The 230,686-nt window shown below is 55.6% G+C and carries 181 protein-coding genes, 1 tRNA gene and 1 pseudogene (3 of these 183 only partly in view); 85 read left to right on the top strand and 98 right to left on the bottom strand.

All coding sequences use genetic code 11. The annotated features are described in order from the left end of the window. Window positions 1-16, bottom strand: a tRNA-Glu gene (locus H7849_RS06980) (it extends 61 nt beyond the left edge of the window). Between H7849_RS06980 and H7849_RS06975 the strand changes: the two genes are divergently transcribed. Both H7849_RS06975 and H7849_RS06970 read left to right on the top strand, forming a co-directional pair. After that, window positions 1-134 carry the 3' portion of a hypothetical protein gene (locus tag H7849_RS06975; RefSeq protein ID WP_186745230.1) on the top strand. The gene continues 10 nt to the left of window position 1, outside the view, so only the last 134 of its 144 coding nucleotides appear in the window; its start codon lies beyond the left edge, outside the window; it ends in the stop codon at window positions 132-134. The genes H7849_RS06980 and H7849_RS06975 overlap by 26 nt on opposite strands. A gap of 13 nt (window positions 135-147) precedes the next feature. Further along, a complete protein-coding gene (locus H7849_RS06970; protein ID WP_186745228.1) occupies window positions 148-1,197 on the top strand; it encodes an LLM class flavin-dependent oxidoreductase in 1,050 nt (349 codons plus the stop codon). A gap of 116 nt (window positions 1,198-1,313) precedes the next feature. Here the strand turns inward: H7849_RS06970 and H7849_RS06965 are convergent, their stop codons facing one another. The 4 genes from H7849_RS06965 to H7849_RS06950 form a co-directional block, all read right to left on the bottom strand. After that, window positions 1,314-1,589: a DUF507 family protein gene (locus H7849_RS06965; RefSeq protein ID WP_186745227.1), complete on the bottom strand. Its 276-nt coding sequence runs from the start codon at window positions 1,587-1,589 to the stop codon at window positions 1,314-1,316. Next, the gene (locus H7849_RS06960) at window positions 1,586-1,864 is read right to left on the bottom strand and encodes a DUF507 family protein (protein ID WP_186745226.1); all 279 of its coding nucleotides are present in this window, start codon (window positions 1,862-1,864) and stop codon (window positions 1,586-1,588) included. The genes H7849_RS06965 and H7849_RS06960 overlap by 4 nt, the downstream gene beginning before the upstream one ends. A 162-nt stretch (window positions 1,865-2,026) precedes the next feature. Beyond that, on the bottom strand, window positions 2,027-2,242 hold the full coding sequence (gene thiS / locus H7849_RS06955) for a sulfur carrier protein ThiS (protein ID WP_186745225.1): 216 nt from the start codon (window positions 2,240-2,242) through the stop codon (window positions 2,027-2,029). Between the two features lie 159 nt (window positions 2,243-2,401). After that, a complete protein-coding gene (locus H7849_RS06950) occupies window positions 2,402-2,620 on the bottom strand; it encodes a hypothetical protein (protein ID WP_186745224.1) in 219 nt (72 codons plus the stop codon). A 235-nt stretch (window positions 2,621-2,855) separates the two neighbouring features. Here H7849_RS06950 and H7849_RS06945 point away from each other — a divergent pair, with 235 nt between their 5' ends. From H7849_RS06945 to H7849_RS06885, 13 genes are all read left to right on the top strand, one after another. Continuing rightward, window positions 2,856-3,305, top strand: a complete 450-nt coding sequence (locus H7849_RS06945) for an NADH-quinone oxidoreductase subunit A (protein ID WP_432756526.1) — start codon at window positions 2,856-2,858, stop codon at window positions 3,303-3,305. 59 nt (window positions 3,306-3,364) lie between these two features. Then, window positions 3,365-3,859: an NADH-quinone oxidoreductase subunit C gene (locus tag H7849_RS06940; RefSeq protein ID WP_186745223.1), complete on the top strand. Its 495-nt coding sequence runs from the start codon at window positions 3,365-3,367 to the stop codon at window positions 3,857-3,859. Next, window positions 3,859-5,100 (top strand): NADH dehydrogenase (quinone) subunit D, encoded by a 1,242-nt coding sequence (nuoD, locus tag H7849_RS06935; RefSeq protein WP_186745222.1) that lies wholly within the window; start codon window positions 3,859-3,861, stop codon window positions 5,098-5,100. The genes H7849_RS06940 and nuoD overlap by 1 nt, the downstream gene beginning before the upstream one ends. Next, window positions 5,097-5,465 (top strand): hypothetical protein, encoded by a 369-nt coding sequence (locus H7849_RS06930; RefSeq protein WP_186745221.1) that lies wholly within the window; start codon window positions 5,097-5,099, stop codon window positions 5,463-5,465. The genes nuoD and H7849_RS06930 overlap by 4 nt, the downstream gene beginning before the upstream one ends. A gap of 33 nt (window positions 5,466-5,498) precedes the next feature. Beyond that, entirely contained in the window at window positions 5,499-6,008 is a 510-nt protein-coding gene (locus H7849_RS06925; RefSeq protein ID WP_186745219.1) for an NADH-quinone oxidoreductase subunit NuoE family protein, read from the top strand. After that, complete coding sequence (gene nuoF, locus H7849_RS06920) at window positions 6,009-7,316, top strand: NADH-quinone oxidoreductase subunit NuoF (RefSeq protein ID WP_186745217.1); 1,308 nt, start codon at window positions 6,009-6,011, stop codon at window positions 7,314-7,316. A gap of 15 nt (window positions 7,317-7,331) precedes the next feature. Next, window positions 7,332-9,680: an NADH-quinone oxidoreductase subunit NuoG gene (nuoG, locus tag H7849_RS06915; protein ID WP_186745216.1), complete on the top strand. Its 2,349-nt coding sequence runs from the start codon at window positions 7,332-7,334 to the stop codon at window positions 9,678-9,680. A gap of 23 nt (window positions 9,681-9,703) precedes the next feature. Further along, entirely contained in the window at window positions 9,704-10,759 is a 1,056-nt protein-coding gene (nuoH, locus tag H7849_RS06910; RefSeq protein WP_186745214.1) for an NADH-quinone oxidoreductase subunit NuoH, read from the top strand. A 68-nt stretch (window positions 10,760-10,827) separates the two neighbouring features. Continuing rightward, complete coding sequence (locus H7849_RS06905) at window positions 10,828-11,322, top strand: NADH-quinone oxidoreductase subunit J family protein (protein WP_186745213.1); 495 nt, start codon at window positions 10,828-10,830, stop codon at window positions 11,320-11,322. Window positions 11,323-11,327: 5 nt separating this feature from the next. Continuing rightward, window positions 11,328-11,630: an NADH-quinone oxidoreductase subunit NuoK gene (gene nuoK / locus H7849_RS06900; protein WP_186745211.1), complete on the top strand. Its 303-nt coding sequence runs from the start codon at window positions 11,328-11,330 to the stop codon at window positions 11,628-11,630. Next, window positions 11,627-13,588, top strand: coding sequence for an NADH-quinone oxidoreductase subunit L (gene nuoL, locus H7849_RS06895; protein ID WP_186745209.1), 1,962 nt, complete (start codon window positions 11,627-11,629; stop codon window positions 13,586-13,588). Before nuoK ends, nuoL begins: the two co-directional genes overlap by 4 nt. 38 nt (window positions 13,589-13,626) lie before the next feature. Then, window positions 13,627-15,141, top strand: a complete 1,515-nt coding sequence (locus H7849_RS06890) for a complex I subunit 4 family protein (RefSeq protein WP_251106666.1) — start codon at window positions 13,627-13,629, stop codon at window positions 15,139-15,141. After that, the gene (locus tag H7849_RS06885) at window positions 15,138-16,616 is read left to right on the top strand and encodes an NADH-quinone oxidoreductase subunit N (protein ID WP_186745207.1); all 1,479 of its coding nucleotides are present in this window, start codon (window positions 15,138-15,140) and stop codon (window positions 16,614-16,616) included. The genes H7849_RS06890 and H7849_RS06885 overlap by 4 nt, the downstream gene beginning before the upstream one ends. 51 nt (window positions 16,617-16,667) lie before the next feature. Here H7849_RS06885 and H7849_RS06880 read toward each other — a convergent pair whose 3' ends face one another. Then, window positions 16,668-17,414, bottom strand: a complete 747-nt coding sequence (locus tag H7849_RS06880; protein WP_186745205.1) for a hypothetical protein — start codon at window positions 17,412-17,414, stop codon at window positions 16,668-16,670. A 1,038-nt stretch (window positions 17,415-18,452) separates the two neighbouring features. Between H7849_RS06880 and H7849_RS06875 the strand changes: the two genes are divergently transcribed. Continuing rightward, window positions 18,453-19,421, top strand: a complete 969-nt coding sequence (locus H7849_RS06875) for a hypothetical protein (protein ID WP_186745203.1) — start codon at window positions 18,453-18,455, stop codon at window positions 19,419-19,421. A 110-nt stretch (window positions 19,422-19,531) separates the two neighbouring features. Here H7849_RS06875 and H7849_RS06870 read toward each other — a convergent pair whose 3' ends face one another. The 5 genes from H7849_RS06870 to H7849_RS06850 all read right to left on the bottom strand — a co-directional run bounded on the left by H7849_RS06870 (window position 19,532) and on the right by H7849_RS06850 (window position 24,084). Continuing rightward, the gene (locus tag H7849_RS06870) at window positions 19,532-21,049 is read right to left on the bottom strand and encodes a glycosyltransferase family 87 protein (protein WP_186745201.1); all 1,518 of its coding nucleotides are present in this window, start codon (window positions 21,047-21,049) and stop codon (window positions 19,532-19,534) included. Between the two features lie 172 nt (window positions 21,050-21,221). Further along, window positions 21,222-21,917 carry a hypothetical protein gene (locus H7849_RS06865; RefSeq protein WP_186745199.1) on the bottom strand — a complete coding sequence of 232 codons (696 nt, stop codon included), beginning with the start codon at window positions 21,915-21,917 and terminating at the stop codon, window positions 21,222-21,224. Continuing rightward, window positions 21,914-22,840 (bottom strand): ABC transporter ATP-binding protein, encoded by a 927-nt coding sequence (locus tag H7849_RS06860; RefSeq protein WP_186745197.1) that lies wholly within the window; start codon window positions 22,838-22,840, stop codon window positions 21,914-21,916. Before H7849_RS06860 ends, H7849_RS06865 begins: the two co-directional genes overlap by 4 nt. Window positions 22,841-22,873: 33 nt before the next feature. Further along, window positions 22,874-23,257: a YybH family protein gene (locus tag H7849_RS06855; protein WP_186745196.1), complete on the bottom strand. Its 384-nt coding sequence runs from the start codon at window positions 23,255-23,257 to the stop codon at window positions 22,874-22,876. Between the two features lie 92 nt (window positions 23,258-23,349). Further along, window positions 23,350-24,084: a class I SAM-dependent DNA methyltransferase gene (locus H7849_RS06850; RefSeq protein WP_186745194.1), complete on the bottom strand. Its 735-nt coding sequence runs from the start codon at window positions 24,082-24,084 to the stop codon at window positions 23,350-23,352. Window positions 24,085-24,265: 181 nt separating this feature from the next. Here H7849_RS06850 and H7849_RS06845 point away from each other — a divergent pair, with 181 nt between their 5' ends. Beyond that, on the top strand, window positions 24,266-25,696 hold the full coding sequence (locus H7849_RS06845) for a glutamine synthetase family protein (protein ID WP_186745192.1): 1,431 nt from the start codon (window positions 24,266-24,268) through the stop codon (window positions 25,694-25,696). A gap of 82 nt (window positions 25,697-25,778) precedes the next feature. Then, window positions 25,779-26,126, top strand: a complete 348-nt coding sequence (locus H7849_RS06840; RefSeq protein WP_186745190.1) for a hypothetical protein — start codon at window positions 25,779-25,781, stop codon at window positions 26,124-26,126. A gap of 15 nt (window positions 26,127-26,141) precedes the next feature. On the opposite strand, the gene H7849_RS06835 is transcribed toward H7849_RS06840, so the two are convergent. The 14 genes from H7849_RS06835 to H7849_RS06770 form a co-directional block, all read right to left on the bottom strand. Further along, window positions 26,142-28,793: an ABC transporter permease gene (locus H7849_RS06835; RefSeq protein ID WP_251106665.1), complete on the bottom strand. Its 2,652-nt coding sequence runs from the start codon at window positions 28,791-28,793 to the stop codon at window positions 26,142-26,144. A gap of 16 nt (window positions 28,794-28,809) precedes the next feature. Continuing rightward, window positions 28,810-31,458 carry an ABC transporter permease gene (locus tag H7849_RS06830; RefSeq protein ID WP_251106664.1) on the bottom strand — a complete coding sequence of 883 codons (2,649 nt, stop codon included), beginning with the start codon at window positions 31,456-31,458 and terminating at the stop codon, window positions 28,810-28,812. 12 nt (window positions 31,459-31,470) lie between these two features. After that, on the bottom strand, window positions 31,471-31,800 hold the full coding sequence (locus tag H7849_RS06825; protein ID WP_186745189.1) for a PadR family transcriptional regulator: 330 nt from the start codon (window positions 31,798-31,800) through the stop codon (window positions 31,471-31,473). A gap of 58 nt (window positions 31,801-31,858) precedes the next feature. Next, entirely contained in the window at window positions 31,859-32,344 is a 486-nt protein-coding gene (locus H7849_RS06820) for a hypothetical protein (protein ID WP_251106663.1), read from the bottom strand. Window positions 32,345-32,493: 149 nt separating this feature from the next. Continuing rightward, window positions 32,494-32,754: a 4Fe-4S dicluster domain-containing protein gene (locus H7849_RS06815; RefSeq protein ID WP_186745185.1), complete on the bottom strand. Its 261-nt coding sequence runs from the start codon at window positions 32,752-32,754 to the stop codon at window positions 32,494-32,496. 91 nt (window positions 32,755-32,845) lie between these two features. Further along, window positions 32,846-33,739 carry an inositol monophosphatase family protein gene (locus H7849_RS06810; protein ID WP_251106662.1) on the bottom strand — a complete coding sequence of 298 codons (894 nt, stop codon included), beginning with the start codon at window positions 33,737-33,739 and terminating at the stop codon, window positions 32,846-32,848. Next, window positions 33,736-34,062 (bottom strand): RNA chaperone Hfq, encoded by a 327-nt coding sequence (locus H7849_RS06805; RefSeq protein WP_186745184.1) that lies wholly within the window; start codon window positions 34,060-34,062, stop codon window positions 33,736-33,738. The genes H7849_RS06810 and H7849_RS06805 overlap by 4 nt, the downstream gene beginning before the upstream one ends. A 29-nt stretch (window positions 34,063-34,091) precedes the next feature. Continuing rightward, a complete protein-coding gene (locus H7849_RS06800) occupies window positions 34,092-34,991 on the bottom strand; it encodes a VWA domain-containing protein (protein WP_186745182.1) in 900 nt (299 codons plus the stop codon). Beyond that, on the bottom strand, window positions 34,988-35,686 hold the full coding sequence (locus H7849_RS06795) for a molybdenum cofactor biosynthesis protein (protein ID WP_186745180.1): 699 nt from the start codon (window positions 35,684-35,686) through the stop codon (window positions 34,988-34,990). Before H7849_RS06795 ends, H7849_RS06800 begins: the two co-directional genes overlap by 4 nt. Before the next feature lie 66 nt (window positions 35,687-35,752). Continuing rightward, complete coding sequence (locus H7849_RS06790; RefSeq protein ID WP_222439779.1) at window positions 35,753-36,583, bottom strand: RES family NAD+ phosphorylase; 831 nt, start codon at window positions 36,581-36,583, stop codon at window positions 35,753-35,755. Between the two features lie 20 nt (window positions 36,584-36,603). Continuing rightward, complete coding sequence (locus H7849_RS06785; RefSeq protein ID WP_222439778.1) at window positions 36,604-37,053, bottom strand: antitoxin Xre-like helix-turn-helix domain-containing protein; 450 nt, start codon at window positions 37,051-37,053, stop codon at window positions 36,604-36,606. Between the two features lie 126 nt (window positions 37,054-37,179). Further along, window positions 37,180-37,386 (bottom strand): DUF3311 domain-containing protein, encoded by a 207-nt coding sequence (locus tag H7849_RS06780; protein WP_186745178.1) that lies wholly within the window; start codon window positions 37,384-37,386, stop codon window positions 37,180-37,182. Between the two features lie 6 nt (window positions 37,387-37,392). Further along, the gene (locus H7849_RS06775) at window positions 37,393-37,941 is read right to left on the bottom strand and encodes a DUF488 domain-containing protein (RefSeq protein WP_186745177.1); all 549 of its coding nucleotides are present in this window, start codon (window positions 37,939-37,941) and stop codon (window positions 37,393-37,395) included. Then, a complete protein-coding gene (locus H7849_RS06770; RefSeq protein WP_186745175.1) occupies window positions 37,941-40,259 on the bottom strand; it encodes a TonB-dependent receptor in 2,319 nt (772 codons plus the stop codon). Before H7849_RS06770 ends, H7849_RS06775 begins: the two co-directional genes overlap by 1 nt. A gap of 152 nt (window positions 40,260-40,411) precedes the next feature. Between H7849_RS06770 and H7849_RS06765 the strand changes: the two genes are divergently transcribed. Together H7849_RS06765 and H7849_RS06760 are read left to right on the top strand one after the other, a co-directional pair. Next, window positions 40,412-41,314: a glycerophosphodiester phosphodiesterase family protein gene (locus H7849_RS06765; protein ID WP_186745174.1), complete on the top strand. Its 903-nt coding sequence runs from the start codon at window positions 40,412-40,414 to the stop codon at window positions 41,312-41,314. A gap of 36 nt (window positions 41,315-41,350) precedes the next feature. Further along, the gene (locus tag H7849_RS06760; RefSeq protein ID WP_186747267.1) at window positions 41,351-42,739 is read left to right on the top strand and encodes a PP2C family protein-serine/threonine phosphatase; all 1,389 of its coding nucleotides are present in this window, start codon (window positions 41,351-41,353) and stop codon (window positions 42,737-42,739) included. 12 nt (window positions 42,740-42,751) lie between these two features. On the opposite strand, the gene H7849_RS06755 is transcribed toward H7849_RS06760, so the two are convergent. From H7849_RS06755 to pheA, 5 genes are all read right to left on the bottom strand, one after another. Beyond that, on the bottom strand, window positions 42,752-44,167 hold the full coding sequence (locus H7849_RS06755; RefSeq protein ID WP_186745173.1) for an amidohydrolase family protein: 1,416 nt from the start codon (window positions 44,165-44,167) through the stop codon (window positions 42,752-42,754). Window positions 44,168-44,255: 88 nt separating this feature from the next. Beyond that, a complete protein-coding gene (locus tag H7849_RS06750; protein ID WP_186745172.1) occupies window positions 44,256-44,585 on the bottom strand; it encodes a hypothetical protein in 330 nt (109 codons plus the stop codon). Further along, window positions 44,578-45,081 carry a hypothetical protein gene (locus H7849_RS06745; RefSeq protein WP_186745171.1) on the bottom strand — a complete coding sequence of 168 codons (504 nt, stop codon included), beginning with the start codon at window positions 45,079-45,081 and terminating at the stop codon, window positions 44,578-44,580. The genes H7849_RS06750 and H7849_RS06745 overlap by 8 nt, the downstream gene beginning before the upstream one ends. Window positions 45,082-45,221: 140 nt before the next feature. Continuing rightward, a complete protein-coding gene (gene lon, locus H7849_RS06740) occupies window positions 45,222-47,663 on the bottom strand; it encodes an endopeptidase La (RefSeq protein ID WP_186745170.1) in 2,442 nt (813 codons plus the stop codon). A gap of 263 nt (window positions 47,664-47,926) precedes the next feature. Next, window positions 47,927-48,751 (bottom strand): prephenate dehydratase, encoded by an 825-nt coding sequence (pheA, locus tag H7849_RS06735; protein ID WP_186745169.1) that lies wholly within the window; start codon window positions 48,749-48,751, stop codon window positions 47,927-47,929. Between the two features lie 120 nt (window positions 48,752-48,871). Here pheA and H7849_RS06730 point away from each other — a divergent pair, with 120 nt between their 5' ends. Then, window positions 48,872-49,024 carry a lmo0937 family membrane protein gene (locus H7849_RS06730; protein ID WP_186745168.1) on the top strand — a complete coding sequence of 51 codons (153 nt, stop codon included), beginning with the start codon at window positions 48,872-48,874 and terminating at the stop codon, window positions 49,022-49,024. Window positions 49,025-49,097: 73 nt separating this feature from the next. Beyond that, window positions 49,098-49,394 carry a CsbD family protein gene (locus H7849_RS06725; protein WP_186745167.1) on the top strand — a complete coding sequence of 99 codons (297 nt, stop codon included), beginning with the start codon at window positions 49,098-49,100 and terminating at the stop codon, window positions 49,392-49,394. A 42-nt stretch (window positions 49,395-49,436) separates the two neighbouring features. Here H7849_RS06725 and H7849_RS06720 read toward each other — a convergent pair whose 3' ends face one another. From H7849_RS06720 to H7849_RS06700, 5 genes are all read right to left on the bottom strand, one after another. Next, a complete protein-coding gene (locus H7849_RS06720; RefSeq protein ID WP_186745165.1) occupies window positions 49,437-50,300 on the bottom strand; it encodes a UbiA-like polyprenyltransferase in 864 nt (287 codons plus the stop codon). A 102-nt stretch (window positions 50,301-50,402) separates the two neighbouring features. Continuing rightward, the gene (locus H7849_RS06715) at window positions 50,403-51,224 is read right to left on the bottom strand and encodes a BON domain-containing protein (protein ID WP_251106661.1); all 822 of its coding nucleotides are present in this window, start codon (window positions 51,222-51,224) and stop codon (window positions 50,403-50,405) included. Between the two features lie 133 nt (window positions 51,225-51,357). Then, the gene (locus H7849_RS06710; protein WP_186745164.1) at window positions 51,358-55,542 is read right to left on the bottom strand and encodes a translocation/assembly module TamB domain-containing protein; all 4,185 of its coding nucleotides are present in this window, start codon (window positions 55,540-55,542) and stop codon (window positions 51,358-51,360) included. Further along, window positions 55,539-56,294 (bottom strand): peptidylprolyl isomerase, encoded by a 756-nt coding sequence (locus H7849_RS06705; RefSeq protein ID WP_186745162.1) that lies wholly within the window; start codon window positions 56,292-56,294, stop codon window positions 55,539-55,541. The genes H7849_RS06710 and H7849_RS06705 overlap by 4 nt, the downstream gene beginning before the upstream one ends. A 32-nt stretch (window positions 56,295-56,326) precedes the next feature. After that, window positions 56,327-59,380: a POTRA domain-containing protein gene (locus H7849_RS06700; protein ID WP_186745160.1), complete on the bottom strand. Its 3,054-nt coding sequence runs from the start codon at window positions 59,378-59,380 to the stop codon at window positions 56,327-56,329. A 249-nt stretch (window positions 59,381-59,629) separates the two neighbouring features. Between H7849_RS06700 and H7849_RS06695 the strand changes: the two genes are divergently transcribed. The 11 genes from H7849_RS06695 to mtnA all read left to right on the top strand — a co-directional run bounded on the left by H7849_RS06695 (window position 59,630) and on the right by mtnA (window position 68,482). Beyond that, the gene (locus H7849_RS06695; protein WP_186745158.1) at window positions 59,630-60,655 is read left to right on the top strand and encodes a ThiF family adenylyltransferase; all 1,026 of its coding nucleotides are present in this window, start codon (window positions 59,630-59,632) and stop codon (window positions 60,653-60,655) included. Between the two features lie 213 nt (window positions 60,656-60,868). Further along, window positions 60,869-61,462 (top strand): RNA polymerase sigma factor, encoded by a 594-nt coding sequence (locus H7849_RS06690; RefSeq protein WP_186745156.1) that lies wholly within the window; start codon window positions 60,869-60,871, stop codon window positions 61,460-61,462. Continuing rightward, window positions 61,459-61,746, top strand: coding sequence for a hypothetical protein (locus H7849_RS06685; protein WP_251106660.1), 288 nt, complete (start codon window positions 61,459-61,461; stop codon window positions 61,744-61,746). Before H7849_RS06690 ends, H7849_RS06685 begins: the two co-directional genes overlap by 4 nt. Window positions 61,747-61,783: 37 nt before the next feature. Further along, a complete protein-coding gene (locus tag H7849_RS06680) occupies window positions 61,784-62,347 on the top strand; it encodes a shikimate kinase (RefSeq protein WP_186745155.1) in 564 nt (187 codons plus the stop codon). After that, a complete protein-coding gene (locus H7849_RS06675) occupies window positions 62,344-63,447 on the top strand; it encodes an AI-2E family transporter (RefSeq protein ID WP_186745154.1) in 1,104 nt (367 codons plus the stop codon). Before H7849_RS06680 ends, H7849_RS06675 begins: the two co-directional genes overlap by 4 nt. 108 nt (window positions 63,448-63,555) lie before the next feature. Beyond that, a complete protein-coding gene (gene cyoE / locus H7849_RS06670; RefSeq protein WP_186745153.1) occupies window positions 63,556-64,566 on the top strand; it encodes a heme o synthase in 1,011 nt (336 codons plus the stop codon). Window positions 64,567-64,638: 72 nt separating this feature from the next. Then, window positions 64,639-65,649, top strand: coding sequence for an ABC transporter ATP-binding protein (locus H7849_RS06665; RefSeq protein ID WP_186745152.1), 1,011 nt, complete (start codon window positions 64,639-64,641; stop codon window positions 65,647-65,649). A gap of 2 nt (window positions 65,650-65,651) precedes the next feature. Beyond that, window positions 65,652-66,482 carry an ABC transporter permease gene (locus H7849_RS06660; RefSeq protein WP_186745151.1) on the top strand — a complete coding sequence of 277 codons (831 nt, stop codon included), beginning with the start codon at window positions 65,652-65,654 and terminating at the stop codon, window positions 66,480-66,482. A 6-nt stretch (window positions 66,483-66,488) separates the two neighbouring features. Continuing rightward, window positions 66,489-67,034 (top strand): DUF420 domain-containing protein, encoded by a 546-nt coding sequence (locus tag H7849_RS06655; protein ID WP_251106659.1) that lies wholly within the window; start codon window positions 66,489-66,491, stop codon window positions 67,032-67,034. Further along, window positions 67,025-67,369, top strand: a complete 345-nt coding sequence (locus H7849_RS06650; RefSeq protein WP_251106658.1) for a hypothetical protein — start codon at window positions 67,025-67,027, stop codon at window positions 67,367-67,369. Before H7849_RS06655 ends, H7849_RS06650 begins: the two co-directional genes overlap by 10 nt. A 54-nt stretch (window positions 67,370-67,423) precedes the next feature. Further along, the gene (gene mtnA / locus H7849_RS06645) at window positions 67,424-68,482 is read left to right on the top strand and encodes an S-methyl-5-thioribose-1-phosphate isomerase (protein ID WP_186745150.1); all 1,059 of its coding nucleotides are present in this window, start codon (window positions 67,424-67,426) and stop codon (window positions 68,480-68,482) included. Window positions 68,483-68,593: 111 nt separating this feature from the next. Here the strand turns inward: mtnA and H7849_RS06640 are convergent, their stop codons facing one another. The 4 genes from H7849_RS06640 to H7849_RS06625 all read right to left on the bottom strand — a co-directional run bounded on the left by H7849_RS06640 (window position 68,594) and on the right by H7849_RS06625 (window position 71,313). Continuing rightward, a complete protein-coding gene (locus H7849_RS06640; RefSeq protein ID WP_251106657.1) occupies window positions 68,594-69,121 on the bottom strand; it encodes a hypothetical protein in 528 nt (175 codons plus the stop codon). A gap of 6 nt (window positions 69,122-69,127) precedes the next feature. Next, complete coding sequence (locus H7849_RS06635; protein WP_186745149.1) at window positions 69,128-69,904, bottom strand: hypothetical protein; 777 nt, start codon at window positions 69,902-69,904, stop codon at window positions 69,128-69,130. A 47-nt stretch (window positions 69,905-69,951) separates the two neighbouring features. Beyond that, window positions 69,952-70,641, bottom strand: coding sequence for a hypothetical protein (locus H7849_RS06630; protein WP_186745148.1), 690 nt, complete (start codon window positions 70,639-70,641; stop codon window positions 69,952-69,954). Between the two features lie 450 nt (window positions 70,642-71,091). Further along, a complete protein-coding gene (locus H7849_RS06625) occupies window positions 71,092-71,313 on the bottom strand; it encodes a permease (protein WP_251106656.1) in 222 nt (73 codons plus the stop codon). 91 nt (window positions 71,314-71,404) lie between these two features. Here H7849_RS06625 and H7849_RS06620 point away from each other — a divergent pair, with 91 nt between their 5' ends. Together H7849_RS06620 and H7849_RS06615 are read left to right on the top strand one after the other, a co-directional pair. Next, window positions 71,405-72,109, top strand: a complete 705-nt coding sequence (locus H7849_RS06620; protein ID WP_186745146.1) for a CoA transferase subunit B — start codon at window positions 71,405-71,407, stop codon at window positions 72,107-72,109. Window positions 72,110-72,248: 139 nt separating this feature from the next. Continuing rightward, entirely contained in the window at window positions 72,249-72,464 is a 216-nt protein-coding gene (locus H7849_RS06615; RefSeq protein WP_186745145.1) for a hypothetical protein, read from the top strand. 62 nt (window positions 72,465-72,526) lie between these two features. On the opposite strand, the gene H7849_RS06610 is transcribed toward H7849_RS06615, so the two are convergent. Further along, window positions 72,527-73,222: a CoA transferase subunit A gene (locus H7849_RS06610; RefSeq protein WP_186745144.1), complete on the bottom strand. Its 696-nt coding sequence runs from the start codon at window positions 73,220-73,222 to the stop codon at window positions 72,527-72,529. Between the two features lie 196 nt (window positions 73,223-73,418). On the opposite strand from H7849_RS06610, the gene mscL reads away from it, so the two are divergent. Then, window positions 73,419-73,820 (top strand): large conductance mechanosensitive channel protein MscL, encoded by a 402-nt coding sequence (mscL, locus tag H7849_RS06605; protein ID WP_186745143.1) that lies wholly within the window; start codon window positions 73,419-73,421, stop codon window positions 73,818-73,820. Here the strand turns inward: mscL and H7849_RS06600 are convergent. Together H7849_RS06600 and H7849_RS06595 are read right to left on the bottom strand one after the other, a co-directional pair. Then, window positions 73,817-74,185 (bottom strand): DUF5615 family PIN-like protein, encoded by a 369-nt coding sequence (locus tag H7849_RS06600; protein WP_251106792.1) that lies wholly within the window; start codon window positions 74,183-74,185, stop codon window positions 73,817-73,819. The two genes, mscL and H7849_RS06600, sit on opposite strands and share 4 nt — an antisense overlap. A gap of 14 nt (window positions 74,186-74,199) precedes the next feature. Then, window positions 74,200-74,430: a DUF433 domain-containing protein gene (locus tag H7849_RS06595; RefSeq protein WP_186745141.1), complete on the bottom strand. Its 231-nt coding sequence runs from the start codon at window positions 74,428-74,430 to the stop codon at window positions 74,200-74,202. Window positions 74,431-74,606: 176 nt separating this feature from the next. On the opposite strand from H7849_RS06595, the gene H7849_RS06590 reads away from it, so the two are divergent. Both H7849_RS06590 and H7849_RS06585 read left to right on the top strand, forming a co-directional pair. Beyond that, window positions 74,607-75,566, top strand: a complete 960-nt coding sequence (locus tag H7849_RS06590) for a catalase family peroxidase (RefSeq protein ID WP_186745140.1) — start codon at window positions 74,607-74,609, stop codon at window positions 75,564-75,566. Between the two features lie 65 nt (window positions 75,567-75,631). Beyond that, on the top strand, window positions 75,632-76,054 hold the full coding sequence (locus H7849_RS06585; protein WP_186745139.1) for an ester cyclase: 423 nt from the start codon (window positions 75,632-75,634) through the stop codon (window positions 76,052-76,054). 72 nt (window positions 76,055-76,126) lie between these two features. On the opposite strand, the gene H7849_RS06580 is transcribed toward H7849_RS06585, so the two are convergent. Next, window positions 76,127-77,416 (bottom strand): MFS transporter, encoded by a 1,290-nt coding sequence (locus H7849_RS06580; protein ID WP_186745138.1) that lies wholly within the window; start codon window positions 77,414-77,416, stop codon window positions 76,127-76,129. Between the two features lie 236 nt (window positions 77,417-77,652). On the opposite strand from H7849_RS06580, the gene H7849_RS06575 reads away from it, so the two are divergent. From H7849_RS06575 to H7849_RS06565, 3 genes are all read left to right on the top strand, one after another. Beyond that, the gene (locus H7849_RS06575; protein WP_186745136.1) at window positions 77,653-79,797 is read left to right on the top strand and encodes a M28 family metallopeptidase; all 2,145 of its coding nucleotides are present in this window, start codon (window positions 77,653-77,655) and stop codon (window positions 79,795-79,797) included. 160 nt (window positions 79,798-79,957) lie between these two features. Next, entirely contained in the window at window positions 79,958-80,734 is a 777-nt protein-coding gene (locus H7849_RS06570; protein WP_186745134.1) for a LolA family protein, read from the top strand. Beyond that, window positions 80,688-81,218: a TlpA family protein disulfide reductase gene (locus H7849_RS06565; protein WP_186745132.1), complete on the top strand. Its 531-nt coding sequence runs from the start codon at window positions 80,688-80,690 to the stop codon at window positions 81,216-81,218. The genes H7849_RS06570 and H7849_RS06565 overlap by 47 nt, the downstream gene beginning before the upstream one ends. A 37-nt stretch (window positions 81,219-81,255) precedes the next feature. Here H7849_RS06565 and H7849_RS06560 read toward each other — a convergent pair whose 3' ends face one another. Then, the gene (locus tag H7849_RS06560; RefSeq protein WP_186745131.1) at window positions 81,256-82,635 is read right to left on the bottom strand and encodes an MFS transporter; all 1,380 of its coding nucleotides are present in this window, start codon (window positions 82,633-82,635) and stop codon (window positions 81,256-81,258) included. Window positions 82,636-82,795: 160 nt separating this feature from the next. Between H7849_RS06560 and H7849_RS27055 the strand changes: the two genes are divergently transcribed. After that, on the top strand, window positions 82,796-83,020 hold the full coding sequence (locus tag H7849_RS27055) for an FAD-dependent monooxygenase (RefSeq protein ID WP_349627456.1): 225 nt from the start codon (window positions 82,796-82,798) through the stop codon (window positions 83,018-83,020). Here H7849_RS27055 and H7849_RS06550 read toward each other — a convergent pair. Together H7849_RS06550 and H7849_RS06545 are read right to left on the bottom strand one after the other, a co-directional pair. Next, the gene (locus H7849_RS06550; RefSeq protein WP_186745129.1) at window positions 83,002-83,331 is read right to left on the bottom strand and encodes a VOC family protein; all 330 of its coding nucleotides are present in this window, start codon (window positions 83,329-83,331) and stop codon (window positions 83,002-83,004) included. The genes H7849_RS27055 and H7849_RS06550 overlap by 19 nt on opposite strands. 147 nt (window positions 83,332-83,478) lie before the next feature. Further along, window positions 83,479-85,530 carry a hypothetical protein gene (locus tag H7849_RS06545; protein WP_251106655.1) on the bottom strand — a complete coding sequence of 684 codons (2,052 nt, stop codon included), beginning with the start codon at window positions 85,528-85,530 and terminating at the stop codon, window positions 83,479-83,481. Between the two features lie 414 nt (window positions 85,531-85,944). On the opposite strand from H7849_RS06545, the gene H7849_RS06540 reads away from it, so the two are divergent. Then, a complete protein-coding gene (locus H7849_RS06540; RefSeq protein ID WP_186745127.1) occupies window positions 85,945-87,432 on the top strand; it encodes a B12-binding domain-containing radical SAM protein in 1,488 nt (495 codons plus the stop codon). 121 nt (window positions 87,433-87,553) lie between these two features. On the opposite strand, the gene H7849_RS06535 is transcribed toward H7849_RS06540, so the two are convergent. From H7849_RS06535 to H7849_RS06505, 7 genes are all read right to left on the bottom strand, one after another. Beyond that, the gene (locus H7849_RS06535; RefSeq protein ID WP_186745126.1) at window positions 87,554-88,006 is read right to left on the bottom strand and encodes a DUF1761 domain-containing protein; all 453 of its coding nucleotides are present in this window, start codon (window positions 88,004-88,006) and stop codon (window positions 87,554-87,556) included. Between the two features lie 123 nt (window positions 88,007-88,129). Then, window positions 88,130-90,517 carry an Orn/Lys/Arg family decarboxylase gene (locus H7849_RS06530; RefSeq protein WP_251106654.1) on the bottom strand — a complete coding sequence of 796 codons (2,388 nt, stop codon included), beginning with the start codon at window positions 90,515-90,517 and terminating at the stop codon, window positions 88,130-88,132. Window positions 90,518-90,661: 144 nt separating this feature from the next. Further along, a complete protein-coding gene (locus H7849_RS06525) occupies window positions 90,662-91,144 on the bottom strand; it encodes a hypothetical protein (protein ID WP_186745125.1) in 483 nt (160 codons plus the stop codon). A 268-nt stretch (window positions 91,145-91,412) separates the two neighbouring features. Next, complete coding sequence (locus H7849_RS06520; protein ID WP_186745124.1) at window positions 91,413-93,299, bottom strand: ABC transporter ATP-binding protein; 1,887 nt, start codon at window positions 93,297-93,299, stop codon at window positions 91,413-91,415. Window positions 93,300-93,305: 6 nt separating this feature from the next. Continuing rightward, complete coding sequence (locus tag H7849_RS06515; protein WP_186745123.1) at window positions 93,306-93,680, bottom strand: hypothetical protein; 375 nt, start codon at window positions 93,678-93,680, stop codon at window positions 93,306-93,308. An 83-nt stretch (window positions 93,681-93,763) separates the two neighbouring features. Continuing rightward, window positions 93,764-94,273, bottom strand: coding sequence for a gluconokinase (locus tag H7849_RS06510; RefSeq protein WP_186745122.1), 510 nt, complete (start codon window positions 94,271-94,273; stop codon window positions 93,764-93,766). Next, window positions 94,270-95,139 carry an SCO family protein gene (locus H7849_RS06505; RefSeq protein WP_251106653.1) on the bottom strand — a complete coding sequence of 290 codons (870 nt, stop codon included), beginning with the start codon at window positions 95,137-95,139 and terminating at the stop codon, window positions 94,270-94,272. The genes H7849_RS06510 and H7849_RS06505 overlap by 4 nt, the downstream gene beginning before the upstream one ends. A gap of 105 nt (window positions 95,140-95,244) precedes the next feature. Here H7849_RS06505 and H7849_RS06500 point away from each other — a divergent pair, with 105 nt between their 5' ends. Beyond that, window positions 95,245-97,962 carry a PD-(D/E)XK nuclease family protein gene (locus tag H7849_RS06500; protein WP_186745121.1) on the top strand — a complete coding sequence of 906 codons (2,718 nt, stop codon included), beginning with the start codon at window positions 95,245-95,247 and terminating at the stop codon, window positions 97,960-97,962. Beyond that, entirely contained in the window at window positions 97,955-101,530 is a 3,576-nt protein-coding gene (locus H7849_RS06495; RefSeq protein WP_186745120.1) for a UvrD-helicase domain-containing protein, read from the top strand. The genes H7849_RS06500 and H7849_RS06495 overlap by 8 nt, the downstream gene beginning before the upstream one ends. A gap of 470 nt (window positions 101,531-102,000) precedes the next feature. On the opposite strand, the gene H7849_RS06490 is transcribed toward H7849_RS06495, so the two are convergent. Next, a complete protein-coding gene (locus tag H7849_RS06490; protein ID WP_186745119.1) occupies window positions 102,001-103,107 on the bottom strand; it encodes a hypothetical protein in 1,107 nt (368 codons plus the stop codon). 201 nt (window positions 103,108-103,308) lie between these two features. On the opposite strand from H7849_RS06490, the gene H7849_RS06485 reads away from it, so the two are divergent. Further along, window positions 103,309-103,764 (top strand): NUDIX hydrolase, encoded by a 456-nt coding sequence (locus H7849_RS06485; protein ID WP_186745117.1) that lies wholly within the window; start codon window positions 103,309-103,311, stop codon window positions 103,762-103,764. Between the two features lie 420 nt (window positions 103,765-104,184). Here the strand turns inward: H7849_RS06485 and phoU are convergent, their stop codons facing one another. The 5 genes from phoU to pstS form a co-directional block, all read right to left on the bottom strand. Next, window positions 104,185-104,862, bottom strand: a complete 678-nt coding sequence (phoU, locus tag H7849_RS06480) for a phosphate signaling complex protein PhoU (protein WP_186747250.1) — start codon at window positions 104,860-104,862, stop codon at window positions 104,185-104,187. Next, window positions 104,862-105,620, bottom strand: a complete 759-nt coding sequence (gene pstB, locus H7849_RS06475) for a phosphate ABC transporter ATP-binding protein PstB (protein WP_186745115.1) — start codon at window positions 105,618-105,620, stop codon at window positions 104,862-104,864. Before pstB ends, phoU begins: the two co-directional genes overlap by 1 nt. Then, window positions 105,621-106,496, bottom strand: a complete 876-nt coding sequence (gene pstA, locus H7849_RS06470) for a phosphate ABC transporter permease PstA (protein ID WP_186745113.1) — start codon at window positions 106,494-106,496, stop codon at window positions 105,621-105,623. It lies immediately after the preceding gene. Window positions 106,497-106,517: 21 nt separating this feature from the next. Continuing rightward, complete coding sequence (gene pstC / locus H7849_RS06465; RefSeq protein WP_251106652.1) at window positions 106,518-107,543, bottom strand: phosphate ABC transporter permease subunit PstC; 1,026 nt, start codon at window positions 107,541-107,543, stop codon at window positions 106,518-106,520. A 189-nt stretch (window positions 107,544-107,732) separates the two neighbouring features. Then, window positions 107,733-108,740, bottom strand: coding sequence for a phosphate ABC transporter substrate-binding protein PstS (gene pstS, locus H7849_RS06460; protein WP_186745110.1), 1,008 nt, complete (start codon window positions 108,738-108,740; stop codon window positions 107,733-107,735). Window positions 108,741-108,929: 189 nt separating this feature from the next. Between pstS and H7849_RS06455 the strand changes: the two genes are divergently transcribed. Continuing rightward, window positions 108,930-111,047, top strand: a complete 2,118-nt coding sequence (locus H7849_RS06455; protein ID WP_186745108.1) for a glycoside hydrolase family 2 protein — start codon at window positions 108,930-108,932, stop codon at window positions 111,045-111,047. Window positions 111,048-111,050: 3 nt separating this feature from the next. Here the strand turns inward: H7849_RS06455 and H7849_RS06450 are convergent, their stop codons facing one another. From H7849_RS06450 to H7849_RS06435, 4 genes are all read right to left on the bottom strand, one after another. Then, entirely contained in the window at window positions 111,051-112,082 is a 1,032-nt protein-coding gene (locus H7849_RS06450) for an ABC transporter permease (RefSeq protein WP_186745106.1), read from the bottom strand. Further along, on the bottom strand, window positions 112,075-113,004 hold the full coding sequence (locus H7849_RS06445; RefSeq protein ID WP_186745104.1) for an ABC transporter ATP-binding protein: 930 nt from the start codon (window positions 113,002-113,004) through the stop codon (window positions 112,075-112,077). Before H7849_RS06445 ends, H7849_RS06450 begins: the two co-directional genes overlap by 8 nt. A 151-nt stretch (window positions 113,005-113,155) precedes the next feature. Then, window positions 113,156-114,469, bottom strand: a complete 1,314-nt coding sequence (locus H7849_RS06440) for an amidase (protein WP_186745103.1) — start codon at window positions 114,467-114,469, stop codon at window positions 113,156-113,158. Between the two features lie 232 nt (window positions 114,470-114,701). Continuing rightward, a complete protein-coding gene (locus tag H7849_RS06435; RefSeq protein ID WP_186745102.1) occupies window positions 114,702-115,145 on the bottom strand; it encodes a rhodanese-like domain-containing protein in 444 nt (147 codons plus the stop codon). Window positions 115,146-115,452: 307 nt separating this feature from the next. Here H7849_RS06435 and H7849_RS06430 point away from each other — a divergent pair, with 307 nt between their 5' ends. Beyond that, window positions 115,453-116,475, top strand: a complete 1,023-nt coding sequence (locus tag H7849_RS06430) for a LacI family DNA-binding transcriptional regulator (RefSeq protein WP_186745101.1) — start codon at window positions 115,453-115,455, stop codon at window positions 116,473-116,475. Window positions 116,476-116,485: 10 nt separating this feature from the next. On the opposite strand, the gene H7849_RS06425 is transcribed toward H7849_RS06430, so the two are convergent. The 4 genes from H7849_RS06425 to H7849_RS06415 all read right to left on the bottom strand — a co-directional run bounded on the left by H7849_RS06425 (window position 116,486) and on the right by H7849_RS06415 (window position 120,867). Beyond that, window positions 116,486-119,254, bottom strand: coding sequence for a serine/threonine-protein kinase (locus H7849_RS06425; RefSeq protein WP_186745100.1), 2,769 nt, complete (start codon window positions 119,252-119,254; stop codon window positions 116,486-116,488). A 15-nt stretch (window positions 119,255-119,269) separates the two neighbouring features. Further along, the gene (locus H7849_RS06420) at window positions 119,270-119,827 is read right to left on the bottom strand and encodes an ECF-type sigma factor (RefSeq protein ID WP_186745099.1); all 558 of its coding nucleotides are present in this window, start codon (window positions 119,825-119,827) and stop codon (window positions 119,270-119,272) included. A 505-nt stretch (window positions 119,828-120,332) separates the two neighbouring features. Continuing rightward, entirely contained in the window at window positions 120,333-120,509 is a 177-nt protein-coding gene (locus tag H7849_RS27340; protein ID WP_432756543.1) for a DEAD/DEAH box helicase family protein, read from the bottom strand. After that, on the bottom strand, window positions 120,457-120,867 hold the full coding sequence (locus H7849_RS06415) for an AAA family ATPase (protein ID WP_222439777.1): 411 nt from the start codon (window positions 120,865-120,867) through the stop codon (window positions 120,457-120,459). Before H7849_RS06415 ends, H7849_RS27340 begins: the two co-directional genes overlap by 53 nt. Before the next feature lie 193 nt (window positions 120,868-121,060). On the opposite strand from H7849_RS06415, the gene H7849_RS06410 reads away from it, so the two are divergent. The 4 genes and pseudogenes from H7849_RS06410 (at window position 121,061) to H7849_RS06400 (ending at window position 124,084) form a co-directional block, all read left to right on the top strand. Continuing rightward, the gene (locus H7849_RS06410) at window positions 121,061-121,408 is read left to right on the top strand and encodes a PadR family transcriptional regulator (RefSeq protein ID WP_186745098.1); all 348 of its coding nucleotides are present in this window, start codon (window positions 121,061-121,063) and stop codon (window positions 121,406-121,408) included. Continuing rightward, complete coding sequence (locus tag H7849_RS06405; protein WP_186745097.1) at window positions 121,405-122,424, top strand: ABC transporter permease; 1,020 nt, start codon at window positions 121,405-121,407, stop codon at window positions 122,422-122,424. Before H7849_RS06410 ends, H7849_RS06405 begins: the two co-directional genes overlap by 4 nt. A 62-nt stretch (window positions 122,425-122,486) precedes the next feature. Then, window positions 122,487-122,693: pseudogene (locus tag H7849_RS27715) on the top strand (FtsX-like permease family protein); the annotation flags it as partial. Then, entirely contained in the window at window positions 122,693-124,084 is a 1,392-nt protein-coding gene (locus tag H7849_RS06400) for an ABC transporter permease (RefSeq protein ID WP_186745096.1), read from the top strand. The pseudogene H7849_RS27715 and the gene H7849_RS06400, both read left to right, overlap by 1 nt. A gap of 67 nt (window positions 124,085-124,151) precedes the next feature. Here the strand turns inward: H7849_RS06400 and H7849_RS06395 are convergent, their stop codons facing one another. The 7 genes from H7849_RS06395 to H7849_RS06365 form a co-directional block, all read right to left on the bottom strand. Then, window positions 124,152-125,693 (bottom strand): efflux transporter outer membrane subunit, encoded by a 1,542-nt coding sequence (locus tag H7849_RS06395; protein WP_251106651.1) that lies wholly within the window; start codon window positions 125,691-125,693, stop codon window positions 124,152-124,154. Continuing rightward, window positions 125,693-128,779, bottom strand: a complete 3,087-nt coding sequence (locus H7849_RS06390) for a multidrug efflux RND transporter permease subunit (RefSeq protein ID WP_186745094.1) — start codon at window positions 128,777-128,779, stop codon at window positions 125,693-125,695. Before H7849_RS06390 ends, H7849_RS06395 begins: the two co-directional genes overlap by 1 nt. After that, on the bottom strand, window positions 128,776-132,087 hold the full coding sequence (locus tag H7849_RS06385) for an efflux RND transporter permease subunit (protein WP_186745092.1): 3,312 nt from the start codon (window positions 132,085-132,087) through the stop codon (window positions 128,776-128,778). The genes H7849_RS06390 and H7849_RS06385 overlap by 4 nt, the downstream gene beginning before the upstream one ends. Then, complete coding sequence (locus tag H7849_RS06380) at window positions 132,084-133,220, bottom strand: efflux RND transporter periplasmic adaptor subunit (protein ID WP_251106650.1); 1,137 nt, start codon at window positions 133,218-133,220, stop codon at window positions 132,084-132,086. The genes H7849_RS06385 and H7849_RS06380 overlap by 4 nt, the downstream gene beginning before the upstream one ends. 1,000 nt (window positions 133,221-134,220) lie before the next feature. After that, complete coding sequence (locus H7849_RS06375; protein WP_186745088.1) at window positions 134,221-136,770, bottom strand: glycoside hydrolase family 31 protein; 2,550 nt, start codon at window positions 136,768-136,770, stop codon at window positions 134,221-134,223. 73 nt (window positions 136,771-136,843) lie between these two features. Beyond that, window positions 136,844-138,484 carry a tetratricopeptide repeat protein gene (locus H7849_RS06370; protein ID WP_186745086.1) on the bottom strand — a complete coding sequence of 547 codons (1,641 nt, stop codon included), beginning with the start codon at window positions 138,482-138,484 and terminating at the stop codon, window positions 136,844-136,846. Between the two features lie 7 nt (window positions 138,485-138,491). Beyond that, window positions 138,492-142,076: a TonB-dependent receptor domain-containing protein gene (locus H7849_RS06365; RefSeq protein WP_186745084.1), complete on the bottom strand. Its 3,585-nt coding sequence runs from the start codon at window positions 142,074-142,076 to the stop codon at window positions 138,492-138,494. 264 nt (window positions 142,077-142,340) lie between these two features. On the opposite strand from H7849_RS06365, the gene H7849_RS06360 reads away from it, so the two are divergent. The 3 genes from H7849_RS06360 (at window position 142,341) to H7849_RS06350 (ending at window position 145,802) form a co-directional block, all read left to right on the top strand. Beyond that, window positions 142,341-143,582, top strand: coding sequence for a hypothetical protein (locus tag H7849_RS06360; RefSeq protein ID WP_186745082.1), 1,242 nt, complete (start codon window positions 142,341-142,343; stop codon window positions 143,580-143,582). Between the two features lie 595 nt (window positions 143,583-144,177). Continuing rightward, window positions 144,178-145,104, top strand: a complete 927-nt coding sequence (locus tag H7849_RS06355; RefSeq protein ID WP_186745080.1) for an alpha/beta fold hydrolase — start codon at window positions 144,178-144,180, stop codon at window positions 145,102-145,104. Then, complete coding sequence (locus H7849_RS06350; RefSeq protein ID WP_186745078.1) at window positions 145,101-145,802, top strand: alpha/beta fold hydrolase; 702 nt, start codon at window positions 145,101-145,103, stop codon at window positions 145,800-145,802. The genes H7849_RS06355 and H7849_RS06350 overlap by 4 nt, the downstream gene beginning before the upstream one ends. Window positions 145,803-146,593: 791 nt before the next feature. Here the strand turns inward: H7849_RS06350 and H7849_RS06345 are convergent. After that, window positions 146,594-148,462, bottom strand: coding sequence for a hypothetical protein (locus tag H7849_RS06345; protein WP_186745077.1), 1,869 nt, complete (start codon window positions 148,460-148,462; stop codon window positions 146,594-146,596). A gap of 75 nt (window positions 148,463-148,537) precedes the next feature. Here H7849_RS06345 and H7849_RS06340 point away from each other — a divergent pair, with 75 nt between their 5' ends. Then, window positions 148,538-148,951: a DNA-binding transcriptional response regulator gene (locus H7849_RS06340; RefSeq protein ID WP_186745075.1), complete on the top strand. Its 414-nt coding sequence runs from the start codon at window positions 148,538-148,540 to the stop codon at window positions 148,949-148,951. Between the two features lie 168 nt (window positions 148,952-149,119). Here H7849_RS06340 and H7849_RS06335 read toward each other — a convergent pair whose 3' ends face one another. After that, window positions 149,120-149,425: a hypothetical protein gene (locus tag H7849_RS06335; RefSeq protein WP_186745073.1), complete on the bottom strand. Its 306-nt coding sequence runs from the start codon at window positions 149,423-149,425 to the stop codon at window positions 149,120-149,122. A gap of 472 nt (window positions 149,426-149,897) precedes the next feature. Here H7849_RS06335 and H7849_RS06330 point away from each other — a divergent pair, with 472 nt between their 5' ends. The 3 genes from H7849_RS06330 (at window position 149,898) to H7849_RS06320 (ending at window position 154,059) form a co-directional block, all read left to right on the top strand. Then, the gene (locus H7849_RS06330) at window positions 149,898-151,046 is read left to right on the top strand and encodes an HlyD family secretion protein (RefSeq protein ID WP_186745071.1); all 1,149 of its coding nucleotides are present in this window, start codon (window positions 149,898-149,900) and stop codon (window positions 151,044-151,046) included. Then, the gene (locus H7849_RS06325) at window positions 151,043-152,671 is read left to right on the top strand and encodes an MFS transporter (RefSeq protein WP_251106649.1); all 1,629 of its coding nucleotides are present in this window, start codon (window positions 151,043-151,045) and stop codon (window positions 152,669-152,671) included. The genes H7849_RS06330 and H7849_RS06325 overlap by 4 nt, the downstream gene beginning before the upstream one ends. Window positions 152,672-152,790: 119 nt before the next feature. Beyond that, window positions 152,791-154,059, top strand: a complete 1,269-nt coding sequence (locus H7849_RS06320) for a TolC family protein (protein ID WP_186745069.1) — start codon at window positions 152,791-152,793, stop codon at window positions 154,057-154,059. A 100-nt stretch (window positions 154,060-154,159) separates the two neighbouring features. Here the strand turns inward: H7849_RS06320 and H7849_RS06315 are convergent, their stop codons facing one another. From H7849_RS06315 to H7849_RS06295, 5 genes are all read right to left on the bottom strand, one after another. Then, on the bottom strand, window positions 154,160-156,301 hold the full coding sequence (locus H7849_RS06315) for an FUSC family protein (protein WP_186745067.1): 2,142 nt from the start codon (window positions 156,299-156,301) through the stop codon (window positions 154,160-154,162). A 70-nt stretch (window positions 156,302-156,371) separates the two neighbouring features. Further along, window positions 156,372-156,821 carry a helical membrane plugin domain-containing protein gene (locus tag H7849_RS06310; RefSeq protein WP_186745066.1) on the bottom strand — a complete coding sequence of 150 codons (450 nt, stop codon included), beginning with the start codon at window positions 156,819-156,821 and terminating at the stop codon, window positions 156,372-156,374. Window positions 156,822-156,839: 18 nt separating this feature from the next. Next, on the bottom strand, window positions 156,840-159,848 hold the full coding sequence (gene fdhF, locus H7849_RS06305; RefSeq protein WP_222439776.1) for a formate dehydrogenase subunit alpha: 3,009 nt from the start codon (window positions 159,846-159,848) through the stop codon (window positions 156,840-156,842). Between the two features lie 223 nt (window positions 159,849-160,071). Then, complete coding sequence (locus tag H7849_RS06300; protein WP_251106790.1) at window positions 160,072-162,180, bottom strand: tetratricopeptide repeat protein; 2,109 nt, start codon at window positions 162,178-162,180, stop codon at window positions 160,072-160,074. A gap of 183 nt (window positions 162,181-162,363) precedes the next feature. Next, complete coding sequence (locus H7849_RS06295) at window positions 162,364-166,149, bottom strand: TonB-dependent receptor (protein WP_186745062.1); 3,786 nt, start codon at window positions 166,147-166,149, stop codon at window positions 162,364-162,366. Between the two features lie 564 nt (window positions 166,150-166,713). On the opposite strand from H7849_RS06295, the gene H7849_RS06290 reads away from it, so the two are divergent. The 4 genes from H7849_RS06290 to H7849_RS06275 all read left to right on the top strand — a co-directional run bounded on the left by H7849_RS06290 (window position 166,714) and on the right by H7849_RS06275 (window position 171,383). Next, complete coding sequence (locus H7849_RS06290; RefSeq protein WP_251106648.1) at window positions 166,714-167,940, top strand: ROK family transcriptional regulator; 1,227 nt, start codon at window positions 166,714-166,716, stop codon at window positions 167,938-167,940. Window positions 167,941-168,196: 256 nt separating this feature from the next. Then, window positions 168,197-169,300 (top strand): SGNH/GDSL hydrolase family protein, encoded by a 1,104-nt coding sequence (locus H7849_RS06285; protein ID WP_251106647.1) that lies wholly within the window; start codon window positions 168,197-168,199, stop codon window positions 169,298-169,300. A gap of 103 nt (window positions 169,301-169,403) precedes the next feature. Beyond that, a complete protein-coding gene (locus H7849_RS06280) occupies window positions 169,404-170,996 on the top strand; it encodes a glucuronyl esterase domain-containing protein (RefSeq protein ID WP_251106646.1) in 1,593 nt (530 codons plus the stop codon). A 108-nt stretch (window positions 170,997-171,104) separates the two neighbouring features. Then, complete coding sequence (locus tag H7849_RS06275; protein ID WP_186745058.1) at window positions 171,105-171,383, top strand: beta-galactosidase; 279 nt, start codon at window positions 171,105-171,107, stop codon at window positions 171,381-171,383. Between the two features lie 206 nt (window positions 171,384-171,589). Here the strand turns inward: H7849_RS06275 and metH are convergent, their stop codons facing one another. The 6 genes from metH to araD1 form a co-directional block, all read right to left on the bottom strand. After that, window positions 171,590-174,328 (bottom strand): methionine synthase, encoded by a 2,739-nt coding sequence (gene metH / locus H7849_RS06270; protein ID WP_186745056.1) that lies wholly within the window; start codon window positions 174,326-174,328, stop codon window positions 171,590-171,592. Next, window positions 174,325-175,443, bottom strand: a complete 1,119-nt coding sequence (locus H7849_RS06265; protein WP_186745054.1) for a homocysteine S-methyltransferase family protein — start codon at window positions 175,441-175,443, stop codon at window positions 174,325-174,327. The genes metH and H7849_RS06265 overlap by 4 nt, the downstream gene beginning before the upstream one ends. 327 nt (window positions 175,444-175,770) lie before the next feature. After that, the gene (locus H7849_RS06260; protein ID WP_186745052.1) at window positions 175,771-177,618 is read right to left on the bottom strand and encodes a beta-L-arabinofuranosidase domain-containing protein; all 1,848 of its coding nucleotides are present in this window, start codon (window positions 177,616-177,618) and stop codon (window positions 175,771-175,773) included. Window positions 177,619-177,714: 96 nt separating this feature from the next. Continuing rightward, window positions 177,715-180,981, bottom strand: coding sequence for a TonB-dependent receptor (locus H7849_RS06255; protein ID WP_186745050.1), 3,267 nt, complete (start codon window positions 180,979-180,981; stop codon window positions 177,715-177,717). Window positions 180,982-181,136: 155 nt separating this feature from the next. Beyond that, a complete protein-coding gene (locus H7849_RS06250) occupies window positions 181,137-182,015 on the bottom strand; it encodes an NAD(P)-dependent oxidoreductase (protein WP_186745048.1) in 879 nt (292 codons plus the stop codon). 32 nt (window positions 182,016-182,047) lie between these two features. Beyond that, entirely contained in the window at window positions 182,048-183,049 is a 1,002-nt protein-coding gene (gene araD1, locus H7849_RS06245) for an AraD1 family protein (RefSeq protein WP_186745046.1), read from the bottom strand. A gap of 147 nt (window positions 183,050-183,196) precedes the next feature. On the opposite strand from araD1, the gene H7849_RS06240 reads away from it, so the two are divergent. Together H7849_RS06240 and H7849_RS06235 are read left to right on the top strand one after the other, a co-directional pair. Further along, window positions 183,197-184,471 (top strand): MFS transporter, encoded by a 1,275-nt coding sequence (locus H7849_RS06240; RefSeq protein ID WP_251106645.1) that lies wholly within the window; start codon window positions 183,197-183,199, stop codon window positions 184,469-184,471. Further along, window positions 184,468-185,640: an L-rhamnonate dehydratase gene (locus tag H7849_RS06235; protein WP_186745042.1), complete on the top strand. Its 1,173-nt coding sequence runs from the start codon at window positions 184,468-184,470 to the stop codon at window positions 185,638-185,640. The genes H7849_RS06240 and H7849_RS06235 overlap by 4 nt, the downstream gene beginning before the upstream one ends. Before the next feature lie 13 nt (window positions 185,641-185,653). Here the strand turns inward: H7849_RS06235 and H7849_RS06230 are convergent, their stop codons facing one another. The 3 genes from H7849_RS06230 to H7849_RS06220 form a co-directional block, all read right to left on the bottom strand. Continuing rightward, window positions 185,654-187,330: a GH39 family glycosyl hydrolase gene (locus H7849_RS06230; RefSeq protein WP_186745040.1), complete on the bottom strand. Its 1,677-nt coding sequence runs from the start codon at window positions 187,328-187,330 to the stop codon at window positions 185,654-185,656. A 33-nt stretch (window positions 187,331-187,363) separates the two neighbouring features. Beyond that, window positions 187,364-189,601, bottom strand: coding sequence for a glycoside hydrolase family 31 protein (locus H7849_RS06225; RefSeq protein WP_186745039.1), 2,238 nt, complete (start codon window positions 189,599-189,601; stop codon window positions 187,364-187,366). Between the two features lie 155 nt (window positions 189,602-189,756). Continuing rightward, window positions 189,757-190,482, bottom strand: coding sequence for a GntR family transcriptional regulator (locus H7849_RS06220; RefSeq protein WP_186745038.1), 726 nt, complete (start codon window positions 190,480-190,482; stop codon window positions 189,757-189,759). 262 nt (window positions 190,483-190,744) lie between these two features. Here H7849_RS06220 and H7849_RS06215 point away from each other — a divergent pair, with 262 nt between their 5' ends. The 6 genes from H7849_RS06215 to H7849_RS06190 all read left to right on the top strand — a co-directional run bounded on the left by H7849_RS06215 (window position 190,745) and on the right by H7849_RS06190 (window position 196,916). Continuing rightward, window positions 190,745-191,701 (top strand): proline racemase family protein, encoded by a 957-nt coding sequence (locus H7849_RS06215; RefSeq protein WP_186745037.1) that lies wholly within the window; start codon window positions 190,745-190,747, stop codon window positions 191,699-191,701. After that, window positions 191,698-192,822: an NAD(P)/FAD-dependent oxidoreductase gene (locus H7849_RS06210; RefSeq protein WP_186745036.1), complete on the top strand. Its 1,125-nt coding sequence runs from the start codon at window positions 191,698-191,700 to the stop codon at window positions 192,820-192,822. Before H7849_RS06215 ends, H7849_RS06210 begins: the two co-directional genes overlap by 4 nt. Then, window positions 192,815-193,057, top strand: coding sequence for a (2Fe-2S)-binding protein (locus H7849_RS06205; RefSeq protein ID WP_186745035.1), 243 nt, complete (start codon window positions 192,815-192,817; stop codon window positions 193,055-193,057). The genes H7849_RS06210 and H7849_RS06205 overlap by 8 nt, the downstream gene beginning before the upstream one ends. Continuing rightward, window positions 193,054-194,331 (top strand): NAD(P)/FAD-dependent oxidoreductase, encoded by a 1,278-nt coding sequence (locus H7849_RS06200; protein ID WP_251106644.1) that lies wholly within the window; start codon window positions 193,054-193,056, stop codon window positions 194,329-194,331. The genes H7849_RS06205 and H7849_RS06200 overlap by 4 nt, the downstream gene beginning before the upstream one ends. 9 nt (window positions 194,332-194,340) lie before the next feature. Next, a complete protein-coding gene (locus tag H7849_RS06195; protein WP_186745033.1) occupies window positions 194,341-195,261 on the top strand; it encodes a dihydrodipicolinate synthase family protein in 921 nt (306 codons plus the stop codon). A gap of 65 nt (window positions 195,262-195,326) precedes the next feature. After that, window positions 195,327-196,916 (top strand): aldehyde dehydrogenase (NADP(+)), encoded by a 1,590-nt coding sequence (locus H7849_RS06190; RefSeq protein WP_186745032.1) that lies wholly within the window; start codon window positions 195,327-195,329, stop codon window positions 196,914-196,916. A 112-nt stretch (window positions 196,917-197,028) separates the two neighbouring features. Here the strand turns inward: H7849_RS06190 and H7849_RS06185 are convergent, their stop codons facing one another. The 5 genes from H7849_RS06185 to H7849_RS26735 form a co-directional block, all read right to left on the bottom strand. Beyond that, window positions 197,029-198,900: a glycoside hydrolase family 127 protein gene (locus H7849_RS06185; RefSeq protein WP_186745030.1), complete on the bottom strand. Its 1,872-nt coding sequence runs from the start codon at window positions 198,898-198,900 to the stop codon at window positions 197,029-197,031. 263 nt (window positions 198,901-199,163) lie between these two features. Further along, window positions 199,164-203,072 (bottom strand): TonB-dependent receptor, encoded by a 3,909-nt coding sequence (locus H7849_RS06180; RefSeq protein ID WP_186745028.1) that lies wholly within the window; start codon window positions 203,070-203,072, stop codon window positions 199,164-199,166. Between the two features lie 209 nt (window positions 203,073-203,281). Beyond that, window positions 203,282-204,394: a tetratricopeptide repeat protein gene (locus tag H7849_RS06175; protein ID WP_186745026.1), complete on the bottom strand. Its 1,113-nt coding sequence runs from the start codon at window positions 204,392-204,394 to the stop codon at window positions 203,282-203,284. 19 nt (window positions 204,395-204,413) lie between these two features. Next, window positions 204,414-205,568 (bottom strand): prolyl oligopeptidase family serine peptidase, encoded by a 1,155-nt coding sequence (locus H7849_RS26740; RefSeq protein ID WP_251106789.1) that lies wholly within the window; start codon window positions 205,566-205,568, stop codon window positions 204,414-204,416. Further along, window positions 205,466-206,686 carry a DPP IV N-terminal domain-containing protein gene (locus H7849_RS26735; protein WP_251106643.1) on the bottom strand — a complete coding sequence of 407 codons (1,221 nt, stop codon included), beginning with the start codon at window positions 206,684-206,686 and terminating at the stop codon, window positions 205,466-205,468. The genes H7849_RS26740 and H7849_RS26735 overlap by 103 nt, the downstream gene beginning before the upstream one ends. Before the next feature lie 548 nt (window positions 206,687-207,234). On the opposite strand from H7849_RS26735, the gene poxB reads away from it, so the two are divergent. From poxB to H7849_RS06130, 8 genes are all read left to right on the top strand, one after another. Further along, the gene (gene poxB / locus H7849_RS06165) at window positions 207,235-208,959 is read left to right on the top strand and encodes a ubiquinone-dependent pyruvate dehydrogenase (protein ID WP_186745024.1); all 1,725 of its coding nucleotides are present in this window, start codon (window positions 207,235-207,237) and stop codon (window positions 208,957-208,959) included. A 28-nt stretch (window positions 208,960-208,987) separates the two neighbouring features. Beyond that, complete coding sequence (locus H7849_RS06160) at window positions 208,988-210,691, top strand: NAD-dependent malic enzyme (protein WP_222439775.1); 1,704 nt, start codon at window positions 208,988-208,990, stop codon at window positions 210,689-210,691. A gap of 34 nt (window positions 210,692-210,725) precedes the next feature. After that, entirely contained in the window at window positions 210,726-212,165 is a 1,440-nt protein-coding gene (gene fumC / locus H7849_RS06155; RefSeq protein WP_186745020.1) for a class II fumarate hydratase, read from the top strand. Between the two features lie 88 nt (window positions 212,166-212,253). Beyond that, window positions 212,254-214,395 carry an FUSC family protein gene (locus H7849_RS06150; protein ID WP_186745018.1) on the top strand — a complete coding sequence of 714 codons (2,142 nt, stop codon included), beginning with the start codon at window positions 212,254-212,256 and terminating at the stop codon, window positions 214,393-214,395. Window positions 214,396-214,519: 124 nt separating this feature from the next. Further along, the gene (locus H7849_RS06145; RefSeq protein ID WP_186745016.1) at window positions 214,520-215,308 is read left to right on the top strand and encodes a succinate dehydrogenase; all 789 of its coding nucleotides are present in this window, start codon (window positions 214,520-214,522) and stop codon (window positions 215,306-215,308) included. After that, window positions 215,309-217,123, top strand: a complete 1,815-nt coding sequence (locus H7849_RS06140; RefSeq protein WP_186745015.1) for a fumarate reductase/succinate dehydrogenase flavoprotein subunit — start codon at window positions 215,309-215,311, stop codon at window positions 217,121-217,123. 16 nt (window positions 217,124-217,139) lie between these two features. Continuing rightward, window positions 217,140-217,877: a succinate dehydrogenase/fumarate reductase iron-sulfur subunit gene (locus H7849_RS06135; protein ID WP_186745013.1), complete on the top strand. Its 738-nt coding sequence runs from the start codon at window positions 217,140-217,142 to the stop codon at window positions 217,875-217,877. A 17-nt stretch (window positions 217,878-217,894) separates the two neighbouring features. Continuing rightward, the gene (locus H7849_RS06130) at window positions 217,895-218,395 is read left to right on the top strand and encodes a hypothetical protein (protein WP_186745011.1); all 501 of its coding nucleotides are present in this window, start codon (window positions 217,895-217,897) and stop codon (window positions 218,393-218,395) included. Between the two features lie 30 nt (window positions 218,396-218,425). Here the strand turns inward: H7849_RS06130 and H7849_RS06125 are convergent, their stop codons facing one another. Further along, a complete protein-coding gene (locus H7849_RS06125; RefSeq protein WP_186745009.1) occupies window positions 218,426-219,583 on the bottom strand; it encodes a nucleotidyltransferase domain-containing protein in 1,158 nt (385 codons plus the stop codon). Between the two features lie 620 nt (window positions 219,584-220,203). On the opposite strand from H7849_RS06125, the gene H7849_RS06120 reads away from it, so the two are divergent. Beyond that, window positions 220,204-224,760 (top strand): alpha/beta hydrolase-fold protein, encoded by a 4,557-nt coding sequence (locus H7849_RS06120; RefSeq protein ID WP_186745007.1) that lies wholly within the window; start codon window positions 220,204-220,206, stop codon window positions 224,758-224,760. A 152-nt stretch (window positions 224,761-224,912) separates the two neighbouring features. Here the strand turns inward: H7849_RS06120 and H7849_RS06115 are convergent, their stop codons facing one another. Then, window positions 224,913-225,440 carry a DUF6265 family protein gene (locus H7849_RS06115; RefSeq protein ID WP_186745005.1) on the bottom strand — a complete coding sequence of 176 codons (528 nt, stop codon included), beginning with the start codon at window positions 225,438-225,440 and terminating at the stop codon, window positions 224,913-224,915. A gap of 5 nt (window positions 225,441-225,445) precedes the next feature. Continuing rightward, on the bottom strand, window positions 225,446-226,081 hold the full coding sequence (locus H7849_RS06110) for a TetR/AcrR family transcriptional regulator (RefSeq protein WP_186745004.1): 636 nt from the start codon (window positions 226,079-226,081) through the stop codon (window positions 225,446-225,448). A gap of 371 nt (window positions 226,082-226,452) precedes the next feature. Here H7849_RS06110 and H7849_RS06105 point away from each other — a divergent pair, with 371 nt between their 5' ends. The 5 genes from H7849_RS06105 to H7849_RS06085 form a co-directional block, all read left to right on the top strand. Beyond that, entirely contained in the window at window positions 226,453-226,977 is a 525-nt protein-coding gene (locus H7849_RS06105) for a P-loop nucleotide/nucleoside kinase family protein (RefSeq protein WP_186745002.1), read from the top strand. Between the two features lie 35 nt (window positions 226,978-227,012). Then, complete coding sequence (locus H7849_RS06100) at window positions 227,013-227,735, top strand: ROK family protein (protein WP_186745000.1); 723 nt, start codon at window positions 227,013-227,015, stop codon at window positions 227,733-227,735. Between the two features lie 99 nt (window positions 227,736-227,834). Then, window positions 227,835-228,785: an ABC transporter ATP-binding protein gene (locus tag H7849_RS06095; protein WP_186744999.1), complete on the top strand. Its 951-nt coding sequence runs from the start codon at window positions 227,835-227,837 to the stop codon at window positions 228,783-228,785. Between the two features lie 17 nt (window positions 228,786-228,802). After that, window positions 228,803-229,594, top strand: coding sequence for an ABC transporter permease (locus H7849_RS06090; RefSeq protein WP_186744997.1), 792 nt, complete (start codon window positions 228,803-228,805; stop codon window positions 229,592-229,594). A 2-nt stretch (window positions 229,595-229,596) separates the two neighbouring features. Then, on the top strand, window positions 229,597-230,686 hold the 5' portion of the coding sequence (locus H7849_RS06085) for a sensor histidine kinase (RefSeq protein WP_251106642.1). Its footprint extends 125 nt past the window's final position; only the first 1,090 of its 1,215 coding nucleotides appear in the window; its start codon is at window positions 229,597-229,599; its stop codon lies beyond the right edge, outside the window.

Here is a 230,686-nt window from a genome sequence, read left to right as displayed (position 1 = left end):
ATTACACCATGGCGCCAGAAGATACCGACGTGGGCGCTGCCGACTGGTTCATTCTATCAGAAGACCAGCCGCGACGGGACGCGCAACAACAGCGCACGGCCTTGAATCATTCGGCTATTCAAGACATCAATTAATCCAGGAAACACGATGCCACAATCATCCCGTCTAGCTTTCACACCACTCTCGGTGCTCGATCTGGCTCCGGTAAAGGAAGGCCGCTCGATCACGCTGACCTTTCACGAAACACTCGATCTTGCGCAGCATGCGGAAGGCTGGGGATATAAGCGCTACTGGCTGGCCGAGCATCACAATCTCGCGTCGGTCGCCTGTTCGGCGACTTCGGTGCTGATCGGCTACGTCGCTCAGGGAACGTCAACCATCCGCGTCGGCTCCGGCGGGATCATGCTGCCCAATCACGCACCGCTAGTCATCGCCGAACAGTTCGGCACGCTCGAGAGCATTTATCCCGGTCGCATTGATCTTGGCCTCGGCCGCGCGCCAGGAACCGACTTTCCTACCATGCGCGCATTGCGCCGCGATCTGCGAAACGGCGACAACTTCCCCGAGCTGCTCGGCGAGCTGCGCGAACTCTTCGCTGAGCCCAAGCCAAATCAAGCTGTTCGTGCGCTGCCTGGTGCCGGTCTGAACATTCCCATCTGGCTCCTGGGATCAAGCGGCTTCAGCGCGCAACTTGCGGGACAGCTTGGACTGCCCTTCGCCTTCGCCGGTCACTTTATGCCGGAGAATACTCTGGCTGCGCTCGACATCTACCGCAGCAGCTTCGAGCCATCGGATGTGCTCGACAAGCCTTATACGATGGTCGGGCTTCCCGTGCTCGCCGCCGACACCGATCAAGAGGCGCAGCACCTTTCCACCACCGAATACCTCAACGTGCTGCGCCTGATCCGTAATAAGCTCGCGCCGCTCGCGCCGCCGATGGATACGGTCGAAGGACTTGCAAACGAATTCGAGCAAGCGGCAATCGCATCCAAGCGCGCATTGGCAGTCGTAGGCAGCCGCGAAACCGTGCGCCGCAAGCTGGAGGTATTCCTCGATGAAACGCAGGCCGACGAGCTGATTATCACATGCAATCCGTATGAGCACGCAGCCCGCCTGCGCTCGTATGAAATTGTCGGAGAGATTGCGAAGCAAGCCGCTGCAGAAATCGAACAGAACAGGCTAACCTCGGTAAAGTAGAGGAGATTTTAAAGATGTTGGTCGGCGACGGTGCTGCCCCGTGCCGGCACGCTATTAGGTGTTTTCCAGAGTTTATAAGGCTCCTCTGCACAGCTGGCGAAATTCATAGAAGCACTCTAAATCCCCAGCTTTTTGACTTCATCCGTGTAGTACTTGCGATAGAGGATATCCCACTCCTGGCTGCCTTCAAGGATGACCTTGCGTTGAGATTCTATCTTCTGCCGTGCGGCCTGATCGATGCGCATCTCCTCCGTCAGCAGGTGCTCCAGAGCCTTACGCGCTTCTTGCCGGATCGTATTGCGGTCCTCTAGAAACTCCGCCTCATCGGTTTCAGCGAGCGTGTCAGCCACCACATGCGCCAGCTTATTCAACTTGTCGCGCGAGATTCTCACAGCACCGCCTTATACTTGCGCGCCAATTCCTGCTTCACCTTTTTAAACATCTCTGGATAGCTCGCGCCCGTTTTCCGCATATCGTCCTGGTAAGCCTCCAGAATTACGCGCACCTCTTCATTGATGCGGTCCTCAAGCTGCAATTCCTCCAGCAAACCGTTATGGACGCGCTCCTCAACAACTTTCGCTTTGTCCGTCCGGATCATCTTCGCGTCGATCAAATGCTTGACCGTATGGCGCGCCAAATATCCAACATATTCTTTCGAAAAAATCATTGACCTTTTCGGAATATAGCACAGTAAACGGAGCAAATTCAGACTGTTGCGTAAGGCAGGAATTTTGGAAGGACCCCGTCAACACCTGGAGCAGCGCAAGGCGCCTTCATTTGAAAACCGGTTTATCTGCCTCCGTCCTGGAGTATCGGCCCGGTTTCGGCATCAGGGTCTTCCGCCTCCGACAAAGTGTACGATTTCAAATTTGTCTCCAGGTCGCAGTGTAACTTCCGACCAAACCGAGCGGGAAACAATCTCGCCATTCTGTTCGATGGCTACACGGTCATTTTTTAGCCCCAGAGCGACCACGAGATCGGCTACCCTTGCGTCTGCAGTCAGATTGGAAAATTCCCTCGGCTGGCCGTTGATCACAAGCTGCATGGCTTGAGAGTATCAGACAGGTTAACGGCTCGGACGGAATGATGGTGCGCACGTCTAGATCGCAGTAATCGCCGTCCAAAGAAGCCACCTCTATTGGAACTCCTTCGTTGCAGCAGCTAAGAGCGCCTCATGCGGATCATTGAGTGGAACACTTGGGTTCTACCGCAAAACGCGCCACAGCCCCCAGCCGCCAACGGCTAGCAGTGCCAGCACGACATTGCAGAGCATCGCCGCAACAAATCCACGTATAGCGCCAAGCCCATCGTCTACGGGATCAGCAGACTCTTCGGTAGACACTGCTTCAATCGCAGGGTCGTCGCTTAAAAGTTTGAAATCGTTAACCGGGATGGAATGCAGCGAATGACTGAGAGTGCTCATAAGCTTGTCCTCATCCAGGCCTATCGGCGCCTGGCTGGAGTACTTCAGCCACCCCTGGCTACGGCCTATTCTTGTTCCGGATCGGGACACTTCCTGACGCGACGTGAACGGCGAACCAGACAGCTTTGTCTACAGGGCGCAACTTCGCAACGAAAAGGGCAGCAGGATTTGTCGAGAATTTACTGAGAAAGTCTGCCCTTCCTTGACGACAGCGTTATACAGAAACTACTCTCAGATGAGAGGCTTCGGCGATAAACTGCTGAACGGTGAGGTTGGGATGCGAAGCGCAAACTATTTCTGGAATTACGTTCCGATGTTGCTGCAGATCCTTGCTGCATGCGGACTCGGCCTGGGGATGGTAACCGCGTCTTGGTTTCTGGGCCGTCACCGCAACACCAAGGTCAAGCTCGAAGCTTATGAGTGTGGCATTCCAGTGGAAGGCGATGCCCGCGGACGCTTCTCAGTGCGGTTCTACATGGTGGCGATGCTCTTCATCCTTTTCGATGTGGAGGCTGTTTTCATGCTGCCATGGGCTGTTATCTATCGCGACCTGCCGCGTATATCCGGTTCGCGACTCTTCGGCTTCTGGGAGATGCTGGTATACCTGGGCTTTGTGCTGGTCGGCTTCTTCTACATCTCGAAAAAAGGCATTCTCGATTGGTCCTCCGATAAAGGCGATTTGTAGCTTTTCGGCAGAACTCTGACCCGGGCCCGCTGACGGCCCCATTGCAAAGTAAGGACTCGATGGACTCAGCTGTTCAAGGGAAAGATGCTGTGCGTGCAGCGTTGCCAGAGAACCGGGCGCTTGCTTCCCTGCTGGCATGGAACGCCGACGCCGTTCTCGACGCAAAATATCATCTCAAGGAATTGACAGTCACCATCGCGCGCGATGAAATTCGTGGCGCATGCAAGGCAGTACAGTCTGCCGGCTACAACTTTCTTGAAGATGTGACCTGTGTCGACTGGTATCCGAGTGAGCCGCGTTTCCAGGTCACCTACCACATTCTTTCTCATGCCCTGAAAGATCGTGTGCGGTTGATCAGCCCCGTCGAAAGCATTGACCCCACGATTGACAGCATCACTCCTATCTGGCCTTCTGCAAACTTCTATGAGCGTGAGGTTTGGGACCTCTTCGGGGTGCGCTTCCACGGTCATCCCGAATTAAGGCGTATCATGCTGCCGGAAGAGTGGGACGGGCACCCGCTGCGCAAAGACTACCCCGTGGAGGGCTACCGCTAATGCCTACAAGCCCTGAACTGGCGAAATTTGTTGAGACTTCGACGCTGATCAAACCGCGTCAGGAGGAAGGCGCGAAGGACCGCACCATGGTCGTGAACATGGGGCCTCAGCATCCTTCGACGCACGGCGTGCTGCGCCTGGTGATCGAGATCGACGGCGAGACGGTGCTCAAAGTAGTCCCGGATATCGGGTATCTGCATACGGGCATCGAGAAGACCTGCGAGGCGAAGTTCTATCAGCAGGTGGTTCCGATGACGGACCGCATCGACTACCTGTGCCCGATGACCAACAACCTGACGTACTGCCTGGCCGTCGAGAAGCTGCTGCAACTGGAAATTCCGGATCGCGCGCAGTGGATTCGGGTGCTTCTGAATGAGCTGACACGGTTGCAGTCGCACCTGGTCTGGCTGGGCACGCACGCCATGGATATTGGCGCGCTGACGGTCTTCTTGTATTGTTTCCGTGAGCGTGAAGATATTCTGCGCCTCTTTGAGCATGTGGCCGGGCAGCGCATGATGACTTCGTACTTCCGCGTGGGCGGGCTGGCACTGGAGCCACCGCTCGACTTTTTCGACCGCGTGAAGACGTTCATCAAGCGCATGCCTGAGAAAATCGATGAATACGAAAACCTGCTCACCGGCAATCCGATTTTCATTAATCGACTGAAAGGTGTTGGCTACCTCAGCGGCGAGGACGCAATCGCCTTGGGCGTAACCGGTCCGCCGCTGCGCGCCTCGGGCGTGGACTGGGACCTGCGGCGCGACATGCCGTACTCAAGCTACGAAAAGTTTCAGTTCAGGGTGCCGGTATCGAATGACTGCGATGTGTGGGCGCGATACGTGGTTCGCATTCAGGAAATGCGCGAATCTGTAAAGATCATCGAGCAGGCTCTTGAAGGCATGCCGGAAGGACCGATTACAGCCAACGCGCCGCATGTGGTCCTACCGGACCGCGAAAAGATGAAGACCCAAATGGAGTCGCTCATCTATCACTTCAAGATTGTGACCGAAGGTTTCACGGTTCCTGCTGGGCAGGTTTACCAGGCAGTAGAATCGCCACGCGGCGAGATGGGTTACTTTGCCGTTAGCGATGGCACAGCAAAGCCGTATCGCGTACACATGCGGAACCCGTCGTTTGCGACACTGCAGGCGCTACAGACGATGTGCGCAGGACGGCTGATCGCGGATGTGGTTGCGGTGATCGGATCGATTGATATCGTTCTGGGGGAGATCGACAGGTGAGTACAGCTGTCGGCGACCAACGGGTTTTTACTGAACTTTGGATATCATTTGTTTCCCTTGTCCGCTCGTATATAGCGGCGCATGATCTGGGCCGAATTGAAGGCCGCGCTTTCGTCGATGAAGGCGAAGATGGTCGCCTCACCGTCCGCGAACAAAACAGGATTCTGGTCGTTGACTTTGACGTGCAGACCGGGAAAGGTGAATGGGCAATGTACGACGACGAGCCTGGCCCGGAGCGGCGGTTGAGTGGCGGCGGGTTTCGCATCGGGGCGGACAGCCTGGTGACATTCAGCGACCGCCGAAGCGCAGTCGAGATGGAGATCGCGGCCGAAGCGTTTACCGCGAAGGTTTTTGATCAGGATTAGCTGTAACAGGATTTATCGGATGGGGATCAAAGAATGAGTACACCTCAAACCACGATTTTTTCACCGGCCACGGCGGCTCGTTTCGACCGTTTGGTGGCGTTGTATCCGGTGAAGCGCTCGGCGCTTGTGCCTATGCTGCTTTATGCGCAGGACGAGGTGGGCTACATTTCGGATGCCGTCGTTGCCGAGGTAGCACAGCGCGTCGGAATCACCGAACTCGATGTACGCAACGTGCTGACTTATTACTCAATGCTGCGGACGAAGCCAATCGGCAAGTACAACGTGCAGGTTTGCACCAACATCTCCTGCATGCTGCGCGATGGCTATGGCATCCTCGAACATTGCAAGAAGAGGCTCGGTATCGAGCATAAGGGAACCACGTCGGACGGCCTGTTCTCTCTGGAAGAGGTCGAGTGCATCGGCGCATGTTGCTGGGCTCCAGCGATCCAAATCAATTACGACTTCTATGACGAGCTGACACCAGACAAGATGGACCAGATTCTCGAGGATTACAAAGCGGGCCGTGGAAAGGAGACCGTATAAATGCCAAGACTCGTCTCCCATCCCGATGAGGTAAGGATCATCTCCCGCCGCTTTGGCAAGGGCGCTACCGACATCGACAAATACATCGAGCTGGATGGCTACAAGGCGGTGAAGCTTGCCATTGAGAAGGGCGCTGACTGGATCATCAATGAGATGAAAGTCTCCGGTTTGCGTGGCCGCGGCGGCGCCGGCTTTCCAACGGGCTTGAAGTGGTCGTTCGTGCCCAAGCAATCAGATCGGCCGAAGTACGTGCTGGTCAACGGCGACGAGAGCGAGCCGGCAACCTGTAAAGACCACCTGATCTTCCTGCACGATCCCCACGCGATGATTGAAGGGACGATGATCGCCGGACTCGCGATCGGTTCCAAGCTGGGCTTCATCTATCTGCGCGGCGAATACCGTTACCTGCTGAAGATCATGGAGAAGGCTGTCGCCGACGCCTACGCGAAGGGCTTTCTCGGCAAGGACATTTTCGGCTCGGGAATCGACTTTGACATCATCACGCAGACAGGCGCAGGTGCCTATGAGGTCGGCGAAGAGTCGGCCCTGATGGAGTCGCTTGAAGGGAAACGCGGCGTTCCGCGCATCAAACCGCCTTTCCCTGCTGTGGTTGGGTTGTATGGCGGGCCCACTGTCATCAACAATGCCGAGACGATTGCCAGTGTGCCGCACATCATGCTGATGGGCGGCGAAGCGTACGCGAAGGCCGGTTCAGAGCGCAACGGTGGAACGCGCCTGTTCGGCATCAGCGGGCATGTGAACAATCCCGGCGTCTATGAGTTGCCGATGGGCTACAACCTCAAGAAGGCCATTTATGAAGTCGGCGGTGGTGTTCGCGGCGGTAGAAATTTGAAAGCTGTGGTCCCGGGCGGTTCTTCGACACCAGTGATGTTGCCGGAAGAGATCGATGTCGGTATGGACTTTGATCAACTCGGCAAGGCTGGAAGCATGCTCGGCTCTGCCGGCATCGTCGTGATTGACGACCAGACCTGCATGGTCGAATTCGCTCTCCGCACGATTGCCTTTTATCAGCATGAAAGCTGCGGCTGGTGCATTCCCTGCCGCGAAGGCACGGACTGGCTGAAGAAGACGATCACCCGAGTGCATGCGGGCGGTGGCGTGGATAAAGATCTGGATAACATCCGGTATCTCGCCGAAAACATGCTGGGCCGAACGTTCTGCCCGCTCGGCGACGCTGCGGCGATGCCGACGATTGGGTTTATCAAGAAGTTCCGGCATGAGTTTGAAGACCATTTGAATGGCAAGCCTTGCCCGTATGCAAAACACGAAGAACCGGCGCTGGTATAGAGGATTAGGAATTTCATGGCTGACGTAACGTTTACAGTCGATGGCAAGAAGCTGACCGCGCCCGCCGGAACGCTACTGATTGATGCCTGCAGGACGTCGGGCATCGAGATACCGGCATTTTGCTACTACCCCAAGCTTTCGATGCAGGCGGCATGCCGCATGTGCGTCGTTCGCATTGAGAAGATGCCGAAGCTGCAGACAGCCTGCACCACACCCGTGACCGAGGGCATGGTCGTCGCTACAGAAACCGACGAGATCAAGCAGGCTCGCAAGGCGACGATTGAGTTGTTGCTCGGAAACCATCCGCTCGACTGCCCGGTATGCGACGCGGGCGGCGAGTGCGAACTGCAGGACATGACCTTTAAGTACGGCGCTGCAGAATCGAAATACGTCGAGATCAAGCAGCACCGCGAAGAGCAACAGTGGTCGCCGGTCGTGTACTTCGACCGCCCGCGTTGCATTCTCTGCTATCGCTGCGTGACAGTTTGTGGCCCTGGTATGGATGTCTGGGCTCTCGGAATTCAAAACCGCGGCGTCGGCGCAGTGATAGCTCCCAACGGTCAGGACCATCTGAACTGCGAAGAGTGCGGCATGTGCATCGATCTGTGCCCGGTCGGAGCGCTTACCTCCGGAACCTATCGCTATAAGACACGGCCGTGGGAGATGAACCACATCGCCACTATCTGCACACATTGCGGTGACGGCTGCAAGACAACACTTGGTGTCCGGCGCGTCAATGACGGCATGGAGATTGTCCGCGGGGATAATCGCGACAAGAGCGGCATCAATGGCGATTTTTTATGTAACAAGGGTCGTTACGCATTCGATTTTGCAAACCGGACCGATCGACTGACAAAGCCACTCGTCCGCCAGCCAGACGGAAACTTTGCCGAGGTAAGCTGGGATCATGCGCTTGATTTTGCGGCGAAGAAACTGCGCGAAATTAGAGAAGCAAAGGGCGGTCAGGCAATTGGGGTGATTGGATCCAACCGCACAACGAACGAAGAGTCGTACCTGCTACAGAAGTTTGCGCGGACCATTGTTGGCACCAACAATATCGATCATCACCGCACAGCGGACTATGTTTCGTTTGCTGCGGCTCTTGCGGGCAAGGCGGGACGAACTGCTTCTCTCCGCGACACACTCACTGCTCCGGCAATTCTATTGCTGGGCAATGATCCTACGAACCAACATCCGGCCCTCGCATGGAACCTGCGGTCGAATGTCCGTTTGCATCGCGCGCGTGTCTACGTCGCCAATCATGTGGAGATCAAGTTGCGCCGGCAGGCGAAGGCATTCCTTCAAATTCCACAGGATGGCTATGCTTCCCTGGTGCAATATCTTGCCGGGAATGACAGCGCAATTGCTGCCAACGACACCACTGCGGCGTTCCGCGATGCTCTCCGCAAAGAAGAGTCGCTACTGATTGTCTTCGGTTCAGAATTCCGGGGGCGCGATATTCAAGCACTCGTCGACTTCGGCCTCTCGCTTCCGAATACGAAGTTTGCCGCTCTCGGCGATTACGCGAATTCACGCGGTGCAGCGGATATGGGCGTCCTCCCGGATATGCTGCCCGGCTATGTTCCCGTCAGCGATGCCGCTCATTTTACGGATGAGTATGGCGCGCCTTTGCCGAAAACCCCGGGTATGGATCTGTTGCAGATGTTCGATGCTGCGCAACGCGGCGATCTTGCCGCCATGTATATTGTCGGATCGAATCCAGTGTCACGTTTTGGCGTAGATCCCGCGGTGCTCAAGAATACCTTTCTGATCGTGCAGGACATGTTTCTGACCGAGACGGCTCAGCTCGCCGATGTGATCTTTCCCGCCGCCAATCTCTATGAGAAGGCAGGCACGGTTACAAATACGTACGGCGACATCCAGCTGGTGAAGAAAGCTGCAGACAAGGCTGGCGTGCGTACCGACTTCGAATTGATTGTAAGACTTGCCGATCGTATGGGCGCCGATCCGAAGAAGCTGGTTCCATTCGGACGTGGAGTTACTGCAGACATGGGACAGTCACGTGGTCCCGAATCGGGCGAGGCCGATCGCCATGCGGTGTGGCTCGCGGCGAATCGTCTGGAATTGAAGTTAAGCCCATTTGATCCGTTTGCCACTCTTGATGAGATTCAGCGGCTCGTTCCCAGCTATCACGTTTCGCGTCTGGAACTGTTGACGGGAACCGAGCAGCCGGAAAAGTTTGACTTAGTGCAGATTCAGCCTGCTGGCTCGCGTCGTGATCTTGTTCTGCCAGCGGAGGACACGTTATTTACTTCGGGAACCCTTGGACGTTTCAGCGATATGATGAAGGCTGTCGTCGAGTCTCACACAACACCAAACCCCGCGCAAACAGCGGCGGACTAAGCACTTTTTCCTGGGATGGCCCGATGCAAGTAAGTATTTGGATCTATCTACTGTTAACCGTGCTGAAGGTGGCGGTGGTCACGGTGCTCCTGCTGATGTCGGTCGCCTATACGGTGCTGCTGGAGCGCAAGTTGGTGGGACGCATCCAGAATCGCTGGGGACCCACCCGCGTAGGACCGTTTGGCCTAATGCAGCCGCTGGCTGACGGGTTGAAACTTTTCCTGAAGGAAGACCTGCTGCCTGCCGGTGTGTATCGTCCTCTGTATATTCTGGCGCCAGTGATTGCGTTGAGTTGCGCGCTGATTACGATTTCAGTCATCCCGTTCGGTAGGCAGATATACGTCAAGGGCGTCGATCTGTTTCAGATTGCCGATGTGAACATCGGGCTGCTGGTGATTCTCGGTATCACGTCTATTGGCGTGTACGGCGTTGCGCTCTCTGGGTGGTCGTCAAATAACAAATACTCTCTGCTGGGATCGTTGCGTGCAAGCGCACAAATGATCAGTTATGAGTTGGCGCTCGGATTGTCACTGGTTGGCGTTGTGCTGCGCACGGGGTCATTCCGATTACGGGACATTGTGGACATCCAGGCGTCACACGGGCTGCTCAGTTGGAACGTGATTGGCGGACTACAGTTCGTTGCCTTCTTCATTTATCTGATTTCAGCGTTTGCAGAGACCAATCGAACGCCGTTCGATCTTTCCGAAGCAGAGAGCGAACTGACAGCCGGCTATCATACCGAATACAGCTCGATGAAGTTCGCCATGTTCTTCATGGCCGAATACGGCAACATGATCATGGTGGGCTGCGTTGCGACGGTGCTCTTTCTGGGGGGATGGACGAGTCCGTTCGGCAATCTTCTGCCGGAATGGGGCGGCCCTGTTGTGCAGGCGCTCCTGCCGGTCTTCTGGTTCGTGATCAAGGTCTTTTGCTTCCTGTTCCTCTATGTCTGGGTGCGCGGCACGCTGCCGCGTTTCCGCTATGACCAACTGATGGGCTTCGGCTGGAGGTTTTTGTTGCCTCTGTCGATTGCAAATATCATTGCGACTAGCCTTTGGCTGGCTTTTCGCGCGGCGTAAAGTAGGTGCCTTCGGGCACAGACGCTGAATTATAACTTTGTTTCTTCACAGTTCCTTTCGCTAAGAGCATGCATTTAGTTCTGTTCTTCATCTTCGGCCTGTTATGTGTTGCTGGGGCACTCAATCTCCTGCTGCAGCACCACCCTATCAACAGCGCACTTTCGCTGATTGTTGTGATGACTTCGCTCGCCGTGCTCTATCTTCTTCTCGGCGCGGAATTCCTTGCGGCGGCGCAGGTGATCGTTTACTCCGGCGCAATCATGGTCCTCTTCACGTTTGTCATCATGCTGCTGAATGCCGGCGTAGAGGAGCACACCCATGGCAGCAAAGCTGCCTATATTGTCGGCTTTCCTGGTGCGGCAGCGCTCTTCGGAATCCTGGCTTACATCTTCCTGGAGCAGAGTGACCGTCTTGGATCCGCAAAGCTTGGCGGCTATCTGGCAACGACCCACGATTTGAGCCAGGTGCTCTTTCGTGACCTGCTGCTTCCATTTGAAGCAACGTCTGCCCTGATTCTGGTGGCCATCCTAGGCGCGGTTGCGCTGGCGCGAAAGGAGCACTGATCGAAATGGTTCCTATTGCCTACTACCTCGTATTGAGCGCGATCCTCTTCTCCATCGGCGTTGCAGCGTTTCTCGTGAAGCGTAATATCATCACGATCTTCATGTCGATTGAGCTGATGCTGAACGCCGTCAACCTGACCTTTGTAGCGTTCGCGCATCGCTGGCATCAGGTGAGCGGACAAATTTTTGTTTTCTTCGTCATGGTGGTGGCGGCCGCGGAAGCCGCGGTAGGCCTTGCGATTATCATCGCCCTCTTCCGCACGCGGGCTACCTTGAACGTTGATCAAGTGGATTTGATGAAGCTATGACCAATTCCCTCAATCTCTGGCTGATTCCGCTCGTTCCTTTCGCCGGATTTTTGGTGAATGGTCTGCTTGGGCGTCGTTTCCCGAAAGCGCTGGTGACGACCGTTGCCTGGGTGGCCACGTTGATTCCGTTTCTGCAGGTGCTGAATATCGCTCTGCACTTCAGCTCCTTATCCCTTCCTTACACGGAAAACGTGGGGACCTGGATCACTGCTGGCAGCTTTCACGCAGACTTCGCTTTTGCACTCGACCAGCTGACGCTGATCATGTTGCTGGTTGTGACAGGCGTTGGCTTCCTCATTCATCTTTACTCTGCCGGATACATGGCACATGAAGAGGGGTACTGGCGATTCTTTGCCTACCTCAACCTTTTCATGTTCTTCATGCTCACACTAGTGCTGGCGGAAAACTTCCTGCTCATGTTCGTGGGTTGGGAGGGTGTTGGCCTCGCGTCCTACCTGCTGATCGGGTTCTACTTCGCGAAGGATTCCGCGGCGAACGCCGGCAAGAAGGCTTTCGTCGTAAACCGCGTTGGCGACTTTGGCTTTTTGCTCGCGATGTTTCTCATCATCGCGCATTTCGGCACGTTGAGCTTTGGCCGGGTCTTCAACCAGATTGCACAACACCCGGAGTGGCAGGGTGGATTTCTGACTGCCATAGCCCTGTTCCTGATTCTGGGCGCAACAGGCAAGTCGGCGCAGATTCCGCTCTATGTATGGCTGCCCGATGCGATGGAAGGCCCTACTCCGGTCTCCGCGCTGATTCACGCAGCCACGATGGTAACGGCTGGCGTCTATATGGTTACGCGTACACACCTGATCTTTGATCGGTCGCCATTCGCACTGACTACTTTGGCGCTCATCGGCGCAGCGACTGCGCTCTTTGCCGCGACCATCGGTCTCGTGCAAACCGACATCAAGCGTGTTCTCGCCTACTCCACGGTTTCACAGCTTGGATACATGTTCCTGGCCTGCGGCGTAGCAGCATATTCTTCGGGCATCTTCCATCTGCTGACGCACGCTTTCTTCAAAGCGCTGCTCTTCCTTGCTGCCGGGTCGGTGATCCACGCGCTCAGCGGCGAGCAGGACATGCGCGTCATGGGCGGCTTACGGAAGAAGATTCCGATCACCTTCTGGACGATGACGATGGCGGTCTTTGCCATTTGCGGCATACCGCCGTTTGCCGGCTTCTTCAGCAAGGACGAGATTCTTTATCAGGCATTCATCTCACCCAACCCCATCGGCAAGCTCGTATGGTTTATCGGCTTGTTCACCGCTGGGCTGACAGCGTTCTACATGTTCCGGTTGTGGTATCTGACCTTCTTCGGCGAGAGTCGCGCGAAGGAAGCCGCGCCCGACGATCATGGACATGGTCACGGACACGGTGTGCATGAGAGTCCATGGATCATGCTTGGACCGCTGGTGATTCTTGCGATTCTCTCCGTGATCGGCGGATGGGTTGGCGTTCCGGAAGCGCTTGGTGGTCATGCAGAGATCACGCATTTCCTGAGTCCTGTGACGCAGCCCGCAGGAGAAGTCGCTGAAGGAGCACATTCTCAGGAGTTATTGCTGGCGGTTGTCTCCGTGGTAGTTGCGGGGATTGGATGGTTCATCGCGCATCTGATGTACTTTGTGAAACCTGCAATACCCGAGCAGCTTGCAGCGAAGGTCCACGGCTTGTATTCGCTGTTACTCGACAAGTATCGGATCGACGAACTTTACGGCGCTGTCATAGTCACTCCGGTTCTTCTGCTTTCGCGTTATGTGTTGAAGGGCCTGTTCGATACGGGGGTCATCACGGGTGGAACCCTCGCACTGGGGTATACGGCTCAAGGTGTCGGCTCACTGGTACAGCGCGTGCAATCAGGAAATATCCGCTCGTATGCCGGATGGCTCGCGCTTGGCGCAGCGGCTTTGCTGTTGCTGACTTATTTTGGGTTTGGATCGCACTTTACTTTTTGAAGGTGCCCTAACAAAGGATTGAAGCAAGGAACGTATTCGTGCTGAACGATTCCATCTTATCGATGATTACGTTTGTGCCCCTGGCAGGCGCGATTGTGGTCGCACTGCTGCCACGAACGGGCAAGTTAATCCAGTGGTTCACGTTGCTGGTAACGCTCGCGACCTTCGGCCTCACGTTGCACCTTCCGGCTTACTTCCAATATGGACAGGCCGGCTTTCAGTTTGAAGAGAACCGTCCCTGGATCGCGAGCCCGAAGATTGGCTATCACCTTGGCATCGATGGTATCTCGATGTGGTTGGTGGTGCTCGTCGGTTTCCTGGGACCGATGGCGGTGCTTGCCTCGTGGAAGGCAATTGAAACCAGGACCAAGGAATTTTATTTTCTCTTCCTGATCCAGCAGACGGCAATGCTTGGTATTTTCGTCGCGCTCGATATGTTCCTCTACTACGGATTCTGGGAACTGTCCCTGGTTCCGATGGCGATTCTGATTGCCATGTTCGGGCGCACGCGCGGGCCGCAGGCAGCTATCAAGTTCTTCCTCTTTACCTTCATTCCTTCTGCGATGCTTCTCGTGGGGCTGTTGTGGCTATATGCGAGAACAGGCACCTTCGACTTCGTCGAGACGCAACAATATCTGGCGCAGAACGCTTCGCTCTTTGCTCCTCAAGCATTGTGGTGGGTCTCGCTGGCGTTCCTTGTAGCCTTTGCGGTCAAGGTTCCAGTCTTTCCACTGCACGGATGGCTGAGCGACGTCTTCTCCGAAGCGCCGACGGCGATGGCCATGGTGGTCGCAGGCAAGCTTGGGCTTTATTCGATCATTCGTTTTAACCTCGGCCTCTTCCCTGCACAGTCGCGAGAGATTGCCCCGTTGATGATCGCGCTCGCAGTGATCGGCATTCTCTACGGAGCTTTGATCGCTCTTGTTCAGCCGGATCTAAAGCGGTTCCTTGCATTTTCAACCATCGGGCATCTCAGCTTCTGCACTCTTGGGATCTTCTGCTTTACGGTTATGGGGTTGAATGGCACCGTCTTTCACATTCTGAACCACGAGCTTTCCGGCGCGGCCATGCTGATTCTGTTCGGCATTCTTTATGAGCGGTATGGAACGTACGATATGACGCAGTACGGTGGCATGTCGGCGAATTTGCCGAATATGGCGACGTTGTACGTCATCACCATGCTTTCATTGATCGGGTTGCCGATTCTAAATGGCTTCGTTGGCGAGTTCCTTATCCTGAGTTCGAGTTTCGGCGTGCATCCTTACTGGGGCGCGGCTGCCACCATCGGTGTCATTCTGAGCGCGTGGTATATGCTCTCGATGATTCAGAAGCTTTTCTATGGGCCGCAATCGCGGCTGGTTGCAAACAAGGCCGTTCCCGATGTGGTGGCGCGTGAAGGCCTCGCCCTGGTTCCGGCTGCGATTCTGATGCTGGTGCTTGGCGTTGCTTCGCCCTACTGGATTCGCGCGATCAACGGCGCCGTGGATGGGTTGGTACAGAACGTCGCACATGCAACCTCAACTCTTACGACGAACGTGGCGGAGAAACGATGACCGACGTACCGCAGCTCTATCGGATTCTTCCCGAGGTCATTCTCACGATCACCGGCGTGATTGTCATGCTGGCCGAACCGTTGCTTGCGAAGGAGTCCAGCCGCAAGCCGCTCGGATGGCTCTCCGTTCTTGGTACCCTTGCGGCTCTTGTTTCGAGTTTCTGGCAGCTCCAGTTGCCGGCGGGCACTGCTTTCTTCGGCACCGTCCAGACGGATGCCTTCAGCGTCTTCTTTCATGTAGTGATCGCGGGCATCGTGCTGGCGACCCTTCTGGCAACGCTCGATGCGGCGACTCCTGATACCGAAGGACTCGGCGAACTCTTTGCTCTGATTTGCCTCGGGGCCGTCGGAATGATGCTGATGACGAGCGCGGTTGAGCTGCTGCTGGTCTTTATAGGCCTCGAAATTTCGTCGATCTCGACTTACATCATGGCGGGCTTCCGCCGGAAGAGCGCCAAGGGACCTGAGGCGGCGCTCAAGTATTTTCTGCTTGGTTCGTTCGCTACGGCTTTCACTCTTTATGGGATCGCGCTGATCTTTGGCGCTACCGGTACGACGGATATCGGCAAGATTGCCGGGCTCCTGACTACGAGCCAGACACCTATTCTGGCGACCATTGGCGTCGCCATGATTCTCATTGGTCTCGGCTTCAAGGTCTCGGCGGCTCCGTTCCAGGTTTGGACACCGGATGTTTATGAAGGCGCACCGGCTGCTGTCGTCGCACTTATGTCGACTGCGCCCAAGGCTGCCGCATTTGCTGTTCTGCTGCGAGTTCTATTTGTTGCCTTCCCCGCGCTGCACAACCATTGGCAACCGCTGATCTGGTGGATGGCTGCGCTCTCGATGACGATTGGCAACCTGGGTGCGCTGCGGCAGCAGAATGTGAAGCGCATGCTGGCCTATTCGTCGATTGCGCATGCGGGCTATCTGCTGGTGGCGTTCACGGCTCTCTCGCCGGATGGCATCGCGGCAGCAAGCTTTTACACGCTCAGCTACGCGGCGATGAATGTCGGCATCTTTGTTGTTCTTTCACATGCCGGGGGCATGAACGACCGCCTGACGCTGATTCAGGATTATCGGGGACTCGCGTATCGCTCGCCGTTGCTTGGCGCTACGATGGCTTTCTTCCTGATTTCGCTGATTGGAATTCCCTTTACCGGTGGATTCTTCGGCAAGTTCTATGTATTTGCTTCGGCGCTGCATTCAGGACTGGTGTGGCTGACCATCATCGGTCTGGTGAACAGCGGCATCGCAGCCTATTACTACTTGCGCGTGGTGGCCACGGCCTATTCGAAGCCGGTTCACAGCGATCTGCTCGATGGGATTCCTCGCGCTTCCGTGCCGCTGTTGTTTGCGCTGCTGCTGACGGTTGCCGCTACCCTGATTCTGGGCATTGCACCGGGGCGCGTGCTGGCGCTTGCCAAAGCCGGCGCGAACACGCTTTCGCTTCCCGGGGCGACTACCGCTTCGAAGTAATGGTAGTGCCCTAATTTGGACACTGGCGCTGGTCTGCCCCATCTATATTGCCTATGGATGCGCTCCAACGTGGATAAGAATTACGTCGTCACTCGAGGATTCTTCACCCAAGACTGCGGGCGGATTCGGTCGGGTAGTGACAGCAAACCCCACTTGCCCAGCGGATATCTTGCCTACCATCCTTTTCCCTAGAACCTTATCGAGATTGAGCGATAGTGCTTGTGCGGCTTCTTTCGTATGTGGCGGCGCAGTCGAGCGAACGAATATCCCGAGCCCATCGGTGCAAACGCCGATCTCCCGTTCGGGGGAAATCCAAGCCCAACCCGCATTGTGGTTGAGCGTGGCCCAGAGAACCATCTTGAAATTATTCACTTCCCAATCGTTCAGTAGGCTTGGGCAAACTGCCAGCTCGAATTTTTGCCCGGAGAATCCCTTCATGGCATTACCGAATTGCTTCTGGGACGCGAGCAGCAGTGCGCTCCGGTGACCCTGCTGGCTTAGTTGCTGCTTAACTCGAAGGTTTTCATTTTCAAGAATTGCCGTTGAATCCTTCAACTCCGCGATTTTTAGGTCTTTTGCTTTTAGATCAGCTTCCAATTGCCTATCTTTCGCTGCATCCAATAGACCTTGCGCAGAGGATTGTTGCCCGGTTCTCACTACGATAAGGCGAGTCGAAATTACGATAAGGACGGCGGCGAATGCGGCTATGCCCAGCCCCCAGAGCATAACCACATTCCAAAAATCGACGGCGCCACTTAATTCACGAATGCGTTCCGTTAAGGTTTGGATTTCTGACACGTTCCCCCTTCCGCTCTCTGCGCCGTAGCTCTTGGCATCATCTGCTGCGTCTGCCTAGTCATCTTTGCATTCTACCCAAGGGGAAACGCGAAGGGGTCAGGCTGCGCGTACGGCTTACAGCGGATGAGTTGCAAAAGATCGAATCCCGCCAGGGCCAGAGACAAGACTGTTTCGGCTTGGATACACCAAATGCTGCTACCGGAGGCCGTGATGCAGATCAAATTAGGACACTACCGAAGTAATCTCCAGAGCGATATACCCGGGGTCAGCTAAACTCCTGATAACATTGGATCTTTGCAAAGATAACCGCAACTATTTGAAAATACTTGCTTTACGGGTAAGTATCTTAGTTTCAATAAGAAAGCCCGCCAAGGTCGGCGGGCTTTTCTATTCCACTATTTCTATTTTACGGGATTGATGGGAAGAACACGCCAAATTGAATGAGGTATTTTCCTTTTAGAATGAATGGGTTAAATAATTTCTTCGCAATTACCCCCTTGACAGCGGTTTATTCAAAGGAACTCACGGAAATAGCCGTGAACCTTGAGGCTCATCCAGAGAACAAGACCCTAACCGAGCGAGAAGACTGGCAAGGTGGCACATGGCAAGAAAGTACGTATCGCTGGAACGGAAGCAAACTCGAACTAATCGAGCAAAATAGCTTGCTTGGAGACTGGAGCTTACAGACCAAGACTGAGTGCGGATTCACCTTTACGCGCAGCAGGTTGGTTAAGGGAGAGTTCGTCACAACATTAGCGAAAACGATCTGCACTCCAGATGAGATAGGCCAGTTGCCTGACTGCCCTGGTACGGATGCGCCCTCCATGCCAAAGCCTGTTCGGAGGAGCCCGTAGAAACCAAGGAACACTGATTGCCAGAAAAGCACCCGATACGATGCGGTTCACATAACTTCCCAGCGTTACTTAGGATTGTCTTCCTATTCGGGTGACGCAGAGATTCGGTGTGGTGGATTACGAAATACCGATAAGATTCTTTCTTGGAGCGGATTTGTAGCGCACGAAAGGATTTTCAAGCCAGATGTCCAAAGATGTCGAGGTTCGACTGCAGGAGACCATTCAGTTTATCCGCACACATCAGCCCCCAAATTTTGCCGGTGACTTCAATACGATCGTTCAGGCGTTGAACACATGGCGGCGAACCGCATCGGCGCAAACGCGTCGCACCTTGAGCGTCTTGATGTCGCAAGAGAAAGCGCCCAACCGCCCGAAGAATCAAGTGGACCGCACCTACCGTCGGGCTACGATTCTAGTGAAATGCGCGCTCGTGGAACCAGAAACACAATGGGCGGCGACCGCAGCGCAAGTCAACAATAGCACTCACACTTTTGCGAATCCGTACACATGGGCGCTTGAAGCGTCGCGGGACAAACTATTGAGTTCGCCCGCGGCCGCGCGGGAAAACCTCAATCTGCTGAAGACCCATCCGAAGAGCTTCCTGAACCAGCACAAGCTAATCGTTAACGGAAGACCGCAGGGGCAGCGGTTCTCCTATGGGTTTTACATGGAGAATGGGATATACAACCTGGATTGCAATATGCCCTTCAAGGGACTCATTACCGAGGATGCGATCAATGTGCCCGCCACGCCCTATGGAAATGTGCAGAATAATCTCGGCAACATTCAAGCAACGCTCTCCAGCGTAGACACTAATTGCGATCTGATGCTGACCACGCAGTTCACGGGCTGTTGCTACTGCTTCATGGTGAATGGCGCGAATCTGGCGGCTGCTCATATCGATCCGCAGGGCAGAACGACAGGAATTACGGGACAACATATTTCCCAGCAGATCCGTGCCAATGGTGATTTTTCCAACGGGAATGGAGGCACGTTCGAAGCCTATGGCCGGATCGCTGTTGGGTCGGGGCTATTCGGATACCCTCAGACTGCGCAACAGATGATTATTGTCGCGGTAAAAAAGGCAGGCACGTGGCGTGTTTACGCGCAAATTGATATGGGCACGCACTTCACTGGGGAGCGCATCGGTTAGGCGATGTGACGCAGGAAGGTCTTCATCCGATTCCTCTCGGGAACAGCATCTGGAACTCACTACATGTCGCACAAGAATAGTACTGCACTGAGAAATGCCGTGCCTCCTCATTAAGGAAAAGAAGACTCTGCCTGCATGCCGACAGGTGATTCCTTACTCCGTCTCCATACCACGACAAGCAACACAACGATGATTGCCTGCGACACGAACGCCATCGCCGCAATGATCCTTGGATCCGCAGTAAAGACTGGCACCGCTTTGTTCAATGCTGCCCAGGCAACCAACATCAAACCAAGCGCGCGAGCTGCAGGCACTACTGTCGCCGTCAGCAAAATCAGGAGCCACAACACAGGAAAGAGCCCGTAGGATGGAAGGAACGGACTGCGTAGCGAAGCCAGGATCAGGATCGTCAGCCATATCAATGGTTGCTCATTGCGGCTTAGCTTTCTCATCCCGATAACCACCGTGGCGGCAAGAACGATCAGTGTATAAATCGAACCGACGATCTTCATCAGCGCGAACGATCCATTGGGCAGGCCAAATAACTTCAGCTTGAAGAACAAGCCGGGGACGGATAAATTTGTTGCGATCGCGCCGGGGCGGCGGAAAACCGGGAACGCCTCACCGCTTAACAATTTCGGCAGTTGGTGAATAAACGCGTGATACGGTGCGCTGCCTGTGTCCAGCAGGGAAATTCCCACCAGTGCAGCGCACGCGCCAACCGTCCACGCAACTGCACGCCACTCACGCCGCACGACCAGATAAACAATCAACATAGCTGGGAACAACTTGCTGACAGTTGCGAATGCCAACAGAGCACCGCCAGCCGCGTATCTACCCCGCATAAAAAACACCATGGCAAGCATGGCGAGTGCAATCACGGCAGCCTGCAGATTTTCAACCTGCAGCGTGCCGATCGTGACCTCAGCGCCTAGCACCAGTGGCGAGAGCAGCAGCACGCGCGTTCCGACGACTGGATCGAAGATTCGCGTCACTGCCAGGAGTCCGATAAGCACGAGCGAACCATAGAGCGCGAACCAAAGCATGCGAAAGCTCAGAAATTGCGGCGCCACCAGCGCGAGTGTTCGAGGCAATAGTAGAAATGGCGGCGGATACTCGTAGGCATCGATGTCGAATTGTCCGATGGTGCGTGCCTTCCGCGGAGCATCTGGATTTTGCGTCGGAAGTGAATACAGCTTGTATTCGTCATAGATATTGGGCACCGTCGCTGTTGATTGAGCAGCCACGAAGTAAGCCGTCATGCACAAATGGCTGGGCGGGAGTCCCACACCGCGATGCGGGCCAAGGGCGTAGCCTACTGCTGCCGGGTTAACGATAAAGACACACAGCCGCACCAAATGGACGAGCGACGCAATCGCTGCAAGCAGAAACAGGATGGTCAATGCAGAGGACGCCGCGTTCTTGTCCAGCGAAATAACCGGGCACTTCCAGCACGCCCATGCGACGGTTGCCACGACGCCAACAGCAACAAAAATGGCAAGCCAGATCGGTGCTCCGAGCCCTTTGGCACCGGCGAAGGAAAAAACTCCGAACGCGCCGCCGAGCCACAAAGCGATCGAGACGCGCAAGAGATGAGACAAGACGAAAGGGGCGGGCTCAGATTGCACAAAAAACCTCCTCTGCTACCACTTAGGGATGAATTGCTTCCAAGCCCGAGGAGATAGCCCGGATGCTATGTCGATCAATCGATTGTGTCAACAATGGTAAACGCGTTTCGTTTCGTAATCTGCGGAGCGCATGCGTTAAACGATGCGATGTCGCTGACCTCGGGATTCTGTTCTAGTCCGCCAGCAGGTTCAAGTCGCGGCGACTGAAGAGCCATGATGCAATCGCGAACCAGACTGCTCCTGCACCTAAAGTCAAGATAGCGTCCAATCCAATGTTCGACGGGATGTTCTTGCCTGAGATGGATGTTTGAAACAAGGCCAGCAGCAGTCTGGCGGGGCCGATCATTCCCGTCTGGCCTACGAAAACCGCCAGACCGACGCAGGCCATGGAGACGATGGAGGCGACAATCTGGGGCACGAGGATCGACCAGAAGATACTCAGGGCTCCTGCCCAGACTCCCAGCACCAACTGCGCTCCTGCCATCACCACAACGCCTCGACAGGGTCTGCCGAGAAGGTTGGCCATGAAGATTCCGCTCAGGACGAATCCGCTGACGTAGAGCAGCAGCGGCAGCCAGGTTGCGATCAGCAGAGAGAGGAGATATTGAGGCCTGCTCACGGATCGCGACAGCACCATCACGATTCGCCTTGATCGTTGCTCGTTGCCGAGAAGCGTGCTCGCCGTGACGGCGACGAGCGCCAGTCCGGCGAAGCATTCCTGATGCAGCATCCAGAGCACGTCGTCGGGATCGGGCTGGCCACCAACGCAGAGGATCGCGGCCATGATGTATGGCCAGAGCATCAGCATGAGAAAGAGCCAGCGATTCTGCCAGAGCAGACGCTGCGCGACGAGCCACGCTTTGATCATGCTTCCGGCTTCCTCGAGGCATTTTCAGACGCGTCTTCAGACCAGGCAATGAAAAGCTCTTCAAGTGTACGGCGCAGTGGGGTGACGCTCTTGAGGGTTCCGCCGGCCGCCCAGATTTGCTCGATGAATTCCCGCTGCATGTGTGCGGGAATTACGAAATGCTGTCCAGCTTCCGAAGATCCGCTGTGGAATTGCTGGTACTGCAACATGGCCTCAGCATCCGCGGGTAGCCCTTGGATCACTACTTCCATGCGGCCGCTGTCTTCGAGAAAACTGGCTAGAGGTCCGTGACGCAGCAATCTGCCATGATCGAGAAAGGCGATGCGGTCGCAAACCTGCTCCACTTCTGAGAGCTGATGCGAACTGAAGAAAATACTCTTCCCTTCGCTGCGGGCTGCTTTCAGAAGCTCCCGCACTTCGAGCACCCCGGGAGGATCGAGCGCTGAAGTCGGCTCGTCGAGGATGAGCAGGTCCGGATCGTTGACCAAGGCCTGCGCCATTCCCAGCCTTTGCTGCAAGCCGCGCGAGAAACGGCGCGCGTCTTTCCCCGCGGAGGCGAGGTTGAGCTGCGAAAGGAGTTCCCTGCTTCGCTCGCGCAGTCGCGGATTGCGCGTGTTGTTCAGGCGACCGGCGAGTTCGACAGCGGCATTTGCGGATCCTGCGAAGAAAGAAGGAGAATCCGGTAGAAAGCCGATTCTCGCGCGCGTGGCTGTGTCTCCGAATGGTCTGCCGAGAATCACCCCGCCGCCTTCTGTCGGCCTTAGGAATCCGAGAGCGAGATGGATGGCTGTTGTTTTCCCTGCGCCGTTTGGACCCAGAAAGCCGAGGATTTCGCCGCGTTCGAGCGTCAAGGAGAGGCTATCGAGAGCCGCATGCGCGCCGAAATGCTTGCTTGTGCTTTGAAACTCCAGGGCTGCAGGCACAGCGGCATTGTCTCATGCGTCTTAGCCGCGACGTCACTGGTTCATGTTCCAGATGTCCGTGTTCCACTTCCACCTGCCGTCTTCCTGTTTCCAATGGACGACGTACTTGACGGCCACCTTCTGCCCGCCCTCCAGCGTGAGATCGGCGCGGCCAATCTCAATGACGCTGTCGCCCGCTGTTTCGGCATCCACAGTGGCAAGTGTGGCATCGGTCACCGCGAGAGCCGCGATCGCCTGCTCCCAGAAGTTCTTGATTTGAGCGCGGCCCTCAATGAGGTCGGTGCCGGGTGGAAGGATGCGCGCATTCGCGGTGTAGATGTTGTCGAGAACATCGATCTGTCGATTCTTTACAACCGCCGAACAGAATAGATCATTGGTCTGCTGCATAGCAGATTGCACAGTTTGGGAAACGCTCATAGATCACCTCGATGTAGTCAGGTAAAGGGGCCTTTTGACGACTACTCACGATACGACATCGCTGAACATTTCCGATGAAAATATCTCACGCTTCATGCGTGGTAGATCGAGATGTGCGAGGTGGCTCCTGATGTAAAGGGCGAGCGCTGCCAGTTGCTCCAACGTTCCTTGAGTTTGAGACCTGCGAGTCGCGCCATGAGGTCAAGCTCGCTCGGCCACGCGTAGCGAAGCTGAATGGGATAGGTCTGGATCGTTCCGTTTGCGATGACGAGATGTTGGGCCTTCAGGAGTTGCTGCAGCGGATCGTAGCGTGTTACATCCAGTCGAACTTCATCTACGTCTACTTTGGAAGCGACAACATTTTGGTTGCCAATGAAGCGGGGCGGATCAGGAACGAAGGCCTCGATGACAAAGACTCCGTCGGGCAGAAGGTGTTTGGCGACATTGGCGAAACACCGCACCTGGTCTTCCTGCGTGAGTAATGAGAAGAAGGTATTGAAGACGACATAAATCAGCCCGAACCTGCCTTCGACGGCTACTTCTGAGAAGTCTCCCATGGTTACTGGAATTGCGTTGCCGCGGGGTTTCTTGCGCAATTCGTCGATCATCTGCGTAGATGCATCGATGCCGTGGACGGCGAGGCCCTTGTCGCTGAGTGGCAGGGCAATTCGACCGGTTCCGATTCCCAACTCAAGCACGGGACCGTCTTTCGCCATCGCCGCCAGGGCTTCCACAGCAGCTTGCGTTTGCTCCAGCGAAATCTGGATAAAGTCGTCGTATATGCTGGCGATGCGGTTGCCGTAGGTAGCGTTATCGTAGGCTGGCATCGACTCGAGCTCCCCATAATGAATTTCTATTTACAGAATTACTTTTTCTGATAACGGAGACTTCCTTATACTGTCACGATAACCTGTTTAGAGAGAAAAACGAGCCAGGTCGAGCTTGCCTGTCTTATGCTGACGGGCGGAGCCACGGTGGGCTTTCACTAAACCCATCCAGAGGAGATGCATGTCCAACGAACTTCGTAGTTTCCTGTCGCTCTCATATGCAGAGCTGGAAGAAAAAAACCTGAGTGCAAAAGAACAGCGGATGAAGCGTGTCGCCCCTGACAAGATTCAGGAAGAACGCCTGAAATACCTGACCGACACCAAGGAGATCAAGGCGGTCACCGTACTGTTCAGCGACCTTGAAGGCCGCCTGCACATGCTGGACTATGACAAGAAGTTCCTGATCAAGAGCTACGACAACCTTACGTTCGATGGCTCGTCGATTCGCGGATTTACCGCACAGCGCGAGAGCGACCTTCGCCTCGGCATTGACTGGGGATCGTTTTACTGGGGACCGGCGGATATCTTTGGCCCCGGCAAGGTGCTGGTGTTTGGCGACGTCATCGACAAGAGCGGCACACCTTATGCGGCGGACATCCGCGGCATTTTGAAAGGTTTTGCCGATCAGCTTTACAGCAAACACGGATACACGATGAACGCCGCCAACGAGATCGAAGGCTTCATCTTTGCGGGAATGGACGCGGAGAGGCGCTTCCCGGACACCCGCAGGTTTGAATACGTGAACACTGGCGGCTACTATCACTCGCTGCCCGGAGACCCACTACGCTCCTTTATTGACACGACCGCCGAAGTGTTGCGCGCGATGGGCTTCCAGAACGAAAAGGACCATCCGGAAGTAGCGCCTTCGCAGTTTGAGATTAACTACGGCTACGGCGAAGTGATTGGAGCCGCGGACCAGATCCAGCTCTACAAGCTGGTCTGCCGCCAGGTGGCGACCAAGTTGGGCATGACGGCCTCGTTCCTGCCAAAGCCGGTGGTCGGCGTGAACGGAAGCGGCATGCATACGAATGTCTCCATCAGCAAGGAAGGCAAGAACCTGTTCTGGGATCCGAAGGGCGAGGAAATGCTCTCGAAGCTGGGATGGGAGTTCACGGACCGCATTCTGACGCACGGCAATGACTTCTGCCTGGTGATGAATTCTAGTGTGAATGCATACCGGCGACTCGACCCGCACTTTGAGGCTCCTAACCAGCTAAAGGCCTCGGCAACGGATCGCGGCTCGATGGTGCGCATCCCGATCGGCAACGAGAAGAGCATGCGAGTTGAGGTGCGTGCGGTGGCTCCGGACGCGAATCCGTATCTGGTGCTCTACTCCATCTTCAAGACGGGTCTCGAGGGTGACACGGCGAAGATCGAGAACCTGCGTCAGGCACAGCGCTACCTGCCGGACAACATCTACACGGCGATTGAGAACTTCCGCAACGCCACGTGGACGACGAAGCTGCTGGGCGAAGATGTGAAGGCTCGCTACGCAGACTTGAAGGAAGCGTCGGCTGATCGCTGCCCGCGCCTGCTGGGAACATTTGTGAAGGCGCAGGAAGTCCAATTCCACCACGAGGTTTATAACCAGTTCCTCTGGAACCAGTTCTAAGAGAGACTGTGTTGTTGATTGCGTCGCCCTGGCTTCGGCCGGGGCGATTTTGCTTATGAAACCACGGCCCAATTCCCGACAGATGTCACGCCCCAAGTTTGCCCGCGTCTCGGAAGAGATGCGCCGTGTCTCTGCGCTCATTGGCGATGAGATGCTGCGATGGCCCGAGGTAACAGAGCGGCCGATGTTCGGCATGCGTGCGTTTTATCGGGAAGGCGTAGTCTTTGCGCTACTGCCGGACAAGCGCACCATGGATCGTCCGAATTCGCTTGCTTACAAGCTTGCGAACGAAGATCAATCCATGCGAGAAGGCAAGAAGTGGAGACTCTTCGATGTAGAAGGCGAGGCTACGATCACGGATGCCCTGCAGGTTCTGGATCAAGCCTATCGAATGGCGAAGAAGCTCCAGAGAAAGAGGACGGCGAAGTGAGCGTGCCCCAGCCGCTCACTCTGTGCGCAGCGCCTGCATTGGATCGAGGTGGGAAGCACGCCACGCCGGCAATGCGCAAGCGGCTGCGGCAACGAGCAGAAGCATCAACGCTACCAATACAAAGACCGCCGGATCGAAGGGGCTGGTTCCGTACAGCATGGATGCGATCAGGCGAGTTACCCCAGCGCTCGCCAGCAATCCGAAAATCAGGCCAACCAGCGCGGGACGCAGCCCATCGCGCAGCATAAGACGCATGACCTCTTCGCGCTGCGCCCCAAGCGCCATGCGAATGCCGATTTCAGTCGTGCGCTGCGCGACAACGTAGGAAAGCACGCCGAAGAGGCCCACTGCCGCAAGCACCATGGACAGCATAGCGAACGCCAGCAGCAAGGCTGCGTTGAAACTTTCGTCCATTGTGTTGCGCCCGATGACCTGATCCATCGTGAGAATGTCGGACAGCGGCAAGTCACGATCCAGTTCCTGGACAATTCGCTGAATGGGCAGCGCAAGCTGGGTTACATCGTAATTGGAACGCACAACCAGTGCCGCGCCATTCATATCATCGGCGGCATAGAGGGCGTAGTACATCATGGGCCGGGGCGGTTCGGGGATTTCAAATCGCGTGTCGCCTACTATTCCGATGACCTCGTATGCGTGTTTGTCACTATCAGTCTTGAGATGCTTGCCAATAGGATCTTCGCCGGGAAAATACTGTCGCGCGAAAGCCTCGCTGATCATCACTTGGGTCGCATGGCCGGGGAGCTGGTTTTCATCAAAGGTCCGGCCGCGCAAAAGAGGAATCCCAATCGCAGCGAAGTATCCAGGGTCAGCCCACCGATGGATCGCGAACGTTCCTTTACCCAGTGGCAATGGCGGATGCTCGGCAATGGTGAATCCGTGATCGCCGCCGTACCCATCGCCGGGAACTACCGGAAAGACGAGCCCTGCAGCCCGAACGCCGGGGAGATTGCGGACCCGCGAGAGCAGCGTTTCAAAGAAATTGACGCGCTGTGTCATCTGCGTATAACGGGCTTCGGGCAGATCGAAGTACGTCGTTAAGACGTTCTGCGTAATGCAGCCAAGATTCGCGGAGCGCAGTTTCGCGTAGCTCTTCAGCAACAACCCTGCTCCGATCAGGAGCACCACCGTCAGTCCCAGTTCGAGCGAGAGCAGAACCTTGCGCAGAGATGCGCGGGAAGATCCAGCGCTGTGCGAGCGCGAGGAATCCTGGAGTACGGCAAGGACCTGGTCGCCCTTGCTGGAGGCTGCGGAGATCAATCCGGCAAACATTGCGCAAAGAACAATCACTCCGAGGGTGAAGGCAACGACAACACCATCCATGTGAATGGCTTCGGCGCGAGTCATGTCCTGACGGACATTCATGAGCCACTGCAATACCGCATACGCCAGCACGCAACCTATGAGGCCGCCAGCGGCTGACAGCAGAAAGCTCTCCATCAGATGTTCGCGCAGCAATCGCAGTCTGCTGCCGCCCAGCGCCGTTCGAACGGCAAGCTCTTTGCGGCGCGCCGCCGAGCGAGCTACAAGCAGATTGGCGACATTGAGGCATGCAATCAGCAGAACGCACCCGGTCGCAGCGAGAAGCACGTAGAGCGGCCTCTTCATGTCACCCACGATCGATTCGAGAAGCGGCCTGGCATTCGCCCCGTCGCTGACAAACGGCAGATCGCGATGCTCATCGTGAATACGGCGCGTAATCAACGAGAGATCTGTCACGGCCTGCGTCTGGGTTACTCCAGGCTTGAGACGCCCAATGACCCTGAAGTCATGATCGTCGATGGCCTGCATCAACTGAGGTTTTTCTTCGTGGTAGAGCGGTGCCCATAACTGCACTGCCTGGTTTGGCAGCGCAAACCAGGCTGGCATCACGCCGATGATCGTATACGGCTTGGCGGTGAGCAGAATGGTCTGGCCAAGAATTGCCGGGTTACCGCCGAAGCGGCGTTTCCACAATCCCCAGCTCAAAATTACGGTTGCATTCGCGGACGGCTGATCGTCCGCCGCGGAAAAATTGCGGCCGATAGCCGGCTGGATTCCGAGTGTGGGGAGGAAATCGTGGGAGAAGGTTGCCGCGCGCACATTTTCCGGAAGCTGGCCTCCGCTTCCGGAGAGGTTGTGGCCGGCATAACCTAAAATCGCCACGTCAGAAAAGCTCTTGCTTTGCTTCTTCCACTCGGCATACACGCCGCCCGCGCTCTGGTTGTAAGGGAAATCGCCGAACGCACTGTGCTCATACAAGCGGAGGAGTTGGCTTGGATCTTTGAACGGCAGCGGCTTGAGCAGGACCGAGCGAACAATGGTGAAGAGAGCGACATTCGCGCCGATGCCGAGGGCCATCACCAGCGTCGCAACGACCGCGAAACTCGGCGTCCGCAGCAGCGTGCGAGAGGCGATGCGCGCGTCACGAAAGAGCGATTCAAGCCAGCTCCAATTCCAGGTGCCGCGCGTTTCATCGCGCAACGCGGTTGGATTGCCGAAGCTGCGCATCGCAGCGTGGCGGGCTTCTTCTTCGCTCATGCCCGCCGCAACGTTTTCGGCGATCTGCTGTTCGAGGTGAAACTGGAGTTCATCGTTCAGGCGCGCGCCTTCTTTACCGCGCCGAAAAAGCATTTGGAACGACATCATGAGATTCTGAAGCCAGCGCATTGTGCTCCTCCTTGATTTACTCCGCTCGCAGTGCCTGCATGGGATCGATCCGCGAAGCCTTCCATGCGGGCATGACACAGGACAAGGCAGCAATCATCAACAGCACGAGAGAAACCGCTACAAAAACAATGGGATCCAGGGGACGCGTTCCATAGAGCAAAGACTGAATCAAGCGCGAAGCCCAGATGCTCGCCGCTACGCCGATCACGAGGCCGATCAGGGCCGGGCGAAGGCCATCGAGCAGCATGAGTTTCAACACCTCTTCGCGCCTCGCTCCCAGCGCAATGCGAACGCCAATCTCGGTGGTTCGCTGCGCTACGATGTACGACAGCACGCCGAAGAGCCCGACGGCAGAAAGCAGCAGAGACAGCACCGCGAACGCGAGCAGCAGTTTTGCATCGAAGTTCTGGCTCAGTGTGGACTGGCCCAGGATCTGGTCCATCGTGAGGATGTTGGCTACGGGAAGGTCACGATCCATTTGGGCGATGATCTTCTGAATTGGAAGGGCCACAACCATTGGATCGGATGCTGTGCGCACAGCGAGCATAGCAGAGCGCTCGGTGCCCATATAGAGCGGGTAGTAGATCGTCGCTTCTGCGGGGCTCCCGAGATCTTCCAGTACATCGCCAACTACTCCCACAATTTCGTAGCTCTTATTACCCTCTCCCAGATCCGGAGCGATATGTTTCCCGATAGCGTCTTCACCGGGAAAATATTGGCGAACCAGTGATTCGCTGATCAGGACGTAGTGAGCGCGCGCATAGCGTTCACCGGGTTGCATGAACCTTCCCTGAAGGAGCGGTATCTGCATGGCCTGGAAATAACTGGGATCAACAAAGCGCGTCGCCGCATCGAGCACCTCCCCACGCGGCAACGGCGGGTGTTCGGCAATTTTGAAGGTGTCATCACGCCTGTGGCTCTGTCCGGGCAGGACCGTCGATATGCCGACGCCGCGTACTCCCGGCAACTGCCGCACCCGTTGCTGCAACTGCTCGAAGAAAGCCACACGCTTTTCGGCGGATTCATAGCCGACCTGGGGCAGATTGATGTCCATGGTGAGCACGTTGTTCGTGGCGCATCCGAGATCGACAGCGCGTAGCTGGCGATAGCTCTTGAGGAGCAATCCCGCTCCAATCAGCAGCATCACAGTCAATCCAACTTCCAGCGCAAGCAGGAATTGGCGCAGACGCGTGCTGCCGCGTCCGCCGCTGACCGACCGCGATGCCTCGTGCAAGGTTTTCAAAAGCTGTTTATGGCTCGATGAAAGTGCCGGAATAAGTCCAGCGAAAAGACCGCACAGAAGAATCACGCCGACGGTGAACAGAAAGACCACGCCGTCCATATGAATCGCGTCGGCGCGTGGAATATCGTCACGCGTGGAGAGCAGCCACGCGAGAATCATCGATGCAAAGAAAAGACCGAGCGCTCCTCCTCCAGCGGAAAGAAGCATGCTCTCAATGACTTGTTCTCTGATCAGGCGTGCCCTGCTTCCACCCAATGCGCAGCGGATCGCCGCCTCCTTGCGTCGCGTAGCCGACCGCGCCACCAGCAGGTTCGCGATGTTCAAACATGCAATCAGTAGCAGGCATCCGGTAGCGGCAAAGACGACGTAGAGCCCGGTCTTTACGTGACGGACCTCAGCTTCAAGAAGCGGGCGGATGTTGGCAGCATCCATTACCGGACCGTCGGGGAACTGCCTCCGGATCTGGGCTTGAATCCCGCTCAAATCGACGGTGGCCTGCTGGATCGAGACTCCAGGCTTGAGGCGTGCGATCACATCGAAGTTGTGCGCGGTGTGCAACTGCATCAGTTCGGGCGATCTTTCGTGATATAGCGCCGTCCAGAGCTGCGTCTTCACGTCGGGATAGGTGAACCACGCGGGAAACACGCCGATGACCGTGTACGCTTTTCCATCCAGCAGAATGCTTTTGCCAAGAACGCCGGGATCACCGCCATAACGCCGCTTCCACAAGCCCCACGAAAGCATGACGACTGCATCCGCATCACGCCTGTCATCGCTTTCTGAAAAGCTTCGCCCAAGCGCCGGCTTCACCCCCAGCAGGGGAAGGACATTCCATGACGCGACATAAGCGTTCGCGAGTTCGGGGAGCTGGCCGCCGGTGCCGGAGAGGTTGTATTCGACATGCTTCATGATCGCCATGTCGTCGAAGCTGTGCGCCTGCGCCTTCCATGACGCGAATGTTCCTCCAGCAACGATGTTGTCCTGGAACCTGCCCTGAGAGTCTGCTTCAAAGAGCCGCACGAGACGGTCGATATCCTTAAACGGCAACGGCTTAAGCAGCACCGAGCGAACGACTGTCAGGAGCGCAACGTTGGCGCCAATCCCCAGGCCCATCACCAGAATTGCAATCACGGAAAAACCGGGCGTCCGGGCGAGCGTTCGCGCGCCGTAGCGAATTTCTCGCCAGAGTTGTTCGAGCCAATTCCACGTCCACGCATCGCGCGCCTGATCGCGGAGTGCCGTCGGATTGCCGAAGGAACGCAACGCAGCATGACGCGCTTCTTCAGCATTCATGCCTGCGGCGATGTTTTCTTCTATCTGGTGCTCCAGATGGAACTGGAGTTCGTCATCGAGGCGTGCGCCTTCCTCGCTGCGATGAAAGAGCATTCGTAACTGCATCGAGAGTTTATGCAGCCAGCGCATTTGCTGTCTCCTTCAGGCTTCCTGAACCACGATGTTGATGGCCTCGGAGAGGCGATTCCAGTTGGCGGTCTCCGATTCAAGCTGCTTGCGGCCAGCAGTCGTGAGCGAATAGAACTTGGCCTGACGCCCGGTCTCGCTTTCTGCCCACTTGGCCTTGATCCACCCCTGCTGCTCCAGCCGGTGCAGTGCGGGATAGAGCGAGCCCTGCTGCACCTGCAGCACATCGCCGGAAACCTGCTGAATGCGCTTGGCGATGGCCCAGCCGTGCTTGGCTTCGAGTGACAGCGTCTTGAGAATCAGAAGATCGAGCGTGCCCTGAACGAGATCGCTTGGTTTTCCCATACCTTGATTATCTACATATCCATATGTAGATCGTCAAGGTATGCTGAGACCACGCCAATCACTCACTATCCTGGGCTCTGATGAAAAGCGGAGCACCCCAGGCGCCAGCCGCCAGAATCGCGCCGAAAAGAATGACCGCATCAATGCTCTCTCTTCCCTGTCGCGCCCAATACACATCCTGCAGATTGAGCCACAGCGCGAATTCGTCGAGAGTGAGGGCCGCGCCGACTCCGTAGAGGATGGAAAGCAGGCGGCTGATGAAGATCGCGGTCGGTGATTTTCCTGTCCCTGCTTCGGCGAGCGTGCAGTAACCGACACCGAGCAGAAGCAAAATACCCCAGACGAGGTGATGAATGTGGCGTCCATCTACCATCACCCATCCGAATGGGCCGACGTGATGCGTGATTGACTCCACTAAAAGGCGTACGCCAACGAAGGTGATAAAGAAGCTCACAGATGCCAGAAAGAGCCTGCGCCGAGGCCTGTCTGGAATGCGCTGATGAACGATATGGCCGAGCTTTGTGAGGTGAAGAAGCAACAGCATGGATGCTGCTGCGAGAAGAGAAAAAATGAGAAGGATCCATACGCCGCTAATATGCATTGCAACCAAAGATACATTTCGCGGCGGTCAGCGTTCATCCGAAAACACAAACGCGCAGCATGGCGCTGCGCGTCGACATAAATACTGATGATTTAGCGTCCGAAGTAGGTCGCGTTCTTCTCGGTGTAGCTCGCCCATTTCTCGGGCAGATCGTCGGCGGCAAAGATGGCCGAGACCGGGCACACAGGAACGCAAGCGCCGCAATCGATGCACTCCACCGGATCGATAAAGAGCTGCTCCTGTTCGGCGTGAGGAGCCTCATCTTTCTTGGGGTGGATGCAGTCAACGGGGCACGCATCCACGCAGGCGGTGTCTTTCGTGCCAATGCAGGGTTCCGCAATTACGTATGCCATGAGAACTTCTCCGGTTGGGTGATTGAAATTTAATTGTAGCAGGTGATGACCAGCCCAGAGGGCAGGTCATCGGTGGAGAATGAAGGTATCTTTAGCGTCCGCGCTCGGCCCGCTTGGCGGCAAATTCCTGTGGGGTTGGAATCGGATCGAGATCGCGACCGGCAAACATATTCTCAAACAATGTGATCACTTCTTTGTCGATTTTTCCATTCGTGGCAAGAACTTCGCGGCTATTGAGTTTGAAGGGGCTGCCGTCAAAGCCTGTGACTGTGCCACCGGACTCAAGCACCAGAAGCGCTCCGGCCGCAGTGTCCCAGGGATTCAGGTTGAACTCCCAATAGCCATCCATCCGACCGCATGCGGTGTACGCCAGGTCGAGCGCTGCCGATCCGGCGCGGCGCACGCCATGCGAGCGCAGCGTTATCTCGTGGTAGAAGTGGATGTTCGGATTTTCATGGCGCGAGCGGCTGGGAAATCCTGTAGCCAGAAGGCTTTCGGCCAGATCATCCGTCTGCGAGGCATGCATCTGCTTCCCGTTGAGATAGGCGCCTTTGCCCTTCTCCACTACAAAAAGCTCATCGCGCATCGGGTCGTAGACGACGCCTGCGATCAGCACGCCATCCTCATTTGCGGCGATTCCTCCGGGGCGATGCTCAAGACCCAACGACACGCAGAAAACCGGAAAGCCATGAGCGAAGTTTGTCGTGCCGTCAAGCGGATCGACATACCAGCGATACTCGCGATCGAGATGGTCGCGTGTTCCCTCCTCACCGTAGATGCCATGCCCAGGAAAAATGGCATGCAGGCGCTCGACGATCAACTTTTCTGAAGTGCGGTCTGCCACCGTGACCAGATCTACATCCGTCTTATATTCCGTGGCTACTCCGCGCTCATAGAAATCGCGGATGAGCGCTCCGGCTTCGAGCGCTACGCCTGCCGCCGGAATGGCGAACTCCAGAGCAACACCAGTTGGCAGTCGGCTCACTTCTGCCCTCCTTCAGTTGCAACGTCCTGCTCGTCGGCGGATTTACGCGGATGCCGCGTGCGGGTGCCGTGGCGGCTTGTCTGCTCGGTAATGGTGCGGATCTGATGCTTATAGATAAACAGATTGGGCTTGCCTTCTCGGGTCAGGCGGATCATGCGGTCGTCAAAGTATTCAATCCAGCCGCTGACCGTTTCGCCGTCCCGCATTTTCACGGCAACCGGTACCTGCTTTTCGCTCAAGAACTTCAGATAGAGCGATTCCTGCCCTGTCTCTCCAGGGGGAGGCGCTTTCTGGCGACGACGCGATGATGGTGGGATGGCCATGCAGCTATTGTAGCGAAGGCGGAAGGAGGCTAGTGGCCGGGCGTCGCGTAGTATCCGGTGCGGTGACGCACGCTGTAGTGCGCATTGGGAGGCTGCTTCAACGACACGTCAATCTTGCGGTAGTCGGAATCGGTAATGCGATGCTCGGGATAGTAGGCCAATAGATACTGCGTGCGCAGATCCTCGGACACCTTTTGGAAGGCTGCGTCCAGATGGGCGGCGTCGGCATAGTAATACTTGCCGCCGGTGTCCTGTGAGAGCGTGATCATCGCATGCTCGCCGCCGGTGTCGCGTCCCGCATCGGCTTCAATGGGCACGTCGATGATGCTGAAGACCATGGTCTCTGAGCGCACGGCCTGCTCCAGTGCATCGGCGTAATCGGTTCCCTTCACTGTATTGCCACCGTCGGAAATCAGGATGAGCACCTTACGCCCAGGCTGCGTTGCCAGGCTTTGCGATGCAAGATAGACGGCGCTATAGAGCGCAGTGGCCGGCCCGGTCATGAGATTGTCAATGCCGTAGTCGATCGGTTTTAACTTATTCGTGAACGCCACAACTTCGCGTACATCAGAAGAAAAATCAATCAGATCAAGACGGTCTACGGGACGCAGCAACGAATGAACAAAGGCGTGCGCAGCATGTTTTTCGATGGCCAGGTCCTTATTCACGCTGCCGCTCGTATCAATGGCCAGCACGATGGACAGCGGCATCTCTGATTGACGCTCGAAGACAGCAATCTTCTGCGGACGGCCGTCCTCGGCGAGTGTGAAGTCATCTTTGATGAGGCCGCCGACGGGCGTGCCGTTGGCGTCGGTTACGTTGACGAAGACATTGACCAGCTTTACATCGACCCGAATCGGGGGAGACGTTTGCGCTTGAAGAGTCGCCGGCAGAAGCAGCGCAAACAGGCTTACAGGCAGAAACCTCATGACGCAGGAGCACCTTTCACTTCTGCTGGAAAAGGCTCGCCATCTGCCCAGACGGCTCCATCTTCGAAATGCTCCTTCTTCCAGATCGGCACTGTTTTCTTCAGCGTGTCGATGAGCCAGCGGCAGGCATCGAACGCAGCTGCACGGTGAGCGGACGCCACGGCGAGCAACACGCTGGTCTCGCCAACTTCGAGCTTCCCCAGGCGGTGCACCAGCAGCACGTCGCGAATGGCAAAGCCTTGGGAAGCCTCGGCTGCGAGTTCGCGCATCTGCTTCAGAGCCATCTCTTCATAAGATTCGTACACCAGATAGAGGGTGCGGCGTCCGCGCGAGTTGTTGCGCACGATGCCGTCGAAAACGACGACGGCTCCGTCTTCTCCCTGCTTCAATTGCGCTACGAGCGCTTCTGCCTGAATGGGCTCACGGACCAATGCAATGTAAGGCGTGTGATTGCCGCCGCTCACCGGAGGCAGCAAGGCGACTTCATCGCCATCTGCGAGCGGTTGTGTTGGCAATGCGTATTCCTGATTGACGGCAACGGCAAGCGATGTCCAAAGCTGATCCAGCTGCGGAGCCCGAGCGCGAAAATGATCGAGAAGAGTCGCCACAGTCGCGTCTGTCGGCATCTGAATCGAATCGACAGCCTCCGAAAATATGTCCTTCAATACGCCAAAAAACAATACCCGTACATGCATACTTCTCTAGAATACTTACCTCTTAGACGTTGAATCCAGCGGCCTTGGAAGCGCTTTCGCGTAACGTCAAAGGCCTTCTTTGGTAAAAACAATGCGATTCGGCGTCCAGCTCATGCGGAAGCGGCTGCCTTTGCGGACGTTCGCAACGACGCTGGGCCGGAAACATGCGATGCACGTACCTCCGGGCCTGCGCACGCTGGGGTAGATAACGCCCAGCGATCCGTGATCCAGCAACTCAACGGCCAGCTCTTGCGATGCGACGTAGCTGGCAGGATCGAGACAATCGCTGAATTTTCCCTGTTTCTCCCCGGGCTGCGCCTCGGTCCGCAAATCGTGGAAGCTTCCGGTGAAGTCGGCCAGATATTCGTCGTACTGCATCTCTTCGCGCTCAGACCAGTTGATTTCGGCGAATTCCACTGACTTGTGAAACATAACTTCAGCCTTAGCCGTAGCGAGTTCAAACGCTGCGTACCACGCACCGCGTTGATTAGTCGAAAAGCGCGCTCCCAGAGGATTCGGATGCGTAAAGGCGGCATTCACGATGCGGTAGCACGGGACGTTGAAAACCAGCTCACGCTGAGAAATCCCCGGGCGCAGGTTCTCTTCCGCTTCCAGGCGCGCGTTGGTAGCGTTGTCCAATTCGAATATCTCGCGCAGGTGCTCGTCGTTTTCAGCGATGCGGGTCAGCACAGAGTCGTAATTCACGCTGTACTTGGCCGGCAGCAACCGATGCGTGTCGAAGCGGCGCAGCTGAGTGACGGGAGGCAGGCCTGCGGTGGCCTTCGGGTCTTCCGGGATGGGAAGTTCCGGATGCGCTTCCATCTGGGCACGCACCGATGCCAGCGTGGCGGAGGGGTCACGCGGATTGGGAGAGGATTCTGCTTTGGAACGGGTCATTGTTTGGGGGAGTGTGGTTTTTAGCCGCCACGGCGCGCATCGAGCAGGCTGCGAACTCTTTCCATGGCCGGCGTTCCGCCTTGCAGGATGCAGGTCAGCGGCGTGCGTCCGCCGAAAATGGGGTTCGAGTTTTCGAGTTGGATCCAGCTGTCAGCCAGTTTCGTGCCGTAGAGAACATTCAGCGCCTTGAAAATCCCGATCAGGTAGGAAATACGCTGCAGACGATCCTGATCGAGGACACGGTTGGGCTTCTTTTTGAACTCATAGTAAGCGCCGGTGGAAATGCCGCCGAGCAGATGTCGCGCATCCTCGTCGCGAATTCTCCAGTGCTCCATGATCTTGAAGAAGCCGCGGAGCGCAGCCGGCGAAAGCCGCCGCCGCTCTTCCATCCGTGAAAGATCGGGCAGCGCTGGCGGCGTATACATGGTTACCGGATAAGCCAGAGCATGACTGGCGCTTTGCCTGGACACATTGTTTCTCCCGGATGGGGGTGTACTTTTCGTCACTCCATCTATGGACAAGTATAGCTCCAGAAATGGAGCACTTGTAAAGAGCTATCTTTGGGAGTGGGTGGAATGCCAGGGGAAATTCCCGGCTCAGGTGCGATTTCTGGTGGCCAGATAGACGATTCCGGTAATAATGCTGGTCAGCGCGATCCATCCCATCTGGTACCAGTAGAAAAATGGGAAGCCGAAGAGTTCCGGCGTGGCCTTGGCGTATGTGCCGGGGAACATCAACGCTAAAGCGGGCAGGATCAGCAGCCAGTTCCAATGTGCGCGGCGCGACTTCATGATGCCTTGCATTCTAAATCACTCCTCGACGGCGACAAACAGCTCTCCTTCTGCGGGGTACCAGAGTTTCTTGCCTTTCACCTTCGCGAAAGATGTCAAAGCATGCGGTTCGCGGCGGCTGTGTCCTTTGGCGTCATAGTAGATGTCTTCGACCGAAGCGCCGCGGACAAGAAGCGCATCGGCAACCAATGATCGGTGACAGCGCCATGGAACCGCCTCGGCGCACATGATTACTGTCTGCGCGGGCGCGCTGACGGCCAATAGTTCATCGATCGCGTTGGTAAATTCGGGCGTCTGCATGTAGTCGGCGTATCCGCGAAAACTGGAGTTGCGCCAGCCGGTGTTGATGGACTCTTTCAGCGGGCGCCGCAAGCCGCCAAGCGATTTCTGCCAGCGGTACTCCACCTGCGCGTCCTTGAGCGATTGCCCAAGGCTATCCCGCGCAAATTGTGGATTATGGCGCGATTTTGGAATGGTGCGAATATCCACCAGCCATTCGACGCCGTTGTCTTTGAGGATTTTCAGAAAAACATCGATAGGCAGCGTGGAATGGCCGATGGTGAACATCAGAAGCTTGTGGAGAGGCGCAGGAAGTAGCTGCGCGCCGGGCCGATGGCATTGCCGGAAAATAGCCCCGCGAAATCGATCACGTTGAGGCGATTATTCAGGTTCTCGCCGTCAGCCTGCAGGTGAACCGTCATCTTGTCATTGGTGTAGAGATCGGCACCGAGCGAAGCATTCACTGACAGCATCGGCTTGATGCGGCCCCGGTCGAAATTGAGCCGATCGACAACCTGCGGGCCGTATTGGGCAAGCGCATCCTCTTCTGTGCCCTGGAACTCGAAAGGCAATCCGGTGCCGTAGTCGGCTCCTGCTGCAGCCCAGATGCGCGGAATGATCTGATACTGGAAGCGTGTGCGCAGGGTGCTGCGCTGATCCTGTGAAACCGGAAAATGGCCAGTCAGCTGGCTCTCGGCGTCGCCAGCATCGTCTCCGAGAAAAAGGCCGCCGGTCACCGGAAACCAGGCGTTCCCAACCATGTAGGAATAGCTCACGTATCCGGAGAGATTGTTCCAGTGGACGAGATCCAGCTTGCCTTCGGCTCCGTAGATGATGGCTTTATCGAAGGCAATCGGGAAGCTGACACCGGTGCTGAAGAGCTGATCATCGTCGGCGAACTGCCTCTCGTCGCGGCGATAGACATTGACGTCAAGCCTCAGCTTGTCGGAAAAGCCCTTGGTAATTCCGCCTTCGTAGTAGTTGGCCTTGGAAGGCTCCACCGGCAGCCGCAGGAAATTGTCATTGAGAGCCGCGACGTCGGGCGAGCTTGAAAGCAGGATGTTCTCAAAAGACGGCGTCTGGAAGACGTTGTCATAGGAGATATGCGCCACAAGATTCGCAGACTGGAAGTATCGGCTGATCGCAACGCGTGGGCTGAAGTGATTCTGATTAAGCAGGAGCTGGTAGTGGTCCCAGCGCAGACCTGCGCTTAAGGTCCAGTTCCCCAGCCGGATCAGGTCTTCGACGAAAGCCGCCTGCTCGAGATCAGGACGATTGCCTGTGAACGAAAACGTCTGCGGTGTGCTCGGATCGAAATCATCCGGGTTCGTAATGATATGGCTGTAGTCTTCGTTCAGGAATGTATTGTCGGATTCGACGCCGGCTTTCCATTCCTGGTTTCGATGATGAATCGAAATGGTTCCCTTGAAGTAGCCTTCGTTGAAATAGTTGTGCTGAGAAACGATGATGGGGGTGGAGTCGGTATTGGAGTAAAAGTTGTTGGCATTGTTGCGCACCATTCCCGAGAGATTGCCGACCATATCAGCCGAAAACACATGCTGGTAGGAAACAGTGCCCATCGTTTCGAAGTTGTCGGAATTCTGTAATTGCCCTGCCTGCTGCTGGATCAACTCATTCGGAATCTCATACCGCGCAAGCTCGTGCCGCACGCCAAGGATGAGGCGGTCATTGTCTGTAAAATTGCGCTCGTACTGGGTTGAGAAGTCGCCCGTAGTGCCGTTGTTGGTGTAGTTTTCCGGCACGACGGGGTTCAGGTAGTGACCGGTTCTTGACCCATCTGCGGAGCCGCCGAAAGAGTTCTTTCCCCAGACATATTGCGCCTGTGCGTAACCGGAAGCCGAATCGTAGCTGCCGCCCGAAAGAACTGCCTGCCCATGCAGCCCCTGATCGGCTTGCTGCTTCGTGTTCAGTTCGACGACACCGCCCATCTTGCGTCCATATTCGGCCGGAATGCCCGCTGTATAGATATTCATCGATTCGGCGGAATCGGCTTCGATTTCCGGACCAAAGGCGGGCGAGCGATTGTCGGTAAGCGGAACGCCGTCGATTACAAACTGCGTCTGATATTCGGAGCCGCGCGGGTGCAGCACAGCATTGCCTTCATAGAGCCAGCCCGGTTGTGTATTCACCAGATCCTGCACCGAGCGGCCGGGCAGCGACCCCAGTCGCTGGTCAATCTGTTGCTCGCCAATCTGCATCACAGAGTTGGGCCGATCCGGGTCAATCAGGGTGGCAGCATTGTTGACGGTGACCTCCGTTGTAACCGGAGCAACCTTAAGCTTAATGGTGAGATCTACAGGGATTGCCGATCGTACTTCCACAACTTGCGACACCGGATCGAATCCCTGCCCGTCGATGTTGATGAGATATCTACCGTAGGCGAGGCGCTGGATGCCGACTGCGCCCGATGGATCGGTTGTAACGGTATTGCTATAACCGCTGCCTTTGTTCGTCAACTGTGCAGTGACTTTGACGCCTGCGCCGGAAGGATCGAGGACGCGAACGCGCAGTTCACCGCTATCCACCTGCGCCAGAGCGCACGTAGAGCACAATAGAAGAAAGACAACGGCAAAGAACTTTTGCATCCTCACCCGCCGCGACTGGCGAAACTCCTGATACACAGTCTCTCCCGGGATTGGGCCGGTTGCAATATGCGCAAACCGTCTTTTCTTTCTCAGGCGACATCGTATTCATTCGATTGAAACCTGTGGCGCAAAGCGACACAATACACTCGGGTATGTTCCCAGCCCCGGGGGTTTCTGTAGCTGCCGCCTTGATTGCTTTTTCTTCCAATGCGCAGACCATTCTGGTGCACGGACACCGCGGCTCGCGCGCGACGCGGCCCGAGAACACGATTCCGGCCTTTGATTACGCGATTCAGCATGGCGCAGACGTGCTGGAACTGGATCTTGCGGTTACGAAGGACAATGTCCTCGTCGTCTCGCATTTCCCGATGATCACTCCTGACCATCCCGGTGAGCGCGTGTGTGTCGGCCCGGAAACGCCACCCCAAACAGCAATCTACTCGCTAACGTTGGCACAGGTGGAGGAATACGACTGCGGATCGAATACGCTGCCGAATTTTCCCAGACAGGTTGCAGTGCCCGGTACGAAGATTCCAACCTTCGATCAGGTTCTCGACCTGGCGCCACAGGGCAGCTTCGATTTCAACGTTGAGACGAAGAGTTTTCCAAATCATCCGGAACTGACGCCGACGCCGGAAGAGTTCGTGAAACTGATCGATGACGCGGCGAAGCGGCACAATCTGCAATCGCGCGTCATCCTGCAGAGCTTCGACTTTCGCACGCTGATCGCCATGAAGAAGCTCGACCCATCGATACGCCTCTCGGCGCTCATTGGCGATGGGAATGACGACGCAATGATGGGGATTACGGATCACGATAAGGATTTCGTCTCGATCGGGAATAAGACCGGAGCGCAGATCATCAGCCCTGATTTTCACTTGGTGACGCCGGAAAAAGTAGCGGCAGCGCATGCCGCAGGGCTGCAGGTGGTTCCCTGGACGGCGAACAAGCCTGAAGAGTGGCAGGCGCTGGTAGACGCGAAAGTGGATGCAATTATTACCGACGATCCGGAAGCATTGGTGATCTGGCTGCGGAACAAAAAGCCGCATCCCTAGATACACGCCGCGACGGATGATTTACCATCCTTGGCGATGGTTCTGCTCGACACGGAAGTGACGGCTTCACAGGTACTACGCGTCTTTCACCGGGACGAGTTATTCCTCTTTCTCGGGTCCGCGTTCTCTACGGTTGGCCTGGTCATTTGGGCTTTCCTGATCATCAGGCGCCGCTTCGAAGCACTTCTCTTCTGGCTTGCGCTCTTCGCCATCCTCTATGGTCAGCGGCTCTGGATGCGGTCTGAACTGCTGGCGATGGTGATTCCTTCGTCCACATTCTTCATACGCCTGAAGGTGATCGTTGACTTCGTGGTCGCGCTTCCAGCGTTTTTCTTTTTTGAGGCAACCGGCTTCCTCCGCAAGCCCGGAAAGATTCTCACCGTTGCTGCCTGCGTAATTCTGCTTGGCATAACTGTTGCTGGAATCTTAGGTGCTCCGCTTGCGCCTCTAAGCAGGATCAACAACATCGTTGTGATTTGTGCGCTCCTGGTACTGGTCATAGAACTGCTCCGCAATCCGATACGAGAGAAAGACTTTATCGTCGCACGCAATGGACTGCTTATCTTTGCGGGTTTTGCGTTGTGGAACAACCTTGGAGGCGTACTCGGCTACAAATCCGAGCCCTATGGATTCGGCATCTTTCTTGGCTGCCTGGGATACGTAGCCGCCCGGCGGGCGATTCAGCGTGATCAGCAATTCAGCGCGTTGCAAAAAGAACTGGAAGTTGCAAAACGTATCCAGTTATCCATTCTTCCGCCTGAATTTCCCGCATCTCCTTATTTCCGGGTAGCCGCGAGATACATACCCATGACGTCCGTTGCTGGCGACTTCTACGACTTTCTTGAGGCGCGCGACGGTAAGGCGGGACTGCTGATCGCCGACGTCTCCGGCCATGGCGTGCCAGCGGCGTTGATCGCCTCAATGGTGAAAGTGGCCGCAAATTCGCAGCGTGAACATACGGGCCACCCCGAAAAACTGCTGGCAGGCATGAACGCAACACTCTGCGGCAATACCCAGAGCCAGTTTGTTACCGCGGCGTATGTCCATCTTGACGCACATACAGGAAAACTGAGCTACGCCGCAGCTGCGCACCTGCCGATGCTGGTGCTGCGCGAGGGCAAGGTGGCTTCCGTTGAAGAGAACGGGTTGATGCTCGCGTTGTTTTCCTCGGCAACCTATACGTCAACAACACAACAGCTGAAGGACGGAGATCGTCTGCTTCTGTATACCGATGGAATTGTTGAGGCCGAAAGCGCAAGCACTGAACAGTTTGGGCACGAACGGCTTTGCGAGCTGTTGCAGGAAAGCGCCAAACTCACACCCGATGAAACCGTTGATCTGATTCTTGCTCGCATCAATGCGTGGTCGCCATCGCAGGACGACGACCGGACAGTGCTGGTTTGCGATTACGTCGCCAATGCGTAATCGCAGACGACGCTATTTCAAGGAAGCTGTCACTCTCTGATCGACTTCTTTCTGTACTTTGTCGAATTCCTGCTTGAGCGTCCGGCCATTTTCCACCAGAAGTTCACCGCCAACATACACACGCTTGATATCTGCCTGCGCACCAATGAAGACGAGGCTGGCGTAGGGATCAAAGACATGACCGAAGCGCTCGGGATCGATAACGAGAAAATCGGCAAACTTGCCACGCTCCAGGCTGCCAAGGCGATCCGCGACGCCTAAAACGTCGGCACTGCCCATTGTGTGCAGACGCAACACGTCGTAGGGACTCATGATTTTGGCATCCTCGTATTTGTCGCGAATGGCGTAGAGTCCGGTGCGCATATTTTCGAATGGATCGGCGATGTCGGCGCTCGCTTCGCCATCGACCCCCATGCCAACGCGGATTCCCATCTTCAGATACTTTGGGATGTCGGCGGTACCGGAAGCGAGACGGCCATTGGAAAGCGGATTCCAGCTCATCGACGCGCCAGCCGCCGCTGTCTGCTGAAGGATGAAGTCGTTGGTGTGGATGAAGTGGCCGAAGATAAGTTGCTTCGAGAGCAGCCCGCTGTCCATGAACCAGCGAAATTTCGACTGCTCCTCGCCTGCGGTTTCCGGCGGCTCCAGGTAATGGCTTTGATTGCCGAGATGAAACTCGTCCATCAGCGATTTTTCCAACACTGCCTGCTGATAGGTATCGTTGAACGCGGTCCCGCCATTGATCATCACGCTCAGGAAAGCAGTTGACTTCGGCTGCATTGCTGCCCAGTCAAGAAAAGCCTTTAACGCGCGGCGGGCGTCCTCGGTCGCATAGTGCGGCCCGGCTCTGCCAACCTGCCAGCCGTGCACGAAGCGGAGCCCCGAATCCATCTCGGCACGAAACTGATTCTCCTGATAACTCTCAGGCGATTGCGCAGTTGGCGGAGGATGCCCGAAGTCAAAACTCGACGGGCCACCGTAGTTGAAGTTATACGCAGCCGTCACTCCGTGGGTTAGGTGGTCGAGCGAACCGTGCAGGGTGAACCAGTAGAAGTCCTCGGCTTTCGCCTGTGGCGCCATTTTTCCGTAGAGCGCGTCGATCCATCCGGTCAGTGTCTGATCAGAGGCGAGGCCGCGATACGCGCTCTGCCAGATATGGCTGTGCGCAGAGATGAACCCGGGAATGATCCAGTTGCCGTGCGCATCGTATGTCTCTTTCGCAGCCAGTGATGCAGGCGGATCGCCAGCATTGACCTCGGTGAGCCTGCCGTCATCTCCCACCACCAGATAGCCGATAAAGGGCTCACGCTGATTGGGCGCCATGTTGAAGATCTTTGCGCCTTTGACGATGAGCTTTGCAGTTTGCGCAGAAGCGGCGCTCCACGCCAGCACCAGAGCGAGGCAGCAAAGCAGAATTTTGCGTCTCATTGCTGATTTATAACCAATTCAATAGTGCTCTGTGATGTTCTAAGTAGCTAGCAATCAGCCATACAATCAAAATAAACGAACAACAAGCTCACAGTCGCTTGAGTATTCCAAGGGCATCATCTATCTTTTCATCAGTTCCCTTCACCTGGCCCATTACGAGATCGTAAAGAGCTTGCAGCGCCCGTTCATCAAAAACTTTATAGGTAATGTCAAGAACCAATTTTTCTTCTGCGAAAAGTGACAACGAAGGCTGCCCGTCATCCGGCAACTCACTATATGAAAATACCTTTATGGTGTACACGCCAGCCATGGGGGCCATATATACACCATCTGAAGCGGTCTCGGCCCATTGAAGTTTTTTCTCCGTTGTCTTTTTCCAAACCTCGGAGTAGAACTCTGCCACCTTCTCCTTATTCATATTTTGCCCTGTCCAAAACTCTTGCCACGGCTGCTTCCTCTTCGACGAAGATGTTCCTAACACTGATGCATGAAGCTTGAACTTTGTTTATCGCCACTTTGCTCAACGTATTGGAATTATGTTGGCTCAAGACGCCGTGTATAGATGAAAGCTGCTCTTGGGCTAATATCCAGTTGTTCTTTGAATCCACGGATAAGGCGTCGTTCCATCTCGCCTTCAGTTTGGTAGGCATGTCGAGTAGTTCGTCACATTTGCTGAGAGCCACTTCAAACTTCCCAAGACGGACCATATCTAATAGCTGATTTGCCCTTCTATATCCCTCTTTTATCTCGTCCTCTAAGCTGCGTGACAGCATGAAACTACGCACGGCTTCACCTGCCGAACGAGCCCTATTTGAAGCCTGGCGAGAAAACAAGGCCGCAACGCCAGATAGTACGAGACCAATAACGGAGGCTAGATTCCCCCAATTCTCTGAGAAAAACTTCGCCACTTGCACGCCCGCGTTTTGACTCGTCATCTGCAGCAATAGAAACTTACAAACTAGCGCGTGATCAACTCTCGCCCAGTTGTATATCGCCGAATGAATTTCATCAAGATAATTTGTTAATCCATTAATATATCGCCTGCTGCAATTGCTTAGGCGTTGGCGTGCTGCAGGACTTCTTCCCTTACCTCTTCGTCCTTCTTTTCCTCTTCCTTGGACTTCGGCAGGGCCACATTGAGGACATCCACAATTTGGCTCGCGTAATGGATGGCCACGCCTTCCGTCTGCTCGGGCATCAAGTCTTCCTCAACGTTCAGCCGGTTCTCTGCCGGGAGAATGACCTGTTTCACGCCGGCACGTTTCGCGGCAAGGAATTTCTCCTTGATGCCGCCGACCGGCAGCACGTTTCCACTGAGCGTGATTTCACCGGTCATCGCAGTGAGCGGATGAACCGGCGTATCGGTCAGCAGCGAGATGAGCGCCGTTGCCATGGTCACGCCTGCGGAAGGACCATCCTTCGGAATGGCTCCCGCCGGGACGTGGATGTGCAGGTCGATGTCCTTCATGAAGTCTTCTTCGAGACCGATGGACTTCGCGTTGGATCGAACCCACGTTAATGCCGCCTGCATGGATTCCTGCATGACTTCGCCGATTTGACCGGTCATGGTGAATCCACCCTTGCCCTTCATCTTATTTGCCTCGATGAAGAGCACGTCGCCACCTGCCGGTGTCCAGGCCAGACCAACAGCTACGCCTGAGCGCTTGGTGCGTTCCGCGATCTCCGTATCGACACGGACCTTGATACCGCCAAGGAACTCGTGAATGATCTCCTTCGAAACGACGAGCTTTTCCGACTTGCCCTCCGCGATGCGGCGCGCCTGCTTGCGGCAGACCGTGCCGATCAACTGTTCGAGCTTACGCACACCCGCTTCGCGCGTGTAGTGGCGCACGATGTAGGAGATGGCTTCATCCGGAAATTCAATGTCCTCGGCCTTGATGCCGTTTTCCTTGATCTGACGCGGAACGAGATAACGGAACGCGATGTGCCGCTTCTCTTCCTCGGTGTAACCCTGCAGATCGATGATCTCCATGCGATCGAGCAACGGAGCAGGCATCGTGTCCAGCATGTTCGCCGTGCAAATGAACAGCACCTTCGACAAGTCGAACGGCTGATCGAGGTAGTTGTCCCGGAACGTGTTGTTCTGCTCCGGATCAAGCACCTCAAGCAGAGCTGACGCCGGGTCGCCACGGAAGTCGCGACCCAGCTTATCGATCTCATCCAGCATGAAGACCGGGTCGTTGGTGCCGGCGCGGCGCAGGTTCTGAATGATTTGCCCCGGCAGCGCTCCGATGTAGGTGCGGCGGTGTCCGCGCAGCTCGGCTTCATCGTGCATGCCGCCGAGCGAGATACGCTGGAACTTCCGTCCCAAGGCGCGTGCCACACTGCGGCCCAGCGAAGTTTTGCCGACGCCCGGAGGTCCGACGAAGCAAAGAATCGGGCCTTTCATATCCGGCTTGAGACGACGCACGGCAAGGTAATCGAGGATGCGCTCCTTGACCTTCTTGAGGTCGTAGTGATCCTCGTCGAGGATCTCTTTCGCCCTGGGAATGTCGACTTCCGTACCGGAAGACTTCGCCCACGGCAACACAGCCAGCCACTCGATGTAATTGCGTGTCAGTGAGTAGTCGGCAGCCATTGGAGACATGCGCGAGAGCCGGGTCAGCTCTTTTAACGCCTCTTTCAGCGTCTCTTCCGGCATACCGGCATCTTCGATCTTCTTGCGCAGCTCTTCGATATCCTTTTGGCTCTCGTCCTGCTCGCCGAGCTCCTTCTGGATTGCCTTCAGCTGCTCGCGCAGGTAGTAATCGCGCTGCGATTGCTGCACCTGATCCTGCACTTCGGATTGAATCTTGTTGCGAAGCTGCTGGACCTCGATCTCCTTCACGAGGTGCTTGTTCAAGCGTTCCAGCCGGACCATCACATCCGGGGTCTCCAGCAGTTCCTGCCGGTCTACCGTCGCCAGGAAAGGCAGGTTCGAGGCAACAAAATCACTGAGCCGTGCCGGATCTTCCATCTGACTGGCGATGGTGGAGAGTTCGTCAGAGAGCGTGGGAGAGGCCGATACGATCTGCTGGAACTGCGAAAGAATGTTCCGTTGCAGAGCTTCGAGTTCGGGCCCTTTCTGCAGACCCGTCTCTGCCACGGCCTCGACGTTGGCCATCATGAAGGGCTCTTCCTGCGTGAACTCGCCCAGTTTGACGCGCTCCGTGCCTTCGGTAAAGACAAAGAGGCTCTGGTTGGGCATCTTCACAACCTTGTGAACCGTCGCCAAAGTGCCGTAGGCGTGCAGATCTGCCGGTTTTGGAGTATCAAGGTGCGCGTCGCGCTGTGCGACAACGACTATGGTCTTTTCCTCGCCGAGCGACTGAATAAGTTGGATGGAGCTTTCGCGTCCGACAGTGAGCGGAAGAACCGCATGCGGAAACAGAACCGTGTCACGTACAGGCAGGACGGGCAGGACCCGGCCTTCCGGTCGATTTTCGCGCTCTTTGGGATCGCTGGGATGAATAATGCTGAGAAAGTCGCTAGCCATGAGTGCCTTCTTATCAGATTATATGATCTGAATTGAATTAATCTGTAACTATTTGATTCCAATTGCGCTGAAAAGTCGCAAATCGCCATCAGATAGCATAAATAGCTGATGGACTTGGACTTAATGCTAACGCGGCCTATATAGCCTATTCCTCATGACACTTTTTTCTTTTTTGGATGCAGATACGCAGCCCGGACATTCATCGGTTCCTCACAATTCTTTCATCGACCAGGACGGGCACAAGTTGACGGTGTCTGCCGGTGCTAATCCGCACGCTCTGCAGCCTGGTATCGGCCCAATTCCTTCACCATGGAACAGTGTTGGCGCAGCAGGTCAAAGGCGATGTCTGCGCGGATCTGAGTAGAAAGCTGATAGTCGACATAGAAGACGTATTGCCACGGCTTTCCCTGCACAGGACGCGATTCGATCTTGGTCAGGTTCGTACCCTGGCTGGCGAATACTTCGAGAGCCGCTACCAGCGTTCCCGGCCTGTTTTCGACGGTAAAGGCCAGGCTCACCTTGTCTGCATTGGGGTTGCGCAATACGTCATCCCGTCGCCGGATGACAAAAAAGCGGGTGTAATTCTCGGCGTTGTCTTCGATGTCGGCAGCAAGGATCTCTCCACCGTAGCATTCGGCGGCGCGGGCGCTTGCGATGGCTGCTGTGCTGCGATCGCGAAGCTCCATAAGCTGCTTTACGCTTCCGGCCGTGTCGTAAAAGGGAATGGCTTCGACCTCAGGATGTTGCGCAAAGAATCTGCGGCACTGCGCGAGAGCAACCGGATGCGAATAAACGCTCTGGACGCTTTCGAGACTGGAGCCGGGAACCACGATCAGATTGTGACGGATGCGCAAAAGACTTTCACTTTCGATGGCGACGTCATTGTCCAGCAAAAGGTCGTAGTGCTCGACTACAGAGCCGGCGAGGCTGTTTTCAATTGGGATGACAGCCGCATCCACTTCCTTCTGAGATAAAGCGCGAAAGACATCGGCTGAAAGAGTGCACGGCAAAATGGTTGCCTCAGAAAAGACTTTCCCGGCTGCTTCATGGCTGAAGGATCCGAGTTCACCTTGAATCGCTACTTGCATTTCCGCGGACATCCCTCCAAAGGTTTCTCATCTCCCGGCAACCCAAACGGGCATCATGCGCACCATATCACACCGTAGGCAGTTTCGGGCTGCATGACAAAGACAAAGGAGACTACACAAATGCTTTGGACGATTTTCGTAATCCTGTTGGTTTTGTGGCTGGTGGGTCTTGTGAGTTTTCATGCGATCGGATGGTACATCCATATTCTGCTGGTTCTGGCGCTGATCGTACTGTTGATCCAGCTCATTTCCGGCAGGCGTCCCGTCGTATAACGCAAGCGCAGTACACAACAACTTGGGTCTCAGGCTCTCGCTGTGTGCGGCCCAAGCTATAGGAGTCAATGCCATGAATAAAGACCAGGTAAGCGGCAAGGTCGATCAAGCGACCGGCAAGGTGAAGGAAAAAGTAGGGGAGACGGTTGGCAATCAGCGTCTTGCAAACGAAGGCCTGGCTGACCAGTTGAAGGGCGCGGCGAAAGAAACGTGGGGCAACGCGAAAGAGGTTGCTCACGACAATGCCGAAGAACAGCGCCGCGAAGCCGAGCGAAACACCACCGAGACGCGCGAGCGCCTTGCAAACAAGGTGCAGGATATGAAGGAGCGCGTCAACGAGAAGATCGACCAGCACCGCAAGCCGGCTTAGTCCACCGTACCCACAATCGGCCCCGCTACGGCGGGGCCTTTTTTATCGGCTTAGGAGCAGGGCTGCCGCGACGAAGACAAAAAACACTACTGAAATGACACCGTTCATCGTGAAGAATGCAGCATTCAACCGACGCATATCTGTCGGCGACACGATCAGGTGCTCGTACAGCAGGAGAGCGGCAACCACCACTATTCCCACGACTCCCAGCGTGCCGAGAGCAAAGAGGTGCACAAGCCACAAAAGGAATGCGAGCATCACAGCGTGCATCGTTCGAGCCATCCAGAAGGCTCCTCCGATTCCAATCGCAGCGGGAACGCTGTTAAGCCCGTGCCTGCGGTCGTGCTCCGCGTCCTGGCAGGCGTAAAGCACATCAAAGCCTGCAACCCAGAAGAGCACTGCAGCCGTAAGGACCAGAATGCGTGGATCCAGTGAACCCCGGATCGCAATCCACGCGGCAGCGGGTGCAACTCCCAGCGAGAGCCCGAGAAAGAGATGCGACCAGCGCGTGAAGCGCTTTGTATAGGAATAGAGCAACAGGATCGCGAGGGCTACAGGAGAGAGCCACAAGGTAAGGCGATTCAGTTGCGCCGCAGCCAGCACGAACATCACAGCCATGAAAACTGTAAATGCCGCCACAAAGCCGCGAGTGAGCAGTCCCGATGGTATCGCGCGGTTCGAAGTGCGTGGATTCGCAGCGTCGAGATCGGCGTCAGCCAAGCGGTTGAAGGCCATAGCTGCCGACCGCGCGGTGACCATGCATATCACGATCCAGAGCAGTTGCAGTGGCCGCGGCCAGCCGTGCGCGGCCAGCATTGCACCCGTCAGCGCAAAGGGCAGGGCGAAGATCGAGTGCTCCCACTTGATCATTTCCAGCGTGGTACCGATGCTGCGCAGCAATGCCATTTCCTCCCTGATTCTCCTTCTATTCAGTGTATGCCACGAACCATTTGCGCAAGGAAAACGGCCTTGCAAAGCTGCAAGGCCGTGTAATGGGTGAGTTGAAGGCTATTGCTTTTCCGGCGCTCCCGCCACCTGGAGATTGTTCGTTACCTTAAAGACTCCAGGCACAGAGTTCGCGCGAATTCCGGCAGCATCCTTGTCGCCTTGATTGATCACGACGCCGTAGAGCGTGACGTTACCGTTCTGCACAGAGATGCGGATCGGCTTGCCGGGATCGATGGCGTACTTGTTCAGGCTGGGAAAGCCATAGACGGCACGGTACACCGCTATGCGAATACGATCATCATTCGGTGATACCGGATCGACCTGGATCTCGTTGATCACATCCTTGACGCCCTTCATGTTGGACGCAACTGCAACCGCCGAATCGGCATCGACCGGACCGTACGCATGCCCACCAAGTGTTACAACACCATTCTGAACCCTGACGCCAATTGCATTAAACGGAGTGACATCTTGAATGCGCAGGCTGCCGCTCGAATATCCCACGCGGTCATACTGAATCGCCTTGATCAGCTTGTCCTGTAGTTGCGCGTCCGGAATTTCCGGGCCCGCAACTTCAACTTCGTTCTCAACACCCTTGATGTTCTTGATGCGATGGACGCGCTTGTCGAGGTCCTCTTTCTGACTGTAAACATCAACCGTTCCAGTCAAATTGACGATCCCATTCTGAACAGTTGCCTTCACATCCTTATACTGCGATTTGTTCAGAGCTTTATTCTGGACATCCGCCAGAATCTGATTGTCGAGTCCCGCGTCTGCGCTTTGTGCTACAGCTGCCATGGAGCGAGGCGCCACAGCAGAAGGTGAAATAGTCAGCAAAACCGCTGCCACAGCAGGAACAAGACCACGTAGTACATTTCTCATGTCGTGCTCTCCCCGGTCGCTGCAGGTTTCCGGCGTTACCACAACTCAACTACACCGTATCCAGTGCAACGTCTATTATTTCGAACACATTCTACCTGTAATAGATGCGCAGCCAATTGAAATAATTTCAAAACTATCGATAGCGTCGATGCACTTTGAACATCAGGCTGAATACGCCTGATTCATCGCGCACAGCAAGTACGGAAATCGTCGGAGTCATATTGACTTCGGCTTGAATCAACTGCTGCGCCGTAGAGTTGATATTTGTTGCGTAAGTGAGCGTAGCGTTCTTTGATACCTGCTGCGCCACGGTGATGCGCGCGGTCGAGTTGCCGATGGAGCCTACCCAGGTGGGATCGATCTTCACGCTTCCGCCACCGAAGAGCTTCTGAATACGGTTGCTGAGGGTGGCATTGAGAGCGCCGCCCAGCAAAGCATCAGCCGCCGTATTCACGCCGGCCTGCTGCGACTGCACGGTGTAGATCTGCTGTTCTTCCTGCGTGCGCCCCATGGCGAGCAGAGAGAAGATGTCCTGCTGAGACAGAGGCGGCTCGGAGCGAAACGTCGGTGACAGATTGCTCGGCGTACCGTGCAATCCGATGGTGATGTCGTAGTCTTCGACGTGGGCCGTTGCATCGAGGTCAATGACCGGCTCGATGCGCACTGGATTGCTGAAGTAAATATCGCCGTGCTGCAACTGGTATTTTGTCCCGGCGAAAGTCGCGCTTCCTTCTGTGACATTGATGTGCCCCAGTACGGTAGGCTGCGCGACAGTGCCACGTACGCGCAGGTCGACATCGCCCGCCAGCTTCGCAAAGGAGTTCTGGAAATCAAGATCGGGCGAGGACATGACGTGAATGTCCAGTCGAACGCGATTGGAAAAGGCATTCGGGTCGGGAGGCGGCGCGATGTTGCTCGACGGCCCCGCAAAGCTGGCGAAGTCCAGATTGGGGCTGATGGTGAAACGTGTGAGGAGAACACTTCCGCCCAGGACGAGGCTGTCCTGCGTGCCCTGCAATCGCAGTTTCGTATTCACCATCGAACTGATGCCGGTTGGATAGCGAATGCGGATACCTGTGCCAGTCGCGGTCACATCGCAGTAAATGCCCTGTTGGTAGGTGACGTATCCGGTAACGCTCACCTGACCGCCGCCGGTTGTTCCCGTCAGACTCTTCACCTGCAAACGGTCCTGATCGAATTCCAAGGTCCCGTTCAACTGGCTCATGCCGTTGGGGAAGTCTTCGAAACTCATAGCAACGTTCGTCAGCTTCACCTGGCCTGTCAGGTCCGGGCGGTCGAGAGTGCCCGCCGCATTCATGTTGAAGGTGACCTGGCCAGACGAAGTCACGTTCGGGTTGATCGTCTGCAGAAGTTTCATATTGACGGAACCCTGCGCATCGACATTGATCAGATGATTCTCCCGAAAGAGACCCATCCGTCCCTGAGCGTGGAAATCCGTGTTTTCACCGATCATGTGCAGCGGATCGAGACGGAGGATACCATTGTTCAGCTGGGCATGCAGCGGTCCTTCACTCTTAAGCGGACGTCCGGCAATTGACAGCGACAACTGACTGATCTGCGCGTCTCCCTGCAACTGACGCAACTGGCGCAAGGGCCCCGAGACCGTCAGATCTCCGGCAATGGACGAGTGCCACGTGACACCCTCAACATGGAACATCTCCATGAAGGGATCGACATCGAGATTCGAAAGTGTGGCGTGTGCCTGTGATACGTAGTCACCTGAGATCGCCGTTTGTCCGGTCACCTGCAGCGCCGCGGAGGCCAGGCGTCCATTTGCCGTATACAGAAGATTACCGTGATCGGTATGCGCCTCCACATCGATGGAGCCGTTCTTTTCATTGCCGACGACGATTTTTGTGATGTGCGCATTCGCGTGAATCGTCGGTGATGCGATCGTGCCGGAACCGTCCGCCGAAAAGACCAGCACACCACTAACCGGATATTTCGCGTTCTTGAAATGTTCCGTGTGGCTCAGATCGAAGTCTTTACCTTCGGCCTGGAAGTGAAATTGTTTTGTGCGAATTCCGAAGCCGCCGCTTCCCGTAAGCTGCGCGCCATTTTGTAACAGTACGAGTTTCGATACGCCGATTTCTTCTCCGGCAAACTTAAGATCCGCATTGAGACTGCGATAGTGCTCGCCGTATGCGTCTCCACCCTGAATAGAGAGGTGACCGCCTCCATTCAGATTTTCGATCTCGCCGCCAGCGTGCGCATTCAGGTTGAAGGTACCGGTCACAGGAAGATTCTGTCCCGCAATGGCCAGCACTTCATCGAGCGCCGCGTCCTGCACCTTAATGTCTGCGTTGATCGCCGACTGATCGTCGAAAGCGTAGCGGCGCGGTGAGATGCTGTGCGCGTGTAACTGGCCTGACGCATGAATTGTGGTCTTGCCGCGCGTCAGCGTCACCTGCTGCACGGCAATCAGTTGATTTGAATACTCGGCATCTGCCTGCAGCGCATCCCAGTGGATCGTGCGCTCGGGAGCAGGAGCGGTCGCCGGAGACGGCGATGAAACGGGAGCAGGAGAAACCTCGGGCTGTGCGGGAGCGTTTGCTGGCGCAACCGCAGGGGCCGGCTGCGTAGTCCCAGCCGGCAACAGCAGATCGAAATTGCTTGCCGTGAGGTGTCCTTTCGCATCGGGATTCGAGAGATTTCCCGAGACGACTCCCTGGAACTGCGCCTGCCCCTGCAAGCGCAGCGGTAAAGCCTGCACGCCCTTCTTGCCTCCTGCGGATACGCCAAAAGCCGAGAGCGCCTGATCGAATTCGCCAAGGTTCGTCGTCTCCACGTTCACCTGCAAGGTAGATGGACGGCTGATGGGGTAAACACCCAATCCACCCGAGACCTGGAATTGCGTCGCGGGCGTCTGCGCCTGCAAGTGCTCGATCTGCACGGTGCCATTTCTCTGGAAATATGTTCCTTCCAGCGTGCCCGTCATGGGAACTTCACCGTCGGGCGTCTGCGCCGATGGCACAAACGTCACATTCGCTTTCGCTGTCAGGTCTGACGCATCACCAGTCCAGTCGACACTGCCATCTCCAGAGGTAACAGTATCGAAACCAAGCTCGTTATATTCTTTGGAAGCAACGAAAGCCATTGTCGTGCGCAGCGTTATTCCGTGCAGCTTTGCGCGAATCGTTCCGCGCATCACCGTCTCGGTGGGCGGTGTGCCGGGCTTCGCAAACATTGTGCCCAGCCAGTGCGCGACGCGCATCTCGGCATCGACGCTCCCGCCGCGTCTGATCCTTGCACGAACACCGCTGAAGACGAGGTCGTCTTCTGTTGCATGGAGCGCTGTGTCAACATCTACTCCAGTAATATGGACGTCATTGACGTGGTAGGCCGCGTCGGCAACCTTGGCTCGTCCATCGAGTACAAGTTGCGTCTGTGTGCCCTGCCCTTTCAGATCAACATCGACCATGCCGCGATCCACCCCGTCCACAGGTGCAAGCGCCATCACTTCCCTGACGTCCACCTTCCCCTGGGCCGTCAGAGTCCAGTGAGGATTGGCGAAGTCCTGAAGAGTAGCAGTTGCTTTCAACAGCGAGTCGCCAGTTTGCAACTGTAGCTGTGACACGTTCAGTGTGTTGCGGCCGATATCAGCCGAAACATCCAGCCTGGATGGAACGGGAGAGTATTTCCCTCTCTGCGCGGTGACGTCTGCAGCATGCAGCGTCGCGAGGTAGTGATCCTGTGGAGCCGAGTAGGTGACGACAACGCCAAGATCGTTTGCGGCAAGATCAAACGGCAACGCCCGTTGATTGATGAGAGCAACGCCATTCTTGATCTCTGTCCTGCCGACCTTGAGATCGAAGATCGTATCCTTCACAGACTTGTTGCTGGTCTGGGTCTTGGGCGTGGGCTGATTCGTGGACCCGTCCGGATAAATGATGAGATGAAAAACAGGACGATCGGCTTCCAGATAATTCAGGTCGATCTTCGGATGGATGAAGGAAAGAATCTTCACGCGGACGTAAATACGATCCACGTGCGCATACGGAACTTCGTTGGCTGCTTCCAGGCCGTGAATCGTCAGTCCATCCGCTTCAAATGCAAGGTTTCGCAAAGTCCAATGAAACGCGTCAAGCTCCACGCGTCCACCAGTCGCCTGCTCCAGCGTGGCAATGAGTTTCAGGCGGACCCGATTTGCAAAATCCGGAGTCGAGGCATACCAGGCAATTCCGGCAACCGCGAGCAGGATGACAACGACAACCCCCGCGAGAATATACAGGCCGATTCTTCGCTTTCGCGCGGGTGGAGGCGCGGCGACCGGAACATTTGAAGTCTGTGTACTCACGCTCCGCCTCCCTCATCCTCGTCCGCGTTGCTGCTCTGCCCATAGGCCGGATCCAGAATCTGCACGCTCCCTTGTTGGCGCAGGCTCTGCAGCCAATCACGCAGCAGGGAGTTTACCTGCTGTTGCAGCAATATTTCCTGGATGCGGGGCGTTACGCTCTCAAGCGTAGGCGGTTTCTCCTTCATCTTCTCAAAGGCAGGCACCACGGTTGCCTGGTAGTACTTCTGAATGTCCTGCCGGGAAATACGAATGCCCGTCCCGAACCGGATGTTGATGAACTTTAGAATCTCCAGTCGCTGTCGCCACCGCTCCTCAGCCTCCTGCTCGGTGATGCCGTTGGACTTAAGGAATTCGTTCCAACCCTCTTCAGTGGAGCAATGTATCTGCCGGCAGATGGGAATCTGCGCGCGCAATTCTGCAAGGCTCTTCTTCACCTCGTCGTCACTGACCCTGTAGTCGATCTGCTGCTGCGCTCTCATCTGCTCCAGAATCAGCGCGCGCCTGATCAGCCGTTGCGCGGCATTCACTTCAGTATTTTGACCGGGGGGGACGCTGAGGGGCTGAAGCACAGCAACGCGCATTTCTTCGCGCACATCGCTCTCAAGCAGCACATCTCCATTCACAATCGCGATCACACGATCCAGGATGATCGGTGTCTGGCTCGCTGGCTGTGCTTGCGGCCGAGCGTCTGAGGTCGGAGACGACTGAGCATGGCCATTGGCGCACAGGCAGAACAGAAGTGCGGCGAGCAATCCGGATCCTCTGCTGTGCCTGCCTCTTATCATCAGAATGCCTGCCCGATGCTGAAAAAGAAATTGAAGTGCCCGGCCTCGCCGACATGGGCCGGAATCGGGTTCGTCGGCGTGCTGGAATAATCAATGATGACAGGATAGATCGGCGGATTCAGGTTGTAGCTGAAATCCAGACGGATGGGCCCAACGGGAGTGTGATAGCGCAGGCCGATGCCGACTGCATGCGAGAAATAATTGAAGCTGCACAATCCCGCCGCGCTGATGGGAGACCCTGGATGCGGCACGGACTGCTCTTGTTCATTTAAGTTCCTGCAGCCATCTCGATTCGGTTGCCGGAAGCGAGTAAAGCTGGGCCAGATATCTCTGGCGTACTCAAAGACGTTACCCATGTCCTCGAACAAAACAAAGCCCAGACTGTTGCCGACATATGGGAGCATCGGATTCGGCATGCGCAGTTCTGTGTTGTTGATAAACGCCCCAGTGCCGCCAATGGGGAACCCCGTCAGCGAATCGCGCGGCCCGGCAGCGTTAATCCCGAAGCCGCGATGCGACTGAGCGCCGCCAGCGTAGAGACGCTCCGGAAGCGGAACCAGATTGTAGTCCGATCCGCCATACGAGTGCTCTGCGGCGATACGAGTGTTGCGCGCCACAACCCACGTATTCAGCTTGCCGAACTTGTAGTAGCTCGAATTGGTCCCATCGATGCGGTTGAAGTCAGCCTGCGAGGCAAAATGCGAATCCGCCCAGTTCTCTATGACCGTAGTGAAGGTTCCGCTGGTTGCATCGAGAGGAGTCGGCACGCGAGTGTCACGAATCCACGTAATTCCCGGTCCACCAACACGCACCGGCTCTGAGACCAGCGGAATCTCGTCCGGAGCCACCTGCACGCTGTTCGGGTCTACTTTCACGCGACGATAGCCAAATGAGTAGATCAGCGTATTCGGCTTGTTGACGCGATCGGTCAATCGGATCGTTCCCTCCAGCCGGGAAGAAGCATAGGTCGTCACGTCCTGCGCATTCGTGTAGCCGCCGGTGAGAATAAGGTTCAATTTAGGCTTGTCCAGAAAATGCGGATTGGAAAAACTCATCAATATGCGCTGTTCGAGCGTGCCAAGCGTTGTGTTGAGCGAGACGGACTTGTCCGTGCCGCGTATATTGATGCGGGAAATATTGAAGAGTACCGCGGGACTCACGCCCGTTTTTCCATTCGGACTGCACGTGTAGGTGGATGGATTGATGCCGAGCTGAATGAGCTGTTGCGGCGTGAGATTGGCGCAATTGCTTTGGGGATTGCCTGTCTGTGCCTGGAAACCGAATCCATAGCTGATATCCCAGCGACGCGCCTCGGTGAACTGCAGCAGCACGTTCTTGCGCAGTTCATCACCTAACGGGTTCTGTACCGCTGTATTGACCTGATTGAAGAGCGTCAGATCGTAGAGTTTGCGCTGTGTCTCCAACAGAGCCGTCTGGTTCAAAGGATCGCCCGGATGAATCAGCACACGGTCTTCCACGGTGCTGGGCCGCGTGTAGTGCAGACCGGAGATCAGCACGCGATTGACGAAAAACTGGTCACCCTCCGTCACGTTCATGGTCACATCGATCAGGTTCGGGTCCTTCGGCGATGGCCGCTGCAGCAGGTTAATCTGCGCATTGTCAAAACCGTGGCTAAGGTAAAAGGTCAGGATCGAATCACGATCCTGCGTGATATTGAGCGATGAGTACGGCTGGCCTGACTGGGTGTTGAGCAGCGGCGTTAAATCGGAGAGCTGAACCTTGCTCGCCCCATTGATGACGTATGCCCCGATACGCTGCTGCGCGCCTTCATCGATCGTGTAGTTCACGCTCAGTTGAGCGTCTTTTGTTTTCTTCCCTTTCGTGTTTACGTCAGCGTCTTTCACTTCCGGCGTTACTTTTACATTGCTGAAGCCGTTGCTCTGGTACAGAGCCGTGATCGCGTTCACATCGGCCTGCGCCAGTGCCTGGCTGTACATGCCGTGGCGATTCACAATGCTCGACTTCACAACACTCAACCGCGGCAGGATTGTATCGGTGCCAAAATACTTGTTTCCGTTGACCGTCACCGAAGCCACTTCATGCTTCATTCCGAGCGAAACAGTAAACGTAATGATGGAATGCTGCTTGTCTTTCAGCTGCTCGTCGTGCGTCACTTTTACATTGAAGTAACCCGCCCGCTGATAATAGTCGCGGATGCGCCGGTCGCCTTCATTCAGCAGGTCTTCGTCTACCGCGCCCTCCTCGTAGACGGGCACCAGGTTCCTAATCTTTCCCTTGCTGAGTGAAGCGCCCTCAACGAGTACCACGACGAGGGGGCCACGATCTGCCGAAAATCCATAGTCCAGGTGATTCACCGGCGGCTGGTAGGTGTGCGAATCCAGTTTGAGGGACGCTTCCAGCCGGTTTTGTTTCTGGTAGTTTTTCCGCAGGCGCGACAGCGCGTTGCTCACGGTATCGCGCGACACCTTCGAGTCTTCCTTCAGCTTGCCTTTTTTGCGGAAGCTGTCGATCGTCATTCCGCTGTCACCTTGTACCGCCACAGCACCTACGCGCGCCTGTTTGCCTTGGACAATCTCGAAAACGATATTCACCTGTGAATTTGCCGAGTCAACCGCTGTGCTGGCAAAAATTTTCGATTGGTAAAAGCCGTTTTCTTCGAGCGTCTCCTGAAGAAGCTTCTGCGCCTGCAGGAATTTGGCATCGTTAAAGACCGTTCCGGCATTCATGCGGGTCGAGCGCTCCAGCACGCCGGAAAGCCGCTCATTATTGATTCCGTTTACCGTTATGCGCCCAATAAACAGGTTCGGCACACCGCTGAAGATGATGGTGACGGCATCACCATGACGCAGCCCCTCGACCACAATGGTCTTGTAGAGGCCCGTTTCATAGAGACGGCGCAGGCTATCCCGCACCTTCAGCGGATCGAGCGGCTGATGCGGTTGCAACGCTAAACTCTCCGGCAGCGGGGCCAGCCTTTCAGGAGGAATGCCTTTAAACTGAACCGCTTCCACCTGCAAACCCGCCCAGCTGCGCAGCGTAATATCGCGCTGCGCCGCATCCCTTGCCGTCAAAGGCGGCTGTTGAGCACTTTGACAAAGGCTCCGGGAAGCGAAGAGCTGAAGACCTGCCAACACCATGAGGCTGAACCAGCGCAGCGCTTTTCGATAGATGCTCGTCGAGGATTTGCAGCGAAAATCCAATCAGCCCCTCTAAATCCACGAAAGAATGAGATGCAGACCCGCTCACTTCAAGAACCCTCCCATGTCCGCTGAAGGCTCCATCAATTCTCTATACTAATCAGGAATAGAAGATACAAGCAGATGCAGAATTTGCAGTTAACAGAGAGATACTCTCGTCAGATATTGTTTCCCGGAATAGGCGTCGAGGGACAACACAAGCTGGAGGCGGCTCACATTGCGATTGTAGGCTGCGGAGCCACCGGCGCCGCCACGGCCGGCCTTCTGGCGCGCGCCGGGGTAGGCACACTCACGATCATTGACCGCGACTACGTCGAGGCAAGCAATCTGCAGCGCCAGGTCCTCTTCGATGAGCAGGACGCCACGCTTGCCCTGCCCAAAGCGGAAGCCGCCCGTAGGAAAATCGCCCTGCTCAACAGTGAAATCAACGTACACGCCCAGATCGCCGACCTGGTTCCGGCGAATATCCACGAACTGATGCGCGGCGCTGACCTGATTCTCGACGCTACGGACAATTTCGAGACACGCTACCTGGTGAACGATTACGCAATCGAGCAGGGCAAGCCGTGGATCTACGCCGCCGCCATCGGCTCTTACGCTGTCACCATGAACATTCTGCCCGGCGAAACGGCCTGTCTCGCCTGCATCTTCCCTAAGCCGCCCGGCGGTATAGTTGAAACCTGCGACACGGCGGGCATCCTGAACTCCGCGGTGAACCTCGCAGCTTCGATTCAAGTAACGGAAGCGTTTAAGCTGCTCACCGGCGCGACAACGAAACTGCGCCGCAGTCTTCTGTCCTTCGATTTATGGACAAACGAGCGATCCGAGGTCAGCACATCGCGTTTCCGCTCCGATTGCGAAGTTTGCCAACAGCGTAATTTCGCTCATCTGCGGGGCGAAGGCCGTCCTCACATTACGCTCTGCGGGCGCAATTCGGTGCAAATCCACGAGCACTATCGGCCAGTTGATTTTGCTGAGATGGAAACGAAGCTTAAGCCTCACGGCGAGGTACGATCGAACAACCTCCTGCTCCGCTTCACGCGCGGCGACTACGTCATCACACTGTTTGCCGACGGGCGAGCGCTCATTCAGGGGACAACGGATGTTACCCAGGCCCGCAGTCTCTATGCGCGCTACATCGGCTCCTGACCAAAGTCCGCCAACCTTCGGATTGGCAACCATTTGCGCTGAACTGCCTTCCCATAAACAACTCGCAAAGACAGTTGGCTGATACCCCTTATGACCGTTGCCGTACAAACAAAGTTGAGCCGTGGATTGACGGGAGACGCAAAGCGTGGAATTTTCAAGACAGGTGAAGTGCGGATGAGTGTAGAACCGTCCCAACCAAAATTAGTGCAGCACATGCGCCGAAATCCCCCGATTGCCGGAGAGGCGGAGGCGATCGCCAAAGCGCAGCAGGGCGACGCGGCATCCTTCGAGATTCTCTATTCTCTCCACAAACGGAGGGTGTACTCTCTTTGCCTTCGCATGCTCGGTAACGTGGCTGAAGCCGAAGACCTGACGCAGGAAGCATTTCTCCAGCTCTATCGTAAAATTGGCACGTTTCGTGGTGATTCAGCCTTTTCTACCTGGTTGCATCGTCTGGCAGTAAACGTTGTGCTCATGCACCTGCGCAAGAAAGGACTTCCGCAGGTATCTCTTGAGGAAACGCTGGAACCTTCGCAGGACGACGGCCCTCGCAAAGATATCGGCGAGCGCGATCTGGTGCTTTCCGGCTCGATTGACCGCGTCGCCCTTGAGCGCGCGGTTGAAAACTTGCCTCCCGGCTATCGGCTCGTTTTCGTGCTGCACGACGTGGAAGGCTACGAACACAATGAAATTGCCGACATGCTCAGCTGTTCCATCGGCAATAGCAAATCGCAACTACATAAAGCGCGCATGAAGCTTCGTGACCTCCTGCGTTCCGGACAGCGGAAAGAGGAGTCGATTGCATGAGCGGCGCTCGCGACAGGCAAACTGGGAAATCAATGAATTGCGTGGAATTTCAGGAAAGACTGCCGGAGCTGTTTGAATCTGGCGCGAACGTCAGCGCTGACGAGCATGTTCTCGGCTGCGAAAATTGTGCCGCTCTTGTGCGTGATCTCGAATACATCGCATCGCAGGCCAAGCTGCTGCTCCCTATTCATGACCCGAGTCCCGGGGTCTGGAATAACATCCAGAACGCGATTCGCAGCGAGACGAACCACAAGGCTCCTGTACCTTCAGACAAACGGTCATAGCCCGCGGTGTAAAGCGTTCTTATAATGCAGAGAACGCATGAAGACAAATCCACAATTGCCAGCCTGCATCTCGCGTATTGTGCTCGTGGGATTTATGGGAGCCGGCAAGTCGACCGTCGGCGCACTTCTCGCGCAGCAGTTGCGGTGGCGATTTTTGGACACAGACACCGTGCTCGAGACGCGAGTTAGGGCGACGATAGCGGAAATTTTTGCCCAGCAGGGAGAAGCGTCCTTCCGCCAGCTTGAAAGTGAAGTCATCAGGGATCTTCTCAGCGAACATCATCTGGTGCTCGCTCTAGGTGGTGGAGCGGTTGAGACGGCAGCTACCCGCGAAGCTCTCCTCAATAGCCCCGAAACGTGCATCGTTTTTCTTGAAGCTACGCTGGAGATCATGATTTCGCGCTGCGAGCAGCAACCCGGAGCCGCACTTCGTCCCGTGCTGAATGACCGCGAGCGCCTGCGGAGCCGGTTCGAGGACCGCCTTCCCCATTACAGAAATGCGCATCTGGTAATACAGACCGCACAGCTTACGCCCGACGAAACGTCGCAGCAGATCCTGGCGGCGGTCAGCGCTTTCTTAAAGGAAAACACTCTGGCATGACCGATTCCCCGATCGCTGTTCGAGCAACGAACGGGACAGTGAAGCGACAGCGGTCCCTGCGCAGCGATATTGTCTTCACCTTCGCGCTTGCCATCGGTCTCTACCTGGCATGGGTGGTGCGCAACGTCTTGGTGTTACTCTACGTCAGCGCGCTCTTCGCAGTTGTGCTGTTGCCCGTCGTTCGCGGAATTATGAAGCTGCGCATCGGCAAGTGGCAGCCAGGTCGCGGTGTTGCAATCCTCATTCTTTTTCTCGCTGTCGTCAGCTTGGCAGCTCTCTTTTTCATCTTCGCTTTTCCGCCGGTTGTGCGCGACATCCGCGAATTCGTTAACGAGCTTCCGACACGCGGCCCCCAAGTCCTCTTACGCATACGCCGCATCCCCTTTCTGCAACATGTCGACGTGGCCGCGCTCAATGACAAATTGCAGGATTTTGCCGCCAACTTCGCCACATACCTGCTTTTGTCGATACGCAACTGGGCTAGCAAGCTCTTCGACATCATTACCGCCATCATTCTTACCGTTTATTTCATGCTCGAAGGCGAGGCGGCCTATCAGTGGGTTCTGAGCTTCTTCCCCGTCGATATGCGCCAGCGACTGGATGTGACTTTGGCGCGCGCGGAGATACGCATGGGCAAGTGGCTGCTCGGTCAGGCCTCGCTGATGCTGGTGCTCGGTTTGTCCAGCACCGTCCTCTTCCTGGCGCTGCATGTGCGGTACGCTTACGCTTTAGGGGTCCTGATGGGAGCCTTCAACATCATCCCTATCGCCGGAGCTGTCATCACCATTACCCTCGCCTTGCTCGTTGCCGCGATCGATTCCTGGGGGCGTGTGCTTGGCGTTGCTATTTTCTACGCCATCTATGCACAGGTTGAGACTTCGTTCCTGACCCCGCGCATCATGCGTCATAGTGTCGATCTGCCCGGTCTGGCGATCATCGTCGCTCTGCTGCTGGGCGCGGCCTTCGACGGCATTGTTGGCGCAATGGTCGCGGTTCCCACCGCTGTTCTCGTTGCGGTTCTGCTGGACGAGTACGCCGTCGTGCCCGAAGCAATCATCGCTGAGCACCATCCGGTCGAGACGACTTCACCCATAGTTTGAAAACTTTCTTCACCCGCGACCCCGCGTAAGCCACACTCGCTCGGCCGCTTGCTATCATGAAGGAGTGGCTCCCGGCGCACAATCCAATTTTTTGCGAGTAGCGCAATCATGACGCCAGCCGCACCCGCATCCCCGATCATCGCCCCTGTCGCTGAAGAACAGGTTGTCGCCCCCAGCGAGGCTCCCGCAAGAGAGCAGGCTCAGCCGCACCTGCGTGCCGGCGAAACCGCCTCGCGCATCGCCGACTACGCTGAATTATTCAAATTTCGCGTCACGGCACTGGTTGTGATGACCGCGTGGGCCGGCTTCTATCTCGGATCGATGCACAGCGGCATCAGCAGCATGCAGCCGGGGCTGGTCGCAGCCCTCGTCGGGATCGGACTTGTATCCGCCGGCTCCGCCGCATTAAATGAGGCTTTCGAACGCAAGCTCGACGCGAAGATGATTCGTACGGCGCAGCGTCCCATGGCGTCAGGCCGCATCAGCCTGCCGCATGGCGTGATGCTGGGCATGATCGCCGTCATCGCCGGCGCGCTCTGGCTTACCTACGAAACGAATCTCGTCACCGGAACGCTGACACTTATTACCGCTTTCAGCTACGTCGCAGTCTATACGCCGCTTAAACAGCGCACGACGCTCGCAACCTTCATCGGAGCCTTCCCCGGCGCCATGCCTCCACTGCTTGGCTGGACAGCCGCCCGTGGCGCCATCGAATGGCCTGCTGTTGCGCTCTTTGCGATTCTCTTCGTCTGGCAGTTTCCGCACTTCATGGCCATCTCGTGGCTCTACAAAGAAGACTACGGCCGCGCCGGAATTCGCATGCTGCCTGTAGTGCAGCCCGACGGATGGTCCACCGTGCTCGAAGCATTGACGTACGCCGTGCTCATGATTCCAGTGAGCCTGCTTCCTGTTTATCTGCATATAGCGGGCCGCGTTTACGGCGTTACTGCCCTGCTGCTCGGAATCGTCTACCTCGGATACACCATCCGTTTCGCCCGCATTACGCGCGCACGCAGCACGGTAGAGTCAAAAATGTACGCACGCGACCTGCTGAAGGTGAGCGTTATCTACCTTCCCGTGCTGCTTACGGTGCTGATGTTGAACGCCTTGGGAAAGTAAACAGGTAACGAGAGCTTTAACTTTAGAAAAAAAGGGCTCAAGCCCCTGAGGTAACAAATTCTAGAAGTAATTATGGCAACAACGACAGATTACGCAGTGACAGACACCAATCGAGCCAGTTCCGCTCCAGCGCCCATTGCCCTGAATGCTCTCTCGCATAACTACGGTTCGCGTCTTGCGCTCGACCATCTCACCTTCGACGTGCGCCCCGCTGAAATCTTCGGCCTGCTCGGCCCCAACGGCAGCGGCAAAACTACTCTGTTTCGCATTCTTTCGACCCTGATGGTGCCAACGGGTGGCAAAGCCCACATTCAGGGATTCGACGCAGCACGCGAGCCCAACAAAGTCCGTCAGCAGATCGGAATCGTCTTTCAGGCGCGCAGCCTGGACATCAAGCTCACCGTCGCTGAGAACCTGAAGCATCAGGGCCATTTGTATGGACTCACGGGCGCGCACCTCAAACGCCGCATCAGCGAGGTGCTCGCGCGCGTCGGCCTGCTTGACCGCGCAAAGGATTCCGTTGAAACGCTGTCCGGAGGCATGCAGCGCCGCGTCGAACTGGCCAAAGGACTCATCCACTCGCCATCGGTCCTGCTCCTCGACGAGCCCTCAACAGGGCTAGATCCCGGCGCGCGCCGCGATGTCTGGCAATACCTGCGCATGCTGCGCGACGAGGAAGGCGTAACCGTCCTCGTCACCACGCACCTGATGGAAGAAGCCGAGCACTGCGACCGCCTGGCCATTTTGAACGAAGGCAAACTCGTTGCACTCGGTTCGCCCTTCGATCTGAAATCCGAGATCGGCGGCGATGTCGTGACCTTTGAAACAGCCAGCGAAGCCGATGCCGAAGCCCTGGCGCAAAAGATTGCGAACCGCTTCATCATCTCCCCTGCCGTGCTCGGCACTACCGTCCGCCTTGAACGCGAGCAGGGTCACCGATTCGTCACCGATGTGGTTGAAGCCTTTCCCGGAATCGTCGAAGGCGTTTCTGTTGCAAAGCCCAGCCTCGAAGACGTCTTCATTCAACGAACCGGCCACCGCTTCTGGACCGAGTCTCCGGAAGATACAAGGGAGCGTGAATAACCATGGCCACGATCGCCACAACAGCTCCCGCACCCCGCATTCAGGCGGTAAGGAAGGTCGGCATCTGGACGCCTGCCTATACGCTCTGGCTGCGTGAGATCGTCCGCTTCTACCGCCAAAAAGCCCGCGTTGTCGGCGTGATCGCGTCGCCGCTGCTTTTCTGGTTTGTGCTCGGTTCCGGCTTTGCGCATAGCTTCCGCGGAGGAAGCGCAGGCTCCGATCAATACTTAGGATATTTTTTTCCCGGCGCTGTCGTCATGATCGTGCTCTTCACCGCGATCTTCAGCATGATGTCGCTCATCCAGGATCGCAACGAAGGCTTTCTGCTCTCGGTCCTCGCCGCACCCGTCAGTCGCTCGTCCATTGTTCTCGGGAAGGTTCTCGGCGGCGCAACGCTTGCTGCCATTCAGGGAATTGTCTTCCTCGTCTTCACGCCGCTGATCGGCGTGCATCCCGACCTGCAAGCCATCGCCATCAGCATCGCCACCATTATCATGATCAGCTTCGAGCTAACGGCTCTGGGCTTCGCCATCGCATGGCCCATGGATTCGCCACAGGCTTTCCACGCCATCGTGAACCTGATCCTGCTGCCGCTCTGGATGCTCTCCGGCGCGCTCTTCCCTGCCGGCGGAGCGTCCGGCTGGCTGCGGACGCTCATGCAGGCTAATCCCCTCACCTATGGTGTCGACGCGCTGCGCATCGCGCTTTTTCCAACGCAGCACACAGAGTTCTCACTCACCACCAACATGGCCGTAACAATCGGCTTCTGCCTGCTGACCTTCGCCGCGTCATGGGCCATCGTCAACCGTAGAACGAGCAAACCACCAGCCTGAGGAACGATGAACCAAATGCAAGCCGCCGAGACCACCAGCCGGGCACCCATCGCAACCATCATCGGAATCAGCGTCATCGCCACGCTCTTTCTGATCTGGCTGGTCTACGTGCATCCGGCATCACAGGAGTACGCTTCTCGCCTGCTCTTTCTGCCCGCGCTCAATGCCCTCTTCAATACCATGAGCGCCGTGGCGCTGGTTATCGGATTCTCTAATATTCGCAAGCGCAATATTGCGGCGCATCGCGCTTCGATGCTCACCGCGTTTGTCTTCTCGTCTTTATTTCTGGTCAGCTATATCACCAACCATGCTCTGCATGGAGAAATGATCTTCCCCGGTCACGGACCAATCCGTTTTGCCTATCTCGTTTTGCTTGCCAGCCATGTGCTGCTGTCAGTCGTAGCGTTGCCAATGATATTGATCACGTTTTTCTTTTCGTTGTCGGGAAGGTTTCCACAACATAAAAAGATCGCCCGCTACACCTACCCCATCTGGCTGTACGTCTCTGTCACCGGAGTCGTAGTCTATGCCATGCTGGCCGCATGGCGCTGAGGGAATACATGCCGCTCGTGACTGAACAATCGCCGGAGCATCAGCCGCTAACCCAAAGCGGGGAGCAGGTCGCCGTCCCACCGGAGCAGGGCGATGGCACGCGTCAACTCCTGCAATCCGGCATCGGGACACTTGCGGCAGGCATCCTGGCAGCAGCGCTGACGCAATTCGCTTTCGGTGGAATCGGCCCGCAAGGTCCGCACACAAATTCGGGCTGGCTTGCGCTCATTGTCGCCTTGATGTGCCTTCCTTTCGGCTTCCTGCTTTCGCTGCTTGGCATGGCAAAATGGTTCAGAATCAGAAGCCTCAAAGCTCATCAGGATCAGAAGAAATAAGTCCGGCTCGAGCCTTTGAGCCGCGCGCCTCTCACCCTGTAAACTGTACTTAAGATGATTCCTACACTTGAATGGACTGCGGATGGCGTCCGCTTTCTGGACCAGACGAAGCTTCCGCTTGAAGAGACCTATGTGCTTGCCACCAGCTACCGGCAGGTAGCTGACGTCATCACCACCATGGTAGTCCGCGGCGCGCCCGCCATTGGTGTTTCCGCGGCAATGGGCGTCGCATTGGGAGTGAAAGAGAGCAAAGCGACAAGCATCTCCGACCTGACCACAGAGTTTGGCGCCATTTGCAACACGCTCGCCGCCACGCGTCCTACGGCCGTGAACCTCTTCTGGGCCATCGCTCATATGCGTGATCTCTTCTCTGCGCTTGCCTCAAAGCCCGGAATCACTCGCGAAGGGATCGCCGACGCTCTCATCAAGGAAGCTCAGGTCATGTACGACGAAGACATCGCCGCGTGCAAAACCATGGGCGCAAACGGCGCCGAACTGCTTCCCGAAACCGGTGGGGTGCTCACCCACTGCAATGCCGGAGCGTTGGCCACCTGCGGCTACGGCACGGCTCTCGGTGTCATCCGCGCTGCCGTTGAACGCGGACGCGCTATCCACGTGTACGCCGACGAAACACGCCCATTCCTGCAGGGTGCTCGTCTTACAGCGTGGGAACTGATGCACGACGGCATTCCGACAACCGTTCTTTGCGACAACATGGCTGCCAGCCTCATGCGCCAGGGGAAAATCAAAGCTGTCGTCGTCGGCGCTGACCGCATCGCTGCCAACGGCGATGTAGCCAACAAGATCGGCACCTACAACGTAGCGATTCTGGCCAAGGAGCACGGCATTCCCTTTTACGTGGCCGCGCCCTGGTCCACCATCGACACAGCCACGCCAACAGGCGACGGCATTCCCATTGAACAGCGCCCGGAGCGCGAGGTCACGCACCATGCCGGCAAGCAGCTGACTCCGCACGGCGTTGGCATCGAAAACCCCGCCTTCGACGTAACCCCGGCAAAATACGTCACCGCCATCATTACAGAACGAGGCGTGCTGCGCGCACCCTACGCGGAATCTTTGGCTGAGCTGGAGGCAATTCCAACCGCCCGATAAGCAGGCTGATCCATCATGCGAGCCATTCGGGGTAGGCTCCGCCATATCAACGCAGAAAAGCCCGGGAACTGAACCCGGGCTTTTCAAGCTTGAAATCAGATAAGCTGCTCTTTACAGGGCCTCGGCCAGCACCGGATAGAGAAGGTATTGGTTCGTCTCGTAGAGAGACAGCAGACGCTTGGTCATCAGGTAATACGCCGCAGCCGCCTGATGAACATAAAACGGAATCCGTATCTGACCGCGGCGCATATGCGCGTTCCAACGAATTCTACGAACTGCCCGCTTCAACTGGACCGAGTCATGGCGAATGCGCTCCGCCACAATGATGGCCTGATCGTAATTCCAGTTGCGAACGTAGGCAGCCAGCGCAATCATTAAGTCTGCGTTGTGCTCCATCCGCCGCAAACCTTCCTTACCACCAACCAGCCCCCAGATTTCGTCGGGCTCTAGACGTAACTGATTCTTTTGCGGCTCCAGATGATCGAGCGCAACCATCTCAAGTCCCCGCATGTGCATGGGTTCAATCGATGTGACCAGCGATTGCCAGTCCTTGGCCAGCAGCTTTCGCGACCGTGCATGCGCATAAATGAGCGCAACGACCGCGACGAAACCAAACAGACCTAACGCGAGATATGCCATAGCAGTTTAATGTTTCTCGATACTGCTTACTTGTTTCAAATCAGACTGCAATTGTACATGAAGGCCGTCCAGATAGGCCTGCATTTCCGCAGACAGTGTACGACGAATCGGCTCCGGACGCCAGAGGGTTACTATCCAGTAAATAGTAACCGCTTGATATGCCAAAATTCTAATGCTATCTATCAGTCCTAAATAATGCCAATCCGGGCCGAAATGGCTGTAGATTCCTTCAGATACCAGGTCAGCGATCGCCCAGACAGCCCATCCTTGTCCAAGTCGCATAACGTGGCTGGTTCCCAGGAGACCCAGCCGCGTAGAGGCAAACAGCATGGATGCGAACAGTTCCAGGGTCAGCATGGCTGAAAAGAGCTGCCCTCTTTCCACCCAGACATCGAACGTGTTGTCAGAGATGGGATGGATAAAGTACGCAATCCCAGCCGCAACAGCGGCGCCCGCGAGGCCGCACAGTAGAAATGTGTACCCGGCATCGCGAATCCAGGTGCCGGTAGGCTTCAAAACGACGCGCGCAAGCTCAAAAATGATGCCCAGTTGGAGTGCAAGGTCAATAATGGAGGCCCAATAGTAAGCAATCCAATAATGATGGGTGTTGCCTTGCCTCCAAAGCAGAACCAGAACAATTGTGCGGAGCGCGTTGAACCCCATCAACGCAGTAAAAATCGGAAACGTCCTCCAGCGCTTACGCACAATCAGGACAAGCAGAACGCCAGCATGTTCAACAAAGCCAGCTGCCCAGAGGACCAGAGCTGCGAGGGGAAACTTCACAGCATGATCTTACTCCGCACTTTTGTAGTTATCAGATCAAAAGAATTTTATGCAGTCAGGTTGCTCTTCGGCGGACGTGGATCACTACCGGTAATCCCGGCGACGACTACGTTGCTCTTTGGCGGGCGCGGATCACTACCCGTAATTCCGGCAACGACTACTGAGCTTTTGGGCGGACGCGGATCACTACCCGTAATTCCGGCAACGACTACCGAGCTCTTTGGCGGGCGCGGATCACTGCCTGTAATTCCGGCAACGACAACCGAACTCTTCGGGGGACGCGGATCGCTGCCGGTGATTCCAGCTACGACTACCGAGCTCTTGGGCGGACGCGGATCGCTGCCCGTGATTCCAGCAACGACGACTGAACTCTTGGGGGGACGCGGGTCACTGCCGGTGATTCCAGCAACGACTACTGAACTCTTGGGCGGGCGTGGATCGCTGCCTGTGATTCCAGCGACGACTACTGAACTCTTGGGCGGGCGGGGATCACTGCCCGTGATTCCAGCAACGACTACTGAACTCTTCGGCGGACGCGGGTCGCTGCCGGTAATTCCGGCAACGACTACTGAACTATTGGGCGGGCGCGGGTCACTGCCCGTGATTCCAGCTACGACTACTGAACTCTTCGGGGGACGCGGGTCACTGCCGGTAATTCCGGCATGTGCATAAATTGTGGCTACGCTGAGAATCAAAGCAGAAAAAACACACAAAATGTTTTGTGCCCAAACTTTCATCCGAAACTCTCCTTTGGAATTGAGGGATACTAGGCAGATGCCTGACTTCTAGATGAGCCTATGCTCCCCGGCGACACTTGAACAGCCTAGCGGAGCATTCTCTATGCCAAAAAGGTAAATGATCGAAAAGCCTTTTGAAACAACAACTTGTTACCCATTTCAGTATTGACTTATAAGTGTTATTACTTCCGAAGTTACTTAGGGATGTAACTATATGATGTACCTAAGGTTATGCCTAATTCCCATTTCGGGAATTAGCTGATGGATATGTAAAAAGGAGTAATTTGGCATGTTTTCTGCACTGTGATAGCGGCAGAAACACCCCACCTCGTACCGGATAGCGAGACGAGGCATACAACCTATTCCCGTCGTCCGCGGTAGGATTTACCGACTAACATGCACTTTTGACACGCCGTCATACATGCCTTCCCCTATTTGTCACAGTCAGGCTTACTGAATCCATTGCGCATACGGATAGAGCAACAGGAAAAAAATCATCGCCAGAGCCATGACATCCGTGTAAAGAAGAAGCAGTACCCCGCCGTGATAAAAGCTCCAACGCAGCCGAAGACAGCGCGCCGTATCGTACGTTCCATAGAGAGCCACGAAGGCCGGGATCATGAGTTTCAACGAGGGATGTGTGTTGGGGAAGCCTGACAGCAGAAACGACATCACCAGACTTCCAAGGACTAGAATGGTTCCACGCGCCAGAGACCGCGCTCGAAGATTGAAGAATGCCGGAGGCATCGACCAAACAACCACTATGTCTACTTTATCGAACCTTGCTGCCTCGACGCCGGACAAACAGAAGGAAACGGAAAAACGTGAGCGTATTGTCAAACGAGTCGCTAGCGAGTTGCACGACGGATATTACGTCAATCTCGGCATCGGAATGCCCACGCTGGTCGCCAACCATGTTCCGCCCGGCGTCGAAGTCGTACTGCAGTCGGAAAACGGCATGCTCGGCGTCGGCCCATATCCTTTGGAAGGCACGGAAGATCCTGACCTGATCAATGCCGGAAAAGAAACCGTCTCGGAACTTCCCGGAACCTCGTACTTCTCCAGCGCCGATTCCTTTGCCATGATTCGCGGTGGCCACATCGATCTCAGCATCCTTGGCGCCATGGAAGTCGATCAGGAAGGCAACCTCGCCAACTGGATGATCCCCGGCAAAATGGTCAAGGGCATGGGCGGCGCAATGGATCTGGTCGCAAGCGCCCGCCGCGTCATTGTTGCCATGGAACACACTACCAAAGACGGCAAGCCCAAGATCCTCAACCGCTGCACGCTGCCCATCACTGGATTGAAGGTGGTCAACATCATCGCTACGGAGATGGCCTGGATCAACGTAACGCCCGAGGGTCTGGTGCTCGAAGAGATCGCCCCCGGCCTCACCGTCGACGACGTTCAGCGCGCCACGGAAGCAACATTGAGGGTCAGCACACAATTGAAGGAAATGTCTGCCTGAAGCGTAGCTGCAATTCTCCTATATGCCCCAGTTGAGACCCAGATCTACTGTATCCCTTATCCTCTCTGCAATCATTGCAGGCGGCTCAGCGTGGCTTGCCTTCGGCTCCGGGGGAATCTTTTGCGAGCGGCTGCCGTCCATGACGATTTGCGCAATGTTGTCGGCATTTGTCATTGCCCTGTCCTTCCGGCAAGTAGCCAAAGCCGCAGGAAAAACAGAAAAATGGGTGCTGGCCATAGCCATTTTCATCGCAGGTGCAACCGTTTTTGCCGATGCCCGCTTCGTTCTCAAATATCGCGCCCTCTGCTCGCAGTTGCAGGAGCAGATCCGGCAAATGAGTACACCGCAAAACTAAAAAAACGTTAAGCGGTATTCCGCAACCCCGCCAAAACATCGCTGCTGAGGAGTCTGATTTTCTCAAGCCCGGCGAAGAGTTCTGCGCTCGATCTTCTTTTCGCGGCTGTCGGCCTCGAGAATGCGTTTCACGTAGATTCCGGGAGTGACAACATGATCAGGATCAATCTCACCAGGCTCGACAAGGTGCTCCACTTCGGCGATGGTGATCTTCGCCGCCGTCGCCATCATGGGATTGAAATTCCGTGCGGTCTTGCGATACACAAGATTTCCTGACGTATCGCCCTTCCAGGCTCTCACCAGCGCAAAATCGGCGCGCAGCCAGCGTTCGAGGATATACGGCTTGCCATCAAAATTCCGTGCTTCTTTCCCTTCTGCCACCAGCGTTCCAACTCCCGCTGGAGTAAAGAACGCCGGAATACCGGCGCCGCCTGCGCGAATGCGTTCTGAGAGCGTTCCTTGCGGGATGAGTGTTAGGTCCAGTTCGCCCTTGAGCACCTTGTCTTCCAGCAGCTTGTTCTCGCCCACATAGCTGCCGGTGTGCGACGTGATCATGCCCGACTCCAGCATCTTTCCCATGCCGTAGCCGTCCACTCCCATGTTGTTGCTGATGGTGCGCAATCCCTTCACTCCGAGGCGCACCAGCGCTTCAATCAAACCTTCGGGAATGCCGCATAGTCCGAAGCCGCCAATCATGATCGTCGCGCCCTCGAAAATATCCCGCACCGCCTCGTCTGCGCTCGCAACAACTTTTTTCAATACGTACCTGCTCTTTCTACGCTCCGTTTGACGCGGAGCACTCAGCAGAATACTGGACGCGCGACGCTCCCGACAAACGCAGTTTGACGTCAACCAGCCCGCTAGGCGGATGCAGCGAACGCACATCTTCCCCTTCACAGTTCGAGACAGATGTGCTGTAGCATGTCAGCGTATTGCGAAACCGGAGGAAACAAGCATGCTAAAGGGATTTCGTGACTTTGTTCTGCGTGGAAATGTTATAGATCTGGCAGTAGCAGTCGTCATCGGTGCGGCCTTTACCGGCATCGTCAACTCACTGGTAAAGGACATCATCAACCCTCTGATCGCCGCAATCTTCAAGAAGCCCGATTTCTCTTATCTTGTGCTCGAAGTCAACGGTGGAAAGATCACCTACGGCAATTTCCTCAACCAACTCATTTCCTTCATGCTCATCGCCGCTTCGGTTTATTTCATCTTCGTATTGCCGATTAACAAGCTCATGGCACGCTTCTTCCCTGCGAAGGCCGAGCCGCCCAAAACGCATCCGTGCCCGCAATGCCTCAGCGATATTCCACTCGATGCAAAGCGTTGCTCTCACTGCACGCAACTCGTCGCTTAAATATCCGTCTTCTCTTGCAGGAGGAGCGGCAGTACCCGCAAACGAGTACGTTTAGGATCAATCGTAAGCAACGCTCCGGCTTCCAACTCAGATTGCATCTGACGAAATGCGCGAACTACGCTATCAGCGATGGCCTCGGGGCGAAGGTCGTCGCCTCGAATTTGAACGACGCTCGGTTTGCTTCCGTGTGTCACTGCCAGAATGGCGCTGAAGTCGAGATCGTGCGTGAGGATAACGAAATCATTTGCAACTGCGTAAGTCATGATCTCCGTGTCTCTCGCAGTTGCTTGACCTTTTTCCGACCAATGGCAACCTTCAAATCCCGAAGCTTGCAACAACAGAACCCATCGTGGTGACAAGTTCATGTCGATGAGAACTTTCATGCGCTCGCCAGTGTAACCTCACGCTCTTCGGCAAGCCACGCCGCATAGCGAAGTGCCTGGAGAATGTCTTCCCTCTCGATATACGGGTAGTCAGCGAGGATTTCTTCGATGCTACGGCCCTCACCGATCTGGCCCACGATCATGCCTACAGTTACCCGCATGCCCCGAATACATGCTTTGCCACCCATCACTTCAGGGTGCTGCGTAATGCGATTTAAAAGGTCCACATGCCCTCCGCAGCTCAGCCTGCGTCAACAGCCTTGACTTAAGCGTACCTCATTCGAGGTATGCGCATGTAACCCACTTCAGTCCCTTCTCAGGTTTTTGCGACTTCGTAACACGCTCGGCATCATTTGCCATTACAGTGAAGGCTATTCCCTGTTAATCAAAGGAGAAATCAGTAATGCCGCTCCCTACAGATGAAAAAGAACTAGCTCTCGGCAGAGCTTTGTTGAAGGCATTTGATACCGTCGGTGGAGGCCCCCACGCGGGCTATCGCGCCGCTCACGCGAAAGGCCTGCTCCTCACCGGGACTTTCGTGCCCACTGCGGAAGCGGCCTCGTTAAGCAAAGCGCCGCACATCACACGCAGTTCCACTCCTGTATCGGTGCGTTTTTCCGATTTTGCCGGCATTCCCAATGTCCCTGATAACCATCCGGAAGGAGCCAGCCCTCGCGGCTTTGCCCTTCGCTTCCATCTTGCCGAGCACTCGCACACCGACATCGTCGCCCACTCCGCAAATGCCTTCCCGAGCCGCACTGCCGAGGAGTTCCTCGGATTTTTACACGCCGTGATCGCCAGCGGGCCCGATGTTCCGCACCCGAGTCCGATTGAGCAGTTTCTTGGCTCGCATCCCGCAGCACTCGCCTTCGTACAAATGCCCAAGCCCTTTCCCACAAGCTTCGCCCGGGAGCACTTCTTCGCCATCAGCGCATTCAAATTCATCAACGCAGAAGGGAGTGAACGCCATGGCCGCTACCGCATTGTTCCCGATCTCGGAACAGAATACCTCGACGCAGACGCGGCCGCAGCGAAAGGCCCGAATTATCTCTTCGATGAACTAAAGGAAAGAATCGCAGCCGGTCCGGTCAAATTCCACATCTTCGTCCAACTCGGAGAGAAAGGCGACGTGACCGATGACGCAACGGTTCAGTGGCCGGAAGACCGCAAGCAGATGAAGTTGGGTGAAATCACGCTGACTGCAGTGGCGCCAGACAACGAAGCCGAGCAGCGCCACCTCATCTTCGACCCTCGGCCAGGCGTAGACGGCCTCGACACCGCGGGCGATCCCTTATTCGAGCCGCGAGCAACGATCTATCTCATGAGCGGCCGCCGACGTCGCGCAGGTGGCCAAGGCGGTTAATCCGATTCGCGCAGCGGTTTCGATAGCAAAAAGAACCCGAGATAGGGTGAGAGGAGAAGCGCTTTATGAGCAAAGATGCAAATCTCGCGACATTGGGCAGATTCGCCGAAGCGGTGAACACAGGAAACTTTGACCTGTTCAAAGAAACTGTTGCAGCCGAATGCGTGGATCATGATCCCGCTCCAGGGCAGGTGGCTGGCCCAGATGGTTATAGGATGTTCTTTTCTCAAATGCGTACAGCGTTCCCGGATCTCAAGGTTGCCTTGGAAGGGTTGGTTGCGGATGACGAGTCAATCGCTATTGCCTATACTTTGACCGGCACGCATCAGGGACCCCTTGGCGAAATTACGCCAACTGGAAGGCAAATCAAGATAAGAGGTGTGCAGCTCGCCAAATTCAAAGATGGCAAGATGGTCGAGCGTTGGGGAAGCTCGGATCAGCTTGGCATGTTCACTCAGCTCGGCGTGACACAACTACCTCAGAGCTAATCCACTCAATCAGAGGTTGCAGCGCAGTCCTCGAATATCCCTGCGTACATTTTGATTCTAGATTGCGATGGCTTAGTCCAGTTCGCGCAGCGCCTGCGACCGCACGAAGAACCCGAGATAGCACACCATTGCCAGGCCCGTCAGGATGGCGATGGCGTGCTCGGTCGGCATAAACCGCGACATCTCGCCGATCACAAGACATCCCAAAGGCGGCAGCCCAAGAAAGCTTGTCGCATAGATGCTCATCACGCGTCCGCGCATCTCATCGCTTGAAAGCTGCTGCATGGTCACGTTTACCGTCGATAGGCTGATGATCATGCCAAAGCCCTCACAAAACGACATTGCCGCAGACAAAGCAAAAATGCGCGAATAGCAGAAGACGATCACGGCGGTCATCACAAACAACCCAAAAAAAACAATCACGCGACCGCGCCAGCGAATCCTTGGGAACGAAGCAATCACAGCCGCCGCCAGCAGAGCGCCAATGCCCGAGCACGCCATCAGGAATCCAAGACCGCGTTCGCCAACCTTAAGCACGTCTTTCGCGAAATACGGGATGAACGTGATGAATGGAAGCAGCAACAGGCTCGCGCTGGCAATCAGCATCACAATCGCCCGCATCTGCGGCGACCGGTTGACATAAACCAGACCATCGCGCAGGCTTTGCACCACGCTCGTATGCCGCTCCTGCTTTTCCACCGGATACCGCATGCGATGCAGCGGCCAGAGTACCGCGAGAAAGCTAAGGCCATTGAGGAAAAAGTTCCCCGCCATGCCGAACCAGGCCATCGAGTAGCCGCCCAGCGTCGGGCCGATAATGCGCGACATGTTGAATTGGGCGGAATTCAGCGCAATGGCATTCTGCAGATCCTCTGGTGGAACCAGCCGCGGCACCATCGCCTGATACGCGGGCGCTCCCACCGCGTTCGACACGCCAACCAGGAAGGCGATCAACGCTAGTTGGTCGATGGTGACGACTTTGAAATAAGTCAGCGCCGCAAGGACAAACGCAAGAACCATCTGCCCCGTCTGCGCGGCGATCAGCAAATGCCGTTTGCTCACGCGGTCCGCAATCACACCGCCAAGCAAGGTAAAGAGCAGGAACGGAAACGAAGCAGCAAACCCCACCATGCCAAGCCAGAACGATGAGTTCGACAGCTCCAGCACCAGCCAGCCCTGCGCCACATTCTGCATCCAGGTGCCCACATTTGAGACCAGGCAGCCACTCCAGAACAGCCGATAGTCCTCATTCCGCAGGGCGCGCACAATCGGGGGCCACCGCTTGCCGGCCACCGGCAGATCCAGCGCAATATCGGCCTTCAGCTCGGGCTCAAGCTCGGCCTGGATAGTCTCTTCAGCCAAGACTCCGCTCGCTTTCCAACCGTCTACATCGTGATTTCAGCATCGGCATAGGTCTCTCTTAGATTGCAGCAAATCCCGGCGGGAATTTGTCATAACTTGTAAAAAGTTGTCAGGAAGTGTTTGTAAGGCGACCAGCCGATTTCTTGTCTGCGTTCGGCTATTAGCTATTTCCCCATCCTCTTAGTGTAATCTTTGTGTTTTACACATCAATTCAATTCCTTTCGAGGAGCAGCCTTTTGACCCGTCGTGCTCTCGCCAGTTCCCTTTGCCTGTCCGCTCTCGCCGTTACCCTTTCCGCGCAAAATACCGGGGCGCCTCAATCCGTCTTCGGTTATCCCGATTTCTCAGCGCAGGCAAAAATCGATCAGCAGTTCCTCGCTGTTCCCGATGCGAAACTCGCCGGCGAAGAATTGAAAACGCTCACCGCGGCGCCGCACATTGCCGGATCGAAGGAAGACCACGACACCGCCCTCTACGTTGCAGAGAAATTCAAAGCCGCCGGCCTCGACACCTCTATCGTGACCTACAAGGCATGGATGAACCTGCCCAAAGAGATCCACGTCACCGCAACCGACGCCAACGGCAAAGTGCTCATGAACGGCCCCACTCCCGAACACGTTGACGGCGATCCTTTCGACGACGATCCGCGCGTGGTCACCGCCTTCAACGGCTCTTCACCTTCCGGAGACGTGACCGCCGAAGTCGTCTACGCCAACTACGGCCGTCCAGAAGACTTCAAAAAGCTCGACGACCTCGGCATCAGCGTCAAAGGCAAAATCGTTCTCACCCGCTATGGAGGCAACTTCCGCGGCGTCAAGGTCTACATTGCGCAGGAGCGCGGCGCAGCCGGGGTCATCATTTACTCCGATCCCGCCGACGACGGCTACTTCAAGGGCGACAAGTATCCCAAAGGCCCCTACCGCCCCGATACCGGAGTTCAGCGCGGCGCGGTGCAGTACCTCTTCAAGTATCCCGGCGACGCCAGCACTCCCGGCACCGCCTCCACGCCTGATCTGCCCGAATCCCAGCGTCTGAACCCGGCAACTGCGCCCAACATGCCGCAGATCCCGTCCACGCCCATCTCCTATCACGACGCCGCGCCCATCCTTGCAGCCCTCACAGGCCCAAATGTTCCCCATGAATGGCAGGGCGCTTTGCCCTTCGCTTATCACGTCGGCCCCGGCGGCGTGAAAGTCCACATGGACCTCAAGCAGGACTTCGCCTACCGCGACATCTGGGACGTGATCGGCAAAATCCCCGGAACCGATTGGCCCGATGACTGGGTCGTCGCCGGAAACCATCGTGATGCCTGGGTCTACGGCGCAGTCGATCCCAACAGCGGAACCGCCGCCATGTTAGAAGCCGTGCACGGCATCGGCGCCCTTCTCAAATCGGGATGGAAGCCGAAGCGCACCATCATCTTCGGTAGCTGGGACGCGGAAGAAGAAGGCCTGATCGGCTCAACCGAGTGGGCTGAAGACAACGCCGCTGCGCTCAGCCACGCCGTCGCCTACTTCAATACCGATGTTGGAGTAGCCGGACCAAACTTCGACGCCTCCGCCGTTCCATCGCTCAAAGAGTTCGTGCGCGTGGTCACAAAGGAAGTCCCCGCCGCCAAAGGCGGAAACGTTTACGACGCGTGGAAGAAGAGCCAGTCGGAAGGCGAATCGCGCCGCCACTCTGCCAACGAACACCTGGGACAGGGCGCGCATCAGAATCCAGACGTCGAAATTGGCGACCTAGGCAGCGGCTCCGACTACACGCCCTTCATCCAGCATCTAGGGGTACCATCAACCGACATCGGCTCCAGCGGCCCCTACGGCGTCTATCACTCCGTCTTCGACAATTACAACTGGTTCATCAAGAACGCCGACCCAACCTTCATCTACGAGCAGCAGCAAGCGCGGGTCTTCGGCATCGAAATTCTGCACATGGCCGACACCGATGTACTTCCATACGACTACGTAACCTACGGTAAAGAGATCACCGAGTATCTTGAAGCCGCGAAAAAGAAAGCCGACGAATCCAAGGTCACCGGACTCGACTTCGCCCCTGCACTCGCCGCAGCAAAACACTTCACCGCCGCCGCTGAGGCCGTCTACAAGAAACAGCAAAGCCTCCCCGCCAATCCAGCAGACCTGAATACACAGCTGCGCCAGGTGGAAGGAGATCTGCTCTCACAGGCAGGCCTGCCCAACCGCACCTGGTACAAGCACACCATCTACGCTCCCGGCGAATACACCGGCTACGCCGCCGTTGTCATCCCCGGCGTAAATGAAGCCATCGACGCCAAAGACAGCGCCCGTGGTGCAGCCCAACTCACCGCGCTGACTGAAGCCATCAACCGCGCCGCCTCTACACTGGAGACAGCCGCAAAATGAAGAGATGAATGAAGTGAGGGTGCCCCAGGTCTCCGGGTGCCCCAGGTCTCGATTTTGAGACCTGGGATAACTTGTCCTGAACTACAGATGAGCGAATGACCGGTCCTGCACGTCAAACATTCGCGTATATCCTGTTTCGCGGGGATGGGAGGTGTGCCCTATGCATCCGGCGCGGCTGGTCCTTTTCGCCCTTCTCACAGCTACGGCTCTTTCAGCACAGAACGCAGACACTCAACCGGATGGCTTCACGATTCTGCAGCAAATGAGCGATCACTACGCCAAAGCCAGCGACTGGTATATCCAAGCCACGGAAGAGCAAACGACAACAACTGACTATAGCCGCCAGTGGGCGAAAACAATCTTGATTGGAGCCGCATCCGGCAACAGGTACCACTACGAGGGCCGTTCGGAATTCGGGTCGGCCCTCCACATCTCCGATGGCAAGACAGCTTGGGATCTCCGTCTAAACGAGCATGAGTACACACAGGCACCGGCACCTGCCAATGGTTATCAGCAGCCCAAAGGATGGCCGATAAATGACCAGACCGCGCAACAGGCGATATATCTGAAGAAAAAATTTGCAGGGTTTTCCAAGCACTACAATTCCGCTACCCGCCTGCCGGACGAAGTCATCTCCCTGAACGGATCTGAGATTCCTTCTTATGTAGTGCAGGTTACGCAGGCACAGCGGAAGGGCCAACAGTCAGCGGAAACTTCGCGCGACGAAACTCTGTGGATTGACAAAGCCACATGGACAGTAAGAAAGACCGTTGAACATACCAACACCTTCCTTTTTTCAGGTTCCGCTCAAGTCCCTTTGGTCGAAGATACAGTGACCACATATGAAACAGCCCAGTTGAACTCTCCTGTACCGGAAACGCTTTTCCACTTTGAGCCTCCCCCCCGATGCGAAGCTGATCGCAAAGTTCAGCGATAACCCGTTCGGCCCGGACATGACAGGTGAAACCGCGCCTGACGTACAACTCGTCGCAGCCGATGGCAAGCGGACACCACTCTCGTCGTATCGAGGCAAGCCAGTGTTACTGGATTTCTGGGCAACATGGTGTACACCATGCGTAGTGAGTATGCCCAAACTGGCTGACCTTAATCATGATGCCGCGTCGAAGGGCCTGGTGCTGCTGTCAGTGGACGAGGATGAGGAAGAAAAGACGGCGACGGATTTCCTGGCCAAACACCAGTACACGTGGCCCAATACCCACGACGACGGAAAGATCGGCGATGCTTTTAAGAAGCTGGGAATACCGCTCGTTGTACTGATCGACGCACAGGGAAAGATCGTCTTTTACAAATCAGGCGAGGACGATGCCGGATTACGAAAAGTTCTCGCCGGACTCAGTCCTCAATTCGCTTCGCTGGCTTCGACTCAGAAGCCCCAGCCTTGTGAAACAGCTTCAAAATGAGCGGCGGAGTGCGCGAGACGGTAACGAAGAGCCCGGCTCACGCAGCCGCCCGCTCCACCGGCGTTCGCTCCGTAGATAGTTCCTCGAGGCTCTTGCCCTTCGTCTCAGGCAGCGTGAAGGCCGTCACCAACAAGCCTAATAAGCTGGCCACCGCCGCAGCCGATTCCGCCGCCAGCAGCCCTTTCCAGTGCATGAGATAAGGAAAAAGAAACACCCCGAGAAACCCTCCCAGTTTACCCATTGCAGCAGCAACCCCATGCGCGGTCGTTCGCACCCGCACCGGAAAAATCTCCGAAGGATACACAAAGGTCGTGGCATTCGGCCCAAACTCGGTAAAGAAGAAACTCAACCCGTAGATACAGAGAAACGGAATCGCCATCTTCTGAACATCCGGAATAAAAGCGAGCAGCGCGAAGGTCACCGCCATCATGGAGAAGCCAAGGCACTGGATCGTCTTTCGCCCGAGCCGATCCATCGTCAATGCTGCAATCGCATATCCTGGGACCGCGAAGACCGCAAAGATCCCAAGCTGCGTCAGCGTCTTCTGTAACAACGTATGGTCGCTGCTCAGCGCGGAAAGCACCAGAGGGCTCGAAACGGTATTGCCGTAATAGGCCGCGTCCATCAGAAACCACGCCGCACTCGCGCCCACAAGCCGCAAGAGCAGCTTTTCATCAGTGGCCAGCCGATGGAATCCATCCCAGAAAGAGACCGATTGGCTCACAGGCTGCCCTGTAGCGATGTCCACGATCTTTCCCGATTCGTCTTCTTGTTTTCCGTTCGCCTGCAGGAAACGCGGCGTCTCCTTCAGCTTGCGCCTTTGCCAATAAACCGCCAACGCAGGCACGGCGCCGAAGGCAACCAGAATGCGCCAGATGATGTCATGCGAGAGATGCGTCGTAAGCAAAGCGGAAGCAAAGAGCGGTCCCACAACCAGACCAGCAGCCTGCATCGCGAAAACAAGTGTCACCATCATCCCCCGGTGATTCTTGCCCGCATACTCGCTCATGATCGTCGCACTGACCGGGTAATCGCCGCCGATGCCAATTCCAAGAACGAAGCGCAGACCGATAAGCCACAGAATGTTCGGCGCAAAAGCACAGGCAATCGCCCCCGCGGCAAGCACCAGAACCTCAACCCCATAAATTCGCTTGCGCCCAACCATGTCCGCGACTCTGCCAAACAGCAAAGCGCCCAGCGCAGAGGCCAGCAGCGCAGTCGATTCCACGAGACTTTCTTCGAGGTGTCCGACCTTCCATGTTTCCTTGAGCAGCGTCATGACGACGCCGATGATGAACAGGTCGTAGGCATCGGTAAAGAAGCCCATGCCCGAGATAAACATAATCTTCCAGTGGTGGCTTGAGATCCCCGCGTTATCCATTTCCGAGAAGTCCGGTGCAGTGGAAGCATGTGCCATAACAAGGCCCTCTAGAAGCCGAGATGCCTTGAAGCAATCGAGTGCGAGTTACAGCCGTGTTAATTCACGACTAAGTTCAGGCTTATGTTAAAAAAGCAAGGGCCGGTGCAACCTTCGTTCATAAACGAAGCACTAAGGCGTTTTTCGTTGGGAGCGTGATTTGATCCGTGATTTGATCTATGACGTAGTCATCGTGGGCGGCGGCCCAGTCGCCTTATTTCTGTCCTGTGAACTCCGTCTCGCGGGCGTTACCGTCCTAGTTCTCGAAACCGGACGGCTTCGCCTGGGCCACAGATGGCCAACCCAACTCCGCCGTCACAGAAGCGATGACACACTGGCTAGGCAAGCGTTGAAAAAATCAAAAGCTCAGCGATCGGATAATTGAATCGGATTTCCATCCGGATCTTTGCCATCGCAAAGACAGAACACTTCCCCCTGACGCACCTTCCCGAATTTCGCACCCCGCTTCACCAGCGTTTCTCGTAGAGCAGCAACATCCTCGGCGTGGAACACAATCTTTGGCCCCTTACGCCCCGGCGACGAAGGCCCGGAGTGCAGCGCGATCGTTGCTCCGCCTGCTGCAAACTCCCTCCAACCTTTTTCAATCGAGACTTGCTCCAGCGCAAGCACCTGACCGTAGAACTTACTCATCGCATCCATCTGTGCGGTAAACAGAATCACGCGCGCCATTTTCATGAACAATCTCTCCCGATGGTGTCGCCAGTCACAATAACAAGGGAAACAATCGGCCAAGTCTGGGTAGTAACCCCGCAAGTACGACGGCAAATCGCTTTCGCAGTGCCGACTTGGGGTTACTCATCCCGGAGCGGCAACTCTACGAGATCATGGATAACCATAGGCCAGGTTGTCGAAGCGCAATGCATGACCGTTTGTAAAGTCGAATACCACCTGAGAACATGGGTCGCGCCAGTCTGTCCTCAAACGAATAAGCTGTTTTGCCTTGATCGTGAAGGAAACTTCGCGATTCTCCGGCGCATGCACCGTCAATGTTGCATCCTTATCTGCGTCGTTATAAACATCCACGCCTGCAAAGATGCGCGGCGCATAAAACTTAAATTCTGCCTGCGTCGCTTTTGGATCCGACGTGACAAGCGTAAAGGTTCCGAACTTTCCGAATGGCGTGCCAGTCTTCCACTCGCCGCTTCCCCAATCAATCACACCGGAAGGATATTGACCGAGCAGGGGTGTTCCCGCAGGAAGATGAGGATCGTCAAAGGTGATGAAAGAAGGCGGAGCCTGTTCGCTCTTTCCCTGAATGTCTACATCTCTGGAGCTGGTGTGGCGTATGGAGAGCGCGTGTGTTTTTTCGTCAAAGGTATATCCCTCGCGCTGCAAATCATCGTGCCGAGAGATCGGCCTTCCACCGACATTTATGGAATCAGGAACAAAGTTCAGGCGAAGTACATCCGTCGAATCCATGTCGAAAGTGGAATACGTGATTCTGCCTGCACCGTACGCAATTTTTGTGACCACGGAGAGAGAGCCGAGCAGATGCGACTCGTCGGCCGGAGCCCATTCGGGTACGGCCCAGAAGGCATCCATCATCCTGCGCGGCCCATCCGCAAATTCATCCGTAAACCACCACTGCGTGCTGAAGGGAGCGTGCGCTGCGGCAGGAAGTCCCTGAAAATATGTGACCCAGTTGTAAGTGCGATATGCAGCCTGCTTGTAAGCGATGTCTCCGGTCTTGGCGTAGTAGAGGGCTTCAACGGCAGCAAGCCTTGAGCTATGGCTGTCACAGCACTGGTTCGGCAGATTGCAGCAGAATTCTTTTCCGCTCCCCTGCTCGGTTGTGACCATCGCGCCGTGCACCATATATTTGGGCCACTTCGGTGTGGTCTTCACCCAGTCAATCAGGTGTCGCGCATGCTCGCGCCACTCAGGGTCCTTCTCGGGGTGCAGGAGAACATAGCGCGCAAATTCCAGCGGAATGACCTGGTTCATGTTATCCATGCTGCCCGCCACGTCCTCAAAGTAGCCAACCCAAAGGTTGTTGCGCATCGGGTATTTCATCAGCCACGCCCATGCACCCTCACGAACCCGCTTATACGAGGCAGTATCTCCCTGATCCAGTCGAAGCAATTCGTCGAACAGCATGACCGGCTCAACAACGTTTGCGGAGTAGGGAAACATCCCTTTTCCGTTTTTTAGACTGCCGTCGCGCGCATGGCATCGATACGGCCATGGCGAATTGTTTTCATCGCCCGGCTTGAAGTTCTTGACCAGAGCGTCGGCGCAACGAATCGCCGCGTGCAGATACTTCGTGTTCCCCGTCATCTCGTAGAACCGGAGATAGGCATAGCCATCTTCCCCGACGACGTGGGGTTCTACAAAATCCTCTCCATGCTGGCTCCAGCCGGTGTAGCGTTTGCTGCCGGGATTTGCCGACGGATAAGGCACCTGGGACCAGGCATAGCCTTCGGGAGTTGTGCCATTCTCCAGTTCGTAATCGACGAAGTTCTCAAGGAACTCCAGCGTGTGCGGGTCACCCGCATAGGGATACAGACGTTCGATAAAACCCTGCATCATCGCACGTAGATAGCCCGTCGAATTGACCCAGTGCGGGTCGGGGATCAATTCAAATGTCGTGCGGTCAAAATCGAAACAGCAGAAATAGTAGGGCAGCCTCTGACGATTGTATTGGTCCCACACAATCGCCCACTGCGAGAGAAAATATGCGGAATAGGAGTATCCAGTGTTATCCGGCATCGGCCACGGCAGCAGCTTTCCTTCGCTGTCCAATGCAACGGGACGCCCCGCGATAGTTGACTCGTCTACCGTCGAGATGACGGGAAAAGGCTGCTGTCCAACAACCGGCGGCACGCTTAAAAAGACTGCAATCAACACCCTCGCCAATCCAGTAGATTTCTTCATCCATTTCTTCATTCGTGGATCAGCACCTGTTACGCACAATCTTTGCGTTTTGTCGGTCCGTCAGGCTCATGGTGATTGAGTAGAAGCTGCAATCCGTGAGTCCATAGTATTCGCCCAGCATGGCAGGCCTAACAACTCAGAATCTATTAGCAATGAATAACGCCCTTCTCGTTAACTCCTGCTTGCCGCCAAACCAGAAACGGCATCGCCGAATGAGGGTCCTGAATTGGCGTCTAGAGCATGAAATGGGGTTATCGGTAATTAAAAACCTGGTAGAGACTCAAATTGACACACCGCCCAAGATCCGTATTCCATTGAAGTTCTAACCTCAATCGTGCTACCAATGGGTGCACGTTTTTGCTGTACTGTTGAGAGTCGTCAGACCAAACTCGGGATTTTCGAGACAAGCCATAGATGAACATTCTGCTCCTCTCCATGCCGGACTCCTTCGAACACATGCCGACGGTCGCCATCCGTATGCCCAACGGCGCGCTCGTCTCCCTCGCCGGCAATGTCGATCCGCACCACAACGTGGCCGTGGCCGATCTCATTCTCTGCCAGGACAGGGTACGCGAGACAGTCACGAGACTGGTCAAAGAACACAAGCCTGACGTCGTCGGCATGTCTGTTATGACCTTTCAGCGCCGCACTGCGGCCCGCATAGCCGACCTCGTCAAGACCCTGAAACCGGATACGAAAATCGTCGCCGGAGGATACGACCCGAGCCTAGCCTTCGAAGACTATACCGCCCTTCCCGTCGATTTCATCGTGCGCGGCGAAGGCGAAGTGACCTTCCGCGAGTTGCTGCGCGCCCTCGAAAACAAATCGTCGCTCCACTTCATCGCCGGTCTATCGCACAGGGAAAACGATCGCTGGGTCCACAATACGAATCGCGCCATTCATCGCCTTGAGGACAACGAAATCCGCCTGCCCAACCGCAAGGCGCGCGTCCTGTCGGGCTACACCATCATGGGGCGCCAGGCCGACGTAATCGAGACCTCGCGCGGCTGCACCTTCGATTGCAGTTTCTGTTCCATCATCGAAATGCGTGGCCGCAACTTCCATACCTACTCGTTCGACCGCGTCATTGCAGACATTCGAGACGCCCGCGACCATGGCGCCGAAACCATCTTCCTCGTCGACGACAACATTACCCTCGACGTCCACCGCTTTGAGGGCTTCTGTAACGCCATTATCGAGGCCGGCCTCAACAAGATCGACTACTTCGTCCAGGGCATGACTTCCGCCATCGCCAACCACGGCGAAACCCTTGCCCCGCTCATGCATAAAGCCGGCTTCCGCTACGTCTTCCTCGGCATCGAAAACATCCTTGAAAGCGATCTGACTTTCCTCAAAGCGTCTTCGAAAAATACGGCGAGAGACAAAGGCAAGAAAGTCGGCAACGCCACGCTCAAAGCCATCGACTACCTGCACAAGAACCACATGTTTGTGGTCGGCGGCCTCATCGTCGGCAGCCCCGACGACACCCTCGAATCCATCGAAGCCAACATGGAGTTCGCCAAGAAATACGTCGACTGGCCTTACATTCAGCACCCCACGCCCTACCCGCGCACTCCCATGACCAAAGACTTTCGCGACCAGGGCCTCATCGCCAACGAGCAGCTCCATGAATACGACGGCACCACCGCTGTCGTCCGCACCAAGCACCTCTCCGCCGACCAGATCGAATATCTGCGCTGGAAGGGCGAGCGCGGCATCAAGACCAAGCACATCCTTCCCGTCATCGTCCACGACCCGTGGTTCGTCCTCCGCAACGGCCGAAAAATGATGAAGCACACCTATCGCGGCAGCACCTGGCGCAACGTGCTGGGCCTTGAAAGCGACAGAAAAGCCTTCAGCCGCTACAAGGAAATCCGCCGCCAGGAACGCGAATACCTCTAACTCCGCAGCGCGTAGACATGATTTGTCATCGTGAGCGAAGCGCCACAGGCGCGTAGTTGTGCTTGGGATCGGTCCACCAATGCTTCTCTGGCCTCTTCGTGCAGAAGACATAGGTGAGTGACTAAACCGCATCGACTTGAATTGTCGTCGACTTCGCCTTCCACGCTCCTAGAATCACACCCATAACCACCATGCCGATTAGAGAAATGCCTGTGTTGACCGCGAGAATCCGCAGGCCTTTCTCCTCAAACGCATATTCCGCCGACCATGTTGTGAGCACAAATCCAATCCACGCGACGATAGCCACCATCGCGCCGCGAAAGACATTCTGCTTCCCCGTCATCTGCGTAAACCACGAAATCGCCGCCGCCATCACCAGGTCTGCGAAGAATGCAATCAAGTAAGCAAGCGCCACGCTCGCTCCCTCCTGGTGCAGCTGCTCCGCAGTTTTTCCAATTCCCGCCAGCCATTCATTCATGAACACGGTGAACCACACCGCCTGCATGCCGAAATACACAAGCGCCGACACCAGAATCGCAAGATAATTCAGCCGCACCTTTCGCGTCTCAAGCATCTGTCGTCCCCTCTCTCGAAGTCAGTCAGCGATTGTACCCGACACGCGGATGGCTCTAAACATGAAAAAGCCCCTTCCATCCCAGTGGAAGAGGCTTTCATCACAAATCTTGGTCGTCGTCGCTTACAGCGTCTTCTTCGCAGCCCTCGATGAAGGATGCGTCCTCGGCTTCTTGCCGTTAGCGCGCTTTCCCGGCGTCTCAATAATGCCCCGCATCCAGAAGTTCCCTTCCGGATCGACTTCGATGCCATGCACCTCGCGCTCGAAGCCCGGAAACTTCTTGCTGAATTCTTCCTGCGCCAGTAGAAACCGGATCACCGGACTGTTCGCATCGCCCAGCCTTTCGCCCGGCATGCTGATCGGAATCCCCGGCGGATACGGCACCAGCATCACCGCCGGAATGCGCCCCGCCATCTCCGTCAGCTTCACCTTCTCCGTGCCTTCTCGAATCAGCTTCTGGTAAGCCGCCGCCGGCGTCATCACCGGATTCGACTCCACGTCAAACGCCTCGTGTAGCAGCCCCGGCAGGTTCATCTCCTTCATCATCGCGTGCATCTCGTCGCTCAGCTGTTTCAGGTCCATCGTGCCGTAGCGCTCTGGATACTTCGCCACCAGCTGTGGCAGCGCATCGCTCAGCGCTCCCTCCTGGTCGTACAGCCGGCGAAACTCAAAGAGCGTCTCCAGCAGGCTTCCCCACTTGCCTTTACTGGTGCCGACTGAGAAAAGCGTCAGGATCGTGTAATCGCCGGTACGCGCAATCTCCACGCGCCGCGAATCCAGAAACGCCGTCAGAATCGTCGCGGGAATGCCCCAGTCGCTCATATTCCCCTGTGCGTCGATCCCCGGAGTCAGGATCGTGACCTTCGTCGGGTCCAGCAGCACGTAATCGTCGGCAATATCTTCGTCGCGATAGCCGTGCCACGTCTCGCCCTCCTTCAGCGTCCAGCACTGCGAAGACTGCGACAGCAGACTGTCCGGAGCGTCTTCAAAGCGGAAGGTCTCCCCGTTCGCCGCATCCTTCACATAATCCGGCTGGAACATGCCAAAGAACCAGCCGCCACCCTCTTCCGCTTTCAGGCGGTGCGCCACCGAGGCCATCGCCTTGCGGAACGTGATCGCATCCTGAATCGTCTCCGTCATCAGCGTCGATCCCGCAGGCTCGTCCATCATCGCCGTCGCCACATCAATCGAGGCAATCATCGGATAGAACGGCGACGTCGTGCCGCGCATCATAAACGACTCGTTGAATTGGTCGAATTCGAGAGGAGCCCTCGGGCTCAGCTTCACGTGAATCATCGAAGCCATCGAAAACGCGGGCAGCATCTTGTGCGTCGACTGCGTGGCAAACAGCAACGGACGCTCCGGCATCTCATCCGGCACATCCATGGCAAAGCGCCCGCGGTAAAGCGGATGGAACTTCGCATACGCATACCACGCCTCGTCAAAATGCACGCGCGGCGTGCTCTTCGCCAGCTGCTCCACTACAGAATTTACGTGATAACAGAACCCGTCATACGTGGAATTGGTCACTACCGCATAGCTCGGGCTCTTCGAAACCGCGCCTTGCGCAAACGGGCTCTTATCGATCATCGCCTGGATATTCTCCGGACGAAAACGCGCCAGCGGCACCAATCCAATCATGCCGAAGCCATTGCGCGTCGGCTTGAAGTACACCGGCCGCGCGCCGGTCGCAGTCAACGAGTGGCAAATGGACTTGTGACAATTCAGATCGGCCAGCACCATCTCATCGTGCGCAATCACGCCCTGCCCAACAATCTGGTTCGAAGTCGACGATCCATTCAGCACATAGAAGGTCCAGTCCGCGCCAAAGATGCGCGCCGCATTCCGCTCCGACTCCGCCGGAGGCCCGATGTGGTCGAGCCACGAGCCAAGCTGCGCCGTTGAAATGCCCAGATCGGACCGCAGCAGGTTCTCGCCAAAAAACTTGTGAAAGGCCATCCCCACCGGATGCTTCAGGAAGGCCACGCCGCCCATGTGTCCCGGCGCATCCCACGAATACGCGCCCTGGTCCGTGTACTTCACCAACTCGCGGAAGTACGGCGGCAGAAGCTGCTCCTCGTACCGCTCCACGGCAAAGTCCACGCGGTTGGCAATAAACGCCGGAGTATCGCCGAACAGGTGAATGTACTCGTGCACCTGCTTCACCACTTCGAGCGGCAGCTCGCTCACCAGCGTGCGGTCGGCAATCAGGAAAATCGGCAGCTTCTTGTTGCGGCGACGCACTGCGCGGATGATGCGCAACGCCGAGCGCTCGTCAAATTCTTTGTTCTCCGGAAGATCCCAGTCCAGCAACACGGCGCTCTGCGACGGGTCGGAATTCACCAGCGCCAGCCCGTCCTCGGGTGTAGCGGTTCGCACCACGCGAAAGCCTTCTTTTTCGATCGCCTCCACCAACCGCTCCATGGCGCGGTCAGAGACAGAATCGGTCCCGCCTGCTTCACTCGCGATGAGCAGAACCCACCGGCCTTCTTCCATGTATCTATATCTCAACCTCGTTTTCCTACTTTCCTACTCTATGCGCTCAAGCGGCGCAGGGATTCTCCAGCTTCTTGAACAGCACGTTAAATTTTGTTTTGGATCGCCCGCTAAGATTGTCATCCTGACCCTGAAATGGAATGAAGGGGCAGGACCTGCTCATCTCAGAAGCCTGGTCATCATCCAACTGGCAGTCGCACAAAAAATGCCGGAAATACAGGACATGATTGGAACACATATCAATGGAAAGACTGCCCAGGAATCCTCTCTGAATATCCGCGTCGCTGAGAAACCGAAAACCGTTACAACAGGTGAATCCGCTCCAGCCCAGTAAATCGCTACCGCATACAGTTCAAGCAGTACAAAGGATTGCATTGCAATTGCGATCGCCAACGGGTTCCAGCGTCGTCCTGGCTCCGGAAAAAACATGGGGCGAATCCACGTAGGAAGTGCAATCAATGTGATCGCACACGCCATTTCAATCGGTGCGGCAAGGTAGGCTTGTGGAGGCTTGCCCGGGCCGTAAATCCAGGTAATCACCGCCACGCAACTCAACCAGAAGATGATCGCGAGAAAGACAATCCCTGGAATTGCGGTGTGCCTCGATGGGCCGCTAAACGACAGGCCGATAAATCTTGTCAAGCCCACTTCCTGAAAGAAAATTTGCAAGTCGCACTAGATCAATCACTTAACGCAAGCGCAATTTGGCGTGTTTATTCGCACAATTCTTTACAATAGAGATAAGGGGAGAATTTATCCAGTCGGCAACGTGGAAAAGATCAACCCAAGCAGAATCAATAATTTACGCGGGCGCTACGTATTTTCAATAATTTACAGGTGAAACCTCAAGTAGATTCTCCCATAACTCGCTTCGGATCAGGAATATAGCAAAAATATGGGGGGAGGGTTTTCAGGTAGTCTCCTCGACCGTATCGCCCTCGCCTGGAGCAAGAAACAGATTCGCCTCCAGCCCATGTTGCCGCGTGTAGAGATCGTAGTACCGCCCGCCAAGGGCATACAGGCTCTCATGCGTTCCACGCTCGATAATTGAACCGCCCTCGACGACCAGAATCTGGTCGGCACGGCGAATGGTCGACAGGCGGTGCGCAATCACAAAGGTAGTGCGCCCCTGCATCAGGTAGCTCAGCCCGTGCTGAATCATCTGCTCGGACTCTGAATCGAGCGACGAGGTCGCCTCGTCCAGAATCAGAATCCGCGGGTCGGCAAGAATCGCGCGCGCAATCGAAAGCCGCTGGCGCTGCCCGCCTGAAAGCTTCACACCGCGCTCGCCGATGATCGTGTCGTAGCCATCGGGAAAACGCTCGGCAAACTCGTCGACGCGGGCGATGCGGCAAGCTTCAAGAAACTGCCGCTCGGTCGCGTCCGGATACGAGAACACCACATTCTCCCGAATGGTCCCGTCGAAAAGAAACGACTCCTGCAGCACCACGCCAAGCTGGCTGCGATAGTAGTCCAGCTTGACCGTCGAAAGATCAATACCGTCTACCAGCACCCGCCCTGAATCCGGGTTATGGAAGCCGCAAACCAGGCTGATGATCGTCGACTTCCCCGAACCCGACGACCCAACCAGAGCCGTTACCGTGCCCGGCCGTGCCTCAAACGAGATGCCATGCAGCACCGGCTTGTCCTTCTCATAGCTGAAGCGGACGTCGTCGAACGCAACGTCACCGTTGATTTCAGCGAGTGTTTCCGTGCGGTGAGGGTCGCTGAACTCATCCATCTCGTTCAGGATCTCGACCGTTCGATCCATCCCGGCAACTGCCTCCGTGAGTTGCGTGCCAACGTTCACGATTTGAAAGACCGGAGCGATCATGAAGGCGAGAAACATGTTGAACTGGAAGTAGTCGCCAAGCGTTATCCGCTGCGCCAGCACCTCGCGCCCGCCCAGCAGCATCACGATGGCGCCCACGATCCCCATGACAGTCGTCGCCATAAACGACATGGCGCTCGTAGCCGTCAGCGAGCGCATCACATTGTCGAGCAGCCGCTGCACTCCCTGGGCAAAAACCCCGGCCTCGCGCGATTCGGCATGGTAGCCCTTCACCACCCGCACACCGCCAAGCGATTCAGTCAGCCGCCCCGTCACTTCCGCATTGATCTTGCCACGCTCGCGGAAGATGGGACGAATCGTCTTGAAGGCCCGCCGCAGTATGAGAACGAAAAAGCTGATGATAGCGAACACGATCAGCGTGATCTTGCGGCTCGTATGCATCAGCAGACCAAACGCCAGAATCGCCGTCATAATGCCGCCCAGAAAGTCGACCAGCCCCGTTCCAATCAGGTTCCGGACGCCTTCCACATCCGTCATGATGCGCGAGACCAGATTGCCTGTGCGGTTGCTGTCATAGAAACTGACCGGAAGCAGCCCGATATGCTGCTGCACCTGCTTGCGCAGCTCAGCGATCATCCGCTGTGCCGCCTTTGAGAGGAGTTGTGTGAGTGAGAACGATGTGGCCGCCTGAATCGCGGTTGCCGCAAAGACGACACCGACGAGAGGAAGCAGCTTTTCAGGGTGATGCGGGCGCAAAACCGAGTCGATGAGGTACTTGGTAGAAGCCGGCAGTACCAGTCCAGCCACGCGATTCACGGCCATCAGGCAGAGACCGAACAGCAGCAGGCCGCGTCGCGGACGAACCAGCTTCCAGATTTCCGGAAGCACCTTCTTGAAATCGGTTTTTTTCTTCGGCTGATCACCCGCCGCCGCGCGAATAGCGCTCCGGTGTCCGCCGCTGCGCTCAGCCTTCATCGACATCGAACCCGGCCGCATAGAACCCATAGAAACCTAAGCCCGCGCCCTGCGCGCGGCTATAAACGAACGCACACAGAAAATGACAAAAATCAGCAGCAAGACCGACATTGCCGTAGCTTCTTCAATGGCTCTTGGCCGAGGATATTGCCATCCCTGCAACATGCGAATGTACTTGTAAACATATGGAATGGTTGACAGAAAACCCAATAGCCCCACAGTCACCGCAATATGCATGAAAAGCATGCGCTTCTTCGCATCCTCAGTAATCGCAAGGAAACCAAGGATCGCAAGAATCAAACCTACAAAAGCAGGAATCAGAGCCGTTGGAGCATGATGCCCCGTAGCAACAAAGCCGAAGATGCCAAGAAGAATCAGGACAACGCCGTAGCAGACCGTAGTTTTTGCCATGCCTTAAGAGAACGCCTCCGCTCATCTAAGCATAGAGCATCGGAAGGCGCACACTCTCCAGACGCACCGGAAGGCCGCAAGACTCAATTTGTTGTAGTCGAAGTCGCAATCCCCAGTGTCTCCAGAACCTTGCGACCCGCGACTTCAGGGGGCTCTAAAGCGGACACACGCAGCGCATTTGCTGGAAGTTCCAGCGTTGCAATCTGGCTGTCAAGCAATTCCGCGGGCATGAAATGGTGCCGCGCATGCATCCGCTGCGAGATGACTTCCTTCGGAGCTTCGGTCAGGATAAATCGATACGCCTCGATGGGCAGATCAGCCGTCAGGGTCTCGCGATACGTCTGCTTCAGCGCCGAGCACGTCAATATGCCGTCTTCACCGCGAAGATGCCACTTAGAAATCAACTCATGCAGTGTCGCCAGCCAAGGTGCGCGATCTTCGTCCGTAAGAGGAATACCAGAGTGCATCTTTTGTCGGTTCGCTTCGCTGTGATAATCATCACCCTCAGCAAACTGCCAACCGGTAAGCTTCACGAGCATCTGCGCCAACGTCGTCTTCCCCGAACCACTCACACCCATCACGATAAGGATCATGCTTTCCCCTGCTGCCCAACCAACTGCTTCACATCGTTCACAATCTGATCTGGTGTCCAGTCATTCGTTGGATACCACTTGAAAACCTTACCGTCCGGCCCGATCACAAGCGTCGAGAGCGAATGCGTAATCGTGCGATCTTTCTCAGGCGTCGCGCCCACGTCAAAGAACCGCAGCACAGGAGCCAAGTCGGCTTTGCTCGGCGCGGCAAAATCCCAATGATCAAACGTCTCGTTCGTATATTTGCCAGTGTAAGAGGAGCCATAGCTGCGCAATACCTGGGGCGTGTCGTAATCGGGATCGAAGCTCACACTCAGCAGGTGGGTTTTTTTGTAGAGTGCCGGGTCTGCGGCAAGCGCTTTATCGATCTGCGCAAAGTTGCGGCTCATCCGCGGACAGAAATCCGCTAGCGGACAGCGCGTATAGATGAACGTCATCAGCAGCACCTTGCCTCGAAACTGCGCCAGACGAATCTGCTTATCGCTCTGGTTCAGCAGGTGGAAATCAGGCAGCTGATCGCCAGGCTGAATCGGATGGTAAAAGAAGCTGGGCTTGTAGTCTGGCTTAGCCTGCGCAATGACGACAATCTCATCCAGCAAGTCTGACTTATCCGTCGCGATCAGCGTAGCCGTGATGCTGTCGCCGGGATGAAGTTCGCTGATGATCGAGGGATTCTTGAGTTTGTATGGCATCGTCATTGCGTCCATAAAGCCGGGAATCGCAGCTGCATCCAGAACAATCTCACCATGCGTCGCATCAACGGTCACAATCTTGCCGCGCACGGGATAGTGCTTTGCGTTAGCCTCACCCGACGCTGACTGCGCAACTTCTGAATTCGTAGGTTGGCGGCAACCGATTGGAAGCACGCAAAGAACTGCAACAGCTACACACAAGGACAAAAAAGACCGGGTCACAGCTCAGTTTACACTTTTAGAGTGCTCCCACTATTTGACTCGCAGCCACCGCCAAACTTGACGGATGACATTCTGAATGCTCTCGCAGGCGGTGCAGTGGTGATCACAGCAAATGCCCGCGCGGCACGTGCTTTGATACTGAGACATGGAGAGCACCAGCGAGCAGCTCGTCTCTCAATGTGGTCGACGCCGGCAATTTTCGATTGGGATACCTGGCTGGCTCGTCTTTGGCAGGAATACAGCTTTTTAGACACAAGTGCTCCTCTGTTGCTTACGTCGCTTCAGGAACAGACCTTATGGATGCATGTGCAACAAAGCGATGCAAATCTTGTCGTGTCACCCGAAGCACTAGCCTCCCTGGCTCAAAGCGCCTATGCGCGCCTCAGTGAGTATCAGCAGCATGAGAGACGAAGCAACGCCTGGTTTGAGTCGGATGCAGAACACTTTCGCCAATGGACAAAACAATTCGATCAACTCTGTAGCAATCACAACTGGGTGAGTCGCAGCAAAATCGAATCTCTAGTCTCTCAAGCATACCGAGCCGACACTCTGCCCAAACACGTTCTTCTGGTGGGCTTCGATCATTTCACACCGGCCCAACAATCACTACTACAACACCTCCGCGATGCCGGTATCGTGGTTGACGTAGCCCTGCCAGCACCTGTGAAGACCGCTAACAAGTTGCTTCTTGTCGCAAACGAAGCCCGCGAAGAATTGCTCACGTGTGCCGAGTGGTGCAGGCAAAGACTGGAGAGCGACCCAAATATCCGTATTGGTGTGGTCGCGCCGGATGTCAGTAATATTCGCGCAGAAGCTGATCGTGTCTTCCGCAACGTGTTGATGCCACAATCTCTCGATCTGGCAAATGACACGGCGGCGATGCCGTTTGAATTTTCGCTCGGCACACCACTGGCAACGATCCCCCTTATCCGCGCAGCACTCCTTCTGTTGCGTTGGATCAGCGAACCGCTGCTCGAAGAAGACATTTCGTGGCTCCTGCTCTCGGGTTTCTTTCACGGCAACCGTGGCGAGATTCTCGATCTGGCAAAGCAGGATTTTAAGCAACGCGATTCCGGGGCATTGTCCCCTGAAGTCTCGCTCAGAGCCTTCGTTAAGCGCAATGCTTCAACTCATTTTTCCAAATGTCTGGCAAAACTGCTGAAAGCGACTGACGAAGGCCGCATGCAGACGAGCACTCACGCCTATGGGAGTTGGAGCGAACTGGTTACTCGATTCCTGCAACTCGCGGAATGGCCCGGTTTCCGCGCTCCCGATAGCGTGCAATTCCAGGCACAACAACGCTGGCTCAGACTGCTGGACGAAATCTCTCTACTCGACTTCGCTGGCCGGACAATCACTTATTCAGAATTTCTACGTACTCTGGACAGGCACGCCAATGAGACGACTTTTTCCGCGGAGTCCCATCACGCTCCGATACAGATCCTTGGCGCTTTTGAATCATCTGGGCAGACGTTCGACGCAATCTGGTTTCTCGGTGTCGATGATACCCGGTGGCCGCAGACGGGTAGGCCACATCCGCTGCTGCCGCTTACACTGCAGCGACAGGCAAGGATGCCGCACTGTGATGCCGCCACCGACACCGAAATCGCTCTCATCGTGACGCGGCGGATCGCGGACAACGCTCGGGAGTGCATTTTCAGCTATGCGCGGCAGAACAAGGAGGGTGAGCTTCGACCCTCTCCAATCCTTGCTGCGATCTTCGACGACAACATAGATGCGGTCTCGGCTGCCGAGTTTCGCGCGCGAATCGGTGTCCCAGAATCCAAACCTTTACATCTTGAGTCCGAGTCGGCGATCGTTGCCTCGCAGATTGCAGCTTGGCCAGTCGAGCGCGTCGCGGGCGGTGCGGACGTACTGAGAGATCAGTCGGCTTGCCCGTTTCGCGCATTTGGCATGCGCAGACTAGCCGCGCAGCCGCTGAACCGCACGGAGTGGGGTCTTGATGCGGCGCAACGCGGAAGCTTACTGCATTCCATTCTGGAAGCCATCTGGTCTCCTGAGACGCCTGAGCCGTTTCGCATGATCTCTCTCGACGACCTCAAGAGTGTGGTAGCAGCGCAACGTCTCGATGAAGCCTTACGCTATCACATCGGAAATGCTTTTCGGAGACTCGTTCATGAGCATTCAGAAGATAGCTGGATGCAGGCTTACCTTGAGTCTGAACAGCAGAGATTACTTGTCCGTCTGCACGATTGGATGATGTACGAAGCAATGCGTCAGCCTTTCATTGTTGCGAAACGAGAGGAGAGATTGAGAGACGTAAGCGTCGGTGAGTTGAAGCTGAACCTGCGCGCTGATCGCATCGACGAGCTTCCTGACAGTTCGCACGTTCTCATTGATTACAAGACCGGGGAAGTATCACCGTCAGCATGGAAGGGAGAGCGACTCGATGAGCCGCAGCTCCCTCTCTACGCGGTGCACGGAAACGTCGAGCGAGTCAGCGGACTTGTTTTTGCGCAGATTCGAGCTGGCAAACCAGTATTCGTTGGTCGCGCCGCAAATGCACATCAAAATCTGATGGCTGATTTGACTGCGTCGAGCTCACTCGTCAGTCAGCCCTATGACAACAACATGCATGATGCGTGGCAACAGGCGCTGCACCAGCTGGCAGAAGAATTCCTGCACGGTGAGGCATCCGTGGATCCCAAACGCCGCGCCGACACCTGCATGTATTGCGAGCTGCCGGGTTTGTGTCGTGTGGCAGAAGCCGGTCTGGCGAATGAACCCGATGAGTCGGAGACCGAGAATGCCTGACCTTCGCCTTACGCCTCCTGACCAAGGCGCACGCGACGAAGCGCTGAGCACTGAGGCGTCCTATATTGTGCAGGCACCCGCCGGCTCTGGCAAGACTGAGCTGCTTACGCATCGCTTTCTCAAGCTGCTTGCACATGTGGATGAACCGGAACAGATTTTGGCCATCACTTTCACTCGCGCGGCAACAGCAGAAATGCGCTCACGCGTGCTGAAGAAACTGGAAGAGGCGGCCAGCAGCCGTGTTTCGGATGCCGATGATGTCCTTCTCGTATCGGCGCGGGCCGCGCTGGCGCACGCCGAGAAGCGAGGCTGGAATCTGCTGGACCAGCCTCACCGTCTCGACATCCAGACGATTGACTCGCTCTGCATGCGCGTCGCCCACGAACAACCGTTGCTGGCACGCATGGGTGGGCAGCTACAACCGCAGGAAAATGCGCTGCCACTTTATCAGAATGCGGCACGTCGCACGCTTGCCAACCTTGGTGGACGGAATCGTGAGTTGCATGCCGCACTCACGCAGTTTCTTCAGTTGCGCGATAACAATCTGCAAGATACGCAGCGCCTCATCGCGGAAATGCTGGCGCACAGAGATCAGTGGATCCACACGCTCCCGCTGAATCGTCAACTCACCGCAGAAGACTGGGATGAGGCACGCTTGCAATTCGAAGCGCCCTTCCGTCGTGCGATCAATCGCGTTCTGAGGAAGGTTCATACCATTCTCAGCTCAGAAGCGATCGTTGCAGATGAGTTGGTCGAATTGGCAAGCTATGCGGCTCGAAACCAGTCAGATATCGATCTTCGAGCGATCTCTCACATACGCACTTTACCCGGGCCGAATGAAAAGTTCTTTGATCAGTGGATATGTATTTGCTGTCTTCTGCTGACGAAGAGCAACGATGCATGGCGCAAGCAAGTCACAGCGAAAGAAGGATTCCCTCCATCAACAATCCGCCGCAAAGATTCGGTCGAACAGCAATACAAAGATCGGATGATGTCGCTCATCGGCCGTCTTTCACAGTACGATGGACTGCGCGAGTCTCTTTGCGCCATCCGTAATTTACCACCACCTCGATATGACAGCGATCAGTGGCAAACACTACGGAATCTATTTACAGTTCTTCACTACGCAGCCGCTGAATTGCGTGTTCTTTTTGCGGAAGAGAACGCAGTCGACTTCGTAGAACTCGGGATATCCGCGCTGCATGTACTTGAGCAGGAGCATCCGAGCGAACGTGTTCTCAGCGTCAGCGAGCGTGTGAGGCACTTGCTCGTAGACGAGTTTCAAGACACATCACGCCGCCAACACTTGCTCGTGCGCGCGCTGCTCCGCGCATGGAATCAAGGGGACGGGCGCACCTGTTTTTTTGTAGGCGATCCAATGCAGTCGATCTACATGTTTCGCCAGGCCGAGGTCGAGTTGTTTGAACAAGTGCGACAGCATGGCGTCGTGACTGCCGGGCAGCAGCATCCTTGCACACCACTTCAACTCACTGCGAATTTTCGATCGCATGGCGGACTGACCGATCCTTTGAACGATTACTTTGACAAGATCTTCGCCAGAACTCGTACGGCAGGCGCTGCCGCTGTTCCGTTCTCTGCGTCCCAGGCTGTCAGCAAGGCGCTTCCCGGGAAATCCATTCATCTTCATCCACAGTTCGTGCCACGCGGAGACGAAGATGCGCTTGCTGAAGCGCGTGAGCATGAAGCAGAGCAACTACTGTGCACGATTCAGGAACATCTGCCACGTGTCCAGAAAGCGGCACTTACTGCGGATCCCGATAAGTCCTACACGGTTGCGGTGCTGGCGCGTGCGCGACAACATCTGGCGTTGATTGCGCAGAAGCTGCATGAGAACAATATTCCCTTTCGCTCCGTTGAGCTGGAGACACTTTCTGAGCGGCAGGAGATTCTCGACCTGCTTTCACTGATCCGCGCACTGCTGCATCCGATGGATCGCATTGCGTGGCTGTCAGTGTTGCGTGCGCCATGGTGCGGACTGACGCTGCAGGATCTGTATATTCTCTGCGGGAGCGATGACAAGCAGTTTGCCCTTCATCCAGTGCAGCAACTCATCGAAGAACGTTTGCCACTGCTAAGCGAGGATGGACAGGAGCGGTTGCGTCGCACATACGCTGTGCTGACGCGGGCGCTTGAGGTTCGCTATCGGATGGATCAATCTCCTTCATTGGCGGGGTGGATTGAGCGGGTGTGGCATAGCCTGGGTGGCCCCCTTTGCCTGGACGAGCAGCAGCGGGAGAATGTGCGCGTCTTCTTCACAATGCTCGATACCGTCGCGCCGGATGGGATTGAGTGCCTGAGCGAAGGGTTCGATCATAAGCTCAGCCGCCTGTTCTCCCAGCCTGACCCGCGTGCCAGCGAGCGGTTCGGGGTGCAGTTGATGACCATCCATAAGGCCAAGGGATTGGGGTTTGATGTGGTGCTGGCGCCGGGCCTGGATCGAAGCACTGGCCGTGACCGGCAGCAGCTGATCTGCATGCTGGAGCGGGTGAGTATCGACAATCCGGATGTGGATGAGTTGCTGGTGGCGCCCATCGGCAGCAAGGGCGAGGATACGCATCCGCTGTATCAGTGGGTGCGGAAGCAGCGCCAGATGCGCGAGGATGAAGAGCGCAAGCGCGTCTTCTATGTTGCCTGCACGCGGGCGCGGCGCGAACTGCATCTCTTCGGCACAGCAGTGATTGGCCTCAAAGGCTCGCTTGAGCCTGGATGGCCGGACAGCTTGCTGGCTACAGCGTGGCCTGCTCTACAGACGGAGTTTGAATCGGTCTATCAGGCACAGTCGAAGCAGATTGTCATTCCGTTTCCGTCGGCTCCGCAGCCGGGCGTGGTGGACATTGCGGCGGTTGCTGCTCCGGCGCATCCTCCGCTCGTTTTGCGGCGCTTGCCCTCCGATCTCGTCATTCCGGCCGCTAGAGCAAATGTAACTGTCGCGAGCACATTGTCCGGTATTGCGGATGATCGTGAACCGTTCGAACGACCGGAAGGGTCGCGTCAACAACGCGTCATTGGCAGCGTGATTCATGCACTTTTGGAGCGTTTAAGCAGGCTTTTCGTGCAAAATCCGGGGATTTCAGGCGGTGAAATACGCACGCTGCTTCAGCCGCAGGCTACAACCATGCTACGGGCTGCCGCCTTTCCTGCAGATCAGTCGGCGGCAACACTGACCGATATCCTCGCCGCGGCGGAGTCATCGGCTGCGGACGCGACTGGACGCTGGCTGCTCGGTCCGCATCCGGGGGCGCAGTCGGAGGCATCGTGGACAGGGTGGGTCGATGGCAGATTGCAGACGCTTCGGGCGGACCGCGTCTTTCGCGCGGGGGCTGAACCGCTCCAGGAAGGTTCGGACTATTTCTGGATAGTGGATTACAAGACTGCGCTTTATTCCGGGACTGATATTGAGGGCTTTCTTGCCGAGCAGCGCACGTTCTATGAACCACAGCTTGCGTCGTATGGACGCGCACTTTGCCAGCTTCACGGAAAGAATCTAGCATTGCGGTTTGGGCTTTATTTTCCTCGAATGGGTCGATTCAGGCATTGGGCGGGCTGACCTCCCCCTCCCCCATGTTTCGGTTCCTCTTTCCATATTTTTCAATCACTTACGGGGGGATCATCCCCCCTCATGTATATGATTCGAAAAGGGTTAAGTGGGTTATAGTGTTTTCAATGACTTAGCGGAGGGTCCGCGTATTTCGCCCTGACAGCTCCGTGAAAATTCGTCCCCTATTTCTATGGTAGCAACTTTAGCGAAATAACACGCCAAACGAGTGGCGATTTATCTCGTTTCTTTTGTTTCAGTTAGGAATTTTCTTATTGATCATCCCCTTGACAAAGGAGAGGCAGGGCAAAAGCCCGGGGGCTGAAGCCCCTTCATTGTTGGGCCTAACGCGGGGCTGAAGCCCGCTCTTTCACCGCCGTCCTGCTTCGCAGGACAAACGGTTCAACTCCAACCTCAGTCAAAGGGATCACCATTATTTTCTTTGCTGCCAGGGGCTTGACAAGCTTTTTGGGATCGAGCACCTACATGGGATGGCCGCGGAAGAGATAGAAGAGCTCGATGACCAGGATGATGACGACGGTGAGTTCGAGGAAGAAAGCTCGGCTCTGATTGAACTGGTCGACCATGAAGTGATAGAGCTCGCGGGCGGTCTGGACTTTGTTGGTGACGAGGTTCTTGTAGTCGGGCACGCCGACCTTGGAGGCGGCCAGTTTGTAGAGACGCGCCGAGAACATGTCGCTGAGAAACTTGATGGCGTTGTCGGCGTGTTCGGTTAATTCGGTGACTTCGAGCAGGACGGTATTCAGCTTTGTGGCGGAGCGTGCCAGCCGCCAGCGGGCGAAGATGCCGGTTCCCTCTTCGAGTGAGTTGTAGACGCCGTCGAGTTCATTTGTGAGCAGGTCGTCGTAGTGGCGGAATTCGAGGAGCTGGGAATTTGCGTATTCGAGGAGTTGGATCGCGGTTTCGGCTCCGACAGGCGTGTCGTAGAGAAACGCCGCGTTCCAGCCAATGACGGCGAGGTCTTTGACGCTGTAGGAAATTCCCGATTGCAGGACCTCCTGCCGCTCGCTTTCTGACAATTCGGTCAGGTCGCCGCGCACGATCTGGGAGATCTCTTTTCCGCGATGCTGTACTAAAGCAGTTGCCGTGGGGGATTCGGACAACTCGCGCACGTGGAAGATGAAGTAGTCTTCATCGAGCCATTCCTTGTAGGGTTTCACCAGCGCTGCTGTTGCCTGTTCCAGGCGCTTTTGCGCGATACGCCGGGCGTGCGCGGAGAAGTCCACATCCCAGACCCATCGGCTGGAAAGCTGGACGAGCTTTTGCCAGTCGCCGACAAACGGGAGTTCGAAGATGACGCTGACGACGCCATAGTCGTAATACTTCATCTGTCCGTGGAGGCGTTCTCCGGTTTCGAGCACGAGTGTTTCTGCTGTTTCGATAACGGGCGGGCGCTGGTAGCGGACGTAGTTGGGGAGCGCGTGCTTGAGCGGCGGCTTTTGCACGGTTTGGGCACTGAAGATTTCGCGCAGGCGGTCGAGGCGGATCTCTTCGCACACGTCGAACTGAATGAGGACGAGGACAGAGCCACATAGCTGGTCATTGTGCGTGGTTGGAGTTGTCTCCATGTGGTGTCCTCAGTTCTGTCTGTCAGACTCATTCTATAGAGGCATCCAACTTTGGCTGCGATGGACTGGTGAGGTTGGGTTCGTACTTTCCCACCCTTTGCTATGCAAAGGATGGGGCACTCGCTTTTCGTGCCGCTCGATGCAAACCGCAGGTCCTTCGGCTTCGCTCGGGATGACGAGATTTTTGGGATACTGGCTGTTATGCCGAAGCGCAGTGCGGGTTTATTGATGTATCGTCGCCGCGAAGACCGGATGGAAGTTTTGCTGGCGCATCCGGGTGGGCCCTTCTGGGCGAAGAAGGATTTGGGCGCGTGGTCGATTCCGAAAGGCGAGTTTGATTCCGACGAGGATGCGCTGCAGGCTGCGAAGCGCGAGTTCGAGGAAGAGTCCGGCGTTGTGCCTTCTGGCGATTTTGTTGCGCTGGGTGAGGTGAAGCAGGCTGGCGGAAAGATTGTGACGGCGTGGGGTGTTGAGGGAGATTGCGATTCGTCTGCGCTCAAGAGTAATACGTTTTCAATGGAGTGGCCGCCGCGCTCTGGGCGCATGGCTGAGTTTCCCGAGGTGGATCGGTGGGGGTGGTTCTCTCTGGATGCGGCTCGGGAGCGGATACTGGCTGGACAGAGGGCTTTTCTGGAAAGATTGATTGAGTTAGTGTGAGGCTGATTTGGGTTCGTGCTTTCCCACCCTTTGCTATGCAAAGGATGGGGCACCCGTTTTTCGTATTGCAAGACGCTGTCCTGTGAGGCTGATTCGGGTTCGTGCTTTCCCACCCTTTGCTACGCAAAGGATGGGGCACCCATTTTCGTGCTGCAAGACGCTGTCTGTGAGGCTGATTCGGGTTCGTGCTTTCCCACCCTTTGCTACGCAAAGGATGGGGCACCCATTTTCGTGCTGCAAGACGCTGTCTGTGAGGCTGATTCGGGTTCGTGCTTTCCCACCCTTTGCTACGCAAAGGATGGGGCACCCATTTTCGTGCCGCAAGACGCTGTCTGTGAGGCTGATTCTTCATCGATGAGATTCTTCCTCCCGTTGGTCGTCAGAATGACGACTCAAACCAACGGACAACTCTGGTTGGTGTCAGCGGCGGGAGCCGTCGACTACGCTCATGTGGTGGCGCACGTCGGAGCCCTGTACCCAGAAGATGACATCTTCGGCAATGTTGGTGGCGTGGTCGGCGACGCGTTCGAGGCTGCGGGCGATGACCAGCGCGTCTAGCGCCTGCGGCGTAAGCTGCGGCTGCTCCTTCATCACATTCAGCAGAGCGTAGTAAGTTGTCTCGTTCAGCTTGTCGACGTCGTCGTCCATGGAGAGAACGGAATTCGCCATCGCGGCATCGGCTTCGATAAAGGACTGCAGCGACTTGCGCACCATCCCCGCTGCGAGGTTCGCCATGCGCGGAATGTCGATGGGAAGATCGACGGCCGGATACGCCTGCAGATCGCGGACGCGCTCGATGATGTTGACGGCGGAATCTCCGACGCGCTCGACGTCGGCATTGATTTTGATGACGGCAAGAATGAAGCGGAGGTCGATGGCCATGGGCTGTTCCATGGCAAGGAGATCGAGCGCCATCTGGTCGATCTCGCGCTCGAGGCGATTGATGGCCATTTCGCTGCGATCGACGAGATCGCAGATGGAAAGGTCGCGCGTGCGATAGGCTTCTACTGCACGCTGGATCGCCTGCTCGGCCATGCCGGCTACGATCAGCAGTTTTTCTTTGAGATCATCAAGGCTCTTGTGAAAACGAAGACGCATCATCCAAATCTACCCGTAATGTAATCTTCCGTCCTCTTGTCCCCGGGATTTGTGAAAATCTTGTGAGTCGAATCAAACTCAACAAGTCTGCCGTTCAAAAAGAAACCAGTGCGCTCGGCCACACGCGCGGCCTGCTGCATGTTGTGGGTCACGATGACGATGGTGTACTGCGATTTGAGCTGGAAAATCAAGTCTTCAATTTTCGCCGTTGAAACAGGATCGAGTGCTGAAGCCGGCTCATCCATGAGCAGGACTTCGGGATCGACAGCAAGGGCGCGGGCGATGCAGAGGCGCTGTTGCTGTCCACCGGAGAGGCTGGCACCGGATTTCTTCTTCAAATCGTCTTTGACTTCGTCAAAAAGTGCAGCCTGCTTCAGCGAGCGCTCCACTACTTCATCGAGTACTCGACGATTGCGGTAGCCATTTAAACGCAGGCCAGAGGCTACATTGTCGTAAATGGACATGGTGGGAAATGGATTGGGGCGCTGGAAGACCATGCCGATGCGGCGGCGGACCTCGACTGGCGAGACGTCGTTATAGATGTCGAGGTCGCCAATGCGGATGGTACCGGCGGCTCTTGCGATGGGGTTCGTCTCATGCATGCGGTTGATGCAGCGCACGAAGGTGGACTTGCCGCAACCGGAAGGGCCGATGAGCGCCGTGGCTTGATTTGCCGGAATGTTCAGGTTGATGTCGTGCAGCGCGTGGTTGGTCCCGTACCACGCATTGAACTGTGAAACTTGGATTCCGACACTCACTTAACTTGCTCCCTTCAAGACGCCGCGCGTGGTGACATAACGCACGAGCGACACTGAGACGACGATTAACAGAATAAGCACCAAAGCGCCGGCCCATGCCAGGCGGTGCCATTCGTCATAGGGGGAGATGGCGTAGACGTAGATTTGCAGCGGCAGCGCAGCGATGGGCTGGTTGACGTTCGCGCTCCAGAACTGGTTGCCGAACGCGGTGAAGAGCAGCGGCGCGGTTTCACCGGCGACGCGCGCGAAGGCAAGCATGCATCCGGTGATAACGCCGGGGGATGCGGTCTTGAGGGTGATCGAGAGCACCGATCGCCAGTTGGGAACGCCAAGACCGAGAGCGGCTTCGCGGATCGCATTGGGAACCATCAGCAGCATTTCTTCCGTGGTGCGCGTGATGGTGGGGATCATCATGATGCCGAGCGCTACGCCACCGGAGAGCGCGGAAAAATGTTTCTGCGGCAATACGATCAGAGAGTAGACCGAGATGCCCATGACGATTGACGGCACGCCGTTGAGGACGTCGGCGGTGAAGCGAACGAAATTGGCTAGCCTGCCGCCTCGTCCGAACTCGGCTAGATAGATGCCGGCGGCGATGCCAACCGGAACGCCGAGAAGGCTGCCAAGCGCGAGAAGAATTCCTGAGCCGAGGATGGCGTTGGCCATGCCGCCACCCGCTTCTCCAACGGGCTTGGGAACCTGGGTGAAGAAAGCCAGATTGAGTGAGCTGGCTCCTTTGTAGAGCAGATAGGCAAAGATGGCGACCAGGGGCGCGACTACGAGAATCGTGCTCAGAATGGCTAGCCCCGTAGCGGCATGATTGGCAAACATGCGCCAGGCTTGGTTCGCTTTGCTCGATTTTTGCGGTAAAGCCATGACTACTGTTTTCCGTTCCTGTTAAGCGACCCGAGGCGGCGCACCGCGCGTGACGGCCCACACCAGCAGGCGCGCGATTGCGTTTACAATAATGGTGACGATGAAGAGCGCAAGACCGATCTCGATCAACGCACTGAGGTACAAATCGTCAGAGGCTTCGCTGAACTCGTTGGCGATGACGCTGGACATGCTGTAACCGAGGCCGAGGAGCGACTTGACGATTTCGGGCCGGTTACCAATGACCATGGTGACGGCCATCGTCTCGCCGAGGGCGCGGCCAAGGCCGAGAATGATGGATCCGACGATGCCGATGCGCGCATTGCGCAGCACGCCCATGCGGATCATCTCCCATCGGGTTGCGCCGAGCGCCAGCACGGCTTCACGCTGCGTATGCGGCACGGCGGTCATCACTTCGCGCGTGAGCGACGAAATGATGGGGAGAATCATGATGGCGAGGATGACTCCGGCAGCCAGCATGCCAATGCCGTAATTGGGCCCGGCGAAGAAGCCGGTCCAGCCGAGGGTCTTCATCAGCACCGGATTCACATGCTCGCGAAGAAGCGGCACGAGGACAAATACTGCCCAGAGGCCGTAGACAACGCTGGGAATTGCTGCGAGCAACTCGGTAAGGAAGGACAGCGGGCCGCGCAGGAATTTGGGGCACATCTCGGTGAGGAAGACGGCAACGCCCACGGCGAGCGGTACGGCGATGATCAGGGAGACCAACGAGGACACCAGCGTCCCGTAGATAAAGGGCCATGCGCCGTAATCGCCGCTGACCGGGTCCCACGCCTGCTTGAAGAAGAAACTCAAGCCGAACTTTGAGATCGTCAGCTGGGATCGGGCAACGAGTTCCCAGAGGATCAGGCCGACAATGGCGAAGATCACGAGGGCGCAGAGCAGCATGATCCAGCGAAAAGCGTGGTCACCCAGGGCGGAACTGCCCCGTTCAGTCAGGAATTTGCGGACAGGCGATGGGGCGGAGCTTGCTGCCTCCGTGGTCGAGGTCGCCGGCGATGGGATTGGAACGATAGGCGGACCGGACACGCGAACTTCCTGTTGAAGCTTGGGATTCACCACTCAATACCTTAGTCAGCGATTTTGAATAGAGCGTTAAACGCTTTGAAAAATAAGGAAATAATCGTGCCTTTGGAGGTCCATTGTAGTGGAAAGAGGGCAGAAAAGTGCGAGGGCAGGTATGAAACGCCTGCCCTTTGCACCTGGCTTGCAGCAGTTCTACTGCAGCTGGCTGATGGTGCCGCGGACCTTGTCGGAAACCGACTTCGGCAGCGGAGCATAGTAGAGCCCCGAGGTTTCGGATTGGCCGTGATCCAGCATCCAGCCGAGGAAGTCCTTGATAACCTTACCGTTGCCGGCATCCTTGGGAGGTATGGGAATCAGCAGCCAGGTGAAGCTGGAGATCGGGTAAGCATTCGGGCCGGGTGCATTGGTGATGGAGACGCGGTAGTCGGCGGGCATCTGCTTCACGGTGGCCGCAGCCTCGGTAACGCCATCGATGCTGCCCTTCACCCAGTTACCAGCGGCATTCTTGATGTAGCCGAAGGCGATCTTGTTCTGCATGGCGTAAATCAGCTCGACATAACCGATTGAGCCGGGCATTTGGCGAACCATGGCAGCAACGTTTTCATTGCCCTTGCCGCCGATTCCTTTGGGCCACGGCACTGCGCTGTTTCTTCCGACCGAGTTCTTCCAGTCATTGCTGACCTTGGAGAGGTAGTCAGTGAAAATGTAGGTTGTGCCGCTGCCGTCAGAGCGATGCACAACGACAATATCTGTGCTGGGCAACTTGACGCCGGGATTGTCCTTGGCGATGCGGGCGTCGCTCCAGTTGGAGATCTTGCCCAGGTAGATATCGGCAAGAACATCGGGAGAAAACTTCAACTCGGTCGAGACGCCGGGAAGGTTGTAAATAGGAACAACCGCACCCAGAACGGTGGGGATGTGGACAATCTTGACCTTGGAACCTTTGAGTTGCTCATCGGTCATCGGGCCATCACTGGCGCCGAAGTCGACGACGCCGCTGGTGACCTGACGGATGCCACCGCCGCTGCCGATGGACTGATAGTTGATTTCAACACCGGGATGCGCCGCGCTGTATTCGCTGAACCATTTGGAATAAATGGGATACGGAAACGTCGCCCCAGCCCCGTTGATTTTCTGGGAAAAACCTGCAGAAGCTGTGCACACGATAAGCGCAGCAGCCAAAAACGTACTCTTTTTCACTGACTCCCCCTCGGAAAACTACTGTCGATTCTGTGGACCAATTGTTAACAACACTTTACTGTTCTGTGAATTGCCCAAGAAAGCGGGCTGAGATGAGAATGAAAGGTCGCCCTGTAGAAAAGCTGATTCGCTCTTGATAACCGCTGGATCGGACCGGCCTGCGACTATAGCGTTACCTTAGGATATGGAATGCCCTACTCCAGACGCGCTTTTGTCACTTCTCTCATTGTGGGTGGAGTGAGTTCCATCGGATGCGCAGAGAGTCTTTACGGCCAAGCACCCGCAAATGGCGATGAGGCACAACGCACCGACATCTCGATTGCGGGCTCGGTTGCGCTGGAGCGAGGATGGTCGTTTGCGTACGATCCGGACTCTTCGTTGCTGCCGACCGATCGAGCGGTGGCGAATTTGCGTTGGGAGTCTGTTCGAGTACCGCATACGTGGCAGGCGATGGGTGGAGATCCAGGCTATGTGGGCGTTGGCTGGTACAAATACGAACTCTTGATGCCGCAGGAGTGGCTTGAGCAATTTCTAAGGATTGAATTTGAAGCGGCAACGCACACCGCTGACGTTTTCCTGAATGGGAAATTGATTGGTCGGCATGCCGGCAAAGGGTATACCGCTTTCGCCTTCGATCTTTCGCCACATCTTGAGCACGAGACCGCTGATTTGATGGTACGCGTTGACAACCGGCCTTCTGACACGATGCTGCCGCGCAACAACAGCTATGACTGGGCCGACGATGGCGGCCTCATTCGTCCGGTCAATCTGCTGATTACTCCGCGGGTTTTCATTGAGCGAATCGAAATCGATGCTGTGCCGGACCTCGACAAAATGGAAGCGCGGGTGGCGATTCGCGCTGTTGTGCGGAATATCACCGATCAGGAGCAGGCAATCAGTCTTGATGCTGTGCTAAGACCCGAACAATCGCCTGTGACGCACAGCGTCGAGCATATTCAGCAGAAAATTGCGGCGGGCAAATCGCTTGTCGTTGAAGTCCCGGCCGTCACCATTGCTTCTCCGACGCTCTGGCATTTCGATTCTCCGAATCTCTACATCGCTCGTCTGCGAGTCAAGAGTGCGTTGGGGGAACATTGGTACGAAGAAAACTTCGGCATTCGTCGCTTTGAGGTTCGAAGTACGGCGTTCTATCTCAACGGCGAGAAGGTTTCCCTGATGGGCGTGGAGCGAATGGCAGGCAGCAATCCCGACCTCGGCATGGCGGAGACGTCGGATTGGATTCGCGGCAATCATGAGGACATGAAGGAGCTGAACTGCGTGTTCACACGCGTACATTGGGCGCAGGACAGGCGTGTGCTGGACTTTTGCGATCGCCACGGAATTCTTATGCAGGAAGAAGTGCCAGCATGGGGATGGGAGACTTTTCACGAGACCAGTGACGAGCTTCAGCACGCGCTGGAGCAAAATGGCCTTGAACAACTGCGCGAGATGATCGCCCGCGACCGGAACCATCCTTGCGTTGTCGCCTGGGGGCTGTGCAATGAGGTCATCGGCCAGAACCCGCGCACGCGACAGTTCGCGCATGCGTTAGCCGATGAAGCCCGACGGCTCGATCCTTCACGTCTGCTTACCTACGCCTCAAACTCGCTTGATTCGAATCCGGGAGCGGACATGGCGGGCGACTTCGACTTCGTCTCAGCCAATGAATATTACGGCAGTTGGGCACCCGGCGGACTACCGCAGGTTCGCACATACCTCAAAGGGATTCACGATGCTTTTCCGTCGAAGCCGATTGTGATCTCGGAGTACGGCTGGTGCGAATGCCAGCCTTCCATTCCGCCGGGCGATGAGAGTCGCGTGACGATTGTGAATTCGCATACAGAAGTCTTCCGCGAGTTTCCGGCTGTGACTGGCGCGATCTACTTTGACTACAACGACTACAGAACGTTGGTGGGAGATAAAGGTACAGGCGCTATGCGGCAGCGCGTGCATGGAGTGGTGGATCTCTACGCGCGGCGGAAGCCCTCGTTTGCTGCACTGCGCGATCAGGCGAGCCCGATTGAGAAACTGTCGCTCACTAAGGCAGACGCCGGCAATTACAAGCTGCAAATCACCACGCGTAAACAACTACCCGGCTACACGCTTCGCAATTATCAAGCACGGTGGGTTGTATATGGCTACGACGACCTTCCTATGCATGGAATGCTGCAGGCTCTGCCGGATTTGCATCCGGGCGATTCGCACACGATGGTTGCGGAGCTTCGTTTCGAAGATGCGCGGCGCATCGTGGTCGATATCCTTCGTCCCACCGGCTTTTCTGCCGCGACGATTGAGCGGGCTGTTTGATTTTTATCTCCAGCGGAAGATGCGCAGGGCTACGACAAACGGCAAGACAAGCCATGTAAGGAGAATTGCGACAGGGGCCATGAGCTGCGCCAGGCCTATGCCTTGCAACATATTTCCGCGGAGCGCGTCGATGGCAGCAGTCAACGGAAGGGCGCGCACGACCGGCTGAATGACAGCCGGAAAGCGCGATGCGGAGAAGAAGACGCCGGAAAGAATCCACATGGGAAGCATGACCAGATTCATCAATCCTGACGCTGCTTCCATGGTTCTGGCTCGCGACGCGATCAACAATCCCAGCGCGGAAAACGAGAGCGAGGTGAGAATGCACAAGAATGCCAATTGCCACATCGATCCGCGAAACGGCACTCCAAAGACCAGCCGCGCAAAGCCCAGAAACGCGACGACCTCGATGACCAGCATCACGAGACGCGACAGGAGGTAGGCCGCCAGGTACTGCCAGCGCGGCATGGGCGAGGCCACCAGTCTTTTGAGAAGCTTCTTCTGCCTCGCTTCGACGACGGAAAAGCCCAGGCCCCAGATTGCTGACCCCATCAGGTTCATTCCCAAGAGACCGGGTACGACAAAGTCGATATAGCGCGCGCCTGTTTCGTGCACCAGCTGATTCTCGGCGTGCACGGCCTCATGCCTGCCGGCTGCGGATTGGACGGCGCGGTCGGCGACCAGGCGTGCTGTGCGCGCATCCGGATTGGTGTCGTCGTATTTATAGGTCACGCCGTCGGGCGTTTGAATGGCGAGCAGCAGGATATTGCCTGTCGCCAGTTCCTGCGTGCCCTCGGCCTGATTCATTATTTTCGCGGTGAGGCCCTTGTCGGCGTTGAGTGCCTGCGTCAGCAGCGTTGTTGTCGCGCCGACTTGCAGCACGTCTGCGGGGCGGTTGCGAAAAGCTATGCCGAGCCCCACTGCGAGCAATATGGGAAAGATGAAGATCCAGAAGATGGCTTCGGGCTCGCGCAGGAAGAGCAGGAAGCGGACCATCGTTAATTGATAGAGGCTGCTCAGCTGCAACTTATTCATCGCGCAGATTCCTCCCTGTGAGGCCGACAAAGACATCTTCAAGCGTTGCGGAGTGGGTGCGGAAATCGCTCAGGTGCAGTCCCTGATTGTGCAGCGCGGCAAAGATGTGCGGCACGGTCGAATGCAGATCGCGAACGGTGAGCTGATGCTGTCCTGCATCGACGCGATGCGATTGCACACCGGCTATGGCGGTCAGCACCGTCACATCGACAACGCGTGCCGCATCATGACTCGTAATGGCGAACTCCACGATATGCTCGCCGCCGATGGAAGCAATCAGCTGCGGCGGAGTCCCGAGCGCGATGATGCGCCCGTGGTCCATGATGGCGACGCGGTCGCAGAGGCGCTCGGCCTCATCCATATAGTGGGTGGTGAGGATGATGGTACGCCCTGCCTGCTTGAGCTGATCGACCAGATCCCATAGATGACGCCGCGCCTGCGGATCGAGGCCCGTTGTCGGCTCATCGAGAAAGAGCAGCTCGGGATCGCCAACCAGCGCACAGGCCATGGCGAGACGTTGCTTTTGACCGCCGGAGAGTCCGCCGACGCGTGAGCTGCGCTTCTCTTCGAGCTGCGCTGTGCGGATGGATTCGTCGACTGAGATGCCACGGTGGAAGAAACTGCGGAAGAGTCGCAGAGTTTCTTCTACCGTTAATTTTTCGGGGAATTGCGTTTCCTGCAGCTGTATGCCGATGCGCTGGCGTAGTTCGTTGGCTGACTTCGCCCACGTCAGTCCGAGCAGTTCGATGGTTCCGGCATCGGGCGCTGTGAGGCCTTCGCAGATTTCGATGGTCGTTGTCTTTCCTGCACCGTTCGGTCCCAGCAGACCGAAGCACTCTCCTCGCTTTACTTCGAGGTCGAGACCATCGACGGCAACCACGTCTGCGAATGCCTTTCGCACTCCGCGTAGCAGAAGGGACATGCCATTGTTTTGCTCGCGAAGGCGGTGAGCGCGCGTAGCGGTTCCCAAATCAGCGATCGTATTCATCGCCTAAGACTAAGCTGAGGTCACGGCTGGCAGCAACAGGATGGTTAACGTGTTGTCCTTACTTGAGAAACTGCGTGGTGAATGCTTAGTGGGGGAGCGCTGCGCTTAGAGCCAGAAGTTCTGCGTCTGCATCCAGCTTGCCGACAAGCTGCGGGCCTCCGCGACGGCCAGGAAGCGTGACCGCAGGCCATCCCAACAAGCTCACGGGCGTGGTGTAACGCAGAATTTGCAGCCGCGTTGCGGACTGATTCTCATCGGCCCGCAACTCCGCGGTCGGGGAGCATGGCAATAAGACGAAATCGATGTCTTTAAGTTTCTGTTCGCTTGTCTGACAGAAGGATGTGAGTCTCCTGCGAAATTCTGCAAGTTCACTCGCTGAAAGGGACCCTCCCCACCGGAGGCGTTCTGCGATCACCGGCTCGAAACCGTCGCGGGGTTCTGGGTGTAATGCCGCCGCTTCGTTTGCCTGCAACGGTGCATATAGATCCATCGCTTCGCGCCAGATGCCTGCATCGAACGGCACAACCTGTGCGCCTCGACTTCGCAGCAGCGACGCCCAATGTTCGAGAGCTGCGAGCACTTCTTCTTCGCAGTCGTGCAAAAATGAAGCGTTCGGCATTCCGATGCGTAGGCCTTGCGGATCGGGCGCTTTTGCATGCAAAAGGCCGAACAAAGCTGCACCCAGTAACGGCCCGTCGCCAAGATCGCGGTAGAGCCAGCCGATGGTGTCGAAGCTCAGTGCAAGATGATCGCCGCCGCGCCAGATCTCGAATTCATTGGCTGTGCTCAGGGTGATCGAGCAGCGGTATCCGGCAAGCCCGCATAGAGCGGCAGGAACGCGTATCGAGCCTCCGGTATCTGTTCCGATCGCTGCCATCGCCGAGCCCTCCTGCACGCTTGCGGCGGCTCCACTGGATGAGCCGCCGGTCAGCAGCCGTGCGTGGGCTGGCTGAAGACAGTTGCCGAAGTCCCGGTTTTCTCCAGTGATGCCGTATGCAAGCTGATGAAGATGGGTCTTGCCGGTGATGATTGCACCGGCGCGCTTTAGCCTTGAGGCGACGGACGAGTCAGCCGACGCCGGCGTGCGCGATGCGCCGAGGAATCGCGATCCGCAGGTCGTTATATACCCTTCGAGGTCGAAGCAGTCTTTCAGGGAAACCGGCACACCCCAAAGAGGCTGTTTCTCAAATGCTTCGGAGTCTCCGGGATCTTGTGCCAGCAGTTGTTCTAACTCATTTCGGGTCCAGTCGTCATCGCGAGCGAGATACACGTTGTGGCTGGCATTTGAGTTGGCTCGCTTGAGAGCCAACTCGACCACTTTGCGAGGGCTCGCTTGGTGTGTGCGGTATTGCTCGCGCAGACCGCGAATGGACGACGGGATTTCAGAGACCGATCGCATAGCTGCATTTTATGGGCAAGAAAAGCAGCACGTCTGGGCGCGACGCAGTTACTCGCTGCTGCCGAGCGGCCTGAGGGCTTGGCATGCATCGCCCCGCGATGACTGCTTGTGACCTTTTTGCAGGATGGTTCTATCACAATGGCGCGTTGCGACTGTCCTCCTCGAGTTGCCGACAAACCTGGCACGATGCAGTGGTGACGGGTCACGATCGGTTTGCGCCCATTGCAGAGGCTTACGTGCCTGTGTCCAGATGAAAAGATTCCTGGTATGGCTCGACAGGATAACCCATTGCTTTCCACCCCTCTACGCCACCTTTGAGGAACTTGACCCGTAAAAAGCCCATCGCTAGAGCTCGATGCAGGATGTTGCGACTGGTTTTATCACTCGGGCACGTACAGTAAACGACCGTGTCTTTGTCTTTCGGGATGAGCGAGGGATTCTCAAGGATTTCTTTTGGTGAAAGCCGCATTGCGCCAGGAATGATCTCGGAATCAGCTAAGAGGTCGAGCGGAAGACGAACATCAAAGAGAAGCAAATCTTGATGTGAAGTCAACAACGTATGCAGGAGTTCCGGAGTGATGGAGTGCTGCTCCATCTCCTGCCGGTCTTTCCGGCGTTTGACCCAAAGAACGAGCAACAACCCGAAAGCGCAAACAGCGGCGAGAATAATGGCCATCTCTGTTCTCCCAGAATAACGAGATTCACTGCAGACCTCAAAGGATTCATCACCGCAGCAAACGGCCGATCAGCATTCGTCTCCCGGATTGTACCTGGATGATCGGCAGCCCGGAAACTACAAGGCACAGAGGCAGAAGCCGGCCCGGAACGGCGTCATTCGATTCCAAAAGCTCGATCCATGAACTTAGACGAACAAACACTAAAAGATGAGCTGCTTCTCTTTTCCCTGTCATTTGCATCGAGTCCAATTATTTATGCACACGTGTGCGATACTAAGGGATCAAAGCAACAGTTTATCGACCACTATGCGGAAGGCGATCTCACTCAAAGAAATTGCGCGGCTGGCTCATGTCTCTCATCCAACGGTGTCGCGTGCCCTCAAAAACAGCCCACTGGTCAGCCAAAGCACCAAAGACCTGATTCATAAGATCGCTGCCCAACATGGATACCAGCCGAACAGGAACGCACGCAGTCTGGTTACACAACGATCGAATTCGATTGGTTGCGTCGTAACAGATATTGCAGATCCCTTTATCAGCGAGGTCATCAGTGCTGTGGAACAGGTTGCGGCACAGCATGACTACTCGATCATCCTGACAATTGCCGGAGGCGACCCGGAACGAGAAATGAGAGCTGTCCGTTCCCTCGTGGAGAGGGCCATCGATGGCGTTCTGGTCATCGCATCAACCGCTGGCGGAGCATCGTCTCCTTATTTCTCGGAGAGGGAGATACCGATTGTGCTTATCAACAATCACCATCCCGGTAACTTCGTGCACTCCATCGGCGTGGCCAATTTTGAGGGGGCACGGCTGATTACAGAGCATCTGCTTGAGCTGGGCCATATACGGATTGGATATATCGGCAACCAATTCGGTGGAGAGTCGGATAAAGACCGCGTTCGCGGTTATCGGGCCGCGTTCAGGAGGGCGCGAGCCGCGTATTCTTCTGAGTTCGTGATTCACACGGAAAGCTCGCTTATCGGAGGCTACAGGGGCATGCAGCATCTATTGGAACTGCCGACCCGTCCAACCGCAGTTTTTTGCTATGACGATATCACGGCTCTTGGAGCGTATCGGGCGATCCACACCGCCGGGCTTCGGGTCTCCAAAGATATTTCGGTTGCTGGTTTCGACGATCTGTTTTTTTCCTCGCATCTGCAGCCATCATTGACCACGATCAGACAACCGATGCGCGAAATGGGCGAACGCGCGATGCGATTGCTTCTTGAACTCGTGGCTCCTTCTCAGAACGGAAAAGGCCCGAAGAAGTCTCAAATTGTAATTCCAGGCGAATTAATGATCAGGGAGTCGACGTCGGCTCCGTCGTGAGACCAGAGAATCAACGGAAACTCATCGGTTGTAGCGATCCGGACTCTGCCAGTTGTAAAGCACTGCGCGTGTCGACATGATCGGGACCAAGGGCACTTTGCAGATGTTCCGCCGCAGAACGAAATGCAATGTGAGCTTCTTGAGATTTGCCCTCTGCCTGCAGAACTTTCCCCAGCGTAAAATATGTGTGTCCCAGCGTGCTCGAAAACATTCCTACCTGGGCGGAAGCCTGCAACATGCTCAATCCCCGAGTCGCATCTGCTTCGGCCTGGTCGAGATGGCCCAGTTGCAGTTCAACATCGGATCGACGAGCCAGGAAGATGGGCAGATAATCGCCGCCCAGATGGCCTGCTTTCATCGCTGCCTCTGAAATGGCCACCGCTTCATTGGAGTCTTCAAGTGCCGCTGACAAATCGCCGCGAGCCTGAGCAATGAGTGCCCGATTCGATGCGAGAGTGGCGAAGGCAATATGTCCAGGAGGAAGACCTCGCCGCAACCTCGGCTCTACCTCGTTCAGCATCGCCGTTGCACGTCCCAGATCCTTCCGGTCGGTATAAATCAGCGCACGCAGTAACAACGATTGGCCGACGACTACTTCGGCTCCCGATTCTTTCGCCTTTGCGTAACCACGCTCGGCGTAATCGGCAGCCTTGTCGAATTGATGCAATTCATGCAGCGAGCGCGCGTAGTTGACAAGAAGCATCGGGGCCACTGCATCTTCGGTCTGGCCATCGCGACTGATCTCGATCGCGCGCCAGAGAACGATCTCGCTGTCTCGCGGGCGCCCAGCCAAAACTAACAAAGTGCCCCAGTTGTTTAGAAGCGTTACGGCAGTCTGAGTCTCGTCGCGTCCCAACGCAGTGAGTTGCGCTGACGCACGTGCAAAAGCAGCGTTCGCTTCTTCGTATCGGCCTGCGTAACGGTATGACTCAGCCATGTCCATAAGGAGTTGCGAATTTACGAGGCCAGACTCAAACGGTAGTCGTTTCTGCACCTTCTGAGCTGCCTCCACGCGCGTGACTGCCTCACGCGAATCGCCACGCTCTCGTGCGACTTCGGTTCCCCGTATGAGGCAGAACATCTGATCGGGAGCAAACCGTAATTCCTGACCCAGTTCATTAAGCCCCTCTTCGACCAGCTTTTCCGCGCGGACATGCTCACCGGTCAAGGCAACGGCACTCGCAAGCGCACAGGAAGCTCGCGCACGGATGGAGCGATCGGTCAACTGACGGGAAAGCTCGTATGCCTCACTCAATAGATGACGCGACTTTGCCTGTTCGTCCAGCACGTTATATTGACGGCCCAGAGAAATGAGCATCTCTACGCGTTGTGGATCATGCTTATTTTCCTGGCGTTCAGCAATGTGCTCCGCGCGCATGAGGAGGTCGTTCACCGTGAAAGGCTTGCCCGAAGGAGCCGCATCGGAAAGAAGAATCTCGTTCAGATCGTTGACTGCTTCCGCGCGTGACAATTGCCCAAACGCAAAGTCGCGTTCAGCGCGCGCAGTGCGGCTCTGAATCAAGGTTCCAATTACGCCGGCCATCGAGGCTACAACCGCCAGCATCGCCAGAACTACCACGGTGCGATTCCGACGTACGAACTTGGTAATCCGATAGACAAGAGTGTCGGGTCGCGCGTTGATCGGCTGGCTTCGTAAGTATCGGCGCAAATCTTCAGCGAAGGCGGTAACCGAGGCATAGCGCTCTTTGGGCTCTTTCTTCAGCGCTTTCGCAACAATGGTGTCTAGATCTCCGCGCAACGAGCGACTCAGTTTGTCTGGTGTGGCGGAACGCTTCTCGGCATTCGTGATGGGAGTCTCGTTGTCAGGCCGCCTCATCGTCGCGGCGTCTGAGAGACGCATAGGTTCGGTATCGACGATAGCCTTGATCAGTTCAGCGGGTGTTGAAGGGCTTGTGCCGGTTGGATGATGCCCCGTCAGCAATCGAAAAAGCAACACACCCAGCGCATAAACATCCGTCGCTGTTGTAACACCTTGATCATTCAGTTGTTCGGGCGCTGCGTATTCCGGCGTCATGGCTCGCCCGCCTTCGACGGTAAGCTGTGTTGCCTGCCCTACCTGCTCTTCACTTTCCAACAGCTTGGCAATGCCGAAATCAAGCAGCTTCACCTGTCCGTCGTTTCTCACCAACACGTTCGAGGGCTTGAGATCTCGATGTACGATCAGGTTGGCGTGCGCTAGCGCTACGGCAGCCAGGACGTCGAGAAACAACCGGATGCGCAGATGAATGTTGAGCTTATGCTCATCGCAATAGCGATCGATGTGATCCCCGTCAACATATTCAAGAACCAAGAACGGTTGCCCATTCTGCGAAACGCCGGCATCGATCAATTCAGCGATGTTGGCATGCGTGAGCAGCCCGAGGATTCGCCCCTCACGTTTAAATCGCTCCTCGCCAACCTTTCCCATGAGTGCGATATGGAGGAACTTGACCACAACGTGCCGCTCGAATCGGCCGTCTACACGCTTCGCGAGCCAAACGCTGCTCATGCCGCCTCGACCGATCTGTGACAACAATTTGTAAGTGCCAACAGTTTCGCCGGCTGCAGCCGCCCCGCGCGGCAATGCAACAGAACGTCTTTCTAAAAAGCTCTTTTCCGTCAGGATCTGATGCTCGCAGAGAAGCGTTTCAAGCTGGCGTGCAATGGCCGGCTCCCGAGCGCGTAGCCTCGTCAGCCAAATCGACCGCTCTTCATCGTTCAATCCCAGGGCCTTGTCCAGGTGAGGACTTAGGGCATGCCATTCATCCGCACTTAGCATAAGCGTCAGCGCTCCTCAGAACGAAAGTTGTTGACTGACGCCTTGATGGAGGTAGATGCGCGCCTTTTCCCACTTTCTTTGAACTGTCCGCTCGGACAACTTCTTTATTGCCGCAATCTCGCCAAACGAAAATCCACAAAAGAATTTCAGGTCGACTATTTCAGCAAGTTCCGGTTCAATCTCGGCAAGCTGGTCCATCGCATCGCTGATCATGGTCAGCTCCTTTGTGTCTGAAGACACTGCTGCCACATCGATTTCGAGCGATGTAATTTCGAATTCACCCCCGCGTTTCGTCGCTTTACGATTCCGCGTGTGATCAATAATCAGTCCGCGCATTACCCGTGCCGCGTATCCTATGAAGCGGGCGTTGTCGGGAAACGAGAGTTCGTCGCGCGACGCAATATCTAAGTAGGCTTCATGTAAGAGCGTGGTGACGCTTAGACTCAAAGGCTTCCATTGCCTGGCCAACTCCCGTTTTGCCAGCCTGTGCAGTTCTGAGTACAAGGTACTGAACAGTGCGTCGGTTGCTAAATTGTCATGGTTGCTGGCAGCGGTCTCGAGCGAAAAAAACATCGACTTCTATCCTCCAATTCCTGATGGTTATAGCGATCCACACCGGTAGGAGTGGACCAATGACCTTGGAATGCACGCGCTCTTGAGGCCCCCGAGTCAATTCTTATTGCACACGTGTGAATCAAGTATACACACGTGTGTATAATAAATCTGTTTAATTCTTGAACGCCGCAGTCCCTTCAAATAATTTCTCCGCTAAACTCCAAAAAGCGCACGCCTTCGGAGGCTAATTGCAAAGCTAGTCCGGAAGAGTCTCATGCACAAGATGGCAGATTTGCCATGATAGTAGGCGATCCAGCCATACAAGAGAAGTGATTACTATTCCTTGGCCGAGTAGCGCACTTCGATGACAAGTAGCGGAACGAAATCATGAACCTTCGCTCTGTCGCAATAAAGCGCGCCAGCAAGGAATCATAATAACCCAATTCTCAGCTGTACCCTTGTCATTGGTTTGTCACTGCATAGTCATTTGTTTTCGATGCAGTTCCGACGAACACCCAATCCGCTAACGAATCGCTGCTTTGATGGTGCTGACACGTTCCACCAGACTTCCTGGCTCGACTGAGAATAGTTCGAAACCGAAGTCCCGGTAAGTCTCCTCGTGAATTTTCTCAAAACGCACAGCCTCTTCAAAGCTGATTCGCCGGACTTCTGTAGGCGCGACGAAGCCAAGATTGCGAATGAAGAAGACTCTGTTTTGGTAGATTGCTTCTTTCCTGACGCGCTCCAGCTCGCTCGTTAGAAAGGGCGAAAGAGGATCCGAGGTAGACGGCCAACGCGGCGGTACACACGACGCAACGGTCGTGAAACTGAACTACGCCTGACTGAGAAGACGCTCGAATCTGACGATCTCTTTGCAGTTTAGAGATTGCATCAATGAACGAGGGATGCGTCCAGGGTTGAGCCGTTCCTTGAGCTTGCGCAGCGACGATAACGTCAGTGGCGGCTTCTTCGACAACGCTGAAACCGTCGAGTTCCAACTGACGGATGATCGCTGTCTTCCCTGCACCAGGCGCGCCGGTGATGATGAACCTTCTCATGTGATTTGCCTTCTTGGGCCTACTCTGGCTTGAGCAGGAAATACGTTAGAAGCCGTTATCAACTGTTGATCGTAACGCTCCTGTTAACATTCCTGGAATTTCCATTGACTAGCAAAGTTGGCGTCTACCTGTTGCTTTCCCAATGAAGATGTGCCATCCTCCTGTTGGCACTCAAAAGGAAGCCCATAACCGCATGAAGCAGAAAAAGGATGTTCAGCACGGGACGCTGGCGCTGATGGTGTTGAAGACACTTGAGGTCCTCGGGTCGCTACACGGGTACGGAATTGCGCGCCGAATCGAGCAGATCAGTGGTGAACTGCTCTCCGTCAATCAGGGTACTCTCTACCCGATCCTGCTCAGGCTGGAACAGGAAGGTGCAATCGCATCCGATTGGGGCCCTTCTGAGAACAACCGGCGGGCGCGTTTCTATCGGCTGACGCGCGTGGGCCATAAACTCCTCGAGGCCGAGAAGCGCGACTGGGAGCAGACTACGGCCATCATCGCGCGGTTCTTTGAGGTGAAAGCAGAGGATCTGGCATGAGAGCCCTGAAGCGCTTCTTTGTGCGGATCCGGAATTTCGCGGCCGGGTCCCGTGGCGACGAACGGCTTCGAGAAGAGATGGAAGCGCATCTGGCGATGCAGACTGAAGAGAACATTCGCGCCGGTATGTCGCCGATCGAAGCTCGTCGGGAAGCCAGGCTGAAGCTCGGAGCCGTTGAAACTGTGCGTGAGCATTATCACGCCGAGGAAGGGCTGCCGTTGATGGAAAATCTGCTGCATGACATTCGATACGCCCTGCGCCAATTGCGCAAATCGCCTGGATTTACGCTGACGGCGGCGCTCACGCTGGCGCTGGGCATCGCGGCGCTCACGACAGTCGTGACGTGGACCAACGCGGTGCTTTTCAATCCATGGCCGCAAGTGAGCGATGTACGCTCTTTGCGATTCATCGATGCGACCGTGCTGGGGAATCAAGGCTATTCGGTGCACTATGACCAACTTCAATATTTACGGCGAAGCAGCCAATCCTTCGGTGAAGCAGCGGCGTTTTCCCTCACCAACGTGAACCTGAATTCCGAGAACGCGCAGCCTCAAGTGATTAATGCTGGAACTGTGTCGTCGAACTATTTTCACCTTCTCGGCGTAAAGCCGGAGCTCGGGCGATTTTTCCAGCCGGATGCCAATGATCGCGCGTATGGCGCTCAAGACGAAGTTGTTCTTTCGGATGCACTCTGGCGTAGTCGGTTCGACGCCGATCCTGGACTCGTGGGCCGCACGATCTCTGTCAATCAGCATCTCTTCACTGTCGTTGGCATTGCCCCAAGTGGCTTTCTGGGAATCTTCGGCGGCATCGCCGAGGCCGCATGGCTTCCGCTTTCGACCTTCGGGATCTCTCGTCCGATGCGCAGGCGGACCCGCTGGAGCATTATGGCCTCCAGGCTGTCGTCCGTCTCCGTCCCGGTGTGCGTGATACAGCCGCCGCAGCTGAGCTGCACACACTTGCGCGATCCCTGGCAGCGGAACAGCACAACAGCAACTCCAACGGATGGGATCTGAACCTGCGTGATTCTGCTCATTTCGAACGCGGCTTGTTTTATGGAATTACCGAGCAATTGCCGATGCTGGCAGGTGCATCGGCGTTGCTCATGATACTGGTTTGTATCAACATCGCATCTCTACTGGGCCAGCACGCCGCGAGGAGGAGGCGCGAAGTGGCTATCCGGACGGCACTCGGAGCGGTCCCCTCCCGCATCGCTTCACAGGTACTTGTTGAAACCGGAATTCTGGCCTCCGCTGGAGCGTTAATGGGGTGGGTGGCGAGCTTATGGCTGTCGAAGGCCCTCTATTTCATATTGCCGAATTTTGGCTTTCCAATCGCGTTCAATCTCCGGAGCGATATCCGTGCCGAGGTATTCGTTGCGCGCTCGCAGTTCTTGTCACACTCGCCTGTGGCCTGGTTCCCTTGCGCCAGTCACTGCGCGTCGCGCAGCAGGAGGCACTGCACGAGGGTGGATCAGCCGTTGCCGGCGCTCCGCGCAAGCGGATCGGCCAGCAGATCCTTCTCGGAATTCAGCTGGGCATTTGCTTCATGGTCCTCGTCTGCTGCGGGCTTCTGACCCGAACAGCACTGAACATCTTCCGCCGCGACCCTGGATTCGACCGTCACAATACGATGACGGCCACCGTTGACTTGTCCAGATTGGGTTACAGTCAGGAGCGCGCGCAAGTTTTTTTAACGGCATTGCTCGATCGCCTACGCAATGCGCCCGGAGTTGCGTCCGCCACGCTGACCACACATCTGCCCATGGGCGACAACGGTTCAGGCAATACCCGCAACTTCAGCGTTCCCGGTTATGTTCCCAACAGAGGAGAGGACACGGTAGTGGTAACCGACTTCGATGGGCCGGATTTCTTCCGCACCATGGGAATTGGCCTGCTGCAGGGCCGCGACTTTACGCCTGCCGACAATGCTACCTCGCCTAAAGTGGCAGTGATCAACGAAGCAATGGCACACCAGTATTGGCCAAAAGGCAATGCACTTGGCAGCCGCATTGTTGTGGACAAGATCGAACGGCAAATCATGGGCGTGGTTCCTAATTTCGCATACCACAGCGCCTCTGACACCGATCCCAGCCCAGTGGTTTTTCTGCCGTATCTGCAGGGCCCCTCGGGCTACGGCTACGCGATCCTGGCGATCCGGTCGCGAACTACGACGGCGGCCGTGGCTGATCAACTGCGGCAGACGGTAGCAGCGCTCGACCGCGAATTACCGCTCGAAGAGGTACGGACTCTGGAAGAGGTCACAGACGAACAGTACCAGGACTCTCGCGTCGTTGCTGAGTTGCTCGGAGTGTATTCCATTGCCAGCGTGCTCGTTGCAATGATGGGGCTCTATGCCGTCATGGCCTATTCGGTCATCGAGCGGCATCGTGAGTTCGCGGTCCGTATTGCGTTGGGCTCAACTCGCGAGAGTGTCGTCCGCCTGGTATTGCGTGGAGCCACCGGCGTTGCCGTCCTGGGCATCGTGATCGGCGGCCTTGGCTCTATCATTGCGGTGCACTTGCTGCGTTCCATGCTATTTGGAGTGGCATCATTCGATCCGGTCAGCTATTGTGCAGCCGCCATCTTATTGTTGCTCACGGTGTTGGTATCGGGTCTTGTTCCCGCTCGCCGCGCTGCCTCGGTCGATCCGATGCAGGCTTTGCGGTCGGAGTGATATGGAGGATTGGTGCGCTTTGCCTTTCCTTGCGGAGGGAGTTGAAATCGGTGTTTGCTAAGAGACTTCAGCGTTGAATCTCGTAGTCAGTCTTGGCAGGTTTCGCCGATAGCTGAGCTGGCGTGGGCAATTGCGACTCATCCCAACCGCCTCCGAGGGCCTGGATTAACTCGATCGAGGCAACGGCCTCCTGGATCTGGAGCGTGACGAGCGACTCCTGATCAGAAAGTAAAGTCACCTGCGCTGTTGTGACGTCGATATACGGATCGATGCCTGTTCGAAACCGTTCCGTTTCAAGATCAAGGGTCGTCTGAGCGGCATCGACGGCTTCATGCTGCTTAATAATCTGCTGCGAGAGAATACGGGTTGCCGCCAGATAGTCCTCTACCTGCTGGAATGCGGTGAGCGTAGTCTGACGATAAATTGCCACATCAGCATTGTAAGTAGCTTGGTATTGATGGAGCGTTGCGCGATAAAGGCCGCCGTCGTAAATGAGCTGTGAAAAGGAAGGACCTATGGACCAGAATCGACTTGGCCAGTCAAACCAGTGCTGAAAGGTGGACGATTCGAAGCCACCAGCAGCGGAAAGCGTAACACTTGGGAAGAAAGCTCCGTATCCAATGCCGATTGTGGCATTGGCTTGAGCAATCGTGCGTTCTGTTGCCGCAACATCAGGGCGACGCTCCAATAGCTGCGAAGGTACACCCGTAGGAATGGGTGGGGGCACGATGAGCAGCGGCTTTACTGCGATGGAAAAATCACTGGCAGGCTTGCCGAGGAGAGTGGCAATCGCATGTTCGAATTGAGCACGGGTAACGCCAACATTCAAAGCGGCTGATTCAGCACTTTTCAATGTGCTTTCGGCTGCGGCAACAGAGAGGTAGTCGTTGATTCCTGTTTCGTAGAGTGTCTTGTTGAGTTCGAGAGCTTTCTTGTCTGACTCGACAGTATCGTTGAGAACCTTTTCAAGAGCATCCTGCCCACGAAGCTGGAAATAAGTTTCGGCAAGCGTCGCCTGCTCGATCAACTTCTCATTTTCGAGGTCGGCGGCACTTACTTGGGCTGCATTTTGGGCTTCGCGAACCTCATTGCGGATCTTTCCGAAAAAGTCGGGAGTCCAGGAAACATCAAGTGGAAGGGACCATGTGCTGCTCGTAAATCCGGCATTCGCCGTAGAGCTGTGGGTAAGGTTTCCTGAAGTCTTGGAGCGGTTCCAAGAAGCGCCAGCTGTGACTGTGGGCCAGTATTGGGCGCGAGCTTCGCGAATCAAAGCCCGCGCAGCCATCAAATTCTCAAAACTCTGTTTAATGTTCTGGTTGTTGACATCGAGTTGCTCTTCATATCCATTCAGCTCTTCGTCGTGAAAGATTTCCCACCATTTGCCGCGGAGCATTCCATCCTGAGGGCTGGCGACTTTCCAACCATTGGCATCCTGGAAGTTAATGGTCGACTCCTTATAAGACTTTGCAGTTGGAGCGGGCGGAGCAGGAGCGTGATATTTAGGCCCTGGAGTGCAGGCAACTAACAGGGAAGATAACAAGAGGCCACTGCCGATCAACGATAGATCACGAAGTCGTAACTGAACTGTACTTTGGAGAAGCGATCTCACTACGCTGGTTCTCCTTCGTGATGGAATGTGTCGCGATGTTTTCCTTGAGCGCGAAGTCTAAGGCGATCGAGATACAGATAGACGACTGGCGTCGTATAGAGAGTAAGCAGTTGACTCATGATAAGTCCGCCGACAATCGTGATGCCAAGGGGACGCCGTAACTCGGAGCCTGTTCCTGTGCCAAAAGCCAGCGGCAATGCACCGAAGAGAGCCGCCATGGTCGTCATGAGAATCGGGCGGAAGCGCAGCAGGCAGGCACGGAAGATGGCATCGGCAGTCGTCTTTCCATGTTCGCGCTCTTCCATGAGTGCGAAATCGATCATCATGATGGCATTTTTCTTAACGATACCAATGAGCAGGATGATTCCGATGATGGAGATGACATTGAGATCAATCTTGAAAAGCATGAGCGCGAGGATTGCGCCAACGCTGGCCGATGGCAGGGTAGAAATGATGGTAAGAGGGTGCATGAGACTTTCGTAGAGGATGCCAAGAACGATATACACGGCCAAGAGGGCAGTGATGATGAGATAGGGTTCGCTACTGAGTGATTGCTGGTACGCTTGCAGCGTTCCGGCAAAGAATCCATGGATGGTTTCAGGAGTGCCGAGACTCTCCTGCATTTGTTGAATGCGCTCCGTCGCCTGGCTCAGCGAAACACCCGGAGCGAGATTGAAGGAGACGGTGACGGATGGGAAAAGGCCGGTGTGGGCGACGGAGATGGGCGTCGTTGTGGACTTAGCCTGGGTCATGGCAGCCAACGGAATGACCCCATGACCGGTATACAGATAAATGTTCTTGAGTCCTTCAGGCGATTGCCAGTACGGAGGCGCGACCTCTAATACCACATAATACTGATTGAATTGGGTATAGATGAGAGAGACCTGGGATTGACCGAAAGCCGCATAGAGTGCTGAATCGAGGGCCTGAGCAGAAACGCCTAGACGCGCGGCAGTGACGCGGTCATATGTCAGGTATTCAGACAGCCCTGAATTTTGAAAATCCGAGTTGACGTCCTGAAGTCCGGGCAATTTCTTTATTTGTTCCAACAGAATAGGAGCCCAGTGGGCGAGATCGGAGATATTGTCAGACTGGATCGTATATTGATAGAGCGCATTCGATCCCCTGCCTCCGATGCGCAGGTCTTGCGCTGCCTGGAGAAAGACGGAGGCAACCGGCAAGCGGTTGAGTTTAGGACGAAGGCGATTAATGATTTCGGGCGCCCCGATTTTGCGTTGGTTAAGCGGCTTTAGAGCCGTGTAAACGAAACCACCATTGCCCGTGCCCACATAGCCCACAACATTCGCAACGGCTGGATCGGCCTTAATGGTCTTGACTATCTCCTGTACAGACTCATCCATCACGGGAAATGAAGCATCCTGCGGCCCTTGCACTCCTCCGACAAGCGCTCCCGTATCCTGTTGCGGGAAAAATCCTTTGGGAATTTTGATGATGAAGACGACGTTAAGAGCCACAACCATGATCAAGACAACGAGAGTCAGTCCCGGGTTTTCGAGGACCCATTCGAGGCTGCGGCGGTAACCATGCAGCATGCCATCAAAAATTTTCTCGCTTGCGCGATAGAAGCGTCCATGTTTTTCCTTCTTGGGTTCCTTTAGAAGGTGGGCGCACATCATAGGCGTGGTTGTAACTGAAATGATCATCGAAACGATGATCGCGGTCGAAAGCGTGATGGCAAATTCGCGGAAGAGTCGCCCAACAATGCCGCCCATCAGCAGAATCGGAATGAAGACGGCAACCAGCGAAATGCTGATGGAAAAAACCGTAAAGCCAATCTCTTTGGCACCTTGGAGGGCGGCGGCAAACGGTTTCATGCCCTCTTCCAGATGGCGCGTGATGTTTTCCATCACGACAATTGCGTCATCCACCACGAATCCTGTCGAGATGGTCAGAGCCATCAGCGAGAGATTGTCGAGGCTGAAGCCGAAGAGGTACATGACTGCAAAAGTGCCAATGAGCGAGACCGGAACAGCCACACTGGGAATGAGAGTGGCACGCCCGCTGCGCAGGAAGAGGAAGACGACCAGAATAACGAGCGCAATCGAGATCATCAGACTGCGCTCGACATCATTGACCGAGGCACGGATCGTTGTAGTGCGATCCATGACAACGGTCATGTCAACTCCCTGCGGAATCGCGGCCTTAAGGAAGCCCAGCTGACTGCGGATTCGATCAACAGTCTGAATGATGTTGGCGCCGGGCTGACGGAAGATGATGATTGCGATGGACTGCTTACCGTTAAGATAGCCACCGTTTCGGATATTCTCGGTGGAATCGATGACCTGAGCGACGTCCGATAGGCGGACTGCCGCTCCATTCTTGTACCCAATAATCAGCGGGGCATATTCAGCAGCGCGAGAAAGCTGTCCGTTAACGACGATGTCAGAAGATGCAATATCATTGGCAATCTGACCGCGTGCGAGCTGCGAGTTCTGTGTGCTCAAAACGGATTGAATGTTGGAGAGTGTCAACCCGTAGCTATTAAGCTGTGTGGGATTTACTTCCACGCGGACAGAAGGCAGGGCCCCCCCACCGACGACGACCTGCCCGACTCCCTGAATCTGCGAGAGCTTTTGCTGTATTACGGTTGAGGCTTCATCGTAAAGCTTTGAGCGATCGTAGATATCGGAGGTAAGGCCGATAATCATGATCGGCGCGTCAGCCGGATTGACTTTGCGATACGTAGGATTGCCGGGCAGATTCGCGGGCAAATAGGTTCGAGCCGCATTGATGGCGGCCTCAACGTCACGCGCCGCACCATTGATATCGCGACTGAGATCGAACTGCAGCGTAATGGAAGTCGATCCCAAAGAACTGGAGGATGTCATCTCGCTGACGCCGGCAATATGTCCAAACTGGCGTTCGAGAGGCGTGGCCACTGAGGACGCCATGATCTGCGCGCTGGCACCGGACAAACTGGCCTGGACAGAGATCGTCGGAAAATCAACCTGCGGCAGAGGAGAAACAGGCAATACCGTGAATCCCACCGCACCGGCGATGGCCACTGCAATTGTTAGTAAGGTTGTAGCGACGGGCCGCCGGATAAATGGCGCAGAGATGTTCATACTTCACTCTCTGCGGGTTCCGGGCTGGGCTTCTCGGACTTCTTCGCGGCTCGTCTGCCTATCAATCTTTCTCCGAGGCGATCAAAGAAGATGTAGATCACTGGAGTGGTGTAAAGCGTGAGGATCTGGCTCAGGAGAAGTCCGCCGACCATGGCGATGCCGAGGGGACGCCGGATTTCAGATCCGATGCCTGAGCCGAAGGCAAGCGGAATGCCGCCGAGAAGCGCGGCCATGGTGGTCATCATGATGGGCCGGAAGCGTAGAAGGCTGGCCTGGTAAATTGCCTCGGTGGAGTCCATACCGTGCTCCCGCTCAGCTTCCAGCGCGAAGTCGACAATCATGATGCCATTTTTCTTCACAATGCCAATAAGCAGGATGATTCCGATAATGGCAACAACGCTGAGATCCTGTTTAAAGATCATGAGGGCCAACAATGCACCCACTCCAGCGGAAGGCAGCGTCGAGAGAATTGTGATGGGATGGATGAAGCTTTCGTAGAGAACACCGAGAACGATGTACACGGTCACCAGCGCTGCCAGAATGAGAAGCGCTTCATTCGAAAGCGAATTCTTGAAAGACGCCGCCGTTCCCTGAAAGTCGTACTGCAGACTCGCTGGAAAGCGCATATCAGCGGCGGTCTTATCGATCGCTGTAATGGCATCGCCCAGAGATGCATCAGGGGCAAGATTGAAGGAAATGGTAACGGAAGGAAACTGACCCTGGTGGTTGATGGACAGATCTTCTGTTGTAGTTGCGTAGCTGCTGAAAGAGCTCAGCGGAATCGCGCTCGCTCCGCTGGAGGAACTGGCCGTATTCGAAGTAGTTGTTGAGGTTGGCGTAAGGACTCTTGATGGCGGCGCGAGAGCGTTTGAAGAAGGCGTATAGAGAACGGATGTGGTTGTTGCGTTCGAACCGGCGGAAACGGAGGCAGACGATGCAAACGAAGTTGCCGCGCCTGGACCGCTGGTTCCATTCGAGGCGCCACTTTGCACATAGATGTTGCTGAGTTGGCCCGGATGCTGCTGAAAATCAGGTTGAGCTTCCAGAATCACGTGATATTGGTTCAGCTGTGTGTACATCGTGCTGATCTGGCGCTGACCGAAAGCATCATAGAGGGTGTTGTCGATTGTGGCCGGTGCAATCCCCAATCGCGATGCTGTCACACGATCAATCATGAGCGAGACGGCGGCGGCTCCTGTTTGCTGATCTGTAGCGACATCTTCAAGTTGAGGCAGTTTCTTAAGCTTTGTGACAAATCGATTGGTCCAATCGTTGAGCTCATTGATGTCGGGATCTTCAAGCGTGTACTGATATTGCGTTCGGCTTACGCGGTCATCCACCGTGATGTTCTGTACCGGCTGCATATAGAGCTTTACGCTATGAATGTCGCTAAGCTTCTTCTGCAATCTACGAATGATGTCTGAGGCGTTGCCATCTCTCTGCTTCAGAGGCTTGAGATTGATAGAGAAGCGACCACTATTCAGGGTGGTATTGGTTCCATCCGCGCCGATGAAAGATGACAGGCTTTCCACTGCCGGATCGGTGAGTATGATCTTAGCCAGCTGTTGCTGCTGTTCCGACATGGCTTGAAACGATATCGATTGTGGCGCCTGCGAAATTCCCTGAATGACGCCCGTATCCTGCACCGGGAAAAATCCCTTTGGAATGGCGATATAGAGAAGGACGGTAAGGACGAGTGTAGCAAGAGCTACCAGCAGGGTAAGCGTCTGGTACCTCAGGACCACTTTGAGCGTTCTTCCGTAAAAGGCGATCATGCGCTCGAAGGCTCTCTCGGATGCGCGATAGAGCCTTCCCTGCTGGGCCTCCGGATTGTGACGCAGAATACGCGAACACATCATCGGTGTGAGCGTAAGAGAAACAACCGCAGAAATGACAATCGTGACTGCGAGGGTCACAGCAAATTCACGAAAGAGCCGTCCGACAACATCGCCCATGAAAAGCAGAGGAATCAGCACTGCGATGAGGGAGACCGTAAGCGACACAATCGTGAAACCGATCTGCCCGGCGCCCTTCAGCGCGGCCTCCATCGGGTTGAGCCCTTCCTCAAGGTAACGGGAGATGTTCTCGATCATGACAATGGCATCATCCACGACAAAGCCAGTGGAGATGGTGAGGGCCATGAGCGACAAGTTATCGAGACTGTAACCCAGTACGTACATTGCGCCGAATGTACCAACAAGAGAAAGCGGTACTGCGACGCTGGGAATGATGGTGGCAGAAAGGCTGCGCAAGAAGAGGAAAATCACCATTACGACGAGCGCAATGGTGAGCATCATTTCGAATTCTACGTCGTCGACCGAGGCCTGGATCGGGACAGTGAGATCCGTGAGTGTTGTTACGTCAATGCCTACAGGCAGATTGGCCTGAAGCTGCGGAAGAAGCTTTTTGATACTTTTAACTACAGTAATGGTGTTGGCGCCAGGTTGGCGCTGCACATTCAAGATGACCGCCGGTGTTTGATTCATCCAGGCAGCCTGCTTGCTGTTCTCAACCCCATTCACGATCGACGCTACATCTTTTAGAAAAACGGGAGCGCCGTTGCGAAACGCAACCACGACATTCTTATAGTCGTCGCTGGTTCGGAGTTGGTCATTCGCATCAATCTGATAATCCTGTCGCGGCCCGTCAAAATTCCCTTTGGCTCCGTTTACGCTGGTTTGGGTAAGCGCGGTTCGTACATCCTCCAGATTGACGCCATAGGAAGATAACTGTCCCGGGTTGACCTGGATGCGCACCGCAGGCTTTTGTCCACCGCTGATGCTGACTAAACCAACGCCACTGAGCTGGGAAATTTTGGGAGCCAGGCGCGTGTCGACAAGATCCTCGACCTGCGGGAGCGGGATTGATTTCGAGGTAATCGCTAGCGTGAGAACCGGAGCATCGGCAGGGTTAGTTTTACTGTAGACGGGAGGCGCAGGCAGCACGGATGGCAAAAGGCTTTGCGCAGCGTTGATCGCAGACTGGACCTCTTCTTCGGCAACATCAATGTTGAGCGAGAGATTGAACTGCAAAACAATAATCGAGCTGCCCCCGGAACTGGTCGAGGTCATCTGACTCAACCCCTGCAGTTCACCAAACTGACGCTCCAAGGGAGCTGTGACGGTAGTCGCCATCACCTGCGGACTGGCGCCTGGATAAAAAGTCAGCACCTGGATGGTTGGATAATCCACCTCAGGCAGGGCCGAGACTGGCAACTGCGTGAATGCTACAAGGCCCACAAGGAGAATCGCCGCCATCAGCAATGCCGTGGCGACCGGCCGCATGATGAATGGGCGAGATGGGTTCACGGCGCCTCAGTTTCCGAATTGCTTTGTGACAGAGGTTGTTTGGAAATGGTGACCTTGGAACCGCTCTGCAGTTTTTCGAAACTGCTGGTCGCCAATTGATCGCCTGGATTGATACCTTCTACAGCGGTAATTCCGTGATCTGAAACGCCAGCTTTGACGTTTTTCAGATGCGCGGTACCGTCGGCGATGACATAGACAAAGGATACCTGTCCGTTGTGCTGAATGGCTGAGGATGGAATGAGCGTCATGCCATGTTCTGTGGTTACGAGCAGGCGCGTGTTTACAAACTGGTTCGGGAATAGTGCGCCGTCACGATTATCGAAAGTCGCGCGGAGCTTAACAGTGCCAGTAGTGGTATCGATCTGATTGTCGAGAGCCAGCAGCTTTCCGGAAGCGAGTTTCTTCGTCTGTTCTCGGTCGTATGCATCGACACTCAGGCCGACCCCTCGCCCTTTCTGCGCGAAAACATCGGGAAGATAATCCTGAGCCAGAGTGAAGACCACGGTGATGGGCTGGACTTGAGTAAGAACCGCCAGGACCGTGCTGCCGCTGGACTGAACGAGATTCCCGGGATCGATGAGGCGCAAACCGACGCGTCCAGTGAAAGGAGCGGTGATATGACAGTAGGAAAGCTGCACCTTGTCGAAATCAAGGGTCCCCTGATCGGCTCGGACCAGCCCTTCATTTTGAGCAACAATCTTTTCCTGATCATCGAGTTGCTGTTTTGCAATCGCCTTGCGGTCCCAGGCTTGCTGGTAGCGGTTCAGATCCATCTTGGCCTGCGCCAGAAGATTCGTGTCGCGTTCCAGCGCGCCCTGAGCCGACTCGACCTGTGCCTCATATTGGCGAGGGTCGATGTCCACCAGAGGGTCGCCCTTTTGGACAGTCTGTCCTTCGCGATAATGCACCTGGGTGATGACTCCGGTTACCTGGTTATATATGGAGGCCGTGTAGACGGGGGTTACCGTACCAATGGCATCGCGATACACCCCGATGTCGCCTTTTTGAGCAGTCGCGACAGTGAGCGTCACGGGGCCACCAAAACCGCGACGACCACCGCCAGGCGCCGCTGCGGTTTTTGCGGGATCGTCATGGCGCCGCAGGATGACGAAGAGGACGACCGCGAAGGCCAAAAGCAGAAGAATCCAAAGCCATTGGCGCCGTTTGGAAGAACGGCGTGCTGAGTCACCTGAGGAGGCGCTCGGTAGCTGATGATCGGGCGGAATTGACTCAGTCAATCTTTGGTCCATCCTTAGTCTTACCTTTGATCAAGAGTTCCTGGCGAAATTTGCTCGGAGAAGTAGCGCTATTTTCTGAAGTTACTGCAACAGAAGACGCCGGACTTGGCGCAAACCTTTATCTACCCGAAACTTGCTAATTTTTTTGGTACATGGTTTTGGACGACCCGGTACAGCGAATAGTTGCAACCCCTTTCGTACTGTCATGATACCCAATAGAAAGCGAGGGATCGGGAGGCGTGGGGCCATTCATGAGAATAGGGAAACTGCTCCGCAACAGGCTACCTTTTCGATTCAGATTGTCTTTCGTTTTGTGGGAAACGCGCAGACTTGCTTCAGCTTTTCCCTTAGGCTTAAAGTATATAGGCAGCGCGGTCCAGCACCATTCCGACTCAGGAAGTAATTATGCCGCTCCTCTCGTTCCTAAGCGTCTTGCCTGTGCTGGGTTTCGTTTACACTATTTGCTTTATTGCACGCGAAGAGAGAGCTAAGCCGCCGCGAAACGTGGAGGTTCGGTCTGGAAAGCCGATCCGCGACTTGCCGATCCCGCAAGCCCCCTCTTTAATGAAGCGACAGGTTAAGTGGCTCTCAGCGAGAGAATTTCAAACCCTGTGTTGCCGCCAGGACGATCTGATCCTTATTGCCCTCCGAAAAAAGACCGAGACCAAACCAATTCCCTTTCCCGAGTCGCATGTGCTGTACACCGAACCGGATCGGCTGATTGAGCTTTTGCGGTGGCTCCCGCCTTCCAGCGGCGCCGTATTGTACGGAACTTCGAATCGCCTCTCTTCGACAATTCCGGAGGTAAGCAAGATTACCGGATCAGCTCCGATTTATCTTACCTGCGAAACACTGGAGTAGGGCCGCGAGACCCAACTCAGTTGAGGCGTGGTTTCTATTTCAGTTCTATCTCCAAACCTCGACCATCATCCCGAACGTTAAAGATCGTCGCCGATGCAGAACGCACGAACGGGAGCGATGTCGCGTTACCGTTCACCACAACCTGATTCTGCTTCGGTTCCCATCCATACACTTCTGCCCGAATTTCCTTCCACCACGCGGGATATGAGCCATCATGCGCAGACACTCGCAGATTGAGTCCTTCATCGTTGACCTGGCAGGCAAGTTTCATCCGCAGATACTCGCCGTGTTGATAGGCGTAAGTCTTGCCGTCGTCGAGATAAAGTTCTCCCTCGCAGCGAGAACCCGCATAGATGCGAAGTGTCAGGGGACCGTCAGGCTTTTCATAAACGCTTTGCACCAACGGCTGCATTGGAAGAATGGAACCTGCACGAACAAAGACAGGAAGCGCAGCCAATTCAGGATGCACCTGCGTTGTCAGCGGCGGTTGTTCTGCAGGATTCACGGGTTGTGCCGGATCCGCGGAGCCGGACGACACAGGCTTGGGAACCCTTTGTCCAGTCCAGTAGTCATACCAATCGGGCGAAGGAAATTCGATCGTATAAGCGTCAAGTTCGTCAGGGTAATGCGGAGGCGCAATCAGCAGATCAGGACCGAGAAGAAATTCGCCCGCGGCTTGCGGGTCCACATCAATCGGGTGATGATCGGGTGCGGCATCGGGAAATTCAAGGAGCAAAGGACGCACCATCGGCAGGCCTGTGCGGGAAGTTTCTTCTGCGAGCGTGTAGAGATAGGGCAGCAGATGATAGCGTTCCTCGATGAAGTGCCTGCGGATCTCTTCCTGCTCTGGGCCGCCGATCCATGGCTCCTGATCGCCAGTTCCCTTTTCCGAGTGGTCACGGTCGATGGGCTGGAACGCCCCTATCTCAAGCCACTTTGTCAAAAGCTCGGGCGTTGGAGTCCCGGCGAATCCGCCGACGTCTGCACCGCTGAAGGCAAAGCCGCTCAGGCCAAGGTTCTCAAGCATCGGCGTGGTCATGCGGAGATGGTTCCAGCTGCTGCTGTTGTCTCCAGTCCATGTGGCCGCGTACCGCTGTCCCCCCGCGTAGCTGGCGCGCGTCAGCACAAACGGACGCGTATTTGGATCCAGCTTCCTGAGTCCTTCAAAGGTCGCGCGCGAGTTCTCCATGCCGTAAACATTGTGAATCTCGGCGTGCGTTGCGGTGCGTTTGCAAAACCCTGGCTCATCGATGCGATGGATGACGTCGAGCGGTATCGTCTTTGAGGGAGTGTCGAAGACTGACGGCTCATTCATGTCATTCCAGAAGCCAGCGACTCCCATTTTGTGAAAATCGTTGTAGAGAGTGCCCCACCACGCGCGTGTCTCTGCTTGCGTGAAGTCAGGAAAGACGCTTGGGCCCGGCCACACACGTCCCGTGTAGATGGAGCCGTCGGGATTCTTAACGAAGTGATCGCCGATGATGCCACTGTCATAAGGCGCATAGTTTTGCCCTGGAAGGTTCGCGATGTGCAGATCAGTAATCGTGACGACATGAAAATTCTCCGCGCTGAGTTTGGCGATCATGCCCGCGAAGTCTGGGAAGCCTTTGCGGTCGATTGTGAATGGGCGGTGCTTCTCCTGAAAGTCGATGTCGAGATAGATAGCATCTGCGGGAATATGGTCGGCTCGGAGACGTTCTGCAATCTCAAGCACTCGTGACTGCGGATAATAGGTGTAGCGGGACTGTTGGAACCCAAGCATCCACATCGGCGGCAGGGGGGGCTTACCGGTAAGCCACGCATATGCCTGGATAACCTGTTTGGGAGCAGGGCCGTAGATAAAGTAGTAGTCTATCGGGCCATTGGCAGCACCAAATGAATAGATGCTCTCGAATTCCCTGCCAAAGTCGAAGCTGCTACGCCACGTATTATCCATTAGAACGCCGCTGGCGCGACCCGCCTGATAACTGATGAAAAAAGGAATCGCTTTATAGATCGGGTCGGTCGATTCCTGAAAGCGATACGCGTCTGTATTCCAGAGCGTAAAGGCTTGATTCGCGCGATCCAGCGACCCGGTTTTATCCCCAAGGCCGAAGAAATGCTCGTCTGCTCCCTTGGATTTGTAGACACGGAAAGAACTGCCTTCAAAGCGAGCCGGGAGGGCATCTTGCTGGATCGGTTTTCCATCGAGGTCGCGAATCGTTAATGCAAGAGTCTTTCTGGCGATTTCAACGCTGAGGGAGTGCGTCTTGAAGCCAACATGATCGGCAGTAATCTCCGGCGCAACGGAAACCGAACTATGGCGTGCTTCCGGCAGGACAGCCCACGATGCATCTTCGGGTAATTTGTCATTCCTCGAAATCCGAACACGCAGGATGTCATCGCGCAATGCCACAATCTCTTCCAACGCTTCGCCATCACGCACTTCGATACCATTGGGCAGAGAAGTGAATCCGGTTACATGGTCGAGTAATAAGACGCCGCCGTTGGCCCCGTCCGATTGCGCCTGGAGCGGAAGAATGATCAGGCTGAAAAGCAGCACGATAGCCAGGAAAGCCGCAAAAAAAGAGGCAGAGCGTTGCATCGTCGTTCCTCGATGAGTCCAACTTTTATTTGATACGTAGGTGAAGATCGCGTCGATTCATTCGTGATGAGAGTTACGGCTCATCATCGAGCGTCGAGGGATGCGAATCCTTAAATGCAATCACGGCGTTCTCGCGGCGTTTCTGCTGGATTGCTTTCATCTGGTCCATGGCAGCCGCTGCATCCTTCGCATCGCCAGTCTGTCGATAAAGCCGCGCGAGCTGATAATGAACGCTGCCATCTTCATCGCTCGCAAGGCCGAGCCTTAATTCGTCGATTGCCTGCGGCACTCTTCCCTCTGCTGCATATGCGCGCCCAAGCAGCGCGTGCACATGGGGAAGCATCTGCGGCTTTGCCTGCAACGCCTTTTTCAAGAAGGGTTCGGCGTTTGTGAAATCGTGACGCGCCATCAGCGCTTCTCCCATAAGCAGGTTGATCTCCGGATCGTCAGGAAGCTGGTTGAGTGCCAACTGAGCAGTTTCGACTGTTTTAGAAACGTTGCCGTTTCGGAAATAAGCTGATCCCAATCCCAGCACTGCGCCAGGATCATTCGGCGAAAGGTCGATAGCCTTCTGATATTCGGCCTGCGCATCATCGTAGCGTTCGCGCTGGATGTAAATGTCACCCAGCAGCAGGTGACTCCGCTCGGAATTCGGCTCCAACTCTTCGTAATGTTCCAAGGCCTGAAACGCGAGGTTTTCGTTCGCTTGTATGGACCAGTAAAGCGCTTCAGCCGATTGCGGAAGAGTGGATGCCGCACGGGACGAAAGCTCATAATTTCCGGCCAGGAATGAACAAGCTGCCAGTAGCTGGAGTTTGGTCTCGTCTTTCGTTTTGAAGTTGCTCGCCGACTGGTTGCCGCATGACTTACTGCGTGCTGATGTGTATTCTGCTTCAGGCGACTCAGCCGGTTTGCCAGATGCCGCGAGAGCGCAGGGAAAAGCCTTCTGATCTTCCGCCTCGAATTCTTTTGCGGCATCTACATCGTCGTGTTGTTTCGCATAGACTAGGCCTAATTGAGTGTGCATGCATGGCGGCTGTGAGTTCGAAGCGATGACATTCTTGTATAAGTCCACGGCCTCCAGGTAGCGGGATTGGTTTGCAAGCGATTCGGCGAAGAGGGCTTTCGCGTAAGGGGAATCCTGATCCTTCTCCGACATGATGCGCGCATCGGCCTCCACCTGATCCAAGTACGCAATGCCGAGTGAGAACCAGGCCGTGCTCTGCTTCGGATCGAGATGCGTTACATTCGCGAATTCGTGCGCGGCCAGTGAATACTCCTGCAGAGAGAAATAAGCACGGCCCAGAGCCAGATGCGGTTGCGAATCCGTGTTATTTATTTTTTCGGCAGTCAGCAGATAAGGGATGGCCTCTTTGGCCTTGCCTGCGTGAGTCAAATCAATTCCAAGAAACAGGTTCGGAACATACAACGACGGCTTGAGCTTATAAGCCCGCTGAAAGGTCTCGATAGCACCCGTGTAGTCCGCGGTCTCATGTTCCATAAGACCCAGGTTTGCCCACATCTCCGGAACATCGGGGCGAATCTTTACCGCCTGTTTATAGGCGTCAGCAGCGGCTTTGTAGTCGCTGCCAGCCTGGGCTTGTTGCGCCGTGGCCAGCAGTGACTCGAGCGTTGCGTTCTGTTCCTGCTGGCCAAACCCGAACAAAGGCGTGGCCAGCAGGAGCAATAGCGGCAATGAAAACCGGTTTCTCAATCTGCGATCACCAGTAGAACTTTCCTGCGAATTGAACGGTTCTGCTGGGGAAGGCATTTGTGATCTGTCCCAAGCTGGAAGCACAGCCTGCTTGCGCATTCGGGTCGCAACCCGTGTAGGTTTCGCCGCCGAACTGCGGAGCATAGAACTGCGCATGGTTGAAGGTGTTGAACATCTCCGCACGGAACTGCAACCGCATCGATTCCGAGAAATACCAGTTCTTCATGATCGACGTATCCCAGTTCTGATAGCCGGGTCCGCGAAGATAGGAGAAGAAGCGAGGAGCTGTTCCAAAGGTTCCATAGGGAGCGTAGGCGAACGCTCCGGTATTGAACCATTCGTGAATATTCGGATGCGCGACATGCACGTCTCCGACGACATCCGGCCTTGGATTGCCGCCATAGGATGCAATATCCGCACCGCTGACACCGATGGGAATGCCCTGCTTGAACGTGGCAATCTGAGAAACTTCCCAGCCGCCCAGAACCGCGTTCGCCGCTTTGTTCATGTTTGAACCGAAAGCCTTTCCACGGCCAAACGGCAATTCATAAATGTAGTTTGCGACCAGGCTGTGCGGCGTATCGGAGCCGTCTACGCTCTTTTCCGCTGCGAGGTTGTAGTTGTTGGCCGGTCCGGGGTTTCCGGAGTACGACCAGGAGTTATTTCCTTCCACGTTATCCAGGAACTTTGAGTAGGTGTAGGAAACCAGCGCCGTAAGGCCTTTGCTGAAGCGATGGTTAAAGTTCATTTGCAAAGCGTTGTAGTTGGAGAAGCCGGTGTTCACGTCGTTTTCCTGAACGCCGCAGAACTGCGAGTAGGGCTGCAGCAACTGCGACTGCACTACGTTTGGCTGGTCCAGTGCGCAGCTGCTGTCTCCAGGCGCAATCGCTCCGTAGAACGGGTTCGGAACAAGAGCGTTAAGGGCCGCCTGCCCCATCGGAAGATACTTCGGGTCCAACTGGCTTCGATTGAGGGAAGATGTCAGCAGATGGGTGCCGTGATTTCCCACGTAGTTGACGTCAAGCACATCATTTGGCGTGATAGCCCACTGCCAGCCTAATAGATACTGCTGAACGTAGCTGGAGTTCCGCTGCCTGAAGTTACTTGCAACTCCATAGCCGACTTGTTGCAGTTCACCCAGGGAATTTCCAGTGATAGGGATAAACCCATTGGGCCATGGATTCGCCGTTGTCACTGCGGGGTTCGGAGTGATTGCGTCCAGGGTGTAAGGGATATTGGTCTGGCTGGCAAAGCCCGATGCGCTTGCCTCGAAGCAGCATGAGATCGATGGCGGGTAGAAAATTCCGTACCCGCCGCGAACAACCACGTTCGGGCGAGCCTGATAGGAAAACCCGATGCGCGGAGCCCAATTGCTGAAATTTGTATCGTAAGAAGCGCGCTGATTATCCGAAAGGAACTGCAGCGCACCAGGCAATGTCTGTCCGATCGTAGTACCGATCGGGTTCAGAGCCGTGGGGTTGAAGACCGACGCGACGTTGTGGCGATACGTCGGGGCTGTCTGGATTTCGTACCGCAGACCCAGATTCAGGGTTAAGTTGCGAAGCACGTTCCAGTCATCCTGTACGTAGCCGCCGTAATAGTGCACGGCAACCGCCGGATTGTACGTCGTTCCGGTTGCGCCTCCATCCAACACGCCCAGCATGAGCTGAGCCAGTCCATTACCGGTTGTGAAACCAGTGGCGGCGTTAGGATCGGGCCCCGTCGTAAACTGGCCACCGGATTTCAGAGTCGATTGGAAGAAGTTCGCCTGATCATCTTCCTGCTCGACGAACATAAAGCCGAAGTTCAACGTGTGCCGGTGCAGGCTCTTAATGAAATCGACAGCGACGCTGCCGATTGGGCCATGATTCGTTACTGTTTCGTTGGTAAGCGGGCCAAGCGGCGACTCTCCCCCGACTGTGACGATCGGGAACTCCGGACTGTTTGCATCGAGATACGCTGGCAGCCCGAGGGTGGTTGGCTTGAATCCCCTTGACTGGTTGGTCGAGGTTTCATGCCATACTTCCACGCCTGACATGATGTTCATGGTGAAGGTTGGGCTGAAGACCTGGCTATACCCGGCGGCCATGTTCCAGCGGTTGTTCGGACGCGCATTGCCTGGCCCGGCAGGATTATCGCCCCAATAATTGGGCGTTCCGGTCTTGAATTCCTCCTTGTAGGAATAGCGGAAGTAGAGTCGCGATGCATTGTTGAGGTTGTGGTCTACGCGGATCAGGTATTCATTCGAATGCGCTGGATTGGTTCCAGTCGTCACCAGGTTGTTTGTGATACCAGAGCCTGTCGCCTTCGGATAGTAGTTGACCAGCTTAGTGCCGATTGGATCGAGCGGACCCAGCGAGTTGATGTTGTTGTTCTGGATGGGATCACGGATATAGCCGGTTTTGGTGGCGACCAGTCCCGTCTTCGGATCGACCTGCCCGGCCGTAATCGTGCGCGTGCTGCGTGGATCGTAAATCTGTCCCACATAGATGGGCCGACCTAAAGCATCCACCCCTCCTTGCGCGCCGAGAAGTTCGGAAAAGTTTCCGTTTAGAAAATTGCTATCCGGTACCGTGAAAGTACTGTTCGCTGGGGTAGACAGGCTCAAATGCTCGAATAGTCCGAAGATGAAAGTCTTCTCGCGCTGCTTATACAGACCGGGAATATATAGCGGGCCGCCCGCCGATCCACCGACCTGGTTGCGGTTGAAATCGCCCTTCTTCAGATTGTTGTGGTTGTTGAACCAGAGGTTGGCGTCTAGCGCGTCATTGCGATAAAACTCGTACACGTCGCCGTGAAACGCATTCGTTCCTGACTTCGTGACAACGTTCACGACATTGCCCGTGCTCCATCCGTATTGAGCGGTGAAGGAGTTGTTCTGGACTTTGAACTCCTGGACTGCGTCGACGGAGGGAACATAATCGACGGCGCCCCATTCCGGATCGGTGTCCCATGCTCCGTCAAGCAAATAGGCCGAAGTTCCAAAGAACCCGCCCGCGAAATTGAGGAAGGAAATGTCCTGGTCGGCATCATCGGTACTTGGACCGCCACCACCCAGCAGCATCTGGCTTTCAGAGGTGTTGTTTACTGATGAATTCAGTGTAGCCAGACCATAAACATTTCTGAGGTTCAGCGGCAGTTCGACCACCTGCTTCGCATCGATATCCGCTGAGAGATTCGCGTTTTCGGTGTTAAGCAGAGATGCCTGAGCGTTGACGACGACCTGCTCTGTGTTCGCGCCCGGGACAAGCGTAACGTTCTGAGTCGCGGACTGCCCCGCGTCCAGGACGATACCCTTCTGCTGATACGCCTTGAACCCGCCGGACTGGATGGAAAGCAAATAGTTTGCAGGGGGTAATTGGGTAAAGGAGTAGTGCCCGCTCGAATCGGTCTCCTGCGTCCGCGCTATGCCTTTTTCCACGCTCGACAGCTTTACGCTGGCGCTTGGCACGATTGCTCCCGATGCATCGGTTACCGTACCGCTCAGTGTTGCTGTGGTTACTGCTAATTGTGCATGTATCCATGGAATGCCGCACACGAACGCGACAAAGAGCGCCGTGAATCGCATCCATTGTATTTTTCTCTTTTTCACAAAGCCTCCAAGTAGTTGAGAAATCCCGGTCTCTGCGGTTTTCCGCAAGCGAAGAAATTTGCAGAGCCGAGGGATTCTTCAACCGGGAGGACTTATATGGACGCGCCTATTCGACTGGTAAGGTCCTTGCGGAAAACGATACGGTGCTTTACCTGAAAAGACTCGCCTAAGCGACGCGATATCAATAGCTTACACATCAGCGTTCCAACGAAAGCGGAGGAGGTCTTAACGTGTATAATTCTCTTTCCATTGGAGAAGCAGGCGTTGGTTGAACCGTTGGTTAGCGGTCAAGCGGTACTCAGTGACGAGGAAAAGACTGAGGTTCAGAAGCAACTGGAACGCCTGCTGGTCAACCCTTATTTCAGTCACAGCCGCCGCTTTCCGTCGTTCTTACGGTTCACTGTCGAGCGAACCCTGTCGGGCCAAACTGACCTGCTTAAAGAGCGCACGCTTGGGATTGAGATATTTGGTCGGCCAGCCGACTACGATACGGCTTCCGACCCCATTGTGCGCGTCACCGCGGCTGAAATCCGCAAGCGAATCGCACAGTATTATCAGGAACCGGGCCACGAGAATGAACTTCGCATCTCTCTTCCAAGCGGCTCGTATGTCCCGCACTTCGCCTGGCCTGCAAATGCGGTTGAGGAGAATTCAATTCCCGCGACAACGCTGGTTGAGCTTGAGCCTCTTCCCGCCGAGTTTCCTGCGCCGATCGACGACGTCTCTCGTCCTCGCAGGCGCTGGCGCGCTATCGCCGTCATTGCGGTGCTGCTGCTGATATCGGCGGCCGTGTTCTGGAAAATGACGCAGCGGTCTGGCTTCGCCTCTTTCTGGGCGCCAGTTCTGAATAGTGGCGACCCTGTCCTGTTCTGTGTTGCGGATCAGACACAGTACTCAGCCATTGCCTTACGAGATGCCGTAGATCCAAATCATCAGATCGTGCTAAAGGACAATCTCACCGCTGTCATCATCGATGATCTCAGTCCAATCGTCAAAATCGCGGGTATTCTTCAGGCCAACGGGAAAAAATACAGCCTGAAAGGCGAGGGCTCAACCAATCTGATGGATCTGCGCAATGGCCCTACGGTTTTCGTCGGCGCATTCGACAATGCCTGGACGCTTCGACTCACCGGACCTCTTCGCTACCACTTTTCCAACAATCCCGAAATGACCGAGTTCGGCATTGTTGACAGCAGTGCGTCAGAGCAAAAGCGTTGGATCGTAAATCGCGCTGAACAAATGTCGACAAATAACTACCGCGATTACGCGATTGTCGCCCGTTTCACAGATGCAACGACTGGCAAGCTGGCTGTTGTAGCCGCAGGGATCGGACGGGGTGGAACTATCGTGGCAGGTGAATTTCTCACTGATCCCGATGATCTCGCACAGGTGGCACGCGCTGCGATTCTGGGAGGAAACAAGAAAAACATCGAGATCGTACTAAGCACCCAGATTATCGATGGCGAACCAGGAACTCCCAAAATAGAGGCTACTTACTTCTGGTAGATACCCGTCCCGCAGAGTAACAATCGGACTGGCTGGCGGCACGAAGTTCACATCATCGTCATCGAAATTGGTGTGCTTCCTCAGTGGGTCAAGCTTTCCGAATTCGGAACATCGTGGGCAGCAGGCGGAAACCGAAATGCTGTGACGAAAGTCTCGACCAAATCCTGTCAGTGTTGGGCGCCCGTCACGGATTCGTCAGCGCCAACGCAAGACTTTCCGCTGCTCTTGTTAAGGGATCGTGTTGTGCCGAAAGAGCTTTACTTCCATAGCTCGCCCCGGGCAGAGCGTCGTCTTCAGTGGCATTACGGTTGCACTCAGGCCACAGGATTCGTGACACTTGAAATGAAACGCCATGAACGTGAGTAAAGATTGCCATGAGTCGAGTTCTTCCAAAGCAAGAAAGACAAGATTCACCCCAGTCGGAAAAATTGCCGGTATTGCACAGTAAATGTTCGCGGAATACAGATCTTCTATCGAGACGCCATCCCTACAGATGCACCCACACTGCTGTTGCACGGGTTCCAAACTGCGAGTCACATGTTCAGAAATCTATCATCCACAGCCAATCAGACCAGCAAGAGCGAGGAGGAGTTTTATGAGTAGAGTCCTTTCAGGAGAGACTGCGAACACCGCCATATCCGTACACAAAGTTGAAGCGGACGGAATCCAGATCTTCTACCGATCCGCCGGCCACGCGGCCGCACCTGTGTTGCTCTTGCTCCATGGGTTCCCAACTTCATCCTTCATGTTTCGCGAACTCATCCCGCGTCTTGCTGATGAGTATCGAGTCATTGCGCCGGACCTGCCTGGATTTGGATTTACGGAAGTACCCGAAAAACGAAACTATACGTATTCATTCGACGCGCTAGCCCACACGGTTGAGGCCTTCACAGATGCGCTCGGCCTCAACAGTTACGCAATTTACATCTTCGACTATGGAGCCCCAACAGGTTTGCGTCTAGCCATGGCTCATCCCGAACGAGTTACGGCCATCGTTTCGCAGAACGGCAATGCCTATGAAGAGGGACTCGGCGATGCGTGGGGACCGATCAGGACTTATTGGTCTGCACCGACAGCAGAGAACCGAGAAGTGCTCCGGCAGAACATCTTGACTCTGGAAGCAACGCGCTGGCAGTACACGCACGGTGTTGCAGATCCTGATAGCGTGGCCCCTGAATCTTACACGTTGGACACGGCTCTCATGGAACGTCCGGGGAACAAAGAGATTCAGCTTGATCTGTTCCTCGATTACGCATCGAACGTGAAGCTTTATCCCAAGTTTCAAGAGTACTTCCGGAAGTCGAAGCCGCCTTTACTGGCGATCTGGGGCAAGAACGATCCCTTCTTTATCCCAGCCGGGGCGGAGGCGTATCGAAAGGACCTGCCGAACGCGCGCGTTCAGTTCCTGGATACGGGGCATTTTGCAACCGAGACGCACTCCGCCGAGATCGCTGCTGCGATCAAAGAGTTCCTGGAGGCGAACGGCGTATCTCGACAGAAAGGTAGCGGAGCATCGCGATGAGTTCCTCTCTTCCAAATGCGACAGTCGTATTAGTTCATGGAGCATGGGCTGATGGGTCCTGTTGGCACAAGATAATTCTGCCGTTGCGACAACAAGGGCTGAACGTAACGTGTGCTCCGATTCCCCTTACATCGCTTAGGGATGACATAGCCGCTCTCCAACGCGTGCTCGATAGAACGAATGGGCCGGTAGTACTAGCCGGACATGCCTATGGCGGTGCTGTGATCGCCGGATCAAATAACGATCGAGTAAAGTCGCTCGTATACGTGGCGGCGTTAGCACCCGATGAAGGTGAAACAGTCGCGGATGTGTTTTATCGCGCTGAGCCGCATCCGGACGCTCCGCACCTCGCACCCGATGAACATGGTTTCATCTGGATGCCGGAAGAGGGTTTCAGCAATGCGGTAGCTCACAAGGTTCCGCGGGATCAAGCAACGATCCTGTCTGCGGTGCAGCGGCCGATCGCGCTGAAGTGCATTCAAGAGAAAGCCCCTACGCCCGCATGGAAAACGAAACCATCGTGGTTTCTCCTTGCAGAGGAGGACCGCATGATTGTTCCGGAAACCCAAAGGTTCATGGCTGAAAGGATGGGCGCAACCATCCAATCACACGCCGTAGACCACTCGCCGATGTACACTGCGCCGAATCTCGTAGTTGACCTTGTTTTGGAAGCTGCGCGAGAAGCAATTCGAAAATGAGCTGAGAACCCATGAAAAACGGTTCTGTTGCTATCGTCACAGGCGCAAGCCAGGGAATCGGTCGTGCCACCGCATTGCGACTGGCGCGTGCCCATGGCGCAGGCGCCACGGCAAACAAAGGTATCACCAGACCGCCTCTCCAGCCCATGGTCAGGCCGGCGAGTACAGTCGGAATGTAGTAAAGCCGCTGAAGAATATAGATCCAATGCATTTCATTCGGAGCGGCCAGGTGCTGTAAGATCCCGACGACCGATACCATGGCCGCAAGCAATCCTAACCACGTGTCGTGTCTCGTACTCAGCGCAGACATAGCGCTCGAATTGCATCCATCGTGCGAGTCTCAAGCAGTCCTCTTTAAGAGCACTCCAGCCTACATCGAGATCTTTTGAACTGCAACTAGCGATCGAGGACAACAGCACGCGAAAGTTATTGCGTTATCTTTCCTCTTTCGTCTAGGCAATCGTAAGTCCGAAGGGGTCCCTCCTCTCTTGCTTCCGACGCGTCGGACGCATCCCTAAGCCAAGTAGCAAAACAAAACGGCCCCCCCAAAACCTGACATTCATAATAAAAAGCCACCAAAGCAGCTCTTAGATTGGGAGTGCTTTAGAGTGAGGTGCCCCGATATGAGGCGCATCGTTAGAAGTCGGCGGTCGCTGATCCGTCATTTTGTGTATCCGCCAATGGAAGCGGATTGCACTTCAAGGAATCACAATCCTTCCTCTATATGCGGCGACTCTTCTGCCCGATTGGCAAGAGAGGCGATCTCGGATACGCAGTCGTGTCAACAACGACTAACTCCCTGGACAACATCCTTGACGAAGTCTTGCGAACCTCGGGTCTTCGCGAATGGAATCGAATCTTGGATCAACCCCAATCCACACCAGTTCTGCCTCTCGATCTTCAAATGCTTGAGTCAGAACCGAAAGGGAGTGTTCTTTGTTGTCGAGAGCAAGTGCCAACAACGCTTGACGAAATCTGCTGATCATTGCGTCTGGAGACATAAGCTTAAAAACATTCACGATCTGGCTCGCTTGCTCTTTTTCTCCTATCAGAGCAAGTACCTCTGCGACACCAGCCATCATCGGTAAGTAAGCACCTGAATCCGGCCGAATGCTCTCAATCAGTTGTTTAGCTCTCTCTTTATTTTCCAGGTGTGCAGACATCAAAGCGAGTAGGAACCGGGCCTCCACTGGATATGGGCCGTAGATCAATGGCTGCGAGAACTCTCTCAGCCCTTCTTCGTATCGCCGCGTAATGTGGAGGAATTTTGCGCGGGCCACTTTTTGGCGGTTTGAGAACGGATCGATCCGTTGAGCTATTTCGAGGTGGTGCCAGGCTTCGTCGAAACGCCCTAACGAGGCGAGAAACATTGCATATCGCCGAGAAGATGAAACATGAAGCCCCAACTTGATGCCATACAGGAAATTCTTCTCCGCATTTGACCAGTCCCATTCGAGAGCCTGGGCGCTGGCGAGGCATGAATAGGATTCGATCATTTCGGGGTCCAACTCGATAGCGCGTAAAGCAGCAGCTTTCGCTTCAGCAATCAGAGCGGCAGAAGAACTCGCACCCCGCAGCGCGAGCTCAATGCTGCAATGAGAAATTCCACAGTGAGGCCGCGCGAACATCGGAGCTACGGCTCTTGCCTCTTGAAACTTCAGGAGTGCCGCCTGCAAGTCTGACACCGACCCCTCATCGAGTAGTGCTTCAGCATGCAAGATGAGAGGATAGGCAGCATAAATCAATGCACCGGGAGTGGCTCTACGTTTGCGAATGTGAGACTGTTCCGGACGAGCTCGGCAGACAAAGGCAGTCGCGATTTGCTCCTGCACATGAAGCAAAGATTCGGCATCAACTTCAGTTTCGAAACGATGTGAACTCAGTTGAAAACCATCTGCACCTAATACCCTGGCGGTGATCCGCAACCGCTTGTGATCCTCTCTGACCGTGCCTTCTAGAATGTTCAACACCCCTAACTTTTGCGACAACGATGGAATGTCGTATGGAATAGCAATTCCTTGAGCAACTGAAGCGGTGGAAACAACGCGCACTCCTTCCGTGAGCGTAAGGTGATGCGTGATCTCATCAGTAATTCCCCTCGCACACTGGGAAGACAGGGGCAGATTCGATAGATCGAGAAAAGGCAGGACGGCGACGGGAACGCCACTTCCTTCGATCAGCAAATCACCGTTATTATGCGCGATTACCGGCAGAGACGAAGCAGATTTGTTTCTTCTGAAAATTGGGATGTATGTGCCTGGACGAAAATAGATGAACACGGCATCCTCTTTGCCCTCCACCTCGTAATACTCCTTGAGCTTCCCTCGCAGACGACGCGCTTCCGTGCGCACAATCGAGTCCTGACTGGGATGATACGGTGGCTTGCGATCATAGACCTCGATCCCGATCACATACTCCTTCAGAGATTCTCCCTTGCCCGCGAGCACGCTCTCGACTGTAAATCGCAAAAAGCGCCCGAGCCGGTCAGATTGCATGAATAGGGGGCTTTGCAGAATACGAGAGAGTTCCGCTCGGACTTCCGTTTCGTCGCAATTGTCAGATATAGATGCTTCGACCAAGTTTTGGTAACCCTCAAGATTTCTACACTTGAATCCGATTTGATCATAGCGCTCAAATAGCTCATTCACTTTGAAAATCACCGTTAGCTAACGGTTGCTCACTCCCATGGGAGACCCTGAATCCGTCATCATCTCTAAGGATGCGAAAGCTACATTGTGGACGAGCGGCAAAATGAGATTCGAATTCTGGCGGTTGTCTCAGATGAGATATGGATAACGATTGCTCGCCAGCTTGCACCCTTGCATCCGAAGATCGAGCGGGCAGCCAGGGCAGCAGGAGTTGCGCGTCTGGTTAACGATGGAAAGACTTTCGAGGTAGCGATCTTGCCAGCAGAACTGCCGAACGCCGAGTGGTGGGCCGTTTGGGGCGAAATCAGTTCAATCAACCCGTGTCCCGCGATTCTAGTCTACACCCGTTCCGCGACGTTTGAGCTATGGACCAGCGTGCTGGACCTGGGAGGATATGACCTTATCGTTGAACCATTTTCAGATCAGGAGATTCAGGAGGCCGTACACCGCGCTGCACAAAGTTTTAGAGACAGACTCGAAAGCGATGCAGCAACGCACTGACACCCTTCATCTACAGATCAAGTTCAGTCGGCCAGTATAGCGACCACATGGGAAGATAGCGAGGCGTACCATGTTTAGGAATATTGCTGCAGCATACGACGAGTCTGAATGACGACTCCCAAAACGTGGTACTGAACCATCATCCTTTCGTGGTAGGGGACAAATACTTCATCTCGGGATGTTTTTCATATCGAGATGGCAGAGTGTGTTAGGTGTAGGCCGATCCAACTGATCACCCTCTTCTCCTAGAAAGAGCACGGTGTACAAGATTCGTTCTGCAAGTTTTCCCGCACCAGCGTTGTCTTCCGACATGCGAGCGGAGGTTTGGTGAAGAACAAAAGTAATTTGGATTGCCACGCTCTGAGCGAAGTGTTTTGTTCTCAGCTTGGAAGACTGCATTTGCTGGCGTCGATACTCACAGGTTCTTCTGAAGCCGCCAGTGAGTGCATTGTCGAAGCGTTTGAAAGTTTGCACGACTCATTCCTTGTGTCACGGGAGTTCGCATATGAGACCGCGAGACTGGCAACAATCAAGCATGGCCTGCGAAAAGTAATGAAAGAGATTAGACATTACGCGCTGAGCGACACAACGGACCACATTACGGTCTGCACAATTCGCATGCGCGTTCCGAATCTTGGAACGACTTGTGCCGACCGCTTCTTGGCATCGCTACAGCAACTAAACGCCTTTGATCGTGCCGTACTTCTATTGCGGGTTTACGAGCAATACCGGCCACACGTCGTTGCCCTTTGGTTGCGTCTTCCGTCGGCCCTCATCGAGCGCAGAAAAGTGCACGCTATTTCATCGCTCACATCATTGATTCACGGCCAGGACGCTTCTGCTCCGAGCAGCAGATTCTCACCTGAATTGGGCATGACATTAAGCAATAGTTACAACACGTCTAGGCAAATACATTCTTAGCCCTACTTTTTGGGAGCAGGCAGACATGTCAAAGAGAGCAGTCATCGTTCCGATTGTCACGTTAGGTACAGCGGCGGCTCTGCTGTTCACGATTCAAGGTTGCTGGACTTCCTGGGAAGGAGGGCATGCCGACCAGCGAACCGACGACGCCTACGTACGAGCGGATATGGCCCCGCTGAGCACTCGCATCTCGGGTACTGTTCGGAAAGTCAGCGTCAATGATTATGAGGCGGTGAAGCCGGGTCAGATTCTGGTTGAACTCGACGACGACGACTATAACGCGGCATTAGCAGAAGCGAAGGCAGCCTTGGCGGGGGCAAAGGCAGAACTTGAGGACAATCAGGCGGCCAAACGAATCCAGGATGCAAAAATACAGAGCGCTCAAGCAAGCATTATTCAGGCAACAGCAGCAATGAACGCTGCCAAAGCTGGCGTCGACGCTGTGAGCCCTGACGTTGAGCGAACGCAGACAGAGTTGAAGCGTCAAAAAGCGCTCTTTGCTGCCAAAGCTGCGACGCATCAACAGCTGGAACAAGCAACCGCTGATGCCGATCGATATTCCGGAATGTTAGCCAGCCGTCAGGCTGATCTGGATCGTGCTCAAGCGGCGCTTACAAGCAGTCGCGCAGCGCTCGAAGCGGAGAAGCGTCAGCGCGATGCTCTCGACGTCAAAGACGCCGTTTACAAAGCCCAAATCCAGGCCAGGGAGGCAGCGATCGTTGTCGCTAATGTCAATCTCGACTACACGAAGATTGTCGCGCCTGCTGAAGGAGCGATTGGCGAACGTCATGTCCAGGAAGGTCAGCTGGTAGCGCCGGGGATGCAGGTCGTCGATCTGGTGAAAGGTGATGTGTGGATCGAAGCAAACTACAAAGAGACGCAACTCACCAATATCCGCAAAGGTGATCGGGCCGATGTCAGAATCGACACATTTCCCGGTGTCGTTCTTCATGGAAGCGTTGCTGAAATCTCTCCTGCAAGTGGATCACAGTTTGCGCTTCTTCCTCCTGATAACGCGACCGGAAACTTCACTAAGGTAGTGCAACGCATTCCAGTGAAGATCGTGCTTGACCCCGGACATCCTCTACATAACCAGCTCCGTCCTGGATTCTCCGCAGTGGTGACAATCCATGCTTCCGGCAAAAAAGAAAAGACCGAGGGTTCCCAGTCTTGAGCACTCCGCCGGCAAAACCCCTCGCTCCGCCCACATCCAGGGTAATTACGACGCATCCTTGGTTAGGAATTTTTGGTGTCCTGCTTGGCGCGATGATTGCGACCTGCACTGGACGCCTGATCAGTGTAGGATTGGCGGACTTACGAGGCGCCTTACATCTTGGAGTCGATGAGGCCTCGTGGCTGAGCACCGCTTTCAATGGGGCGATGATGTTCATCGGACCATTTTCTGTGTACCTTGGCGGACTGTTGGGGGCACGCCGTGTTCTGCTAGCCTGCGCAAGTCTTTTCACGCTGATCAGCTTGCTGCTGCCCTTGGCCCCTAATCTGCCAACAATGCTCACGTTGCTCGTCCTTGCAGGGCTCACGGCCGGGACCTTCTATCCTCTTACGCTATCCTTTGTTCTACGTAATCTGTCGATGCGCTTTGTGCTCCTCGGAATTGCGATGTATGCCGTCGACATTCTTGTAACAACCAACTTCGCTACATCGCTGCAGGCCTGGTTCATGGACCATTTGTCATGGCACTGGATCTTTTGGAACGGCACCGTTTTAACCCCGATCATGATGGTTCTGATTTATTTCGGCATTCCCTGGCAGCCGTTGCCGCAACCGAAAGAAGGTCAACCAAAGCCAAATTGGAGAGGATTCCTGTACGCTAGCTTTGGATTCGCCCTTTTGTACACAGGGCTCGATCAGGGACAACGCCTGGACTGGTTTAACTCGGGGACCATCGTTGCTCTAATCGTCTCCGGAGCCTTTCTGCTCCTTGCCACGATGGTGCGTCATTTCAAGACGCCGAACCCACTCATCAACTTTAAGTTTCTGGCCCGGCGGAACACACTGCTATTGACCGGAGTGCTGATCTTATTTCGCTTTGTCATGCTGGCAACAGTCGTCGCGATCCCCAGCTATCTAGCTTCGATCCAGGGTTACCGCCCGCTTCAGACTGGTCCTGTGCTGCTTTGGGTTGCCTTGCCACAGTTCGTGCTGGGACTTTTCGCAATGTACTCGCTGAAATACGTCGATCCCCGACTCATCCTCACAGTTGGCTTTGCTCTCGTTGGGATCGCATGTTTCATGAACTCGCGAGTGTCTTCGGTCTGGTCAGGCGATAATTTTTGGGCGTCACAAGCTGTGCTGGCAGCTGGACTGGCTCTGGCATTCAACTCGATGGTCGGCTCCATCATTCTTGAGCTTCTTAACACTGGAGCACTCAGTCGTCCGATCGATGTTCTCACCTTCGCGGGATATTTCCAGACTGTGCGGCTTCTCGGAGGTGAGCTTGGAGCGGCCTTCATGCAACACTTCATCCCCACACGCGAAAAGTTTCATTCGAATATTCTCGGCCTAAACGTCCAACTGGGCCAGCCTGCTACCGGTCAACGGCTATCCGGACTCACCGCAGATATGGCGCACCATTCGTCCGGAATCGCAGCGGCCGTGGAGAAAGCCGGAACGCTGCTAGGTCTCCAGGTGCGGCAGCAGGCCTTCACGCTAGCCATCTCGGACAGCTTCATGCTGCTGGCGTCGGCTGCGATTTGCTGCCTGCTCATCGTCGCCTGCATGGGAGGTGTGCCCACTCAATACCGCGAAATTGTAACGGCTACGCCTAAACCAGCATGAGCGCAAACCCGAAGGTTCCTGATATGTGGCAGACAAAAATAAAACGCTCACTCTTGGTCTTAGGCGTCGCATGGCTCTTCGGATCCATTGGCATCATGCCAGCGCAGGAATCTGCGCCAATGCATTTGACTCTTCCTCAGGCCATTGACCTTGCACTGAAGCAGAATCGTAGTCTTGGCCTGGCGCGACTCTCCGTTGTCGATAGCGAACATAAAAAAGAGATCGCTCGTTCTGCATATTTCCCCAACATAAAGAATGAAAGCAGCGTTCTCCACATTACAGAACTGGCCGGTGTAGAAATTCCAGCGGGCGCCTTTGGCGTCCATCCGGTCACCGGGCCGATTCCCGGACAGACTCTTTTCATCGATCAAGGAGCGTTGACTGCATACACCAGTGGCACAGGACTGGCACAGCCGCTCACGCAGATGTTCAAGATCCGTGAATCGAATCGAGCTGCAACGGCGGATACAAACACGGCGAAGATCCAAGTTGACCAAGCAGAAAATGAAGTTACGTTTAAAGTGCGTCAGCTTTACTACGGACTGCTGGTCGCACAACTCAAGCAACAAGCGGCAACAGAGGAAATCCAAGCCAGCCAGATCAAAGACCAGGAAGCGCAAGATGCAGTCAACAATGGGCAAGCCCTGGATGTAGCGGCCCTCGAAAGCCGCGCTGACTTGTTGGACGCGAAACAAACAGAGCTGACTCAACGCCTTCAGATTCATTCGCTGTCGTTGTCCCTGAATGACCTGCTCGGTCTGCCTCTGAGTACACAGCTGCAACTAGACAGCGATTCATCCGCCTCAACTTTGGTTATACCCAGCCGCGAAGAATGTGTTCGAATCGCGGAAGATCAGAGCCCGGCGATTCGATCCGCACAACAGGCCATAGAGAAGGCGAAGGCCGGGCTCTCGGCAGCAAAGGATGCTTACATCCCCGATGTCACTGGCCTTGCACGCTACAGCTATCAAAGCGGAGTGCCGTTTCTTGTGCACAACTTTGGCACCTTCGGATTCAATTTGACATACGATCTGTTCGATGGCGGTCGCCGTGAGGGTGAAATCAAGGAGTCGCGAACTCTTCTCTCTGAGGCCGCACTCAACCTTGAAAAAGTGAAAGACGAAGTAAGTGTGCAGGTCGAGACAGCGTATGACAAGGTCGAACAATTACAAAGCATGGTGGACGTTGCTGACCAGGCTTTGAAAGTCAGGATGGAAGGTGCGCGCCTGTCTGATCGACAATTTGAGCAGACTGCCGCACTTGCATCTGCACGCGAAGAGGCCCACGCGAAAGCCGCCTCAGCAAAAGCGTCGTATCTTGAAGCAGTTCTGGGGTTGTCCCTGGCACAGGCAGATCTAAAGCGCACTATCGGAGAGGCTCCCCGTTAAGCAGGGGTAGCGTTCTCATAAGCAACTCGCGCGGTTCCTTGTCACTCGATGGCGAAGAGCGCGCCTCGAAGTCATCGCCTGAATGGGACCATCACAGCATCTACTGTATCGCGTACAACGGCTCAGATGCGACTTCGTCTTTCATGCGATCGACGAGCAATGCAATCGTGCGCAACAAGCCAAACAAAGCATGCTCCCTTTCCGAATACGTAGCCTGTTCGGCAGCGGATGACTCCAACAGTTTCAACAGACTCTGCGAGGTGCTGCGCTCAAGCGGTTTCTTATTCAGCTGATTCTCGAGACACTCTGCCATATGCTGAAGAGCGCGGGCACATTCTTCGCGAAAAGCGTCATCCATCTGCCTGAAGGCAGTCGATTTCTCACCGACTTCTCCAAATACACGGAATTGAACAAGGGGTCCCTCCAGCAGATAGAACGTGCGAATGGATGACTGCCAGCGGCGAATACGATCGCGCGCTGCCATATCTACGGCGCGGCGGCGTCCAGTTTCAAAGGGCACTGCATCGGTTTGTGCGGTCACGTCGCCAAAATTGCGGTAGACCTGCTCCCTCTGTCGACGAATCTTGAGGATCGCTCCAGTATCCGTGCTTGTCGGGGATGCAGTGATAAGCTCCGTCATAAGACGAAGATTGCGAACGAAAATACGAACCATCTCATCTCCTGCAGGATGTGGATAGAGACGTTCAAAGACAAGCCACATTGCGAAAATTCCCAGCAACACGCCGACTGCACGGTCTCGTCCCAGAGTGAGCGAGGTTTGAATACGGAACTCGCTCAGATTTATCAGATAAAACGCCAGGGCGATCTGCAACCCCGCATACGAAAGGCGCGTACTCGACGTAGCAACCCAGGCTGCGACAGCGGTCACAACGGCAAAGAGCACGGCCAGGCCGCCGACGGAGTCTATATTCGGCAGGATAAAAATCTGCGCCCCTAAACCGAAAACGAAACCGCCGAGTACTGCTCCCGCGATGCGCAATACTTGTTTCTGGCGCGAGGCACCAATGTTTGAGAGAGCGGTAAATACGCAGGTGGTCACCGAAGTAGAAATCCCCGGCCAATCCAGCGACACATAAAGGATGTAACACATCATCGCCGCCAGCGTTCCGCCGAGAACATAGCGCAAGTGCTCAGGATTAGAAAATGCGTCCGCCACGAAGATGCGATTGGCAACAGGCGGACTATCGAGGACCTCAAGACGTGGATCAACTGAACTCGCACCGCTTAACACGGAGGCCATGAGTGAAGTTATTCCCTCGAGTTCATAGAGAAGTGGCGTTCCCTCGTTCGCTACGACCTCAGGCTCCCATTGAGGTGGCTGATTGTTTGACCGCAGGCACAGGCGAATCTCAGCGATATGCTGTGCAAGGCGTGCACCTCGTTCCCGCTCAGAGGCGGTAATCCCACTGGCACCTGTGGTGGCGAGAGCCGCTGCAAAATCAATCGAACGACCGGTAAGCGAGATCAATGCGCTGATGCGATTACGATCGGATGATTGATTACTTGTCCGCGTAACGTGTGCGCGCAATGCTCCCACCCCTACAACAGCATATTGCGCAAGCATACGACTGGTTTCTGGCGACGACGGACGATTAGCTGCATAGTCTTCCATCAGATCTTCGATGTGCTTCAGCCTGACGTCTAGCCCATCGAGTATTTCGTCACCGCGATAAATAGCATAAAAAATTACTTCGACACCGACCGTCACAAGAACGCCGATCGAGGCCGCCCCTACTTGCCATAAAGAGGTCTCGACATTTTGCTCTCCGGGTCCCGGCAGATACCAAATAGTAAAGATGTTGGTCACCATCGCCGCAAGGCCGATAGCTACCACATAGTTTGTAAGAGTCCTGAGCAAAAAGAAGAGAAAAAAGATGCTAACTGCTTCCCACAAAAAGTGCGTAATGGGAGTTGAAGCGAAAAAACGCCCGCCGACGGGAATAAAAAGGCCGCCGAGCACGAAGGCAGCGACAAGGTAGAGTCCGGACCTGGCCGTCGATAAGAGATTTTCGCGTGACAAAAGGAAAGCGCAGAGCGCCCCAATTGCTCCAAAGGGGATGCGAAAGGTAACGATTAAGATGGTAGTAAACGTTGCGGAAATGACCATCCGCGCAACGACGGCTCCGCGGCCCGGATAGGGAGCAAGTTCTTTCCGCAGAAAATCAGGAAACCATGTTGTAAAACGCTCCGCGTGCGGAAGGTAAGCTCTTTGGGTCGCCATGGCAATGCAGAACTGTACTTGTGTTTGTTCGTGTACAAGGTTAATTGCCGATTTCCGTATGATGCCACGGTTATTCTTTAGTCTGCTGTGTTTCCAGCGCCTTCCCGAGGATATTCAAAAGCCCCACCGCGACGGCCATGCCCCTACGCGCATCTCTTGAGATCGCTTGTTTTCCGATGGTCAGCAACGAAGGTGGCTCTTTCTCTGCATCGGCGATGACAGAGTGAAGCTTGTCCGCATCGATTGAGCTGAGACGGTTGCTGAACATGAGAGCAATCCGAAGCGCGGTTACCAATTCCTTTGAGCTGATCACATCGACAACACGATCTACTACAGTATCACCAGCATTGAGCAGGCCGTTCAGAAGATCAATGACGCCTTTCTCATGAAGCCTCTGCAGCAAGTCGTAAGCTGCGAGGATGGCCTCAGCATGCTCAACAGGAGCATGCTCGATTCTGCGAATGAGGTCATCGCGAGAATTGCTCGGTGTAAATACCCTGAAATCGACGGCCTTCGCCATTGTTCTTCCCTCCTCCGCCTACTTCTGCGTTTGAATTTGAACCAATTGTTCTGCACCCGGCATTCGGTAGTCTTTCCGCTTCCACTTGCGCTCGATTTCAACTCCAGTCTGTGGTGTTGGCTTGCCCGAGTAGCGAAAGTTCAGCCGTTTCAGTGGGTTCGTTCCTCGTTCCGGCAATACCTTAATATTGACTGCCGTCTCCTTATAGGCGGGAGTATTGGTAGCAGGATCCGCATGTGAACCCGTGAGGACGTTGATGGGACCTTCTCGCGAGAGAAGCGGCAGGTAAACCTGTTTTCCATGAACCCGATGCGTCACGAGCGTCTTAATCACCAGCGAGCCGTGACGACTCGTAACTCGTACCCAGTGTCCAGATTCTATGCTACGTTCTTTGGCCAACTCCTCTGAGATTTCCAGGAATCGCTCCGGAGTCTCTTCTCGAATGCCCTGAATGCGATACGTCATATTGCCTTCGTGAAAATGTTCAAGCAGACGCCCATTGTTGAGAAAGAGGTCGAAATCTTTATCAGGCCTTTCAGTTGGTTCATTGAATGTTACTGGATACAATCTCGCTTTTTTGTCAGGAAAAGCAAAGCCGTTGAGATAGAGGATTGGTTGATCTGTGCCGTCTGCTGCAACCGGCCACTGCAGAGTCTTATAACCTTCGAGCCGTTCGTAATTGACCCCTGCGTAAAGTGGCGTCAATGAGGCCAACTCATCCATGACTTCTGACGGATGCTCGTATCTCCAATTGGCTCCCATACGATTGGCAATATCCTGTGTGATCTTCCAGTCAGCCCTACTATCACCTAATTCCGGCAATGCCTTGTACAACCTTTGAATGCGCCTTTCTGTATTGGTAAAAGTGCCGTCTTTCTCAAGGGCGGGAGCGCCAGGAAGCACAACATCGGCATAGCGACAGGTTTCAGTAAAGAAGATATCCTGCACGACAAAAAAGTCCAGCTTCTCGAATGCTCCGGCAACGACGTTGGCATTCGAGTCAGCCGAGATCATGTCTTCCCCAGCCAGATAGATCGCGCGCAATTTCCCATCGTACACCGCGTCTACCATCTGGTGGTTATCCAGACCTCGCAGGGAAGGGAGCTTAACTCCCCAGCTCTTTTCGAAACGTTCGCGGATTCCTGGATCATTGACATGTTGGTAGCCAGGGTAGTTATCCGGCATTGCACCAATGTCACTTGCCCCCTGTACATTGTTGTGGCCACGCAATGGATAAGCGCCGCAACCTGGGCGCATATAATTGCCTGTCACCAGAAGCAGATTCGAAACGGCGGTCGATTCGTCAGAGGCGGTCGTATGCTGTGTAATTCCCATGGCCCATAGAATGCACATGCTTTCGGCAGTTGCAATCTCCTGTGCCACTCGTTGCAATGTTTCAAGAGGAACTTCACAGATCCTCGAAGCGTAATCAATCGTGAAAGGTTCGAGACTCTTGCGGAACTCATCGAGACCGTTCACCCACTCCTCGATGAAATCTATTTTGGCGTGACCGTTATCGAACATGTATCGGCTCATGGCCGAGATCCAGACCAGATCAGTACCCGGACGCGGACGAAAGTGAATGTCCGCCCTCTCTGCCATCTCGTTCGTGCGGGGATCAGCAACGATCAGGCGTTGACCATGCAGCTTGTGAGCACGTTTGACGCGCGTAGCCAGCACAGGATGGCTCTCTGCAGTGTTTGCGCCGACGATCACAACCAGAGCTGAGCTTCCAATATCTTTGATGGAACCGGAATCGCCACCGTATCCCACGGTCCTGAATAATCCCATCGTTGCTGGAGACTGGCAGTAGCGAGAACAATTGTCGACGTTGTTCGTCCCAATAACGGCACGCGCAAACTTCTGCATTAGATAGCCATCTTCGTTGGTGGTCTTCGACGAGACAATCACGCCGATCGAGTCTGGGCCATATTGCTGCTTGATGCTGGACAATTTCGTTGTGACTAGATTCAAGGCCTCTTTCCAGTCAGCCTCGCGGAAGTTGCTCCCCTCGCGGATGAGTGGCTTTTGCAGGCGATCTGGATGATTCACATAGTCCCAGCCGAACTTGCCTTTGACGCAAGTGGAGATCTGATTCGCATCACCGTGCAATGGGACAATCTTCAGAATCTTGCGCTCTTTGGTCCAGACATCATAGCTGCACCCAACGCCGCAATAAGTACAAACCGTTTTTGTTCTCTCGATGCGTTCCTCACGCATCTTCGCTTCGGTCTGCGAAACCTGCATGATCATGCCATAACCCATTTCGGGCTCGACCGCTTTGACTACCTCGATCATCTTGTTCAAGGCGTCTTTCGGCATACCGCTAAGGTAACCAGCTTCACCCAACATAGATTTTTCCATCAGCGCATTGCAGGGACACACCGTCACGCAATGGCCGCAGGAGACGCAGCTTGAACCGGCAATCTGCATACCCCCATCCCAGAGAACACGTGGATGCTCCAGTTCCCAGCCAATTGACAGCGTCTCATTGACCTCGACGGTCTGGCAGGCTTGTACGCACTGTCCGCAAAGAATGCACTGACTGGGGTCGTAACGATAGAAAGGGTTGGACATGTCCACTTCATACGGCTTCGGCTTGAAAGGATGACTCTGGTGCTGAACATTCAGAGCAAGCGCTGTATTGTGAACCCTGCAGTTCTCATTATTGTTGTCACAGACCGTGCAATAGAGCATATGATTGCCGAGAATCACGTCAAAGGCTTCGGCACGCGCATCCCTGGCGCGCTTTGAATCCGTAACTACCTCCATGCCGGAACTAACCTTGATACCGCAAGCGCGAGTTATCTTTCCATCGACCTCTACCAGGCAGGTATCGCATGTCTGAATCGGCCCCATGAGCGGGGAGTGATAGCAGATATGCGGAATTTCCTTTTCGCGGAGTATTGCTTCAACCAGCAGTTCCCCATCGCTCACGCTCGCAGTATGTCCATCAATGGAAATACTGACCATTTTGCTTCGATCACTCAGTGGATTCATTCCGGCTGCAGTTGTGCTCAGGGTCATATGCAACTCCTTGCTTCAATCGACGAGTCACGGAAAGTCAGGCTTTGACTATACGATGTTCTGTTGCAACTTTGGACTTAGAAATAATGAGGACAGTCGCGGTGTCGGCTATTGACGAAGAAGTTCCCATCTGGTCTGGGCAGAATGGTGATTATTACCTATTGGCTTGGCAATAATAATGGCAATCGATAACTGTCGCGACGCGCTCGCTGTTTGTCCAGACTTATTGCTCGGGAGCGTCGGTCCGGTGAGGTGCGGCGCCGTTTTGCGCGCGTGTCCTGAGCAGTTCACAAGCTTCCATCTCTTTCCTGGCGTCTGCCGGTCGCCGAGCAGCAGTATATGCTTCAGCCAACGCCTGATGGAATTTCTCACTGTTCGGCGATAGCTTGACCGCCGATTCGAGCGCTGGAATCGACGCGGCTATGTCCCCGCCTTCGAGTTCCATCTTCCCGAGATCGAAACGCGAGTCTGCGTCACGTGGGCTAAGCTGAATCGCAGTTCTGAGTTCCTCGATCGCCCTCTGCTTCACTCCCTGATGCCACAGCGTCTCTCCCAGGAAGCGATGCACCTCGGAAATCTCCGGATGCGCCTTCTCCAGTGCTTCCAACCGTTCTCTACCTGAGTCGACCTGGCCCGTCCTGACCATCGATTCCGCGTAGGCATACTCCACCTGGGGAACGAGGTCGGCCTTTCCGATCACAGGCTGGAGGGTCTCAATGCAACCATGATAGTCGCCGGTCATAAATTGACTAATAGCCAGAACGCTGCGTGCGCCATTATCATCCGGGTACGACTTCAGATAGCGAGACACGGGCAGAATGGCATCCGCAAATTGTGACCCTGCAAACGCTGCTCTCGCCCAATTGTAGTCAAGACCCTCCAGCGAGGGATTCCACGCAGCGGCACGTTTGAAATATGTAACAGCGCCCGAATAGTCGCTATTCGTTGCTGCGAGAGCTCCTAGGTTGTTATAACTATCGGCTACAGCAGGCCTGACCTGCTCTTTCATCGCTTCGACCTTCTGCATTGCCAACGGATCCAGGTTTGAAGCAGTGAGGGAAACCCCGGCTTCCGACTTAGGAGCTTGAACATCGTGGACATCCGACGCATCCAGCAATCCCGCCAGCTTGTCTTTGTCCTGTGTTAGCGTTTTGTTGGCCAGTACTCGTGCAGTCTCCATCTCCGCGTGAGCCGCATCATGTTGTCCCTTTTGCATCAGCAGTCTACCTAAAAGAAAATGAGCATTCTGTACTTGATACCGATTCCTTGAAACATCCGCTGTCAGCCGGATGCATTGACGAAGAGCTGTTTCCGCCTCGGCTGGGCGGTTCGCTTCAAAATACATCTGACCTAGGTACAGATAGGCGTCTGGATTTTGCGGATCAAGTGAAATCGCCTTTTGCAAGTATGTTTCAGCCTCAGAGTATTTCTTGCGATTCACGGCAATCTTACCGAGCGCTGCGTACGTCTTTGAATCTTTTGGAGAAATAATCAGTTCTTTCTTCAGGTCCGTTTCCGCCGCCTCCATGTGGCTTTCGTCGCCACCGGTCGCCAGTAGGATCGCAGCGAGCGAATAGTGTGCACTTGGCAAACGCGGATTTTCCTCAATCGCCCGCTTGAATTCGGCTGCTGCTCGTGACTGAAAATCCGAGTCGCCGTATGCACGCCCGAACGCCATGTGAATCTCTGAAGTATCTCCAAATGATGCCTGCATCTCGCCGAAGATCTGCACGGCACACTTTTCGTCCTCAAGGTCAAGACAAGCCACGGCAAGGTCATAACCATTGGCAAAGGTTGGATCCAGCGCTACAGCTGCCTCCAGCTCCTTCCTTGCTTCCTGATCTTGATTCAGTTTCAGAAGAGTCCGTCCAAGCACCTGATGAGCCTGAGCGAGTTGCTCACGATCGCCCGTGTATTTTCGTATATATTCCGTCGCCAACGTCTTGGCATGAGCAAACTCTCCCAGCATGAATGCCGTTCGAGCGTAATCCAGAAGCAAAGACCGGGAATCACTATCTAGGGCTAGAGCTTCGTCGAACAATGGAGCTGCATTTGAATAATCCTGCGCCAGCCCATACCCGATCGCCAACTTACCCAAGGCATCAGCAAGAAACGCACGATATTGCTCCGCTGCCTCGCTGAGCTTGCCCGTCCGCTGGAACTCCTGCGCTGCATCGTAATGCTGCTGCAATGATCCGGTTTTGACGGACTTGCTATTCCCTGTCTGCGCACCATGGGTCGCAACAGAAAACACTGTGAAACACAGGCATATTCCAAGAGGGTTGCGTCGGAGCGGCATGATGAAGCCAACACTCGATGGGCGGTCTTCCATCGATTTCACATCGTACCACCCAGTGGTGCACCGCAAGCACAGCAGATGCCATCTCCCCAATGCCCGGCGACAGCAGCTCTGACTGTATTGAAGAATCCTCAACGGATGAATGTCATTCGCCTTCCACATCTGGAAAAAAGAGGAAAGGTGAGCGATTCGCTCACCTTCCTCTTGAGAGGCGTTCTAGAAGAAATACTTCACATTCAATTCGATGATGCGCTGGTAAGGAGCGCCGGTCTTTGTGTCCATAACACCGAAGGTGCTGGTGTTATAGTTTCGCGTGATGGTTTTGCTGGCGTAGTCCACGTTGTAAGCCAACGAGAGTGGGCCTCCGCTCAGGGTACTGAAACCCGGGAGCGGATGGTTCAGCCAGTTAAAGGCGCTGGCCCGGAACTGGATCTGCTGCCCTTCACGGAAGGGCAGGGGAAACGACCTGTAAAGTGCCAGATCGTTATTAAAGTAGGCACCGGCACTCATGTAGGGGAATTTCTGACCTCCCTGCGATCCCACCGGCGGCGCAATAAAGCAGTTTCCATTGATACGTTGGTAGTGCTTAAGATCCGCGGTTGGATTGCAAGTCAGTGCGGGGAGAATCGGGACAGGAGCGTCCGTCCCGAAGTATGCTGCAGAACCAATACCACTGGTAATGCCCTGCGCCTTTGCATCCGCTGGCAACCCGGTATACGTTAGTCCCAGACCAAAGTTCGGCACGCCATTTCCAAGCGCAGCGGGAATGTACCCGCCTCCCTGCCACGTGGAAATGCCGGAGATCGTCCAATCTCCCAACAGCCCATTGACGAACCGATTGAAGTTATTGATCTTCCCTGTTTGATAGGTATAGGAGGCATTGAAGACAAATGGCCGGTCAACCGCGGTCGGGCCGTAGTTCAGGTTAATATCAAACGGATTTTCCTGCAGGCTTGAACCTAGCGTTTTCGACCAAGTCCCATTCAAGTTGAAATTGACGTGGCCGGCTGTCTTGATCCACGCCACCTGCAATGCGTTGTAGTTGGTGTAAGAGATGCCTTGATTCATATAGGCGGAAGCGGTGCCATATGCATAACCATAAGGATGGTAATCTGCCGCCTTGTTTCCGGTAGAGGTTCCGCCGCCGTTGCCAGGATTCGTTCCCAGGTTTTCCGGATTGGTGGAGAGCACACCGGTGACTGGGTCAGGTTGGAAGAACGCTCCGATCGGAGTTTTGTTCTGATCGGCGAGTGCGGCAAAATTACTGCCTTCAATGCCCTCGCTATTATCGGAAAGCTGGCTGGTTTGGCTCCCAACGTATGCAATATCGAGCACAGAATTCCACTTCAACCTCTGGTCGACGGTTAGATTGTAGGCATACGTCAGCGGTTGACTATAGTCGCTTGGATCGAAGCCCGTCTGTGATCCGCTTCCGCATTGAGATGTGCAGGGTTTATATGCCAGTTGGTTGAGTTGCGACAGCATGACGGTCTTTTGACCGGGCAGGTTATAGTTCAGCACGTGCTGTGCGGTTACCAGCGGACCGGAAACATCATTCACCTGCGTGACGAAACGGTAGGCGCCCCATCCGCCTCGGATAACGGTGTTGCCGTCTCCGTGAAGGTCATAGGCAAGACCTATTCGCGGATCGAAATAGGCAAAGCGGTTCGGCTGACCGCTAAGCGGAACACCCGCATCAATGGCGTGCCAGTAGTATCCCGGAGCGTACTTGCCCGCGTTGAAGTCAGGCAATACTCGGTCAGGATAGAAAACAGCCATACCGACGCGACCACGGTCATACCAATGACCTATGTGCTCAACGCGCGCGCCTAGCTCCAGCGTCAGGCGCCGAGTTGTTTTCCAGGTATCGGCCACAAAAAATGCCGTTGCCTGGTAGGCCGTGTCCGCAATCGGAGACGAATCGTTTTCGCTGTAACCCGTCAGCACACCCATCGTAAAGTTGGCCACAGGGTTATTCGGTGAACCAAGCTGATTCCCAGTAAAGATATTCGGCGACTGACCTGCGCGAACCGTGAGATTTCCATCCTGGTAGGTGCTGAAAGTACTCTGGAAATTATCGGTGTTCTGCGTAAATCCGCCCATCTTCACCGTGTGAGCGCCCCAGACCTTGGTCAACACATCATTGAACTGAGGGGCTTCCTTCTTAACCGCATACTGACCTGGAGGGTTCTCAAAGATAGAAGCCTGCGAGAAATCTGGAAAGCTGGCCGTCCCTGCACTGCTGTAAGCCGGTATGTTGAGCGATTTGGTCTGAAAGACCTTGCCGTAAGGATAGCCCAGCGTGGTCCGGCTGGCCGCTGATGGGTCTGGCTGGACAAACGGGAAGCTGCCGAAGGCCCAGGCCGCCATGAAGTCGTTGGTGGTTGTGGAGTTGAAGTTGTGTACGAAGTGACCCGCGATCGATTTGCCGTAGAAAGCCTCGGATTCACCGCCGCCAGGGTAGGGGATGGCATTACCAGGGGTCCAGTACAGGTGTGCACCATTACCCTGCGCCAGTTGCGAATCGTATGCCTGCTGATAGGACCCGTAAATCTTTGTATTTTCCCCGAGTTGATAGTCAATCCTGAAGCGGTAGATCCAGCCGTTATTCAGGTTCGGAATAGGCTCAAAGTAGTTGTAACCACCGGGAGTCGTCGCCGGGTTCGCGTTGGCCTTTGGCCAGATTTTGGCCAGCGCCTGTGCGCCTGGATCGATGAATTGCGCGGGAATCTTATTACCGGCGTTCGCAGCAGCGGAGGTATTCACCGGAATACTGCTGCCGTCCGGAAAGACCGTTCCGGAAAGATCATTGCACCATGCGCCCTGAGGATAGCTTGACTTCGGAGTCGCGAAAAATCCCTGAGGGCAAAGGGCTTGGTTATCTGCATTGTCGTTAGTGAAGTCTCCAGCCATCATCTCCGGACTGGGGATGTAGGACTTCAGCACGTTCGCGTTGCCCTGGTTCTGCAGCCACCGCTCATAGCCTCCCCAGAAGAGGAGTTTCTTGTTGGTACCAGGCACTGGGCCGCCAAAGTTTCCACCTGGATAGTAGTAGTGTTGTGACCCCTGTGGGATTCCCTGATGGTTGCTCTGCCAGTCGTTCGCATTCAAAACGCTGTTCCGCGCATCGAAGTAAGCTTCGCCGTGATACCGATCCGTTCCCGATTTACTGATGGTGCTTACCACTACCGGACCAAATGCCGTATCGGCGCCGAAGTTCGACGCCTGCACACTGACTTCCGCAGTCATTTCCGGATTGACAATCGAGACAGACGACGCCATGTTGCCCGGGTCAATGATGTTGGCACCGTCAGCGAGCAACGCCGTGCCGCCGCGATTCACGGCGCCGTTAATGTTGATACCGTTGCCGATCGCACTTTGCTGAACTGACACGTTGAGATCGTTGTACATCGGACTGTTTTGAGTCAGACCCGAGGAGACCGTTGTAGCGCCCGGTAACACTTTCAGCAGTTCTGTCGTGTCACGGCCCACAAGAACCAGGTTATTGATTTGTTTGGAGTCCAGGACATTCGTGCGCTGTCCGCTATCCGTGGAAATTATCTCAGAGGCCGCACTCACTGTGACGGTTGTCAATTCAGAGCCAACGGTTAGCGTGAACGCCGGAATCGTTCGTTGGTCTCCGGCGTGCAGCATGATTCCAGTAATCTCCTTGACTTGAAAACCCTTGGCGTCGACCTTCAGCGTGTAGGAATCCGGGACAAGCGCAGGAAACGCATACAATCCCTCGGCATTCGTCTGAACGACGCGTGATGCGGAAGTCGATTCATTGATCAGCGTTACCTGGGCGCCCGGAATCATGCCGCCCGAGTTATCCTGCACAGTCCCCGTCAACTGGGCCGTGGTCTGCGCCTGGGTTAGCGGTCCTCCGACAAGGAACAACGCTAGTCCGATGAGAGAAAAGAGCCAGTGACCGACTCTGCAGTGTTTTCGCAGGTCTTGCTTTAGTCCTCGCCGTATAAGAGCGCCAGATATCCCATTCATTTTTTGCCTTGCCTCCTGAAGATTTCGCTAACAAACGAGCCCTCCGCGCGGAAGCTCGATCTCCTCTTTTTCTCGATTCACGAGATCCCACTTTTGTTAGCGACCGAAACTATAGATACAGAATTTAGACACTGTCAAGAGTAAAACTTATTTTTGCTGGGAATACTAAGGCTTTCTGCAGGATTATCGTTCTGTATGCAGCCGCAATCAACTCTGCTTTTATTACATATGAGCGGGGCATTTCATCACTGAATAACGGCTTGATCCTGCTTCCTTACGGAGAGCTGCATTTAGAATCGATGAAACCGTTAACATCAGATAATTCGTTTTATTTAAGATTCATACGTGCTGTGGCTTTGAAGCGGGCGGCCGCGATCCTTATCTCTCTAGACCCAGGTTCATAATTTCTTTTGCATCACAAACAAATTGCATTAGACTTGAGACCTTATCTGCTCGTAGAAAGCATCGCATGCTGGTACTCTTCCTTTTCTCCGGTAGATATCTCGGTTGTCATCGAGGTTGGGAACGCTTTATCGCAGTCTTGGGCGTGGGGGTTCAGGAGATTTGCGACACGACAGGCATGGCATAAGACTCATCGATCTGGCTGAATTGCAGCTCGCTTCGAGTGAAACAGCCCGGATCATCAACCGGGATATCGTCCTCGAACTCATCCGGGCCAGCCAGCCTATTTCCCGCGCGGACCTGGCGCGGCGATCGGGCCTTGGCAGGAGCACGATCTCGCAAATCGTCGAGCAGCTCATCGGTGAAAATTGGGTGCGCGAAGGCGCAATGGGTTCGCTTCCCCGAGGACGCAGACCAACAATGGTCGGGCTGAACGAAGATTTGGTGGCGATCGCGGTCGACATTCATCCAAAACAGGCGAGCGTCGCACTCGTGGACCTGAATGGGCGATTGCTTTCGCGTTGGCCAGTGCCGCTTACGTCGGATCCGGAAGCCTCTATGCGACTGATCATCGACTGCATACAGCGAATGCACCACAATGCGCCGCGCAAATCGACAGAGGGCATCGGCATCAGTCTGCCCGGAAGAATTAACCCCACCACACAGCGGCTGATATTTGCCCCCAATCTGAAATGGGCAGACTTCGATATCAAGAAACTGGTCGAGACGAGGATGGGCATGCCCGTCATGATGGAGAATGATGCAACTGCCTGCTTGCTCGCAGAACTTACCTTCGCGCGAATGGATGGAGTACGCGATGCCGTGCTGGTCGCAGTCGCCGAGGGTGTCGGAACCTGCGTTCTTACCAACGGACAGTTAGTCGCCGGTCATAACGGAATGGCGGGAGAGTTCGGCCATGTTCCTATCGATCCCAATGGTCCTCGTTGCGGATGCGGAAAGAAGGGGTGCTGGGAGGTTTTCAGTTCGAGCCGGGCCGCCTTGCGTTATTATCGGGAGCTTCGACCGAAAGGACCTTCTGTCCCATTTCAGGAGTTGCTCAATCTCGCAGAGGGAGGTGATTCGGCTGCAGCGCAAGCCCTCACCATGCAGGCCACGTGGATTGGCCGCGGACTGCGGACAATTATCGCCGGCGTTTCCCCAAGCATGATTCTGATTGCGGGCGACCTCACATCCACTTGGCATCGTTTTGGACCGGTGATCGAGAAAGAGGTTGCTACTCTCACTTTGGCCGGTACTCCGCCTGTGATCAAGCCGACTCATGAAGGCGAAATCGCTCGGCTGCGTGGTGCTGCAGCTCTCGTGTTTCAACGAGGAGCGCGTCGAACAAACTCGACCTCCGAAACGTCAAGCACAACTGAGTCCGCGTGATGCCATGATCGGCGCCCAACGGGTCAGGTGTCTAACGGAGTGTTGCCGGATGGAACGACTGTCTGGGTTGGAATCTTTCGTGCGGGCTTCGTCTCTACTTCTCTGCTGCATACTCTTTTTTGCAGCCGAGTGTGCCGCGCACTCTCAGGCTTCCTCTACTGCGTCCAGATCGTCTTCTGCTACTCAATTAGATTGGAATCGCCATTGGGTAGGTTCCTGGGCGGCCTCTCAGCAGATTCCGGAGCCGGATAATGCTGTGCCACTCGAAAGTCTCAATCACGCAACGCTTCGACAGATCGTGCATCTCTCCGTTGGCGGCTCCATGATCCGAGTGCATGTCTCGAATGCTTTCGGCACTTCCCCGCTACATCTCATTGCGGTACATGTTGCGCGCCCGATATCGCCAGCTACGAGCCGCATCGACCCCGACTCTGATCACGCTCTTACCTTCAATGAACATTCCGATGTTCTGATCCCGATGGGCGCCGAGTACATCTCTGATCCACTGAACTATCCAGCAGCAGCGTTGTCAGATCTCGCGATCACCATGCAGATCGAGGCAACACCTGGCCAGGAAACCGGTCATCCAGGCTCACGTACTACTTCATATCTGTTCAGCGGACTGCCGGCCTCTGCAGGCGATCTGCCGTCCGCGCAGTCGATCGATCATTGGTACTTTCTAGCAGGCGTTGATGTGGCTGCTTCTTCCGAAACATCCTCTATCGTGGTACTCGGTGATTCAATCACCGACGGACACGGCGCAACGACGAACCGCAATGACCGCTGGACAGATGATCTGGCCTCACGGCTACAGCACTCAGCATTTGCGAACACAATCGCTGTTCTCAACGAAGGCATCGGCGGAAACCGTCTACTCGCTGACGGACTCGGACCGAATGCTCTCGCGCGCTGCGATCGAGATGTCCTCGCGCAAAACGGCGTCCGCTATCTCATCGTGCTCGAAGGGATCAACGACATCGGCACATTGACCCGCACCGCCGCAGCCACGAAAGCACAGCACGAAGACCTTGTGCAGAGGATGATTGGCGCTTATCAGCAGATCATCATGCGCGCCCATGAACACGGCATCAAGGTCATTGGAGGAACTATCATGCCGTTCATGGGGTCTGCCTTTTACCACCCTGATGATGCAAACGAGTCCGACCGGCAAATGGTCAACGCATGGATTCGAGCGGCAGGGCACTTCGACGCGATGGTCGATTTCGACAAGACCATGGCAGATCCGGCTCATCCCGATCGCCTGCGTCCGGATTACGACAGTGGCGATCACCTGCATCCGTCTCCCGCGGGCTATCACGCCATGGCGGATGCAATTCCGTTTTCGCTCTTCCAGAAATGACAAACGAGAAACCTACAAGGCGAAGAACATCCCGTCGCGCGAACAAATAAGCACAGCCCAGGACCTTTAAAACTTAAGTGCACGCATAAAGATGGAGATTCTGATGAACACTGAGCTACAACGCTTTCATCGAGGACGACAAGTACATCGATCGACGTGGGTGACCGGCCAGCATCTCTTTGGATGTTCTGCCATTGCTATCGCTCTACTGTTTTCAATTGCGTCCCGTGCCCAGAGCACGACCGTGTCCACTCCGGTCACATTCACTGCGGATCAGGATCATCAGAACATGATGGACCAACTCGGTATCAAGGCGCTTCGGCCCGGTCCAAGCGGAGACGAAAAGGCTCCCAATCATGCTAACTATGACGAGTCCAAGGCAAACCCATTTCCGACTCTCCCCGATCCGCTGACGCTCAATGATGGCGAGAAGGTAACGACAGCCAAGATGTGGTGGGAGAAACGTCGACCGGAAATCGTTGACATGTACGAGAAGTACGTCTACGGGCGAGTTCCGCATGATGTGCCCAAGGTGACATGGACGGTCAACGCAATCGATCACGAAATGATTGGCTTCAACCCCGTCATCGCAAAGGATCTGATCGGGCAGGTGGACAATTCTTCCTACCCCGAGATCAGCGTAAAAATTCACATGACCCTTGTATTGCCTGCTGCCGCAAGAGGCCCAGTCCCGGTTTTAATGATGTTTGGCCGGGCCGGCTTCCCGTCTCCCAACGAGCCCTCGGCGGATGACATGGACCGCGTCAACAAAGCCTGGAAGACATTACTCGTGCAGCAGGACCCGTCTCTCAAGGAAGTGTTCGAACAGCACCCAGCGTGGGATCTGGTCAAGCCCACACCTTTCCAGTTTCCGCAACGAAACGAAGATGGCGACTCGCCGAATACGTGGCAGTTGATTGCGGCAGGATGGGGATTTGTGCTGTTCGACCCCGCGAGCGTTCAGGCTGACAACGGCGCGGGGATCACGCGAGGCATCATTGGGCTTGTGAACAAAGGACAGCCGCGCAAGCCCGAGAATTGGGGCGCGTTGCGCGCGTGGGCATGGGGAGCCAGCCGCGGACTCGACTACCTTGAAACGGATCCTGCTGTAGACGCGAAACACGTTGGCATCGAAGGCGTCTCGCGTTATGGCAAGGCCGCACTTGTGACAATGGCCTTCGACCAGCGATTTGCAATGGTGCTGGTTGGCTCGTCTGGCAAGGGTGGAGCCACCCCCCTGCGCCGCAACTATGGAGAAGCAGTGGAAAGCCTGACAGGGGGCGAATATTACTGGATGGCCGGCAACTTCATGAAGTATGGCGCATCCGAAGCAACATTCGGCACCAAAACGCCGGGGGATATTCCTGTCGATTCCAATGAACTGATTGCGCTCTGCGCCCCGCGTCTCACATTTATCAGTTATGGCATCCCCGAAAAAGGTGATGCGCATTGGCTCGATCATGAGGGAAGCTTCATGGCAACAGTCGACGCGAGCAGGGTGTTTGAACTTCTAGGCGCAAAGGGTCTGAAAGTAGAAGGAGACTATCACACAGCAAAGATGCCGCCAGTAAATCAGGGCATTCTTGATGGTCAACTTGCCTGGCGGCAGCATGACGGCGGCCACACCGACGCGCCCAATATGAAGTGGTTTATCCAGTGGGCCGACAAGTTCATCGGCCACACACCTCCGCAGTAGTAATCGCTGGCAATGTTAGGAATCGGCAGAGTTCAGATCAGTTTCTAAGCTTGAAAGGATCTTAGAGATGCTACGCGGCATTGCTATTCTGTTGGCTGCGCGCTTCTTTTGCTAGCTGGTTATGGTCAGGCTCAAAACCAGACGCAGGTTCGAATAGACAAAGCTAGCGGGCAGCTTCTGATTCAAGGCAAGCCATTCCTTATCCCGGGCGGCGAGTTGGGCAACTCGTCAGCCGGGGCTGCGGCACAGGCCGATCAAATTCTGCCTTCGATGGCGAAGCTGAACCTGAATACCGTTCTCATGCCAGTTGCGTGGGAACAGATAGAGCCTCAGGAAGGCATCGTCGATTTCAATATTCTGGATCACTGGATCGACGTTGCGCGCTAACAGAACCTTCATCTCGTGTTGTTGTGGTTTTGGAAGCTGGAAGAACGCAATTCTCGGAATATGCTCCGGTCTGGGTCAAGTCAGATACAAACCGCTTTCCAAGAGCATTTGCTGCCGACGGCTCGCCGCTGGAAATCCTCTCCACCTTATCGCTTAAGGCTGTATGCCATTTCGCGATAACCACCGCTCAAATCCTGGAATCGTGATTACTCCGCTGGGTCGTAGTTCAGATTAGGTCCAAGCCATCGCTCCACCTCTGCCAGGCTCATCCCTTTGCGTTTCTGATAGTCCGCAACCTGGTCGCGATCGATTTTACCAAGAGTGAAATAGCGCGATTCCGGATGAGCCAAGTAGAGGCCACTGACGCTCGACCCTGGCCACATCGCGAACGACTCCGTAAGCTCTATCCCGGTATTCGCCTGCACATCAAGCAAACGCCAGATCGTACCCTTCTCCGTATGATCCGGACACGCTGGATATCCAGGAGCGGGCCTGATCCCTCTGTATTTTTCCTGAATGAGATCCGCATTGCTGAGATTCTCTCTGCAGCCGTAGCCCCATTCTTCCCTGACCCGCTTATGCAGGCATTCCGCAAAGGCCTCCGCCAAGCGATCGGCAATCGCCTCGGCCATGATTGCATTGTAATCATCATGCTCAGACTTAAACCGATCGCGCAGTTCCCCCAGCCCTATTCCACTGGTCACAGCAAAGGCGCCGACATAATCGTGAAGTCCTGTTTCCTTTGGAGCAATGAAGTCGGCAAGCGACCTGCATGGCTCGCTGCCTTCTCGATTTGCTTGCTGCCGAAGGAAGTGGAACTGGTCTAACATCCCTCTGCGTGTGTCGTCTGTATATAGCTCAATGTCATCGCCCACGGCGTTGGCCGGGAAAAACCCGTACACGCCGCGCGCCGTGATCAAATTTTGCTCAATGATCTTGTCCAGAAGAGCATTGGCTTCACAAAAGATCTGACGGGCCTGTGCGCCTTGTTTCTCGTCATCAAGGATGCGCGGATACACGCCCTTCAGCTCCCAGGTGTGGAAAAATGGCGACCAATCAATGAACTCGCGCAGCTTCGCCAAAGAGAAGTTATCCAACACACGAACCCCGGTAAACGCAGGTTTGGCAATATCTTCAGCACGCCACTCAATAGAGGTCCGCCTCGTGCGGGCAGTTTGGACTGATACAACCTGCTGGCGCGGCGCTGAGTGAGCCTTGCGCACCGCCGCATATTCGGCGCGATGCTGCTCAACAAAGGCTGGCCTGTTTTCTTCGCTCAAAAGACTCGTCGTCACCGGAACTGCTCGGCTCGCGTCCAGCACATGCACCACGGGCTCGCCGTAATGCGGAGCGATCTTGATCGCAGTGTGCGCGCGGCTCGTCGTTGCCCCGCCGATAAGGAGAGGCAGCTTGAACCCCTGCCGCTCCATCTCACGTGCTACATGCACCATTTCGTCGAGTGACGGCGTTATCAGGCCGCTAAGGCCGATGATGTCCGCCCCCTCCGTCTTCGCACGCTCAAGGATCTTCTCAGCCGGCACCATCACTCCCATGTCGATAACCTCGTAGTTGTTGCATGCGAGGACAACGCCGACGATGTTCTTCCCGATGTCGTGAACATCTCCTTTCACCGTTGCAAGCACGATCTTCCCTTGCGTTCTTACTTCCTGACCCGCCTCAGCCATCGCCGCCTTCTCAGCTTCCATAAATGGAGTCAGATACGCCACCGCCTTCTTCATCACTCGGGCAGACTTTACTACTTGCGGCAAGAACATCTTCCCTGCGCCGAAAAGATCACCTACGACGCTCATGCCCGCCATGAGCGGGCCTTCGATAACCAACAAAGGGCGGCCTAGCTTTGCGCGTGCCTCCTCAGTGTCAATGTCGATATAGGTATCTATGCCCTTTACTAACGCGTGGCTCAGGCGCTCCTCAACCGTACAGCTACGCCATTCTTCGGCCTTCTTCTCACTCGCCGCAGCGCCGGCACCCGCGGCCTTCAGGACTTCTCCATATTCAACGAGGCGCTCAGTAGCATCGGGACGGCGGTTGAGCAACACGTCTTCGACCAGCACCTTCAACTCAGGCTCAATTTCCTCATAAATCTCAAGTTGTCCGGCATTCACGATGCCCATATCCATGCCAGCGGAGATGGCATGATAGAGGAAGGCCGAGTGCATCGCCTCACGCACCTTGTTATTCCCGCGGAAACTGAACGAGATGTTGGAAACGCCGCCGCTGACCTTCGCGTGCGGCAGGTTGGCCTTGATCCATCGCGTCGCGTTGATGAAATCAAGTGCGTAGTTGTTGTGCTCCTCCATGCCGGTCGCAACGGTCAGAATATTCGGATCGAAGATGATGTCCTCAGGGGGAAAGCGCACCTCATCGACAAGAATGTGGTAGGCGCGTTCACAGATGCGAGTCTTGTCCTCATAAGTCGCGGCCTGCCCCTGTTCGTCGAAGGCCATGACCACCACAGCTGCGCCGTACTTCAGCACGGTATTGGCGTTACGGCGAAATCTCTCCTCGCCTTCCTTCAGGGAGATTGAGTTGACAATGCCTTTGCCCTGCATGCACTTGAGTCCCGCCTCGATCACCTCCCATTTCGAGGAGTCAACCATGAAGGGCACCTTGGCAACTTCAGGCTCGCTCGCCAGCAACAGTAGGAATCGTGTCAACGCCGCGACTCCATCGATCATGCCTTCGTCCATGCAGATGTCGATAACGTTGGCCCCATTTTCAACCTGCTGGCGGGCTATGGCGACCGCGTCCTCGTACTTGCCTTCCTTAATGAGCTTGGCAAACTTTGGCGAACCGGCTACGTTGGTTCGCTCGCCAATCATGATGTAAACGCCAGGCTGTTGAGTGAAGGGTTGTGATCCCGACAGACGAAGAGGCTTCGTCCCAATGGCGGCGGCAACGCTCACGCTTTCAAGTACACTCATGGTCGGCTCTCGCTGGCGTAGGCCTCCACAGCGGAGTTCCAAAGTTTTCGCGGAGGCTGGCCTTCAAGCGCCTTGGCGATTGCCGCGATGTGCTCCGGCGTGTTGCCGCAGCAGCCGCCGGCAATATTGATCAATCCACCGCGCGCAAAGTCACCCAGATACCGCGCCATGTCCGAAGGCTCCAAATCGAACCCAGTCGGCGAGAGCGGATTCGGCAAACCTGCATTCGGATAGCAGGAGATCGGCACATCCGCCTTCTCCGAAAGGTCTTCCAGAAATGGGTACATCAGATCGGGGCCGAGAGAACAATTGAGCCCCACAGAGAACGGTTTCGCGTGCTCCACAGCGTTCCAGAAGGCCTCAACCGTCTGCGCTGATATCATCGTCTCGCCACCACGTCCTACTGCCGCCGAAATCATGACTGGCAATTCCTTGCCGTCCTCATCAAATACCTCGCGTATGGCCACGAGTGCCGCCTTCGCGTTCAGTGAATCGAAGATTGTCTCGACCAGCAAAAGATCCGAACCACCCGCAATGAGACCGCGCACTTGTTGCGCGTATGCGGTTTTCACTTGATCGAACGTAACGACACGGAAGCCCGGATCATCAGCATCTGGCGAGTTCGAGAGCGAGACCGTCAGCGGGCCGATCGCCCCAGCTACGAACCGTTGACGCCCTGTCTGGTTGGCGATGCGATCAGCCCACTCACGACATTGCCGTGCCGACTGCTCATTAATCTCCCCAGCCAGATTGTTGAGGAATCGATCATCAATGATCTTCTGATAAAACTCAGGATCTTTTCGTCCCCCGTGCTCGCGAGGATCATCCACAAAAAATTCGCTCTGGGCGATACTGGTCGCACCGAATGTGTTCGTCTCGATGATGTCCGCCCCTGCCTCCAGGAAGCGGCGATGGATGTCGCAAATCATTTCGGGCTGGGTCAGAGAAAACAGATCGCCGTTATTCAGCAGATCCTTTCTGGAATCCTTGAAGCGCTCACCCCGGATATCGGCTTCCTTCATTCCGTAGGTGCGGATCGTTGTTCCCATGGCTCCATCGATGATGGCGATTCGGTTCTCGAGGATCTTCTTGAGAGGATGGCTATTTGTCGTCATATATATATCTGTTTGGTCGCCTTGAGTCTGACTAACGCTCGGAAATGTGGTTTATTGACCACAGCAGAGAACCGGCTGTATGTACTACGAGTTCACACCGACCCTTTTACTGCTGCGGAATTCGCAGCAATCGGCATTGGCCAACACCATTAAATTCCACACTTTAATTATCTCACTTCACAAGATGGGTGAGCGCTCTCGATCACCCGCAAGTGCTGACAATCGAGAAGGTTAGCCTGTGACGGAGATCGAACCGGGCCAGGAATTTACGGAATGCAAAGAACGGCGACCATTCACCTGCATGAAGCAGTAATGTTCACCGCATATCTAGCTATTTACTTCGTGATAGAGCCTGTACTTCTCGTCTTTGATCGCTGGAAAGGTCTTCATGGTCATTCGCTCCGCCCCGGTTTCTACAATCCAGTCGCTTGAACCGCGAGCGAACTGACGAACGCCAAGAAGCTGTGCTTTTGAAGCTTTCGCCGAGAGATCCCCCGTAGCAAAGAGGGCGAGAGGACCCTTAAGCAGGGCCACAGTATTAGGATGCTGCGGGTCGATCGCCTCTAGCTGCGTCGGCATATCAAAGCTGATTTCGATGCGGTCGCCACTCTTCCAACTGCGATCAATAGGAAGGAAGGCTCCCGGCTTAAGGTCGGAAGCGAAACGCGCGCCATTCACTGTAATCGTTGTTCCCGGCCCGGCCCATTGAGGAATACGCAAGGCGACTACAAACGACGAGAGTCGATCCACATTCACTTCAAGCGAAGTTTCGGGAACATCTGGATAACTGGTCTTTTGGATCAGCGACGTGCGAACGCCATTCTGCATCCAGGTAACTCTCGACGGGATATACAGGTTGACATACACGCCGCGTGCGCTACGGAAATACGAACTGATGCCGTAGTCGGCGGTAATTTGCGGGAATGTGCCCGAGCAGCACGGCCACTTATCCTGGTGGTAAAACTTCGAGGCGGTATTGTTGTAATCCGAATAGTAAAAGGTCGTTCCATCTTCAAGCAGCGGCTTTGCCCCAAAAATGGTGTTGTATAGAACTCGCTCCATGCTGTCGCCGTAGCGGCTGTCTCCGGTCGCACGCAGCAAATATCTGGTCACCTTGAAATGACCGTATGCCCCGCAAGGAGTCTCAAAGCTGGCGTGCGTTTGCGCGAGACTTTCACCCATCTCGCCGCTACCCGGCGCACGGAATGTCTCATCTGGCCCCCATCCCCCGGTCGCAAAGCTCTGTGTTGTTCTTACAAAATCGAAGCCATTTCTCGCAGCGCGAAGATATTTCTCGTTCCCGGTTGAAAGATAAGCCTGAAACGCAGAACACAGCGCATTTACGTGGCTATACGCGTGCTCGCCAGGAAGCACATTCTTGCCATCAGCCAACGGATCGAAGTAGTCCTTGTTTTGAAGATAGCGTGCGGCCAATTGTTGATAGCGATCTCCCGCACCGCGTTTGTATGCAAGGTAGAGATTTTCCGGCAGCGTGTAAGTCTCATCCCAGGTAAAAGCAATGTTTTTGTGTGGTCGCGCGTTCTGCTCGGCGCGTGTGAGCGCCTTTTCCGGCAAGAAGGGCAGCACAGCATCCGTCGCGTGATTCAGAACCGCCAGCGCTTGCGGATCAGCGGCAAACTGGTGAGCATCAATCAAACCACAATTCGTCTTGTCGAAGGTGTAAGCAGGCAGTGGATAGTCGACATAAAATTTGCCTGTAACCGTCGGGGCAAAGCCGCGCACCAGGCGCTGCACTTTCTCCTGTGTTGGCTTAGAGCCCGTAACGGCATAAGCCCTCGCCAGTCCGGAGAGATACTGTCCGAAAGTGTGGCCGGGAATATACCCGGTCATATTCTTTGGTGGATCGAACTCATCAGAGAAGGTGTACCAGCCTCCCATATCCTCACCCGGTGCAGGTAGCCCGGCACGCTGGCGAAATGGTTTCAGCAACCTGTTGTCATCGAGAGCCAGAAAGAATGCGTGATTCGCATTGAATTGCTCCAAAGCAGTCCCGTCCAGCAATCGCACTTCGGAATACTCAAACTGTGACAGCGTCGGAACGATGGCATCTTTAGCCACGGCAGCGTACCCAAGCTCGGTCTTGCGCGCCAATAGCATACTCCCGGCAGCAGCGGCGCTCGCTTTAAGAAATGTTCTTCTTGAAGTCTTATTCATAGCCTTCTTCGTTTTTCTTCACGTAGAACACGTGCAGATAATTCGGCAGAGCCAATCGCCTGAGTGACTCTGCCGCCTCGTGCCCAACAAATTCCCTCAGAAGATAATGTTGGCTCCAACCTGAAGATAGCGAGGAGTGTATTGACCAGTGGCCTTTCCGAAGTTTCCGTCCGGAAGATTTGTGTCAACAGTGTTGAGGTTTGGCCGGTTGAACAAATTGTAGAACTCAAAGCGCAGCTGTAGCGAGACGCGCTCCGTGATCGCAGTGTTCTTCATAAATGAGGTGTCCCACTCCTCAAACCCCGGGCCACGGAAAGCGTTGTAGCGTTCGTTGCCCTCGGATCCAAAGCTGGGTTGCGGAAAATTATCCTGCGTGAAAATCCCCTGAAGGTAATCGTGCCGCCCATTGGGATAGTGATAACTGGTCACATTGGGAAAGTCGAAGTTGTCCCCATCCGCGTTGTAATCACCGCTTCCCGTTGCGTAGCCAGTGTACGCTCCGCTTGCATCAGTAATCGGAGCAAATGCAGCATTCGTCGACACAAAGATCGGCGTACCGTCCTGCAGGATGGTGGTGCCGCTTATCTGCCATCCGCTCGCGATTCGGCCAACAAGTCCCCGTCCACCATTCACGTCGGGGAATTGGTAGTTCCATCCGAGCGAAAAACGATTGGGAACATCCCACAATGATGGGCCATAAAACTGATGCGGATTGATGTAGGTCGGATAGACCTGTGTGTCATCCTGCGATGCTGAGTGAGTGTAAGAAGCTGTGAAAAACGCTCGCTTGAAGCGCCCTCTCAGCGAAAGAATCAGCGCATTGTAGTTCGATTCTCTATCGTTCTGCGTATAGAGAACAGGACCAAAGCTGGTATTTAGACGTGTGGGTGTAAGGCTGTTGTGAATGATCAGGTCGCCCGGAAGTTCGTTGATATTCTGCCCATAGCTGACGTTATAGACCTGTCCTCCGCCAGACAGCAAGCTTCTGCCAGTAGCACCCGAATAGGCGATGCTGGCTGCCAGCGCGGATGAAAGCGGATGTTCCAAAGACGCGGAATAGGTATACGTGACGGGCGAGTGCAGGTTCGGATCGATACCACCAATACCAAACTGCAATCCATTGATTCCGCCTTTTGCATTCAACGTGTAAGCGGAAACATCCGGTGCGGGGAAATTAAAGGGCTTCTCATTGGAGGTGCCGAATCCGAATACAGGCGCTGGAGTCTGGCCACCATAGAAGGTCGGGAAGATATCTCCTGGAGGATTACCACGATACTGCTCCTGCAGATTAGCCAGCGTAGGCCAGTTGTGGAAGAATCCGGCTCCGCCCTTTACCAGCCACTTGCTGTCTCCCATCACATCCCACGCAACTCCGCCGCGCGGACTGAACACATCCGTGATAGCCCGATTAAGGGCATGATTATGACGAATCAATATGCCATTTGCTGTTTGCTCTTGCAGCGTCTGGCCTGGCCCATAGTAAAAGTTCGAAAAGGCAGTGTTCGCGCTCCTTGACCAGGGATTCCCGAAGTCATCCCACCGCAAGCCGAAGTTGACTGTCAGGTTGGGCTTGACCCGCCATGTATCTTCTGCAAACACCCCGTTGGTGACGCCAGCTGCATTCCAATTGTATTGATCGCGCTCGCCCGCTAAAGGATTGTAGGCAAGACCGGTCTCGGTATAGACATTGTCCTTTGCCAGATCAAGCAGGCTATTGAATTGGAATGTTGGCTGATCGTATGGGCCATTGAAAATCTCAACGTCATCGCCAAACAATCCCTCGTAACCAACCTTAATGACGTGAGATTTAATAGTGTGCGTTAGCACGTCGCGCCAATGATAGTTGTGCTGAATAAAATCACCCTGCGCAAATCCTGCGCCAAATCCCGATCCGATACCCGTAACGTTCACAACAGGAACGGAAAAAAGCCCTTTTGCCGGTTGGACTCCCTCGACTCGCATGGCGGCGAAAGACGCTTCGTTTAAAGTCGACGGGCTGAATGTGTGCGTTTCGTTCACTTGAATCGCGTACTGACTGAATGTGCTCGTCGTATTAAAGGCCGCGCGCTGATTTACGCCATTCGTACTCAGTGTCGTCCGATAAAAAGTCCCATAGAGACGATCTTTCGCAAAGTCCTTATCCACCCGTATGTTGTACTGCGTCCCGTTCCTGTACGCAGAATCCGTGTAATTGCCTGTATCGATCATGGCGAGACCACACGGCAGATTGTTCGTTGCAGGAGTACCGCAGGTGTCTGGATAGAGCGCGGCCGCTGTAGACGCCACGGTTATATCATTCACCTTGCTCACTGGATACGTCGTCAACAACTGCGTTCCGATCGTATTTGGGAACGTGGATTGAGCAAACGCGGTGAAGGCTGGGTCTTCAAATGTAATGTTGTTGCTCACTGCGGCCGATGACCGTAAAGGCTCAATGGCGAAGAAGAAGAAGCCCGCGTTGCGATGAGGAATGATGGGGCCCCCGATCGTCGCCGAAATATTATTGCTGTGAAACGGCGCATACTTCTTGCTGAACTCAGTGCCGGCCAGCCAACCCTGATACGTGAAGTAGTCGCTGGCATTTCCGTGATATGTATTCGTGCCGGACTTCGTGGTCATCGTCATCTGTATCGAACTTGCCCGGCCATAGTCCACGTTATATATATTCGTCTGAATACTTGTTTCCTGAATGGAATCGGGATTCGGCGTCATGTTCAACACGCCCGGTCGGATGGAACTCGTGACATCCAGACCGTCAACGACATACATATTCCCCACCGCTCCCTGGCCATTCGCGCTGGCATCCACCTGCGTCTCTGTCGAATAGTTGTCGCGTCCAGACCCCGGACTGCCGTTGCTGGTTACACCCAGGCCGCTTACCCCCGGAGCAAGCGTGACTAGAGAGATCATGTTGCGGCCCGCAAGCGGTAAAGATGAGAGTGTCTGTGTTGATAACGTTTCCTGCAAACGCGTGTCAGCGGTGTCAATTACCGGAGCTTCCGTGGAGACTTCGATCGTCTGCGTTGCTTGACCGACCGCAAGCTTGACGGGAAAATCCAGCGTTTGGCCCGTCTGCAGCACGATCGCACTATGCAACTGCGCGAACCCAGAGGCGCTGGCCATCAGGTCATAATTTCCGGGAGCCAGGCTCACAAACTGATACACACCGGAAGCGTTTGATGTAGCGGTTCTCTGCTCTCCAGTATCGGTTTTAGTGAGGACCAGCCTTACATTCGGGAGGAGAGAGCCGCTGGGATCCTGGACTTCTCCCGTGATCGTGCCGCTGAATTGTGCTTGCGCGCTCTGCAACGAGAAAATGACAATCGCAAACAAAAGGAACCCAAACAAATACACGCGTTTCATCTCATGTACCTCCTGATAAATCGGGCATGCAAGTATCCAATTGCGAATCTAGTTTTGAATCCAATATGGGAAAGCGTTTTCTCAGCAAACCGGTATATCAGGGCAGAATTGCGATTGTCAATAATTTCTCGATTACGTCATTTCAGCAATTGGCGCTATGGCTTGATCGCCTCAAAGACAGCAGACATGTCCTTTTCACCCAATCCCGATGAAAGCCCTCTCTCAAAAACCTTCAGTGCTCCTCTTGCAGTATGAAGAGGAAGGCCGGTTTCCTCGCTGAGCTTGATGGCATAACTGAGATCCTTGGCCATCAACTGCAAGGCAAACTGCGTGTCATAATTCTTTCCCCGAATTCGCTGGGTCAACGTCTTTACTAAGGGGCTTCCGGGAGCGCCGTTCGTAAGCACATCGTAAGTAACGTCCTCAGAGATCCCCAGCCGCATTGCCATCGACAGAGCTTCCGCCAAGGACGCAGCCTGCACTCCGCTCAAGAAATTGTTGACGAGCTTCATGCATGCTCCTGATCCTGAAGGCCCAACGTGAACAATTGCTCGTGACATTGCTTGAAGAACGGGGCGAACGAGATCAAGTGTGTCAGCGTCGCCTCCTACCAGGAAGAGCAATTCCCCATTCGCGGCTTGCACCTTGCTGCCGGTAACCGGCGCGTCCAGAACCCGGCATTGCTTCGCGGCTCCAGCAGAGTTTAATTCTGCAATCCATGCAGGCGACACCGTACTCGATTCGACGAGAATCGTCTCCGGTCTTACAGCTGACATAGCCCCCTTAGCTCCTAACCACACGCTCTTGGCCGCGTCATCATCTGCAAGCATGCTGATAACAACATCGGCGCTGCTTACAGCGTCTGCGGGATTGTTCTCCAACCGAATCTTTTCATCGAGTCTGTTCTCGTGCGCCCACTGCCGGGCGACTTCGCTACGACGGTTGTACACACTCAACGGGAATCCAGCCTTGGTCAAATTGCTGGCCATGCCGCGGCCCATCGTTCCCAAACCTAGCAGTGCGACACTCTGCATGGCTTACCTGCCTTCCTGTTTGCAATGAGTTTCTAATCGAGGCGCTTAACTCTCACGAACTGGTCCTGGTCCCCCGAGATTCTAAGCGTGTTGCGCAAGGGCCTTCCGAATGCCGGAAAGCTGATCTCCATCACATCGCCATCCTGCAGACGTACATTGTCTCCAAAACTGAAGGCATCGGCTCCGAAGAAATGGATGTGCGCATCCCCGGGCCTGCGATGCAAAGCATACTTGAAGTGGTGATGCTCAAGATTTGCAACCGAATGACACATGTTGTTCTCGCCAGAATAGATCTTCGCCTTCCACACAGTTTCCTTCTGGCGCTCAATCGTCACAGTCCCGTCGATATCACTGAACGGCTCGCAGTCCACCCATAGTTCTGGACCAATCGAGCATTCTCGCAGCTTCGACGGAGCCAGATAGAGATAATTCTTCCGCTCCATGACGTGATCCGCAAATTCATTCCCAACAGTCAGACCCACGCGAAAAGGCTGCCCGTCCAAATCGATGACGTATATTCCGGCAATCTCCGGCTCCTCCCCGCCATCATCGCCGTAAGGTGGCGCCACCAGCTCTTCACCATGAGCTCTGAGAACAGATCCGTCGCCCTTGTAGAACCATTCCGGCCGCACGCCAATTTTTCCCTGCGCGGGATGTCCGCCCTCCATGCCTAGCTGATACATGCGCATACTATCTGTAACAACTGCAGTTTCGTTTTTGTGCATGGCAGCGCGATTTTCTGCACTTGCCTTGTGCGTCAAGCCGGTTCCGCTCACGGTCAGATGGGCCGAATCTTCCGGATGATCGAAAGACGGCAACAACCGCCACGGAGACGAACCTTCATACACCGCGTCGTAACTCAGCGCCGAGTTCGCCTTCGCATCATGCACAATGTCAGGAATCGTTCGCTCGCCCCGGATGGCAGTAAAGGCAAGCTGATATATCGAGTGATATTCCGGAAGGGGATGCAGCGCTTCTCCGTCGACCAGAGCCACGAGTCTTTCCTTGTGATGAGTCAGTTGAACAAGGCGCATATTCGAAAGCTCCTCCCATGAGACCGCTTAGTTCCGCCCCATCAGGAGCACTTCTCTACGTCCGCCAAATTGACTCCGCAGCGCCCTCCAATTATGCTCGCAGCACAGCGAGCATGCAATCTGAGAAAGGTTAGGGCCTACACCTTCTTGCCGTCCCTCCGCTGGCGAATCGCTCTCCTGGTTTCCCTGGGCATCGCGGTCAGCTACTTCGACCGGCAGACGCTTCCTGTCGCTGTGACCGCGATTCAGCGTGATATTCCCCTCTCAAACACTGCGTATTCCGAACTACAGGCGGCCTTCCTCATCGCCTACGCTGTCATGTACGCTGCGGGAGGAAAACTCATCGACACACTGGGAACGCGCCGCGGCTTTCTGCTCATCATGATCTGGTGGTCGCTCGCTTGCGCCAGCCATGGTCTTGCAACTGGGTTCGGAATGCTGCTGATCAGTCGCCTTCTCCTTGGAATGGGAGAAGGTGGAGGCTTTCCCGCAGCCACTCGCGTTGTAGCCGAGTGGTATTCGATCGATCAGCGTTCGTTGGCAATGGGCATAATGAATGCCGGCACTGCCATCGGAGCAGTCGTCGCACCGCCGCTTATTGCTCTCGTTCTCGGCATCGCCAGTTGGCGATGGGTCTTCTTTCTTTCTGGCGTCATTGGATTACTTTGGTCGCTCGCATGGTGGCATGGATATTTCCCGCCATCCCTGCACCCTCAGCTCTCCGGTGAAGCACGCCGCGAAACGCTCGCTTCTCTACCAGAGCCAACAGAGAACGAGTCGGCCACGCGGATACCTTGGCTTCATCTCCTAGCCCATATCGAGACGTGGGCTTTGGTCCTGGCAAAGTTCCTCACCGATGCAGCTTGGTACTTCTATCTCTTCTGGCTTCCGAAATACCTCTATGACGCGCGCGGATTCGACATAAAACAGGTGGGCGCCTACGCCTGGATCCCCTATGCAGCGTCAGGCGTTGGATGTCTCACCGGAGGCTGGCTGTCGGCATGGCTGCTGCGTCGCGGTAAGTCGCTGAACTTTTCACGTAAGCTCGCCCTGGGATTGAGCGCTGCCGTCATGCCATCGATTCTCTTAGTCACGCATGTGCCAGTCCAATTCGCTTTGCTCCTCTTCAGCCTCGCGTTCTTCGGTCAGCAATCCTGGTCCACACTCATTATGATCCTGCCCACCGATCTCTTTCCCCGCTCCGCAGTCGGTTCAGTGGCCGGCCTCGTAGGCTTTGGCGGCGCAATCGGAGGCACTATCTTTGGATTCGTTGTGGGCTATCTGCTCGATCACGGATTCGGCTACAGTGCCGTCTTCGGTGCTGTCAGCACGCTTCACATCATCGCGTTTGTACTCATCATAGTTACAATTCCCGTCATTGCTCCCATCTATCAGCCTTTGAAAGCGAGCACGCAAGCATGAAGATCACCGAAGTTCGCACGCGCGTTGTCGAATGGCGCGGCCAGACCGTTCCTCCGCAACCACACTTCTGCACGAACCCGATGGATCTCCTGCAGTTGCCAGCCGACTCAATGGCCGGATTTCGATTCCACGGCTGGTTGATCGTCGAGATTTTCACCGACAGCGGTCACGTCGGCATCGGCAATGCCGCTCTTGCTCCTCGCATAACCAAGCAAGTGATCGACACCTATCTCAAGCCGGTTCTGATCGGAAAAGACCCTTTCGACACCGAATTTCTGTGGCAACATATGTATCGCCTCACCATGGCCTTTGGCCGCAAAGGCATCGGCATGGTCGCCATCAGCGCGATTGATATCGCCATCTGGGATCTGCTGGGAAAAGCTATAAATCAACCTGTCTTCCGATTACTAGGCGGGCGCACGAAGCAGAAAGTCCCTGTCTATGCCAGCCGACTCTACAGTCAGCCCCTGGACGACCTGGCAAAGGAAGCTCAGCAATACAAGGATAGGGGTTATAAGGCGATGAAGCTTCGATTCGGCTGGGGACCGACCGATGGGGCTGCTGGCATGCAACGAAATGTCGAGTTGCTGCGCACAGTCCGGGAAGTCATCGGATACGAAATCGACTTAATGGCCGATGCCTATATGGGGTGGACTCTTGACTATGCACAACGCATGCTCCCCCTCATTGAACCTTTCCAGTTACGCTGGCTTGAGGAACCGGTCATACCCGACGACATAGGCGGCTACGCCGTGCTAAAGGTTCAGAATCGCGTCCCTATTGCTGGTGGAGAGCATGAATTCACGATCTACGGATTCCGCCAGATGTTAGAGGCGAAGGCGCTCGACTATATCCAGTTCGATACCAATCGCGTAGGAGGAATTTCTCAGGCGCGCAAAATCGCAGCCCTTGCTGAAGCCTATTCGGTTCCGGTTATTCCCCACGCCGGCCAGATGCATAACTACCACATCGTTATGGCAAGTCTGAATTCGCCCATGGCTGAATACTTCCCTCCCGTTGACGTCGAGATAGGAAACGAACTCTTCTGGTATATCTTTGACGGTGAGCCGAAAGCCAAAGACGGTTACATCGATCTCAACGATGACCTACCCGGACTGGGGCTCATGATCAGTGAAGAGAGCCTGAAACGCTTCGAAATCATCGAATGAACGAAGTTTCCTGCTACCAACTAAAGCGCACCAGAGAAACGCCCTGTCGCGGCAATGCAAAATTCAGTTTCACCGTGCCAGAATCTAAGTCGACCCATCGCGGTGACTCTTCAAGTTGCAGCGCTCCTGATGCTTGCAATTGAGCATACTGCTCCTGTGCGGGATTCTGGGGCGAACCCATCTGCTTCCAAGCTGTGTAGGCGTTGCTGTGCGTGTCATCAATCCTGTAGTGCTGCATCAACACGCGATGCACGGCGGACGGAAAATCCCTTACGGTGAGCTGTATCTGCGCAGATGGACCGGGAACATCATTATCGTGATAATTCCAAAGCATCACCGCAGCTTCATGATCGGCGGCCGTCGCCAGTGCATCCACATCATCCTGTTGTCGAACACCGCCTTTGATAATGTCATCGAGCGGCACCGCACCGTTACTCTCTACGCGGACACGACTCCCCGTCATCAGTCCAGCCATTCGGAAGAAATTGATCACCGGCTTGTCCACACCGTTAGTCGATAGCGCGCGAAAGCCATCGAAGTAAGGCTGGTCCTCAAATTCGAAAGCCCACGTAAGCATGCTGATCAGATTCACCTGATAGCGATCTTGCAATGCAAATAGCCCCTTCATGGCGACAGCCGTGTACGAGGGATATAACGTGCCGTTTCGATAAGCATTGTGCGGATATTTTCGGGATGAGCATGCCGCGCACCCTTCTGGATCAGCCTCGCTCAAAATAATCGGCAGTTTCTCAAATTGAGGAAACTTTCGCACAATATCGAAGCCCGTAGCAGCACTATCCAGCTCTCGATTCAGCCCCATTTGCACGTGGTCTACCACGATGTTGGGACTTCCCTTCACATGAAACGAAATGAAATCAAGCGGTATGGCTCTGCCGGTTGCTGAACTCTTGTCTTTCGCGCAGTGCTGCAGAAATGCCTCAAGAAACTGCGCTGAGTGTCCGTTGGGCACTGGCCCCGTCGTCGCGGGACCTCCCACTCTGGCCTGTGGAATGGCTCGCTTCACTCCCGCAGCCGCAAAGTCGTAAAGCTTGTTGTATTCCTCCTGCGTACCGTGCCAGTAAAAAATATCCGGCTCATTCCAGACTTCCCAATACCAGCTTGAAACCACATCTGTTCCGTATCTCTGCGCCATGTGGGCGGCGACCTGGTAGACAAGCTCACCCCAGCGTGCATAGTCTTTTGGCGGAAACGACCACCCTTCCACATCGCCAGGTTTTGTTGGCCAGGGTATGTGGTAAGGATCGGCACGGCTCGATAACGCCTTCGGCATAAAACCCAGCTCAACCATTGGACGAACGTGTGCCGCCGCATAAGCATCGAAAATCTGATCCAGAATGGTCCAGCTGTAAACGGGATTGCCCTGCGCATCTTCCGTATACACATTGGTCGAGCTCCACTTCAGCTCAGGCTTCCCGTCCCCACTCGCCAGCAGAAAATGGGCGCGGATATTCACCGGTACAGGGCTGAGGTCGTGTAGCTCCCGCAGAAGCGCTTGGCCATTTTTCGTAGTTGTATAGTTCGATTCGTCATAACCGAACCAGCTATAAATGGGCGTGAATTTTCCTTCGCTCGCGGAGAGATCCACACTCACTTGCACCGCAGTCTGAATCTGTGCTCCACAACTGAATCCAAGCAGTATAAAAGAGAAAAGAGAAATGGATCGGCGCATAGCTGATTAGCTCCTGTGCATCATCAAGCCAGGTTACAGGTGAATTTTCACTTCTCTTCCGTCGAAGGTGATTTCCTGCTCCGGTCCATTCGCAAGAGCAACGCGAAACTTGCGTCCACGCGTAGCTTTTCCGCCACCAGCTCTCACGCTTAAGCTTCGAGTCGCATCCGACCACTCCAGTTCCAGGCGGGTAAATTCCTCATGCTCATATGCGAAGCTCTGTCCGTCATCCTCATATAAAGAGCACTTGCCGTCTGCGCCCGGATAGACCGCGAGCTTGACCGGTTCGGTTGAGGGAGCGAGTGCAAATTGTTTCAAGGGGCCAGTCGGCACAATCGCACCGGCTTTCGCATAAACGGGCATCGTTTCCAGATCAACATTCCGGGTGACGACCGTTCCCCCCTCCACTCGCTCCCCTGTCCAGAAGTCCCACCATGCGCCTTGAGGCAGGTAGATCCTTCGCTCGCGAGTCCCCGGTTCAAGCACCGGAGCCACAAGCAACGCATCGCCAAACAGATAAGTGTCTTCTATCGTTCGCGCTTTTTGATCGTGGGGATAGTGCAGCCAAAGCGCGCGCATCAGCGGCATTCCTGTTCGGTGTCCTTCTGCAACTGCGGAATAAATGTAGGGCAGGAGCTGATATCGCGTGTTGAGATATTTCCTACAGATGCGTTCTACATCCAGATTATGAAGATCATTCGGCTTCGGCAGCACTTCGGCCGCATATTCCGGCTCCAATTCGGCAGGCTCATAATCTCCTGTATTCCAGCCCCACGGAAGACGCAACTTCCATGTCCGTCCATGGCTGCGAAATAGCGGACAGAACGCGCTGAACTGGAACCAGCGCACAAACAACTCAGCGGTGAATTCCTTCGTCGGCACAAACCCGCCCGTGTCCGTGCCCCAGTAAGAGATGCCACACAATCCAGCATTTATACCGATCATCACCTGAGCGGCAAGTGTCTTCCAGGTGCAAAAAATGTCCCCCGACCAAAGCCACCCGTAGCGCTGCAGTCCGGCATACCCATTCCGATGGAGCGCATAGGGCCGCAGATTCGGCCGCGCCTGCCGCTCGCCCTCCCAATACATCTCATTTCGAGCCAGCCGCGATGCCACCGGCAGAACATCTCCTTCGTCAGGCCACCATCCATCCACGCCCATGCGCACCAAGGGAAGATGTCTGCGCCAATAGGCCGCGGCATCCCCTGATTCTTCGATCGCGGAACCAGTATCTGAAACCTTGCCATGCAGATCTTCCGGCGGATTGACGATATGCAGCACGACCTTGAAGTGATCGGCGTGCAGTTGCTGAATCATTGCTTCAGGATCGGGAAACGCTGCGTCATTGAACACGAATGATCCATGCCCGGTATTCCAGCCGGAGGGGCAGAATCCTGTTCCCAGATAGATCAACGCATCGCAGGGCAATTGTTTTTCGCGAAAGGTCTTCGCCTCTTTGAGTACTTCCTCACGGCTGGCCAGCGTGCGATGCGACTGCTGATATCCCAACGCCCAAATCGGCGGCATATGCGGATAACCAGTCAGTTCCGCCCATTCGCGCATCAGTTGCGCCGGAGTATCACCCAGCATGAGAAAGATATCCAGCCCTCGCGCGCTCTCTCCTGAGCGAAACATGCCAGTCTCGCCGGTAAGATCAAAACTACCCCACGGCTCATGGAAGAAAAGGCCCCACCCGCTTGCGCCAATCAGCAACGGAATAGGTACGCGCGCGCCGTACACCTTCAATTCTTCTCCATGCTGCCCATTCCGCATGGCATCAGTTGTGCCGCGGCGATCAAGGGGATGAACACCCTCGCCTAGTCCGAAGACCGGACCATCGCCATAGTGAAACCGCACCTGACTCATGCCGGATTCGAAACGCAATTCCTGTCGCAGATGTCCGTCATCGTCTTCAACCGCGATACGAAGCGGATCGATTGACATTTGAATGCGCCGCTTGCCCCACTGAATGGATCGCACAGCTTCACTCGTACGCACCTGTGACATGGGAGATGGCCACGACCTCGCACTCAAACTGCCATCTGTAAATGTCTGCTCCAGGTCCACGCCTACCGCAGCAATGGTCACGCGCAGCGTGTTCTCACCTACGGCGGTCAGACTAAGCTGCAGTGCCGGATCACCCGTGTGTGATGGATCGAAACCTGCAGCGCTTAGAAACGGGGCGAGAGCAAGTCGTTCCCGCAACAACGTCGTCATCGCGCTGGCGCCTATGTTACGCAGCAGAGTCCTTCGTGAGAGATCAGCAGCCATCTACAGCTCCAAGCAATTAGAGATGAACAGCAAACACAAGCTTTCAGTAAATGTTTTCTTGAGAAGACGACAAAAATCTGAAACTTCCGATCCGCCCTTAGTTCGAAACGATGGAAATCAGACTCACTTCTTAAGACAAAATTCGGGGAGACCGCCTACCAGCTTCCCCGCTCACCGAAGACATCGATCACGTGCGCAAGGCGCTCTGCGCCTCTTTCCCAGTTCGTTTGCAGCCCGCGTTCCACGCGGTCCGAATCACCAGTCGCGATCGCGCTGATAATCTCCTCATGCTCAGCGATCGAAAGATGCAGGTCATGAATAATGGAACTGGCATAAAGCCGCCAGTAGCGTTCTGTCTGCGGCTCAATAGCCTTGTGTAGCGCCATTAGCCGAGGCCCCGCCCCTGACTCCACAATCCTGCGATGAAAGTTGTGGTCTAAATCAAAAATCCCTGCGGCTTTGCTCGGACGCGCCTTCACAATCTCATTGAGCTGCTGATTGTAGCTCTTCAGGCTCTGCACAATCTCCATACGCTCTGCCTTCGGAAGCATCGCCATGCGCCGTCCGGCAAGGCCCTCAATCCGGCCTATAATGGAATACAGTTCGCTGGCATCCTCTTTCGTGAGCGGAGCCACCACCATACGCGACTTGCTGACGTTCTTGTGTTCCAGAACATAGCCCTCGCGCTGAAGCCAATGCAAGGCTCCGCGCACCGGCGTGCGGCTCATCCCCATGCGGTCGGCCAAATCGCCTTCCACAATCCACGTGCCCGGCGAAAGCTTTCCGTGGACAATCAATTCACGTATTTCCTTAAATGCCGTATGCAGGCTTGTACCATGCTCGGCTCTGGGCGTGCGCGTCTTTTTCTTTGCAGTAGTCATTCGATCGGCCAATGCACAGAGTAAAGGATGAAACACGGTTAGAGGAATAGCCAATCCATTACCTGCACCCGCTTGCACCGCCAGTCGTATCATTCACACACAGTGACGAGCCCGAATCGTTCAAGAGACGTGCCCGTTCTGTAAATCAGCCGAAGAGATAGCGCATGAGCGACACCGCCTTGAGATCGAGGAAAAAGCATGGCAACTCGTCCACCTGTAGGTTAAGATGAAATCGTATCCAATTTTGTCGACATTGTGAACTATGCAAATTGCCAAGCGCGTACAACGCGTAGAAGTCGTTGATTCCCATACCGCTGGCGAACCAACCAGGCTTGTCCTGTCTGGTGGCCCTGACTTGGGTAATGGCCCGCTCGCGGACCGGCTGGAGCGCTTTCGCACTTCGCATGACTACTTCCGCTCTGCCGTCGTGAACGAACCGCGTGGGTCCGAGGTTCTTGTCGGCGCACTCCTCTGCGAACCCGCAGACCCCAGCTGCGATGCGGGAGTCATCTTTTTCAACAACGTCGGCTACCTTGGCATGTGCGGCCACGGAACCATCGGCGTCGTCGTAAGCCTCGCCTACCTTGGAAAACTTCAGCCCGGAACGCATCGCATTGAGACGCCCGTAGGAGTAGTCAGCACAAGACTGCACGATTCCGGCAAGGTCACCGTGGAAAATGTGCCGAGTTACCGGAGTCAGAAGTGTGTGGCGGTAAACGTCCCTGGCTACGGCAGAGTGAGCGGTGATGTTGCCTGGGGTGGCAACTGGTTTTATCTGATGGAAGATCACGGTCTCCACCTGGATCTGCGCCACGTCTCCGAACTCACCGACTTCGCATGGGCTGTCAAAAGCGCATTAGCTGCCTATGGCGTCACTGGCGAGAACGGCTCAGAAATTGACCATATTGAACTCTTCGCACCACCGCAAAATGGCCATTCTGACAGCCGCAACTTCGTCCTATGCCCCGGCAAAGCATACGATCGCTCTCCCTGTGGCACAGGTACCAGCGCCAAAATGGCCTGCATGTATGCCGAGGGCCAGCTCGCTCCCGGACAAATCTGGCGCCAGGAAGGCATCCTTGACACGATCTTCGAAGGCAGCATTCAGATCGAGAATGGTCTGATCCTGCCCAGCATTACAAGCACCGCATATGTCACAGCTGAATCGTCCCTCATTCTCGACGCAGACGATCCATTCCGCCTCGGCATCGTGCCATGAATCCTACCTACGACGCAGTTGTCATCGGAGCCGGCATCGTAGGCGCCGCCTGTGCCTATGAACTGGCACGCGAAGGCATGCGCGTCGTCATCGTCGAGCGCGACATCGTTGGAGGCGGCGCGACAGCCGCTGGCATGGGTCACATCGTCGTAATGGATGACTCGCCCGCACAGCTGGCACTCACCCAGTACTCGCAGTCCTTGTGGAATTCCCTGTCCCCCGCGCTTCCTTCCAGCATTGAATACGATTGCTGCGGGACCCTCTGGATCGCCGCTGACGAAGCAGAAATGATCGAAGTCCGCCGCAAGCACGCTTTGTATGCGTCCGCGAATGTTCCCACGCAGGTTCTGGATAGCCATGCGCTCGCCGAAGCGGAACCCAACCTGCGCAAGCCCCTCGCCGGAGCCCTACTGGTTCCATCCGATGCGGTCCTCTATCCTCCATGCGCTGCGTCATTTCTCATTACCAGCGCACAACAGCAGGGCGCCGACCTGATGCTGGGCAAAACCATCCTCAGCGCCGAACATGGCAAGGTCCAACTCAATGACGGAACATCAATCTCGTCAGCGTATCTCGTCCATGCCACCGGCGCAGGTGCGACATCGCTTCTGCCCGATCTCCCCATCAAGAAGCGCAAAGGTCATCTCGTGATCACTGATCGCTATCCCGGTTTCGTGCGACATCAACTGGTCGAACTGGGTTACTTGAAGAGCGCACATTCCGTCATCAGCGATTCCGTGGCATTCAACGTACAGCCACGCCGTACCGGCCAGTTGCTCATCGGCTCATCACGCCAGTACGGAGCAGAAGACTCGGCTATCGACCACTCCATTCTCGAGTCCATGCTGAAGCGCACATGCGAGTACCTGCCCGGAATCGCAAATCTTTCCACCATCCGCGCCTGGACCGGCTTCCGTGCTGCAACACCTGACAAGCTTCCGCTTATCGGACCGACGGACGACCCGACAGTCTTCCTTGCCACGGGCCACGAAGGCCTTGGCATCACAACATCTCTCGCGACCGCGCGACTCTTGGCCGACTCCATTCTCAAGCGAACATCAGCCATCCCCATAGATCCATATCTGCCTGCGCGCTTTGCCCTGGAGACCGCCCATGCCTGAGCGCATCACGGTAACTGTCAATGGCCAACCGCTCAGCGTGGCCCCCGGTACCAGCGTAGCCGCCGCGATCATGATGACTGGAGTGCACTGCCGCACATCCGTAGCAGGCGAGCCGCGATCACCCCTCTGCGGTATGGGCATCTGCTTCGAATGCCGCGCCATGGTCAACGGTCTTCCGCATTGCCGCACCTGCCAGATGCTGTGCGAACCAGGCATGGAGGTACGCAGCCAGTGAGCCAGTCGTTTGACATATTGGTTGTTGGCGCAGGCCCAGCTGGCATAGCAGCCGCCACGCGAGCCGCCGAAAGCGGAAAGCGCGTTGGACTGGTCGATGACAACTTCGCTCCCGGCGGGCAGATCTGGCGTGGCGCCGACGCACTATCATCCGCCGCTGCCGAGTGGTACAAGCGACTGGCAGCCTCTCCAGCTATGCAGTTGCAAGGCTGGCGAATTTTCAGCCAACCTTCACGAGGCATACTCCGCGCTGAGAAGAACGGCGTGCACTTAGATATTGCCTACAACAAACTGATTCTCGCAACCGGCGCGCGCGAGCGTTTCCTTCCCTTCCCCGGATGGACATTACCCAACGTACTCGGAGCAGGCGCTCTACAGGCGCTTGTAAAATCAGGTCTCCCCATCGAAGGCAAGCGCGTCGTCATTGCCGGAAGCGGCCCTCTCTTACTCGCTGTCGCCGCCTATCTCACAAAACATGGAGCGCGCATCCTCGAGATCTGCGAACAAGCCTCCCGCGCGCGCCTCGCGGCATTTGCCACTTCAATCGTTACAAATTTCGAGAAGCTTCAACAGGCCATGACCTTAAGATGGCAAACTCGCGGGGCACATTTTCACACCAGCTGTTGGCCCATAGCGGCTCATGGATCGGATGACAGGCTCGAATCGGTCACCTTGCGCAAAGGCAACCGCGAGTGGACCATTCCATGCGATTATCTGGCGTGTGGCTTTCATCTTGTTCCCAACACCGAGCTCGCTGAACTTCTAGGTTGCACCGTCACCTCAGTACAGGTGAAAGTCGATGAGAACCAGTTAACCTCCATCCCCGGCATCTACTGTGCGGGCGAACCAACTGGCATCGGCGGTCTGGAGTCGTCTCTGATTGAAGGCGAAATTGCCGGCTACTCTGCCAGCGGGCAAATGTCCAAAGCAAACGCGCTGCAAGGCAAACGCAGAAAGCTGCACGAGTTTGCTTCGCGACTGGAGACAGCGTTCGGCCTCGACCCCGCACTTCGCCATTTGCCGAAAAGTGACACGATCGTCTGTCGCTGCGAAGACGTCCCCTTCAACGCCATGGCATCCCATTCATCCTGGCGCGATGCCAAGCTGCAAACGCGCTGCGGCATGGGTCCATGCCAGGGCCGTATCTGCGGACCAGCCGCAGAATTTCTTTTCGGTTGGCGCCCGGACTCGATACGGCCACCCGTTTTCCCAACACACTTGTCCAGTCTGGCTGACGCGTCAGCGCCCCTCGAAGCACAACTTAAAACAAAGTAGGAGACACAAATGAACTGGTTCGGCGTAATGCCCGCAATGACAACCGCCTTCGACGAAAAGCTGAATATCGATCACGTGTTCATGGCAAAACACGCAACCTGGATGATCGAAAATGGCTGTACAGGATTGGTGATGCTCGGCTCGCTGGGCGAAGCTGCAACGCTAACCCCGGACGAAAAGGTCTCCATCCTCAAAAACATCGTCGCAACTGTGAAAGGTGTGCCGGTCGTCGCTGCTATTTCCGCGCTTTCAACCGCCGAGGCCGTTTCCCTCGCCAAAACCGCAGCCGATAACGGATGCTCCGGCTTGATGGTGTTACCGCCTTACGTCTATCGCGGTGATTGGCGCGAGACGAAGGCCCACATCGCGACAATCTTTCGCGCCACGCCTCTTTCGTGCATGCTCTATAACAACCCCGTCGCCTACGGCACTGATTTCTTACCTGAACAGATCGCCGAACTCTCCGCCGAGCACGCCAACTTTCACGCCGTAAAGGAATCAAGCACCGATGTGCGCCGCGTTTCAGCCATCCGCGCGCTGCTCAATGATCGCCTGAAAATTTTCGTCGGCGTCGACGACGCCATCGTCGAAGGCATAGCCGCAGGTGCTACTGGTTGGATCGCAGGACTCGTCAACGCCATGCCTGCCGAATCAGTCGCTCTCTTCAACTTCGCATACGAGGGCAAGCACAAGGAGGCCCTCGAACTCTACCGCTGGTTCCTACCCTTGTTGCGCATGGATACTGTCCCAAAATTCATCCAACTTATCAAATTCGTTCAACAAGAAGTCGGCGTTGGCAGTGCCCGTGTACGCGCGCCGCGCCTAGAAATCACCGGCGACGAGCTCACCGAGACAAAGCAGGTATTGACCGAAGCGCTCAAGAGTCGGCCTATGATTGAAGAAGCGGTATTCGCAGGCGCAAGTCGTTAACATCTCCTAGAACATCCTCAAGTAACGCTTGAGGTAAGAGTGCAAAACATAACAAGGAAAAAGCTATGCTCCAGGGCACATCATTTCTCGGCTCCACGCGCGGCTTGCAGTCTGGAGCACCGTTTCAAGGCACAAATCCTGCAACAGGTGAGCGCCTTCAGCCCACCTACTTCTCCGCCTCGATCGAGGAAGTAGACCACGCTGCGACTTCGGCAGAGGCAGCCTTCTCGAGCTACCGCAGACTCTCTGGCCGCGAACGCGGAGCATTTCTGCGCAGAATCGCCGACGGCCTCCAGGCGATCGCGGATGACCTGGTGCAACGCGCAAATCAGGAGACGGCGCTTCCGATTCCGCGTCTTCAGGGAGAAGTGGCCCGCACCGCCAACCAGCTTCGTCTCTTCGCCGACGTCGCTGAAGAAGGCTCGTGGGTCACGGCGCGCATCGACACCGCCGATCCCGAGCGCAAACCATTGCCCAAGCCTGACATCCGTTCCATGTTTTTGCCGCTTGGTCCCGTCGCCGTCTTTGGCGCCAGCAATTTTCCTCTGGCGTTTTCCGTTGCTGGCGGAGACACGGCATCAGCACTGGCTGCTGGCAATCCGGTCATCGTTAAGGCACATCCAGCGCATCCGGGAACCAGCGAATTAGTCGGCAACGTAATCCGCGAGAGTATCGCCGCATGCGGCTTGCACGAAGGCGTCTTCTCGCTGCTCTTCGATGCGGGCATTCAAGTCGGCCAAAACTTGGTGCAACATCCGCTCATCAAAGCCGTAGGCTTCACTGGATCGCTCGCAGCAGGCCGCGCTCTTATGGACCTCGCCGCCGCCCGACCCGATCCCATCCCCTGCTACACCGAAATGAGCAGCGTAAACCCGGTCTTCATCTTGCCCGGAGCACTCAAACAACACGAAAAGATCGCTGCCGACCTCACTGTCTCTTACACATTAGGAGCAGGCCAATTCTGCACAAAGCCCGGACTCGTCTTTCTGCCGACGCAAGCCGAGTCCTCAAATCTCGTCGAAGAATTGCGCAAGCGCGCCGCCGATCTTCCCGCTTTCACCATGCTGACCGCCGGCATAGCCGCGCAATACCAAAGAGGACTGACGCAGCGAAGAGAATCGGACTATGCCCAGGTCGTAACAGCCTCGACGGTACAGCCAGCGCCAGCACCCGCATCCACCACCGCCGCGCTCTTCGAAGCAGATGTGGAAGAAGTGCTCAACAATCCCTCGCTGTCAGAAGAAATCTTCGGTCCCACAACGCTCCTCGTCCGTTCCAGCAGCCGCGAGCAACTACTCCAGGCGGCACACGCGCTCAAAGGACACCTCACCGCAACGCTCATTGGCACCGAAGAAGACCTGTCTGCGAATCAAGACCTGATCGCCATCCTTGAGCGTAAAGTCGGCCGCGTCATCTTCAATGGATATCCAACTGGAGTAGAAGTTTGCCACGCGATGGTGCACGGGGGCCCATATCCTGCCACATCGGATGGCCGTTCAACGTCCGTCGGCAGTCAAGCAATCTTCCGCTTCTCGCGCCCCGTCTGCTACCAGAACCTGCCGCAATCAGCTCTTCCTGAGGAATTGAAGAATCAGAATCCGCTGGGAATTTTACGTATGCTCAATGGCAAGATGACGACCGAAGCCATTTCCTAGAGATTTCAACCGATACCCGTGCGCTCAACTTAGCCTACTGAATCACTTGTACCCTGTGATCACGATACTTGTTGAACATGTCCGTCGGTCGACCACAGGCTTCAGCCAGCGCTCAGCCCTGCGCAGGCTTGGGATTCACCTTCCAGTAGACGCTGTAGCGCTCATCCAGCAGTTTGTATAGCGGAATGAGGTTCATCTGTTGGCTCTGTCCCACAGTCTGGAATTTCAACCCGCCACCCGGCGCCTTCTCAAACCAGCTCGTCGGCTCATTCGCAGCCACGTGCACTTCTGGCAAAGGAACTTTCTCGTGCTTTTCATCAGGTCCATAGTCGCCGTAGATCATCTTCTTCGTCAGGCCATCTTTGCCCATCTCTGCGGCCAGCACCAGAGGCCCATACATCGCTGCCTGCAGCGTCTGATCATCCTGCAGCGGAGAAGTATGCAGATGCATCGGTAACGCAACTTCCACCTTATCGCCGTCATGCCACGTCCGCTTGATTTCGGCATAGCTGCTCGGCGCCGTCTCTACTTTCTCAACCTTGCCGTTGACCTTGATCTGAACTCCTTCTGTCGCCCAGTAAGGAGTCCGAATCTTCAGCGCCAGCGGCGTTGCCTTCGCAGCCTTGAAGGTCAGCGTCGTTCCCTCTTCTTCAGGGAAGTTCGTGTCCTGCACCAGACGTACGCCCTTCTCCTTCCAGTCCACCTCTGAACCGATAAAGAGATTCACGTAAATGCTCTTGTCATCGTGAAAGTAGATCGAATCGTTCGTCTTCGAATACTCCTCAACGCCGGTCCCCGTGCAGCACCAGAACGCATTGTAGGGTGTTCCAAACGTCTTCCAGAATCCAGGCTTGAGTGACACGTAATACATCAGCATTCCATCCGGATCCTGCGTGCCGAGCCGCACATTGAACAGGAGCCGCTCATAGTAATCCATCACTCTCGGATCAGGATTCCACCCGAAAACGTGGCGCGAGAGCTTCATCATGTTGTAACTGCAGCAGCATTCCTCCGCTGCCGGCCCAAGCTGGTCTGCCAACTTATCCGGAGCCTGCCAGAACTCGCCGTTACTCGTGCCGCCGGTCGCGTACGTATGGTGCCCCACGCACTGATGCCAGAAGTAATCGGCAATTTCGTGATAGTGTGCATCGCCCGTCAGCTCATATCCACGAGCCGCGCCAATCACCTGTGGGATATGCGTATTGGCATGAATGCCAGCCAGATCATCCTCGCCCTCCGCGAGCGGATCGAAAAATTTCTTCTTGCTGAAGCCCTGGGCTAGCTGCGCATATTCTTCCTTGCCAGTAAGGGCATAAAGGTTGAACAGCACCTCCTGCATGCCTCCATACTCAACATTCAGGATTCTCTGAAAGTCAGCGTCACTGATAGGCTTTGCCCAGTCATTCGCCCATCCCGCCATCTTCTCTGCGGTCCCGAGCGCCTGCTCATTGCCGCAATGAACATACATGTCCACATGGCCCGCCATGATCTTGTGGTACGTGTAAAACGGTGCCCAGACCTTCTGGTGATTTTTGAGCCGGTCGTAAAAATCCTCCGGATACGCCCCCAAGTAGCCATTCGCCTTCTGGCATTTCGCCAGTTCTACAACCAGAGCATTGCCTTTATCCCGAATCCCCTCATCGCCAGTGCTCGCATACATCAGCGCGCACGCCGAAAGGTAGTGTCCACCCGCAAAGTGCCCGCGAAGCTCGCACTTCGGTTCTTCCCATCCACCTAATGGTTCCGCAGTAGAAGGCAGTCCCGCAGTCACGCGAAACATGTGCAGCAACCGGTCATTCGGAATCGAATTGATATAGCGAAGATTGATCTCCTGCGCGTCTTTCATCGGCCCGCTGCGCAGTCGCACCGCCGTCATGGGGAAAGGCTCTGCCTTCCAGAAAACCTTTTCATAACCGCCGGCACGATTGCTTCGCGGGACATCGGCAACCGCATCCTGAGCGAATGCGGTCAAACTCTTTGGCATTAAAACGGTACCTGCAGCAGCGGTGGAAACCGAGGCAAGAAAATGTCGGCGGGTAAGAGAACTCATATCTTCGGCCCTTTATCTTCTATATACATCGGATGCCGTTCTCTTGTATACAAAATTGAACTCTATTTTTTAGGAGTCTCCTCGTGCGCCTTTTAAAAGCATCATCGGAACGCCCCTCATCCAGTAAGCCGGAGAAAAAAGAACCGCGGAAGCTTTCGCTCCCACGGCTAGGAGTACCACTTCGTTCAAGTGGATGGCTAGAAGTCGACGTTCACGCGCAACTCAATCTGACGCGGTGTATATGACGGCGTGGTGAATTGATTCAGCTCAGTGCCGGTTCCAAAGCTGGTGCCCTGGATATTTCCGTTGTAATACGTGTTTCCGCTGCCCCCATTCCCAAAGAGAGGATGGTTCCAGGCGTTCAGGAACTCACCCTGAAACCTGACGCGGAGGTTTTCCTTGATCGGAAATGCCTTGGTCAAAGACACATCGTTCTGGAAAGTATGCGGTTGGTGGAGATAGATAATGCTGCCAAAGGTACCGGGTGTCGTGTTCGGCGTAATGAACGTTGGGTTCGCTCCACCCGTCGGACTAGCCAGATACTTCGGATCAATAAAGTCAACAAAGGTCGCCGGAGTACCTCCATTCTGAGCGGGTGTAATGTGGTGCACACCGATCGAATGCTGCAGCTGCGATGACGTGACTCCATTGAGCACAATACCGCCATCACCGTAGTCATTGAAAGTGTTGTAGCCGCCAGTTAAGCGCCAGGGAGCGCCGCTCTGGAAAGTGAGAATTGTTCCCGCGGTCCAGTTACCCAGCATCTTATCGACGAGGTGCCCTGAGCTCAGGAACGGCTTGCCCGCACCGAAGGGAAGGTCATATGTCCCGCTGAAGTGGAAGACATTGTGCAGGTCGAAGAGGGAGGGCCCATAGCTCTTTGCCAGATCGCGGAGTGTATACGCCGCAAACGCAGAGGTCCAGTCGTTATAAGTTGAAAGCCCCAGTGACTGGCTCCATGTGTAGTTGGCATCAAACTGCAGGCCGCTCCACGCATTCTGGCGGAAGTCTACCTGCAACGCGTTGTAGTTGGAGTAGCCAGCCGCGGTCATGTAGCCTGTGGATGTTCCGGCAGCATATGGATTGGCCTGGAAGAAGTTGATGGGATAGCCTGCGCCGCCGCCAGTGTATCCAGCGTTGGTGACACAGGGAGCGAAGCTTGAACCTACGAGATTGCAGAAGTACGGAGCCGTGCCGTTCACGCCCGCAAGCACGTTGGCCATGGCTCCAGCTTGTCCGGTCTGCAGATAAGTAATGAACTGACTGTTGGAATAATCTGCCAGCGGGACGCCTGGGCCGCCGGAGGATTCACCGGCAAAGGCCGCATTGAAGATCGGGAGCGGCTTCTGGCCAGCCATGCCGTTATACGCAAACGAGGTTCCGCCATTGAGTGCAAGGTTTGTCTGTGCATTCTTGAACTCATTGAGGAATCCATTCTCGAAGATGTTGACCTCATTCGGATTCAAATTGAGCCACTGATGAACGGTGCGATTGCCGTTATAGCGGATCTCAATGGCGCGCGAGTTCCCCAGCTGGCGCTGAATACCGAAGTTCCACGCCTGGCTGTAGGGCTGCTTGATCCCGGGGTTAATGCCGTTTGTTCCCACGGAATTCTGGAAAGTGAAATCAGACAGCGCTTCAGATTTCTGATACGTAGCTGGAGCCAACCCATATGCTGGCAGATTGCCGCCCAGGGCAAGGCTGCCAGGCGTAAATGTGCCGGACTGTCCGGTGTTGTTCGCATTGAGATAGAACGTCTGGTAGAAGAATGCAGCGTAGTCCGAGGCCGCGTCCCAGAAGTATTGATATGGCTCGGTAAAGCGCCGCAGGTTAAAGCCGCCTCGAATAACAGTTTTGCCGTCGCCAAAGAGCTTGCCCAGCACACCCTCATCGCCCTTAGGATTCCAGGCAAAGCCGATCGCTGGCTGCGGGGACACATTCCAGGGGCTGTAGGCGTGGGGTTGGGTTATGATCTGTGGATTCATGTCGCCCTGCAGCGAACCTGGGTTGAATAGGTTTCCGATTCCTGATGGCCCGAAGATGCCGCTGGGCGAGACGGAGTGATAAGCGCCGGTCAGATCGTGGTTATCGCCTGTGAAGTCCCAGCGCAGACCGTAGTTAAGTGTGAAGTTTGGCGTTACGTGCCAGGAGTCCTCAAAAAATACGCCCCAGGCTTTGGAAAGCTCATTGAGGTTATAGGAACCGATTCCGTTGAAATATGAGCCGGTGCTGGGATTGTAGGCAAAGGTGCCGTTCACCGCTTGTGTACCCGAACCACCACCGATTCTTCCTGTAAGCACCGCGTAGAGCTGCTGAGCCTCTGCTTGAGAATGCGTGCTTGCTCCCGGCAACGTGGTTGCGTTGAAAGCCTGCAAGGCAGGGTCGCCGGTAGACAGACCGAGGTTGTAGGCTGGAAAACCAAGAGGTCCATTCCAATAGTGATCCTGCTCGCGATACCAGGAGAAACCGAAATCGAAATTATGGGCTCCATGTTGCCACGTAACGGAGTCAGACGCATTGAAGACGGGATAGTAGGGACCTATGGGTGTCTGATAGCACTGACCGGACATGCCGTTGTTGTTGCAGGTCGAACTGGTCGAGCCATAGCTATTAAAGTTCCAGGCAACCGTCGGCTCCGTTGCGTAAAGAGGCTTTGCGTTGTACGAGTACTTGGTTGCGTTGTACAGAAAGCCCGCTTTGAACTGATTAATCAGCGAAGGCGAAATGATCCAATCCAGGCCATAAGACGCAATGTAGCTCCGAGTCCAGTTGCCGGTAGTCTGATCGCTGAAATCCGAACCCGGGAAATTCGGCGGATTGACACTTGGCTGCGTCTGCTGCGTCATGTTCCAGGCAAGATACATGCGCAGCTTTTGCGAGAGACTGTAATCCACGCGAACCGTCGGGAAATAGTAGGTGGTCGGCGAGGCAACGTTCCAGCGCACAGTGCTGAAGTTCGGATCAGAGCTGCTGGAAACGCTACCGCCCGACAGAGATTTGTTGATCGTCTGCAGCTGTGATGATACTGCCGAATTCAACGTAGTAGGCAGGCTGGGATTGGTTTGCTGTGCCAGTTGAAACAGGTTCTCCGTGTGACTTTGTCCATCACTTCCGATATACGTGAAATTGCCCGACTGGGCGCCCTGCGTAAAAACGTTATTGAACGCGGTGATTGTGGCCGGCTCCTTGGTAAAAGCGAAGCTGCCGAAGAAGAAGAGCTTGTCATGCAGGATCGGCCCCCCCGCATTAGCGCCGAAACTATTCTTAATGAACTTATCCTTCCGGACGTCTGCTGCATTGTTTGTCCAGCTGTTCGCATTCAAACCGGAGTTCTGAAAATCTCCGAAGACTCCACCATGAAAGTGATTTGAGCCGCGCTTGGTTACAAAATTGATCTGCATGCTCGACTGACCAAAGCCGGAGTTCAACGCAAGTTGGTCGGTCTGGATCGTCATCTCTTCGATGTCTTCGAGCCGTGCCGTTACCGCGGGCGACGCATTCCCCGTGAACTTCATACGGCTAGGGCTGCCCATCACGCCGTCGATGTTACTGCCCTGATCGATGGAGGGCAGACCGTTCCACGTTCCGTTGTATCCCGGCGTGATCAAAGCCAGCGATGACAGGTCGCGATCAGCCACCGGCAAGTCCTGGATCTGTTTCATATCCACAACCGTGCCAATCGCATTCGACGACGTTTCCAGAACCGGCGTAGCGCTCTCTGTCACCTGGACTGTTTGACTCTCCTGCCCAATCCTCAATGAGGCGTTTACATCCGTAACCTGCGCTGAATGAATGATGACCGATTCAAACACCTGCTGAGCAAAACCGCTCTTTGAGACAGTGAGCCTGTACGTCCCGATATTCAGGTTGACGAACGTATAGCTCCCTCTGTCCTGGGTTTCAGCCAATCGAATGTCATTCGTTGAAACGTCTATGAGTTCGAGGTGTGCCCCCGGCACGAGATTTCCGGTAGGATCTTGAACCGTCACAATGACGCTTCCCTGCGATCCACTTTGTCCGCGTGCTGTCAGCGTAAAAATGACTGCACTGAAGATCAAGCCGGCAATCAGGCTCACCAATTTACAGTTGTTTTTTAAGCGATGCATCTGATCCTCCAAATTCCGGGGAAACGCTTTCCCGGCTGCCTCTGTCTCTTCTCGTAAGAGTTTTTTCCGTTGCCCTTCTGTCCTGGCCTGCAGCTCTGGCTGAATTTCGCTGCCAAACTCAGTCATCAATCGAAGGTACAGAATTATGTATTTATTTTTGTATTTTTAGCAAGATTTAATTTTGTACCTTTTCGAGGAATAAAATTTGCTTATTGATCGGGCTCGACCGGTTGCTGGTTATGCGGCTCGGACTGGCCTTCTTTCTGCAATATCACTTTCAGTTGATCCAACATCTCATGGGCCTTCTGCTCCTCGCCCAACCGGCGATAGGCATCCGCCAGGCTGGAATAGACTGCCGGGTTCTGCGGTTCGAGCCGTCGGCCAATCTCCAGATGCGTTACCGCCTCATTGAACCTGCCCTCCATCAGGTAAAGCTTGCCCAATGCAATCTGAGCAGTCGAATAATCCGGCTTCTGGGCTACCGCGCTTTCGAGCAGAGTGCGAGCTTCAACAAACTCCGGTTGCCCTGGCATTGCTCCGGCGTGAATCAGCACCTCCGCCAGAAGATCCTGCAAAACATAGTCGTGATGCCCTTTGTTGATGCCTTTTCGCACCGTCCGAATGGCAGATTGGACATCTCCTTGAAACAGCAGATTCTGAGCGCTTGCCAGATAGGCGATGTCACTTTCAGGCGCCAGTGCGACAGCACGTTCGAATTCTGGTTTCGCCTCTTCAAAGCGGTCCAGCCGGGCGAGAAACATGGCCCGTTCATAGTGCAGCCTCGCCGACGAGGGCAGGTGGTGCAATCCTATTCCAACCACTCGCAAACCAAGCTCGTACTCCTTGTTATCCGTACAGGCATCGGCAACAAAGGTGTACAGTTTCTCGTCCAGCGGTGTGAGACTGGCAGCACGACGGAGCGCCGCGAGCGCATTCTCCGGCTGATCAACGCCCATGTATGCCTGTGCCAGCAGATTCTCCACTTGCGCCGTACCTTTCTGATTGGCGCGCAAACCTTGGAGGACATCGATAGCCTGCTGATACTGACGAAGGCCCAGGTAGCACAAAGCTAGATTGAAGCTGACCGCGTATTCGTTCGTAACCCGCCCTCTTGCTGCTGTGAGGTGCGGAATGGCCTCTGCAAACCTGCCCTCGCGGGTGAGAGCCGTCCCAAGACGCGACTCCGTCTCGCCTTCTGACAATTGGCTATTCTGCGACGGAGGCAGCGATGACTGTGCAGGCGCGCCCGGCGGTGCCTGCCCTTGCGCCGCAAGCGCAGGCACCAGCCAAAGCACGCACCATGAGACTCGCTTCCCTGTCACCCGCACCTTTCAGGTCGCGCTATTTTGTCCCCGACAAACGATTCCAATCCGGCGGCTCCTCGCCAAGCAGATTGTGGACAAAAAAATCCGCGAGTAACCGCTGACCGTACTCACCGCCTGCGCCATGGCCCCCACCAGGAACATAGAGCAGATCAAACCGCTTATTTGCTTTGATCAAGGCATTTGCAACCTGGAATGTCGACGAGGGATCCACATTCTTGTCCATCTCGCCCACCACCAAAAGCAGCTTACCTTGCAGCCGGTACGCATTGTCTACATTCGATGACGCAGCATACTGCGGTCCAACCGGCCATCCCATCCATTGCTCGTTCCACCATATTTTGTCCATTCGGTTGTCATGGCATCCACTGTTGGAAACAGCCGCCTTATAGAACTCAGGATGAAACAACAACGCGCCCATGGCACTCTGCCCTCCGGCAGAAGTGCCAAAGACACCAACGCGCGAAATGTCGTACCACGGATACTTCGTCGCAACCGCGTTATGCCAGAGAATGCGGTCTTCAAAGCCTGCATCCTTCAGATTTTTCCAGGCCACATCGTGAAACGCCTTGGAGCGATTGTTCGTGCCCATGCCGTCAATCTGCACCACCACAAAGCCAAGTTCGGTAAGGGGCTGTGCCCAAGGCCCGAAAGACTTGGGCACGAACGACCCTTGCGGCCCTGCGTAAATCGACTCAATAACGGGATATTTCTTTGCCGGGTCAAAATGATCTGGCTTATAAATCACACCCCAGATGTCGGTTTTTCCATCGCGCCCCTTCGCTGTAAACACCTCCGGCGGTTGCCATCCAGTGTCAATCAACTTATGATCATCGCCCTGCTCGACTGTCATCGCCGCCTTGTCGTCTGCCGTCCGCAATTCCATGACAGGTGGCAGATCAATGCGCGACCACGTATCAATGTAGAACTTGCCATCGGGCGAAAAGACGACGCGATGATCCGCTTCCTCCTTTGAAAGCGGCGTCATTCCCGTGCCATCGAAATTGATCCGATACGGATGCATGTAGTACGGATCCTTACCCGCTTCCATGCCGCTAGCCTCAAACCAGATCACTCGCTTCTCGGGATCGACGTGATCGACATTACGCACCACCCAATCGCCTTTCGTGATCTGATTCTTGACCTCTCCTGTCTTGCCGTCATAGAGATACAGATGCTCCCATCCGCTCCGTTCTGAGGCCCACACGATCTCTTTGCCGTCGTGTCGAACTGGTCAGGCACAAGTGGACGATAGTCAACAAAGGTCTTACTCTCCTCATCAATCAGGACACGCGGCACCCCACTCGCCGCATCCACCTCGATCACTCTATAATCCTGGTGCCCGCGTTGGTTGTACTCAAAAGTAAAGCCGCGACTGTCTTTCCACCAGACAGCGGGCGACAACTCGAATGGATTCGGAAACAGGCTGTTGGCGATAGGAATCTCGTGCTTCGATGGCACGTCGAAGAGCACCGGCTGCGGCAGCGCCAGCACATCACCCGCCTTCGGATAGACCATCATCGAATACTTCGGCTGCAACTGGTCCGCAGGCGACGATTCCACATAGTGCACCTCGCGCTTGTAGCCGGGCCGAATCCGGTAAGCGACCAGATGCCGTGAGTCCGGCGACCAGACCAAAGTACCGTAGGCGTAATAATTGTCCTCCGAGCCATCCGTGCTCAGTGCAGTCTTGTCCGCCTTCCCTTTTTCGCGGACAAAAACGTTGTAGTTCTCTACAAACGCTTCCAGCTTGCCATCAGGCGACGCTTCTGCACGCGTATCGTTGTTAATCGCTCTCGGCGTATTGTCGTAATCATCATCGCTCTCGTATTCCTGGTCATCAGCCCGTAATGGCTCAGGTTTTGTGCACGCATAGTTGATCAGGTCGCAGTGCCATCGATGATTCTTCAGAACAAACTCTATAGCCACTTGCTTGTCAACATACCGAAAGCGCGCGAAGGGCAGAGTAACTCCCGTGTACTTCTCCCCATCCGCCTCCGAGAGAGCAGCAGCCAGCTTGTCATGGTCAAACGCGGTTTTTTTTATCTTCGTATTCGCATCCACCAATACGAATGCGTGGCCGCCTTCAACCGTTTTGCGATACCAGAATGTGTCCGTATCTTCGACCCAGCTCGGCGATTCCACAATATTCAGCGCCAGCCCCTTATATTTGTCCCGCAATTGAGCAGCGCGCTCATAGTCCGCACGCGTTACCTGAGCGTGAATCGATGCGGCCCCAAAACCTAACCAGGCAAATAAACAACAAGAGAGCATCCAGCATTTCTTCGGCATTCATCCTCCAGTGAACCCTCGATTGGCGAGGAGTGACACAGTTCAACTCGCAATTTCGTCTCGGGGATGGAGTATACATCTTTGTATACATTCCACCTGCGACAAAACCTGCCATCCCCTTCACCACCATAAGAAGAAAACTGCCTAGGAACGACGGAAAATACTTACCCAAATGGGTAATCCACATTTTCCTCGTCTTGGTATTTCGGCTTTGCTTTTGAGCTACTAAAATTCATGTCATTGCTCACGCTATCTGCAACTTGAGAGAGCAAACGCGATTTACCCCAAAACAGATGACACCAATCCGAGGGTGATGTCACAACCGGGCTCCACTAAATACGCTTCAAGCACTCAGCAATAGCAAGCATCTCCACACGGAGAACCATCCATGCGTCATCCGTTGCGCTATAGGCGTCATCCATACTCGCGAGATCCAGCCGAATATCGCTCCTTCAAAGACCATTTTTCCCGTCATCTTCCCTCTAGACAACCTGACTTGCTGATCAGCAGACAATCTCGACAACTTTCAATAGAGAAGGGTTAAGCGCATGCCAAGGAAGGTAGCCGAAGTATTTATCGAAACACTCGTGAATGCAGGCGTAAAGCGTGTCTACGGCGTAGTTGGAGATTCTCTCAACGGCCTGACCGATGTCATCCGCAGAACCAAAGGCATCGACTGGCTGCATATGCGCCATGAAGAAGCGGCCGCATTCGCCGCCGGTGCGGAAGCCCATCTTACCGGAAAGCTGGCAGTATGTGCGGGCAGTTGCGGCCCCGGCAATCTTCACCTCATCAATGGGCTCTTTGATTGTCAACGCAGCCGCGTGCCGGTGCTTGCCATCGCCGCGCAGATTCCCAGCCACGAGATCGGAAGCAGCTATTTTCAAGAGACGCGTCCCGACCACCTTTTCAAAGATTGCAGCCACTACTGCGAGCTGGTCTCGCAAGCGGAACAGATGCCGCGCGTCCTGGCTATTGCCATGCGCACGGCAATCACGAAGCAAGGCGTTGCCGTGGTCATTCTTCCCGGCGATGTGGCGCTGCGCGAATGCCCCGCACCCGCAATTTCGCTCGGCATCGAAGAATCCAACTCTGTCCTTCGCCCATCCAGCAGTGAGCTCAAATCCGCCGCCGACATTCTCAACAATGCGCGCAAGGTCACCATTCTTGGCGGAGCAGGCTGTGAAGGCGCTCATAGCGAACTCATCGAAGCCGCGGAACATCTGAAATCGCCGATCGTGCACGCTTTACGCGGCAAGGAGTTTATCGAGTACGACAATCCGTATGACGTGGGCATGACCGGCCTGCTTGGTTTTTCTTCCGGCTATCACGCCATGATGAACTGCGATGCGCTGCTCATGCTCGGCACGGATTTCCCTTACACGCAGTTCTTTCCGAAGAACGCAAAGATCATTCAGGTAGACCGGCTCGGCGAACAAATTGGTCGACGCACGCCCGTCGATCTCGGTCTGATCGGAAACGTGAAGGACACGCTCAATGCGTTAATACCGCTGCTCGACGACAAGTCCGATCGCTCGTATCTCGACCTGTGCCTCAACCACTATAAGGACGCGCGTAAGAGCCTCGATGACCTCGCAGTGGGCGAGCCTGGACGAACGCCGATTCATCCCCAATACGTCGCAAAAACTCTCGATGAACTTGCCGCGGACGATGCAGTCTTTACCTGTGATGTCGGCACGCCCGTGGTCTGGTCCGCGCGTTACCTCACCATGAACGGCAAGCGCAGATTGCTCGGCTCCTTCACGCATGGATCCATGGCAAATGCTTTGCCCCATGCGATCGGCGTGCAGGCGAGCCATCCCGGGCGGCAGGTCGTCACGCTCTCCGGGGACGGCGGCCTCGCGATGATGCTCGGCGATATGCTGACGCTCAAACAACTCAACCTGCCAGTTAAAGTGGTGCTCTTTAACAACGGCACTTTAGGCTTCGTCGAACTGGAGATGAAAGCCGCAGGTCTCGTCGATTATGGCACCGATCTGGTCAATCCAAACTTTACGAAACTAGCAGAGTCAGCGAACATCTTCGGCGTTCGCGTGGAAAAGCCGGAGGAGCTGCGCCCAGCCCTGAGCAGCGCGCTCGCGCATAATGGCCCGGCGTTAGTCGAAGTCATTGTGAACCGGCAAGAACTCTCGATGCCGCCAACGATCAGTCTCGAACAGGCATTGGGCTTCAGTCTCTATATGATTCGCTGCGTTCTGAGCGGACGCGGCAATGAAGTGATCGATCTCGCCAAGACCAACCTTATCCGCTAAAAGATAGCCGGATTCAGGAGGAATGGAAATGAGCACGCAATTTGCGACAGCCCCCGCAGCAACTCGTCAGATTTCACTTTCCGGATTCAGCCTCATCAATTCTCCACGCCTCAACAAAGGTACAGCCTTCACGGATCACGAACGTGACGTATTTCACCTCCACGGCCTGCTGCCTCCGCATATCGGGGATCTCGACGAGCAGATTGAGCGCCGCATGCAGGTATTGGACGAACAGCCAACCCCCTTCGCCAAGTATGCATTTCTCCGCGATCTTCAGGACGCGAACGAGACGCTCTTCTACGCATTGCTGGTCCGCAATGTAGAAAAGATGCTGCCTCTCGTCTACACGCCAACCGTTGGTGAAGGCTGCCAGCGCTTCAGTGAGATATGGCGAAAGCCACGCGGACTCTTCCTCAGCTACCCAAACAAAGACCGCATCGAGCAGATCTTCAGTCATCCCCGCTACGACGAGATCAAGAGCATTGTCGTCAGTGATGGTGAGCGCATTCTCGGCCTCGGCGATCAGGGCGCAGGCGGTATGGGCATTCCCATCGGAAAGATGGCGCTCTACACCGCCCTCGGCGGCATTCATCCCGAGCACTGCCTGCCGATTCTGCTCGACGTAGGCACCGACAGTGAGGAAAAACTGAAGCAACCCATCTACGTCGGATGGAGACATCATCGCGTCCGCGGCCAGGAGTACGACGATTTCGTCGATACCTTCGTGAATGCTGTGAAGAAACGCTGGCCGCATGTTCTGCTGCAATTTGAAGACTTTGCCGGCGCGAATGCCGCCCGCTTCCTTGCTCGCTACAGAGACCAGCTCTGCACTTTCAACGACGACATTCAAGGCACCGCAGCAATCGCGGCAACCACTCTGGTCTCCGCAGTCAATGTCACCGGCGTTCCACTAGAGCAGCAGAAAATTGTCGTCGTGGGCTTCGGAAGCGCGGGCCTGGGCATCACGAATTTGCTTGCGCAATTCGTTCAGGACAAGGGTCTCTCACCAGAAGAAGCACGCAGCCGCTTTTACGCCATCGATCGCTACGGCCTGATTACCGAGAGCACAAAAGATGTACATCCTGAGCAGCGACCCTATGCGCGCAAAGATCAGGAAGTGCAGAGTTGGCGGCCGCCGAGCGGAGAAATCTCTCTTCTTGATGTAGTCCGGAACGTAAAACCGTCTGTCCTCATCGGTGTCTCCGGTCAAACGGGAGCCTTTACGCAAGAGGCGGTCCGCGAAATGGCGAAGCATACAGCCAGGCCCGTCATCTTCCCGCTGTCCAACCCAACCTCACGCAGCGAAGCCACTCCACAGGATCTGATGGACTGGACAGAAGGCCGCGCTCTCATCGGCACCGGAAGTCCCTTCCCACCGGTAAACGTGAATGGCAAAACGTTTCATGTTGCTCAGACAAACAACTCTTACATCTTTCCTGGGCTCGCGCTCGGAATCATCGCTTCGAAATCCAGACACGTCACCGACACGATGGTCAAGGCCGCTGCCACAGAGTTGATAAGACACCTCCCCACGCAGACAAATAAACAAGGCAGCCTGCTGCCCCCAATCGCAGAAGCCCGCAGCCTCGGTCGCTCCATCGCCGAAGCCGTCGGCAAACAAGCGATCAAAGATAGGCAGGCACAAGTGGCGGATGAGAATGCCCTCAGCCGCGAACTCGACTCCAACATCTGGGAACCGGTATACGAGTCGTACGAGCATAAAGAAGCATAGCGATCATCATCTAAAGATGTGAGAGGGTCCCGCCATGGCAATCAGCGAAACAGCAGCGCATCCCTTTCGGATTGAAGAGGACGCCCTGGGTGAAGTCAAGGTTCCCGCAGATCATCTTTGGGGCGCACAAACCGAACGCTCTCACGTTAATTTTCAGATCGGCGTAGAGCGCTTTCGCTGGGGGCGTCACGTAATCCGCGCCCTCGGCATCCTGAAAAAATGCGCTGCCCTCGCCAATGGAGAATTGGGCCAACTGCCGAAGGAAAAAGTAGACCTCATCGTGCGCGCCTCCCAGGAAGTCATCGAGGGCAAGTGGGACAGCGAATTCCCGCTGGTCGTCTTTCAGACAGGCTCCGGCACACAGACCAACATGAATGCAAACGAGGTGATCGCGAATCGTGCGATCCAGATCGTAGGAGGCCAACCCGGCTCAAAGAAACCCATTCACCCCAACGACGATGTAAACCACAGCCAATCGTCGAATGACACCTTCCCAACCGTAATGCACATTGCAACCGTCGAAGCCATCGAGAGCCTGCTGCTTCCGGCCGTGGCCGAACTCCGCGAAGTGCTCAACACCAAGTCACAGGCCTATGAACACATTGTCATGATCGGCCGAACCCATCTTCAGGACGCGACACCATTGACGGTCGGCCAGATGATTTCCGGCTGGGTCGCGCAACTCGATCAAGCCCTCGACACCATTCGCCAATCGCTCCCGTTGATTTATGAACTGGCCATCGGAGGCACCGCCGTCGGCACCGGGCTCAACGCCGACTCACGCTTCGGCGAAGTCACTGCCCGTTACATAGCCCAAGAAACCAGCAAGCCCTTCATCTCGGCTCCGAACAAGTTCGCGGCACTCTCCGCTCACGACGGCATGGTCACCGTCAGCGCAACACTGCGCACGCTCGCAGGTGCGCTCATGAAAATTGCCAACGATGTTCGCTGGTACGCCTGCGGCCCACGAGCTGGTTTTGGCGAACTCAAGATCCCGGAAAACGAGCCGGGATCATCCATCATGCCGGGAAAAGTAAACCCGACGCAGTGCGAAGCTCTCACCATGGTCGCGGTTCAGGTCTTCGGCAATGACCATGCCGTGGCCTTCGCCGGATCGCAGGGCAACTTCCAACTCAACGTCTACAAGCCGGTCATGCTGCACAATGTTCTCGCATCCACCGAATTGCTAGCCGATGCCTGCCGCTCCTTCACCGAGCATTGCGCCAATGGAATCGAGCCGAACGAAAAACGCATCAAAGAGCATCTTGAGAACTCGCTGATGCTGGTCACCGCCCTCAATCCTCACATCGGATACGAGAAGGCCGCGAAGATCTCCCTCACCGCATACCGCGAAGACATCAGCCTGCGGGAAGCCGCGCTCAAGCTCGGCTTTCTCACCGCCGAACAATTTGACGAGTGGGTGCGGCCGGAGGACATGACCCATCCACTGCAAAAGAAGTCTTCAGGTAGCTAACACGCTCCTTTTAATCCTTCTCTGCTTCGGCCATCACTGATATTACGATTGACAAGCCGGCTGTTTTGAGCCGTCGCGAATATCGAGCATGGCGACAGTGACCCAAACCTTGCCGGAACGCCCTTCGCCACTCATCTGGCTCAAGGACTTTCTCAAAGAAGAACTCGCACCCTATCCAGGAAGAGGCGCGCTTGTCGCGCGCATGGTCATTGCAGCCACCGTCGTGATGGTCATTACGATGACCTTCAAAATCCCCTTCGGTGCCTACGGCGCGATCTATGCTTTCACCATTTCGCGAGATAGTACCGAAGCGACAGTGACTGCCGCGAAAACCGCCATCATCGCATTCATTCTGTCAGGAAGTTATATCCTCATCGGTGCCATTTTCTTTGCCGGTGAACCATTTCCGCGCATGCTGTGGGTCATCGGAACGTTCTTCCTGCTCTTCTTCGCCCTCAGCGCCACAACGAATTACTTCGCAGCGAACCGCTTCGCATACCTGGTTGCGGTCACAATTCCACTCTGGGACCGGCACGTCCCCGCCGGAACACAAGTTGAAGACACTCTCTGGGCGATCTTCGGAGTGATGATTGCCAGCCTGCTCACGGTAGCCTTCGAGCTCATCTTCTCGCATTTAAAACCGTGGGATGATCTTGTTGAATCCATCGCAGAGCGCTTGCGCGCGGTCGAAGTGGTTCTTAACACCGACGGCGGGGCTCACCCTGTCGATCCCGCGGCAAGAAAAACAATTACCCGCTACAGCATGCTCGGCACATCGAGGTTGCGACGGATTCTGCAACGCAGCACCTACTCCGCCCAATATGCTGAGAGAATGAGCGCCATCGTCGCGCTCACTGGAAGGCTTGTAGATCTAACTGCCGTCCTGGCATATCTCGAGATCAGTATTCCCGACGATGCAAGCCGGAAACGAATCCGCACACTCGCCGCCGGCGTTGCGGATATTCGCACCAATCTCCTTAATGGAAAACTTCCTTCGCCCATCGCGTTTGAGAGTGAAGAGGCTGCCGCGCGCAGCGTTCCATTGTTAGTCGAAATACAGAGAACGGTCTCTCAGATCTCCGAGATATTCTCACATTCGCCGTCCATCAGCCCATACGCACGCACTGAAATCAGTACCGAAAAGCCGTGGAAGCTGTTTGTGCCGGACGCCTTCTCAAACCCCGACCACATTAAGTTCGGCTTGCGTGGTTGCTTTGCGGCAAGCCTGTGCTACATCACTTACAACGCGATCGATTGGCCCGGCATCAGCACGGCCATTACCACCTGCCTGTTGACCGCCCTCACAACCATTGGCTCATCCCGCCAGAAACAGATCTTGCGTTTTGCCGGGGCCATTCTGGGCGGGGTCATATGTGGGATGGGCGCGCAAATATTCGTCCTGCCTTCTCTCGACTCCATCTGGGAATTCACCGTTCTCTTCGCGGCGGTGATGACCCTCGCGGCCTGGGTCGCGACATGTAGTCCGCGCCTCTCCTACGGCGGATCGCAAACTGCAGTCGCCTTCTGCCTTCTTAACGTGCAGGAGTTCAAATTCCAGACGTCGCTCGCCATAGCAAGAGATCGCGTCGTCGGCATCCTCTTTGGCCTTGCCGTCATGTGGATCGTCTTTGATCAGATCGGCGGCGCGCCAGCTGTCATCGAGATGAAGCGTACATTCATCTCAGGCGTTCGATCGCTCGCCGAATTCATGAGAGAACCTCGTTCCAGCGACAGAAAAGTCGCCATTGAACGCGCCGCTTCGATGCGCGAGGCCATCAACAAGACCATCGACAAAGTCCGATCACTCGCCGACGCTGTTCTATTCGAATTCGGGTCGTCCCGACAGCGGGATATGGCTTTACGAACCCGCATAGTGCAATTGCAGCCGCAACTCCGTCTCATCTTCGTAACGCGAATCGCTCTACTCAAGTACCGCCTCGGTCTCCCCGGTTTTGTGCTGCCGGAAGAACTTCACGCCGCGCAACTGACCTTCGACGAATGGCTGGCCCAACTGCTGGACGGCATGGCGGACCGGCTTGAAGGAAAAGGGCCGCACCTTGATATGAGTAACCAAGCAGCCATCGATCGTTTGGAAAAAGCCGTACAGACCGCCTCTGCAAAGGAGCCGGTAACAGAACCCGGGCCGGCCTTGGCAGCGCAAACGCAGACATTCCTTTCCTTATCGCGCAGCATCGCTACCACAGCACTCTCCCTCGATAAGGAAATCTAAGCACGTACTCAACCTGACAAACTCAAAAAAAAAGCTGGGTAGCAAGTAGCAGACTCCTTGCTATAGAATGCCGTGCCAGCGGCGGAATGGGCCGGGTGTGAATCCCTCTGCCGTGGAGGGACTCATGTCTGCAGCGCCCGACGTAGTCTGGAAAAACGGCAAGTTCGGCCAAACTTCGCGCCGTGATGCCTGGTGGCTTTCTCCCACCCTGGTCTTCCTCGGCTTCAGCGCCTTTATCGTTTATTCCACCTGGGCAGCATTTCAGAACCAGTACTACACCTTCGGACCATACATATCGCCGTTTTATTCACCGGAGCTTTTTGGCAGTTCGTCGCACGCGCTCTTCGGCCCGAAACCACACTGGCTTCCAGGCTTTTTACCCTATTCGCCTGCATTCCTCATCCTCTGGATTCCCGGCCTCTTCCGCCTTACCTGCTACTACTATCGCGGCGCGTACTACAAATCCTTTTGGGCCGATCCCCCCGCCTGCGCCGTAGGCGAACCGCGCAAAAGCTACCTCGGCGAGAGAAGCTTCCCGCTCATCATGCAAAATTACCATCGTTACTTCTTGCGCCTCTCCTATATTGTCTGGTTCTCCCTCGTCTACGACGCCATCGTTTCCTTCCGTTTCCCAAGCGGCTTCGGCATCGGCGTTGGCAGCCTCGTGCTGACCATCAACGTCATCCTGCTCGGCGGATACGTCTTCGGCTGTCACGCCTTCCGTCACCTCATCGGAGGCACCTTCGACTCCATCTCCGAGCACCCCATCCGCCACAAGCTCTACAACGCCGTCAGCTTCCTCAACAGCAAGCACAAGAACTGGGCATGGGCCTCCCTCTTCTGGGTCGGCTTCTCCGATATCTATATCCGCCTCTGCGCCATGGGCATCTGGCACGATTGGAGACTTTTCTAGATGCCCGAATTCCAACGCTTCTCCTACGATGTCTTGATAATCGGAGCGGGCGGAGCCGGACTGCGCGCCGCCATTGAAGCCGCAGCCACCGGCGCAAAAGTCGGCGTCGTCTGCAAATCGCTCCTCGGCAAAGCCCACACCGTCATGGCTGAAGGCGGAGTCGCCGCCGCACTCGCCAACGTCGACGACCGCGACAACTGGCGCGTCCACTTCTCTGACACCATGCGCGGCGGTCAATATCTCAACAACTGGCGCATGGCCGAACTGCACGCCAAAGAAGCTCCCGAATGCGTGCGCGAGCTCGAAGCCTGGGGTGCACTCTTCGACCGCACCAAAGACGGCCGCATCCTTCAGCGCAACTTCGGCGGCCATCGCTACCCTCGTCTCGCCCACGTAGGCGACCGCACTGGTCTTGAGATGATCCGCACCCTCCAGGACCACGGCATTCACTGCGGCATGGAAGTCCATATGGAGTGCACCGTTCTCAGCCTCTTGATGGACTCAGGACGCGTCGCCGGAGCCTGCGGCTACGATCGCGAAAAAGGCCGTTTCCATCTTTGGCAGGCAAAAGCCGTCGTCATCGCCACTGGAGGCATCGGCCGAGCCTTCAAAATCACCAGCAATAGCTGGGAATACACCGGCGACGGCCTCGCTCTCGCCTATCGCGTCGGCGCAGAACTCCAGGACATGGAATTCGTACAATTCCATCCAACGGGAATGGTCTGGCCCATCAGCGTTCGCGGCATCCTCGTCACCGAAGGCGTACGCGGCGAAGGCGGGGTCCTTCGCAACAGTGAAGGCCGCCGCTTCATGTTCGACGACATCCCCGACCTCTACAAAGAGCAAACCGCCGACACCGAAGAAGAAGGCTGGCGCTACACCCAAGGCGACAAAAACGCTCGCCGCCCACCCGAACTCCTTACGCGCGACCACGTCGCCCGCTGCATCAATATCGAAGTCAAAGCCGGGCGCGGCTCGCCGCACGGCGGCGTCTTCCTCGACATTTCATGGATCAAGCAGCACATCCCCGGATCCGAGGAGCACATCAAGCGCAAGCTCCCCAGCATGTACCACCAGTTCAAGCAGCTCGCCGACCTCGACATCACGAAAGAGCCAATGGAAGTCGGCCCCACCACGCACTACATGATGGGCGGCATACGCGTAGACGGCGACTCGCAAATGTCCAACGTTCCTGGCCTCTTCGCCGCCGGCGAAGCAGCCGCCGGCCTCCACGGCGCAAATCGCCTGGGCGGCAATTCCCTCTCTGATCTTCTCGTCTTCGGTCGCCGCGCCGGACGCTACGCCGCCGAATTCGCGAAGTCCAACAGCGCACCCACCATTGACGAACAATATCTGCAATCCACCGCAACCGCAGCCCTCGCACCCTTTGAGCGTGGCCCATCTGGCGAAAATCCCTACCAGATCCAATACGACCTGCAGGACACCATGCAGGACCTCGTCGGCATCGTGCGCACCGAAAGCGAAATGGAGCAGGCCCTCGACAAAATCACGCAACTCGATGAGCGCGCCGAGCGCATCGGCATCACCGGCAACCGCGAATACAACAACGGTTGGCACACGTCATTCGACGTCCCAAACATGCTGCTCGTCTCCGAAGCCGTCACCCATGCCGCCATCCTGCGAAAAGAAAGCCGCGGCGCCCAGTTCCGCGAAGACTTCCCCAACAAAGACGCCGAATGGGGCAAGTACAACATCATCGTCAAGCAAGGTACGCAAGGCGAAATGCAAATCGAGAAACGCGCCATCGCACCCATGCCCGAAGAACTCAAGGCCGTGATCGCAGAGATGAAATAAGGGGGAGATGAAATAAATGGCCACCCAAGCCACATTCCGCATCTGGCGCGGCGACGCCGCAGGCGGCCAGTTTCAGGATTACACCACGCAAGTGGAAGAAGGCATGGTCGTCCTCGACGCCGTCCACCGCATCCAGGCCCAGCAGGCCAACGACCTTGCCGTCCGATGGAACTGCAAAGCCGGCAAGTGCGGCTCCTGCTCTGCGGAAATCAACGGCACGCCGAAGCTCATGTGCATGACACGCCTCAGCGACATCAACCTCGAAGCACCCGTCACCCTCGAACCGATGCATGCCTTCCCGCCCATCCGTGATCTCGTCACCGACGTCTCATGGAATTTCCGCGCCAAGAAAACCATCAAGCCCTTCAAGCCACGCACTCCCGACGCCCCTGACGGTACATGGCGCATGCAGCAGGACGACGTCGAGCGCGTACAGGAATTTCGCAAGTGCATCGAGTGTTTCTTATGTCAGGATGTCTGCCATGTCCTCCGCGAACACCACAAGCACGACGAGTTCATCGGCCCGCGCCTGCTCGTCTACGCCGCCGCCCTTGAAATGCACCCGCTCGACACCGAAGACCGCGTCAGCGACCTGCGCCACAAGCACAGCATCGGTTATTGCAATATCACAACCTGCTGCCGACAAGTCTGCCCCGAGTCAATTACGATTACCGAGAACGCCATCATCCCGCTCAAAGAGCGGGTCGTGGACCGCTACTTCGATCCCCTGAAGCGGCTCTTCCGCATCCTGTAACTCAGGAGGAGAATCCGATGTTCAACCTCAAGCCCATCTCGCACGACAGTATCGAAACCGCCCTCGCCAAAGCCGAGCGCTACCGCCTACTCAACGAGCCCCACGAAGCCGAAAGCATTTGCCACGACATCCTGGCCATCGATCCCGCCAACCGCGAGGCCCGCATCAGCCTCGTCCTCGCGCTCACCGACGAGATCCCACAGGAACCCGCCGCCTTCAACAGCGCCCTATCCGCAATCTCCAACCTCGAATCCGAATATGACCGCGCCTACTATTCCGGAATCGCATGGGAGCGGCGCGCCAAATCCTACTTCGACGCCAACGGCCCCGGCTCCACCGGCTACGTCCATGACTGGATCGTCAAAGCGCTGCAATTTTTCGAGCAGGCAGAACATCTGCGTCCCACTGGCAACGACGACGCCATCCTTCGCTGGAACACCTGCGTGCGCTTCCTCGAACGCCACAAAGACCTGCGCCCCAAAACCGAAGAAGCGCCAGAACCTATCCTCTCGGAGTAATTGCAATCCGCATGAATGCGGCGTCAGGCGTCACCGAGCCGATCGGTCGAATAGCAAGCGAAAAGGTCGAATTAAGTAATAAAGAGGATAAAGGGCTTTGGGCAGCGGGAAAACCGCGATGTCCCTGTGGCCTGGCCGTAACCAATCGAGCGACCCGATTAGCCTTGCTCGATCACGCAATCCCAACAGCCGGATGTCGTATGGCACGCCACCCTTGGGCGTGCTTCCAGGCGCGACAAACAAACTCTCTTGTATATGTCTTGCCAGCTTGCATACCACGGCATCGGCCTCGAAGTCCTGCAACGTCGGCTGCGGAACCGAGGCACCCGCAACTCGGTGTGCGACCAGTATTCCCAAAGCCAGAGCTCGCCACAGTCCTAACTCTTTAGCTTCGCGGATGACCTCGTTCCAATCTAGGTCGGGCGATACACGCAGAAGCTGCGCGACGTCACAGATCCAGGCAAGTCGTGACCACACATGCTTGCTTCCGTGCATGCAAAGCACGAGCAATGCGGTCTCCGGATTCATGTCTAGAACCTCAGCCCCTGCTAGCGTTGTCGTTCGTGCGCGTTGCTGCACCCAGTCCAAGCCGAGAGCGTGTCCGAACCTTGGTACCCTTCTATTGTTAGGCTGAGAAAGCTGTAGTCTCCAGCGAAGTTCAATGAACATTCCATCTGACTGTCGCTCGAATTGAAATTCGTAGTGGTCTGGCATGGCCGGCGCTCCGTCAGCCAGTACATCGGTTCGCAGTTCGAAGCCTCTTTTCTGAAGAACAGCCGTGGCTCGCGCAAGATCGCAATAGCGGATGAGTACATCCAAATCACCGGCAGAACGCATCGTCAGATCGCCATAGATCGACGCAGCGAGCGCAACACCCTTGAACGGCATCGCAGGAATCCTCTCGCCATCGAAGGCCTGGAGCACGGCGATCAATTCCGCTGCATTCGCCAGACAGTGAAATACATTGCGATGATATTCCGCCCGCAAGCGTTCCTGCGTGATCGCGGGTGCTGCCGATCCCATGTCCGCGAGGCGCGAGAAAACCAGGGGCAAGACGCGATGCTCCTCCGCCCGCTTGAGTAGCGAATCCCAGTCGCGAACTCCAGCGGCAAGCTGATAGATTTCGTCAGCCTTAGCCGACCGCGCAATCGCACGCAGCAGGTCACAAGATTCGGAAACGGCCGGCATCCGCCCTCCTTGAGTGAATCGAGCCTTACATCATAACTTACCTTTACACCGCCTTTGTTTGAAGTAACGAGTTACTAAAAACCATGTTGCAAGTTACGCGATAGAAGCACGAGGAAAGCAGGATGTATACGATTTCGAGACAGAAAATCTTAGCTATCGAGAAGACGAACTGACGGTCGCCGTCAGAGCGGGTAGTGGCATCTCGATACCGCATCACAGCCCAAGCCGTAAGCCCGATTGCGATGATTTGCGAATGCCACTGCTTTGAGGTGTTTCAATGTCGTCAAAGATGCAAAAGCAATGAGACTACTCAAATTTTACTAAGCCACAAAAACTAACACCTGGGAGTCCTTTTTCATCGCCTTGGAGCGATCACTCATCCGTCACTTTGTCGGTTTTTTCGTTCAGAATGACATTTTTTGTCATGTTCTGAGTGATGAGCCGCCGATCCCGCATCTCTCGTCATATCTGTATACGCCTTGAAATGAATGAGTTGCAGGAGACACGCGGTCTTGGGAAGAGAAGAGCGCCCATCTACACACCTGTGGCAACCAGAATGCTCACGCCGTTGTTGATACTCCAAGTCTGTTGGCCCATTCCCTGATTCCTTCCTAGAAACCATGATGAATTTATTGATTGACTGGACCATCCGGAATAGTAGTCTGCCTGATCAGGACGCGACCTGCGACCCTGCCGACCGTGGCGCCTGCCTACGGACGAGCCTCTCTAAGCGCCGTGTGTGGAGTCTCAATTTCCTGGTTCTAGCCCTCGCTGCGTGGTTCGGCCTTGGAACGTGCATCTCGTCCGCACACGCCCAAAGCACCTCATTGCCTCCAACCATGACTGTTGGACCCTACACGGTCGACGCCAATGGGGTGAAGTATTATCCAGTAACATCTGTCTACCAGGGCTCACAGCAACAAATCATCCGGGTATTGGAGCCCACAAATCCAGCACCAGGAAAACCGCGGCGCTTTCTTTATGTGCTGCCAGTTGGCTCTGGCGTCGCCAGTCTGTCCTCTGCACCATTCAGCGACGGCCTGGAAGAACTGCGCCTCCTCGATGTCCAGGATCGCTTCAACCTGACGCTCATTGCGCCATCGTTCAACTACGAACCATGGTATGGCGACAACGTTCTCGATCCAACGAAGAGAATGGAGAGCTTCATTATTGATAATCTCGTTCCCTTCGGAGACACCCTTGCCCAAGGCGCCGGAACTCCACAGCGCTATCTGATCGGGTTTAGCAAATCTGGAAACGGCGTCCTCTTCCTGATTCTCAGACATCCCGGCGTCTTCAGCGCGGCTGCAGCCTGGGACTCCCCGGCGCAACTCAGTGATCTCTCGGCCTTCGACGCGCTGCCAATGAATTTTGGCACGCAGGCAAATTACAACACCTACAACATCCCGGCACTCGTCTCGAGCAATGCCCAGCCCTTCCAGCAGCAGAACCGGCTTTGGGTCAGCGGCGACCAAGCTGCATGGACTGCCGACATGATTCAACTTAACAGTCAGCTGACCGCGGCTGGGATTCCGCACACATGGGTGCAAGGCGGAGTTCGCGCACACAGTTGGGGCAGCGGCTGGCTGGACGGCGCAGTGACTGATCTCGACGCCAATGCAACTCTTTCTCCCCCGACACCAGGCCTCACACCGGCACGCAGCGGAGGGCTGCCAGCCGGTGCGCTTCCCGCAGGAATCACGCAGGTAACCCTGAGCCTGACCACGGACGAGAACGCCACCTGCCGCTATGCCACCTCCGCCGGTGTCGCCTACGCAGCGATGACCAGCACCTTCACCACTACCGGGGAAACTGCGCACGCAACGCCAATCACCGGCCTCCAGGATGGCGGCAGCTACAGCTACTCCGTCCGCTGCCAGGACAGTTCCGGCAACGCCAACCCGAACGACTACACCATCGCCTTCACCGTAGCCAGCAGCAGCGATGGCACAGGCGTCAGCGGCAGCACCGCCACCAGCACCTTCAGCGGCGTCGAGGATCCCTTATCCGAGAACGGCATGTGGGGCGCCTCCGGCTCCTGGTCCACCCTCAAGAAAAACAACGGCGCCTACACCACCAGCAGCACCAGCGCCGCTCGCCTGGTGCTGCCCGTCGTCGGCACTGACCAGTTCTCCGAGATCACCTACGATCAGGATCCCGGCAACGCCAGCTGGATCGGCGTCATGACCCGCATGCAGAGCCCGGGCAACGGCAGCGGCTACCTCGCCATCGCCTATGCCGGACAGGTCATCCTCTATCGCACCGACGATATCGGCTACCTAAACTTCACCACACTTGCTTCGGCCGCCACCGACGTGAGCGTCGCTCCCCGCCGCCTGCGCCTCGAATCGCAGGGCAACACCCACCGCGTCTACTTCAACGGCGCGCTCATGCTCACCTACACCGACTCGGCCAACACCTACTCCACAGGTCAGCCCGGCATCGCCGACGCCATCTTCGGCGGCCCCACCGTCCACATCCTCTCCTTCTCCGGCGGCGCCCTCTCCGGAACCGGAACTGGAACCCCCGACACCACCCCGCCGGTGCGCAGCGCTGGACAACCCAGCGGCACTCTGCCCTCGGGAACCACGCAGGTAACCCTGAGCCTGACCACGGACGAGAACGCCACCTGCCGCTATGCCACCTCCGCCGACGTCGCCTTCTCAGCGATGACCAGCACCTTCACCACTACCGGGGGAACTGCGCACGCAACTCCGATCACCGGCCTCCAGGACGGCAACAGCTACAGCTACTCCGTCCGCTGCCAGGACAGCTCCGGCAACGCCAACCCCGACGACTACACCATCGCCATCACCGTCGCCAGCAGCAGTGATGGCACAGGCGTCAGCGGCAGCACCGCCACCAGCTCCTTCAGCGGCGTCGAGGATCCCTTATCCGAGAACGGCATGTGGAGCGCCTCCGGCTCCTGGTCCACCCTCAAGAAGAACAACGGCGCCTACACCACCAGCACCACCAGCGCCGCTCGCCTGGTGCTGCCCGTCGTCAGCGCTGACCAGTTCGCCGAGATCACCTACGATCAGGACCCAGGCAATGCCGCCTGGCCCGCCGTCATGACCCGCATGCAGAGCCCAACCAACGGCAGCGGCTACCTCGCCATCGCCTATAACGGTCAAGTCACTCTCTACCGCACCGACGATGTCGGCTACCCGAGCTTCAGCTGGCTCGCCACAGCCAATACCGACGTGAGCGTCGCTCCCCGCCGCCTGCGCCTCGAATCGCAGGGCAACACCCACCGCGTCTACTTCAACGGCGCTCTCATGCTCACCTACACCGACTCGGCCAACACCTACTCCACAGGTCAGCCCGGCATCGCTGCTGCCATCTTCGGCGGCCCCACCGTCCACATCCTCTCCTTCTCCGGCGGCGCTCTCTCTGGAACCGGAACTGGAACCACCGACACCACCCCGCCGGTGCGCAGCGCTGGACAACCCACCGGCTCTCTGCCCTCGGGAACCACGCAGGTAACCCTGAGCCTGACCACGGACGAGAACGCCACCTGCCGCTATGCCACCTCCGCCGGCGTCGCCTTCTCAGCGATGACCAGCACCTTCACCACTACCGGGGGAACTGCGCACGCAACGCCAATCACCGGCCTCCAGGACGGCAACAGCTACAGCTACTCCGTCCGCTGCCAGGACAGCTCCGGCAACGCCAACCCCGACGACTACTCCATCGCCTTCACCGTCGCCAGCAGCAGCGATGGCACAGGCGTCAACGGCAGCACCGCCACCAGCACCTTCAACGGCGTCGAGGATCCCTTATCCGAGAACGGCATGTGGGGCGCCTCCGGCTCCTGGTCCACGCTCAAGAAGAACAACGGCGCCTACACCATCAGCACCACCAGCGCCGCTCGCCTCCTCACCCCCGTCGTCGCAGCCGACCAGTTCGCCGAGATCACCTATGATCAGGACCCAGGCAATGCCGCCTGGCCCGCCGTCATGACCCGCATGCAGGGCCCAACCAACGGCAGCGGCTATCTCGCCATCGCCTATAACGGTCAAGTCACTCTCTACCGCACCGACGATGTCGGCTACCCGAGCTTCAACGGGGTCGCTTCAGCCAACACCGACATTAGCGTAGCCCCACGCCGCCTGCGCCTGGAATCGCAGGGCAACACCCACCGCGTCTACTTCAACGGCGCACTCATGCTCACCTACACCGACTCGGCCAACACCTACTCCACCGGTCAGCCCGGCATCGCTGCTGCCATCTTCGGCGGTCCCACCGTCCACATCCTCTCCTTCTCCGGCGGCGCTCTCTCTGGAAACCGCAGTGGCGGTGGAACCACCGACACCACCCCACCGGTACGCACTGGAGGACAACCCACCGGCTCTCTGCCCTCGGGAACCACGCAGGTAACCCTGAGCCTGACCACGGACGAGAACGCCACCTGCCGCTATGCCACCTCCGCCGGCGTCGCCTTCTCAGCGATGACCAGCACCTTCACCACCACCGGGGGAACTGCGCACGCAACGCCAATCACCGGCCTCCAGGATGGCGGCAGCTACAGCTACTCCGTCCGCTGCCAGGACAGCTCCGGCAACGCCAACCCCGACGACTACTCCATCGCCTTCTCCGTCGCCAACAGCACCAGCGGCACCGGCGCCAACGGCAGCACCGCCACCAGCACCTTCAACGGCGTCGAGGATCCCTTATCCGAGAACGGCATGTGGGGTGCCTCCGGCTCCTGGTCCACCCTCAAGAAAAACAACGGCGCCTACACCACCAGCACCACCAGCGCCGCTCGCCTCCTCACCCCCGTCGTCGCAGCCGACCAGTTCGCCGAGATCACCTACGACCAGGATCCCGGTAACGCCAGCTGGCCCGCCGTCATGACCCGCATGCAGAGCGCAACCAACGGCAGCGGCTACCTTGCCATCGCCTATAACGGTCAAGTCACTCTCTACCGCACCGACGATGTCGGCTACCCGAGCTTCAGCTGGCTCGCTTCAGCCAACGTAGACGTGAGCGTCGCTCCCCGCCGTCTGCGCCTGGAATCGCAGGGCAACACCCACCGCGTCTACTTCAACGGCGCTCTCATGCTCACCTACATCGACTCGGCCAACACCTACTCCACCGGTCAGCCCGGCATCGCCGCTGCCATCTTCGGCGGTCCCACCGTCCACATCCTCTCCTTCTCCGGCGGCGCTCTATGAAGCCATGGAGCACACATAAGGATGATGCAAAAGTCGCGTTTGAGTTAGACGTGGACTGAGCGCACGCAATTCACTGAATGAAATCAAAGGCCCTTAACGCCCGAGGTCCAAGATTCCCCGCTGGTCTGAGTTTGCATCGCCCAGGGACCCAATTACGAAACCCTGTGCCAATAAGCTTCAAACTCCGTCGCCACGCCTTTCGCGTCGATCAATTCCACCTTCGAAGTAAAGGCATCCGCACTCGTACGATAAATCGTGCTCCGCTTCGGATACGTCCCATTCGGGTTTTCAAAGACCAATTTGTCGGAGCTCACGCTTACCAGCTTCATCGTTGTCGCTGCAGTCCCCGCTTCCTCTCCCAGCTCTGGCGAAAAGAACCTGACTTTCTCCACTACGCCCTCTGGCGTATCGCGCAGCGTGTAGACCTCAATCATGTCCAGCTTCCCGGCCTCGTTCAACAGGTGAAAAATGCAGACCATCGAGCTTGCGTCAGGCGAATCGCAAACCTGCGCAATCTTGCTCGAATCTACTGTTCCCTGCCAGCGCCCCGCCAGAAACGCGAGGTCGGAAACATGTCCCACAGGCACAGCCGGAGGGTCCGTCTCACAGACGGCAACGGTTGCAAACAGAAACAAGTTGAACAGCGCGAAAAGAACTCTGCTGCATATCTTAACTTTCATAACGATCATCTCCTGGTTGAGTTGTCTTTGGCCCGGGGGGAAGAATTCTTGGATTGCTCCAGAAAGCGGAAATACTGGCGCAACTGCTCGATCGACGCATCGAATGGCACGATGCTTTTGTGCGATCGCGACTGCATCACGCCGCCTTCCATCACCGTCAGCACAAACTTCGCCAGCGCCTCAGTATCCGTGCCATTCGGAAGGCGTTCGCCCGCATCTTCAAGACAACGCTTCACCGCCTCAGTCCATCCGCGAAAATTTGCCGCAATCTTCGCGTGGACTTGCTTGCGCGCAGGGTCGATTTCCAGAGCCAGCCGCCCGATCGGGCAGGTGAAATCAAATTCGGTCATCAGAATCTTCTGCCGGTAGCCATCCAGCAGCGCAAAAACGCGCTCGATCGGATCGTCCGTCACCTCGTACACCGGCCATAACAGAATCGGCTCCAGGTTTTCGAGATACCAATCCAGCACCGCCAGCAGCAGCTCCTCCTTGCTCTTGAAAAAGAAGTAGAAGCTCCCGCTGTTCACCTTCGCCTTCTTGAGAATCTCGGCCACGCCCGTCGCGCTATATCCATTGGCATAGAACAGCCACACTGCGGCTTCGATAATGCGTTGGCGCGACGATGATTGTTTCTTAGGCATTTACCTTTACTTAGTTGAACGATCAATCAATTAAATGATCAGAAATATAGCTGTCAATCCCCATTTTGGGAATACGAGTTAGAATAATTTCACTTGTTGCAACGAATACTGGCGTGGAATTATGCCCGTAAAAGCTATACTGGAAATAGGACAGGTATTTTCTTGAGAGGCACGGCGATAGCTGTGCCATTTCCGTTTCTAGATCTTCAAGCACTGATATCCGGGCAGAAAAATCGACTCTTGCCTTTAAACCGAAGTAAATGAGGAATTTACACTTAAATTCGGCAGAATGAGGCACTTACAGATTTGCATCAACCGTAAACCTTTTAGTGTCAAGAATTTAGGTTTTTAGTTGGGGAGGGTCCCGAGCCGTGACGACCGTATGGGTTCTGCTCGCAGGAGCGCCCGCGACCGGAAAGAGCACCCTGGCCCGAGCCCTGTCTTCTCGACTTGGCCGCTGCGCCATCCTCGACAAAGACAGCGTACGCGCCGTGCTCTTCCCCGGCCCGATGACCGATTACACCACCACACAGGACGCTCTCTGCGTACAGGCCATGATCGAAGCAGCTTCGTACATGACCCGCAATCAGCTCGCCGGCTACATCATCTTCGATGGCCGAACCTTCTCGCGCAGCACTCAGATCGAGGAGGTGATCACCGCCTCTGAGAAGGCCGGCGCCAAATGGCGCATCCTGCACCTCACCGTCTCAGACGAAGTCGCGGAAACTCGCCTGAAATCACCCGACCCTGAACACCCTGCGGGCAACCGCGACGCTGCACTTTATCACCGCGTCAAGGCGGCCTTCGAGCCAATCACACGGGAAAAACTCGACCTCGACACATCGCACGGAATCGATTCGATCCTTCCACAGGCGCTCGCCTGGCTGAACACTTAGCCATCCACTGTTACCGCAAGGTATATTGCTCAGATATGGCTGCAAAGACTTCTGACGAGAAATCTCCAGTCACCCTCTGTGTCGACGTGGGTGGAACCGGCCTCAAGATCATGCTCCTTGACCCTCGGGGCAAACCGCTCACCGACCGTCTGCGCACTCCGACGCCGGAGCAACCAACCCCACAGCGCCTGCTCGCGGAGCTGGACAAATTGAAGGACCAGGTTGCGGGATTCGACCGTGTAGCCGTCGGATTTCCCGGTGTCATTAAGCGAGGCGTCGTCTACACCGCCGCCAACCTCCATCCTCAATGGGTAGAGTTCAATCTCCAAGCCGAGCTCGAGAAGCGCTGGAAAAGACCCGTGCGGGTCGCAAACGACGCCGCCGTGCAGGGCTATGCTGCAATTCAGGGCAACGGAGTCGAAATGATCCTTACTCTCGGCACCGGCCTAGGCTCCGCCATTTACACCGAAGGACGCCTTTGCCCCGGCATGGAACTGGCCCACCACCCCTGGCTGAAGGACAAGACGTACGAGGACTACCTCGGGAAACGCGGCCTGAAGAGAGAAGGAGCGAAACGGTGGAACAAGCTGCTGACAAAAGCCATCGAGCAAACCGCGGCGACATTTAACTGGGACCGCCTCTATCTCGGCGGCGGCAACGCCAAGGAAATCCGCTTCCAACTGAGCGACACCATCAAAGTAATCTCGAACCAGGATGGCTTGCTCGGCGGCGTCGCGCTATGGAAGCACAACCCTTGATCCATCCACATGACAACTGTCATCTCCGTTTCGTGACACACTCCACTGCTTTCCTTGATGGAAATGCCGCAATCTGTCTCCGGAAGCCAAGGAGACACGATGTCGGCCACAACCATCATTCCGGACAGAATCGACAAATGGCGTGAACCCCAATCAGAGGGGACTCAAGCCGTTGCGCGATTGCACTCAGTCACCAAGCGATACGGGTCAAACACCGCACTCGATCAGTTCTCTTTCGAAATCCACCCTGGCGAAATTGTCGCCCTCCTGGGTCCCAACGGAGCCGGGAAAACGACAGCAGTTCGCTTGTTGCTGGGGCTGATCTCACCGGACTCGGGCAGTGCTCGCGTTCTCGGCCGTGATCCCCGCGAGTCTTCAGCGCGGACACGCATCGGAGCGATGCTGCAAATCGCGCGCGTACCGGAGAATCTTCGCGTCCGCGACCACATCGACCTGTTCCGGAGCTACTACCCCGCTCCGCTGGGCACGAAAGAGATTGTTCAGAGAGCAGGGCTGGAAGGCATCGAAGACAAGTTTTTCGGCAAGCTCTCCGGCGGGCAGAAGCAGCGTCTTCTCTTTGCCATCGCATTGTGCGGAAATCCGGATCTTGTCTTCCTCGACGAGCCGACAGTCGGCATGGATATCGAGGCCCGGCGCAACCTCTGGGACCAGATTCGTGCCCTGTCCTCCCGTGGCAAGAGCATTCTGCTCACCACTCACTATCTGGAGGAAGCAGACGCACTCGCAAACCGCATCATCGTCTTGAATAAAGGAACCTTGGTAGCGCACGGCACACCCGCACAAATCAAGAGCCAGGTTACCGGACGCAGGATCCGCTGCGTGACAGAACTCGATATTGATTTTGTTCGAAACCTGCCCACTGTAAGCGATGTAATAACAGACCGCGACGCCCTGGTCATCACCGCAACCCATCCCGAATCAGTTATTCGGATCATTCTTCAACGCGACCTCACCTTGCGCGATCTGGAGATCTCGGCCGCGGCACTTGAGGACGCCTTCGTTGCGCTGACTAAATCGCAAGCGAGCTAAACAAAAGGAAGGACAAGATGGCCACTGCAGCAATTCGCCCAATCACTCTAACCGCGCCGTATTATCTGAACCTCTTCGCCAAAGAGACGAAGTACGAATTCCTGAAGGCCGCGCGCAACCGCATGTACTCCCTGGCAACCCTCGGCTTTCCGATCATGTTTTACCTTCTCTTCGGAGTGACCAACAGGCACATCGGCCCCGGCCTGAATTACGCTCAGTATTTAGTCGCAGGATATAGCTGTTTTGGGATGATCGCAGCCGCGCTCTTCAATCTTGGCGCGGGCGTCGCCACAGAACGGGCCCAAGGGTGGCTGGAGCTGAAACAAGCCAGCCCCATGCCAAGGCTCGCGTACCTGGGAGCAAAGGTGCTCACATCCATGCTCTTTGGCGTGGCAATTGTCACAGCTTTGGTTACATTAGGAATAGCGCTGGGTGGTGTTCATGTCACGGTCCTTCAGGTCGTGCATCTTACGACTGTCGTTGTCGTCGGCTCGATCCCCTTTGCCAGCCTTGGCTTGCTGCTCTCTCTGCTTATGCCTGCAAATGCAGCCCCTGGGGTTATCAATCTTATCTACTTACCGATGTCGTTCTGTTCTGGCCTGTGGATGCCGATCGAAGTGCTTCCCCACTGGCTCCAGAAAATCGCTCCGGCACTGCCCACCTACCATTATGCGCAGCTCGCTCTCAACGTTTTCGGTTATGCGCGCTCCGGTGCTACGCTCATTCATTGGGAGGCACTCGCGGGATTTGCCTGCCTCATGTTGGGAACTGCATGGCTGGTCTTTACACGTAGCGAAGCAAAGGCATAATTGTGGCTGATACCGAGAAATCCAACCGCTCCTCTCACATGCCACTCGGGGTGTGGCACTCTATAGCGAGCGGCTGCGAGAAGATTGGCCCCGAAGACGCAAATGAAGCGCTTCGGATTCATACCGTACCCGGAAGCGCAAAGCCTCGCCGGGATGGTTGGCCGGATAAGAACCGTCTTTACGATTACGTCTGGCTCGTCTACTCTGTCTTCTTCTTTATCGAACCCATAGCACGTCACAATCTGCGCTACTGGCTGCAATTTGCTGGAGCTTACGGCCTTTTCCTTGTCATCTATTCCGGCCTGGTACATGCTCGTACAAAGACCCAGAGCTATCTACTGCTCAGCGCGATGTGTGTCCTCGGTTTGGCATATTTGCCTATCAACAACTCAGCCTGCGGCATGTTGGTTTATGTTGCAGCATTCATCCCATTCATCAGTGACTCGCTCGCAGTTGTAGCGGGCACCATCGCTTTCGTTTGCGCTGCAGTTGCGATTGAAGGATACTTTCTGCAAATCAGCCCCTGGGCTTGGGGCTTTCCCGCATTTTTCTGTGTTGTCGTTGGCGGCACAAATCTTCTCACATCTCAAAAGATTCGCTCGAAAGCCAAGCTTCAGCTCGCGCAGGAAGAGATCGAACAGCTCGCAAAGCTTGCTGAGCGCGAACGGATAGCACGTGACCTACACGACGTGCTAGGCCACACACTCTCTGTAATTGTCCTGAAGTCAGAATTGGCTGGACGCCTCTTCGAACGTGACCCGGAGCGAGCTCGTCAGGAGATTGGCGAAGTCGAGCAGGTCTCGCGAAAAGCGTTGAGCGAGGTAAGAGAAGCGATTCGAGGCTATCGCTCGGAAGGACTGGCGGCTGAAATCGAGCGGGCGCATCGCACGCTCGATGCAGCCGGTGTGACGCTTACATGCGAATCTAAGCCACCATCCTTGTCGGCAGCCGAGGAGACTGTGATCGCGTTAGCCGTGCGCGAGGCGGTGACGAACATCGTCCGCCATGCACAGGCCAGTCAGTGTCGGATGAAATTTGTAAGCGAGAAGGGCCGCACGTCGCTCACCGTGGAAGATGATGGTCGCGGCAATA

The organism is Alloacidobacterium dinghuense (assembly GCF_014274465.1).
GTDB classification, from domain to species: domain Bacteria; phylum Acidobacteriota; class Terriglobia; order Terriglobales; family Acidobacteriaceae; genus Alloacidobacterium; species Alloacidobacterium dinghuense.
The sequence above is the reverse complement of the archived record's forward strand: the minus strand, read 5'-3'. Positions and strand labels throughout refer to the sequence as shown.

What these genes read in the sequence shown, in the direction of transcription:
- H7849_RS06970 (WP_186745228.1), top strand. Translation starts at nt 148, where the DNA reads ATGCCACAATCATCCCGTCTAGCTTTCACACCACTCTCGGTGCTCGAT.
- H7849_RS06960 (WP_186745226.1), bottom strand. Translation starts at nt 1,864, where the DNA reads ATGATTTTTTCGAAAGAATATGTTGGATATTTGGCGCGCCATACGGTC.
- thiS (WP_186745225.1), bottom strand. Translation starts at nt 2,242, where the DNA reads ATGCAGCTTGTGATCAACGGCCAGCCGAGGGAATTTTCCAATCTGACT.
- H7849_RS06950 (WP_186745224.1), bottom strand. Translation starts at nt 2,620, where the DNA reads ATGAGCACTCTCAGTCATTCGCTGCATTCCATCCCGGTTAACGATTTC.
- H7849_RS06945 (WP_432756526.1), top strand. Translation starts at nt 2,856, where the DNA reads ATGAGAGGCTTCGGCGATAAACTGCTGAACGGTGAGGTTGGGATGCGA.
- H7849_RS06940 (WP_186745223.1), top strand. Translation starts at nt 3,365, where the DNA reads ATGGACTCAGCTGTTCAAGGGAAAGATGCTGTGCGTGCAGCGTTGCCA.
- nuoD (WP_186745222.1), top strand. Translation starts at nt 3,859, where the DNA reads ATGCCTACAAGCCCTGAACTGGCGAAATTTGTTGAGACTTCGACGCTG.
- H7849_RS06925 (WP_186745219.1), top strand. Translation starts at nt 5,499, where the DNA reads ATGAGTACACCTCAAACCACGATTTTTTCACCGGCCACGGCGGCTCGT.
- nuoF (WP_186745217.1), top strand. Translation starts at nt 6,009, where the DNA reads ATGCCAAGACTCGTCTCCCATCCCGATGAGGTAAGGATCATCTCCCGC.
- nuoG (WP_186745216.1), top strand. Translation starts at nt 7,332, where the DNA reads ATGGCTGACGTAACGTTTACAGTCGATGGCAAGAAGCTGACCGCGCCC.
- nuoH (WP_186745214.1), top strand. Translation starts at nt 9,704, where the DNA reads ATGCAAGTAAGTATTTGGATCTATCTACTGTTAACCGTGCTGAAGGTG.
- H7849_RS06905 (WP_186745213.1), top strand. Translation starts at nt 10,828, where the DNA reads ATGCATTTAGTTCTGTTCTTCATCTTCGGCCTGTTATGTGTTGCTGGG.
- nuoK (WP_186745211.1), top strand. Translation starts at nt 11,328, where the DNA reads ATGGTTCCTATTGCCTACTACCTCGTATTGAGCGCGATCCTCTTCTCC.
- nuoL (WP_186745209.1), top strand. Translation starts at nt 11,627, where the DNA reads ATGACCAATTCCCTCAATCTCTGGCTGATTCCGCTCGTTCCTTTCGCC.
- H7849_RS06885 (WP_186745207.1), top strand. Translation starts at nt 15,138, where the DNA reads ATGACCGACGTACCGCAGCTCTATCGGATTCTTCCCGAGGTCATTCTC.
- H7849_RS06875 (WP_186745203.1), top strand. Translation starts at nt 18,453, where the DNA reads ATGTCCAAAGATGTCGAGGTTCGACTGCAGGAGACCATTCAGTTTATC.
- H7849_RS06865 (WP_186745199.1), bottom strand. Translation starts at nt 21,917, where the DNA reads ATGATCAAAGCGTGGCTCGTCGCGCAGCGTCTGCTCTGGCAGAATCGC.
- H7849_RS06855 (WP_186745196.1), bottom strand. Translation starts at nt 23,257, where the DNA reads ATGAGCGTTTCCCAAACTGTGCAATCTGCTATGCAGCAGACCAATGAT.
- H7849_RS06850 (WP_186745194.1), bottom strand. Translation starts at nt 24,084, where the DNA reads ATGCCAGCCTACGATAACGCTACCTACGGCAACCGCATCGCCAGCATA.
- H7849_RS06845 (WP_186745192.1), top strand. Translation starts at nt 24,266, where the DNA reads ATGTCCAACGAACTTCGTAGTTTCCTGTCGCTCTCATATGCAGAGCTG.
- H7849_RS06840 (WP_186745190.1), top strand. Translation starts at nt 25,779, where the DNA reads ATGTCACGCCCCAAGTTTGCCCGCGTCTCGGAAGAGATGCGCCGTGTC.
- H7849_RS06835 (WP_251106665.1), bottom strand. Translation starts at nt 28,793, where the DNA reads ATGCGCTGGCTTCAGAATCTCATGATGTCGTTCCAAATGCTTTTTCGG.
- H7849_RS06830 (WP_251106664.1), bottom strand. Translation starts at nt 31,458, where the DNA reads ATGCGCTGGCTGCATAAACTCTCGATGCAGTTACGAATGCTCTTTCAT.
- H7849_RS06825 (WP_186745189.1), bottom strand. Translation starts at nt 31,800, where the DNA reads ATGGGAAAACCAAGCGATCTCGTTCAGGGCACGCTCGATCTTCTGATT.
- H7849_RS06820 (WP_251106663.1), bottom strand. Translation starts at nt 32,344, where the DNA reads ATGCTGTTGCTTCTTCACCTCACAAAGCTCGGCCATATCGTTCATCAG.
- H7849_RS06815 (WP_186745185.1), bottom strand. Translation starts at nt 32,754, where the DNA reads ATGGCATACGTAATTGCGGAACCCTGCATTGGCACGAAAGACACCGCC.
- H7849_RS06805 (WP_186745184.1), bottom strand. Translation starts at nt 34,062, where the DNA reads ATGGCCATCCCACCATCATCGCGTCGTCGCCAGAAAGCGCCTCCCCCT.
- H7849_RS06800 (WP_186745182.1), bottom strand. Translation starts at nt 34,991, where the DNA reads ATGAGGTTTCTGCCTGTAAGCCTGTTTGCGCTGCTTCTGCCGGCGACT.
- H7849_RS06795 (WP_186745180.1), bottom strand. Translation starts at nt 35,686, where the DNA reads ATGCATGTACGGGTATTGTTTTTTGGCGTATTGAAGGACATATTTTCG.
- H7849_RS06790 (WP_222439779.1), bottom strand. Translation starts at nt 36,583, where the DNA reads ATGACCCGTTCCAAAGCAGAATCCTCTCCCAATCCGCGTGACCCCTCC.
- H7849_RS06780 (WP_186745178.1), bottom strand. Translation starts at nt 37,386, where the DNA reads ATGCAAGGCATCATGAAGTCGCGCCGCGCACATTGGAACTGGCTGCTG.
- H7849_RS06775 (WP_186745177.1), bottom strand. Translation starts at nt 37,941, where the DNA reads ATGTTCACCATCGGCCATTCCACGCTGCCTATCGATGTTTTTCTGAAA.
- H7849_RS06770 (WP_186745175.1), bottom strand. Translation starts at nt 40,259, where the DNA reads ATGCAAAAGTTCTTTGCCGTTGTCTTTCTTCTATTGTGCTCTACGTGC.
- H7849_RS06765 (WP_186745174.1), top strand. Translation starts at nt 40,412, where the DNA reads ATGTTCCCAGCCCCGGGGGTTTCTGTAGCTGCCGCCTTGATTGCTTTT.
- H7849_RS06760 (WP_186747267.1), top strand. Translation starts at nt 41,351, where the DNA reads ATGGTTCTGCTCGACACGGAAGTGACGGCTTCACAGGTACTACGCGTC.
- H7849_RS06755 (WP_186745173.1), bottom strand. Translation starts at nt 44,167, where the DNA reads ATGAGACGCAAAATTCTGCTTTGCTGCCTCGCTCTGGTGCTGGCGTGG.
- H7849_RS06750 (WP_186745172.1), bottom strand. Translation starts at nt 44,585, where the DNA reads ATGAATAAGGAGAAGGTGGCAGAGTTCTACTCCGAGGTTTGGAAAAAG.
- lon (WP_186745170.1), bottom strand. Translation starts at nt 47,663, where the DNA reads ATGGCTAGCGACTTTCTCAGCATTATTCATCCCAGCGATCCCAAAGAG.
- pheA (WP_186745169.1), bottom strand. Translation starts at nt 48,751, where the DNA reads ATGCAAGTAGCGATTCAAGGTGAACTCGGATCCTTCAGCCATGAAGCA.
- H7849_RS06730 (WP_186745168.1), top strand. Translation starts at nt 48,872, where the DNA reads ATGCTTTGGACGATTTTCGTAATCCTGTTGGTTTTGTGGCTGGTGGGT.
- H7849_RS06725 (WP_186745167.1), top strand. Translation starts at nt 49,098, where the DNA reads ATGAATAAAGACCAGGTAAGCGGCAAGGTCGATCAAGCGACCGGCAAG.
- H7849_RS06720 (WP_186745165.1), bottom strand. Translation starts at nt 50,300, where the DNA reads ATGGCATTGCTGCGCAGCATCGGTACCACGCTGGAAATGATCAAGTGG.
- H7849_RS06715 (WP_251106661.1), bottom strand. Translation starts at nt 51,224, where the DNA reads ATGAGAAATGTACTACGTGGTCTTGTTCCTGCTGTGGCAGCGGTTTTG.
- H7849_RS06695 (WP_186745158.1), top strand. Translation starts at nt 59,630, where the DNA reads ATGCAGAATTTGCAGTTAACAGAGAGATACTCTCGTCAGATATTGTTT.
- H7849_RS06690 (WP_186745156.1), top strand. Translation starts at nt 60,869, where the DNA reads ATGCGCCGAAATCCCCCGATTGCCGGAGAGGCGGAGGCGATCGCCAAA.
- H7849_RS06685 (WP_251106660.1), top strand. Translation starts at nt 61,459, where the DNA reads ATGAGCGGCGCTCGCGACAGGCAAACTGGGAAATCAATGAATTGCGTG.
- H7849_RS06680 (WP_186745155.1), top strand. Translation starts at nt 61,784, where the DNA reads ATGAAGACAAATCCACAATTGCCAGCCTGCATCTCGCGTATTGTGCTC.
- H7849_RS06675 (WP_186745154.1), top strand. Translation starts at nt 62,344, where the DNA reads ATGACCGATTCCCCGATCGCTGTTCGAGCAACGAACGGGACAGTGAAG.
- cyoE (WP_186745153.1), top strand. Translation starts at nt 63,556, where the DNA reads ATGACGCCAGCCGCACCCGCATCCCCGATCATCGCCCCTGTCGCTGAA.
- H7849_RS06665 (WP_186745152.1), top strand. Translation starts at nt 64,639, where the DNA reads ATGGCAACAACGACAGATTACGCAGTGACAGACACCAATCGAGCCAGT.
- H7849_RS06660 (WP_186745151.1), top strand. Translation starts at nt 65,652, where the DNA reads ATGGCCACGATCGCCACAACAGCTCCCGCACCCCGCATTCAGGCGGTA.
- H7849_RS06655 (WP_251106659.1), top strand. Translation starts at nt 66,489, where the DNA reads ATGAACCAAATGCAAGCCGCCGAGACCACCAGCCGGGCACCCATCGCA.
- H7849_RS06650 (WP_251106658.1), top strand. Translation starts at nt 67,025, where the DNA reads ATGGCGCTGAGGGAATACATGCCGCTCGTGACTGAACAATCGCCGGAG.
- mtnA (WP_186745150.1), top strand. Translation starts at nt 67,424, where the DNA reads ATGATTCCTACACTTGAATGGACTGCGGATGGCGTCCGCTTTCTGGAC.
- H7849_RS06640 (WP_251106657.1), bottom strand. Translation starts at nt 69,121, where the DNA reads ATGGCATATCTCGCGTTAGGTCTGTTTGGTTTCGTCGCGGTCGTTGCG.
- H7849_RS06630 (WP_186745148.1), bottom strand. Translation starts at nt 70,641, where the DNA reads ATGAAAGTTTGGGCACAAAACATTTTGTGTGTTTTTTCTGCTTTGATT.
- H7849_RS06625 (WP_251106656.1), bottom strand. Translation starts at nt 71,313, where the DNA reads ATGTCGTTTCTGCTGTCAGGCTTCCCCAACACACATCCCTCGTTGAAA.
- H7849_RS06620 (WP_186745146.1), top strand. Translation starts at nt 71,405, where the DNA reads ATGTCTACTTTATCGAACCTTGCTGCCTCGACGCCGGACAAACAGAAG.
- H7849_RS06615 (WP_186745145.1), top strand. Translation starts at nt 72,249, where the DNA reads ATGACGATTTGCGCAATGTTGTCGGCATTTGTCATTGCCCTGTCCTTC.
- mscL (WP_186745143.1), top strand. Translation starts at nt 73,419, where the DNA reads ATGCTAAAGGGATTTCGTGACTTTGTTCTGCGTGGAAATGTTATAGAT.
- H7849_RS06600 (WP_251106792.1), bottom strand. Translation starts at nt 74,185, where the DNA reads ATGAACTTGTCACCACGATGGGTTCTGTTGTTGCAAGCTTCGGGATTT.
- H7849_RS06590 (WP_186745140.1), top strand. Translation starts at nt 74,607, where the DNA reads ATGCCGCTCCCTACAGATGAAAAAGAACTAGCTCTCGGCAGAGCTTTG.
- H7849_RS06585 (WP_186745139.1), top strand. Translation starts at nt 75,632, where the DNA reads ATGAGCAAAGATGCAAATCTCGCGACATTGGGCAGATTCGCCGAAGCG.
- H7849_RS06570 (WP_186745134.1), top strand. Translation starts at nt 79,958, where the DNA reads ATGCATCCGGCGCGGCTGGTCCTTTTCGCCCTTCTCACAGCTACGGCT.
- H7849_RS06560 (WP_186745131.1), bottom strand. Translation starts at nt 82,635, where the DNA reads ATGGCACATGCTTCCACTGCACCGGACTTCTCGGAAATGGATAACGCG.
- H7849_RS06550 (WP_186745129.1), bottom strand. Translation starts at nt 83,331, where the DNA reads ATGAAAATGGCGCGCGTGATTCTGTTTACCGCACAGATGGATGCGATG.
- H7849_RS06545 (WP_251106655.1), bottom strand. Translation starts at nt 85,530, where the DNA reads ATGAAGAAATCTACTGGATTGGCGAGGGTGTTGATTGCAGTCTTTTTA.
- H7849_RS06540 (WP_186745127.1), top strand. Translation starts at nt 85,945, where the DNA reads ATGAACATTCTGCTCCTCTCCATGCCGGACTCCTTCGAACACATGCCG.
- H7849_RS06535 (WP_186745126.1), bottom strand. Translation starts at nt 88,006, where the DNA reads ATGCTTGAGACGCGAAAGGTGCGGCTGAATTATCTTGCGATTCTGGTG.
- H7849_RS06520 (WP_186745124.1), bottom strand. Translation starts at nt 93,299, where the DNA reads ATGGGTTCTATGCGGCCGGGTTCGATGTCGATGAAGGCTGAGCGCAGC.
- H7849_RS06515 (WP_186745123.1), bottom strand. Translation starts at nt 93,680, where the DNA reads ATGGCAAAAACTACGGTCTGCTACGGCGTTGTCCTGATTCTTCTTGGC.
- H7849_RS06510 (WP_186745122.1), bottom strand. Translation starts at nt 94,273, where the DNA reads ATGATCCTTATCGTGATGGGTGTGAGTGGTTCGGGGAAGACGACGTTG.
- H7849_RS06495 (WP_186745120.1), top strand. Translation starts at nt 97,955, where the DNA reads ATGCCTGACCTTCGCCTTACGCCTCCTGACCAAGGCGCACGCGACGAA.
- H7849_RS06490 (WP_186745119.1), bottom strand. Translation starts at nt 103,107, where the DNA reads ATGGAGACAACTCCAACCACGCACAATGACCAGCTATGTGGCTCTGTC.
- H7849_RS06485 (WP_186745117.1), top strand. Translation starts at nt 103,309, where the DNA reads ATGCCGAAGCGCAGTGCGGGTTTATTGATGTATCGTCGCCGCGAAGAC.
- phoU (WP_186747250.1), bottom strand. Translation starts at nt 104,862, where the DNA reads ATGCGTCTTCGTTTTCACAAGAGCCTTGATGATCTCAAAGAAAAACTG.
- pstA (WP_186745113.1), bottom strand. Translation starts at nt 106,496, where the DNA reads ATGGCTTTACCGCAAAAATCGAGCAAAGCGAACCAAGCCTGGCGCATG.
- H7849_RS06455 (WP_186745108.1), top strand. Translation starts at nt 108,930, where the DNA reads ATGCCCTACTCCAGACGCGCTTTTGTCACTTCTCTCATTGTGGGTGGA.
- H7849_RS06450 (WP_186745106.1), bottom strand. Translation starts at nt 112,082, where the DNA reads ATGAATAAGTTGCAGCTGAGCAGCCTCTATCAATTAACGATGGTCCGC.
- H7849_RS06445 (WP_186745104.1), bottom strand. Translation starts at nt 113,004, where the DNA reads ATGTCCCTTCTGCTACGCGGAGTGCGAAAGGCATTCGCAGACGTGGTT.
- H7849_RS06440 (WP_186745103.1), bottom strand. Translation starts at nt 114,469, where the DNA reads ATGCGATCGGTCTCTGAAATCCCGTCGTCCATTCGCGGTCTGCGCGAG.
- H7849_RS06435 (WP_186745102.1), bottom strand. Translation starts at nt 115,145, where the DNA reads ATGGCCATTATTCTCGCCGCTGTTTGCGCTTTCGGGTTGTTGCTCGTT.
- H7849_RS06430 (WP_186745101.1), top strand. Translation starts at nt 115,453, where the DNA reads ATGCGGAAGGCGATCTCACTCAAAGAAATTGCGCGGCTGGCTCATGTC.
- H7849_RS06425 (WP_186745100.1), bottom strand. Translation starts at nt 119,254, where the DNA reads ATGCTAAGTGCGGATGAATGGCATGCCCTAAGTCCTCACCTGGACAAG.
- H7849_RS06420 (WP_186745099.1), bottom strand. Translation starts at nt 119,827, where the DNA reads ATGTTTTTTTCGCTCGAGACCGCTGCCAGCAACCATGACAATTTAGCA.
- H7849_RS06415 (WP_222439777.1), bottom strand. Translation starts at nt 120,867, where the DNA reads ATGAGAAGGTTCATCATCACCGGCGCGCCTGGTGCAGGGAAGACAGCG.
- H7849_RS06410 (WP_186745098.1), top strand. Translation starts at nt 121,061, where the DNA reads ATGAAGCAGAAAAAGGATGTTCAGCACGGGACGCTGGCGCTGATGGTG.
- H7849_RS06405 (WP_186745097.1), top strand. Translation starts at nt 121,405, where the DNA reads ATGAGAGCCCTGAAGCGCTTCTTTGTGCGGATCCGGAATTTCGCGGCC.
- H7849_RS06400 (WP_186745096.1), top strand. Translation starts at nt 122,693, where the DNA reads ATGGCTGTCGAAGGCCCTCTATTTCATATTGCCGAATTTTGGCTTTCC.
- H7849_RS06390 (WP_186745094.1), bottom strand. Translation starts at nt 128,779, where the DNA reads ATGAACATCTCTGCGCCATTTATCCGGCGGCCCGTCGCTACAACCTTA.
- H7849_RS06375 (WP_186745088.1), bottom strand. Translation starts at nt 136,770, where the DNA reads ATGCAACGCTCTGCCTCTTTTTTTGCGGCTTTCCTGGCTATCGTGCTG.
- H7849_RS06355 (WP_186745080.1), top strand. Translation starts at nt 144,178, where the DNA reads ATGAGTAGAGTCCTTTCAGGAGAGACTGCGAACACCGCCATATCCGTA.
- H7849_RS06350 (WP_186745078.1), top strand. Translation starts at nt 145,101, where the DNA reads ATGAGTTCCTCTCTTCCAAATGCGACAGTCGTATTAGTTCATGGAGCA.
- H7849_RS06330 (WP_186745071.1), top strand. Translation starts at nt 149,898, where the DNA reads ATGTCAAAGAGAGCAGTCATCGTTCCGATTGTCACGTTAGGTACAGCG.
- H7849_RS06320 (WP_186745069.1), top strand. Translation starts at nt 152,791, where the DNA reads ATGCATTTGACTCTTCCTCAGGCCATTGACCTTGCACTGAAGCAGAAT.
- H7849_RS06315 (WP_186745067.1), bottom strand. Translation starts at nt 156,301, where the DNA reads ATGGCGACCCAAAGAGCTTACCTTCCGCACGCGGAGCGTTTTACAACA.
- H7849_RS06310 (WP_186745066.1), bottom strand. Translation starts at nt 156,821, where the DNA reads ATGGCGAAGGCCGTCGATTTCAGGGTATTTACACCGAGCAATTCTCGC.
- fdhF (WP_222439776.1), bottom strand. Translation starts at nt 159,848, where the DNA reads ATGACCCTGAGCACAACTGCAGCCGGAATGAATCCACTGAGTGATCGA.
- H7849_RS06300 (WP_251106790.1), bottom strand. Translation starts at nt 162,180, where the DNA reads ATGGAAGACCGCCCATCGAGTGTTGGCTTCATCATGCCGCTCCGACGC.
- H7849_RS06295 (WP_186745062.1), bottom strand. Translation starts at nt 166,149, where the DNA reads ATGAATGGGATATCTGGCGCTCTTATACGGCGAGGACTAAAGCAAGAC.
- H7849_RS06280 (WP_251106646.1), top strand. Translation starts at nt 169,404, where the DNA reads ATGAACACTGAGCTACAACGCTTTCATCGAGGACGACAAGTACATCGA.
- metH (WP_186745056.1), bottom strand. Translation starts at nt 174,328, where the DNA reads ATGAGTGTACTTGAAAGCGTGAGCGTTGCCGCCGCCATTGGGACGAAG.
- H7849_RS06265 (WP_186745054.1), bottom strand. Translation starts at nt 175,443, where the DNA reads ATGACGACAAATAGCCATCCTCTCAAGAAGATCCTCGAGAACCGAATC.
- H7849_RS06260 (WP_186745052.1), bottom strand. Translation starts at nt 177,618, where the DNA reads ATGAATAAGACTTCAAGAAGAACATTTCTTAAAGCGAGCGCCGCTGCT.
- H7849_RS06255 (WP_186745050.1), bottom strand. Translation starts at nt 180,981, where the DNA reads ATGAAACGCGTGTATTTGTTTGGGTTCCTTTTGTTTGCGATTGTCATT.
- H7849_RS06250 (WP_186745048.1), bottom strand. Translation starts at nt 182,015, where the DNA reads ATGCAGAGTGTCGCACTGCTAGGTTTGGGAACGATGGGCCGCGGCATG.
- araD1 (WP_186745046.1), bottom strand. Translation starts at nt 183,049, where the DNA reads ATGCGCCTTGTTCAACTGACTCATCACAAGGAAAGACTCGTGGCTCTG.
- H7849_RS06235 (WP_186745042.1), top strand. Translation starts at nt 184,468, where the DNA reads ATGAAGATCACCGAAGTTCGCACGCGCGTTGTCGAATGGCGCGGCCAG.
- H7849_RS06230 (WP_186745040.1), bottom strand. Translation starts at nt 187,330, where the DNA reads ATGCGCCGATCCATTTCTCTTTTCTCTTTTATACTGCTTGGATTCAGT.
- H7849_RS06225 (WP_186745039.1), bottom strand. Translation starts at nt 189,601, where the DNA reads ATGGCTGCTGATCTCTCACGAAGGACTCTGCTGCGTAACATAGGCGCC.
- H7849_RS06220 (WP_186745038.1), bottom strand. Translation starts at nt 190,482, where the DNA reads ATGACTACTGCAAAGAAAAAGACGCGCACGCCCAGAGCCGAGCATGGT.
- H7849_RS06215 (WP_186745037.1), top strand. Translation starts at nt 190,745, where the DNA reads ATGCAAATTGCCAAGCGCGTACAACGCGTAGAAGTCGTTGATTCCCAT.
- H7849_RS06210 (WP_186745036.1), top strand. Translation starts at nt 191,698, where the DNA reads ATGAATCCTACCTACGACGCAGTTGTCATCGGAGCCGGCATCGTAGGC.
- H7849_RS06205 (WP_186745035.1), top strand. Translation starts at nt 192,815, where the DNA reads ATGCCTGAGCGCATCACGGTAACTGTCAATGGCCAACCGCTCAGCGTG.
- H7849_RS06195 (WP_186745033.1), top strand. Translation starts at nt 194,341, where the DNA reads ATGAACTGGTTCGGCGTAATGCCCGCAATGACAACCGCCTTCGACGAA.
- H7849_RS06190 (WP_186745032.1), top strand. Translation starts at nt 195,327, where the DNA reads ATGCTCCAGGGCACATCATTTCTCGGCTCCACGCGCGGCTTGCAGTCT.
- H7849_RS06185 (WP_186745030.1), bottom strand. Translation starts at nt 198,900, where the DNA reads ATGCCAAAGAGTTTGACCGCATTCGCTCAGGATGCGGTTGCCGATGTC.
- H7849_RS06180 (WP_186745028.1), bottom strand. Translation starts at nt 203,072, where the DNA reads ATGCATCGCTTAAAAAACAACTGTAAATTGGTGAGCCTGATTGCCGGC.
- H7849_RS26735 (WP_251106643.1), bottom strand. Translation starts at nt 206,686, where the DNA reads ATGCCGAAGAAATGCTGGATGCTCTCTTGTTGTTTATTTGCCTGGTTA.
- poxB (WP_186745024.1), top strand. Translation starts at nt 207,235, where the DNA reads ATGCCAAGGAAGGTAGCCGAAGTATTTATCGAAACACTCGTGAATGCA.
- H7849_RS06160 (WP_222439775.1), top strand. Translation starts at nt 208,988, where the DNA reads ATGAGCACGCAATTTGCGACAGCCCCCGCAGCAACTCGTCAGATTTCA.
- fumC (WP_186745020.1), top strand. Translation starts at nt 210,726, where the DNA reads ATGGCAATCAGCGAAACAGCAGCGCATCCCTTTCGGATTGAAGAGGAC.
- H7849_RS06150 (WP_186745018.1), top strand. Translation starts at nt 212,254, where the DNA reads ATGGCGACAGTGACCCAAACCTTGCCGGAACGCCCTTCGCCACTCATC.
- H7849_RS06145 (WP_186745016.1), top strand. Translation starts at nt 214,520, where the DNA reads ATGTCTGCAGCGCCCGACGTAGTCTGGAAAAACGGCAAGTTCGGCCAA.
- H7849_RS06140 (WP_186745015.1), top strand. Translation starts at nt 215,309, where the DNA reads ATGCCCGAATTCCAACGCTTCTCCTACGATGTCTTGATAATCGGAGCG.
- H7849_RS06135 (WP_186745013.1), top strand. Translation starts at nt 217,140, where the DNA reads ATGGCCACCCAAGCCACATTCCGCATCTGGCGCGGCGACGCCGCAGGC.
- H7849_RS06130 (WP_186745011.1), top strand. Translation starts at nt 217,895, where the DNA reads ATGTTCAACCTCAAGCCCATCTCGCACGACAGTATCGAAACCGCCCTC.
- H7849_RS06125 (WP_186745009.1), bottom strand. Translation starts at nt 219,583, where the DNA reads ATGCCGGCCGTTTCCGAATCTTGTGACCTGCTGCGTGCGATTGCGCGG.
- H7849_RS06120 (WP_186745007.1), top strand. Translation starts at nt 220,204, where the DNA reads ATGATGAATTTATTGATTGACTGGACCATCCGGAATAGTAGTCTGCCT.
- H7849_RS06115 (WP_186745005.1), bottom strand. Translation starts at nt 225,440, where the DNA reads ATGAAAGTTAAGATATGCAGCAGAGTTCTTTTCGCGCTGTTCAACTTG.
- H7849_RS06110 (WP_186745004.1), bottom strand. Translation starts at nt 226,081, where the DNA reads ATGCCTAAGAAACAATCATCGTCGCGCCAACGCATTATCGAAGCCGCA.
- H7849_RS06100 (WP_186745000.1), top strand. Translation starts at nt 227,013, where the DNA reads ATGGCTGCAAAGACTTCTGACGAGAAATCTCCAGTCACCCTCTGTGTC.
- H7849_RS06095 (WP_186744999.1), top strand. Translation starts at nt 227,835, where the DNA reads ATGTCGGCCACAACCATCATTCCGGACAGAATCGACAAATGGCGTGAA.
- H7849_RS06090 (WP_186744997.1), top strand. Translation starts at nt 228,803, where the DNA reads ATGGCCACTGCAGCAATTCGCCCAATCACTCTAACCGCGCCGTATTAT.